212 protein-coding genes, 6 tRNA genes, 1 pseudogene and 1 riboswitch (2 of these 220 cut by a window edge) are annotated in these 226,539 nt (G+C 62.2%); of the genes and pseudogenes, 119 read left to right on the top strand and 100 right to left on the bottom strand.

Translation table 11 applies throughout. The features are described 5' to 3' along the window. On the bottom strand, positions 1-169 hold the 5' portion of the coding sequence (locus EK416_RS02850) for a hypothetical protein (protein ID WP_127075963.1). Its footprint begins 275 nt before the window's first position; 169 of the gene's 444 nt are visible here — the first part of the coding sequence; the start codon lies at positions 167-169; its stop codon lies beyond the left edge, outside the window. 281 nt (positions 170-450) lie between these two features. On the opposite strand from EK416_RS02850, the gene EK416_RS02845 reads away from it, so the two are divergent. Together EK416_RS02845 and EK416_RS02840 are read left to right on the top strand one after the other, a co-directional pair. After that, entirely contained in the window at positions 451-1,236 is a 786-nt protein-coding gene (locus EK416_RS02845; RefSeq protein WP_127075962.1) for a ceramidase domain-containing protein, read from the top strand. 60 nt (positions 1,237-1,296) lie between these two features. Then, positions 1,297-1,382: transfer RNA gene (locus EK416_RS02840), tRNA-Leu, on the top strand. Positions 1,383-1,542: 160 nt separating this feature from the next. On the opposite strand, the gene EK416_RS02835 is transcribed toward EK416_RS02840, so the two are convergent. Then, a complete protein-coding gene (locus EK416_RS02835) occupies positions 1,543-1,944 on the bottom strand; it encodes a bacteriohemerythrin (protein WP_210210963.1) in 402 nt (133 codons plus the stop codon). Between the two features lie 401 nt (positions 1,945-2,345). After that, complete coding sequence (locus EK416_RS02830) at positions 2,346-3,167, bottom strand: TylF/MycF family methyltransferase (RefSeq protein ID WP_127075960.1); 822 nt, start codon at positions 3,165-3,167, stop codon at positions 2,346-2,348. 876 nt (positions 3,168-4,043) lie between these two features. On the opposite strand from EK416_RS02830, the gene EK416_RS02825 reads away from it, so the two are divergent. From EK416_RS02825 to EK416_RS02800, 6 genes are all read left to right on the top strand, one after another. Further along, positions 4,044-4,826 (top strand): IclR family transcriptional regulator domain-containing protein, encoded by a 783-nt coding sequence (locus EK416_RS02825; protein ID WP_127075959.1) that lies wholly within the window; start codon positions 4,044-4,046, stop codon positions 4,824-4,826. Positions 4,827-5,879: 1,053 nt separating this feature from the next. Then, positions 5,880-6,602, top strand: a complete 723-nt coding sequence (locus tag EK416_RS02820) for a hypothetical protein (protein ID WP_127075958.1) — start codon at positions 5,880-5,882, stop codon at positions 6,600-6,602. Continuing rightward, positions 6,578-8,407 (top strand): asparagine synthase (glutamine-hydrolyzing), encoded by a 1,830-nt coding sequence (asnB, locus tag EK416_RS02815; protein ID WP_127075957.1) that lies wholly within the window; start codon positions 6,578-6,580, stop codon positions 8,405-8,407. The genes EK416_RS02820 and asnB (EK416_RS02815) overlap by 25 nt, the downstream gene beginning before the upstream one ends. Positions 8,408-8,427: 20 nt before the next feature. After that, a complete protein-coding gene (asnB, locus tag EK416_RS02810) occupies positions 8,428-10,242 on the top strand; it encodes an asparagine synthase (glutamine-hydrolyzing) (protein WP_164729826.1) in 1,815 nt (604 codons plus the stop codon). Between the two features lie 18 nt (positions 10,243-10,260). After that, positions 10,261-11,514 carry an MFS transporter gene (locus tag EK416_RS02805; RefSeq protein ID WP_127075955.1) on the top strand — a complete coding sequence of 418 codons (1,254 nt, stop codon included), beginning with the start codon at positions 10,261-10,263 and terminating at the stop codon, positions 11,512-11,514. 26 nt (positions 11,515-11,540) lie between these two features. Continuing rightward, a complete protein-coding gene (locus EK416_RS02800) occupies positions 11,541-12,914 on the top strand; it encodes an amidase (protein ID WP_127075954.1) in 1,374 nt (457 codons plus the stop codon). Here EK416_RS02800 and EK416_RS02795 read toward each other — a convergent pair. Further along, entirely contained in the window at positions 12,839-13,816 is a 978-nt protein-coding gene (locus EK416_RS02795; protein ID WP_164729825.1) for a helix-turn-helix domain-containing protein, read from the bottom strand. The two genes, EK416_RS02800 and EK416_RS02795, sit on opposite strands and share 76 nt — an antisense overlap. Positions 13,817-14,420: 604 nt before the next feature. Between EK416_RS02795 and EK416_RS02790 the strand changes: the two genes are divergently transcribed. The 7 genes from EK416_RS02790 (at position 14,421) to EK416_RS17645 (ending at position 21,876) form a co-directional block, all read left to right on the top strand. Further along, positions 14,421-16,529, top strand: coding sequence for a TonB-dependent receptor (locus EK416_RS02790; RefSeq protein WP_164729824.1), 2,109 nt, complete (start codon positions 14,421-14,423; stop codon positions 16,527-16,529). A gap of 36 nt (positions 16,530-16,565) precedes the next feature. Further along, positions 16,566-17,525 (top strand): ABC transporter substrate-binding protein, encoded by a 960-nt coding sequence (locus tag EK416_RS02785; RefSeq protein WP_127075951.1) that lies wholly within the window; start codon positions 16,566-16,568, stop codon positions 17,523-17,525. Positions 17,526-17,556: 31 nt separating this feature from the next. Beyond that, a complete protein-coding gene (locus EK416_RS02780) occupies positions 17,557-18,462 on the top strand; it encodes a nitroreductase family protein (protein WP_127075950.1) in 906 nt (301 codons plus the stop codon). 723 nt (positions 18,463-19,185) lie between these two features. Next, positions 19,186-20,157, top strand: coding sequence for a LysR substrate-binding domain-containing protein (locus EK416_RS02775; protein ID WP_164729823.1), 972 nt, complete (start codon positions 19,186-19,188; stop codon positions 20,155-20,157). Between the two features lie 66 nt (positions 20,158-20,223). After that, positions 20,224-21,006, top strand: coding sequence for an ABC transporter permease (locus EK416_RS02770; protein ID WP_127075948.1), 783 nt, complete (start codon positions 20,224-20,226; stop codon positions 21,004-21,006). Next, complete coding sequence (locus tag EK416_RS02765) at positions 21,003-21,755, top strand: ABC transporter ATP-binding protein (RefSeq protein WP_245433918.1); 753 nt, start codon at positions 21,003-21,005, stop codon at positions 21,753-21,755. Before EK416_RS02770 ends, EK416_RS02765 begins: the two co-directional genes overlap by 4 nt. Then, a complete protein-coding gene (locus EK416_RS17645; protein WP_164729822.1) occupies positions 21,739-21,876 on the top strand; it encodes a hypothetical protein in 138 nt (45 codons plus the stop codon). The genes EK416_RS02765 and EK416_RS17645 overlap by 17 nt, the downstream gene beginning before the upstream one ends. A 318-nt stretch (positions 21,877-22,194) precedes the next feature. On the opposite strand, the gene EK416_RS02760 is transcribed toward EK416_RS17645, so the two are convergent. Together EK416_RS02760 and EK416_RS02755 are read right to left on the bottom strand one after the other, a co-directional pair. Beyond that, positions 22,195-22,271, bottom strand: a tRNA-His gene (locus EK416_RS02760). Between the two features lie 551 nt (positions 22,272-22,822). After that, complete coding sequence (locus EK416_RS02755) at positions 22,823-23,203, bottom strand: phasin family protein (RefSeq protein ID WP_127075946.1); 381 nt, start codon at positions 23,201-23,203, stop codon at positions 22,823-22,825. Between the two features lie 273 nt (positions 23,204-23,476). On the opposite strand from EK416_RS02755, the gene EK416_RS02750 reads away from it, so the two are divergent. From EK416_RS02750 to EK416_RS02705, 9 genes are all read left to right on the top strand, one after another. After that, on the top strand, positions 23,477-24,451 hold the full coding sequence (locus tag EK416_RS02750) for a hypothetical protein (protein WP_127075945.1): 975 nt from the start codon (positions 23,477-23,479) through the stop codon (positions 24,449-24,451). Between the two features lie 84 nt (positions 24,452-24,535). Next, positions 24,536-25,291, top strand: coding sequence for an ABC transporter ATP-binding protein (locus EK416_RS02745; protein ID WP_127075944.1), 756 nt, complete (start codon positions 24,536-24,538; stop codon positions 25,289-25,291). Further along, a complete protein-coding gene (locus tag EK416_RS02740; protein WP_245433917.1) occupies positions 25,284-26,045 on the top strand; it encodes an ABC transporter ATP-binding protein in 762 nt (253 codons plus the stop codon). The genes EK416_RS02745 and EK416_RS02740 overlap by 8 nt, the downstream gene beginning before the upstream one ends. 34 nt (positions 26,046-26,079) lie before the next feature. Then, positions 26,080-27,291 carry an ABC transporter substrate-binding protein gene (locus EK416_RS02735; protein ID WP_127075943.1) on the top strand — a complete coding sequence of 404 codons (1,212 nt, stop codon included), beginning with the start codon at positions 26,080-26,082 and terminating at the stop codon, positions 27,289-27,291. 72 nt (positions 27,292-27,363) lie between these two features. Continuing rightward, on the top strand, positions 27,364-28,482 hold the full coding sequence (locus EK416_RS17915) for a branched-chain amino acid ABC transporter permease (RefSeq protein ID WP_245433916.1): 1,119 nt from the start codon (positions 27,364-27,366) through the stop codon (positions 28,480-28,482). Further along, a complete protein-coding gene (locus EK416_RS02720; protein ID WP_127075942.1) occupies positions 28,482-29,531 on the top strand; it encodes a branched-chain amino acid ABC transporter permease in 1,050 nt (349 codons plus the stop codon). Before EK416_RS17915 ends, EK416_RS02720 begins: the two co-directional genes overlap by 1 nt. 901 nt (positions 29,532-30,432) lie before the next feature. Then, entirely contained in the window at positions 30,433-31,719 is a 1,287-nt protein-coding gene (locus EK416_RS02715) for a hemolysin family protein (RefSeq protein ID WP_127075941.1), read from the top strand. Between the two features lie 44 nt (positions 31,720-31,763). Beyond that, complete coding sequence (locus tag EK416_RS02710; protein WP_127075940.1) at positions 31,764-32,633, top strand: NAD(P)-dependent oxidoreductase; 870 nt, start codon at positions 31,764-31,766, stop codon at positions 32,631-32,633. Between the two features lie 198 nt (positions 32,634-32,831). Next, complete coding sequence (locus EK416_RS02705) at positions 32,832-33,758, top strand: hypothetical protein (protein ID WP_127075939.1); 927 nt, start codon at positions 32,832-32,834, stop codon at positions 33,756-33,758. Positions 33,759-33,821: 63 nt separating this feature from the next. On the opposite strand, the gene EK416_RS02700 is transcribed toward EK416_RS02705, so the two are convergent. The 11 genes from EK416_RS02700 to aroA form a co-directional block, all read right to left on the bottom strand. Further along, on the bottom strand, positions 33,822-35,192 hold the full coding sequence (locus EK416_RS02700; protein ID WP_127075938.1) for a bifunctional folylpolyglutamate synthase/dihydrofolate synthase: 1,371 nt from the start codon (positions 35,190-35,192) through the stop codon (positions 33,822-33,824). Continuing rightward, positions 35,189-36,217 (bottom strand): acetyl-CoA carboxylase, carboxyltransferase subunit beta, encoded by a 1,029-nt coding sequence (accD, locus tag EK416_RS02695; protein WP_127075937.1) that lies wholly within the window; start codon positions 36,215-36,217, stop codon positions 35,189-35,191. The genes EK416_RS02700 and accD overlap by 4 nt, the downstream gene beginning before the upstream one ends. A gap of 49 nt (positions 36,218-36,266) precedes the next feature. Then, positions 36,267-37,088 carry a tryptophan synthase subunit alpha gene (trpA, locus tag EK416_RS02690; RefSeq protein WP_425376107.1) on the bottom strand — a complete coding sequence of 274 codons (822 nt, stop codon included), beginning with the start codon at positions 37,086-37,088 and terminating at the stop codon, positions 36,267-36,269. A gap of 30 nt (positions 37,089-37,118) precedes the next feature. Further along, the gene (trpB, locus tag EK416_RS02685; RefSeq protein WP_127075935.1) at positions 37,119-38,351 is read right to left on the bottom strand and encodes a tryptophan synthase subunit beta; all 1,233 of its coding nucleotides are present in this window, start codon (positions 38,349-38,351) and stop codon (positions 37,119-37,121) included. Continuing rightward, positions 38,338-39,030 (bottom strand): phosphoribosylanthranilate isomerase, encoded by a 693-nt coding sequence (locus EK416_RS02680; protein WP_127075934.1) that lies wholly within the window; start codon positions 39,028-39,030, stop codon positions 38,338-38,340. The genes trpB and EK416_RS02680 overlap by 14 nt, the downstream gene beginning before the upstream one ends. Before the next feature lie 163 nt (positions 39,031-39,193). Further along, positions 39,194-39,559 carry a LapA family protein gene (locus EK416_RS02675; protein ID WP_127075933.1) on the bottom strand — a complete coding sequence of 122 codons (366 nt, stop codon included), beginning with the start codon at positions 39,557-39,559 and terminating at the stop codon, positions 39,194-39,196. A gap of 36 nt (positions 39,560-39,595) precedes the next feature. After that, entirely contained in the window at positions 39,596-39,928 is a 333-nt protein-coding gene (ihfB, locus tag EK416_RS02670; RefSeq protein ID WP_127075932.1) for an integration host factor subunit beta, read from the bottom strand. 4 nt (positions 39,929-39,932) lie between these two features. After that, positions 39,933-40,916 carry a signal peptide peptidase SppA gene (gene sppA / locus EK416_RS02665; RefSeq protein WP_127075931.1) on the bottom strand — a complete coding sequence of 328 codons (984 nt, stop codon included), beginning with the start codon at positions 40,914-40,916 and terminating at the stop codon, positions 39,933-39,935. 78 nt (positions 40,917-40,994) lie between these two features. After that, complete coding sequence (gene rpsA / locus EK416_RS02660) at positions 40,995-42,725, bottom strand: 30S ribosomal protein S1 (protein WP_127075930.1); 1,731 nt, start codon at positions 42,723-42,725, stop codon at positions 40,995-40,997. A gap of 191 nt (positions 42,726-42,916) precedes the next feature. After that, a complete protein-coding gene (locus tag EK416_RS02655; protein ID WP_127075929.1) occupies positions 42,917-43,546 on the bottom strand; it encodes a (d)CMP kinase in 630 nt (209 codons plus the stop codon). Beyond that, on the bottom strand, positions 43,543-44,922 hold the full coding sequence (gene aroA / locus EK416_RS02650; protein ID WP_127075928.1) for a 3-phosphoshikimate 1-carboxyvinyltransferase: 1,380 nt from the start codon (positions 44,920-44,922) through the stop codon (positions 43,543-43,545). Before aroA ends, EK416_RS02655 begins: the two co-directional genes overlap by 4 nt. Positions 44,923-45,130: 208 nt before the next feature. Between aroA and EK416_RS02645 the strand changes: the two genes are divergently transcribed. From EK416_RS02645 to EK416_RS02630, 4 genes are all read left to right on the top strand, one after another. Next, on the top strand, positions 45,131-45,523 hold the full coding sequence (locus EK416_RS02645; RefSeq protein ID WP_127075927.1) for a TIGR02300 family protein: 393 nt from the start codon (positions 45,131-45,133) through the stop codon (positions 45,521-45,523). A gap of 321 nt (positions 45,524-45,844) precedes the next feature. Next, positions 45,845-45,920 (top strand) — tRNA-Ala (locus tag EK416_RS02640). A gap of 181 nt (positions 45,921-46,101) precedes the next feature. Next, a complete protein-coding gene (locus EK416_RS02635; RefSeq protein WP_013418597.1) occupies positions 46,102-46,344 on the top strand; it encodes a BQ00720 family protein in 243 nt (80 codons plus the stop codon). A gap of 132 nt (positions 46,345-46,476) precedes the next feature. Next, on the top strand, positions 46,477-47,391 hold the full coding sequence (locus tag EK416_RS02630) for a protein-L-isoaspartate O-methyltransferase family protein (protein WP_127075926.1): 915 nt from the start codon (positions 46,477-46,479) through the stop codon (positions 47,389-47,391). A gap of 44 nt (positions 47,392-47,435) precedes the next feature. On the opposite strand, the gene EK416_RS02625 is transcribed toward EK416_RS02630, so the two are convergent. Genes EK416_RS02625 through EK416_RS02615 form a run of 3 tightly spaced genes read right to left on the bottom strand, consistent with a single transcriptional unit; the run spans position 47,436 to position 51,559 of the window. After that, positions 47,436-47,648 carry a SlyX family protein gene (locus EK416_RS02625; protein WP_127075925.1) on the bottom strand — a complete coding sequence of 71 codons (213 nt, stop codon included), beginning with the start codon at positions 47,646-47,648 and terminating at the stop codon, positions 47,436-47,438. 5 nt (positions 47,649-47,653) lie between these two features. After that, complete coding sequence (locus EK416_RS02620; protein ID WP_127075924.1) at positions 47,654-50,125, bottom strand: SEL1-like repeat protein; 2,472 nt, start codon at positions 50,123-50,125, stop codon at positions 47,654-47,656. A 51-nt stretch (positions 50,126-50,176) separates the two neighbouring features. Further along, positions 50,177-51,559, bottom strand: coding sequence for a TAXI family TRAP transporter solute-binding subunit (locus tag EK416_RS02615; RefSeq protein ID WP_127075923.1), 1,383 nt, complete (start codon positions 51,557-51,559; stop codon positions 50,177-50,179). An 11-nt stretch (positions 51,560-51,570) separates the two neighbouring features. On the opposite strand from EK416_RS02615, the gene EK416_RS02610 reads away from it, so the two are divergent. Next, positions 51,571-52,332, top strand: coding sequence for a metallophosphoesterase family protein (locus tag EK416_RS02610; RefSeq protein WP_127075922.1), 762 nt, complete (start codon positions 51,571-51,573; stop codon positions 52,330-52,332). A gap of 149 nt (positions 52,333-52,481) precedes the next feature. On the opposite strand, the gene EK416_RS02605 is transcribed toward EK416_RS02610, so the two are convergent. The 3 genes from EK416_RS02605 to cysQ form a co-directional block, all read right to left on the bottom strand. Further along, positions 52,482-54,038, bottom strand: coding sequence for a hypothetical protein (locus EK416_RS02605; protein ID WP_127075921.1), 1,557 nt, complete (start codon positions 54,036-54,038; stop codon positions 52,482-52,484). Between the two features lie 146 nt (positions 54,039-54,184). After that, the gene (locus EK416_RS02600; RefSeq protein WP_127075920.1) at positions 54,185-55,072 is read right to left on the bottom strand and encodes a DUF1134 domain-containing protein; all 888 of its coding nucleotides are present in this window, start codon (positions 55,070-55,072) and stop codon (positions 54,185-54,187) included. A 289-nt stretch (positions 55,073-55,361) separates the two neighbouring features. After that, positions 55,362-56,204: a 3'(2'),5'-bisphosphate nucleotidase CysQ gene (cysQ, locus tag EK416_RS02595; RefSeq protein ID WP_245433915.1), complete on the bottom strand. Its 843-nt coding sequence runs from the start codon at positions 56,202-56,204 to the stop codon at positions 55,362-55,364. Between the two features lie 200 nt (positions 56,205-56,404). Between cysQ and EK416_RS02590 the strand changes: the two genes are divergently transcribed. After that, positions 56,405-57,058, top strand: a complete 654-nt coding sequence (locus tag EK416_RS02590) for a histidine phosphotransferase family protein (RefSeq protein ID WP_164729821.1) — start codon at positions 56,405-56,407, stop codon at positions 57,056-57,058. Between the two features lie 274 nt (positions 57,059-57,332). On the opposite strand, the gene ctrA is transcribed toward EK416_RS02590, so the two are convergent. Further along, on the bottom strand, positions 57,333-58,028 hold the full coding sequence (ctrA, locus tag EK416_RS02585; protein WP_127075918.1) for a response regulator transcription factor CtrA: 696 nt from the start codon (positions 58,026-58,028) through the stop codon (positions 57,333-57,335). Positions 58,029-58,495: 467 nt separating this feature from the next. On the opposite strand from ctrA, the gene EK416_RS02580 reads away from it, so the two are divergent. Then, complete coding sequence (locus tag EK416_RS02580) at positions 58,496-58,900, top strand: flagellar export protein FliJ (RefSeq protein ID WP_245433914.1); 405 nt, start codon at positions 58,496-58,498, stop codon at positions 58,898-58,900. Between the two features lie 71 nt (positions 58,901-58,971). On the opposite strand, the gene EK416_RS02575 is transcribed toward EK416_RS02580, so the two are convergent. Both EK416_RS02575 and EK416_RS02570 read right to left on the bottom strand, forming a co-directional pair. Continuing rightward, a complete protein-coding gene (locus EK416_RS02575; protein WP_127076343.1) occupies positions 58,972-59,187 on the bottom strand; it encodes a DUF1674 domain-containing protein in 216 nt (71 codons plus the stop codon). A gap of 85 nt (positions 59,188-59,272) precedes the next feature. Next, positions 59,273-60,493 carry a polyhydroxyalkanoate depolymerase gene (locus EK416_RS02570; protein ID WP_127075917.1) on the bottom strand — a complete coding sequence of 407 codons (1,221 nt, stop codon included), beginning with the start codon at positions 60,491-60,493 and terminating at the stop codon, positions 59,273-59,275. Between the two features lie 84 nt (positions 60,494-60,577). Between EK416_RS02570 and EK416_RS02565 the strand changes: the two genes are divergently transcribed. Then, positions 60,578-61,231, top strand: a complete 654-nt coding sequence (locus tag EK416_RS02565) for a glutathione S-transferase family protein (protein ID WP_127075916.1) — start codon at positions 60,578-60,580, stop codon at positions 61,229-61,231. Positions 61,232-61,383: 152 nt separating this feature from the next. On the opposite strand, the gene EK416_RS02560 is transcribed toward EK416_RS02565, so the two are convergent. From EK416_RS02560 to fabD, 7 genes are all read right to left on the bottom strand, one after another. After that, on the bottom strand, positions 61,384-61,818 hold the full coding sequence (locus EK416_RS02560; protein ID WP_127075915.1) for a hypothetical protein: 435 nt from the start codon (positions 61,816-61,818) through the stop codon (positions 61,384-61,386). Positions 61,819-61,961: 143 nt separating this feature from the next. Continuing rightward, positions 61,962-62,618, bottom strand: coding sequence for a guanylate kinase (gene gmk / locus EK416_RS02555; RefSeq protein ID WP_127075914.1), 657 nt, complete (start codon positions 62,616-62,618; stop codon positions 61,962-61,964). A 325-nt stretch (positions 62,619-62,943) separates the two neighbouring features. Further along, a complete protein-coding gene (gene mltG, locus EK416_RS02550) occupies positions 62,944-64,191 on the bottom strand; it encodes an endolytic transglycosylase MltG (protein WP_127075913.1) in 1,248 nt (415 codons plus the stop codon). A gap of 161 nt (positions 64,192-64,352) precedes the next feature. Continuing rightward, complete coding sequence (gene fabF, locus EK416_RS02545; protein ID WP_127075912.1) at positions 64,353-65,609, bottom strand: beta-ketoacyl-ACP synthase II; 1,257 nt, start codon at positions 65,607-65,609, stop codon at positions 64,353-64,355. A 120-nt stretch (positions 65,610-65,729) separates the two neighbouring features. Then, positions 65,730-65,972 (bottom strand): acyl carrier protein, encoded by a 243-nt coding sequence (locus tag EK416_RS02540; RefSeq protein ID WP_013418615.1) that lies wholly within the window; start codon positions 65,970-65,972, stop codon positions 65,730-65,732. A gap of 229 nt (positions 65,973-66,201) precedes the next feature. Then, the gene (gene fabG / locus EK416_RS02535; RefSeq protein ID WP_127075911.1) at positions 66,202-66,939 is read right to left on the bottom strand and encodes a 3-oxoacyl-[acyl-carrier-protein] reductase; all 738 of its coding nucleotides are present in this window, start codon (positions 66,937-66,939) and stop codon (positions 66,202-66,204) included. Positions 66,940-66,961: 22 nt separating this feature from the next. Beyond that, entirely contained in the window at positions 66,962-67,918 is a 957-nt protein-coding gene (fabD, locus tag EK416_RS02530) for an ACP S-malonyltransferase (RefSeq protein WP_127075910.1), read from the bottom strand. Between the two features lie 431 nt (positions 67,919-68,349). Between fabD and rpsF the strand changes: the two genes are divergently transcribed. The 5 genes from rpsF to EK416_RS02505 all read left to right on the top strand — a co-directional run bounded on the left by rpsF (position 68,350) and on the right by EK416_RS02505 (position 73,584). After that, positions 68,350-68,871, top strand: a complete 522-nt coding sequence (gene rpsF / locus EK416_RS02525; RefSeq protein ID WP_127075909.1) for a 30S ribosomal protein S6 — start codon at positions 68,350-68,352, stop codon at positions 68,869-68,871. Further along, positions 68,868-69,119, top strand: a complete 252-nt coding sequence (rpsR, locus tag EK416_RS02520; RefSeq protein WP_127075908.1) for a 30S ribosomal protein S18 — start codon at positions 68,868-68,870, stop codon at positions 69,117-69,119. The genes rpsF and rpsR overlap by 4 nt, the downstream gene beginning before the upstream one ends. A gap of 12 nt (positions 69,120-69,131) precedes the next feature. Further along, a complete protein-coding gene (gene rplI, locus EK416_RS02515; RefSeq protein ID WP_127075907.1) occupies positions 69,132-69,710 on the top strand; it encodes a 50S ribosomal protein L9 in 579 nt (192 codons plus the stop codon). A gap of 238 nt (positions 69,711-69,948) precedes the next feature. Beyond that, positions 69,949-71,511, top strand: a complete 1,563-nt coding sequence (gene scpC, locus EK416_RS02510; protein WP_127075906.1) for a succinyl-CoA:acetate CoA-transferase ScpC — start codon at positions 69,949-69,951, stop codon at positions 71,509-71,511. A gap of 219 nt (positions 71,512-71,730) precedes the next feature. Next, entirely contained in the window at positions 71,731-73,584 is a 1,854-nt protein-coding gene (locus tag EK416_RS02505; RefSeq protein ID WP_127075905.1) for an SLC13 family permease, read from the top strand. Positions 73,585-73,676: 92 nt separating this feature from the next. On the opposite strand, the gene EK416_RS02500 is transcribed toward EK416_RS02505, so the two are convergent. Beyond that, complete coding sequence (locus tag EK416_RS02500) at positions 73,677-74,108, bottom strand: DUF2147 domain-containing protein (protein ID WP_164729820.1); 432 nt, start codon at positions 74,106-74,108, stop codon at positions 73,677-73,679. A 265-nt stretch (positions 74,109-74,373) separates the two neighbouring features. On the opposite strand from EK416_RS02500, the gene EK416_RS02495 reads away from it, so the two are divergent. The 7 genes from EK416_RS02495 (at position 74,374) to speG (ending at position 82,142) form a co-directional block, all read left to right on the top strand. Beyond that, a complete protein-coding gene (locus tag EK416_RS02495; protein WP_181952110.1) occupies positions 74,374-75,894 on the top strand; it encodes a replicative DNA helicase in 1,521 nt (506 codons plus the stop codon). A gap of 2 nt (positions 75,895-75,896) precedes the next feature. Next, complete coding sequence (gene alr / locus EK416_RS02490; RefSeq protein ID WP_245433913.1) at positions 75,897-77,066, top strand: alanine racemase; 1,170 nt, start codon at positions 75,897-75,899, stop codon at positions 77,064-77,066. Next, the gene (gene radA / locus EK416_RS02485) at positions 77,059-78,426 is read left to right on the top strand and encodes a DNA repair protein RadA (protein WP_127075903.1); all 1,368 of its coding nucleotides are present in this window, start codon (positions 77,059-77,061) and stop codon (positions 78,424-78,426) included. The genes alr and radA overlap by 8 nt, the downstream gene beginning before the upstream one ends. A gap of 53 nt (positions 78,427-78,479) precedes the next feature. Next, entirely contained in the window at positions 78,480-79,019 is a 540-nt protein-coding gene (locus tag EK416_RS02480; RefSeq protein WP_127075902.1) for a CvpA family protein, read from the top strand. Positions 79,020-79,078: 59 nt separating this feature from the next. Then, entirely contained in the window at positions 79,079-80,572 is a 1,494-nt protein-coding gene (gene purF, locus EK416_RS02475) for an amidophosphoribosyltransferase (protein WP_127075901.1), read from the top strand. Positions 80,573-80,751: 179 nt separating this feature from the next. Continuing rightward, positions 80,752-81,495, top strand: a complete 744-nt coding sequence (locus EK416_RS02470; protein WP_127075900.1) for an SDR family NAD(P)-dependent oxidoreductase — start codon at positions 80,752-80,754, stop codon at positions 81,493-81,495. Positions 81,496-81,572: 77 nt separating this feature from the next. Then, complete coding sequence (gene speG, locus EK416_RS02465; protein ID WP_127075899.1) at positions 81,573-82,142, top strand: spermidine N1-acetyltransferase; 570 nt, start codon at positions 81,573-81,575, stop codon at positions 82,140-82,142. Between the two features lie 95 nt (positions 82,143-82,237). Here speG and EK416_RS02460 read toward each other — a convergent pair whose 3' ends face one another. The 5 genes from EK416_RS02460 to pepN form a co-directional block, all read right to left on the bottom strand. Further along, positions 82,238-82,705 carry a hypothetical protein gene (locus EK416_RS02460; RefSeq protein ID WP_127075898.1) on the bottom strand — a complete coding sequence of 156 codons (468 nt, stop codon included), beginning with the start codon at positions 82,703-82,705 and terminating at the stop codon, positions 82,238-82,240. 115 nt (positions 82,706-82,820) lie between these two features. Further along, positions 82,821-84,050 (bottom strand): GNAT family N-acetyltransferase, encoded by a 1,230-nt coding sequence (locus EK416_RS02455; protein WP_127075897.1) that lies wholly within the window; start codon positions 84,048-84,050, stop codon positions 82,821-82,823. A 347-nt stretch (positions 84,051-84,397) separates the two neighbouring features. Beyond that, a complete protein-coding gene (locus EK416_RS02450; protein ID WP_127075896.1) occupies positions 84,398-85,027 on the bottom strand; it encodes an exopolysaccharide biosynthesis protein in 630 nt (209 codons plus the stop codon). Next, positions 85,024-86,895: a sensor histidine kinase gene (locus tag EK416_RS02445; RefSeq protein ID WP_127075895.1), complete on the bottom strand. Its 1,872-nt coding sequence runs from the start codon at positions 86,893-86,895 to the stop codon at positions 85,024-85,026. Before EK416_RS02445 ends, EK416_RS02450 begins: the two co-directional genes overlap by 4 nt. Positions 86,896-87,046: 151 nt before the next feature. Next, on the bottom strand, positions 87,047-89,713 hold the full coding sequence (pepN, locus tag EK416_RS02440; RefSeq protein ID WP_127075894.1) for an aminopeptidase N: 2,667 nt from the start codon (positions 89,711-89,713) through the stop codon (positions 87,047-87,049). 199 nt (positions 89,714-89,912) lie between these two features. Between pepN and ruvC the strand changes: the two genes are divergently transcribed. Further along, on the top strand, positions 89,913-90,431 hold the full coding sequence (gene ruvC / locus EK416_RS02435; RefSeq protein ID WP_127075893.1) for a crossover junction endodeoxyribonuclease RuvC: 519 nt from the start codon (positions 89,913-89,915) through the stop codon (positions 90,429-90,431). Here ruvC and EK416_RS02430 read toward each other — a convergent pair. Next, positions 90,400-90,864: a cupin domain-containing protein gene (locus EK416_RS02430; protein WP_127075892.1), complete on the bottom strand. Its 465-nt coding sequence runs from the start codon at positions 90,862-90,864 to the stop codon at positions 90,400-90,402. The two genes, ruvC and EK416_RS02430, sit on opposite strands and share 32 nt — an antisense overlap. A 160-nt stretch (positions 90,865-91,024) precedes the next feature. On the opposite strand from EK416_RS02430, the gene ruvA reads away from it, so the two are divergent. The 5 genes from ruvA to EK416_RS02405 all read left to right on the top strand — a co-directional run bounded on the left by ruvA (position 91,025) and on the right by EK416_RS02405 (position 95,865). Continuing rightward, the gene (gene ruvA, locus EK416_RS02425; RefSeq protein WP_127076340.1) at positions 91,025-91,654 is read left to right on the top strand and encodes a Holliday junction branch migration protein RuvA; all 630 of its coding nucleotides are present in this window, start codon (positions 91,025-91,027) and stop codon (positions 91,652-91,654) included. A gap of 127 nt (positions 91,655-91,781) precedes the next feature. Beyond that, on the top strand, positions 91,782-92,903 hold the full coding sequence (locus EK416_RS02420) for a TRAP transporter substrate-binding protein (protein WP_164729819.1): 1,122 nt from the start codon (positions 91,782-91,784) through the stop codon (positions 92,901-92,903). Between the two features lie 293 nt (positions 92,904-93,196). Further along, complete coding sequence (locus EK416_RS02415) at positions 93,197-93,640, top strand: hypothetical protein (RefSeq protein ID WP_127075890.1); 444 nt, start codon at positions 93,197-93,199, stop codon at positions 93,638-93,640. 179 nt (positions 93,641-93,819) lie between these two features. Further along, the gene (locus EK416_RS02410; protein ID WP_181952109.1) at positions 93,820-94,188 is read left to right on the top strand and encodes a hypothetical protein; all 369 of its coding nucleotides are present in this window, start codon (positions 93,820-93,822) and stop codon (positions 94,186-94,188) included. A gap of 501 nt (positions 94,189-94,689) precedes the next feature. Then, on the top strand, positions 94,690-95,865 hold the full coding sequence (locus tag EK416_RS02405; RefSeq protein WP_127075889.1) for a DUF937 domain-containing protein: 1,176 nt from the start codon (positions 94,690-94,692) through the stop codon (positions 95,863-95,865). A gap of 109 nt (positions 95,866-95,974) precedes the next feature. Here the strand turns inward: EK416_RS02405 and EK416_RS02400 are convergent, their stop codons facing one another. The 3 genes from EK416_RS02400 to EK416_RS02390 all read right to left on the bottom strand — a co-directional run bounded on the left by EK416_RS02400 (position 95,975) and on the right by EK416_RS02390 (position 98,649). Beyond that, positions 95,975-96,574, bottom strand: a complete 600-nt coding sequence (locus EK416_RS02400) for an HdeD family acid-resistance protein (RefSeq protein ID WP_127075888.1) — start codon at positions 96,572-96,574, stop codon at positions 95,975-95,977. 154 nt (positions 96,575-96,728) lie between these two features. Next, complete coding sequence (locus tag EK416_RS02395; RefSeq protein WP_127075887.1) at positions 96,729-97,046, bottom strand: hypothetical protein; 318 nt, start codon at positions 97,044-97,046, stop codon at positions 96,729-96,731. 115 nt (positions 97,047-97,161) lie between these two features. Beyond that, positions 97,162-98,649, bottom strand: coding sequence for a glycosyltransferase family 39 protein (locus EK416_RS02390; protein WP_164729818.1), 1,488 nt, complete (start codon positions 98,647-98,649; stop codon positions 97,162-97,164). Positions 98,650-98,925: 276 nt separating this feature from the next. On the opposite strand from EK416_RS02390, the gene EK416_RS02385 reads away from it, so the two are divergent. The 20 genes from EK416_RS02385 (at position 98,926) to hypF (ending at position 119,022) form a co-directional block, all read left to right on the top strand. Continuing rightward, positions 98,926-99,996: a hydrogenase small subunit gene (locus EK416_RS02385; RefSeq protein ID WP_127075885.1), complete on the top strand. Its 1,071-nt coding sequence runs from the start codon at positions 98,926-98,928 to the stop codon at positions 99,994-99,996. Further along, positions 99,996-101,792: a nickel-dependent hydrogenase large subunit gene (locus tag EK416_RS02380; protein ID WP_127075884.1), complete on the top strand. Its 1,797-nt coding sequence runs from the start codon at positions 99,996-99,998 to the stop codon at positions 101,790-101,792. Before EK416_RS02385 ends, EK416_RS02380 begins: the two co-directional genes overlap by 1 nt. 70 nt (positions 101,793-101,862) lie before the next feature. Beyond that, the gene (cybH, locus tag EK416_RS02375) at positions 101,863-102,630 is read left to right on the top strand and encodes a Ni/Fe-hydrogenase, b-type cytochrome subunit (RefSeq protein ID WP_127075883.1); all 768 of its coding nucleotides are present in this window, start codon (positions 101,863-101,865) and stop codon (positions 102,628-102,630) included. Positions 102,631-103,041: 411 nt separating this feature from the next. Then, entirely contained in the window at positions 103,042-103,689 is a 648-nt protein-coding gene (locus tag EK416_RS02370) for a HyaD/HybD family hydrogenase maturation endopeptidase (RefSeq protein WP_127075882.1), read from the top strand. After that, positions 103,689-104,018, top strand: a complete 330-nt coding sequence (locus EK416_RS02365; protein ID WP_127075881.1) for a HypC/HybG/HupF family hydrogenase formation chaperone — start codon at positions 103,689-103,691, stop codon at positions 104,016-104,018. Before EK416_RS02370 ends, EK416_RS02365 begins: the two co-directional genes overlap by 1 nt. Continuing rightward, positions 104,018-104,470 (top strand): thioredoxin domain-containing protein, encoded by a 453-nt coding sequence (locus EK416_RS02360; RefSeq protein WP_127075880.1) that lies wholly within the window; start codon positions 104,018-104,020, stop codon positions 104,468-104,470. Before EK416_RS02365 ends, EK416_RS02360 begins: the two co-directional genes overlap by 1 nt. After that, positions 104,467-105,309 (top strand): hydrogenase expression/formation protein, encoded by an 843-nt coding sequence (locus EK416_RS02355; protein ID WP_127075879.1) that lies wholly within the window; start codon positions 104,467-104,469, stop codon positions 105,307-105,309. Before EK416_RS02360 ends, EK416_RS02355 begins: the two co-directional genes overlap by 4 nt. Then, the gene (locus EK416_RS02350; RefSeq protein WP_127075878.1) at positions 105,306-105,536 is read left to right on the top strand and encodes a rubredoxin; all 231 of its coding nucleotides are present in this window, start codon (positions 105,306-105,308) and stop codon (positions 105,534-105,536) included. Before EK416_RS02355 ends, EK416_RS02350 begins: the two co-directional genes overlap by 4 nt. After that, positions 105,529-106,077 carry a [NiFe]-hydrogenase assembly chaperone HybE gene (hybE, locus tag EK416_RS02345; protein WP_127075877.1) on the top strand — a complete coding sequence of 183 codons (549 nt, stop codon included), beginning with the start codon at positions 105,529-105,531 and terminating at the stop codon, positions 106,075-106,077. Before EK416_RS02350 ends, hybE begins: the two co-directional genes overlap by 8 nt. Beyond that, a complete protein-coding gene (locus EK416_RS02340) occupies positions 106,074-107,258 on the top strand; it encodes a nickel-dependent hydrogenase large subunit (RefSeq protein ID WP_127075876.1) in 1,185 nt (394 codons plus the stop codon). Before hybE ends, EK416_RS02340 begins: the two co-directional genes overlap by 4 nt. Then, the gene (gene hypA / locus EK416_RS02335) at positions 107,258-107,599 is read left to right on the top strand and encodes a hydrogenase maturation nickel metallochaperone HypA (RefSeq protein ID WP_164729816.1); all 342 of its coding nucleotides are present in this window, start codon (positions 107,258-107,260) and stop codon (positions 107,597-107,599) included. Before EK416_RS02340 ends, hypA begins: the two co-directional genes overlap by 1 nt. Then, positions 107,599-108,654 carry a hydrogenase nickel incorporation protein HypB gene (hypB, locus tag EK416_RS02330; RefSeq protein ID WP_127075875.1) on the top strand — a complete coding sequence of 352 codons (1,056 nt, stop codon included), beginning with the start codon at positions 107,599-107,601 and terminating at the stop codon, positions 108,652-108,654. Before hypA ends, hypB begins: the two co-directional genes overlap by 1 nt. 4 nt (positions 108,655-108,658) lie before the next feature. Beyond that, complete coding sequence (locus EK416_RS02325; RefSeq protein WP_127075874.1) at positions 108,659-108,913, top strand: HypC/HybG/HupF family hydrogenase formation chaperone; 255 nt, start codon at positions 108,659-108,661, stop codon at positions 108,911-108,913. Then, on the top strand, positions 108,910-110,022 hold the full coding sequence (gene hypD, locus EK416_RS02320) for a hydrogenase formation protein HypD (protein ID WP_127075873.1): 1,113 nt from the start codon (positions 108,910-108,912) through the stop codon (positions 110,020-110,022). Before EK416_RS02325 ends, hypD begins: the two co-directional genes overlap by 4 nt. Positions 110,023-110,077: 55 nt before the next feature. Further along, the gene (hypE, locus tag EK416_RS02315) at positions 110,078-111,127 is read left to right on the top strand and encodes a hydrogenase expression/formation protein HypE (protein WP_127075872.1); all 1,050 of its coding nucleotides are present in this window, start codon (positions 110,078-110,080) and stop codon (positions 111,125-111,127) included. A gap of 58 nt (positions 111,128-111,185) precedes the next feature. Then, complete coding sequence (locus EK416_RS02310; RefSeq protein ID WP_127075871.1) at positions 111,186-112,688, top strand: sigma-54-dependent transcriptional regulator; 1,503 nt, start codon at positions 111,186-111,188, stop codon at positions 112,686-112,688. Between the two features lie 41 nt (positions 112,689-112,729). Continuing rightward, complete coding sequence (locus tag EK416_RS02305) at positions 112,730-114,109, top strand: sensor histidine kinase (RefSeq protein WP_127075870.1); 1,380 nt, start codon at positions 112,730-112,732, stop codon at positions 114,107-114,109. Continuing rightward, on the top strand, positions 114,099-115,163 hold the full coding sequence (locus EK416_RS02300) for a hydrogenase small subunit (protein ID WP_281023851.1): 1,065 nt from the start codon (positions 114,099-114,101) through the stop codon (positions 115,161-115,163). Before EK416_RS02305 ends, EK416_RS02300 begins: the two co-directional genes overlap by 11 nt. Further along, positions 115,160-116,605 carry a nickel-dependent hydrogenase large subunit gene (locus EK416_RS02295; RefSeq protein WP_127075869.1) on the top strand — a complete coding sequence of 482 codons (1,446 nt, stop codon included), beginning with the start codon at positions 115,160-115,162 and terminating at the stop codon, positions 116,603-116,605. The genes EK416_RS02300 and EK416_RS02295 overlap by 4 nt, the downstream gene beginning before the upstream one ends. Positions 116,606-116,607: 2 nt before the next feature. Beyond that, positions 116,608-119,022, top strand: coding sequence for a carbamoyltransferase HypF (gene hypF / locus EK416_RS02290; RefSeq protein WP_127075868.1), 2,415 nt, complete (start codon positions 116,608-116,610; stop codon positions 119,020-119,022). Positions 119,023-119,124: 102 nt separating this feature from the next. Here the strand turns inward: hypF and EK416_RS02285 are convergent, their stop codons facing one another. The 3 genes from EK416_RS02285 to EK416_RS02275 form a co-directional block, all read right to left on the bottom strand. Continuing rightward, complete coding sequence (locus EK416_RS02285) at positions 119,125-119,706, bottom strand: Tll0287-like domain-containing protein (RefSeq protein ID WP_127075867.1); 582 nt, start codon at positions 119,704-119,706, stop codon at positions 119,125-119,127. Positions 119,707-119,821: 115 nt separating this feature from the next. Then, positions 119,822-121,276 (bottom strand): siroheme synthase CysG, encoded by a 1,455-nt coding sequence (cysG, locus tag EK416_RS02280; RefSeq protein WP_127075866.1) that lies wholly within the window; start codon positions 121,274-121,276, stop codon positions 119,822-119,824. A gap of 190 nt (positions 121,277-121,466) precedes the next feature. Continuing rightward, on the bottom strand, positions 121,467-121,667 hold the full coding sequence (locus EK416_RS02275) for a CsbD family protein (protein ID WP_181952108.1): 201 nt from the start codon (positions 121,665-121,667) through the stop codon (positions 121,467-121,469). A gap of 161 nt (positions 121,668-121,828) precedes the next feature. Between EK416_RS02275 and EK416_RS02270 the strand changes: the two genes are divergently transcribed. Continuing rightward, on the top strand, positions 121,829-122,209 hold the full coding sequence (locus tag EK416_RS02270; RefSeq protein WP_127075865.1) for a PRC-barrel domain-containing protein: 381 nt from the start codon (positions 121,829-121,831) through the stop codon (positions 122,207-122,209). Positions 122,210-122,254: 45 nt separating this feature from the next. On the opposite strand, the gene metZ is transcribed toward EK416_RS02270, so the two are convergent. Then, on the bottom strand, positions 122,255-123,448 hold the full coding sequence (gene metZ, locus EK416_RS02265) for an O-succinylhomoserine sulfhydrylase (protein WP_127075864.1): 1,194 nt from the start codon (positions 123,446-123,448) through the stop codon (positions 122,255-122,257). Between the two features lie 40 nt (positions 123,449-123,488). Continuing rightward, positions 123,489-123,566, bottom strand: a riboswitch (SAM riboswitch). A 255-nt stretch (positions 123,567-123,821) separates the two neighbouring features. On the opposite strand from metZ, the gene EK416_RS02260 reads away from it, so the two are divergent. Further along, complete coding sequence (locus EK416_RS02260) at positions 123,822-124,484, top strand: hypothetical protein (RefSeq protein ID WP_127075863.1); 663 nt, start codon at positions 123,822-123,824, stop codon at positions 124,482-124,484. Between the two features lie 303 nt (positions 124,485-124,787). Here the strand turns inward: EK416_RS02260 and EK416_RS02255 are convergent, their stop codons facing one another. Both EK416_RS02255 and EK416_RS02250 read right to left on the bottom strand, forming a co-directional pair. After that, a complete protein-coding gene (locus tag EK416_RS02255) occupies positions 124,788-126,233 on the bottom strand; it encodes an amidohydrolase family protein (protein ID WP_127075862.1) in 1,446 nt (481 codons plus the stop codon). Positions 126,234-126,545: 312 nt separating this feature from the next. Continuing rightward, positions 126,546-126,908 carry a hypothetical protein gene (locus tag EK416_RS02250; RefSeq protein ID WP_127075861.1) on the bottom strand — a complete coding sequence of 121 codons (363 nt, stop codon included), beginning with the start codon at positions 126,906-126,908 and terminating at the stop codon, positions 126,546-126,548. A gap of 813 nt (positions 126,909-127,721) precedes the next feature. Here EK416_RS02250 and EK416_RS02240 point away from each other — a divergent pair. After that, entirely contained in the window at positions 127,722-128,027 is a 306-nt protein-coding gene (locus EK416_RS02240) for a glycine zipper domain-containing protein (RefSeq protein WP_127075860.1), read from the top strand. 93 nt (positions 128,028-128,120) lie between these two features. Here the strand turns inward: EK416_RS02240 and aguB are convergent, their stop codons facing one another. The 3 genes from aguB to EK416_RS02225 form a co-directional block, all read right to left on the bottom strand. Beyond that, complete coding sequence (gene aguB, locus EK416_RS02235; RefSeq protein ID WP_127075859.1) at positions 128,121-128,975, bottom strand: N-carbamoylputrescine amidase; 855 nt, start codon at positions 128,973-128,975, stop codon at positions 128,121-128,123. Beyond that, the gene (locus EK416_RS02230; protein WP_127075858.1) at positions 128,975-130,000 is read right to left on the bottom strand and encodes an agmatine deiminase family protein; all 1,026 of its coding nucleotides are present in this window, start codon (positions 129,998-130,000) and stop codon (positions 128,975-128,977) included. The genes aguB and EK416_RS02230 overlap by 1 nt, the downstream gene beginning before the upstream one ends. A gap of 108 nt (positions 130,001-130,108) precedes the next feature. After that, positions 130,109-132,019, bottom strand: coding sequence for a hypothetical protein (locus EK416_RS02225; RefSeq protein WP_127075857.1), 1,911 nt, complete (start codon positions 132,017-132,019; stop codon positions 130,109-130,111). Positions 132,020-132,261: 242 nt separating this feature from the next. Here EK416_RS02225 and EK416_RS02220 point away from each other — a divergent pair, with 242 nt between their 5' ends. Continuing rightward, positions 132,262-134,163, top strand: coding sequence for a potassium transporter Kup (locus EK416_RS02220; RefSeq protein ID WP_127075856.1), 1,902 nt, complete (start codon positions 132,262-132,264; stop codon positions 134,161-134,163). 102 nt (positions 134,164-134,265) lie between these two features. On the opposite strand, the gene EK416_RS02215 is transcribed toward EK416_RS02220, so the two are convergent. After that, entirely contained in the window at positions 134,266-136,008 is a 1,743-nt protein-coding gene (locus EK416_RS02215; RefSeq protein ID WP_127075854.1) for a cyclic nucleotide-binding domain-containing protein, read from the bottom strand. Between the two features lie 444 nt (positions 136,009-136,452). Here EK416_RS02215 and EK416_RS02210 point away from each other — a divergent pair, with 444 nt between their 5' ends. Both EK416_RS02210 and rpmB read left to right on the top strand, forming a co-directional pair. Next, the gene (locus EK416_RS02210; protein WP_127075852.1) at positions 136,453-137,067 is read left to right on the top strand and encodes a peptidoglycan recognition protein family protein; all 615 of its coding nucleotides are present in this window, start codon (positions 136,453-136,455) and stop codon (positions 137,065-137,067) included. Positions 137,068-137,266: 199 nt separating this feature from the next. Next, positions 137,267-137,572: a 50S ribosomal protein L28 gene (gene rpmB / locus EK416_RS02205; RefSeq protein ID WP_127075850.1), complete on the top strand. Its 306-nt coding sequence runs from the start codon at positions 137,267-137,269 to the stop codon at positions 137,570-137,572. Positions 137,573-137,968: 396 nt separating this feature from the next. Here rpmB and pdeM read toward each other — a convergent pair whose 3' ends face one another. The 8 genes from pdeM to EK416_RS02170 form a co-directional block, all read right to left on the bottom strand. After that, entirely contained in the window at positions 137,969-138,721 is a 753-nt protein-coding gene (pdeM, locus tag EK416_RS02200) for a ligase-associated DNA damage response endonuclease PdeM (RefSeq protein WP_164729815.1), read from the bottom strand. 280 nt (positions 138,722-139,001) lie between these two features. Beyond that, a complete protein-coding gene (locus EK416_RS02195) occupies positions 139,002-139,931 on the bottom strand; it encodes a 4-(cytidine 5'-diphospho)-2-C-methyl-D-erythritol kinase (protein WP_127075846.1) in 930 nt (309 codons plus the stop codon). A gap of 216 nt (positions 139,932-140,147) precedes the next feature. Next, the gene (locus tag EK416_RS02190; protein WP_127075844.1) at positions 140,148-141,974 is read right to left on the bottom strand and encodes a tetratricopeptide repeat protein; all 1,827 of its coding nucleotides are present in this window, start codon (positions 141,972-141,974) and stop codon (positions 140,148-140,150) included. A 215-nt stretch (positions 141,975-142,189) separates the two neighbouring features. Next, a complete protein-coding gene (locus EK416_RS18070) occupies positions 142,190-142,315 on the bottom strand; it encodes a hypothetical protein (protein WP_281023850.1) in 126 nt (41 codons plus the stop codon). A 57-nt stretch (positions 142,316-142,372) separates the two neighbouring features. Continuing rightward, positions 142,373-143,296, bottom strand: coding sequence for an alpha/beta fold hydrolase BchO (bchO, locus tag EK416_RS02185; RefSeq protein ID WP_127075842.1), 924 nt, complete (start codon positions 143,294-143,296; stop codon positions 142,373-142,375). Next, complete coding sequence (locus tag EK416_RS02180; RefSeq protein WP_127076336.1) at positions 143,293-145,107, bottom strand: magnesium chelatase subunit D; 1,815 nt, start codon at positions 145,105-145,107, stop codon at positions 143,293-143,295. Before EK416_RS02180 ends, bchO begins: the two co-directional genes overlap by 4 nt. Then, positions 145,107-146,135 carry a magnesium chelatase ATPase subunit I gene (gene bchI, locus EK416_RS02175; protein ID WP_127075840.1) on the bottom strand — a complete coding sequence of 343 codons (1,029 nt, stop codon included), beginning with the start codon at positions 146,133-146,135 and terminating at the stop codon, positions 145,107-145,109. Before bchI ends, EK416_RS02180 begins: the two co-directional genes overlap by 1 nt. Next, positions 146,132-146,905, bottom strand: coding sequence for a YihY/virulence factor BrkB family protein (locus EK416_RS02170; protein ID WP_164729814.1), 774 nt, complete (start codon positions 146,903-146,905; stop codon positions 146,132-146,134). Before EK416_RS02170 ends, bchI begins: the two co-directional genes overlap by 4 nt. 436 nt (positions 146,906-147,341) lie before the next feature. On the opposite strand from EK416_RS02170, the gene EK416_RS02165 reads away from it, so the two are divergent. Continuing rightward, on the top strand, positions 147,342-148,097 hold the full coding sequence (locus EK416_RS02165) for a phosphodiester glycosidase family protein (RefSeq protein WP_127075836.1): 756 nt from the start codon (positions 147,342-147,344) through the stop codon (positions 148,095-148,097). Between the two features lie 287 nt (positions 148,098-148,384). Here the strand turns inward: EK416_RS02165 and EK416_RS02160 are convergent, their stop codons facing one another. The 4 genes from EK416_RS02160 to EK416_RS02145 form a co-directional block, all read right to left on the bottom strand. Beyond that, entirely contained in the window at positions 148,385-148,849 is a 465-nt protein-coding gene (locus EK416_RS02160; RefSeq protein ID WP_127075834.1) for a PTS sugar transporter subunit IIA, read from the bottom strand. A 49-nt stretch (positions 148,850-148,898) separates the two neighbouring features. Next, positions 148,899-149,498, bottom strand: coding sequence for a ribosome hibernation-promoting factor, HPF/YfiA family (gene hpf / locus EK416_RS02155; RefSeq protein WP_127075832.1), 600 nt, complete (start codon positions 149,496-149,498; stop codon positions 148,899-148,901). Between the two features lie 206 nt (positions 149,499-149,704). Then, on the bottom strand, positions 149,705-150,226 hold the full coding sequence (gene infC, locus EK416_RS02150) for a translation initiation factor IF-3 (protein WP_127076335.1): 522 nt from the start codon (positions 150,224-150,226) through the stop codon (positions 149,705-149,707). Positions 150,227-150,396: 170 nt separating this feature from the next. Next, the gene (locus tag EK416_RS02145) at positions 150,397-151,644 is read right to left on the bottom strand and encodes a glycosyltransferase family 4 protein (RefSeq protein WP_245433912.1); all 1,248 of its coding nucleotides are present in this window, start codon (positions 151,642-151,644) and stop codon (positions 150,397-150,399) included. A 95-nt stretch (positions 151,645-151,739) separates the two neighbouring features. Here EK416_RS02145 and EK416_RS02140 point away from each other — a divergent pair, with 95 nt between their 5' ends. Then, positions 151,740-152,516 carry an alpha/beta hydrolase gene (locus EK416_RS02140; protein ID WP_127075828.1) on the top strand — a complete coding sequence of 259 codons (777 nt, stop codon included), beginning with the start codon at positions 151,740-151,742 and terminating at the stop codon, positions 152,514-152,516. A gap of 7 nt (positions 152,517-152,523) precedes the next feature. Here EK416_RS02140 and EK416_RS02135 read toward each other — a convergent pair whose 3' ends face one another. The 4 genes from EK416_RS02135 to EK416_RS02120 are packed head-to-tail and all read right to left on the bottom strand — an operon-like array spanning position 152,524 to position 156,230. After that, positions 152,524-153,387 carry an SDR family oxidoreductase gene (locus tag EK416_RS02135; protein ID WP_127075826.1) on the bottom strand — a complete coding sequence of 288 codons (864 nt, stop codon included), beginning with the start codon at positions 153,385-153,387 and terminating at the stop codon, positions 152,524-152,526. After that, positions 153,384-154,541, bottom strand: a complete 1,158-nt coding sequence (gene queG, locus EK416_RS02130) for a tRNA epoxyqueuosine(34) reductase QueG (RefSeq protein WP_127075824.1) — start codon at positions 154,539-154,541, stop codon at positions 153,384-153,386. The genes EK416_RS02135 and queG overlap by 4 nt, the downstream gene beginning before the upstream one ends. Beyond that, entirely contained in the window at positions 154,522-155,214 is a 693-nt protein-coding gene (locus EK416_RS02125; RefSeq protein ID WP_127075822.1) for a glutathione S-transferase family protein, read from the bottom strand. Before EK416_RS02125 ends, queG begins: the two co-directional genes overlap by 20 nt. 32 nt (positions 155,215-155,246) lie before the next feature. Further along, entirely contained in the window at positions 155,247-156,230 is a 984-nt protein-coding gene (locus EK416_RS02120) for a complex I NDUFA9 subunit family protein (RefSeq protein WP_127075820.1), read from the bottom strand. Between the two features lie 154 nt (positions 156,231-156,384). Between EK416_RS02120 and EK416_RS02115 the strand changes: the two genes are divergently transcribed. After that, positions 156,385-156,469: transfer RNA gene (locus EK416_RS02115), tRNA-Leu, on the top strand. 88 nt (positions 156,470-156,557) lie between these two features. Further along, the gene (locus tag EK416_RS02110; protein WP_127075818.1) at positions 156,558-158,204 is read left to right on the top strand and encodes a site-specific integrase; all 1,647 of its coding nucleotides are present in this window, start codon (positions 156,558-156,560) and stop codon (positions 158,202-158,204) included. 124 nt (positions 158,205-158,328) lie between these two features. Here EK416_RS02110 and EK416_RS02105 read toward each other — a convergent pair whose 3' ends face one another. From EK416_RS02105 to EK416_RS02070, 8 genes are all read right to left on the bottom strand, one after another. Beyond that, on the bottom strand, positions 158,329-159,519 hold the full coding sequence (locus tag EK416_RS02105; RefSeq protein ID WP_127075816.1) for a GIY-YIG nuclease family protein: 1,191 nt from the start codon (positions 159,517-159,519) through the stop codon (positions 158,329-158,331). Next, the gene (locus EK416_RS02100) at positions 159,512-161,572 is read right to left on the bottom strand and encodes a DEAD/DEAH box helicase (protein WP_127075814.1); all 2,061 of its coding nucleotides are present in this window, start codon (positions 161,570-161,572) and stop codon (positions 159,512-159,514) included. The genes EK416_RS02105 and EK416_RS02100 overlap by 8 nt, the downstream gene beginning before the upstream one ends. Further along, positions 161,569-162,402 (bottom strand): hypothetical protein, encoded by an 834-nt coding sequence (locus EK416_RS02095; RefSeq protein WP_127075812.1) that lies wholly within the window; start codon positions 162,400-162,402, stop codon positions 161,569-161,571. Before EK416_RS02095 ends, EK416_RS02100 begins: the two co-directional genes overlap by 4 nt. Next, positions 162,399-165,218: a class I SAM-dependent DNA methyltransferase gene (locus tag EK416_RS02090; protein WP_127075810.1), complete on the bottom strand. Its 2,820-nt coding sequence runs from the start codon at positions 165,216-165,218 to the stop codon at positions 162,399-162,401. The genes EK416_RS02095 and EK416_RS02090 overlap by 4 nt, the downstream gene beginning before the upstream one ends. 663 nt (positions 165,219-165,881) lie before the next feature. Further along, positions 165,882-166,931: a hypothetical protein gene (locus EK416_RS02085; protein ID WP_127075808.1), complete on the bottom strand. Its 1,050-nt coding sequence runs from the start codon at positions 166,929-166,931 to the stop codon at positions 165,882-165,884. A 346-nt stretch (positions 166,932-167,277) separates the two neighbouring features. Then, positions 167,278-167,703, bottom strand: coding sequence for a hypothetical protein (locus EK416_RS17635; RefSeq protein WP_164729813.1), 426 nt, complete (start codon positions 167,701-167,703; stop codon positions 167,278-167,280). Between the two features lie 385 nt (positions 167,704-168,088). Then, positions 168,089-168,643, bottom strand: coding sequence for a recombinase family protein (locus tag EK416_RS02075; RefSeq protein ID WP_210210962.1), 555 nt, complete (start codon positions 168,641-168,643; stop codon positions 168,089-168,091). Between the two features lie 143 nt (positions 168,644-168,786). Further along, on the bottom strand, positions 168,787-168,987 hold the full coding sequence (locus EK416_RS02070; protein WP_127075806.1) for a hypothetical protein: 201 nt from the start codon (positions 168,985-168,987) through the stop codon (positions 168,787-168,789). Between the two features lie 399 nt (positions 168,988-169,386). Between EK416_RS02070 and EK416_RS02065 the strand changes: the two genes are divergently transcribed. From EK416_RS02065 to EK416_RS02045, 5 genes are all read left to right on the top strand, one after another. Continuing rightward, positions 169,387-169,695, top strand: a complete 309-nt coding sequence (locus EK416_RS02065) for a nucleotidyltransferase family protein (protein ID WP_127075805.1) — start codon at positions 169,387-169,389, stop codon at positions 169,693-169,695. Next, the gene (locus EK416_RS02060) at positions 169,673-170,026 is read left to right on the top strand and encodes a HepT-like ribonuclease domain-containing protein (RefSeq protein ID WP_127075804.1); all 354 of its coding nucleotides are present in this window, start codon (positions 169,673-169,675) and stop codon (positions 170,024-170,026) included. The genes EK416_RS02065 and EK416_RS02060 overlap by 23 nt, the downstream gene beginning before the upstream one ends. 592 nt (positions 170,027-170,618) lie before the next feature. After that, a complete protein-coding gene (locus EK416_RS02055; protein WP_210210961.1) occupies positions 170,619-170,924 on the top strand; it encodes a nucleotidyltransferase family protein in 306 nt (101 codons plus the stop codon). Then, complete coding sequence (locus tag EK416_RS02050) at positions 170,902-171,258, top strand: HepT-like ribonuclease domain-containing protein (RefSeq protein WP_164729812.1); 357 nt, start codon at positions 170,902-170,904, stop codon at positions 171,256-171,258. Before EK416_RS02055 ends, EK416_RS02050 begins: the two co-directional genes overlap by 23 nt. Before the next feature lie 618 nt (positions 171,259-171,876). Then, complete coding sequence (locus tag EK416_RS02045; RefSeq protein WP_127075801.1) at positions 171,877-172,440, top strand: threonine transporter; 564 nt, start codon at positions 171,877-171,879, stop codon at positions 172,438-172,440. A 4-nt stretch (positions 172,441-172,444) separates the two neighbouring features. Here the strand turns inward: EK416_RS02045 and EK416_RS02040 are convergent, their stop codons facing one another. After that, a complete protein-coding gene (locus tag EK416_RS02040) occupies positions 172,445-173,194 on the bottom strand; it encodes an NAD-dependent deacylase (protein WP_127075799.1) in 750 nt (249 codons plus the stop codon). A gap of 63 nt (positions 173,195-173,257) precedes the next feature. Here EK416_RS02040 and EK416_RS02035 point away from each other — a divergent pair, with 63 nt between their 5' ends. Both EK416_RS02035 and EK416_RS02030 read left to right on the top strand, forming a co-directional pair. After that, positions 173,258-174,316: a class I SAM-dependent methyltransferase gene (locus EK416_RS02035; protein WP_127075797.1), complete on the top strand. Its 1,059-nt coding sequence runs from the start codon at positions 173,258-173,260 to the stop codon at positions 174,314-174,316. 89 nt (positions 174,317-174,405) lie between these two features. After that, positions 174,406-174,924, top strand: coding sequence for a ferritin-like domain-containing protein (locus EK416_RS02030; protein WP_127075795.1), 519 nt, complete (start codon positions 174,406-174,408; stop codon positions 174,922-174,924). A gap of 145 nt (positions 174,925-175,069) precedes the next feature. Here EK416_RS02030 and EK416_RS02025 read toward each other — a convergent pair whose 3' ends face one another. The 5 genes from EK416_RS02025 to EK416_RS02005 all read right to left on the bottom strand — a co-directional run bounded on the left by EK416_RS02025 (position 175,070) and on the right by EK416_RS02005 (position 179,095). Further along, positions 175,070-175,750 carry a 2OG-Fe(II) oxygenase gene (locus tag EK416_RS02025; RefSeq protein WP_127075793.1) on the bottom strand — a complete coding sequence of 227 codons (681 nt, stop codon included), beginning with the start codon at positions 175,748-175,750 and terminating at the stop codon, positions 175,070-175,072. Between the two features lie 53 nt (positions 175,751-175,803). Then, complete coding sequence (locus EK416_RS02020) at positions 175,804-176,973, bottom strand: Rid family hydrolase (protein WP_127075791.1); 1,170 nt, start codon at positions 176,971-176,973, stop codon at positions 175,804-175,806. 377 nt (positions 176,974-177,350) lie between these two features. Next, positions 177,351-177,527, bottom strand: a complete 177-nt coding sequence (locus tag EK416_RS02015) for a YgaP family membrane protein (protein WP_127075789.1) — start codon at positions 177,525-177,527, stop codon at positions 177,351-177,353. 236 nt (positions 177,528-177,763) lie between these two features. Beyond that, a complete protein-coding gene (gene petA / locus EK416_RS02010) occupies positions 177,764-178,348 on the bottom strand; it encodes a ubiquinol-cytochrome c reductase iron-sulfur subunit (RefSeq protein ID WP_127075787.1) in 585 nt (194 codons plus the stop codon). Between the two features lie 69 nt (positions 178,349-178,417). Further along, positions 178,418-179,095: a Crp/Fnr family transcriptional regulator gene (locus EK416_RS02005; RefSeq protein WP_127075785.1), complete on the bottom strand. Its 678-nt coding sequence runs from the start codon at positions 179,093-179,095 to the stop codon at positions 178,418-178,420. Between the two features lie 370 nt (positions 179,096-179,465). On the opposite strand from EK416_RS02005, the gene EK416_RS02000 reads away from it, so the two are divergent. Further along, positions 179,466-180,212 (top strand): TorF family putative porin, encoded by a 747-nt coding sequence (locus tag EK416_RS02000; RefSeq protein ID WP_127075783.1) that lies wholly within the window; start codon positions 179,466-179,468, stop codon positions 180,210-180,212. Positions 180,213-180,319: 107 nt separating this feature from the next. Here EK416_RS02000 and EK416_RS01995 read toward each other — a convergent pair whose 3' ends face one another. After that, entirely contained in the window at positions 180,320-180,964 is a 645-nt protein-coding gene (locus EK416_RS01995; protein ID WP_127075781.1) for a DNA-3-methyladenine glycosylase family protein, read from the bottom strand. Further along, positions 180,964-182,178: a glycosyltransferase family 61 protein gene (locus EK416_RS01990; RefSeq protein ID WP_164729811.1), complete on the bottom strand. Its 1,215-nt coding sequence runs from the start codon at positions 182,176-182,178 to the stop codon at positions 180,964-180,966. The genes EK416_RS01995 and EK416_RS01990 overlap by 1 nt, the downstream gene beginning before the upstream one ends. 243 nt (positions 182,179-182,421) lie before the next feature. Here EK416_RS01990 and EK416_RS01985 point away from each other — a divergent pair. Beyond that, positions 182,422-182,497 (top strand) — tRNA-Asn (locus EK416_RS01985). Positions 182,498-182,554: 57 nt separating this feature from the next. On the opposite strand, the gene EK416_RS01980 is transcribed toward EK416_RS01985, so the two are convergent. Next, entirely contained in the window at positions 182,555-182,992 is a 438-nt protein-coding gene (locus EK416_RS01980) for a molybdenum cofactor biosynthesis protein MoaE (RefSeq protein WP_127075777.1), read from the bottom strand. 94 nt (positions 182,993-183,086) lie between these two features. Here EK416_RS01980 and mog point away from each other — a divergent pair, with 94 nt between their 5' ends. Beyond that, the gene (gene mog, locus EK416_RS01975) at positions 183,087-183,608 is read left to right on the top strand and encodes a molybdopterin adenylyltransferase (RefSeq protein ID WP_127075775.1); all 522 of its coding nucleotides are present in this window, start codon (positions 183,087-183,089) and stop codon (positions 183,606-183,608) included. A 200-nt stretch (positions 183,609-183,808) separates the two neighbouring features. On the opposite strand, the gene EK416_RS01970 is transcribed toward mog, so the two are convergent. Further along, positions 183,809-184,399, bottom strand: a complete 591-nt coding sequence (locus EK416_RS01970) for a Dps family protein (protein WP_127075773.1) — start codon at positions 184,397-184,399, stop codon at positions 183,809-183,811. 200 nt (positions 184,400-184,599) lie between these two features. Here EK416_RS01970 and EK416_RS01965 point away from each other — a divergent pair, with 200 nt between their 5' ends. Beyond that, positions 184,600-186,042, top strand: coding sequence for a LutB/LldF family L-lactate oxidation iron-sulfur protein (locus tag EK416_RS01965; protein ID WP_127075770.1), 1,443 nt, complete (start codon positions 184,600-184,602; stop codon positions 186,040-186,042). Then, positions 186,035-186,745 (top strand): LutC/YkgG family protein, encoded by a 711-nt coding sequence (locus tag EK416_RS01960; protein ID WP_127075768.1) that lies wholly within the window; start codon positions 186,035-186,037, stop codon positions 186,743-186,745. Before EK416_RS01965 ends, EK416_RS01960 begins: the two co-directional genes overlap by 8 nt. Before the next feature lie 336 nt (positions 186,746-187,081). Here EK416_RS01960 and EK416_RS01955 read toward each other — a convergent pair whose 3' ends face one another. After that, entirely contained in the window at positions 187,082-188,545 is a 1,464-nt protein-coding gene (locus tag EK416_RS01955) for a patatin-like phospholipase family protein (RefSeq protein WP_245433911.1), read from the bottom strand. 330 nt (positions 188,546-188,875) lie between these two features. Between EK416_RS01955 and EK416_RS01950 the strand changes: the two genes are divergently transcribed. After that, the gene (locus EK416_RS01950) at positions 188,876-190,081 is read left to right on the top strand and encodes a hypothetical protein (RefSeq protein ID WP_127075766.1); all 1,206 of its coding nucleotides are present in this window, start codon (positions 188,876-188,878) and stop codon (positions 190,079-190,081) included. 131 nt (positions 190,082-190,212) lie between these two features. On the opposite strand, the gene EK416_RS01945 is transcribed toward EK416_RS01950, so the two are convergent. The 4 genes from EK416_RS01945 to EK416_RS01930 form a co-directional block, all read right to left on the bottom strand. After that, a complete protein-coding gene (locus EK416_RS01945) occupies positions 190,213-190,464 on the bottom strand; it encodes a hypothetical protein (RefSeq protein WP_127075764.1) in 252 nt (83 codons plus the stop codon). Then, a complete protein-coding gene (locus EK416_RS01940; protein WP_127075762.1) occupies positions 190,464-191,306 on the bottom strand; it encodes a DNA/RNA non-specific endonuclease in 843 nt (280 codons plus the stop codon). The genes EK416_RS01945 and EK416_RS01940 overlap by 1 nt, the downstream gene beginning before the upstream one ends. A gap of 162 nt (positions 191,307-191,468) precedes the next feature. Then, entirely contained in the window at positions 191,469-191,861 is a 393-nt protein-coding gene (locus EK416_RS01935) for a hypothetical protein (RefSeq protein ID WP_127075760.1), read from the bottom strand. A gap of 490 nt (positions 191,862-192,351) precedes the next feature. Further along, positions 192,352-192,888: a septal ring lytic transglycosylase RlpA family protein gene (locus EK416_RS01930; RefSeq protein ID WP_342634620.1), complete on the bottom strand. Its 537-nt coding sequence runs from the start codon at positions 192,886-192,888 to the stop codon at positions 192,352-192,354. 510 nt (positions 192,889-193,398) lie between these two features. Here EK416_RS01930 and EK416_RS01925 point away from each other — a divergent pair. From EK416_RS01925 to EK416_RS01865, 13 genes are all read left to right on the top strand, one after another. Next, positions 193,399-194,934 (top strand): hypothetical protein, encoded by a 1,536-nt coding sequence (locus EK416_RS01925; RefSeq protein ID WP_127075758.1) that lies wholly within the window; start codon positions 193,399-193,401, stop codon positions 194,932-194,934. A 184-nt stretch (positions 194,935-195,118) separates the two neighbouring features. Next, entirely contained in the window at positions 195,119-196,420 is a 1,302-nt protein-coding gene (gene glyA / locus EK416_RS01920; RefSeq protein ID WP_127075756.1) for a serine hydroxymethyltransferase, read from the top strand. A 38-nt stretch (positions 196,421-196,458) separates the two neighbouring features. Further along, complete coding sequence (gene nrdR / locus EK416_RS01915) at positions 196,459-196,938, top strand: transcriptional regulator NrdR (protein ID WP_127075754.1); 480 nt, start codon at positions 196,459-196,461, stop codon at positions 196,936-196,938. Continuing rightward, a complete protein-coding gene (gene ribD / locus EK416_RS01910) occupies positions 196,935-198,128 on the top strand; it encodes a bifunctional diaminohydroxyphosphoribosylaminopyrimidine deaminase/5-amino-6-(5-phosphoribosylamino)uracil reductase RibD (RefSeq protein WP_127075752.1) in 1,194 nt (397 codons plus the stop codon). The genes nrdR and ribD overlap by 4 nt, the downstream gene beginning before the upstream one ends. Positions 198,129-198,131: 3 nt before the next feature. Then, positions 198,132-198,734: a riboflavin synthase gene (locus EK416_RS01905; protein ID WP_127075750.1), complete on the top strand. Its 603-nt coding sequence runs from the start codon at positions 198,132-198,134 to the stop codon at positions 198,732-198,734. Then, positions 198,731-199,891, top strand: a complete 1,161-nt coding sequence (gene ribB / locus EK416_RS01900) for a 3,4-dihydroxy-2-butanone-4-phosphate synthase (RefSeq protein ID WP_127075748.1) — start codon at positions 198,731-198,733, stop codon at positions 199,889-199,891. The genes EK416_RS01905 and ribB overlap by 4 nt, the downstream gene beginning before the upstream one ends. Further along, positions 199,888-200,352, top strand: coding sequence for a 6,7-dimethyl-8-ribityllumazine synthase (gene ribH / locus EK416_RS01895; RefSeq protein ID WP_127075746.1), 465 nt, complete (start codon positions 199,888-199,890; stop codon positions 200,350-200,352). Before ribB ends, ribH begins: the two co-directional genes overlap by 4 nt. A 182-nt stretch (positions 200,353-200,534) precedes the next feature. Next, positions 200,535-201,059 carry a transcription antitermination factor NusB gene (nusB, locus tag EK416_RS01890; protein WP_127075744.1) on the top strand — a complete coding sequence of 175 codons (525 nt, stop codon included), beginning with the start codon at positions 200,535-200,537 and terminating at the stop codon, positions 201,057-201,059. A 202-nt stretch (positions 201,060-201,261) separates the two neighbouring features. Next, positions 201,262-202,284: a thiamine-phosphate kinase gene (gene thiL / locus EK416_RS01885; RefSeq protein WP_127075742.1), complete on the top strand. Its 1,023-nt coding sequence runs from the start codon at positions 201,262-201,264 to the stop codon at positions 202,282-202,284. A gap of 87 nt (positions 202,285-202,371) precedes the next feature. Then, positions 202,372-203,175: an alpha/beta hydrolase gene (locus tag EK416_RS01880; protein WP_127075740.1), complete on the top strand. Its 804-nt coding sequence runs from the start codon at positions 202,372-202,374 to the stop codon at positions 203,173-203,175. Positions 203,176-203,326: 151 nt separating this feature from the next. Next, positions 203,327-203,935 carry an RNA 2',3'-cyclic phosphodiesterase gene (thpR, locus tag EK416_RS01875; protein ID WP_127075738.1) on the top strand — a complete coding sequence of 203 codons (609 nt, stop codon included), beginning with the start codon at positions 203,327-203,329 and terminating at the stop codon, positions 203,933-203,935. A 12-nt stretch (positions 203,936-203,947) separates the two neighbouring features. Beyond that, positions 203,948-204,157 (top strand): hypothetical protein, encoded by a 210-nt coding sequence (locus EK416_RS01870; protein ID WP_127075736.1) that lies wholly within the window; start codon positions 203,948-203,950, stop codon positions 204,155-204,157. A gap of 7 nt (positions 204,158-204,164) precedes the next feature. Then, positions 204,165-204,662 carry a GFA family protein gene (locus tag EK416_RS01865; protein WP_245433910.1) on the top strand — a complete coding sequence of 166 codons (498 nt, stop codon included), beginning with the start codon at positions 204,165-204,167 and terminating at the stop codon, positions 204,660-204,662. A gap of 111 nt (positions 204,663-204,773) precedes the next feature. On the opposite strand, the gene hemN is transcribed toward EK416_RS01865, so the two are convergent. The 5 genes from hemN to EK416_RS01840 form a co-directional block, all read right to left on the bottom strand. Further along, complete coding sequence (gene hemN, locus EK416_RS01860) at positions 204,774-206,126, bottom strand: oxygen-independent coproporphyrinogen III oxidase (RefSeq protein WP_127075734.1); 1,353 nt, start codon at positions 206,124-206,126, stop codon at positions 204,774-204,776. Further along, positions 206,123-206,782 (bottom strand): bacteriochlorophyll 4-vinyl reductase, encoded by a 660-nt coding sequence (bchJ, locus tag EK416_RS01855; protein ID WP_127075732.1) that lies wholly within the window; start codon positions 206,780-206,782, stop codon positions 206,123-206,125. Before bchJ ends, hemN begins: the two co-directional genes overlap by 4 nt. Before the next feature lie 634 nt (positions 206,783-207,416). Continuing rightward, a complete protein-coding gene (locus EK416_RS01850; RefSeq protein WP_245433909.1) occupies positions 207,417-207,689 on the bottom strand; it encodes a hypothetical protein in 273 nt (90 codons plus the stop codon). An 8-nt stretch (positions 207,690-207,697) separates the two neighbouring features. Then, positions 207,698-208,096, bottom strand: coding sequence for a DUF192 domain-containing protein (locus EK416_RS01845; protein ID WP_245433908.1), 399 nt, complete (start codon positions 208,094-208,096; stop codon positions 207,698-207,700). A gap of 98 nt (positions 208,097-208,194) precedes the next feature. Further along, on the bottom strand, positions 208,195-208,770 hold the full coding sequence (locus tag EK416_RS01840; protein WP_013418453.1) for a cold-shock protein: 576 nt from the start codon (positions 208,768-208,770) through the stop codon (positions 208,195-208,197). Between the two features lie 478 nt (positions 208,771-209,248). Here EK416_RS01840 and EK416_RS01835 point away from each other — a divergent pair, with 478 nt between their 5' ends. From EK416_RS01835 to EK416_RS01815, 5 genes are all read left to right on the top strand, one after another. Beyond that, positions 209,249-209,668: a VOC family protein gene (locus EK416_RS01835; RefSeq protein ID WP_127075728.1), complete on the top strand. Its 420-nt coding sequence runs from the start codon at positions 209,249-209,251 to the stop codon at positions 209,666-209,668. Positions 209,669-209,683: 15 nt separating this feature from the next. Continuing rightward, entirely contained in the window at positions 209,684-210,808 is a 1,125-nt protein-coding gene (locus EK416_RS01830) for a YceI family protein (protein WP_127075726.1), read from the top strand. Positions 210,809-210,910: 102 nt separating this feature from the next. After that, positions 210,911-211,936, top strand: a complete 1,026-nt coding sequence (locus EK416_RS01825; RefSeq protein WP_127075724.1) for a glycosyltransferase family 2 protein — start codon at positions 210,911-210,913, stop codon at positions 211,934-211,936. Beyond that, the gene (locus EK416_RS01820; protein WP_127075722.1) at positions 211,936-212,319 is read left to right on the top strand and encodes a GtrA family protein; all 384 of its coding nucleotides are present in this window, start codon (positions 211,936-211,938) and stop codon (positions 212,317-212,319) included. The genes EK416_RS01825 and EK416_RS01820 overlap by 1 nt, the downstream gene beginning before the upstream one ends. A gap of 5 nt (positions 212,320-212,324) precedes the next feature. Further along, a complete protein-coding gene (locus tag EK416_RS01815; RefSeq protein ID WP_127075720.1) occupies positions 212,325-213,128 on the top strand; it encodes a ChbG/HpnK family deacetylase in 804 nt (267 codons plus the stop codon). On the opposite strand, the gene EK416_RS01810 is transcribed toward EK416_RS01815, so the two are convergent. Beyond that, positions 213,082-215,475 carry a glycosyltransferase family protein gene (locus EK416_RS01810; RefSeq protein ID WP_181952107.1) on the bottom strand — a complete coding sequence of 798 codons (2,394 nt, stop codon included), beginning with the start codon at positions 215,473-215,475 and terminating at the stop codon, positions 213,082-213,084. The genes EK416_RS01815 and EK416_RS01810 overlap by 47 nt on opposite strands. 434 nt (positions 215,476-215,909) lie before the next feature. On the opposite strand from EK416_RS01810, the gene EK416_RS01805 reads away from it, so the two are divergent. The 7 genes and pseudogenes from EK416_RS01805 to EK416_RS01775 form a co-directional block, all read left to right on the top strand. Beyond that, a tRNA-Ser gene (locus tag EK416_RS01805) sits at positions 215,910-215,999 on the top strand. Between the two features lie 401 nt (positions 216,000-216,400). Next, positions 216,401-217,594 carry a saccharopine dehydrogenase family protein gene (locus EK416_RS01800; protein WP_127075718.1) on the top strand — a complete coding sequence of 398 codons (1,194 nt, stop codon included), beginning with the start codon at positions 216,401-216,403 and terminating at the stop codon, positions 217,592-217,594. A gap of 10 nt (positions 217,595-217,604) precedes the next feature. Continuing rightward, positions 217,605-218,765: a carboxynorspermidine decarboxylase gene (locus EK416_RS01795; protein ID WP_127075716.1), complete on the top strand. Its 1,161-nt coding sequence runs from the start codon at positions 217,605-217,607 to the stop codon at positions 218,763-218,765. A gap of 175 nt (positions 218,766-218,940) precedes the next feature. Further along, positions 218,941-219,540 (top strand): YceI family protein, encoded by a 600-nt coding sequence (locus EK416_RS01790; protein ID WP_127075714.1) that lies wholly within the window; start codon positions 218,941-218,943, stop codon positions 219,538-219,540. Between the two features lie 676 nt (positions 219,541-220,216). Next, positions 220,217-221,146: a family 2A encapsulin nanocompartment shell protein gene (locus EK416_RS01785; RefSeq protein ID WP_127075711.1), complete on the top strand. Its 930-nt coding sequence runs from the start codon at positions 220,217-220,219 to the stop codon at positions 221,144-221,146. Further along, positions 221,139-223,118, top strand: coding sequence for a family 2A encapsulin nanocompartment cargo protein cysteine desulfurase (locus tag EK416_RS01780; RefSeq protein WP_245433907.1), 1,980 nt, complete (start codon positions 221,139-221,141; stop codon positions 223,116-223,118). Before EK416_RS01785 ends, EK416_RS01780 begins: the two co-directional genes overlap by 8 nt. Positions 223,119-223,249: 131 nt before the next feature. Next, positions 223,250-223,445: pseudogene (locus EK416_RS01775) on the top strand (transposase); the annotation flags it as partial. A gap of 328 nt (positions 223,446-223,773) precedes the next feature. Here EK416_RS01775 and EK416_RS01770 read toward each other — a convergent pair. Both EK416_RS01770 and EK416_RS01765 read right to left on the bottom strand, forming a co-directional pair. Beyond that, entirely contained in the window at positions 223,774-224,550 is a 777-nt protein-coding gene (locus EK416_RS01770) for a hypothetical protein (RefSeq protein WP_127075707.1), read from the bottom strand. Next, a complete protein-coding gene (locus tag EK416_RS01765) occupies positions 224,544-226,148 on the bottom strand; it encodes a hypothetical protein (RefSeq protein WP_127075705.1) in 1,605 nt (534 codons plus the stop codon). The genes EK416_RS01770 and EK416_RS01765 overlap by 7 nt, the downstream gene beginning before the upstream one ends. A 152-nt stretch (positions 226,149-226,300) precedes the next feature. On the opposite strand from EK416_RS01765, the gene EK416_RS01760 reads away from it, so the two are divergent. Then, positions 226,301-226,539 carry the 5' portion of a hypothetical protein gene (locus EK416_RS01760; protein ID WP_127075703.1) on the top strand. The gene runs 28 nt beyond the window's last position, so only the first 239 of its 267 coding nucleotides appear in the window; its start codon is at positions 226,301-226,303; its stop codon lies off the right edge, out of view.

Below are 226,539 nucleotides of genomic sequence, written 5' to 3'. Positions count from 1 at the left end.
TGCACTCGCCGCAGAATTTCGGCGCGCGTTGCTGCGTCGCGCGGACCTTCTTGACGTGCGGAACGGCGGCGCTGCTGCCCGCCCCCGGCGTCGAGGATGCATCGGCGGCCTCAGCCGAAGCGGCCAGCCCCAGAAGGGCGGCGCCGGTCAAAAGAGCGCGAAAGATCATGTCGATTCCCCCGAAAAGACCTCAATGTGCCTGATCTTACTGTAAGCCGGTTAACCAACTTAGCCAAGGTGGCGAAGAGTAACGTTTCGCAACGGAGACTTCACGACCGGTGCGAGACAGGAACGGCATACCCGCTGCTTGGGAAAACCGCCGCGCGCCATGCCTTTTCGTTTGTCTTTTTGCGAAAATCCGCCTCCCCTGTAGCCTTGGCGCACCGTCTCGAAACGCGGTGAGCCGCTTCGGCCGAGGCGGTCGCGCCAGTTGAGCACCGGGAGCGAGACATGCAGGGAGCGACGATTTTCGCCTATTGCGAGCGGGGCATGAGCCCGGCCTTCTGGGCGGAACCGTTGAACGCGATCACGAACGCCGCGTTCGTCGCGGCGGGGATTGCCGGGGCGGTAATGATCGCGCGGCAAACGCCCGCCGAGCGCTCGGCGTGGAGCATCTTCTTCGCCCTGAATTTCGTCGCCATCGGGATCGGCAGTTTTCTGTTTCACACCGTGCCAAACCCGACCACCGGCGCTGCGGACACGATCCCGATCGGCATCTTCATGCTGACCTATCTCATCTTTGCATTGAGACGCTTTGCGGGGGCGGGCGTTCTGCTCACCGCGTCGATGATCGCCCTGTTCGTGGGCGCCATGGCGCTTTCCGGGGAGGTGCAGTGCTATGGCGGACGCGTCGGCTTCGGGCTTGCCGTACCGGAGGGCGCGCGCGCCGCGTGTCTCAACGGCGGCCTCGCCTATGGCCCGGCTGTCGTCGCGCTGGTCCTGATAGCGGGAACGCTCGCGATCCGCCGGCACCGTGCGGCGGCGCTCGTCTTCGCGGCGGCCGTCACCTTCGCCGTGTCGCTCACCTTCCGCACGCTCGACCCGACGCTCTGCGCCGACTTCACGCTTTTCGGCTATCGCCTGGGCACGCACTTCCTTTGGCATCTCCTGAACGCGACGACGCTGTGGCTGCTGCTCCTCGCCTCGATCCGCTACAGCCGCCAGTCCGGAAAGGGCACAGCGCAGCGCATAGAGATCATCCCGCCACGCCCGGCTGCATTGCGAGGGCGGCGCTGAGCGCGCACTTTTCGATCGGCAGTTGCGAGTCGCTCACGCTTCGCATACTCCTTGATGCATGCGGGCGTGGCGAAATGGTAGCCGCAAGGGACTTAAAATCCCTCGGCCGCAAGGCCATGCCGGTTCGAGTCCGGCCGCCCGCACCAATCCATTCACCGATTGCTGTTTGCCGCGATTTCCTTGGAGCGCGTCCAGAAAACGGTTTCCCGGCACGACCACGCGAAAGATAGAGCATCCGCTTTTGGTCCGATCAAAGCGGATGCTTTGGGTGGGGCCGATGCTGGATGCGCTGCGGTCGCTGCCGACTTAACGGACGCCCTTCGCAATGAAGTGCTCGGCGTAATCCATGTCGCTTTCCCGAATATGGCCGTTCAGCCAGCTCTTCAGGAAGGTCATCACTTCCATGGAAAGCTGTGTCGTGCGCGCCTGCGCATATTTCTCCCGCACGGCAAGAACCTGCTTCGTCAGCGCATCGTGCTCCGCCTTATGTGCCGCGGCGTGCGGATAGCCGGTCCGCTTGAACAGTTCCTCCTCATGCTTGAAATGCGCAGCAGTGTAGGCGATCATGTCGTCGAGGATCTTGCTGAGAACGTCCTTTGCATGACCGGCATGCATCGCATCGTAAAGTTCGTTCAGCATTCCGACGAGCTTCTTGTGCTCATCGTCGATAGATGGAACGCCAACGCTCAAGTCGTTCGTCCAGTTCATAAGCGGCATCGGATGTCGGCCTTTTTTCGTGCAGAAACGAGTGGGGGGAGGCAAGGCCGAGATTAAGCTTTGACGCTTAATCCTCCGTAAGAAGAATCAGTAAATCTCTTCGCATCGCGTGTTTTGGCAGGTTAAGGTAATTGCGCCCTTCCACGCGGGAAACGCGGCGAAAAACGAAACCCAGTGTATTCGCGGCAATTCCGCAGGGCGGCGTGACCGATATTTCTTTTCCTGCGCGAGGCACGACAGCGCTGGGCTATAGGGGGACGCGAGCATCCCGCCTTAACTCTCCCTCCGGACCAACGCCGTCAAACTGCTGCGAAGGACGAGTGCCCCAAACAGCAGTTCAACGCAGCGGTTGGGAACGCCCCAAGGCTGACCCTTGCAGCACGCCCGAAGTGTCACCCCTGCGCGCCAACCCGCCAGAACACCCCCACGCCATCGATGTCGATTATCGGAGAGGTGATATTATTGGCGGCGCGAAAATCGGCGATGGCTTGCCGGCATCCCAGTACTGCGCCAAAATCGTCGACGATAACGAAGCCGCCCCGTGAAACCTTGGAATACAAGGCCAGAAGCGCGTCCATCGTCGATCCGTACATGTCGCCATCGAGACGGAGAATTGCCAGTCGTTCGATAGGTGCCGCAGGCAAGGTATCCTTGAACCAGCCCTTGAGGAATTTCACCTGATCATCGAGCAGACCCAGCTTGCTGAAGTTGTTCTTGACCTCTTCCTGGCTGATGGCCAGCGGCGCCCAGGTGTGGTGCTTGTCTCCGGCATCCTGAGGACAATCCGGATCAGGAGGCGGCAACCCTTCGAAGGAATCCGCTACCCAGACCCGCCGGTCGGTGACACCATAAGCTTTCAGTATCCCGCGCACCAGGATGCACGCGCCGCCTCGCCAGACGCCGGTTTCGATGACGTCACCGGGCACTCCCTCCCGGATCACCGCCTCTGTCAACTGGCGCAGATTGGCCAACCGCTGGGCGCCGATCATCGTCATGGCTTGAGAAGGCCAGTCACGCCCTAGCGCGCGCTTTGCAGGGTCATATTTCCCGCCGGACCAGGGGTCCATGGGCAGATCGCCGTAAATTTCATTCGTCAGCGTCTTTTGCAGGAGATCGATATAGAGCGCTCTCAAATCACTTTCGAAGAAACCCGCAGCGTCGTTGGCGTATTCGACGTCGCCAAGGTTATTATCCTTGATCTTTGCCTGTCCCATCTGATCCTCTTGCCGGACATTTCCGAATAATTTCTGTAATAGACTTTCAACCTTATTCGAGGCTGCACGGCAGCTTGCTTCTGCCTGTAGAGCAAATCCAGGCACTGCGCGGATTCAGGGACCGCCCCACTCTTGGGCTTCACGAGACCCTCCGGTGTGCCATTCAAGATGATCATTTGCTGCGAGGCTTCGCGGTCTGGCGCCGAATTGTTCGCAACGGCGGAAAAAGGGCAAGCGGTGCCGTTGCGCCCCGGTACGACAAGCGCGACGACAACTTCCTCGCATCCGTCAAGCTTGCGTCAGTCGTATCTGGCTTCGGGCTTACGAGTCGGTGACCCAAAGGACTTCATGCTCGATGAGATGATAGACCGCCTTGCCCATGAGCCTGACCTCAGGATCGGGCGCAGCGCCCCGGGCGTTTGGTTCGCCCGTCGTGGCTGGGCGTTCAAAAAAAGACCGCACACGCATTGCTTGCGGAGTCGGACAGAAAATGCCGGGAAAGCGGACACGTACCATTCCATGGACTGTCGCCAGTCCAGTCGGCCGTTGACAGTCATGTCGATGACAGATTATCTCGGAACGTAATTACAATACGTGCGACAAGCGCACGAGATGGGTACTTTCATGATGGTGCTCTAGTCGGTTTCAGGCGCCATGTACTTCGGTGATTTTCGTTCATGCCGGCCATCGGAGTAGGACATCACCTCGTGACCACGGAGCTTATGCTCAGGTCGATATCACGGCGAATTGCCTGTTCCGGTAGACTGAAGCCGGGAATTGCTCACATTCGCAGTCACATGGCCCAGCCATCGCCGAACGGATCTTTCTCCCTGGATTTTACGATAGCCGCCTTGGCAAGATTTATGAGAGCCCGCCATGCCCGAGCAAAACGGCACGACAAATGGACAGACCTTCGTCACGGCGTTTGCTCGCGGCCTGTCGGTCATCCAGGCATTCGGACCGGAGTCCCCGCGCATGACTTTGGCGGAGGTGGCGACGCGGACGGGTTTAGATCGGGCTGTGGCCCGACGCCTGCTTCTCACATTGGTGGACCTGGGGCTTGCTGCGGTCGTGAATGAGCGGAAGTTTGAGTTGACCCCCCGAATCCTCAGTCTAGGCTTTTCCTATTTTTCGTCCATTGGCTTCGACCGCAGCCTACAGCCTTATCTTGACCAACTATCCCGCCTTGTAGGTGAGACCATCTCGGTGTCGGTACTTGACGGGGAAGACGTGTTATTCCTCGCGCGCTCCGATGCAGCGGGACGGCGCATGGTGTATCTCGCCAAGCTGGAAGACCGCCTTCCGGCTTATTTATCCAGTTCAGGCCGTTTGTTACTTTCAGATCTGTCTGACGCCGAACTGTCAGCATACCTGCATCGAATCGAACGTCGCGCCTATACCGCCAACACAATCACCGACCCGGATCAGCTAATGGCGGTGATACGGGAGGCCGGCCGCAACAATTATGCCGTCATTGATCAAGAACTAGAAGATGGGATACTAGGAGCGAGCGTTATATTGCGCGACCGTAGGGGAACCGCCGTCGCGGCGTTAAACATGAGTTCTCATGTCGGTCGGCTGGACAAGGCTCGTCTGGTCCGCGAGTTTATACCGATACTCCAGGATTGGGCACCTCGTTTCGTAGATTTGCTTTTATGACTCGGCCACACCTCAAGATTGTCTAATATTGATGCCTCTGAAGCGGACCAGGCGAGATGTCGCGATTTATGATTGTCATAATGCGCGACAGGCCGGTCGTGATCCAGTCCTTCGCGTAAAGCGAGATGTCGCCCGCCCTCCGGTGAGGAGAACCTTGAAATCAGACTCGAAGTGCGATGTCGTAGCTTTCAAGAAGTGTATTTCGCGTGAATTCGGTAATGTTTTTTGAGACTCCACTCGAATTCTCGATATTATCTTCGTGTGCGCCGCCGCAATGCCGAGAAGAAAAAACGGTTGCTGCAGAAGAATTCCGCATTTGACGCCGGGATGGCGGGATGGCGGGATGGCGGGATGTCTTTGTGCGCTTCCGGTCAGAATGATAGCCGAGCGAGGCCGTGACGTGGTAAATCGCCTAATGATCGAGAGAAAAAATCTATTGCAACATTGAGTGTTTTGAGCCGCAGCCAACCTAATGATTTCCTTTTAGGACAATAGTATGTCTTGGTTATCTATATCTATTGCAATTTTAATTCGTTTTAGATCGCTGCGACGACGCTCAAGAAACTTACACAAAGCGCTAGTGCTTCGTCGCTGCTAAAGTGGCGACGAGAAATGCTTGTGTGTGCTGATTGAGATGCATAACACAGGCCGATATTACCCGGCAGGTAATTGACTTGATCCCATGGCTTTGTCTACGCTTGTAGAAGCTGGCGGAGCACATTTTGTTATGTGTGTAACGTAGTCTGACTAGTTGTTTGAAGACGTGGAGTATTCTTGGATGTGCTGGCCGCTCCTGGCTGTAAAAATGTGTTTGGCTATGAGTGCCAGTTTGAGCGCCAGTCGTGGAACGGCGAGGAGTCGGATGCCACACGCTGTCGCGAAGATATTCATGATCTACCCTTGCGCATCTGAACGGCGACGCCGTGACCCTCGTCATCGCGGCGCTGATCGCGCACGCCTCCCTCACCCCAGTCGCTCCACTCAGATCAAGCGTCTGCCGCCGTTGAGGAGGCGCGGCTGCAACCCGTCTCGACGCTGAAAGGAGAGTTCAGGATGATGAGCGCATTCAACGACGCCGCGGCCGTATCGGCCAAAACGATGTTGCTGACGGGTCGTCTGTCTGTCAGCGACATTGAGCGCAGCCAATTATGGCAACAACGTCTGGCGGAAGCCGTCTTCGGGATGACAGTCCACCTCATCGAAAAACGTGAGCCGTCGGTCATCTTCGACTGGCTGGCAGTCCAGAGCGATATTTTCTCCAATCTCCCCGCATCGGGAGCCGAGGACGCCAATGCCTGGATGCAGATCTTTTTTCGCGCTCAGGCGCTTTGCGAGAAATTCCTTATCGCCCGGTGTGGTCATGACGAACTCGCGAACTGGACCCGTGTCAACGCCTGGGTCCATGAGAGGCTGGAAGTTGGCCAGGGCGGCGGGGCAGCCGACGTGGCAAACCGAATTGCCCGTCAGGCCGAACTTTATGATTCTGAATACGATCTGCGCAGCACCGGCTATGCCGAGGCGGAAATCGCCATTTCCCATTGCGCGATCTGGGATTATCGCGAGAAGGCGCGCGCCCGTGGTGTTCCAATCACGCTTCGCTCGCCTTGCGAATACTGCACCAAGGCGATCGCATCGAATGCCGCTGCGAAGGGATATCAATCCCAATACCAGCTTATCAGCGACGGTACGCATCACGGCTGTGAATGGCGAATTTACAAGTCGGCCACATTACAAAAATCGGGACAGACAGCATGTGCGGAATCGTCGGCTGGGTAGATTGGAAACGCGACCTCAGTCGCGAGGCCAATACAGTTTTCGATATGACGCGGACATTGACGCGGCGCGGTCCGGATGACGAGGGCATCTGGACCGCGGAGCAGGTGGCTTTCGGTCATCGCCGTCTGTCGATCATCGATCTGCGCGGCGGTGCGCAACCGATGGTGGTTGGCGACAGCGAGGAACCGTTGGCGGTCATCACCTATGGCGGAGAAATCTACAACTTTCGTGAACTGCGAGCGGAATTGGCCCTGCACGGCCATCTCTTCCGCACGCGGTCGGACACGGAAGTCATCCTTCGGGCTTTTCTCCACTGGGGAACAGCCGCCTTTGCCAAGCTTAACGGAATGTTCGCCTTCGCCATCTGGGACATCCGGCGTCGCGAACTGTGGCTTGTCAGAGATCATTTCGGCATCAAGCCCCTCTACTATTACCCGACGCAAAACGGACTGATCTTCGCATCCGAGCCCAAGGCGATCCTCGCCCATCCGCAGGCGGTTGCGGAAGTCGATACCTCCGGCATCGCGGAGATCTTCGTCGTTGCCAGCGCCCCTACGCCTGGCCACGGGGTATATCGCGGCCTCCAGCAAGTGAAACCGGGCCATGCCCTCAAGGTCTCGGAGAGCGGGTTCCGCGACAATCTCTACTGGTCTCTTCCCACTGGGCAAGTGAACGACGGACCGGAGAGAGCGACGGCCCATGTTCGGGAATTGCTCGAAGACATCGTCGAACATCAGATGATGTCTGACGTCGCGCTCGGCGGTTTGCTGTCCGGCGGGCTCGATTCGAGTGCGATCAGCGCTCTGGCCGCTCGGAAACTGGGCACCGGCCATCGGTTGTCGACCTTTTCCGTGGATTTTCCAGACAGCGCCGGGCTTTCCCAACGCAATGCATGGCACGATAGCCACGACGAACCTTATGCGCGAGAAGTGTCCAGCCATATCGGCAGCCATCACACGACAGTTCTCGTTAAGCCGGAGGACGCCCAAAAGCACGAGGAAGTCGTACTTCGCGCGCGCGATCTCCCCGGTTGGGGAGAGATGGATATCTCGCTCTATCTGCTGATGGAGCAGATACGGCCGCATGCGACCGTCGTGCTGTCCGGCGAAGCCGCCGACGAGGTGTTTGGCGGCTATCCTTACTTCCACGACGAGCATGCGTTGGAATTTGAAGGTTTCCCCTGGATGCAGGGACGATCCACCCCGTCGGTTCTTCTCAGGGACGACATCGAACGGACGGTGCAGCCGGCAACCTATATGAAGGAGCGTTATCACGAGGCGCTGGCGGAGGCGGCATCTTTTACCGGCGAGTCACCGCACGATGTGCGGCTGAGAAAAATCGGGTATCTCGCCTTGACGCGATGGCTGCCGGCCCTGCTGGACCGCAACCGAATGAGCATGGCGGCGGGGGTCGAAGCCCGTGTCCCGTACTGCGACCACCGCCTTGTCGAATATGTCTGGATGCTTCCCTGGAATGCAAAAAATTCGGACGGCATCGAAAAGACGTTATTGCGTCGCGCCGTGGCAGACCTCCTGCCGAGGTCCGTCTTTACCCGGCGCAAAAGCGCCTTTCCCGCCAATCCTGATGTCAGATACCAGCAGTCCTTGCGCGAGCGCGTAGACGATCTTTTGGCGACGCCCGGTGCGCCGGTCTTCGAACTCGTGGAGCCCTTCAAGGTCAGGGCTTTCCTGAACGATGGGGTTCCCCTCCCGAGCCCGAGGAGCGCGGCAAGCCAAACAGCGGGACTATCTTTTCTGCTTAACGTCAATCAATGGCTGCAGACCTATCGCGTCAGTATCCGCTGATCCTGCCAGGAGGGCGACTTATGTGCGGAATTGCCGGGTGGGTCGATTACACCCAAAAAGACACCGATAAATTCACACTCGAACGTATGACCGAGACACTCGCGGCCAGAGGGCCGGATGGTGTCGGCTATTGGCGCGGTGAGCATGTCGCATTGGGCCATCGGCGCCTTGCCATCATTGACCCTGAAGGCAGCCGGCAACCCCTGGCCTACGAGCGCAACGGCCGGACGGCGGCGGTCCTCGTCTACAATGGCGAATTGTATAATTACAAGGAGTTACGCAAAGAACTGCAAGATCTCGGATATGATTTTCATACGCGCGGCGATACCGAGGTCATTCTCCTAGCGTGGATCGCGTGGGGGCCGAAATGCCTGAACTATTTCAATGGCATGTACGCATTTGCGATATGGGACATCGAGCGGCGGGAATTGTGGCTGGCGCGCGATCACTTGGGAATAAAGCCGCTCTATTACTATCCAGCGAAGACTGGCGTTATTTTTGGTTCCGAACCCAAGGCTCTCTTCGCTCATGAAGCCGTAAAACCGAAAATCGATGAAGAAGGATTAGCCCAGTTACTCCTTCCGCTTCTCAAAATTCCTGGCCGCACACCCTATTGCGGGATGCTTGAGGTGCGGCCGGGCCATGTGCTGCGCATCACCGAGACCGGGCGGGAAGAGACACGATATTGGTCGCCATGGACCAACCTCGGTGAGGAGAAGCCGACGCCGGACATGATCCGAAGCCTGCTGGAAGATATCGTCGAACGGCAAATGATCGCCGATGTGCCGCTTTGCACCTTGTTGTCGGGAGGACTGGACTCCAGCGTGCTGACGGCCCTGGCTCATCGCATCGGAGGTAGTGCCGCTCCGATGCGGTCGTTCTCCCTGGACTTCGGGGATAAATTTTCCGGCGACGACGACGCTCCTTTCGTCACCCAGGTCGTCGATCATCTGGGTGTGGCCCATACGCGCGCTTCCTTGACCCCGGAGACGATGGCATCTGAGGCCGTGCGTGAAACCTGCGTTCGCGCGCGGGACATGCCGATCGGCATCGGCGATCTCGACATGAGCCTCCATCTCCTGTCGAAAGCGATCAACGGGACGTCGAAGGTCGCTTTGTCGGGCGAAGCCGCCGATGAAATCTTCGGAGGATACCGCTGGTTTCATGATTCGGTTTCAGTTACGGCGGAGACCTTTCCGTGGATGGCTGCGTCCCCCGCCCACGGCGATCTGCATCGGCGGATCCTGGGGTATTTCCGCGACGACCTGAAGCAGCATCTCAAAATTGAGCAATACGTCGCCGATAACTATCAAGCCGCGCTCGCAGAAGTTCCGGCCGAGGAGCGCTCCGACGATCGCGAGGCGCGAATGCAGCAAATCGTCCATCTCGGCTTGACGCGCTTTCTACCGACATTGCTGGACAGGAAGGATCGGATGAGCATGGCAGCGGGAATCGAGGTGAGGGTTCCCTATTGCGACCCCCGTCTCGTCCAGCTTGTCGCCCCTCTTCCGTGGAAGGATAAGACCCGGGAGGGGCAAGTGAAGGGTCTGCTCAAATCGGCGGCGGCCGATCTGTTGCCTCAGTCGGTGATCCATCGGAAGAAGGTTCCGTACCCTACCACACGGAGCACCGCATATGGGGCACTCCTGCGCCGACAATTGGCGCAACGGCTGGTGGAACCGGTTGGGGATCTTGGCGAGATTTTCGATGTCCAACGTCTGGAGCAGGCCGCGCTTCACGGGGAGAACGGCCCTTTCATCAGTAATGTCGGGGCAGAGCTGGCGCTAAATTTCGATGCCTGGCTTCGCATCTATCGCCCGACCTTCGCTGTCTGAGGGGCGTCACGCAAGAAAATGCACCAGCCTTCCTCAAACGACCTCAGCCGCATCGGGCGCAGATCGGCCCTGGTTCCCTTTTCGACGCTTTACATGCTGTTTTTTCTTGCTGGTGCCGAGATGTACCTGATCTCGCCCCTGCTCCCGCTGCTTTCGGAGTATTTTCAAGTTCCCGTTTCGACCGCAGCCTCCACCGTGACAGCCTACGTATTGGTTCAGGCTGTTCTAGGCCCGCTGATCGGTCTCGGTTACAACCGGTTCGGCGCAAGGCGGCTGATTGTCAGCGGAATAGTGATCTTCGCAATGGGTAATTTGCTTTCGGCTATTGCCTCGCATTTCCTCGTTCTGGTCGCAGGGCGCGCCGTTGCCGGACTGGGCATAGCGATAGCGGGACCGGCGAGTTGGACATACATCGCTCATACCGCGAGGGATGATATCCGCGGAACCGCGATCGGCTTCGGGATGGGAAGCTTTGCGCTCGGTCAGGTCGCCGGCGTTCCGCTCGGCGCATTCATAGCGGCCACCGCTGGGTGGCGTGTCTCCTTCACCCTCATCGTGATCCTCTCTTTGGTCACGGCTATGCTGTCATGGTACATGCTGTCCGGGACGCCCCGCCAAGGCGACCGAGCCGTTCGATATCGCGCTCTGACTCTGATTTGGACCGATAAATCCTTGCGCCTGATGTTACCGGCGACTTTTTTCTTCCACGCAGCAAATCTTGGCGCCTATACTTATCTCGCGGAAATTCTGCGTCTGCATTATAGCCTGACGACAGTCCAACTTGGTTTCATCGGAGTGTTGAGCGGTGTCGGTACATTCTTAGGAGCCAACATCGCAGGCGCGGTCGGAGATCGCCTGCGTTGGCGAGGCATGACGGAGTCATGGCTTCTTCCGATCTGGTCGCTGCTGCTCTTCGTGACGATGGCGGTAGCGCTGTCCGAGGTTTTTTTGATCGTTGCCCTCGGTGCGATTTTGCTTTGGTTCGTAGCCGCGGGTGCGTTCGATACCAACCAACAGACTCTCATATCCAACTTGGCACCTGTAGACATGACATCAGTCGCGTTAGCGTGGAACATGTCGATCCTCTTTTCATCCGCAGCTTTCGGCATCTGGCTTATGAGCATCACAGAGAACCGGGACACAAACGTTCTTGCAGGCGGTTTGTTTCTGGCCGCCGTTGCTGCTATCGGCTCGGCGATTGCAGCGCGTCTGCTTTCCAACGGCAACAAGGCGAAGCATAGTATGTTGCAAGATGCGACGACGGAGCGCTGACGCGAGCCAAAGCTTGAGAATACCCCATGAATGAACCGCTTCACGACTGGACTGCGCTTCGGTTGGCGAAGGCGCTGCAGTGTCGTCAGTTGCGGGCCACCGATGTCGTCGAGCATATGTTGGACCGTATTGCCGCCTTGGATCGCGGCCTTAGAAGCTATGTCAGCGTATCTGCGTCGGAGGCCCTAGCGCAGGCACACCGGGCCGACGCGGAGTTCGCCGCCGGCTTTGTTCGGGGACCGCTGCACGGCGTGCCGATCGCTTTGAAGGATTCACTGGCAACGAAAGGGATTGCCACAACGAACGGAGCGGCGCGACTGACAGTGGACGATCCGCCCCGGGATGCCGCAGCCGTTGTCCGCCTGAAGCGGCATGGGCTTGTGCTCCTTGGCAAGCTCAACCTTCCCGAAGGCTGCTTCGGCCTGCATGATCCGGCCATTGGGCAGCCTCGCAATCCCTGGAATTGGGACTACTGGCCTGGCGCATCCTCCAGCGGCCCCGGCGTAGCCACTGCGGCAAGACTTTGCTTCGCGGCGGTCGGGACGGACAGCGGAGGTTCGGTCCGCCATCCGAGCGCGGCTAACAACTTGTTCGGCTTGAAACCGACCATAGGCGCTATCGATACGGCGGGAGCCTTCCCACTGGCGCCGTCGCTCGACAACATAGGACCGATGGCACGCTCGCCTGCGGATCTGGAAGCGCTCTTCATCGCGCTTACGAAAGCGCCCCGGCGGTCTCTGGATGATTTCGGCAATCGTACCGAACCGGTTCGGGTCGGAATCGATCCGGATTGGAACGGCAGGGATGTGGAGCCAGTTATATCCCGCGCTCTGGAAGAGGCCGTAGCTGTGTTCGTGGCATTGGGCATGACGATAAAGACAGTTCAGCTTCCGTCTTGGCACGAAGCCACCGAAGTCTGGCTTCACCTTTGCGCTCCGGAGGCTGCCGCAGTCCATGCCGGGCGAGGGGCGCCCGTATCGCCCGGATTGCAAAAATTGATCGCCTTCGGGGGGACGATCGGAGCCGGCATGATCGAGGCATCAGTCGTTCGGAGACGACGCCTTTGTTCTGCGATAGACGATCTGTTCGCTGAGGTCGATCTGATCCTGGCTCCGATCCAACCTTTCGCTCCGCCGCGAGTCGACCGCGTGAAGGCGGTTGACTCCGAGAAGGGCTGGCCCGTCTCGGCGTCGGATATCGGTTTCACCGCGCTTTTCAACCTTAGCGGCCATCCCGCGATGGCGATGCCGGCAGGCTTCACGGCGGAAGGATTGCCAGTGGGGTGTCAGATCATTGCCGCGAAACGGCATGAAGCGTTGTTATTTCATGTCGCCAGGGCTTTCGATACGGTCACGGGCTTTTCGGGCGCTCGTCCGCCGCTCGCCGACACATTGGCCTGAGGAAAGGTGTGCTCGCGCACAACCTGTTCCGCACGGTCATCCAGCGGATAATAGATCTTGACGCGAAGACCGGACAAGCCGGCCTCGCCGTTGGTATGGAGCCGCATCACGCTATTGAAAAGATGGGCAGTTTCCGGTCCCATCTGCATCGTGACCGGCACCAACGGCTTGTAGCTGCTGACGGCTTTACCCAGATCCAGATCGCTGAGCGGGCGGAACGAATTCACGCCCTTGACCACCTGCGACCACCAGACATGGCGTCGCGGATCCGGGTCGTTCAAAACGTCCCATCGAACGCGTAACAGCTCGGAAGCGATCGTTTCGCGCCATGACAGAACACGCGACATATAATAGTCGGAGCCGATCGTCGCTTCGACCAGATTGACGCGCGGCTCGGGAAGCAACGTATAGGCTTGCCCAAGGACGATGCGGCCACCGGTCAGTTGCTCGATGAAGGCGCCATAAGGACGGTTCATCATGACAATGTGCCAGAGCCGATCGAACACAACAGCCGGGAAAGGCTCCGCGCTTCGGAGAATGAGCGCTATTCCGGCGAGCGTCTGCGAATGAGCTTCCGCGTGGGATGGTGGATGGAGAGCGAAGCCGGCCGCCGAGAACAACTGGTATTTCTCCCCTTCCGACAGGGACAAGGTCTCAGCAAGAACATCCAGCATGACCCGGCTGGGTCTTGATCGGCCCGTCTCAAGAAAGCTCAAATGTTTTTGCGAGATCTCCGCCGCGGCCGCCAGGTCGAGTTGGCTGTAGCTTTTTGCCTTACGGGCCTGCGCCAGAAGGCGGCCAAAATTGACACTCCCTTGCGTTCCATCTGGCATCGCGTCGATCTCATTGAAAGTGAGCCCAGTGCACAGCCACTCCTTTCGTGTCCTCTCTTGCGGTGTCATTCGTTCTCGCGCGACCCTAGGAAACATCACACGAGAAGGCCCCATCCGGGCCGCTTAGCGCCGCTTTATATATGTATATACATATATTTACTCAATATTCAATGCTCGAAAAAAGAACCGCCTCCGCATGGGGGGAAGCAGCGCCGGCATCGGCGCTCACCCTTTCGGCATCGCATGACCGGCTGGATCGAGACATCCGCTCGGAAACTCATCGGGGCTTTCGCGACGATCACGCTCCTGAAGTCTGCGGGTGGGCACTGGTCCAGCAGCGTCGGCCCAGCTTTGCTCGCTGCCCATCCGGCTTGATGCAGACTACTCGGCTTCGCCAGCCAAAACCGGGTTGGCTCCGCCGTGTCGATCATGCATAGAGAATTACTCCACAGACGTACAAATACAATCCAAGGCTGTAATGCTCTTTTTTGAGTTTTCCTCAAGCTTTGCGATGAGAATATGTGACTTGATTATAAGCATCTCCGCTTGGACAATGTATTTCGAAATGTGTGTTTGCGTTTATCAGTCCAACTGTGCGCGCAAAACAAAATTATCATTTCTGTAATCGTCTCGTGCGGAGTAAATTATAACGAAGAACCATCTTGATAAAATCGTGAGAACTAACCTTGTTGTCGCGGCCATCGCTGTGACATCGCTGGAAAGCCCAGCCTTGGCACAAACAAATAACGGCGCTTCCGATACCGTTGCCTCGGCCACCATTCAGGATGTCGTGGTGACTGTCGAAAGGCGGGAAACCAAAGCCCAGACGACGCCCGGATCAATCTCCGTCATAGATTCTGATCAACTGAAGGAAGAGAACATCAATACGCTGCGCGATGCGAAGGGGTTGATTCCCAACAGCAATAATCCCGGAACATTCCTGACCAATTCGACGCAAAGTTTCTGGTTTCGCGGCATAGGCCAGAATGATCCGTATCAGGATCCAGCGGTCGGATTTTATGTCGACGACGTGGTGATGCCGCGTCTTATCGGCACCCTGGGAGATCTGGGAGACGCCGAGCGGGTGGAAGTGCTGGTTGGGCCGCAGGGTACCCTTTACGGGCGCAACACCAATGCGGGTGCCATCAAGGTGACGACGCGCACACCGGGCGACACTACGGAAGGCTACTATGACGTCGGCATCGGCAACTGGGGACAATTGGTAAGTCACGGCTATGTCGGCGGCGCCCTGGTGCCTGGACGCGCCTATGCCAGCCTGAGCTTCGCCCATGCGAGTCATGACGGGTTTATCTATAACGAGTACTTGAACCGCAGCGTCAACGATCAAGACGTGACATCGTTACGGGGAAAGTTTCGCCTCACACCAACTAACGATCTCGATATCGTGTTGTCCGTCGATGGGGGAAGGGACAATTCCCCAAGTTTCTATCGCGTGCCAATCAACCGACCGGGTGAATATGATCCGGGAATTATCGCTTCCGAATTGGAGCCAACGGGACGCATCGATACGGGTGGCGTCTCGTTGAACGTCAGCAAGGGACTGGGAGATGGCTTGACGCTGAAATCCATCACCGCTACCCGCTCGTTTGTTGAAACTCCCGCTGTTTATGATAGCGACGGCCTTCCGACCTCCATCAGCGAAGGCTCCAATCGCTTGGTCGAGCGATATTATTCTCAGGAATTTCAGCTGTCCGGTGACTATGACAAATTCAATTTTGTTAGCGGACTGTTTCTGTTTCACGAGCGCTACGACCAGGACAGGCTCGCGTTTCACAGCAAAATATGGGGATCAAGTCGTCTGACAACTGACAGCGCAGCTCTATTCGGTCAGGGCACCTACAAATTCACGGACCGTTTCTCCGGGACCATTGGCCTCCGTTTTACCGGAGAAAAACGCGATGTTTTCTATGAGGCGGGAGCCACCGACAGCGATCACCAACCGATCAACCAGTTCTTCGCTATCACGGCCGATCAAACATGGTATTCAGTATCTCCCAAGTTCGGCATAGACTACAAGTGGACATCGGATATTTTCCAATATGCCTCGATCACCAACGGCTCTAAATCCGGCGGATACGACCGATCCCTGCTATCGGCGATCGCCGCGTCAACGCCGTTCGCGCCGGAGAAGGTGACGACCTACGAAACCGGCCTTAAAACCTCCTGGCTGGATCGTCGCGTTACCGCCAACCTCGCCGTTTTTTGCAACGACTACAGGGATCTGCAGCTTTCTGTCTGGAATGCGCCGGCTAACGCCTTCTTCGCGGGGAATGCCCAATCCGCCCACTCCAGCGGTGTCGAATTGGTCGTCGCCGCACTGCCTCTGGAAGGGCTGGAATTGAAAGGTTCGGCGGGCTATCTGGTCGGGACTTACGACGAAGCGGCAGGCGTTCTAGGGCCAGGGACCAATGCCAAGGGCAACACGCTGATGAATGCGCCCCGGTGGACCATTACATCGACTGCCGACTACACCGTTCCTTTGGATATTCCCGGTGCTTTCAAACTGCATGGTGCGATCAAATACCAGACGCAGTCTTACTCGGACCTTGCCAACACGAAAGAGATCATCATTCCGTCTTTCGGCATCGTCGATCTCGGCACTTCTTATACCACCGAAGACAAACATTGGACTATCAGTGCGCTGGCGAAGAATATTTTCGATCAGCGACCGTCTCAGTTTGGGATATATAATTCAAGCCTGTACGTCGCATCTCCCTATCCTCCGATGACGGCCTTACTGAAGCTTTCCTATCGCTATTAGCGAGCAGGCAAGGACTACAATGCCCGGAGAAACGCCGTGAACATATCCTCGCTACCCCGCCTCCTTGCCGCAAGACTGGCCGTCCTGGTTGTTGCCATCCTGGCTGCGACGGTCAGAGCAAGCTTCGGTGCACCACTGACACTGCATATAGCGGACTATACCGGTGGTCTGGAGACCCTCATGCAGGCTGCCGGCGAAATACAACCGGTCGGCTATCGTATCGCGTGGCATCGGTTCGCCGAAGTCAACGATTCCTTGCTGGCTCTCAATGCCCAAGCCGTCGATCTCGCGGGTGTCGGCGACAGCGGCTTGATCGCCGCCCGTACCACCGGGTTGCCGATCAAGGCGGTGGCGGCGTGGCGCATCGACGGCACAAACACGGCTATTCTCGCCCGAGCCGCGTCTCCTTTCCGTACCGTCGAGGATTTGCGCGGCCACACCGTTTGCCTGGGCCGTGCCTCGATGGGACACTTCCTGCTGTTGGCTGCCCAAGCGCAAGCGGGCATCGCAATCGACGCTATCCGCCCGGTGTTTATGGGTCGATCTGACTGCAAGGCCGCCCTCAGTACCGGCGCCGTGGACGCATGGGCAACCTGGGGGCCGTTCACGGTCATGGAAGAACTTTACAACAATGCGCAAATCATCCTGCGTGGCACCACGCTTTCGACGTCGGTAGGCGTATTGGTCGGCACCGAGGCAACCTTGCGGACCAAGGAACCCCTTATCCGCGACTTCCTGGCCCGGGTGTGGCGGGCTCGCGCTTGGGGCCTACTACACCAGGCGGACTATGCCCGGGCCTATGCCCGAGACACCGGTTTGCCGCCAGACGCAGCCCTGATGCTGATCCAACGCGAAAACACCCGCATGATTCCTCTCGCTGGCGACCTGAAGAGCCTTTTGAGCCGCATTCAAGAGACCTTCTTCGCCGCCGGAGTGATTACCAACAAGATCGACATCGATGCTGCTGTCGATCTGACATTCTCCGACATTCGTTAGGATTAAAGTTCCAATCAGGAGCAGTATTCTCATGTCAAGCTTCTCTCAGTCGACTATATCTGCTCTCTCGGCCTCTCATATTTCTGCCGCCGGAGACAGCGAACTTCTGGCGCAGGCCGAGATCCTGTTGCAGCAACGCTATCGGCAAGACATTGATCGCCCCCATCCCCGTCACTGGACGCCCTTAGCGTCGGCTCTGCTGTCCCATCGCTCGGTCCGGGCCTTCCAGCCGCAGCCGGTTCCCAACGACATCCTGGAGACGGCGGTGGCGGCGGCCCAGTCGGCCTCGACCTCACTGAATCTCCAGGCATGGAGCGTCGTGGCCATCGAAAACGCCGAACAGAAAGATAAAGTATGTATCGGAGTTGCCGATCAGGCGTGGATCCGCGAAGCACCGCTTTATCTGATTTGGCTGGCTGATCTGGCCCGGCATCAACAGATCGCCACAGCCCGAAACATCGAGCGAGGACAGCCCGAACCCGACAATCTCGACCCGGTGGTCACAGCCGTCATCGACACCGCTCTCGCTGCACAGAACGCTGCGGTGACCTTTGAATCCTTCGGCCTTGGCATTGTTTTCATCGGGGCGCTGCGCCTTTATCAGAGCGCCTTACGCACCGCCCTCAACCTGCCTGCGCATGTCCTGCCTGTGTTCGGTCTTTGCGTCGGCTACCCCGACCTCAACCGACAAACCGGCATCAAGCCGCGCCTTCCCCTGTCCGCCGTCCTGCATCGGGAAACCTACAACGCCGCCATCCAGATTGCCGCAATTGAGTCCTATGACAGCAAGCTGAATGAGTATAATCGGGAACAGCAGCGGGACGTCCCGATCTGGAGCGATTATTCTGTTTACCGCCTGGACCGGATGCATGAAATCGCCGGACGCGAGGATTACAACCGCGCCATCCGCCAACTCAATCTGGCGAACGGGAGCTAGGAGCCGTCGCGCCTCTCCCATGGATCGCGCGACGATCCTGGGATTGCTCAATCATGGCCGCGACAGCGCGTTAAGCGAGCGTTCGTTAGCGCGTGAGCCAAAGCCACGCACGTAGCCGTCGGTGATCGGGTCTCACTACACCGTCAAAGGTGAGGAGACCCCGCTGATCGGGTCGGAGAGGAGATCCTGTCCTGTCATGCCCTCCCTACGACGCCTAAAACCGGACCACTGACCAGTTTCCTGGGCAGACCGGTTTCCCGCCATCCTTGACGTTCTGCCAGCGATTTAACGTTCTCTTCGATAAGACGCCGGCCTTTCAGGAATTCAGCAACCTCGCAATAGCTGCCGCAGGACCTCAGGCTATCGGGCACCAACGGACAGCGCCGAGCCCTGGCCACTTGATGTCGCCTTCCAGCTGAACTGGCGAGCGCCACTAAGCGTTGGCTGGTTGCCTCTCCCGCTGAAGCGCCTTTGTGAACCAATCTGCGTCGCAACTCCACCGATAAGGGCATGCGCAGAAGCGATGCTTATCTCGGACTTGCCCTTGATCGGGTAACCGCGGACGGCGCGGCGATCCCGTCTCAATCGCAACACTACGCGGCCGGAAATCGTATCGTATAATAAAATCTATCGTTTTTGTAATTGACAAAGCGACGGGCAAGCCGCGAAATGGGCGATATAATGGCAGTCTGTGCGGCATACGCACAATCAGGAGCTTCCTCCATGATAGATGCGAAACCAGGTTGGATTGTCGCGGACGCAGCCTCCCGGCGTCGCCGCCTGCCGCCTCTCAATGCATTGCGGGCATTCGAAGCCGCGGCCCGGAATGCCAGTTTCAGCAAGGCGGCAGCGGAGTTGTCGGTCACCCCCGGGGCGATCAGCCGACATATCACGGAATTGGAGGGGTATCTGGGCGTAAAGTTGTTCCACCGTTCCGCCAAAGGCGTTGCCCTGAGCGATTTCGGCGCCAAACTCGCTCCGGGTATTGGCGCCGGATTCGACCAACTCCACGTGGCCTTCGACCAGGCCTTGCGAAGATCACCGCTCAAAACCGAATTGAGTTTGACGTTGCTCCGCATGCTGGAGCGGTGGTTTCTTAGCCGGCTGGGGAACTTCTACGCCAACGACGACGGATTTGACGTGAAGTTTAATATATCCGACAACCTTTTAAGCCGGAATATGGGCGGCTTTGATCTCGGCATCGCCTATGGCAGAGGCACATGGCCGGATGTCGAGCAGGAATACTTGATGAGCGCGGACATCTTTCCCGTATGCTCTCCATCGATGGTCGCCGGATCGCCACACACTTTGACGCCGCGCCAGATTGCCGATTGGCCGCTAATTCACGTCGGGCCGGACAATGCCTCGCTGCCCAACTGGCGCGACTGGTTTGCCGCCTATGGGCTGGCTCGCTTCCCACGGGGGATCCATTTTCCCACTCCGTCTCTGGCCGTCGAATACGCGGCCCAAGGACACGGCCTCGCGCTCGCTAGTCTCGCATTGGTGGAAAACGATCTGATTCAGGAACGACTGGTCAGGCCTCTCGGTCCGAACTTCGTCCTGGCCAATCCCAATGCCTTTTTCCTGATATGGCCCAAGAACCGAACGTTGTCGGTGAGCGGACGACGCTTCCTGGACTGGCTGAAGATGGAAGTGCCTCCCTCTTCCCGCGATCTCCGAGCAATGGTTCGTTAGCTCCCGTAGTGCTTCGCGCAATGCGCGCCGGTTCGCCCAGGCACGCAAGAATGGATTCTTACCGTCATGAGCCTCGTATTGCGCGCCATATGGAATATTTTCGATAAGAATTTCTCACTCATCGGCATTCTTCTCATATGGCAGAGCAGCTGCGATCTGGGGCTGATTAGCAAAAACATTCTCGCCTCCCCCCTGGATGTTCTGGCCTCTGGATGGAGCCTGCTGAAATCGGGCGATCTCCTGACACATATGTCGGTCTCATTTCTGAGAGCGCTCAGTGGCCTCGCCCTAGGCGTGAGCCTTGGGACGATGCTTGCCCTGCTGTCGGGCCTGAGCGACTGGGGACGACGGATCGTCGACGGCCCGGTGCAGGCGCCCCGGGCATTGCCGTTCCTCGGGCTGGTCCCGCTGTTCATCCTATGGTTTGGCATAGGCGAAATGCCAAAGATTGCCCTGGTTGCCCTGGCGACGACATTTCCTATATATATTAATCTGTTATCCGGGATCCGTGGGGTCGACTCCAAGCTCATGGAGGCCGGAATTTGTTTCGGGCTAAGCCGCACCGAGCAGATTGTCCATGTGGTGCTGCCGGGAGCCGCGCCCTCCTTCCTGACCGGACTACGTCATGCGCTGACCGTTTCCTGGCTTAGCCTCGTAGCAGCAGAGCAAATAAACGCCACACAAGGCGTCGGCTACCTGATATTACAAGCCCGCGAATTCTTGAGGACCGACATCATGCTCGTCGGACTGACCGTTTATGCCCTCTTGGGCGTTTCGACCAATGCCTTGGTCCAAGCCATCGAACGCCGGGCTTTGGCTTGGCGCGCGCCAGTTGGAGTCGAAGCGTGAGAGCCGAAACTCTGGCCGTTCCTGAGGTCGTCCCGCTCGCTCCACCAGCCGTTCGAGTGAGGGGCCTCAACCGTGCCTTCGGAAACGTCACCATCCTTGACCGACTGGAGTTGAATATCTCCGCCGGGGAATTCGTCGCCATGCTGGGACGAAGCGGTCCGGGCAAGACCACCCTGCTGCGCGCCTTGGCCGGTATCGACCCCGCACCAGTCGGAGTGGTGGAGGTAGCCGAGCCCTGGGCGATGGTTTTCCAGGAACCGCGGCTGTTTCCCTGGATGCGCGTGCGCCGGAACGTGGCGATTGGCCTGCGGGGGCCTGACGTTCAGGAACGGGCCGTTCGGGCGCTGCGCGAAGTCGGCCTGAACCATCGTCTGGACGCGTGGCCGCTGACGCTTTCGGGCGGCGAAGCGCAACGGGCGGCTCTCGCCCGCGCGTTGGTCCGCGAGCCGCATCTTCTCCTGCTTGACGAGCCCTTCGCCTCTCTGGACGCGTTGACGCGTCTGCAAATGCACGATCTGGTGCTGTCGTTGTGGCGCACCCATCGACCGGCCGTGCTGGCGGTAACCCACGACGTGGACGAAGCCATCCGACTGGCGGACCGTGTCATCGTCCTGTCGGCCGGTCGCATCGCCGCCGATCTGCCGGTCGATCTACCGCGCCCGCGCGACCAGGGTCTTGCGGGGTTTTCTGCTCTTCGACATCGCCTGCTCAGCCTTCTTGGCGTCAAGACCAATGACGCCGCCGGTTGAACGCGACAAACCTGACGGTTTCTCCTGTCTGCGCCACCTGCTCGATTTCGATCTCGGCGGAATGCTGGTGCGCGAGGCGATAGAGATCGCACTCGACGACGGTGCGAGTATGTGGCGATGATGCGAAGAGCAGTCATCCGCACGCCCTGCTACGTTTCGAGCTTCGGCGACGGCTTTTTGCCATCCGGGCCTGCGAGCGTGTTCCTCGACACGCCGCGCTGCGGGGCCTAACGGGCGATCGCGCAAGGTGAAGTTCGCGGCCGGAGAGATGGACGAATGGCGCTCGACCTTCATCCCGGAACGCTACCTCGACCGCCGGCTGGCAGGGCTGCCCGCGCATTTAAGTTGGACGGGCTGCCGATGTGCACCGACATATGCACTCAAGCCGAAATTCTGATGATTTATGATTCTCTCAGGGCTCATAAGCCCTTGATTTTAATGGTACCGCTGCCCCGGCTCGAACGGGGGACCCCCAGATCCACAATCTGGTGCTCTAACCAACTGAGCTACAGCGGCGAAGGAGTGCGCAATAAACAGCGTTTCGTTGCAAAATTCAAGGCGTGATTTCGAAATTGCGGCAATGAAAAGGGCGACGCGTCAACGCATGGCTGGCCGAAGAAATGAAACGGGACGCCCGCGCGAGAGACCGGTCAGCCGTTGGCCGAAACACGCCCCCGCAGCGTCCGAAAAACCGGCGCGATTACGAACTTTCGGTAGCTTGCGGCGGTGCGTGCCCTCTGTGGCGTCTGCCTCGAGCGGAGGGTTCCCGGTCGCGCAAAACCGCTGCTGTTCCGGGAGAGCCACATTTCTTGGCGGGATAAAAAAAGCGTCCATGACGACTCGTGACAACGAATCCGTCCTGAACGCTCGACACCCGCGCAAGGCGAGCCCCGTTCTACCACACCGACATTCTGCATCCGTTTGCGCACGCTTGCGAGCAAACGTCGGATCAACAGAACCTCTCGCAACACCATGATGCAAGTGGAGCTTTTGACGTTTGAGCGAGAGTTCGCCGCAAGCGGGACTCAAACGTCAAATTCGCTCCCCTAGCCCGGCCTTCCACGCGATCAATACTGGTTGGTCGGATTGACCTTCTGCGCGGACTGCGCGACGAGGCGCGTCAATTCCTGCGCCTGCTGCGCGTAGGCTTCGACCTGCTGGCGAGCGAACTGGTTCTGAATGTCGAGCGCTTCCTTGAGGTCTTTCGCGTGGACGAGACGCTGAGCCAGCTCGAACTGCGCCTGAAGGTTGGCTTCCGTAAACTTTACGGCCTTCTCGTTGATCTCGCGCGCGCCGTTGGCGAACACGTCCGACGACTTCAGCACCACATCGTTCGCCTGACGGGCGGCTTCAATGAAGCGGTTGTAAGCTTCGCGGGTCTGCTCGACGCTCTTCGCGGCAAGGTCGCGGACCGAGGACGGAATTTCGAAATCGAGGGGCTGCGTCATGGCGTTTTCTCCTAATAGAAGGCTCGGCTATAGGCTTCGGAAGCGAGTCATCATCGCTGTTTCCTATATAATTCCAAATTTGGTGCGTTGCAACGCGGATTTTTGTGCATCGCACAATTTTTGGCTCATTCCTCGTTTCGGCACGGCAACGGCCTCCGAAAACCGGCCGAAGCGGTCTTCCACGCCCTTGCTTTTTGCCGCGAACACGTTCCATGTGACGCGTCCTGAGTTTGGTTGTACTGCTTGAGCACAACTGGGCAGGAATCTCGCGCCTTGGCAAAAAGCCCGCATACAACAACAGCGACAGGTCAACCGTCCCTGCCGGACCTCCTCTTTTCGCCGCGCGCAGCCTTCATCTGGAACGGGGCGCGGAATGCGGTCGCATGGATGAACCCGGCGGCGCGGACGTCGTTCGAACTTCGTGCCGAGGACTTTACCGAGGCGCTTCCGAAGCGCTTCGTCCAGAAACTGCAGCGGCTGACCGAGGGCGACGCCGGCGGGAGCGTGCGGCTCAAGCTCACCGGGCGGCCCCCGCTCGATTGCTTCGCGGAAGTCCTCCATCTTGCCGACGGTGAGAAGGGCCTCATCGTTGCAGAAACAGACGGAGACTTTTGCCCGCAAGTGACGCGCATGGCGCCAAAGCCCTCCGGGAGACCGGCGCGCAAGAAAAGCCGCGCGAAGACCGGCACGCCGCCCCCCGCACAAACTCTCACCGAAGCCGAGATGAGCGCATTCAAGGCGCTTGGCCGCAAGATGAAACGTCTCTGCGCCGATAAGAGAAGCCGCCCCGCCGAGTCGCCATCCGAGCCGCCCTTCCCTCCCCTCCGGGCCGCGTCCCCCCCATCTCCGCCGACCGCTGAAAGCTTCCTGCAGGTTTTCGATCTCGTCCTCTTCCTCGGAAGCGACCTGGACGTCGTGCGCGTCTCGGGCCGCGCGGCGCGGTTCGGCTGGAAAAAGGCCGAGCTGCATGGCATGCCGGTTCTCGATCTGCTTCCCGACGCTGACGGCACGATCCTTCGACGCATGTCTCATCGCCTCGCTTCGCCGCGAACACGCACCGCAAGTGAAACCCTTTGGTTTGCAACCGGCGAAGGGCCGACGCTTCCCTGCCGCGCCGCGCTCTGCCGCTGGCCTGGCGAACGCACTGCCTACGCTCTGTTGCTCCTTGCGCTGGACCCGCCGCAACGGCTGAAGCGTTCGCGCGCGCAGACGGCGCCGATTTCGCTCGCTTCCCGTCGCGCTGCCTGAGCCGCGTCATACCGCCGCGACTATGGTCGGGGATGACATGGACGCATGGCCGATGCACCTTTCCCGCATGCGTGGGAGAGAACGATGGCCAAAGACGTCGTTTTGCAGACAACGGGCCTGACGAAGGAATTTCGCGGCTTCGTGGCCGTGAACGGCGTCGATCTGAAGGTTCGTCACGGCACCATCCACGCCCTCATCGGCCCGAACGGCGCAGGCAAGACGACCTGCTTCAATCTGCTCACGAAGTTCCTGAACCCGACGCGCGGGACGATCCTCTACAAGGGAGAGGATATCACGAAGACGCCGCCCGCCGATGTGGCGCGCATGGGCCTCGTCCGCTCCTTCCAGATTTCGGCGGTTTTTCCCCATCTCACTGCGCTCGAAAACGTGCGTATCGCACTGCAGCGAAAGCGCGGCGACAGTTTCGATTTCTGGCGCTCCGAGGCCGTCCTGCGCGACCTCGACGGCAGCGCGGGCGAGCTGCTGGAGGCGGTCGGTCTTGGCGACTTCGCCGCGACGCTCGCGGGCGAACTGTCCTATGGCCGCAAGCGCTCGCTCGAAATCGCGACAACGCTTGCCCTCGACCCCGCCGTGATGCTGCTCGACGAGCCGATGGCGGGCATGGCGCATGAGGATGTCGGCCGCATCGCGGCCCTCATCGCGCGGGTTGCGGAAAACCGCACCATCCTCATGGTCGAGCATAATCTCTCGGTCGTGGCCGACCTTTCGGACACGATCACCGTGCTCGCGCGCGGGCGGGTGCTGGCGGAAGGCGATTACGCCACCGTTTCGAAAGATGAACGCGTCATCGAAGCCTATATAGGGGTTGGCCATGCCTGAGCGCGGAAGTCCTGAGCGCGGATTGGCCGAGGCGAAAGCCATCCGGCAGGCGGGGGCTCCGGTGCTGGCGGTTTCCGGCCTCGAAGCCTGGTACGGCGAAAGCCACGTGCTGCATGGCGTGACGTTCGACCTTCGACCGGGCGAAGTGGTCACGCTGCTCGGCCGCAACGGCGCCGGCAAGACAACGACATTGCGCGCGATCATGGGCCTTCTCGCGAAGCGGCAAGGCTCCGTGCTGTTCGACGGCGTGGAAACCATCGCCTTTCCCTCTCGAACCATCGCGCGGCTCGGCATGGGCTACGTGCCGGAAGAGCGCGGCATCTTCGCGAGCCTTTCGGTCGAGGAAAACCTCATGCTGCCGCCCGTGGTCAAGCCGGGCGGCCTTACCGTCGACCGCATCTACGACATGTTTCCGAACATCAAGGAGCGCCGGGGGAGCCAGGGCACAAAGCTTTCGGGCGGTGAACAGCAGATGCTCGCCATAGCCCGTATTCTCCGCACCGGCGCGCGAACGCTGCTTCTCGACGAGCCGACCGAGGGGCTTGCGCCCGTCATCGTTCAGCAGATCGGCCGCACCATCCGCGAGCTGAAGAAGGACGGCTTCAACATCGTGCTCGTCGAACAGAATTTCCATTTCGCGGCCACCGTAGCCGACCGCCATTTCGTGGTCGAGCAAGGCAAGGTGGTCGACATGATTCCGAACGCGGACCTCGAAGCGAACAAGGCGAAACTGCACAGCTATCTCGGCGTTTAGGTCATCATTAAAGTAAAAACGGGAGCGAAAACGCATGAACATCAGGACGGTATTCATCGCGGGAGCGGCATTGCTTTTCGCCGCAACTGCCGTGCATGCCCAGACGCCGGTCAAGATCGGCGTGCTGAACGACCGCTCAAGCCTCTATGCCGATCTCGGCGGCGAAGGCTCGGTCGTCGCCGCGAAGCTCGCGGTCGAGGATTTCAAGGCCGCCGACAAGGGCCTCAAGGTCGACGTCATCGCGGCGGACCATCAGAACAAGTCCGACATCGCGGTGAACACCGCGCGCGAATGGTTCGACCAGCAGGGCGTCGACCTCATCGTCGACACGCCGAATTCCGGCGTCGCGCTGGCGGTGAGCGAGATCGTGAAGGAAAAGAACAAGGTTTTCATCAACTCGGGCGCGGCATCGTCCGATCTCACCGGCGCGAAATGCACGCCGAACACCATCCACTGGACCTACGACACCTGGCAGCTCGCCAACGGCACGGGGTCCGCGATCGTGAAGCAGGGCGGCGACAAGTGGTTCTTCATCACCGCCGATTACGCCTTCGGCCATGCGCTCGAACGCGACACCGCGAAGGTGGTGAAAGACGCCGGCGGCACCGTGCTCGGCTCGGTGAAGGCGCCCCTCAACACACAGGACTTCTCGTCCTTCCTGCTTCAGGCGCAATCTTCGGGCGCGAAAATCGTCGGCCTTGCCAATGCCGGCGGCGACACGATCAACTCGATCAAGCAGGCGTCCGAGTTCGGTATCGTGCAGGGCGGCCAGAACCTCGCGGGCCTGTTGATCTTCCTGACGGACATCCACTCGCTCGGGCTGAAGACGGCGCAGGGCCTTATCTTCACCGCCTCCTTTTACTGGGATCTGAACGACGACACGCGCGCCTTTGCGGACCGCTTCCAGAAGCAGACAGGCCGTAAGCCGACCATGGTCCAGGCTGGCGTCTATTCCGGTGTGCTCCATTATCTGAAGGCGGTGGAGGCGCTGAAAAGTGCGAAGGACGGCGCTGCGGTCGTCACGCAGATGAAGGCGACGCCCACCGACGATCCGCTGTTCGGCAAGGGCGAAGTGCGCGCCGACGGTCGCAAGATCCACGATTCCTACCTTTTCGAGGTGAAGAAGCCCGAAGAATCGAAGGGGCCGTGGGACTATTACAAGCTGCTCGCTACGACGCCGAAGGAAAAGGCTTTCCGTCCGCTTTCGGAAGGCGGCTGCCCGCTCGTAGCCTCGGCTGCGAAGTAACCGCCCGGATTTCGGCAGGACATCGCGGCGCCGTGACGAAAACGGCGCCGCACTTCGCGGAGATGGAAGGCCATGTTCGAACTCATCGGCGTGCCGCCGCAGGCGCTGTTCGGCCAGCTCCTCCTGGGGCTCATCAACGGCTCATTTTACGCGCTGCTCAGCCTCGGGCTCGCGGTGATCTTCGGCCTGCTCAACATCATCAACTTCGCCCACGGCGCGCAATACATGTTGGGCGCCTTCGCGGCGTATCTGCTCCTGAACAACCCGTTTTATTCCATCGGCTACTGGCCCGCGCTGATCCTCGCGCCGGTGATCGTGGGGGGCCTCGGCATGCTGCTTGAGCGGAACCTCATTTCGCAGCTGAACGTGCGCTCCAAGACACGCCCTCTGATCTTCATCGCGAGTTTCGTCGCAACCTTTCTTGCGCTCGCCGCATCGCATTTATCCGGCGGCGCGGTGCCCGATCTCGCCTCGCTCGCCGGTTACAAGCTCGACCCGGCGGCGGCCTACGGCATCGCGGCGATCGGTGCGCTTCTGTTCACCTCGCTTCTTTCCGCGACGAACATGCTGAAGGCGCCCGACGCCGACCAGAACACCGACCATCTCTACGGCCTGCTGCTCACTTTCGGCCTCGCCATCATCATCCAGGGGCTGTTCGTGAATCAATACGGTTCCTCGGGCCTGCCCTATACGATCCCGGACGAACTCAAGGGTGGCCAGAATCTCGGCTTCATGTTTCTGCCGATCTATCGCGGCTGGGTGATCGTGGCCTCGCTCGCCGTCTGCATCGCGACGTGGCTCATCATCGAGAAGACAAAGCTCGGCGCCTATTTGCGCGCGGCGACGGAAAACCCGACCCTGCTGTCGGCCTTCGGCGTGAACGTGCCTCGCCTCGTGACCTTCACATACGGCTTCGGCGTTGCGCTGGCGGGCCTCGCGGGTGTGCTTGCCGCGCCGATCTACTCGGTGAACCCCAACATGGGGGCGGATCTCATCATCGTGGTGTTCGCGGTCGTCGTAATCGGCGGCATGGGCTCGATCCTCGGCGCCATCGTGACGGGCTTCATGCTCGGCATCGTGGAGGGGCTGACGAAAGTCTTCTACCCGGAAGCCGCATCCGTGGTGATCTTCGTCATCATGGCCATCGTGCTGCTGATCAAGCCCGCCGGACTGTTCGGAAGGACCGCCTGATGACTCTCGACCAGCCGCGAATTATCGCCTCACAAGCCGTCCGGCCGTTCGCCGCATCGCCCTCGTTCCTTCACGCCGCGCTGTTCGCCGGGTTGGCGGCGCTGCTGGCGATCCTGCCCGCGCTCGGCCTTTACCCGTTCGTGCTCGCGCAGCTCCTGTGCTTCGCGCTGTTCGCCTGCGCCTTCAACATGCTGCTCGGCTTCGTGGGGCTTCTCTCCTTCGGCCATGCGATGTTCTTCGGCATGGCGTCCTATGTGGCAGCCTATACGGCGAAAAGCGGCCTCGCCTCCCTGCCCTTCTGGCTGCCGGGTGTCGGGCGCTTCGACATCCCGGTCGGCCTTCCGCCCTTCGCGCCAGAGCTTGCGATGCTTACGGGCGCTGCTGTTGCGGCGGTGCTCGGCCTCATCGTGGGCGCGCTCGCCATCAAGCGGCAGGGCATCTATTTCGCGATGATCACGCTGGCGCTCGCGCAGATGGTCTACTTCTTCTCGCTGCAAGCTCCGTTCACGGGCGGCGAGAACGGCATTCAGGGCGTGCCGCGCGGTCATTTCCTCGGCTTCATCGACCTTCGCGACGACATAACACTCTATTATGTGGTCGCAGCGATCTTCTTCGCCGGCTTCCTGCTGATCTATCGCATCATCCACTCGCCGTTCGGGCAGGTGCTGAAGGCCATCCGCGATAACGAGCCGCGCGCGATCTCGCTCGGCTACCGCACCCAGCGCTACAAGCTGACGGTTTTCGTGCTTTCGGCGGGGCTCGCCGGGCTCGCGGGCGGCATGAAGGCCGTCGTGTCGCAGATCGCCACACTCACGGATGTGCACTGGACCATGTCCGGTGAGGTGGTGCTGATGACGCTCGTCGGCGGAATGGGCACGATCTACGGCCCCGTTATCGGCGCGGTCATCATTATCGCGATCCAGACCTATCTCAACAATCTCGGCGCCTGGGTGACGATTGTGCAGGGGACGATCTTCGTCATCTGCGTGATGCTGTTCCGCGAAGGAATCGCAGGCAGGCTGAGCCGCTGGATCAAGCGTCCGCTCTGATCGTTCGATTCGTCCCGAGCGGTTGCCCGAACCTGCCCGGAGGAGGCGCAAATTCCCGCGCCACCCGAATGCGTTAACACGGCGTCAAGGCGCGTTAACGTTTTGTTAAGCCTGTGCGATAACGATAGAATCGCGTTATGCTGAACATCAGTGCTTCACGATTTTCGCCTATAAAGGCCAAGTCGCAGGCACCCTGTAAGGGTAGCGCAGGGTGTTGCGTCCGCGACGGCAAGTGCCGTCGTCGAGTTGCCGCGCAGGCGTGCAGGTTTCGCGCGGGCGAAGACGTCGGCGGCGAAACGTCTCCCGCCTTCCGAATGCCCGCAGAGCCTCCATTCCAGCGCGGAAAGCTGAGCGTGAGGGGGCTCATACGTTCGATCCGGGCTTTCTCCTCGACGACACAGAGCCCAGGGCGACAGTCGGAGGACCGATGCTGAAAGCAGCTCTCGCAGGTCTCTTACGGTACCGTTCGCAGCAGATTTTTGGTGGGGGCGTACGCAGGCGGTGCATGACTCTTCCCGAGAGTGACATTTTCCGAATGCATCAACATCTCTATCCTCCGAGTGGGCGGAGGTAGTTCGAGCCTTCGGGCGGCTCTGGCGGCGAATGCTTCCTTCGGGGTGCTTGCCGTGGACGGGTTCGCCCATGACGCCGGAAGCCGGGTGAAGCCCGGTTTCCAATAAAGGTCTTCCCTTGATTGCACGTATTGTCTGCGGAAATGTCCGAAGGAGAAGACAAATCCAGTCGACAGGCCGACAGCATACCACGTCTATATCTCAAGGCAGTGTGAGCCGGTGTCGTTCAGGGGCGCCGCGATGCGGAAAATTGGCGCTGAACCCATATTTTATTACGGTTGTCGCGAACACCCGCTATAACATCCGTAGAAGCGACACCTCACACATCGATGCCCTGGCCCGAACTCCTCGTCCTCGTCTCTCTAATTTTGCTCAACGCCTTTCTGGTGGCGGCAGAGCTTGCGATCGTCTCATCGCGACCGGCACGACTGCAAAAGTTCGTCAGCGATGGAAAAAAGGGGGCCGTTGCCGCGACCGCTCTCAATGCGGACCCGGGACGCTTCCTTCCCGCAGTACAGATCGGCATCACCTTTGTCGCAATCATATCCGGCGCATATGGCGAGCAGGCTCTCGCACCGAGCTTCACCACCGCGCTCGAAGAGGTGGGCTGGTTCGGCGCGTGGTCCGGGTGGGTCGCGTCTATCATCGTCGTCGTCGTTATCTCATACTTCTCGCTGGTGATCGGCGAACTCGTGCCGAAGAGACTCGCGCTCTCGAACCGCGAGGTCATCGCCTGCTTCGTAGCGCCGACCATGAATGTCTGGGCGACCATTTCGACCCCGATCTCCTACTTTCTTCGCATCTCGACGGATGCCGTGCTTCGGCTCGCGGGCCCGATGAAGGCCGAGCCGGAAATCACCGAGGAAGAAGTGAAGTCGATGATCGCGGAGGGAACGGAAGCGGGCGTGTTCGAAAAGGCCGAGCAGGAAATAATCGAACGCGTGCTGAGCGTCGCCGACCGCTCTGTGCGCTCGATCATGGTGCCCCGGCGAGACATCATCTGGCTGGACGTAAACGATGGCGAAGACGCCATCTTCAACGACATCTTCGCGAGCGGTCATTCGCGCTTTCCCGTGTGCCGCAGCGACGTGGACGAAACGCTCGGGGTTATCCACGCGAAAACGCTGCTTGAACAATGCCGCCATGGCGGCAAGATCAATCTCGAAGCTGCGATCATGGCGCCGCTCTACGTTCACGAGAGCACGAACGTGCTGAAGCTTCTCGAAATGTTCAAGAACACGCTCGTTCACATGGCGATCGTGCTCGACGAACATGGCACCGTGCAGGGTATCGTGACTCCCGCCGACATTCTGGCGGGGATCGCGGGCGAATTGCCGGAAGAAGAAGCCGACATCGGACAGTCCGCCGTTCAACGCGAGGACGGCTCCTGGCTGCTCGACGCGCAGATGCCCGTCTACGAGGTCGAGCGCGTGCTCGACGTGCATGGCATGGCCGTCGATGACGCCGAATATACGACGCTTGCGGGCTTCGTTCTGGCACAGCTCGGACACATTCCGGCGGTGGGCGAGAAGTTCCGCTGGCGCTCATGGGTGTTCGAGGTCATCGATCTCGACGGTCGCCGTATCGACAAGGTGCTCGCGTTCCGCCCCGTGTAAGAACGCGTCGCAGATCGGCCCCCTTAAACTGAAGGAGCGCGCTCGTGAGCAAGGTTGCATTCATCGGACTGGGCGTCATGGGCTATCCCATGGCCGGGCATATCGCCAGGCGCGGCCACGATGTGACGGTCTTCAACCGCACGGCGGCGAAGGCGAACAAATGGGTGGCCGAATTCGGCGGGCGCCAGGCGCCGACACCCGCATCGGCCGCAAGGGACGCGGATTTCGTCTTCTCCTGCGTCGGCAACGACAACGACCTGCGCGAGGTGACGACAGCACCGCAGGGCGCGTTCGGCGCTCTGAAGCCGGGCGCGATCTTCATCGACAACACGACGGATTCGGCCGACGTCGCGCGCGAGCTTTACGCCGCCGCGAAGTCTCACGGCGCGCATTTTCTCGACGCTCCCGTCTCGGGCGGTCAGGCGGGCGCGGAAAACGGCGTCCTGACGGTGATGGTTGGCGGGGACGCGGAAGCCTTCGCCGCCGCGGAGCCTGTCATCGCTTCGTTCGCGCGCGCCGTGAAGCACCTGGGGCCGTCGGGCGCGGGCCAATTGACCAAGATGGTCAACCAAATCTGCATCGCTGGCGTGGTGCAGGGGCTCGCCGAGGCCATCCACTTCGCCCAGAAATCCGGGCTCGACGTAGAGGCTGTGATCGACACGATTTCCAAGGGCGCGGCGCAGTCCTGGCAAATGGAAAACCGCTGGAAAACGATGGACGAGGGCCGTTTCGACTTCGGCTTCGCGGTCGACTGGATGCGGAAGGATCTCGCGATCTGTCTCGACGAGGCCCGTAAAAACGGCGCTCAGCTTCCCCTCGCCGCGCTTGTCGATCAGTTCTATTCCGAGGTGCAGGCGATGGGCGGCAGCCGCTGGGACACGTCGAGCCTCATTGCCCGCCTGAACCGGAAGTGAGCGCGCGTCGGCTGCATTGCCCGGTTTTAACGAGCAGAGAACACAACTTTTGCGTGTTATTTGGTGTTCCAGAAGCAACACTCGCATTCTCGCTGGGGGCCCTTGATCGATATCAACAGGCGCGGTAACGGACTTGCCTTGTTACTCGATAGGCCCCGCATGTAAGCTTGCGCCGGGCTTGGGTCGGGGCATTGTTTCATGCGTATTGCGCACTTTTTTTCCGTCGCCGCTTCATGCGCGCTTGTCGGGCTTGGAGGCTGTACGACTGTTCCCGCACTCAGCCCCATCAACGGCACCGAAGCGCTTGAGGACGGCGGCATCCCGATCAATGAGGTCGTCAAGCGCGTCAAATGCGAGATCTACGATGCGACGCGCGACATTCCGAAGGAATATGCCTGGTTCGAGACCTGGGGCGCGAATGTCGATCTCGACCTGATCGCCAATGAATCTTCCTCCATCACGCCTTCGATCGCGGTGCTCGACCCGTTTACGCAGATCAGAACGGCCACGCTCGGCACATTCTCCAGAGGCTTTTCGCTCGGCCTCGGCGGCGGCGTTGTCACCACCGCTTCGCGGACGGAGAGCGTGAGCTTCTCCATGAACTTTGCGGAGGTGCACGAGCAGCTCAACCCGGCGAGCCGGATCAACCGCCGGGCGGCTTTCGACGATTGCAACCTTCCCAAGGGCCGCGACCTGAACAGCGATCTCGGGCTGCGGCAGTGGATCAAATCGGTGCTCGGCCCGCTTGAAGGCGGCAAGCGTGCCCTGCTCTCGCCCCAACCGAAACAAGGCACGCGGCGTGCCGCACCGCCCGCCTTCACCTGCCGCCAGAGGTCGGGCGTGCCTTCGTCAGACTGCGAGGCGCCGCTGAAGTCGATCACGCACTCGATCGAGTTCAGCGTCGTGAAAAGCGCAAACGTCAGCCCAAGCTGGACGCTGGTCTATTTCAAGGGCCACAATGGCAACAGCTCCTTCGCAAGCGCTGGCCGAACCGATACGCACAGGCTGAAGATCACCCTGGGCCCAAGCGCCGAAACGCGCACGAACGCGAGCACACAGCAAAGCTTGCGCGAGATCGCACCGGCGATCTCGAACGCGGTCGGGCAAACGCTCGGCGCACGATAAGGGGCGAAAATCGCATCCTCAAAAGCGCGACGGCAAGGAAGTCGCTTAAAAACGATCCGAAATTCAGGCGCGCCGTTTTTCGGCGTGAGCCGCGAGCGCCGAACCTGCGAGATAGAGCGAGCCCGCAACGACGATGCGGACCGGGCCTTTCGCAGCGGCCCGGCTTTTCGCGAACGCCTCTTCGAGGCTCCCTGCGGCTTCGGCGGCCAATCCCTCGCGGCGGGCGATGACGGCAAGCTCGTCCGCCGTGTAGGCTGACGACTGTCCCTCGATGCCGACTGTGGCCGTAAGCTCGGGCAAGCCCTGAAAGTGCCGGAGGAAACCGCCCGCATCCTTCGTCGACAGCATGCCGACGATGAGATGAATGGGGCTCGACACGCGTTCTTCGAGGTCGGCGAGCGCGCGCGCGATCACCTCGCCCGCAGCCGGATTATGCCCGCCGTCGACCCATATTTCCGAGCCTTCCGGCGCGAGATCGTGAAGATGGCCCGGACCGAGCCGTTCGAGCCGGGCGGGCCAGACCGCCGATGTGATGCCCTTTGCGATGGCCGCGTCGGACACGTGGAAGCCTTCGAGATTGCGCGCCGTGGCGATGGCGGTGCCCGCGTTCTCGAACTGGTGGCGACCGACGAGTCGAGGAAGCGGCAGGTCGAGCAGGCTTTCTTCGTCCTGATAGACGAGATGCCCCTGCTGCTCGAAAACGTCCCAGCTCGCGCCGCCGGCAATGACGGGCGCTTCGAGGGAAGCGGCGCGCATGGCGATGACGCGCATCGCCTCGTCCGATTGACGCGACACGACGGCCGGGCGACCGCGCTTCAGAATGCCTGCCTTCTCGCCCGCTATAGCCTCGATGGTATCGCCGAGATAGGAGCAGTGATCGAGCGAGATCGAGGTCAGTACCGTTGCCAACGGCTCGTCGATGACGTTGGTGGCGTCGAGCCGCCCCCCGAGTCCCGTTTCGAGAAGGACGATGTCGGCCGGATTTTCCGCGAAGGCCAGAAACGCCGCCGCCGTGGTGATTTCAAAGAATGTGATCGGTTCGCCGCGATTGGCCGCCTCGGTGCGCGCGAGCACATCGGCCAGATGGCTCTCGCCGATCGGCCTGGCGCCGCCCTGCCCCGCAAGCTGAATGCGCTCGTGAAAGCGCAGCAGGTGCGGCGAGGTGAAGACGTGGACGCGATAGCCGGACGCTTCGAGCATCGCCTTCAGGAACGCGACGACCGACCCCTTGCCGTTCGTACCGGCGACGTGGATCACGGGCGGAATGCTGCGATGCGGGTCGCCCAGCGCGCGCAGGAGCCGGTAGACCCGGCCAAGCGAGAGGTCGATGATCTTCGGATGCAGCGTCTGAAGCCGCGCAAGCAGGCTGTCGGAAGGAAAATGCAAGGATATGTCCGAATTGCCAGGGGCGCGATCCTGCCCCGCTCCGCTCATGACGGCGTAGCGGGCGCCTGCGCCTTGGCCAGCTCGGGCGAGGCAGGCGCTGTGGTGGCGGCTGCGATCTGTTCCGCTGTTGCGGGAAGCTTGGCCTCGGGGGCAGCGCCATTCAAATGCCGGGCGTTACCCTCGGCGGAGGAAGCCTCTCCGCGCCCCTTTCCTTCTTCGGCGCGGCGTTCGGCCGAGAGCATCGCGCAGATCCGGGCAAGCGTCTCGCGCAATTCGTGGCGGTGCACCACCATATCGATCATGCCGTGTTCAAGGAGATATTCCGAGCGCTGGAAGCCATCGGGCAACTTTTCCCGAATCGTCTGCTCGATCACGCGCGGCCCCGCGAAGCCGATGAGCGCGCCGGGCTCCGCGATATGGATGTCGCCGAGCATGGCATATGAGGCCGTTACGCCGCCCGTGGTCGGGTTCGTCAGCACCACGATATAGGGAAGGCGCGCGTCGCGGAGGCGTTGCACCGCAACCGTGGTGCGCGGCATCTGCATGAGCGACATGATGCCTTCCTGCATGCGGGCGCCGCCGGACGACACGAAAAGAATGTAAGGCGCCTTCAGCTCGACCGCTTTCATCATGCCGAGGATGATCGCCTCACCCGCGGCCATGCCGAGCGACCCCCCCATGAAGGAGAAGTCCTGCACGCCCGCGACGACCGTCAGGCCGTCGAGCTGACCGACGCCGGTCAGCAGGGCATCCTGCATGCCGGTCTTCGCGCGCGCCTCTTTGATGCGGTCTGCGTAGCGCTTCTCGTCGCGGAATTTCAGGGGATCGGCGGGCACTTCGGGCGATGGCAGAGTTTCGAACTTGCCGTCATCGAAGAAGGATTTCAGCCGCGGCGTCGCACCGATGCGCATGTGATGGCCGGATTGCGGAAAAACGAACTGGTTCGCCTCCAGATCCTTGTGAAAAACCATCTGCCCGGTCTCCGGGCATTTGATCCAAAGGTTCTCCGGCATCTCCCTTTTCTGCCAGAGACCGCTGATCTTGGGGCGGACGACGTTATTGATCCAGTTCACGGCTTTTCACTTTCATCGCCTCGCGCGGGAGGCCATTCCCTTGTTCTGTTCAGGCTGCCTTGAGGCCGGCGGAGAGCTTCTCGACCAGAGTGAGCACTGAGCTTACCGTTAGCTCGGTCGCGCGTCCCTTGTCGTCAAGGCTCTGGGCGATAGTGTCTACCAACGCGGAACCGACGACGACACCGTCGGCAACGCTGGCGATCGCCTTCGCCTGCTCGGGCGTGCGAACGCCGAAACCGACCGCGACGGGTAGCGTGGTCCGCGCCTTGATGCGCGCCACATTCCTGGCGACGGCCTCAAGGTCGGGCGCGCGGGTGCCAGTCACGCCCGTAATCGAAACGTAGTAGACGAAGCCGCTCGTGTTCGCCAGAACGGCGCCGAGACGGTGGTCATCGGTTGTCGGCGTGGTCAGGCGGATGAAGTTCAGTCCGGCGTTGAGCGCCGGGATGCAAAGCTCGTCGTCGGCTTCCGGCGGCGCGTCCACCACGATCAGCCCGTCGACGCCCGCCTCGACCGCGTCGGCGAGGAACCGGTCCACCGGATAGACGTAGATGGGGTTATAGTAGCCCATGAGCACGATGGGCGTCGTCTTGTTCGTCTCGCGGAAGGCGCGCACCATGGCGAGCGTCTTGTGCATGTCCTGGCCCGCGTGAAGCGCCCGCAGCGAGGCCCGCTGGATCGCCGGGCCGTCGGCCATCGGGTCTGAAAACGGCATGCCGAGTTCGATGACGTCCGCGCCCGCCCCCGGAAGACCTTTCAGGATTTCGAGCGACGTGGCGGTATCGGGATCGCCAGCCGTGATGAAGGTGACGAACGCCTTGCGGTCCTGAGCCGCCAGTTCTTCGAAGACTTTCGCGAGCCGATGCATGATCGCCTTGAGCCTTAAAAGCGCGAATGTGCGCTAGATATCCATGCCGAGGTGAGCGGCGACGGCGAAGATGTCCTTGTCGCCCCGCCCGCTCATGTTCATAACGAGGAGATTGTCCGGCGGCAAGGTGGGGGCAAGTTTTGTCACATAGGCGAGCGCGTGCGAGGGCTCCAGCGCCGGGATGATGCCTTCGATCCGCGTGCAAAGCTGGAAAGCGTCCAGCGCTTCACGGTCCGTCGCCGCAACATAGGTCACGCGGCCGGTGTCGCGCAGCCAGCTATGCTCCGGCCCGATTCCCGGATAGTCGAGGCCCGCCGAGATCGAATGTCCTTCGAGAATCTGGCCGTCGCCATCCTGAAGCAGGTAGGTGCGGTTGCCGTGGAGCACGCCGGGAGTACCGCCGTTGAGCGAGGCGCAATGGCCGTTCGGCACATCGAGGCCCTTGCCCGCGGCCTCCACGCCGAACATCTTCACGCTCGGGTCGTCGAGGAAGGGGTGGAAGATGCCCATCGCGTTCGAGCCGCCACCGATCGCCGCAACGAGCGTGTCCGGCAGCCGGCCTTCCGCCGCAAGCATCTGCTCGCGGGTTTCCTTTCCGATCACGGCCTGGAAATCGCGCACCATGGCGGGATAGGGATGCGGGCCCGCGACCGTGCCGATGATGTAGAACGTGTCCTCCACGTTCGACACCCAATCGCGCAACGCCTCGTTCATGGCATCCTTGAGTGTACCTGTGCCCGAGATGACGGGGCGGACTTCCGCGCCGAGAAGCCGCATGCGGAACACGTTCGGCTTCTGCCGCTCGATGTCCGTCGCGCCCATGTAGATCACGCAAGGCAGGCCGAAGCGCGCGGCTACCGTGGCTGTCGCAACGCCGTGCTGGCCAGCGCCGGTCTCGGCGATGATGCGCTTCTTGCCCATGCGCTTCGCCAGCAGGATCTGCCCGAGGCAGTTGTTCACCTTGTGCGAGCCGGTGTGGTTGAGTTCCTCGCGCTTGAAATAGACCTTCGCGCCGCCGAGATGCTGCGTGAGCCGTTCCGCGAAATAGAGCGGGCTGGGGCGTCCGGCGTAGTGGGCGTTGAGGTCCGCGAGTTCCGCATGGAACGACGGATCGGCCTTTGCCGCTTCATACGCCGCTTCGAGTTCGAGGATGAGCGGCATCAGCGTCTCGGCAACGAATCGGCCGCCGTAAAGCCCGAAATGGCCCCTGTCATCCGGGCCGGTGCGATAACTGTTCAGATGCAGCGGCGTTTCAGCGGGGTTCATGTCGATCCTCTTCCGCCGCTGGCGCGGCGACTTGTTCCAGATGTTTGGCGGCGCGGACGAAGCGGGCGACAAGGTCCGGGTCTTTCACGCCCGGCGCGCGCTCGACGCCCGATGAAACGTCGACGCTCCGCGCACCGCTCGTGGCGATGGCAAGGCGCACATTATCAGGGTCAAGGCCGCCGGAAAGCATAAAATCGGGTCTGGGTTGTGCCGTGGCGAGCCACGTCCAGTCGAAGGAGACGCCGTTGCCGCCGGGAAGCGCGTCGCCTGCGCGAGGTGGCGGCGCATCGAACAGCACGATGTCGGCGGCGGGCTCGAAGATCCGCGCCGCTTCGATATCGGCCGGGCTTCCGACCTTCACCGCCTTGATGACGCGCGCGCCGACGCGGCGGCGGATATCGGCCACGCGCTCAACGCCTTCGTGCCCGTGAAGCTGCAAAAAGTCGGGGGCGACGCGCTCCCTGATCGCTTCGAGAAGCGCGTTGTCGGCATCGACCGTCAGCGCAACGATGGCGATGCGCCCGCGTGCGGCCTCGGCAAGACTCGCGGCGCGGTCGAGCGAAACATGGCGCGGGCTCCTGGGAAAGAACACGAGGCCCACATAATCGGCCCCTGCGCCGATTGCTGCCTCAAGCGTATCTTCGGTCGAAAGTCCGCAGATTTTGACGGAGACGGTCATGCTCTCAATACTGCCGTGAAAGACCGGAGTCGGCTTCAGCTCCTCGGACCACGGGACAAACAAAAATCGAAGCCGACAGCTCCCGGCGCGTCCTGGTCTGCCCCTGGACGCGGCTCCCTCATTTTCACCACATCCGAGGCGAGTGTCTTCTCGCGACGACGGCCTAGCGGATGGAGCGAAGCGCGCGCTGTTGGGGCTGCGGCACTGCGCCGGGCTTCGGAAGCGCCTGCTCAAGACCTCGCTTGAGCTTCTCAGCCTCCTGCTTCCAGATCGCCGCCTCCTTGTGCGTCTCGCGGGCCGCCTTTCGCCAATGGCCCTGGCCTAGCCATGCCGCGATCCATCCCCCGATGGCTCCGAGGAACGCCGCGCCGAAGAGGAAGACGTAGAACGGCAAGCTCACCTTGAATGCGATGTCGCGATCGATGAACGGATCGACGATGAAGGACACGTCATGCCTGTTCGCAACGGCAAAGGCGGCGATAATCGCGCCGATGATCAGAAGAAGAACGAAGATGAGGAAACGTTTCATGGATGCATCGGCCGAAGCGGCCGCCTGTCGCCAGAGTTAGGATGCCTTCGCTGCCTTCTTGCGGCCTTTCGGCTTCTCGGCAGGAGCCTCGGGCGGATTAAGCCTGATTCGCAGCTCCTTGCCTGTCTTGAAATACGGAACGAACTTTTCGGGCACGGAGACCTGATCTCCGGTCCTCGGATTGCGGCCGACCCTAGCGGGGCGGTGCTTGACGGAAAATGCGCCAAAGCCGCGCAGCTCGACACGGTCGCCGCGTGTAAGAGCGCCGGTAATTTCCTCGAAAATCACGTTCACGATCTTCTCCACATCCCGGTGCATGAGATGAGGATTTGTCGCGGCAAGTTTCTCTATCAGCTCGGACTTAATCATACATTTATCTCACATTGCTGAGCTGAGGGTGCCAAATGGAAAATAAGCCGTCAAGCGGACGGTCCTTCAGGATGTCGAGCCCTTCGAGCACCGCCGCGTCCACAACAGACGCGATGCCGAGCTTCAGCGCGAGGCTCGACATGGACGCCGACAGCAGCGACGAAACCGATTGGCCGGGTTTCCAGTCGCGCACTTTCAGGCCGGACGGCACTTTACGGGCGTCCGTGAACCATTTGATGGCAACCTGCTCATCGCCGATCGCGTCGACAAGTCCCACCTGGGCCGCCTGCCTGCCGGTATAAATGCGGCCGGTCTTGATGTCTTCCAGAGAGGCGACTGCGGCTTTGCGCCGCTCCGCGACGAGCCCGACGAACCAGCCCTGACTGTCCTTCACGAGTTGTTCGGTAAGCGCTCGCGCCGCATCGTCGACGGGTGCGAAAGGTGACGGCTTCGCCTTGAGTGCGCCGCTCCTCACCTCGTCCACCTTCACGCCGACCTTGCCGAGAAGTTCCGAAACGTCGGCCCACTGGAAGATCACGCCGACAGAGCCGGTGATCGTATTGCCGCGCGCGACGATGTAATCCGTTGCGATGCCGCCGAGATAGGCAGCCGACGTCGCCATTGTGCCAAATACGGCCGCGACGGGCTTCGCGTTCGCGAGTTCGCGCAAATCCTCGTAGAGGGCTTCGCCCCCGGTCGTGGTGCCGCCGGGGCTGTCCACCGCGACGATCACCGCCTTCACGGTGTTATCCTTGCGAAGTTTTTCCAGCAACTCGTGCCGGGACTTCGAATCGCCGATGAAGCCCGAAATCGAGATGCGCGCGATGTGGTCGCGCGGGATCCCGAAAGAGGCGCCATCGCCGCCTCCCGACCGCGCGCCCGCAAAAGCGAGCGCAGCGACGAACGCAACGATGGCAAGCACGCGCCATACGGTCAGGCGGCGCTTCAGACGGCGACGGTCGATGAGAATGTCTGAATCCAGAGTCATGCATTCACCTTCGAACGAGGCCCGCGCAATGATTTGCACGGGCCGTGCCGCTCAAGCGCGCCTTCGCGCAATAACGGCTTACTCCTTGTCCTTGGTCTGCGCCTTGAGCGCAGCGCCAAGAATGTCGCCGAGCGAGGCGCCCGAGTCGGTGGAACCGAACTGAGCGACAGCTTCCTTTTCTTCGGCGATTTCGAGCGCCTTGATCGAAAGACCGATCTTGCGCCCGCTCTTGTCCACCTGCGTGACGACCGCGTCGACCATGTCGCCCGCGGAGAAACGCTCCGGACGCTGCTCGCTGCGATCGCGGGACAGGTCGGCGCGGCGGATAAAGGCCGTGACGTCCGTGCCCGAAATCTTCACGTCGATCCCGGCATCCTTCACCTCGATGACTTCGCAGGTGACGGTGCTGCCCTTCTTGAGCGTGGAGGAGGCGGACTGGAACGGATCGGTCGCAAGCTGCTTGATGCCGAGGCTGATGCGTTCCTTCTCCGGGTCGGTCTCAAGCACGACAGCGCGAACGGTGTCGCCCTTGTTGTATTCCTTGATCGCTTCCTCGCCCGAACGCGACCAGTCGAGATCCGAAAGGTGCACCATGCCGTCGATGCCGCCTTCGAGACCCACGAACAGACCGAACTCGGTGATGTTGCGAACCTGACCTTCGACCTCGGAACCCTTCGGATGCGTATCCGCGAACGTGTTCCAGGGGTTTTCCTGCGTCTGCTTCAGGCCGAGCGAGATACGGCGCTTGGAAGCATCCACTTCGAGCACCTGAACTTCCACTTCCTGGCTCGTGGAGACGATCTTGCCGGGGTGGACGTTCTTCTTGACCCAGCTCATTTCGGAGACGTGGATCAGACCCTCGACGCCGGGCTCCAGCTCCACGAACGCGCCATAGTCGGCGATGTTCGTGACGGTGCCCGTAAACTTGCCGCCGATCGGATACTTGGCTTCGATGCCCGACCACGGGTCGGCGCCGAGCTGCTTCATGCCGAGGCTGATGCGCTGCGTCTCGGGGTTGATGCGGACGATCTGCACCTTCACCGTGTCGCCGACATTCAGGATCTCGGTCGGATGATTGACGCGCTTCCACGCCATGTCTGTGACGTGCAGCAGGCCGTCGATGCCGCCGAGGTCGATGAACGCACCGTAATCGGTGATGTTCTTGACGACGCCGTCGACCACCTGGCCCTCTTCGAGCTTGGCGACGATCTCGCTACGCTGCTCGGCGCGCGTCTCTTCCAGAACGGAGCGGCGCGACACGACGATATTGCCGCGGCGGCGATCCATCTTGAGGATCTGGAAGGGCTGCGGCACGTTCATGAGCGGCGTCACGTCCTTGATCGGACGAATGTCGACCTGAGAGCCGGGAAGGAAGGCCACCGCGCCGTCGAGATCGACGGTGAAGCCGCCCTTCACGCGGTTGAAGATCACGCCTTCGACCTTTTCGCCGGCGTTGAATTTCTGTTCGAGCTTCGTCCAGCTATCCTCGCGGCGAGCCTTCTCGCGCGAAAGAACCGCTTCGCCCATCGCGTTTTCGATGCGCTCGACGTAGACCTCGACCTCGTCGCCGACATGAATGGTCGGATTGGCGACGGAAGAACCAAATTCCTTGAGCGGCACGCGGCCTTCGGTCTTGAGGCCGACGTCGATAACCGCCAAATCCTTTTCGATCGCGACGATCTTTCCCTTCACCACCGCGCCTTCGCTCGGCGCGGAGCCGGAAAGCGATTCATCGAGAAGAGCGGCGAAGTCGTCGACGGTCGGATTGTACTCCTTGGCCTTTGGCTCTATTGTTTGGGTTGCAGTCATTAAAACTCCGATATGGCCTTGAGGCCTGGGGTATGCGTTAGAGGTTGAAGACAGGCGGCCTCAGGGGGCGCGGTTTTCCCAAAAGCCGTCATTCATGCGAATTCTGATTTGCCGTCCGCCGGTCGACCTTTCAGATCGATTTCGGAGACACGAACGGATCACGCCGAACCCGTTGGCGGGCTTAGCATGATTTATCCGCGAAGCGCCACTTTATCAATAAGGTGAAGAGCGGCGGCAACGGCTTTTTCTATATCCAACTCGGTCGTATCGAGCAAGAGCGCGTCCTCGGCGGGCTTCAGCGGCGAAACGGGCCGCTCGCTGTCGCGCTTGTCGCGAGCCTTGATCTCCGCGAGCACAACCTCTTCGGTGATTTCCACGCCATAGCCCACAAGTTCGCGGTGACGCCGGGCCGCGCGGCTTTCCGCCGACGCTGTCACGAAAATCTTCGCATCGGCTTCGGGGCAGACTACGGTGCCGATGTCGCGGCCCTCGACCACGGCGCCACCGGGCTGGCCCGCGAACGCCCGCTGGAATTCGAGAAGCGCGGCGCGCACATCTGGTATCGCCGCCACGACGCTCGCCGCCTCGCCGTTGCCCTTGAGACGCAGGTTCGGGTCGCCGAGCGTCGTCGGATCGAGCCGCTTCGCAGCGAATGACGCCGCGCGCACGTCTTCGAGCGAATGCCCAGCCGCCATCACGTCGCGCGCAACGGCGCGATAGAGCGAGCCCGTATCGAGATGCGGCAGCCCGTAGTTTTGCGCCACACGGCGCGCAAGCGTGCTTTTTCCGGCCGCCGCCGTTCCGTCTATTGCGATGATCATTCGCGGTCTTTCCCGCGCGCCTCGTCCGAAGCCTGCCCCGGCTCGTCGAGCGTCGCGCCCACCTGTTGCATCAGAGTGCGAAATTCCGGGAAGCTCGTCGCGATCATCGACGCGTCGTCGACAGTCACCGGCTCCTCGGCTGCAAGGCCCAGCACCAGGAACGACATGGCGATCCTGTGGTCCATGTGGGTCTTGATGGTAGCGCCGCCCCGCACCTCGGGCAAGCCCAGCACGGTGAGCGTGTCGCCGCGCGCATGCGCCGCCGCCCCGCAGGCGATGAGCCCGTCGACCATGGCCGCCAGCCGGTCGCTTTCCTTCACGCGGAGTTCGGCGAGGCCCTCCATCACCGTCTCGCCTTGGGCAACGGTCGCCAGCGCCGCAAGCATCGGATATTCGTCGATCATCGACGGCGCGCGCGCAGCCGGCACAGTCACGCCGCGAAGTTCGCTCGTCCGGGCGCGGATGTCGGCGACGGGTTCGCCGCTCACCTCGCGCTCGTTCTCGAAGACGATGTCCGCTCCCATCTCGGCGAGCGTCTCGTAGAAGCCTGTGCGCGTGGGATTTACGAGCACGTTCTTCACGAGGATGTCGGATTCGGGCGTGATGAGCGCCGCGGCGACGAGGAACGCCGCAGAACTCGGATCGCCCGGCACCGCGACAGGCTGGCCCTTCAGCGTGCGCCGCCCTTCGAGCGCGATGCGCAGGCCGCCCTCGAACGGCTCGACCGAAAGTTCCGCCCCGAAGTAGCGCAGCATTTTCTCGGTATGATCGCGCGATTTCTCGCTCTCGATGATGCTCGTCTCGCCGCTGGCGAACAGCCCCGCGAGCAGCACGGCCGACTTCACCTGCGCGGACGGCACCGGGAGGCGGTAGCTGATCGGCACGAGATCGCCCGTCCCGACGAGTGTCAGCGGCAGCGTGTTGCGGCCGTCTTCCTCTATGGCAAGGCCCATGCTTTGCAAGGGCGCGAGCACGCGACCCATCGGACGCTTTTGCAGGCTCGCGTCGCCGGTGAAGCGCGCGGCGATCGGATGGCCCGCCACAACGCCCATCATGAGGCGTGCGCCGGTGCCGGAATTGCCGAAGTCGAGGTCGCCTGAAGGCGCGGCAAGGCCGCCGAGACCGCGACCCGTGACGGTCCATACGCCATCGGCATCGCGTTCGACGCCCGCGCCCAGCGCTTCGAGCGCGCGCGCCGTACACAGGATATCTTCGGCTTCGAGAAGCCCCGTGATCCGGGTGCGCCCCTCGGCCAGCGCGCCAAGGATAAGAGCGCGATGCGAAATGGATTTATCGCCCGGGACAGCAACCGCCCCTTGCAATCGTCCCGACTTTCGCGACATTAGCGGCCTTGCGTCGGCTGCGTGGGTGGACATCGGCGGAAGGCCCCCGTCTTTCTGTAGAAAACAAACGCAGCCGTCATAGACCCATGTCGACGAAAACTGTCAATCGGCTTGGGGCGAATGCGGCACAATTTCTGCGCGCTTCGCGCTTTGCCTTTGACAGCCGGCGGCGATGCTGACTATCCGAAACACAATGCGGCGCGGCGCGCCATGGAAGAACACTCAAGAAAGCTCAAGACCCATGTCCCTGAAAGCTGAGCGCGGCACCAAGCGGGTTTGCCAATCCTGCGGTTCCAAATTCTACGATCTCAACCGCGATCCCATCGTCTGTCCAGCCTGCCAGGCTGTCTATCAGGACGGCGGCGTACCTTCGCGGCTCCCGGCGGGCAACAATCTCGATGCCGATGACGACGCGGTGCTGGATGCGGGCCGCGGCGGGCTCGAATTCGTGCCGCTCGACGAGGTGGCGCGCGAGGAGGAATTGCCCGATATCGAGGGCGGCGATCTCGCCGACGTCGCCGACGACGATGCCGATATCGACACCGGCGCCGACGACGAGGCGTTCCTTGAGGCCGAAGACGAGAACGAAACCGACGTGCCCTTCGTCGGCGGCGGCAAGGATGACGACGTCTGAGGGAAATGATTCGTGAGATGGCGAGGCGACGACCTCGCCCTCGGTCTTCAACGAAAATTTCAGCGAGCGCGGGGTGGCGGCGACGCCATCCCGCGTTTTGTTTGGCGGAACAGACCCTTCCCAAGGGGCCGCGCCCGAGGAAAAACCTGCCTCGCCGCGTGCTCGCCGCGAAATTGGCGCGCGCTCTGGAAAACTTCATCGAAGAACGCTTGAAAGCGCTGTTTTTGCTTGCGGTGCAGGCGCCAACGCTTTAAGTAGCTCCGACGCAACGGCGGCGCGCGAAGCCGCCCACCGCATTCCCCCAGAATGCGGAAGTCATATGGGGCCATAGCTCAGCTGGGAGAGCGCTTGAATGGCATTCAAGAGGTCGGCGGTTCGATCCCGCCTGGCTCCACCAAAAATCTAGGGTTGTGTGTTATTCTTCCTGACGCGGTCGCTTTTCTTGAAAGCGCGCGTGTCGAGCATATATGCCGCTTTAACACGTCACGTCCCACCTCGGACGGGTTCTCTATCGTCTCGCCAAGCGGGCGGAGGGCAGACAGGCCGAAGTGTGCAGTTGGCACGAGGAGGTGCTTATCGTGGAAGAACCCCTAAAAGATTTCGAGCTCGAAGCCTGGGGCGAAGGCGAATTCGCTTACATCAAGCAACTCAAGGCCAAGGAAGTTGCGGAGCTTTTCCCGCAATTGGGCGGACTGCCGGAAGGCATCGACCTTTATGCCGTCGTGTCTGCCGATGGGACGCCCATGGTGCTGACCGACAGCCGATCGGCTGCGCTGGAGAATGTTGAAGAGAGCGACCTTGAGCTTGTGACGCTTCACTGACCCGCCTTGTGGGCCACTTGCGGTCCGAACATGCGCTGTGGACAGATTGCGGCCGCCTTGAGGCGGCCGTTTTTTATCCATCCGTTGGTTTCGTCAATTTTTGCGACCGTGCCCCACCTCGGAGGGACGCCGATGGAAGATGTCCGCGCGGCCAGGCTTCGTGCATTTTTCGCGCTTTACGTAACGAAATGCGCGAACACGAGCGATGCCCGGATCGAGGAGGCGTTCGCCTCCGTTCCTCGCGAGCCGTTTGCCGGTCCGGGGCCGTGGCAGATTCCCGTCAGCTCACCATGGCGGGCTGTCTCGTTTCCGCCCACTTACGTCGAGACGCCGGATGACGATCCCGCCTTTCTTTACCAGAACGCGCTGATCGCCCTCGACGCCAAGCGCGGTCTCAACATTGGTGAACCGAGCCGACACGCGTGCTGTCTCGATGCACTCGGGCTTCAGCCCGGCGATACGGTGCTTCAGATTGGTGCGGGCAGCGGGTATTACACCGCCATTCTGGCTCGCCTCGTCGGTCCCGCGGGGCGCGTCATCGGCTTCGAGATCAATCCCGATCTTGCCGCGCGTGCGACGGCCAATCTCAAGCCCTGGCCGCAGGCATCGATCGAGGCAAGGTCCGGCGCGACCGATGGACTGCCGAAAGCCGATGCGATTTACGTCAATGCCGGGATTACACAACCTTGCACGGCGTGGCTCGAGGCGCTGCGCCCCAATGGCCGCCTTCTGTTTCCTCTTCAGCCTGAGGGCGGATTTGGCGGCATGCTGATGGTCCAAAAGCCGGCGGAAGGCGACAGCTCAGCTTGGCCGGCGCACTTTGTTTCCCGCGCCGGGTTTGTGGCTTGTCAGGCGAGGCAGGATCAGGAAAACGGCCAAGGCTTGGCCAAGGCATTCCTTCGGGGAGATTTCGCGGCTGTGAAATCGCTTCGTCTGGGCGAGACACCCGACGAGACCTGCTGGTTCAATGGCGGCGATTGGTGGCTGTCCACACAGGCGCCGGATCCGGGCATGAACTCTGCCCAGTCCGTGACGACGCTCGCCTGAAATCCGTCGAACGTGCGCTCGCCCTCCCCTCCTCGGCAGGCGACTCAGTAATGCGGCGGCCTCGTGATGGGCGGGACTCCGAGCGTCTGCTCTTCTACCGCCTGAAACCGCTCGGTCAGGCGCTCCAGCTTCCCCTTGAGCGAATCGATAAGCCGCCATTGGCGCGCCATCTGGTCGGACATCTCGTCGAGCGCGCGGGCCTGATGCGCGACGGTTTCCTCAAGCGCCGTCAGACGCGCGTCCCTGTCGCCGGTCATGCGATTTACTCGTTCAGGAAGTGTTTGAGGTTCTCGATCCTGACCTTTGCGGTCTGCACCGCGCCGCCGTCCATGGCCTTGCGATACCAGTCGAAAGCTCTGGCTGCGTCGGGCTCCGCGTTTTTCTTTTCGATGCGCGCGAAATAGATCGGATCGTATGAACGTCCCATGGCGAGCGCCGCCTCCGGGTCGCCCGAGGTCACAGCCTTCTGGTAGAACTGCCGGGCCTGAAGGATGTCGCCTTCGCGCATGCGCTTGTTGCCCTCGCGGATAAGATCCTCGATCTCCGTAACAGAGGTTGCGCTTCGGGATATGGAGCGCTCCGGCTCGGGCTGCGGCTGAGGTGCGAGCGCCGCCTGCCTGATCGGCGCCGGGGCCGCGACCGCAACCGGCTTCTCCGGCTCGGAGACGGGCTCTGGCGCGGCCTGAGCGGAGAGGGCGGACGCAGCGGGTTGAGCAGGGGCAGCGACGGGAGCGCGGCGCTGTGCCGGCTGGGCCGAAACGGTTTGCGTGCTGAACGAGGGCGCCTTCGGCGCCTCGGGAGCCGCCGTGATCTCGGACATCGCCATGCTGCTTACCGTAGCCGCGAAGCGGTCGGCTTCCTGCGCGGCAGCGATCTTCGGCGCTCCGATGCGGACGGCGAATTCCTGGCGGTCGGACAGCGGCGTGCGCGCCTTTGCGTCCACGAGTTCGACGGCAAGCGCGACGGTTTCGGGGGCGTTCTGCGGCAGATTGATGGTGAGACCGTTCAGGCGGTTCGGCGGCAACAGCCAGTTTCCACCACCTGCGTCCACGCCTGCGTTGAGGCGCGCTCCGGAAGGCAGGCCGGTTATGCTGACGAGCGCCGGCTCGCGCAATCGTTCGGGCCTCACCGATATGGAGAGCGGCGACGGTTGCCCCGGTATCACGGACGCGTCCGCGACCGCTATGCGGGCCGGTTCCGCCGGCGCGCGCGTTTCCACGGCGCCTCCAGGCTGCTGGTCTTCGGTGTCGAATCGGATCCGCGGTCCGTATCCCGGTTCGGGCGCGTCGGGCGCGCGCGCTGCTGTGGCGGTCTTAGCGAGTTGCGGTCCGTAGGCATTGATAACGAAGACCGCGAGCGATGCCGCGATGGCGATGCCGCCGACAAGACCGATAGCAGCCGCGCCGAGAACCCTGCTGCTGCTTTGTGCGGCGGCTGGCGGGGGCGGTGCGACGACACCGGCGGGAACGGGATATGACGGCGTACCGTGGTAGAGCGAGCCCTGCGGGGGCGCCCATTGCGGAGCAACGGAAGGTTCCGGGTCTGGACGGTAGGCCCTGGGTTCCGGCTTGTAGGCATCCGCGGCGGGCCGCGACGGCTTCGACGCCGCGCTGAATACCGTTTCAGCGGCCGGTCGAGATGCCTGTTTTTTCGCTCCATAATCGAAATAGCTGAGGATGACGTCCTGCGGAGAAAGCGACCCCTCAGCGCCGGCTGTGGAAGACGCCTCTTCCGGCTTGCCTTCGGGCGCGGTTGCGCGGCCCGTGCCGGTGAAGCCGAAAGCCGGGCCGCCGGATTGGGCGAACGGCGCCGTCCCGCCATAGATGCTTTCGAGCGCCGACTGCACAGCGTCGGCGAGTTCGTCATGCTTTTCGGCGATTTCGGGATGGGTGCTCGGAAGGTCCGAGGCGGCCAAAGCAGCCGAAGCAAGCCCGATTTCGGAGAGCGACTGATATTCCTGCGCCGACTCGTCGGTCGAATGGTCCGCAGCGGTCGCGTGTGCCTCGATGTTCTCCGGCTCGTCAACCTGCGCCACGCGGCCTTCGAGGTCGTCCGTATGAACACCCCATCCCGCGAAAAAGGCCTCTTCGTGTTCGGGGAGGGCCGGCTCGGCTGCCGCCCGCTCGGCGAACCGGGGTGCGGCAGCGTCAGGTTCGACCGAAATTCCCGCCTGTTCGAGCCCGGTAACCACGCTGTCGGCGAAGTCGTCGATTCCGTCCCAGTCGGCAAGATCCGGCGGAAACTCGCCCGACCCCTCTTCCGTCTGAATTTGTGTCGAAGCTTCTGCGGTTTCGATGACCGACCGATCGAGCGGCTGGGGCTCGTTGGGAGCCTCAGCAGGTTCGTCGCGCTCTTTCAACGCGTCGTCCTTGGCGATCGCTTCGGCGACGGCAGCAAACGAATCGGGCGCCTCGGCTGCGGGCGCTGCTTCTTCTGCGGCCTTCGCCTCATTCGTCGAAGCCTCTGAAGGCGACGGAGCCTCAGCCTCTCCCTGCCCCTCGGGCGGGATCTCCAACGCATCGCCGAGCAGCGCGAAAACAGGCGGAGTGTCAACCGGCTTGAGCGCCAACTCGGCCCCGTCTTCAGAGGCTGCGATGTCTGCGTCTTCGACCGTCTCGTTCGCCGACGGCACGCCCGACGCTTCAGTCACCGTCTCGTCATTCGTCTCGACGAGGGGCTCAAGCGTCTCGTGAGCCGTCTCGTTGCGCTCTTCGAGCTTGCCTGTTTCCGGCATGATCTGCTCCTGTCGGGATATCCCGCCTAAAAGTCCCGTTCGGGCCGCTCATCATTGCTGGCGCGGTGGTGTGGGCTGCGTGCCCTGTTGCTGATACCACCGAACAAACTGATTAAATAGCTCTTCTTCGTCCGCTCCACTGCCGCGCTGGCTCTCCACAAACTTCTGCAGCATCGTCTTCAACTGAGCCGCTGCTTGCGGAGAGGTCACCGTCTGCGCCTTCGCCGCCGCATTGGCGACAAGCCACCGTTCGGCCGGCTGGAAGCGCGTCCAGCCCTTGAGCGGCGCACGAATGTTGACCTCGCGCCACTTGGGATTGAACGTACCCCCCTTCAGCGTCTCGAAGTTCGTAAGGAACTTCTCGGTGAAGCGGGAAACATTGCGGAAGCGTTCCGACTGCGGGTGCCAGTTGTGAACGAACAACACCGTCGAAACGCCGATTGTCGCTACGCTTTCGTTCGGCGCCACAAGTTCCGGATAGTCGTCCCTCGTAATAATGGCAGGAAGATAGCTTTGCTGGAGGTTCGACGAGTATTCCACATCAAGGAAATGAACGCGATCACGGTGGCTGATCCGGTCGAAAGCGCGCGATGGCTTGCCGCTGACCGACACCAGCGCGTCGATTTCGCCCTTCTTCAACTTCTCGATTGCATCTTCATGCTCAAGATAGAGCACATCCGGACGAATACCCGCCGCTTCAAACACCGCCTCGGCGGTAATCGCGCTGCCGCTTTCGCGCGGGCCGAAGTTGACCCGGCGCTCGTTCAAGTCCTGAAGGCAGGTGAATTGCATACGCGCGAGAACGTGAAACTCCTCGGAATGGAGCTTTGCCACGTAGAGCATGCGCGTCTGGACATTCGGCTGCCTGCCCGTCTTCAGGAAGTAGGACAGCACGTCCGACTGGACGATGGCGGCATCGATCGCGCGAAGCGAGAGCAAATCGCTGATATTCTGTACCGAACTTTTCCCGGCAATCGGAATGATGCGCAGATCGGAGTCGCTGTCGAGGAGGCGGGCAAGGTCGCTTGCCATCCTGATCCCCGTGCTCTCCACATCGCCTGTCACGATGCCGACCGCGCCCGCCGAGCCCGATTTCTGAGGTTGGGGCGCGGCAGCAGCCTGCGGAGGAGGAGTATTAGGGCGCGCCGGAGCCTGCGCCAGAACGGTGCCGCTCTCAAAAAACAAGATGAGAAGGCTTGTCGCTAGAAGCCTGAGCACCATCCCTGATCCTCTTGTACGTGATGATCGCCCATCAAAACCTGACGGCCTTGAAGGACAACCTGAACGGGAACAACTATGATCTGCCAGCGGCATGAAAATCGACCGCTCCACCTTCATGATGACTGAGTGAGAAAAGCGGCGAAACTGTGCCATAATGCTGGCGGTTTGCCCTGCCTGGGCGCAGGAGTATCGCGCTTTGGCGCGGTATTGCAAGGAGACTTCGCTTGCGACTAACAGATAGCGGCAGGTTTGCCGCGAGCGTGCCCGACGGACTGCGCGTTTATGCCGTTGGGGATATTCACGGCCGCCTCGACCTCCTCGAAATCATGCTCGATCTCGTCGATGCCGACCAGCGCGAGCGCGGCGTGCTGCCCGCTTTGATCGTGTTTCTCGGCGATTATGTGGATCGCGGCCCGTCTTCAAGAGAGGTCGTGGATGCGTTGCTCGGCGATCTGGGTGCGGATCTTTCGCCCGTCTTCGTCAAGGGCAATCACGAGGCCCTGCTGATGTCCTTTCTTTACGATGCCACGCCGGACAATTTCTGGCTCAAGAACGGAGGCGATGCAGCGCTCCTCTCCTATGGCATCGATCCCGATCTGGTGAAATTCGCGACTCTCGGCACCCCGACCGGCCTTCAGGAAGCCTCCCTCCGCTTTCGCGAGGCACTGCCGGCGAGCCATCTTCGCTTCTATCGCAACCTGAAGCCATGCTTTCGGGTTGGCGGGTATTTCTTCGTGCACGGAGGCGTGCGCCCCGGGGTGCCGCTCGACATGCAGCGCGAGGAAGACATGCTCTGGATTCGAGATCCGTTTCTCACCTCGGACGCGGATTTCGGCGCCGTTGTCGTGCACGGGCACACGCCGGCTCGCGAGCCGCAGCTTTTGCCGAACCGCATCGGAGTGGACACCTACGCGTTCAAGTCCAACAGACTTACGGCCGTCGGCCTCGAAGGAACGGAGCGCTGGATCCTGTCCACAGCGAGTTGAGCCTCGGCGAAAGAGCGCGCATCCTCCGCGCGCATGTCCGCCTCGGATTTGAACCTAAAGGCGCGTTCCGCTCCCCGTCTTGCCGTGCGTCCTGTCGGAAAACCGTTTCACATTTTCCGGGACGTTTCCGGAGCGGCTAGTTCGCCACTCTAATCCTTCGCTTCGGCCGGCTCTTCCGAAGCCGCTCGCATGCGCTCCACCAGAGTTCTGCCGCCAGGCTTGTCCGAAGACCGGAAATGAGGGCCGACGAACTCCATATCCTCCGTTTCCGGGGAGTCGGAGTCTTCGCGCCTCGTCGCGCGAACGACGCCATTGACAGCGGTGACCGCGGCAAGCGTCAGCGCCGCGTCGTCGAACTCGATGCCCGATAGACCCTTGCTGTGCTTTCGCTCTTCCGCATTTCCAGAAGTGGCATCAGAACCTTGACCGCCGGTGGGTGGCTGCGCGGACGCGTCCGCGTTTTCGTGTTCGCCCGCAATCTCCGGGCGGTCGGCATGCATGACCGCCTCGCCTTTCGGCCCGTCCGCCACGGTCACTTCCCTGACGAGCGGCGGGCGCGGGGCCGTTTCGACGGGCTGGGGGGACGCCGCAGCTTCGCCGGGAGCACGCTCATCGCGTCCGGACAGCGAGGCCGCCTGTGGCAGCCCGGAGCCGTTCAGAGCGGGATGATCCAAACCTTTCGCAACGGGGTGGGCCGCAGTGTTTTCGTCGGCCCCCGACGCAACCGGGGCAGCCGGAGTCTTGGAAGGGGGCGCAGCGCTGGAGGCAACAGACGGCGCAACACCGTTCGACGCCTCGCCGTTGAGCCGCAACCGCGCCGTGAGCGAGGCGGGCCGTCCCTGCGGTAATGGCTTCGGCCTGGCGTGAGCGCCATGACGGCGCGGTTCCGACATGATCGCAGCGCGCCGGACCTGCAACTCAGGTTGCGTCGCCTGCGGAGCGGGGCGCGGTTGCGCGGAAATCATGATCAGCTCGGCGAGCTTCTGCAATTCGCCCTTGATGACACCGACCTGCTGAGCGTCGCGGTCCTGAAGCTGAGAAAGCTGCTGGCGAAGCTTCGAGAGTTCGAGATTGAGGCGGTCGTATTCCGCCTTGTAGTCTTCGAGCGTCCATTGAGAGGCTCGCCGGAGCCTGCGCCCGCCCTTGTCGGCGCCGCTGCTCCGTTCGAGCACCTCGCGCAGGCGGCTCAACTCCTCCTGATAGGAGGCGGCCTCGCGTTTCGCTGCGTCGAGTTCCTCCTCGCGGCGCACGAGCCGGTTTGTCACATCCTGAAGCTCGTAACCGCGCTCCTGCAACTCGATCTTGGCGCGCGTGATTTCTCCATCCAGCTCGGGGAACCGCTTCGTGATCTGCTGTTCGAGAACCGCCGCCGCGTTCCGGCGTTCGGAAAGCTGGAGATCTATTTCGGCGATGCGGTCCTTCAGTCCCGCGATCTCCATCTGCAACCGGCTATTGTCAACGAGCTGGTTCGCGGCCTTCTGCTTCGCGCTGGCGAGCGCGGTTTCGAGGCGGCGCATGCGGACGGCATAGGACGCGCGCAACTGATCCTGCGCTGCTTCGATCTCCGAAAGGGTGAGCGGAAGCGAGCTTTCGAGCTTCTTGCGCGACAGGCGCGCCGCGCGCGCCCAAAGTGACGGCGCAAGCAAAACCCCGATCAGGCTCGCGATCAGAAATCCCAGCGCGATCAGCATGACTGCCTGGATCATGAAACTGGGCTCCCCTCCTTGCAGCCTGCAACGGCGCCAGGCGACGAACGAGGCGCTGCCTCGCTCCTTTGCCCCCTGCCCGCCGTTATCCCGCGCGGAATACTGCAAAAACCTCAAGACCGGGCGTCGTTCCTCAGATCACGAGGCTAGAACGGGTTCCAGGTCGGCGATGGCGTGTATTTGAGATAACCGACATTGGCCCCCAAACGCAACCCCACGCCGGCGCGAATGGGCGCGAGAATGACATCGTCGTGTTGCTGAAACGTTATGCCGACACCGCCGACGAGATAAGCCGAGCCGTCCACGCCGGCGAAGCGCTCGAAGATTTGCGCTGGATATGTAAGGTTGTAGACAAGGGTTAGCGTTTTCGAGCCCGCCGCGCCGAAGTCGTAGCCGATGGACGGACCCTGCCAGTAGACTTTCTGGGTCGGGTACATTTTTGTGTGAAGCGTGCCTTCCCCGTAACGAAGGCCGGCGACGATCGCCCCGCCTGCGTCCTCTCCGAGGATATAGCCGGTTGGCCGGCCATAACGCTGGAATGCATGCTCGACGACTTTCGCCAGTCCTTCCGAGACGCCGCCGAAGAAGCGATGTCCGGCGTCAAGGATTTCGCCCGATGAATAGGTGGCGCGCTCGCCTGGCGGCGGGCCGCCGGGACCGTCAACCCGCTCGCCCCATTGAGCGGTCGGCTGCTGTGGCGGCGCGCTGTAAGGCTGGCCATAGCCCGGATTGTCGTTCGATGGAGGCACATAGGAATTCTGGGCCGTGTAGGCGCTGCCCTGAGCAGGAGCCGCCGAGCCACCGCCCTGCCCCGCATACGCGCCGCCCTGCTGGACCGATGCGTTGGGTTGCGCTTGTGTCGCCGTCGTCTGCTGCTGGGACTGCGGCGGACGCAGCGAGCGGGGCGGTTCGCCCTGATATTGCTGCGGCGGAAGGTAGTCTTGAGCCTCGGCGCGGGTCGCGTGAGCGACCGCAAGCCCGAGAAGGGCCACGGTGGCGTATGCGAGAAGGGAAATCCTGCGGTGGCGCGTCATGATGAAATCCGGTTGCATCGCCTGCGAACCCGCTGGCGGTCTCTATCGGCCGCGCTCACCCGCAGAGCCGGAGCGTCACAAAGCCCGGCGCAACCGAAGGAAAGCGCGAAAGGCAGAATCGCCCCTACGCAGCACATCTTCGCTGGTGTCGTGTTTTTGAGGCCGAATTTTGGCTCAGGTTGCCGGATCGGTCCGCGTCCGAGAATTTGCGGATAAGGCGAAGGCGAGAAACTCCGATGAATCCGGCACCACGCGCCGTTTCGGAAACGTCGAACGCTTCGGCGTGGGCCTATGCCCCCTGAAGGATCGCCTCGGCTTCGTCGCGTCGCCGCCAGACGACAAAAGAGGGATTGGCAAAATTACGGTCGATCTTGCCGTAATCGAGCGGTTCGCCCGTTTCGGTCAGAACGCATCCGCCAGCCGCGTTCACAAGAGCATGGCCTGCCGCGATGTCCCATTCGGATGTCGGCGCGAAGCGTGGGTAGACGTCGGCATCTCCCCGCGCGACGACCCCGAACTTGAGCGAAGAGCCCATGCGCAGGCAAGGCGGGTCGCCGATGCGCCGGAGAAAACTCTCCGTCGCGGGCGTCTGATTCGAGCGGCTGACGATGGCCGTAAAGCCGCGCGAGTGCGGCCGCTCGCCGGAAATCGGCTGGAATTCGTAAGCGGGGCGCGGCTCGGGATTATGGTCGGGCACGAGCTTCAAGCGCACCGCGCTGTCAGTCCCGAGCGTCACGTAGCAATCCGAAAAGGCCGGAGCGTACACGAGGCCGAAAACGGGCGCGCGGTTCTCCACCAGCGCGATATTGACCGTGAACTCCCCGTTGGCGCGAATGAATTCTTTCGTACCGTCAACCGGATCGATGAGAAAGAAGCGATCTGCGATCCTCGGTGGAGCGCCGCACGAGAGCGCTTCTTCCGCAACCACCGGAATATCCCCGGCCAGCCTCGAAAGAGCCTTGAGGATTATATGTTCGCAGGCGACATCGGCGTCCGTAACGGGAGAGCGGTCGGCCTTGTAGCGAACCTCGGGACTCGCCTTATAGATGTCCATGATGACGGCGCCCGCCCGCTGTGCAAGAGGGAGCGCCCATAGTCCGAGTTCACGTATGTCGGACGCGTCGAAGCTCACGGTGTATCTTTCGTGATGAAGGGGAAGCAAGAGACTCGCCCCGCGTTATCGTAACTTTGTGCCGTATGGCGCATTTTTTTAGTATGAGAGGTTGAAGGACAAGGCCAAATCATGGTGCCTGTACGGCAGCGCCATGGCGGCTCTTGCCACAAGTGCGATTGCGAATGCAACCTGCGTGCTTTCCGCTGGAGGAATGAATCGTGACCGACTCGAGACTCGAAGACACCGCCCTTGCCGCGCTGATATCGAGCAAGATATGCCACGACCTCGCAGGCCAGATCGGCGCGATCAACAACGGGCTCGAACTCCTCGAAGAGGAAAACGACGAGGATACGCGTTTCTACGCCCTTGAGTTGATCCAGAACAGCGCGAAGGCGGCATGGGCCCAGCTCGATTTCAACCGCCTCGCGTTCGGCGTCTCGTCGAGCCTCGGCGCGCTGGTGCCTGTCGCGCATATCGAACAGGTCGCCAGACGCTATCTCGAAAACGGCAAGCGCCGCCTCCATTGGCAGGCGAACGTTCCCGAGATCGAGAAGGAACATGCGCGGCTGCTGATGGCGTTGCTCGGCGTTTCGATCAATGCGCTGCCGGCCGGCGGAGACTATTATGTGGGCCTCTCGGCGTCCAAGACGAAGGCCGGCCGCAGCCGCTTCAAGCTGATCATCCTGTGCCGGGGCCGCGCCGCGCGCGTGCCGGAAGGTGTCGCCGAGATATTCGCGGGAGACACCACGCGCACCATCGACAATCGCCTCGTCATCGCCTATTACGCCACGCGGCTCGCAACGGAGGCTTCGCTCAAGCTTTCAGCGCTGAAGGAAGGCGAGGATATTCTTTTCACGCTCGAACCACGCTAAGAGCGATTTGATGGAATCAAGGTGCGCGCTCGATCTTTGCCGCGCGTCTTATCGGAGAGCCGCTTCGAGTTTCCACTTCCTGGCTATTAAAACTCAGGCTCGCGTCGCCGCACGATGAGGGCGCGACAGGCTCTTCAGGCGTTTGCGGTGGCTCGCCAAGCTGCGCGCCAAGCTTCCCGTACGCCGACAAACTCAACGCGACGCGATCAAATTTACGTCAAGGGATTCACGCGGGGGGTTGCGGGTCCCCCCAGCGAGATGAACGTCGCGGGAGTTACGCGGCGGCCTGCTCTTCCTTCGGGTCGCGAAGCACATAGCCGCGGCCCCAGACGGTTTCGATGTAGTGCTGGCCCGTGTTCGCCGTCGCGAGCTTCTTGCGAAGCTTGCAGATGAAGACGTCGATGATCTTCAGCTCTGGCTCGTCGATGCCGCCATAGAGGTGATTGAGGAACATCTCTTTCGTGAGCGTCGTCCCCTTGCGGAGCGACAGAAGCTCAAGCATCTGATATTCCTTGCTCGTAAGGTGCACGCGAGCGCCATCGACTTCGACCGTCTTCGTGTCGAGATTCACGATGAGGCTTCCGGTCTGGATGACAGACTGTGCGTGGCCTTTCGAACGGCGCACGATGGCGTGAATGCGCGCGACAAGTTCGTCCTTGTGGAACGGCTTCGTCAGATAGTCGTCGGCGCCGAATCCGAGGCCACGAACCTTGTCGTCCACACCGCCCGAACCGGAGAGGATCAGGATCGGCGTCTTGATCTTGCTGACGCGCAGCGCGCGCAACACCTCGTAGCCGCTGATATCGGGCAGACCCAGATCAAGTAAAATTATATCATAATCGTAGATTTTTCCGAGGTCGACGCCTTCCTCTCCAAGATCTGTCTGGAAGACGTTGAAACCCTCGGACAGCAGCATGAGCTCAATGCTCTGAGCCGTTGCGCTGTCGTCTTCGATGAGAAGCACCCGCATAAGGAATCCCTCGCTAGCAACACGTGTATACCGCAATGACGCGAGACTCAAGGTCTTTTCCGCGCCGTGAAGCTTAACTTCAGAACCGACATTAACGCATGAAAGGTTAAGAAAACTTAAGCTTACTACGCAGACGAGTGTCCCACGCATCATTTCGCGCGCAGGCTTAAGGATATGACCGAGATCGTGAATAAATCGGAAACTTGCCGGCAGAAACGCTGCCTGAGGTTGTGCCCTCGCCTCGTCGCAAATAAAAGTGCCCCCAACGACGAATCGACGACACCCATAATGTGACGCAATTCGCCACGTGATCCAACCGCCAATTCCTTTAGGAATTACTAAGCCGAACGCTGTTGCAAACAGGCGACGTTTCACGCTTGGTTAATGGTTTTGCGGGAAACTGGCCTGGAACTGGAAGTTAAAGCCCATCGAGTGAAGCGTAACCGGAGTCGGGGCCTCGTACGAGTATGATGGAAACAGTTAATTCCAATCAAATCCAGCGGTTCGAGTACGAGGAGAAGCGACAGCAGGTCAGCGACCTGGAGTTGATGATCGCGGACTTCGCACGCATGGCGAACGATCTGGAGCAGCAGATCAAGATCGAGCAACAGACGTCTGGGATTTCAGACGTGAACCACTTCGCCTACCCAACTTTCGCGCGCGCAGCCATGACGCGGCGCGACAATCTCCGGTCTTCCATCGCCGAGCTTGAAAAACGCCTCGACCGCGCGCGGCAGGAGGCGCTCGACGCGTTCGAGCAGTTGAAGCTGTCGGAAGCGGCGGGCGATCTTGAAGCCCAGCGGCAGGTAAAACCCAGCACGCGACGCAAGCCGCTGAAGCATCTGGGAAGCCACGCCAGCAGCAGCCGCTAGGCGTCATCGGCCCGTCGGCCAAGCAGATATTTCGAAAAAGTGGTTCGCCCGCGCCGCTGGCCTGACCTCGCTCAGAAGTCTGACGCGATCCCCTTCTTTTCCCAGTCGCCGAAGCGCGTCGGTTCGAGGCCGCCCTTGCGCGAGCCGATTTCTCGCGGCAACAGCACTTCGCCCGCCGCTTGTCTGCGCGCCTCCGCTTCGGCCAGCGCACGTTTCGCCGCCTCTTTGCGGCGCCGTTCGATTTCGGCCTCGTCGGGCTCGATCTTGTCTGTGTTTTCAGCTGTCATGAGGGAAGAATGCGCAACCTGGCGCGCGACCGCAAGCCCTTCCGGCGTGTTCATGCGCAGGCCATCGAACGGAGCGCTTACATCCTCAATCCATCGCGAGGATTGTGTTTCTGACTTGCGGGTAGACCTGGCTTTCCCAGCGTCGCCCGCTGAAAACGCCGTAATGACCTACGCCCGCCTGGAGATGATGGCGCTTCATGTGCGGGCGCAGGCCGGTACAGAGATCGTGCGCGGCGGCAGTCTGGCCGATGGCGCAGATGTCGTCGCGCTCGCCTTCCACGGTAAGAAGCATCGTCCGCCGGATGGCGCGAGGGTCGACTTTTTCGCCGCGCCACGTGAGTTCGCCCTTCGCGAGGCGCGCTTCCTGAAACACCCAGGACACAGTTTCGAGGTAGAACTCGGCCGTAAGATCGAGCACGGCAAAATATTCGTCGTAGAACGTCTTGATCGACTGCGCCTTCTCGATTTCGCCTTCCGCGAGATGCTTGAACAGATCGAGATGTGCTTTCCGGTGCCGCTCCATGTTCATCGACATGAACGCCGTGAGTTGCACGAAGCCCGGATAGACGCGCCGCCCCGCTCCCGGGTGCGGGAAGGGCACGCGCGAAATGAGCTTGCTTTCGAACCAGGAGATCGGCTTTTCCGTTGCGAGTTCGTTCACCTTGGTGGGATTGATGCGGGTGTCGATGGGGCCCGCCATCAGCGTCATGCTGCGCGGCTTCGCCGGATCGCCCGATTGCGCCATGATCGCCACGGCGGCGAGCACCTGCACGCAAGGCTGGCACACGGCGACCACGTGCCCGCCGGGGCCGATGACGCGCAACCACTGGATCAGGTGGTCGATGTAGTCCTCGAAGCCGAACCGACCCGCCGACAAGGGTATGTCGCGTGCATTGTGCCAGTCCGTGATGCACACATCGTGATCCTGAAGCAGCGTCTCGACCGTGTTCCTGAGGAGCGTCGCGAAATGCCCCGACAGCGGCGCGACCACAAGAACGCGCGGCTGGGCAACGTCGATATCCTTCCTGAAGCGCAGCAGCGTGCCGAACGGCGTTTTGGCCAGCGGCTCCTCGGTCACGGCCACGTCGCGGTTGTCGACGCGGACGCTCTTGATGCCGTAAGGCGGCCGCGTGTGGGTGAGCGTGGAGCGCGAGATCAATTCGCACGCCGCCGCATAGTGCCGGATTGTCCCGCCATTGCCGTTCAACTGTGCGGCGAAAGGAGCAATCGCGTTGAGCCCGAACTGCGCAAAACTGCGCGCGGGAGCCGTCGCATTCGTGTAGAATTGATAGGCCTGATACAGCATTTCTGACCTGGCGCAGGAATTACGGGCAACACAGACGCCCAAATGGCGATGCAAGGTTCGAACCACAAGCAAGGGTTATGGTCCATGGCGGAGGCGCAGCTTACAATTAGCAACAAGAACTACTCCTCCTGGTCGCTCCGGGGCTGGCTCCTCTGCAAGCTCGCCGGTCTCGATTTCGAGGAAGTGGCCGTGCCGATCGATGATCCATCGATGAGGGCCGAACTTCTGCTGCTTTCGCCGTCTTTCCTCGTGCCGTGCCTCTCGCATGACGGCGCCAAGATCTGGGACACGCTTTCCATCGCGGAATATCTCGCGGAGCTTAAGCCGAACTCGCCAATTCTTCCCAAGGATGTGAAGAAGCGCGCGCATTGCCGCTCCGTCGCGGGCGAAATGCATTCCGGCTTCTACAATCTGCGCTCGGCGCTGCCGATGAACCTCAAGGCGCACTATCCCGGTTTCAAGGTGTTCCACGGCGCGCAGGCCGACATCGACCGCGTCGTCGCGATCTGGCGCGAATGCCTTGCGGCCTATGGCGGCCCGTATCTGTTCGGGGAGCTTTCCCTTGCGGATGCGATGTATGCGCCGGTGGCAACGCGCTTTCTGACCTATGACGTCAAGCTCGATTCCGTGTCGGCGGATTACTGCCGCTCGATCATGGTCTGGCCCGCGATGGAAGAATGGGTTGCCGCGGCGAAGGCGGAGCCGGAAGACTTCGAGGAACTCGACGTCGAGTTTTGAGACCCGGCGCCGGTGACAGCGCGACTCCGGTCAGGTTGATCGACCTGACTGGAGCAGGCCCCAAAACTTGGGTGGAGACCAATTTTCCGATCGGATCGCGATATTCTGGTTTGCCAGCCTGTCCCGTGGCGAGCGGCAAAACAAGACACGCCTCAGCTTGTGCAATCGCGCCCTTGAAGCGCCCAGAGCTGGATGTCGCGCTTCACCTTCGTGCTGAGTTCGGTCGACATCGCATAGTTGCGCGTCACGATCAGCGTGTTGTCGTTGTATTTGTGGAACTGGATCTCGAAGAGCGGCGGGCCATCGCCAGGCTCGAACAGCTTGACGTTCGGATAGCCTTCCGGGCTTTGCGCGTCTTCGCCGGGGTAACGCTCGCCAGCCTCGTAGCGATAGCCGGCAAGCGTCTCGCCAGCGCCAAACCAGCACAGCTTCATCTTCTCGATGAAAGTTTGCAGCACCTGCGGAGGCGGGCCGAAGGAAAGCCGCTGCGGCTCCGATCCGATCAGGCTGTCAACGGCGGGATCCTTCCGCGCGCAACCCTGAGGGATGAAAGCCAAAGCAATGAGAAGCGTAATGCGAAGCCACAAACAAGCCCCCTGACAAGAGATCCCCTGTGCCATTGGGCCCGTTCGTGGCGAAACTTAGGCCCCTGCGGGGTTTGGCGCGCCGCCGCACAGATTTCTGGATGGAAACGCCGATCGCCGCGAACTCCGGCGCGGAATTTCCAGGCTCAGCGCGTGCGTGACGGTGGAGCGAGTTGCGCGATCAGCTTCTTGACGCCTATCTGCCGATGCCTCCGGTGCCGCTCGGCGGTGACGATGCCCTTGAGGACGGCAAGGCTCTCCTCCACGTCACGGTTCACCAGCACATAATCGTAATCGCCCCAATGCGAGATTTCGGCTTCCGCGCCTTCCAGACGAGCCTCGATGACATGTTGCGCATCCGTCCCGCGCGAATGGATGCGCCGGGAAAGTTCCTCGCCGGACGGCGGCAGGATGAACACACGAACCGCATCTTCGGGCAGAAGCGCCGCGATGGAGGCCGCGCCCTGCCAATCGACGTCGAAAAGCATGTCCCGCCCTTCCGCGAGCGCCGCCTTCACCGGCTCTGCGGGCGTTCCGTAAAAATTGCCGAAGACCTCGGCCCATTCGAGAAGCTCGCCCGCATCGCGCATGCCGTCGAAACGGTCGCGCGTAACGAAATAATAGTCCACCCCGTCCGCCTCCTGCGGCCGCGGCGGGCGCGTGGTGACGGACACCGAATGCCCGAGCGCGCCATCGGCGGCGAGAAGAAGCCGCGCGAGCGTGGTCTTTCCCGCGCCGGACGGCGAGGAGAGGATGAGACAAAGGCCGCGCCGGTCAGGCGTCACAATCGGATCGCTGTTCACGTTGAACTTTCCAAAGAAACACAAGACCGATTTAGAGCGCCTTCGGCCTTTTTGAAAGCAGAACGTTATGACTTTCGGGAGAAAGACGGCGGCTGCGCCCGCGTCTTCCGACCCGCCTAACGTCTTGCCAGCGCGCAAGATCGTCCGGCCTCTCGATACGCCGCTTGTCCCGCCGCAACGCCTTGCCCGGATGCTCGAAGCCCCGCTGCGGCCCGAAGCAGGTCGAGCATGCGGCTTGCACGGGGTTCCGGGCGCAAGGCGGTCTGCGGGCCGCATCAAACGGGCGATAAAGACGCTGCCTTCCGTTGGCGGGACGCGGGTGCGATCAGCGATTCGGATTGCGCTGCGGCAGAGGGATGTCGACGCCCTGAAGCTTGTCGAGCGCCACCGCATCGGCCGCCGTGTCGGCCGTCCTCTCCTCGCGCTGATTTCGTTCGATGACGCGCCAGCGGGCGACATTCCTTTGGTGGTCGCCGTAATTCTCCGCGAAGACATGCGCGCCCGTGCCGTCGGCGACGAAGAAAAGATCCGCGCTCTTCGCAGGCTTCAGGACGGCCTCGATGGCGGCGCGGCCCGGATTTGCGATCGGCGTCGGCGGGAGCCCGGCGTTGCGATAAGTGTTGTAGGGGTTCGTCTCGTCGTCCAGCTCGCTTCTAAGGATCGGGCGTCCGAGCGTGCCCTTGCCGCCACTGGCGCCGTAGATGATGGTCGGGTCGGCCTCCAGACGCATGCGCTTCTTCAGGCGGTTCAGGTAGACGGCCGCCACCCGCGGACGCTCGTCGGCCCTGCTCGCTTCCTTCTCCACGATGGCCGCGAGGTTGATGACCTGTTCGGGCGTGGTCAATGCCAGCTCGCGCGACCGGGTCGGCCAAAGCCCTTCGATGAACTTCTTTTGCTCGCCCTGCATGCGCCGGATGAGTTCGTCGCGCGATGTGCCGCGCGCAAACCGGTATGTGTCGGGAAGCAGGCTCCCTTCCGGGGGAATTTCAAGGATATCGCCAACGAGATCCGGGTTCGACTTCAGCCGTTCGACAACCTGAAAGCTCGTCAGCCCTTCCGGTATCGAAACGCTGTAGAGAATCGATTTTCCCTCGACGAGCGTGTCGAGCACGTCACGCAGACTCGCCTCTGCCTTGATGTTGTATTCGCCTGCCTTGATCTTGTCGTGAACCTTGAAATATCGCGAGGCGATGAAGAACGTCCATCGGTCATTGATGATGCCGTCCTGTTCGAGGCGGCGGGCGATCGCGCTGACGCCCTCTCCGCGCGGCACGACGAACACGGTCGGATAGGCAAGCGGACCGGGCTTGTCGAACTGCAGACGCACGACGTAGGACACCGTGCCGACGGCGATCAGAAGGACGAGGACGAGCGTCAGAAGACGATTCAGAAAGACGACGATAGGGTTTTGCCGGCGTCCCCGGCTGCCCTCGGGGGGCTCGGGCGCGCGCTCGGGTTCTAGCGCTTCCGACGGGCTTCGCGGCAGGACGGAATAATCCCGCTGGCCGCGATAGGCGGCATTCTGCTTCGAGTAGCGGTTGTTTCCATTCGCGTTGTAAAAGTCGCTCGGCATGTGATCCGACTACTCAGTGACCCCAACGGTTCATTCAGCAATGTATTATGGCAAAAGAGTGTAGAGCGTTCCTCAACGACACAGGCGGGATGACATGAAAGACCACAAGCATGCGCGGACGAGCGGGCGAGGCGCGGGGCGCGCCCCCGGCCGCAGCCGCGTCAGGCGACGCGGCGCAGAATGAGGCTGGCGTTGGTGCCCCCAAATCCGAAGGAATTCGACAACACCGTATCGATACGCTTTTCCTTCGCCTTGTGCGGCACGAGGTCTATGGCGGTCTCGACGGACGGATTGTCGAGGTTGATCGTCGGCGGGCAAACCTGATCGCGAATCGCCAGCGCCGAGAAGATCGCTTCCACCGCCCCGGCCGCGCCGAGCAGGTGCCCCGTCATCGACTTTGTCGACGACATCGCGGCGTTTGCGGCGTGGTTGCCGAGCAGGCGCTCGACAGCGCCGAGTTCGATCCCGTCCGCCATCGTGGAAGTGCCGTGAGCGTTGATATAGTCGATATCCGACGCACCGATGCCTGCGCGCTTGAGGGCGGCAGCCATGCAGCGATAGGCGCCGTCGCCGTCTTCCGAAGGGGCGGTGATATGGTACGCGTCGCCAGACAGGCCGTAGCCGATGATTTCGGCGTAGATCTTCGCCCCGCGCGCCTTGGCGTGCTCATATTCTTCAAGGACGACGACGCCGGCGCCCTCGCCCATCACGAAGCCGTCGCGGTCCCTGTCGTAGGGGCGCGAAGCGCGTTCGGGATCGTCGTTGAAATCCGTGGCGAGCGCCTTGCAGGCCGCGAAGCCCGCGAGTGCCAGACGGCAGAGCGGGCTCTCGGTCCCGCCAGCGACCATGACGTCGGCATCGCCGAGCGCGATAAGGCGCGAAGCATCGCCGATGGCGTGCGCGCCGGTCGAACAGGCCGTTACCACGGCGTGGTTCGGTCCCTTGAGACCATGTTTTATGGAAACGTAGCCGGACGCCAGATTGATGAGACGGCCCGGAATGAAGAACGGGCTGATGCGCCGCGGACCCTTGTCGCGAATGACGTTCGACGCGACTTCGATGCCCTGGAGGCCGCCGATGCCGGAACCGATCAGGACGCCGGTGCTGGTTTGTTCTTCCTCGGTCTTGGGCGCCCAGCCTGCGTCGGCGAGCGCCTGATCGGCCGCGGAGATGGCGAAGACGATGAAATCGTCGACCTTCCGCTGTTCTTTCGGCTCCATCCAGTCATCGGGGTTGAACTCCCCGGCGCCGGTGCCGCGCGGAATGAAACAGCCGATCTGGCACGCGAGGTCCGAAACCTCGAAGTCGGTGACCCGGCGCGCTCCGCTCTTGCCAGCGAGGATGTTCGACCAGGCGTGATCCGTCCCGGTGCCCACAGGCGTAACCAGCCCGATGCCAGTGATAACGACCCGCCGCATCTTGCCCTCCGAATTTACTGATCAAGGCTGTCGCGCAAAACTACGTCTTCACCGTCAAACGGCTGGAGGCAGAAACCTCCGCCGCGACGGTGGACGCCATGCGCCGCTCTTGCGAGCCGCTTAGGCCTTCGTGGAATGGCTTTCCAGGAAGCGGATGGCATCGCCGACGGTCTGGATCGTCTCAGCGGCATCGTCCGGGATTTCCACACCGAATTCTTCCTCGAACGCCATCACGAGTTCGACCGTGTCCAGGCTGTCCGCGCCGAGATCGTCGATGAAGCTGGCATTTTCAGTGACCTTGTCGGCTTCGACGCCAAGATGTTCGATGACGATTTTTTTAACGCGGTCCGAGATATCGCTCATTTTTTCCTCACGGTTCCCCAAGTGATCAAGCGCCTAACTTTACTTCGATTAAGCACAGTAGCTTTCTATTCCGCAACACATCGGACTTCGACTGCACCCGGGCGCGAGGTGGCTGGTAGCATTGAAGCTTTGGAGGGGGAAGCCCTTTTTTGGGGCATCGCCACCCACTTTCCACCTTATCTTTAACTTGCGCGCCTAGAAGTTTTCTGTCCGGGTGATTGGCACGGTCTCAGACCATGACCATACCACCGTTTATGTGGAGCGTTTCTCCGGTAATATAGCGGGCTTCCCCGCTTGCCAGAAACACCACAGCGGCGGCGATGTCCTCCGGCTTGCCAAACACGCCGGCCGGGATCGTGGCGGCAATCGCCTCCGTCTGTTTTTCATTCAGCGCGTGTGTCATCGGCGTCTCGATGAAGCCCGGAGCGATGCAGTTGGCGGTGATGTTGCGCGAGGCGACCTCGCGCGCGAGCGACTTCGTCATACCGACGAGGCCCGCCTTGGACGCCGCATAATTCCCCTGCCCCGGATTGCCGATCACGCCAGAGATGGACGCGATGTTGACGATTCGGCCGTAACGCTTCTTCATCATGTTGCGGAGCGCCGCGCGGCAAAGAATGAAGGACGACGTGAGGTTGACGGCGATGACGTCGTCCCACTCCTCGTCCTTCATGCGCATGAACAGGTTGTCCTTGGTGATGCCCGCGTTGTTTACCAGAATGTCGAGCTGGCCCATGGCGGCTTCCGCCTGGCCGACAAGCGCGGCGACCTGCGCGCGGTCCTTGAGGTCACACGGGAGCACATGCACGCGGCTGCCGATTCGGCCCGCAACTTCGTCGAGCTTCTCGCGACGCGTGCCCGACAGCGCCACCGTGGCGCCTTGCGCATGCAGCGCGACAGCCACGGCTTCGCCGATGCCGCCAGATGCGCCGGTGACGAGCGCGAATTTCCCAGTCAAATCGAACATAGAGGCCATTCCCGCTTTGCCGTCAGCCTTCGCCGCGCGCCTTCAACCAGTCGCCGAAGGACTTGATGTCGTCCGCCGTGCCCACCGCACGCGCATCCGCTTCGCTGCGGATACGCTTCGCAAGCCCCGTCAGAACCTTGCCCGCGCCGATTTCGAACAGCGTGGCGACACCGTGGTCGACCATGTACGCCACCGATTCGCGCCAGCGTACAACGCCTGTGACCTGTTCGACCAGAAGCGATCTTATCAGAGATGGGTCGGAAACGGGAGCCGCCGTAACGTTCGTCACGACCGGCACTTCGGGAACCTTCAGGTCGAGTGCCGCAAGCGCGGTCGCCATGCGGTCGGCTGCGGGGCTCATAAGCGCACAATGGAAAGGCGCGCTGACGGGCAGCGGAACGGCGCGGCGAATGCCATATTCGGGCGCAAGCTTCGCGGCGCGATCCATCGCGGCCTTCGTGCCTGAAATCACGATCTGGCCGGGCGCGTTGTCGTTCGCAACCTGCGAAACCTCGCCGTCGGCAGCGGCGGCCGCGAGCTTCTTCGCGGGTTCGATCTCGGCGCCCAGAAGCGCCAGCATCGCACCCTGCCCTTGCGGCACGGCTTCCTGCATCGCTGTGCCGCGCAACCTGAGAAGCCGCGCGGCTTCAGCGACGGAAAACACGCCGGCGGCCGCGAGGGCGGAATATTCGCCGAGCGAATGCCCGGCGACGTAGACGGGCTTGATCGCCTCCCAGCCGTACTCGTCCTTCAGAACGGCGAATGCGGCGAGCGAAACGGCCATCAGCGCGGGTTGCGCGTTGAAGGTGAGCGTCAGCGTCGCCTCGGGGCCTTCCCACATGAGAGCGGACAGCTTTTCTCCGAGCGCCTCGTCGACCTCATCGAAGACGGCGCGAGCCACAGCGAAGTTCTGCGCCAGATTCTGGCCCATGCCGACAGTCTGACTGCCCTGGCCTGGAAATGTAAAAGCGAAGGTCATGCGGTTTTCGCGTCGTCAATCGCGGACAAAATTTTGCGTGATCGCGGTTAAGTCGTTCACGGCTCGTGGCGCCAGAGACACGTTTCCAAGCAGGCTGTCAAGGGCACACGATCAACCGCCGCCGCGCCATTTTCGCGCCCACAGCAGGCACCGGGAGTGCGAAATGTCGAAGACAACGCCCGACAAGCAAAGGTGTTGCACCGCGCTCGCTTTCTCTTATAGTGCGCGCACCGTCCGGTTTGAGGCTGAACGGAACCGGGAGGCTATTCCCTGAAGAAACGCACGCTTATGTCCGTTTCGATGGGTGTCGTCTTTCGAGGTGGCTTCGCTGCCGTGGTTCCCGTGTCTCTGCTCTGCTTAAGATCCTTCTGGCCTTTCAAGGCTTGACGGGGGCTCTGCGCCGGACTTTCGTTCAACAGGGAAAGGCCGTTATGCCACTTTACGAGCATACCTTTCTTGCGCGTCAGGATGTCACGGCGCAGCAAGTGACAGGTCTTATCAACACCTACAAGGCCGTTATCGAAGAGAACGGCGGCAAGGTGTCGAAGACCGAATATTGGGGTCTGAAATCGACCGCCTACAAGATCAAGAAGAATCGTCGCGCGCATTATGCGTTCTTCAATATCGACGCGCCCCATCAGGCGGTGCTCGAAATGGAACGCCAGATGGGCATCTCCACCGACATTCTCCGCTTCCTTACGGTGCGTGTCGAGGAACTCGACGAAAAGCCGTCCATCCAGATGCGCAAGCAGGACGAGCGCGACCGTGAACGCGGCGACCGCGACCGTGGCGGCGACCGTGGCCCGCGCGGCCCGCGTCGCGACTTCGGCGGCGGCGGGTTCCGTGACGGCGGCGATCGTGGCGGCTTCTCGCGCGATGGCGAAGGCGGCGGTCAGCGCTTCGGCGCGCGCCCTCCTCGGTCTGAAACCGCTGCGGCGGGAGGTGAAGAATGAGCATGCAAGGAACGAGCGGCGGAGCGCGCCGCCCCTTTTACCGCCGTCGCAAGACCTGCCCCTTCTCGGGCGAGAACGCGCCGGTCATCGATTACAAGGACGTGCGTCTTCTTCAGCGCTTCGTTTCGGAGCGTGGGAAGATCGTGCCGAGCCGCATCACGGCGGTGTCCGCGAAGAAGCAGCGCGAACTGGCCAAGGCCATCAAGCGCGCGCGCTTCCTCGGCCTTCTGCCCTACGTGCTGAAATAGGAGCGAGGCGATATGCAAGTTGTTCTTCTTCAGCGCATCGGCCGCCTGGGTCAGATGGGCGACGTCGTGAAGGTGCGCCCGGGTTTCGCGCGCAACTACCTGCTTCCGCAGGGCAAGGCGCTCCGCGCCACCAAGGAAAACCTCGTTCGCTTCGAAAAGGAGCGGGCGCAGCTTGAGGCTCACAACCTCGAACGCAAGCAGGAAGCCGAAGCGGTCGCAAAGAAGCTCGACGGTCAGCGCGTCATCGTGATCCGGCAAGCGGGCGATTCAGGCCAGCTTTACGGTTCGGTGTCGACGCGCGATATCTCCGACGCCGTGACGGCCGCCGGCTTCACCGTCGATCGTGGTCAGGTGCTTCTCGATCACCCGATCAAGACGCTCGGCATCCATGAAGTGCGCGTAAGCCTCCACCCGGAAGTGTCGGTGAAGGTCTCCGTCAACGTGGCGCGCACGGAAGAAGAAGCCCTCCGTCAGGCGAAGGGCGAGGATGTGCTGCACGAGCGCGACGAATATGCCGCAGACTACGCTGCCGAGCAGGCAGCCATCGCGGCGGAGACCCTGTTCGAGGGCGAGGAAGCCATCGAACAGTAACTTCCGCAATAAATGTCGACTTGTCCTTGGGGCGCAAGATTTTATCTTGCGCCCTTTTTCGTGTCGCGCGCATTATATTGCTCAGCGCATTTCTGCATGGCTGCATCCCAAAAACGCGAATTCTCCAGAAGTATAGTTGATCCGACTTTTGGCTAAGCCTAGCGTTTCGGCGCTGGCCCCGCGCCATTCGACGCCCGGCCTATAAAATCGCGAAAGAACAGCAAAAGAAGGTGTGGCCGTGACAGGATCGCGCGTGCTCAACCGTGCGCTTCGGAGCAAGATTATGTCTGCGACCGAAGCCGCGGCTCTTATTCCGGCAGGATCGAACGTAGGCATGAGCGGGTTTACCGGCTCCGGCTACCCGAAAGCAGTGCCACAGGCCCTCGCCGAACGCATCAACGCGCTCCATGCGGATGGCTTCGATTACAAGATCGGCGTATGGACCGGCGCCTCGACCGCCCCTGAACTCGACGGCGCTCTCGCCGCCGTCGACGGCATCGAGATGCGCCTTCCCTATCAGTCCGACCCGGCGTGTCGCGCCCGCATCAACGCGGGGCAGATGGATTACATCGATATCCACCTGTCGCATGTCGCGCAATTCGTGTGGTTCGGCTTCTACGGCAAGCTCGACGTCGCTGTCGTGGAGGTCGCAGGTGTCCTCGAAGACGGTCGGCTCATTCCGGCTACATCGATCGGCAACAATAAGACGTGGCTCGATCAGGCCGACAAGATCATTCTCGAAGTCAATAACCGCATCAACCCCGCCATGGAGGGGATGCACGACATCTATTACGGCACGGCGCTTCCGCCGCACCGCAAGCCCATCCCGCTTGTGACGCCGGCCGACCGCATCGGCGAGCCATATTTCCGCTGCGATCCCTCGAAAATCATCGGCATCGTCGAAACCCACGCCTTCGACCGCAACTCGGCTTTCACGCCGCCCGACGAGACATCGCGCCTCATCGCCGGCCACATCCTGGACTTCCTCGCGCACGAGGTCAAAAAAGGGCGCATGCCCGAGAACCTGCTGCCGCTGCAGTCGGGCGTCGGCAATACCGCGAATGCGGTCATGGCGGGACTTGAGCAGGGCCAGTTCGATAACCTCACTGCGTATACCGAGGTGCTTCAGGACGGCATGCTGCACCTTCTCAAGAGCGGCAAGATGAACTTCGCTTCCGCGACGGCGTTTTCGCTGAGCCCCGAAGCCGTGGAAGATTTCAACCGCGACGTCGATTTCTACCGTGAACGCGTTCTGCTGCGTCCGCAGGAAATTTCGAATCATCCGGAAGTGATCCGCCGCCTCGGCGTCATCGCGATGAACGGCATGATCGAGGCCGACATCTACGGCAACGTGAACTCCACGCACATTCGCGGCTCGTCGATCATGAACGGCATCGGCGGCTCGGGCGACTTTGCGCGCAATGCCTACCTGTCGTTCTTCATGACACCGTCGACCGCGAAGAACGGCCAGCTTTCCTGCATCGTGCCGATGGTCAGCCACGTCGATCACACCGAGCACGACGTGCAGGTGATCGTGACCGAGCAGGGTCTTGCCGATCTGCGCGGTCTCACGCCGAAACAGCGGGCCAAGCTCATCATCGAAAACTGTTCGCACCCGAGCTATCGCCCGGCGCTGCAAGCCTATTACGATCGCGCGCTGCGCGAATCTCCGGGCCGCCATACGCCGCACATGCTGAACGAAGCTTTTTCGTTCATTCAAAGCTGGAAAGCGGAGAAGGCTGCGATGGAGGTGGAGAAAGCGATCCACTCCGGTCTCGCCGCGACGAAAGTCCCGGCCTGACGGGTTGGCGACTTCAAGGCCGGGGCGTATGTGGTCCCGGTATCGCCTTGCCGGCGACAAAATACCGGCTGATTTCAATGGCTCGAAAGTCGCTTTGCGGCTTTCGGGCCATTTTTCTTGACCGTAGCGGTCACCATCGCAGCGCAATCGAGAGTGCCGACAGGCGCTTCGCGGCGACGCCCTCGTCCGCGCAAATCGAGAACCGGAGTTTTTCAACGCATGACCGCCGATCTGGCCGCGGTGCTGGCGTTACTCGCCATCACCGTGGCGATGTTCAGCCTCAATCGTCCCAGAATGGACGCCGTAGCGCTTATCATGATGACGGCCCTGCCGCTGACGGGCGTCATAACGATGAACGAGGCGCTGGCCGGATTCAGCGACCCTAACGTCATCCTCATCGCGGCGCTTTTCGTGATCGGCGAAGGGCTCGTGCGCACGGGCGTCGCCCAGCGACTCGGCGATTCGCTCGCGAAAAGCGCGGGGCGGAACGAGACACGCATGATCGCTCTCCTGATGGTCATCGTGGCCGGCGTCGGCGCTTTCATGAGTTCGACCGGCGTCGTCGCGATCTTCATTCCCGTCGTCCTGCGCATCGCGCAGAATTCGGGCGTGGCGCCGGGGCGCCTGCTGATGCCCCTCAGCATGGCCGCGCTCATCAGCGGCATGATGACACTCGTGGCGACCGCGCCGAACCTCGTCGTCAACAGCGAACTCGCGCGGCACGGTCATGAGGGCTTCGGTTTCTTCGCCTTCACGCCCTTCGGCCTGCCCATCCTCATTCTGGCGGTGGGCTACATGGTCTTCGCGCGGCGCTGGCTCGTCTCCCGCATGGACGCGAACCGAAAGGCGACGATGCTTCCCCGCTTCGCGACCTGGGTAAGCGAATACAGCCTTGCCGGACGCGGGCACCGGCTCGCGATCACGGAAGGCTCGCCCCTCGCGGGCAAGCGCATCGACGAGCTTCGCCTGCGCGCAACCGCGGGCGTCGACATCATTGCCATCGAAAGGCGCAAGTATTTCAACCGGCAGACCTTGAAGCCCTCCGCGGACGTGCAGCTCGAATCGGGCGACATCCTTTTCGTCGCGACCGCCCCCGCCTCCGACATTGCGGCGTTCGCCCATAAAAATGCGCTGACGATCCTGCCGATCGAAGGCCGCGACTTCGCCGACCGGTCGCATGCGGTGGGCATGGCCGAGCTTATCGTCCCGGCCACATCGAAGCTCATCGGCAAGACCATCGTCCAGGCGGCGATCCGCACGCATTACGGCCTGTCTGTGGTCGGGCTCAAGCGAGGCAAGAAGGCGTTTGCCGGTAATCTTCGCGACGAGCCTCTGAAACTCGGGGACACGCTGCTCGTGGCCGGACCATGGCACGCGATCGAGCTTCTCCGGTCACCGGCTGACGATCTCGTCATTCTGAAGGTGGCCGCCGAAATCGACGAGCAGGTGCCGGCCGCGATGCGCGCGCCTTTCTCTCTCGGTGTCCTCGCCCTCGTCGTGGCCGCGATGATGACGGGAATTGTGCCGAACGTGCAGGCGGCGCTGATGGGCTGTCTTCTTCTCGGACTGTTTCGCTGCGTGGACATGAACGCCGCCTATCGTTCGATCCACTGGCAGACCCTTGTCGTCATCGTCGGGATGCTGCCCTTCTCGCTTGCGCTTCAGAAGACCGGCGGAATCGACCTCGCTTCCGGCTTGCTGATCGACGCGCTCGGCAACGCGCAACCGCATGTGATGCTGGCGGCGCTTTTCGCCGCGACCGCTGCGCTCGGGCTCTTCATATCGAACACCGCGACGGCGGTGCTGATGGCACCTGTCGCGTTGTCCGTTGCGGCGCAGCTTGGCGCGTCGCCCTATCCCTTCGTCATGACCGTGGCGCTTGCCGCATCGGCGGCGTTCATGACCCCAGTGTCGTCGCCGGTGAACACGCTGGTGGTCGGTCCCGGCAACTACACTTTCCTCGATTTCGTGCGGGTGGGCGTGCCCTTTACCCTCGCCGTCATGGTGACGGTGGTGATCCTCGTGCCGCTCGTGTTTCCGTTTCAGGCCGAGGCGCTGGTGGCGGCGCAATAAAAGCCCAAAGGCAAGGCGGCGCGGGTCTCCCCGCGCCGTCCCCGGTCGAACTGCTCCGTGTCACCCCGAAGCAACTCGTCCCCCCAACAGGGCTACTGCACGCGTTTCCAGGTCCGCGATTTGCAGATCAGTCCACCCGCCACGCAGCCTTCAAGCTTCACTTCATCCTTGCTCACGGATGTCACATATCCGGTGTAGGTCTCGCCGTCCTCGCTGTTGTAGAGCTTGCCCTTCCACTTGTCCGAGCCGGCCTTCGTCGCGCCGTTCATAAGCACGACGCCCGCCATGGAGCGTCCCTTGAGCTGCGGATTGGGGTTTGCGTCGTCCTTCTCACGGCCCTTGCCCGGCTTGACGACCTTCACGCAGATGCCGCCGCCACAGGAATATACCGAAACGATGCCGCCAGAATCCGCATCGCGCCATGTGCCGATGGCGTCTTCAGCGGCGGCATGGGCCGAAAGCGGCAATGCGACGGCAAGCGCGCAAGCGCCCGCTATGGCGCGAATGCGCTGTCCCTTGATCATCTCCATCCCCTATTTTTTGCGTCTTATTCTGACAAAAATGTCAGTGCGAGGCTCACGCTATCACCGGCGGAAAATTCCTCAAGTCAAACTTCAGTTGAGGGGCGTTCTCCCGCACGCGCCGAGTCGGGTTGCGGCGTATACACTGTCAAGGCACGGTTCGAAACGTTAAGGACTCTTCCAGCGGAATCATTCCGCTGTGCACGCATGGCGAATCGAAGGCGGGGCGCCTTTCGGGGCGGATCGCGAATCTGGTTTTATCGCGCCCATGAGACGCTCCCCCGCCCTTTCCGCCGTTCCTGCCAGGTCCGCCCTGGCGGAAAGCATCGAATCCCTGCCGTTCCGGCAGGCTCCGCATAACATCGAGGCCGAGCAGGCGCTGCTCGGCGCGGTGCTGATCAACAACGAATCGTTCGACCGCGTGTCCGGCTTTCTTGAGCCGAATCATTTCTTCGAGCCGCTCCATGGCCGCCTGTTCGAGGTCATGGGCAAGCTCATTCAGGCGGGCAAGCACGCCTCCCCGATCACGCTGAAGACCTTTTTCGACAACGAGCCGCCCATCGGCGAAATCACGGTCGCGCAATATCTCGGCCGCCTCGCCGCCGCCGCCACCACCATCATCAACGCGCAGGCCTATGGCCGCACGATCTACGATCTCGCCGTGCGCCGCGAACTCATCCTCATCGGCGAGGACATGGTGAATGTCGCTTACGATTCGCCCATCGAGCAGCCGCCGGAGCGCCAGATCGAGGAGGCCGAGCAGCGGCTCTACGATCTCGCCGACAAGGGCAAGTACGGCTCCGGCTTCATGTCCTTCGGCGATGCGACCATCGAAGCGGTCGAGATGGCGGCGCGCGCCTATGAGCGCGATGGCGGCCTGTCGGGCCTCTCCTCCGGTCTGACCGACCTCGACAAGATGATGGGCGGCCTGCAAAATTCCGACCTGCTCGTGCTCGCGGGCCGCCCGTCGATGGGCAAGACGGCTCTCGCCACCAACATCGCCTTCAACGTCGCGAAGGCCTATCGCACGCGCCAGAAGGATGACGGCACCACCGAGGCTGTCGATGGCGCGGTCGTCGGCTTCTTCTCACTCGAAATGTCGTCCGAACAGCTTGCGACGCGTATTCTTGCCGAGCAGGCGCAGATCCCGTCCGAGAAGATCCGGCGCGGCAACATCTCCGACGTGGAGTTCCAGCGCCTCCAGCAGGCCGCGATGGAACTTCAGACGCTGCCGCTGTTCATCGACCACACGGGCGGCATTTCAATCGCGCAGCTTGCGGCGCGCGCGCGTCGCCTGAAGCGCCAGAAGGGCCTCGGCCTCATCATCGTCGACTACCTCCAGCTTCTGACGGGCTCCGCGAAGCGCTCGCAGGAAGGCCGCGTGCAGGAAGTTTCAGAAATCACGGTCGGCCTGAAGGCGCTGGCGAAGGAACTCGCGGTGCCGATCATCGCGTTGTCCCAGCTCTCGCGTCAGGTGGAAAACCGTGACGACAAGCGCCCGCAACTGTCAGACCTGCGCGAATCGGGCTCGATCGAACAGGATGCCGACGTCGTGATGTTCGTCTTCCGCGAAGAGTATTATGTTTCGCGGAAGGAGCCTTCGCTGACGAAGGTGGAAGAGCACCAGAAATGGCAGGATGAGATGGATCAGGTGCAGGGCCTCGCCGAGGTGATCATCGGCAAGCAGCGTCACGGTCCCACGGGCACGGTGCGGCTGCAATTCCAGTCCGACATCACGCGCTTCGGCGATCTCGCCGACGACCGCCGCGTACCCGAGCGGTACGAATAGCCATGGTTGCGACGGGCATGGACACGGCATTTTCAGAGGCGGTCGAGCGGGCGCTCGCCGAGGCCCCGGCCTCCGCCAACGGTGTACTGATCATCAGGCTTCCGGCGCTTCGGCGAAACTATCGCCGCGCGGCCGAGGCTTCGCTCAAGGCCGAGACGGCGGCCGTGGTGAAGGCCGACGCTTATGGCCTTGGCATTCAGCCTGTTCTGTCGGCGCTGCAGAAGGAAACGGCCCGCACTTTCTTCGTCGCGACGCTCGACGAGGCGCTCGCTCTGCGCGCCCTCGCGAACGACGCCATGATCTACACCCTGAACGGGCTCCTGCCGGGCACGTCCGCTGTCTACCGCGAAGCCAGGCTTCGCCCGGTGCTGAATAGCCTCGCCGAGGTCGAGGAATGGTCCGCCTACTGTCGAGAGCACGATACGCGGCTTCCCGCCGCGATCCAGTTCGACACCGGCATGTGCCGCGTCGGCCTCGAACCGGAGGCCGCCGATGCGCTGGCCGCCAGGCCGGAGCTCTTGCAGCCGTTCCGCCCCGCCGTGCTCGTGAGCCATCTTGTGCACGCGGACGAACCGATGCACCCGTTCAATGAGGTTCAATTCAAGCGCTTCGAGGCGGTGACGTCGCTTTTTCCCGGCATCGCGAAGAGCCTCGTCAATTCGGCGGGCTGCCTGCTCCGCCGCAAATATCATCTGGACCTCGCCAGGCCCGGCATCGCGATCTATGGCGGCAATCCGCAGAAGCTGGAGCCGTCGCAGTTCGAGCCGGTCGTCTGGCTGTTCGGTCGTATCGTGCAGGTGCGGCATGGCGAAAAGGGGTTCACCGTCGGCTATGGCGCGACAGAGACGCTGAAGCGCGACAGCCGTATCGCCACCGTCGGCGTCGGTTATGCGGACGGCTATTTCCGCGCGCTTTCCTCGTCCGACGAGAAGCCGGGTGCGGTTGGCCATATCGGCGAACACGCGCTTCCACTTCTCGGCCGCGTATCCATGGACCTCACGACCTTCGACGCGACGGATGTGCCGGAGGCGCTCTTGCATCGCGGCGGCTTCATCGAATTGCTTGGCGGAAAGACCACGGTGGACGACCTCGCGCGGATCACGGGCACCATCGGTTACGAAGTGCTGACCTCGCTCGGGCGGCGCTACCACCGCGTCTATGTCGATGAGTAAGGGCGCGGCGGATTACGTCTGCCAGTCCTGCGGAGCGGTGTCGCCGAAGTGGCAGGGCAAATGCCCCGCCTGCGGCGACTGGAATACGCTTGTGCAGGAAGCCGCAGCCGTGTCCGCGCCCGGCGGCGTCGGACTGAAGGCGAAGCGGCGCGCGAAAGCATGTGCCGTCGAAAGCCTCGATGCGGAAGGCCGCGACGTACGCCGCATCTCATCGGGCATCGGCGAACTCGACCGCGCCGTCGGCGACGGCTTCGCGCAAGGATCGGCGGTGCTTCTTTCGGGCGAGCCGGGCATCGGCAAATCCACACTCCTGTTGCAGGCCGCCGCTGCCATCGCCGAACAGGGCCACGGCTCGCTCTACTTTTCCGGCGAAGAGGCGACCGACCAGATCCGCCTGCGCGCCCACCGCCTGGGGCTCGCGAAAGCACCGCTCGGCCTCGTGGCGGAAACTTGCGTCGAACGCATCCTCGCCACCATCGAGCAGGGCGCGCCCCCGGATTTCGTGGTGATCGACTCGATCCAGACGCTCTGGACCGAGAGCATCGAATCCGCGCCCGGCACCGTCAGCCAGGTGCGCGCGAGCATGCAGGCGCTGATCGCGCTGGCGAAGACGAAGGGGCCCGTGATCGTCGTCGTCGGCCACGTCACGAAGGACGGCCAGATCGCCGGGCCCAAGGTGATCGAGCACATGGTCGACACCGTTCTCACCTTCGAGGGCGAGGGTGCGCACAATCTCCGCCTTCTTCGCGCGACCAAGAACCGATTCGGCGCCTCGAACGAGATCGGCGTCTTCGATATGCATGGCGACGGCCTTCGCGAGGTGTCGAACCCATCCGAGCTGTTCCTGAGCCTCGATCACTGCGACGCGGCGGGAAGCGCGATCTTCGCCGGGATCGAGGGCACCCGTCCTATCCTCGTCGAGGTGCAGGCATTGCTCGCGCCCTCGCCCTACGCCGCGCCGCGCCGCGCCGTCGTCGGCTGGGACACGAACCGCCTCGCGATGATCCTCGCCGTGCTCGAAGCGCGCTGCGGCGTCAAGATCGGCCCTCAGGACGTTTACCTGAACGTCGCAGGCGGCCTCCGCATCACCGAACCCGCCGCCGACATGGCCGTTGCCGCCGCGCTTCTGTCGGCATTTACCGGCATTGCCTTGCCCCGCGACGCGGTGTATTTCGGCGAGGTCGGATTGTCCGGGGCGCTGCGACCCGTGCAGCAGACGGGGGTCCGATTGAAGGAGGCGCAGAAGCTCGGCTTTCGCCAGGCTTACCTGCCGTCGGCGGGAGAAATCTCCTCAAGCGGTCTTGCCGTCAAATTAACCCGCCTGCCGCAATTGAAAGATTTGGCTACTCTTTTCGCGTAAACCGCCGTAGAAGGTGCATGCAACTGGCGCGATCTGCATGAAAGGGAAGGCTCATGCCGATTCAAGGGCTCGACATCATACTCGTTGCCATCATGATCTTTTCGGGCTTCCTCGCCATGCTGCGGGGCCTGACGCGCGAAATGCTGTCCATCATGTCCTGGGCTCTGGCGGCCATCGTGACGCTGCTCGCCTACTCGCACTTCAAGGAAGACGTGCGCGGCATGATCGATACGCCCATGCTCGCGGATGCGACGCTGATCGCGCTCGCCTTCATCACCAGCCTTATCCTGTTCAGCCTCCTCACCGCCAACATTTCGGAGCGCGTGCTCGACAGCCGTGTCGGCGCGGTAGACCGCACGCTTGGCTTCGTTTACGGCCTCGTGCGCGGGCTTATTTTGGTCGTGATCGCCTTTCTGATCGTAAGCCAGATCGTCGATCGCCAGAACTTGCCGCGATGGGTGCGCGAAGCGCGTTCGCTCCCGCTCATTGAAAGCACCGGCGATACCATTAAATCCTTGTTGCCCGACAACCCAGAGTCGCTGTTCAAACGTGACCGGCCAGCTTCGCCCGCGCCCGAAGCTGAACGGGGTTGAGGCCTTTCTGAAGGGCGCCCCTCCGGCCCCGCCGGAGACTGCTAAAAGGACGAAGCCAAGTGGACGAGATTGCCGGCATTCCGCCTTTGCCGACGGAGCCTTTCGGGCTGGCTGACGACAAGTTGCACGAAGAATGCGGCGTGTTCGGCGTTTTCAATCACCCCGAAGCCGCAGCGCTCACGGCGCTCGGACTTCACGCCCTTCAGCATCGCGGGCAGGAAGCGGCGGGCATCGTCACATTCGACGGCACGCAGTTTCACGCGGAGCGCCGCCTCGGCCTCGTCGGCGATCACTTCAACCGCAAGGGCGTGATCGACAATCTGCGCGGCAATATGGCCGTCGGACATGTCCGTTATGCGACAGTCGGCGAAACCGCGCTCCGAAATGTGCAGCCGCTGTTCGCGGATCTCGACATCGGCGGGTGCGCCCTCGCCCATAACGGCAATCTCACCAACGCGCTGACGCTCCGTCGCGAACTCGTCTCCTCCGGCTCCATCTTCCAGTCCACCTCCGACACCGAAGTCATCGTCCATCTCATCGCGCGCAGCCGCGAGCGACGCGACGGCTTCATGAGCCGCCTTTTCGACGCGCTTCGCCAGATCGAGGGCGCCTATGCCCTTGCCGCACTCACCCGCAAGCGGCTCATCGGCATCCGCGATCCGCTCGGCATTCGTCCGCTCGTCATCGGCAAGCTGGGCGACGCGACGATCCTCTCGTCCGAAACCTGCGCGCTCGACATTATCGGTGCCCAGTTCGTCCGCGAGGTGGAGAACGGCGAGGTTGTCGAAATTTCCGATCAGGGCATCGACAGTCACCGCGCCTTCCCGGCGCAGCCCGCGCGGCCCTGTATCTTCGAATATATCTATTTCGCGCGTCCCGACTCCATCATGGGCGGGCATTGCGTCTATGATGTGCGCAAGGGCCTCGGCCGCGAACTCGCCCGCGAAGCCCCCGCCGACGCCGATGTCGTCGTGCCCGTGCCGGACTCGGGTGTCCCCGCCGCCATCGGCTACGCCCATGAAGCGCGTATCCCGTTTGAACTCGGCATCATCCGCAACCACTATGTCGGACGAACCTTCATCGAGCCGGAGCAGCGTATCCGCAAGCTCGGCGTGAAGCTGAAGCACAACCCGACGCCGTCGATCAGCGTCGAAGGCAAGCGCATCGTGCTCATCGACGATTCCATCGTGCGCGGCACGACGTCGACCAAGATCGTCACCATGATGCGCGAACACGGCGCGCGCGAAGTGCACATGCGCATCGCCTGCCCGCCGATCAAATACCCCGACTTCTACGGCATCGACACCCCGGACACGGGGGCGCTTCTCGCCGCAAACCACGATGTGGAGGGCATGCGCCGCATTCTCGGCTGCGACAGTCTCGCTTTCCTCACGGTCGACGGCACCTATCGCGCTCTCGGGCAACCGCGCCGCGACCCGGACCAGCCGCAATTCACCGATCATTGCTTCACGGGCGATTATCCGACGAGGCTCCGCGACTGGGACGGCCCGGAACCGGGTCAGCAGCACCGGCTTTCGCTGATGGCGGTCTGATCTGAAGGCGAGCGCCTCCGGGATGAGGGGGCGCACCATATCGTTTCTTCGCGCTTTCCGGCGGAAACCGTACGCAATCCTGAAAGCGCTCTTCAGGGTCGTGCCGCAAATCGGGCATGGCTCGATGCTGTATGTTCAACAGTCGGTCGGACCGATCTAGCTCATGAATGGTTGAAAACGTGACATCCGAACCTTCCCTGCCGCGCTTCGACGGCAAAGTCGCGCTCGTGACGGGCGCCTCGCGCGGCATCGGCCGCGCCATCGCGAAAGCGCTCGCCCTTCAGGGGGCGCATGTGGTGGCAACGGCCCGAACGCAAGGCGCGCTCGAAGAACTCGACGACGAGGTCCGTGCGGCTGGGGGCGTGCCGCTCTCCATCCTGCCGTTCGACCTCGACAAGCAGCTCGGCGAAATCGACACGCTCGGCCCGACGATCTACCAGCGCTGGCAGAAGCTCGACATATTCGTCGGCAATGCCGGGCTGCTCGGTCCGCTTTCGCCGCTCGGCCACATCAAGGAAGGCGACTGGGCGCTCACGCTCCAGATAAACCTCACGGCCAACTGGCGGCTGATTCGCACACTCGATCCGGTTCTGAAGCTGTCGCCAGCGGGCCGCGTGCTGTTCGTCACCTCGGGCGCCGCTCAGCGCGCACGCGCCTATTGGGGGCCGTATTCGGTATCCAAGGCGGGGCTTGACGCGTTGGCAAAGACCTACGCGCACGAAAACGCCTCGACGAACATCCGCGTGAACCTCCTCGATCCCGGCAAGATCCGCACCCACATGCGCGCGAAAGCCTATCCGGGCGAAGAGCCGAACACTTTACCGCCGCCGGACGTGCTCGTGCCGCTCGCGCTGTCGCTTCTGACGCCCGAAACGACCGCGTCGGGGGAGATCTTCACCTTTACGCCGGAAACGTCGCTCTAGCGTCGTCATCCTTCTTCATCGTGCGGCCTGCCTTCTTACATGAGGGGCAGGCCGCAACGTTTTGAGGAGCAGGTTTCATGGCGTCGAACCGTTCGATGAAGGAGAACAAGCTCGACGTGCGCACCGGCGGGCTGCTTCTGAGGCCGCTGGAGAAGGACGACCTGCTCTTCGTGCACAAGCTCGATAACAATTCGAGCATGATGCATTACTGGTTCGAGGAGCCTTACGAGGCTTATGTCGAGCTTCAGGAGCTTTACGAGAAGCACATCCACGACCAGAGCGAGCGCCGCTTCGTGGTCGAGGTGGAGGGCCAGCGGGTCGGCCTCGTGGAACTCGTCGAAATCAATTACATCCACCGTCGCGCCGAGTTCCAGATCATGATCGCGCCCGAGTTTCAGGGGCGCGGCTACGCTAAGAAGGCGACGAGCCTCGCGATGCAATACGCCTTCTCGACGCTCAATCTCTACAAGCTCTATCTCGTCGTGGACGCCGACAACGAGAAGGCCATCCACATTTACGAGCAGATGGGCTTCATCAAGGAAGGCGATCTCATCAAGGAATTCTTCGTGGAGGGCGAATATCACAACGCCCTGCGCATGTGCATCTTCCAGGACCAGTTCTTCCGCGATCACGCGCGAAGGAAATAGGGCTGCGTCCGAGACGATGCCGCGACCACAGCCTTATCATTTGCGGGAATAATCGTCGTACACGCCCCGGAAAATATCGAGAAACGGCGGGCCGATCAACCGATGCGCTGCTCGTCCACCACCTCGACCTGAAACAGGCCGCCGTTCTCATTTGCCGCCGCCTCAACGAGCATTCCGGCAACCCCCAACACGGCCCCGGCCATCACAGCGTCTTCTCGCGGTTTTATGAGGAGTGTGTACATCCTGCCGGGCTTGGCTTCGATCCTGAGATTGAAGACGTTGGGATGGTCCCAGACATCGACGGAAACGTTATGCGGACCAGCGGGTACATCCAATATGGCACCCGCTCCATTGCCGATGTCGGCGACTTCCTTGCCGTCGATCTTCACACGCGCGCCGCGGCCCGACGCCAAAAACTGCTCGGAGCGAACGATCTTCACACGCGACTGGCCGCCGGTAAGCGGCTGCTTCAGAAGGCCTTCGTTCTGAATGCCTGTGCTTCCGCAAGCCGAAAGTGTCGCAGCAAGCCCAAACGCGACTGCGACCAGAATGATGTTTTTCATGTTTCCCCACTCGAAGTGCCCAAGTGGAGATCATGCACAATTGGCGGCTGAAGAATGTAACCAAATGGTTACATTCGGAAACAAATCAAAAACACTTATCTCGCTCGTCGGGATTTCACCGAAGCGTCGGATCAAGCTCCGCGTAGTTCGGGAACTTCTGCAACGTCTCCTCGCCGCGCGTCGGCTCAAGATAGGGCAGCACGCGCTTCAGGATCGCGTTGGCGATGGGCGAGGTGTGCCGCACATAGAGGTCGAGCGGGCGAAGCTCGTGGCGCATTTGCAGCTTCGGGCCGTAGCCGAGGCTCGTGCTGACGATCTCCTTGAAGCCGTTCGCGATGGCCCATGAAATCGTGTCGCGCATCACGTAGAAATACAGGTGGAGCTGCAGCGCGATGGTGTAGTCGAGGCCGAGATATTCGCCGTAGAGCTTGTCGCCCTCGATGAGGCAGAGCGAAAAGGCGATCACCCTGCCCTCCTGCCGCCAGATGAAAAAGCGCGCCTTGTCCGGCATGCGGCGGCCAAGCTCGGAGAAGTATTCCTTCGTGAGCTTCTCGAACTTCATGTCCGACTTTTCGTAAACCTGCTCGTAAAGCGCGAAAATCTGATCGAGCGCTTCACCGGCGTTATGGCGAACCTCAAGCTCGATCGGCGCGGACTGCTCCGCCGCCTTGAACTTCCTGCGAAACTCCGTGCGGCGCTTGCTCTTGATCGCCTTGTTCAGATAGTCGTCGAAACTCTTGTATGCGGAAATGTCGAGCCGCGTCATCGGCATGCTCGGAACCGCCGTGAAGCCCTTCTCGCGAAAAGCGGACAGCGCCTCGCGATACTCGGCCGGGAACTCCTTCAGCACGATCAGCGACGCCTTCTCCGCCCGCGCGAGACGAACGATATCGGCCGAGAGCGCCTCGGCTTCGCGGGCGCGCGTTGCCTGATCCCTGGCGGCGAGATGTCCCTCGCCCGCTGCGCAGCCCATCATCAGCGTGCGCATGGTAAGGAAATGCGGCCAGACCCGCCGCACGCGGTCGACGAGGCCCTTCAACCGCCGCCCGGACCCCGCGACGAGATCCTGATCGAGCACGAAGAACGGCTGCACCGCCATGACGCGGCCTAAGCGGTCTGTCAGAGCGAAATAGCGATAGCGGAATTCCGGACAGACCGTGTCCTCCACGATCTCGTAATAGCGATGGTCCTTCCTCAGATGCGCGAAGGCGGTCGACCAGACAGGCAGACCGGCAAGCGAACGGCGCTCGACGATGGAAACGCTACCCTTTGGGGAGACGCCCAATTCCGCAGGGCGCGCCACCGGGCCACGAACATACTCGGCCCGATCCAACAAACTCGACATGAAGAACGCCCCACACTTAATGCTCGAACCGATGGACAAGCCCAATGCGCCACCGAAGTTCCCTTGGTATAATTGGTGTTTACCGATCGGAACGGAAATCGCAAAGCCGAACTTGTCGCAAGACTTAATGCTCGCGCGAGCGTGATGATGAGCACACAGGCCGCGTACAGGCACCTCGATTACCAGCCGCCCGGCAAGGCAAGCGCTGTTCGCAATGACGCTGCCGCAAGCCGCAGTCGCCATCGCCGGAACAGGGTCGCGCATTCCCGTGAAGGCGATGTGATACCGCAAGCCATTGTTTCATGGCCGGTATTTCACACGAATAATCGCGAGTATCAGGGCCTGATCTACAGCATCCCGATGACGGCTTTCAGTGCCTGAAGCCCGAGGGCGAATGCCAGGACGAGATAGAGGATTCCGAGGAAACCGATTGCCGCGCCGAGGCTCGCCGCCTTTCCGTCCTTCTCGATGATACCGACCGACATGAAAGCTATGCCGAAAGCGGGCAGGATGTTGCCGAAGGGCATGGGAAGCATGAGAAACGCGGCAACGATGGAGATATAGAGACCGAGCAGCCGCTCGCCGCCGTCGCTGACCACCACGCCCCATCGCGGCCGGGCGCGCTTCTCGATCCAGACGAGAAACCGCTCCACGCGGTCTGCCACCGCCTCGAAAACGGCCGGCGATATGACCTGTCGGCGCATCACCTCCGGAAGCCAGACTTTCTTGCGCCCCGAGGCGATTTGAAGGCCGAGCAGGACGACCGGTGCGCCGAGAATAAAGGAAATGCCCGGAATCACCGCGTTCGGCAGCGCGAACAGGATCATCAGCACGCCAAAGCCACTGTCTTGCAGCGTGTCGAGAATCTCGCCCACGGTGACAGGCTGACCGCGCTTTTGCTCGGTGAGGCGGCGAACGGAGTCTGAGGTTCGTTCCAGGGAGGCGGAGGCGGGTTCAATCGTTTTTTCTAGCGTCACGCGGCCTCGCGCCCGATTTCCTTTTCATCCTGAACCGGCAGAATGCATGTCACTGTCGTGCCCTCGCCGACACGGCTCTTGATGTCGAGCTTGCCGCCATGCATCTCGACCAGCGAGCGCGAAATCGCAAGGCCGAGCCCGGTTCCCTTGTGTCCTTTGGTCAACTGATTGCTCACCTGCTCAAACGGCCTTCCCAGACGACCGAGATCGTGTTTCGGAATACCAACACCCGTATCGGCGATTGCGATCCGTATGCTGCCGCGATAACGATAGGCGCGCAGCGAAACCCTTCCCCCCTGTGGGGTGAACTTGATGGCGTTCGAAAGCAGATTGATCAGCACCTGCTTCAGCGCGCGCCGGTCTCCGTAAAGCGAAATGCCGGGGTTGCCCGTCTGGCTCAATTCCACGCTGCCTTCCATGGCGACTGGACTGACCACCGAAAGACATTCCTGGAACACATCGCCCATCGTGAACCATTCGGGCGAAAGGGTCCAGCGGCCCGCCTCGATCTTCGACATGTCGAGAATGTCGTTGATCATTTCGAGGAGATAGCGGCCACTGTTATGAATGTCTTTGACATAGGTCTCGTATTTCGGGTTGCCGATCGGCCCCAGCACGCCGTCGCGCATCATCTCCGAAAAGCCGATGATGGCGTTCAGCGGCGTGCGAAGCTCGTGGCTGACGTTGGCAAGGAATTCGGACTTGGCCTGATTGGCGGCTTCCGCTCGGATCTTCTCTTCGTTGTAGGACTCCGCGAGTTCGCGAAGCTGCCGCGCCTGAATTTCAAGTTGTCTGCGGCTCTGCTCGAAGCCGTCCACCCTCGCTCGCATCTGCTGCTCCCGTTCGAGAACCCGGTGCTGCGTCTGCTTCTGCATGGTGATGTCCGTGCCGAAGCTCACCAGGGTTCCCTCCCCCGTCCAGTATTCGCCGATCTGGAGCCAGGTGCCGTCGTCGAGCTGCCGTTCCTGAAGCTGGAACCGGCCCACCACGCCGCGCCCTTCCGGCGGCCGCTGCGCAATGGCCTCGCGTGTCTGCGCCTGTATCTCCTCGTAGGAGGTGCCGGGCAGCGCCGCCGCCGTCGAGACACGGTAGAGCTGTCGAAACTTCCGGTTGCACAGCACGAGACGATTTTCACGATCCCAGATCGCTATGGAAATAGGAAGCGATTCCACGATGTCGGGCAATGACGGAAAACCCTCGAGTCCCTGCCGGACCGGGTTTGCGTCCACGGGAACGAGAAGGCCATCGAAGGCTGGAGCGCCTTGAGGCGTCGAAGAAATTTCTCCTCTGAGCTGAAAGGTGCGCCAGCCCTTTTCCGCATCCTTGATACGCACAGGCCAATTGACGCGCTTCTGCGCGTTTTTCAGGGCCTGCGAAATGGAGGCATAAAGGAAGTCGTCGGGATGGAGCCACTGGCGGAAGTCGCGAAAGCTCGTCGGACAGCTTTCGCCGGTTGCGAAAAGGCGGCTCGTGTCGCCCGCCCAGGCCAGATCGCCGGTCACGAGATTCCAGCGGAGCCCGAGCGCACCCGCAGCTTCGACCCCCTGCACATGGGAAGCGATCGCAAGGCGCGCCGCCTCGGATCGATCGAGACTGCGCCGACACATCCAGAGGCATGACACAAGCGACAGGGCAGCCGCGCCAAGGCAGAACGCAACGATCTCCGGCTCGACCGGCGTCGAGCCGAAGCAGAGCACGGCGAGCAACCCGAGCGCGGCAAGGCCCGTTCCGCCCAGCACGATCAGCAATTGCCTCATCTGCGCGAGTGCACTCGCCGCAGCGTCCGGCTGGAGGGAAGAGACAACCGTGCGCGGCGCTTCGACAGCGCGCGCATTGGAAAAGGTCTGGCTCAACTCATGAAGCGCCATGTCTTCCCGCCGGTAGATTCGCCCCGTACCTAGTCTTAGTCACCGTGATCTTAACATGAGCACGATTAGTTAAGAAAGAGTCACCCCTTTGTAGTACAGGCGGCGCTGCAACCACCGGTGTTCCAACGGCAATCGCGGCGACTCGCTGTGTTCAGCCTGCCACTTCGCCTTCGCGCCCGCCAACGATTTTTGATACGATCTCGAATACGTCGGGGGAGAGATCCTTCCTGTCGAGAATGCGCGCAAGCGCCTGCCCGGCGAGCGCACGGCGTTTCGGCTCGAAGATTCGCCAGCTCTCGAACGCGCCGACGAGCCGCGACGCCATTTGCGGGTTGAAGCCGTCGATCTCGATCACGGCATCGGCAACGAGGTCGTAGCCGGCGCCGCTCGCATCGTTGAACCGAACCTGGTTCCCATGCGCGAATGCACCGTATACCGAGCGCACGCGATTTGGGTTCTGGATTGAAAACAGCGGGTTGGCGACGAGATCCGCGATGCGCGCGATGGTATCCGGCGACGGCGACGACGCCTGCAAGGCGAACCATTTGTTGATGACGAGCGGCTCGTCCTTCCACTTCCTGTGGAAGCGCTGAAGCGCCTGATCGTAGGCATCGCCGCCGACCTGCGAAAGGATCGAGAGAGCGCCGATGGACTCGGTCATGTTGGTCGCGGTCTTCGCCTGCTCCTTCACGCGCGCAATCCCGAAGCGGCTTTTTCCCGCCGCAAGCAGGCTCAGCGCGGATTGTCGCAGCGCGCGTCTGCCAGCGCTTTCCGCATCCGGATTGTAGGGCTCGGCGGGGGCGCTTCGCTCGTAGACGCCTTCGAGGATCGCGCGGAGGCTCTTGCCCATCGTGGCGCGCAAAAGCGTTCGCGCCTGATGAATCGCCTCGGGATCGACGTTCTCGCCGATGGCAAGCGCAACATCCGATTCGGAAGGAAGCGAGAGGAACGCGGCGCGGTAGGCATGTTCGAGGGTGTCGTCGTCCGCGACTTCGCCGACCGCCGCGACAAAGCGCGGATCGCCCCGCGCGGTTTCACCCTTCGCGATGGCGTTTGCCAGAGCGACGATGTGCTTCAGCGCGAAGGCCTGGGCGTTCTGCCAGCGGTTGAACAGATCGGTATCGGCGCGGATGAGCGTGAGCATGTCCTTGTCGCGCGCGCCCGCGTTGAGGTTGACGGGCGCCGAAAAGTCGCGCAGCAGCGACAGCACGGGCCGCGAGCCCACTTTCTCGAAAGTAAACACCTCTTTCTTTTTCGACAGCACCACCAGACCGCCGTCGACCGGCTTTCCTTCCACTTCGAGTGGAATCTCTCCGCCGTTCGGGCCGAGCAGCCCGAGCTTTACCGGAATGGGCACCGCCTTGCGCTTCGGCTGGCCGGGCAGATCGGGATAGGTCTGGCTCAGCGTAAGCCGCGCCTCCTTGGCCCCCTCCGAATAGGAAAGGCGCGCATCGAGCGTCGGCGTGCCGGCCTGATTGTACCAGAGGAGATAGGGGGAGAGGTCAGCGCCGTTCGCGTCGCCGAGTGCCGACACGAAATCCTCCACTGTCACCGCCTGGCCGTCATGGCGCTCAAAATAGAGGTCGAGGCCTTTGCGGAAACCGTCGCGTCCGAGCACGGTCTGCAGCACGCGGCACAGTTCGGCGCCCTTGTTGTAAACCGTGCGGGTGTAGAAGTTGTTGATCTCGATGAAGGACGAAGGGCGCACGGGATGGGCGAGCGGGCCCGCATCCTCGGTGAACTGCATGCTTCGCAGCCACCGCACGTCCTCTATGCGCTTCACCACTGCGGAGCGCTGGTCAGCGGTGAATTCCTGATCGCGGAAAACGGTAAGCCCTTCCTTGAGGCAGAGCTGGAACCAGTCGCGACAGGTGACGCGATTGCCCGTCCAGTTGTGGAAATATTCGTGCGCGATCACCCCTTCGATGCGCTCGTAATCGGCGTCGGTCGCGGTATCGGGCCGCGCCAGGATCAGCGCGTCGTTGAAAACGTTGAGCCCCTTGTTCTCCATCGCGCCCATGTTGAAATCGGACACAGCGACGATCATGAACATGTCGAGGTCGTATTCGAGGCCGAACCGGTCCTCATCCCATTTCATCGACCGCTTCAGGCTTTCCATCGCCCAGCCGCACCGGTCTTCCTTGCCGGGTTCGACATAGATCCGCAGCGTGACGTTGCGGCCCGACCTCGTGATGAAGCGGTCCTCCACCATGGCGAGCTTGCCTGCGACGAGCGCAAAGAGATAGGCGGGCTTCGGGAACGGGTCTTCCCACACGGCGAAGTGGCGCTCCCCGGGAAGATCGCCCGACGCGACCAGATTGCCGTTCGACAAAAGCACCGGCGTATCCTGCTTCGCCGCCTCTATGCGGACGCGGAACTTCGCCAGCACGTCCGGCCGGTCGAGATAATAAGTGATGCGGCGGAAGCCTTCGGCCTCGCATTGCGTACAGTAGACGCCGCGTGAGAGATAGAGCCCGCACAGCGCCTTGTTGGCGGCCGGGTCGCAGATCGTCTCGATTTCGAGCGTGAACGGCTTGGCGGGAACGTCGCGGATGGTGAGATCCCTGGCCGTCACCACAAGGCGCGACGCGTCGACCGGCGCCCCATCGATGGACACGCCTAGAAGCCGCAGCAACTCGCCGTCGAGCGCGATTTCCGTCGCGCGCCTCTTGACAGCCGGATTGGGCCTCACCGATAGCCGCGACTTCACGCGCGTCTCGGCGGGATCGAGCGTCACGTCGAGGTAGGTTTCGGCGATAAGGAAAGCAGGGGGGGCGTAATCCTTCAGATAGATCGGCTTCGGCGTGTCGGTTTTCATGCGTCTCCCCTTCGACTTCTGGCGGCAGGGATAGCCCTTTGCCGCGGCCACGGCAAACAGCCGCGCGAGTTTTCCTCATGACAACATGGTGTTCGGGCATCGACTTCGCACCGGACATGCCCGGAAACGCGCGAAGGGCTTGACCGAACGGGCCGACGCAGAAGACGGTGCGGGTAGAATTGCAGCCGGATTTTCCCTCATGCCGAAACCCCCCGTCCGAATCCTCGGGCTCGATCCGGGCCTTTGCCATCTCGGCTGGGGCGTCGTGGATTGGGACAGCCAGCGTCTGTCATTCGTCGCCTGCGGCACCATCGATACGGGCGCGGGCGAAGCGATGGGCCAGCGGCTCACCGCCCTGTTCGAGGGATTGACCGAGGTTGTGCTGGCTCATGCCCCAGACGAGGCCGCGATCGAGGAAACCTTCGTCAATACGAACGCGCGCGCCGCGCTGAAGCTCGGCCAGGCGCGCGGAGTAGCGCTTCTCGTCCCGGCAAGGCTGGGCCTCAGCGTTGCCGAATACGCGCCGAATTCGATCAAGAAGACCGTGACCGGCGCGGGCCACGCCGACAAGACGCAGATCCGCGCGATGCTGCGCTATCTGATGCCCAAGGCACAGCCCGCGACGCCCGACGCAGCCGACGCGCTCGCCGTTGCCATCTGCCACGCCCATCACAGGCGCGCGCTCGCTATACGGGCGGCGCTTTCGGCTCCGGCGTGATGTCGCCGGACTTCAGAGCGGCGATGATGTCTTCCGCCAGCGGTTCAAGCTCCGGCAGCAGAACCACGCTTTCCTGCTCGCTCGGGTCCGTTCGCGCGATCACCGCTGAAATCGGCCCGTCGCTCAGGTTGACGGGCAGGTGCGGCACGCCTGCGGGAATATAAAGCAGGTCGCCCGCGCGGGTCAGCGTCCGATGCTGAAGCCGGTCGCCATGGAGCGTCCACGCCTCGCCATCGAGAACGTAGATGGCCGTCTCGTGCTTTTCATGCAGGTGCACTTTCGCGCGGCCGCCCGGCGGGACCGTCAGAAGATGCATGCAGATGCCCTGGGAGCCCACGGTTTCCGACGCGATGCCGCGGCGGTAGGTCAGGCCCTGCTTTCCATCGTAGGTCGTGTCTGCCCTTACGAGCCGGCATTCGGGTTCGGTGCTCATGATCCTCCCTGTTCTTCGATTTATTCCCTTTATGTAGGCTACCGTTCACCGTCTCGCGGCGGGGCGCACAAGAAATCGAGAAGAATTGAAACAGGGACTGCTGACGCGAAGCGCAAAACCCGCTCGCGCCGCCGTCGCCGACTCGGGTTATGCTGAGGTCATGATCGGAAAGCTCAAGGGCATCGTCGACACCGTGGGCGCGGACCACGCCATAATCGATGTTGGCGGCGTCGGCTATGAAGTGGCCTGCTCGCCGCGGACGCTCGGTGCGCTGCGGCCCGGCGAACCGGTTGCGCTTTCCATCGAGACGCATGTCCGCGAGGACGCAATCAAGCTTTACGGTTTCCTCTCCGAGGCCGAACGTGGCTGGTTCCGTCTCCTGCAAAGCGTGCAGGGTGTCGGCGCAAAGGTGGCGCTGTCCATCCTCGCGACGCTCGATTCCACACAGCTCGCGCAAGCCATCGCCATGCAGGACCGCGTGAGCGTGACGCGCGCGCCGGGCGTCGGCCCGAAGGTGGCGCTTCGGATCGTGAACGAACTCAAGGACAAGGCTCCGCCCCTCGCTTTCAGCGTCGCAGCCAACGCCGCGCCAACCTCCGGCGCCGCATCGGCAGCGACGCCCGCCTCCGTCGCGCCCTCTCCCGCGGCGGAGGCGGTGTCCGCGCTCGTGAACCTCGGCTATGCGCCGCTTCAGGCGAACGCCGCGATTTCAGCCGCGCTCGACAAGGCGGGCGACAACGCGCGGACCGAGGATCTCATTCGCTTCGGCCTCAAGGATCTGGCGCGCTGAACAGCCCGACGCGCCGCGCCGAACGCCCGTTCCCTCCCCTTGCGCGAGGTCCGCGAGCGAAATCGCGCTCGTGTTGCTTGAGACTACCTAAAACTTATCGTAAATGCTGCTGAGACTGGGAGGGGCTATGACGGGCACATTCACGATACTGCGCGCGGCAGCGCTGGCGATTGTCTGCATGGTGGCGGGGGCTTTCGCGATTTCGTCCGCGCGCGCTCAGGCTCCTGCCGAGGGGCCGCTTGAACTTCACTTCTCTCATATCGGGGCTGAGGGATCGCTTTATTTCATCTCGGCGGAAGAATACGCGCGCCGTGTCGAAGCGATGTCGCGCGGGCGCATCCGCATCGTGCTTCACCCGAAAAGCGGGCTTGGCGGCGATGCCGAAGTGCTGAAGAAGATGCTGAAGAACGAGGTCGACATTTCCGTCATCGGCACGCCCATGTCGAACGTGGCGGGCGAGTTCGGCGTGTTCGAAATGCCGTTTCTCGTTCGCAATCGCGCCCATGTCCGGCAGTTCCGCGACAAGGCCATGAAGCAGTATCTTCAGGCGGCCGCCAACGCGAAGGGCTATCAGCTGCTGGCGATGTGGGAATTGGGTTTCCGCCAAATCCTGAACAACAAACGCCCCGTGGAAGGGCCCGGAAGCCTGAAGGGCCTCAAGCTGCGTGTGCCGAAGGGTGAATGGCGCATCAAGATGTTCAAGGCCTATGGCGTCGAACCGTTACCCGTCGAGTTCAAGGATGTCTACGGCGGCATTCAGCGCGGCGAACTGGACGGCATCGAATCCACGCTCGACCTGATCTACGGCGAGAACATTCACAAGGTGCAGAACTACCTCACCCTCTCTTATCACCTGTATACGCCGGGCTTCCTCATCATGTCGAAGGACCGGTATCAAGCGCTTCCCACATCCGCGCGCGCGATCCTGGCCAAAGTCGGCCTTGAAATGCAGGAATGGGTTCTGGACAGAGGCGAGCGCATCGATACGGAAATCGTGCAGAAGATGGGCTTGAAGACGAACGAAGCCGACCGCCTCGCCTTCACGATCCAGAGCCTGACCATCTACAAGGAATATGCGCAGGTTCCCGCCCAGAAGGCGCTCATCAAGCTCATTTTCGAATCCGACGTGAACCCGCTTGCGCACGATTCGCTAAGAGGCGCCCCCCTCTCCGGGGTTGCCGGGTCGAAAGGCAGCGACCTCAAGGCCGACGATAGCGCGGAGGCAAAGAACCCCTGGGCGCCACGCTGATTGCGGCGGACCGCGTAACGGGCGCCCTCGCCGATTGCGCTGTCTGTCGATTCGCCCATATACGTGCGGATGTGGCATCCGGTCGGATAGCATGTTTTCGAGTTACCGCCGAAAACGCCGCATAACCCCGCGCTCGGATCGAGTCCCCTGCGCGCGGATCATGCAAGCGCAGCGGCGCTCGCGCCATGTGCAAACTGGCTCCGGCGCAAGGCCAAAGGACACGGCAGGACGGTGACGTTTCGGGGCGCCGGTATTTTCGCACCCGAAACCTGCCATTTGCGAGGAAGCTTTATATGTCCCGTCAGGAACAGGATCTTATCGACTATATCGACGACAAGTCGCAAAACGAGGATGAAACCGCGTTTCTCCCGGTACGCCCGGACGGCTATCCGGACAGTTGGACCGTCTTTTTCCTCGGCATATTTTTCGCCATCGCCGCCGGGGCTCTGATCCCTGTCTCGCCCTGGCTTGGCGGAACGCTCGTTTTCGGCGGCTACGGCGCCGCCGCGCTGACGCTGACCGGAACGAAAAACCGCGTATCGCGCGCGCTTCGCTTCGGCTTTGCGGTCTTCGCCGCGATTGGCGCAGCCATCGTCACGGGCATGATCGCGTGGCCGACGATCACGCGATCGATGGTCGACGCGGCGGCGGAAACAAACCTCGTTTTCCTGTCGGTCGCTTTGCTGCCGTGGCTTCTCGCCACCTTCCGCTACATTCACATTCGCATCCCGGACTGACGCGCGCCGGAAGCTGTCTCGATCGGTCGGCATTGGGCGATACGCCGTGGCTCCTGTGTCGTGGCGATCGTCAGCGATCGCCCTTCGTGACAGCTCGTTACAATCTGACCGGCGAAAGGCCACAATCCTTCGCCAGATTGGTCATGCCGAGGGGGTTCCGTCATTCGGAGACCACCTGAATGAAAAAAATCATCTATCTGGCGCTTGCGCTTTTTGCTGGAGCCTTGACGTGGAGCGTCGCGCACACGTCGGCGATGGCGGGCGCAGCCGCTGCGGGCGTGCTCGCAGTTCACGATGAAGCCGCGAACAGCGACGTCATCAAGGTTCACGGACCGTGGGGCGGCCCCGGTTGGGGTTATGGCCCAGGTTGGCACCGCGGTCCGGGTTGGGGACCACGGCCATGGGGCTGGGGGCCCCGTCCGTGGGGCTGGGGCGGTCCGCGCTATTATGGCGGCTGGGGCCCCTATTATGGATGGCGTCCGCCGTATTATGGGCCTGCCTGCCGCTGGCGCTGTGGCCCATATCGCTGCTGGCGCGTCTGCTGGTGAGCCTGGCAGATAGGACGACTTGAAATCGGCCACACATTATTGCGAGTGCGTTGCCGGTTTCAAATTCATGAGGCGGACGGCAGCTTCAATTTCCGGGGCGCCTCATGGACCTTGAACGACCAAAGCCGCCTGCCTATCCGTTGGGCGCGCTTTCGCCAAGCCTCACGCAGCGCAACGTTGTCGATTTGTTTCGCTCATGCTGGCGCAAGTCTGTTTCCATCGAAAGGGCCGCATCCGTGGCCCTTTCTTTTTTGCGGAAGGTCGAGCAGAGGGAATAAGTCTCCGGCCTCTTCGGGGCCAATATTATCCTATTCACATCAATATCTGTTTGGCGTATACTTACATTTCAGTTTCGGATTGCTAGAAGGGCATAGATTTTATTTAGACCATGATAATGAAATTCTGGGTTCGACGTTGCATGGATAGCCGCCAGAAGCGAGTTTAGCGCAGGCCTGTACTTTGCAGGTATCGTTGTTTGCGCGAACACTGGAGAGGCTTCTAATGGCCACCAATCTTCTATCGACCATCACGCAGTCGTTTACTCCCGATATCGTGGGAAAACTGGCTTCGACGCTTGGACTTGAACAGCAGGCAGCTCAAAAAGGAATTTCCGCCGGCATTCCCGGCATCCTGACGGGCCTCGCGGGCATGGCACAGGGCTCGGACGGTCCGAAGCGGATCGGATATGCTCTCTCCCAATCGGAAAATATCGTCGGCCGCGACGCCGTGAACAGCGGCGATATCATCGGCAGCCTTCTTGGCTCTAACCGTGACATCCTGCAGACCGGCTGGAGCCTCATATCGTCACTCATCGGCGGAGGAACGCTCGACACGCTGACGTCCCGCCTCGCCCAGTATGCCGGCCTTGGCCAGGGCTCCGCGAAAAAGCTGATCGGCTTCCTTGCACCTGTCGTGCTTGCCTTCCTGAAGCGCCATCAGGCCACCGCCGGTCTCGACAATCAGGGCATCGCCAGCCTGCTTGTCAGTCAGAAAGGCGACTTCGAGCGCGCCATCCCAAGCGCTTCGGCGGTTCGAGCCGGGCAGGAAATACCCCAGGAAACCCGGTCCACATCACATATTCGTCAGGGCAAGTCGGCGTCGACCGGCGGCAGCGCAAATCTCGCCTATTGGCTTCTTCCGGCGCTCATAATTGCCGGCGCCGCACTCTACTTCTGGCCGAACGAAAACAGGGTGCAGCAGGAAGCCGAGCAGATCAATCGCAACACGCGCACCACCGCGCCCGAGGCAAAGATCGGCGAGCCGCCAACAACCCGTACCGGAGAAGCCGGTCGGAACGCTGCGATCAATGACAGCACGGCGCCTTTGCCCCCCCAGCCGTCCCAGGTCGCGGGAACGTCGGCCGTCGCTCTGCAAAACGATATCCTGACAAACATCTCGCGCCTCCAGACGGCGCTAGGCCGTATAAAGGACTCAGGGTCGGCTCAGGCGGCAATCGGCGAAATCCGCGATATATCGGATCGCTTCGCCAGCCTGAAAACCAGGGCTCAGGAACTTACGCCCGAGGCAAGGCAGGCGCTCGCGCAGGCGGTGCAACAACGCGTCCCGGACCTCAACTCAACGCTCGACCGTATCGGCAACGAGATCAATCTCGGTGGCGAGGCCAAGCCGGCTCTGGATACGCTGAAAAACGAGCTGGCCAAGCTGTCAAAAGCCTGAAACGGCCACCCGCCGTTCCTTATTGGCAGGCTCCCTATCGGCCCGTGCCTCCAGCTTTCGATGCTCCTGCGTTCAGGTGACAAGCCCGAACGCAGGACTCTCGCGATTCTCAAGGGCGATATTCGAACTGTTCCGGGCTGACGTCGCGGCTGGCGAGAGCCGTCATGATCAGGGCAATGCCGTACAGCAGGAGATAAACGCCGACGAGGATGCCGAGCACCCAGGCAGAATCGAGCGGAAACCCGCTGATGATGATGCCGGCGAGGACGAGATCCACAAGGCCGCTGAAGAGGAGCCAGCCCCACGAGCTGAGCACGCGGCGATGGGAGAGCGCCGCGAAGATCTGCGTGATCCCTTGCGCCAGGAAAAAGGCCGCCAAGACGAGCGTCAGGGACAGGACGCCGACGAGCGGCTGCCGCAGCAGGTAGACCCCGACGGCTATTGCGAGTGCCGCGCCGAGGAACGACCAGATGGAACCGGGCACCTCGCGGCCGGTGAAGAACGTGGCGAGGCCGATAATACCGCCGATGATGAACAGCCAGCCCGCGAGCTTGACGGCCACGACGGTCGTAAGGTATGGCGCGCCGATGGCGAGAATGCCAAGCACGGCCAGAAGTAATCCCTGAATGAGAAAGAGTATCCAGTGATCGTGAATGACCTCGCGCTCACGTTGGTGAGGGACGTTCAGGTCGGAACTTGCGCTGCTCATGGCTCCACCTTGCGATTGCGCTTCGAGATGCGGCGTCGCGCGGTGCCTCATGGGAATCGGCGTCGCCTTCCCGCGTCATGCTGACGCATCCGGGTTAGAGCAGCTGTAAGGACCGGAAGAAAAACTGAATCAAATCGGGAGCTTCATGTCGGGCTTACATGACGCGATTAGCCGAGCCCAGTTCGATAAGCGCGTCTACGACCGCGTTCATCCTTTCACGCGCAACGTCGGCGAATGTGTCGGCAACGCGGTCGTGGGCCTCGTTCGTCCTTTCGTCCTTCTCGGCCTCAAAGTGCAGGAGCGCCGCGACGACCATCATCGCATCTCTGAGGCAGGCGGGACAGGCGGAAACTTTCGCTTCCTTCGAGTGCTCATCGATCGCGCCGAGGATCTTCTGGACGAGCGTATACTGATGGCTTTCCCTGAAGCCGCAGTCATGCGGGTTGGAAGGATCAGATGCTCGTTCGCACATGTTGGGGCAACCTTGGTATGAAAATGCTCTGAGGACGGGAAAAACGTCTCGCCCGGAAAATTGCGTTTTTTCCGGTCGGCGGATTGTATAATTCGCTACTATTTGTCCCACATCTTCAACGTAAGTGCTCGGGAGCGTGTGGAGGCTGGATATGCACGAGAAAACTCGTGGACCGCTTCGAGGCAAACGGCGCCTTTCGGCGCACCGTGATGGCGACCGTTTTCGATTCGCCCGTATTATAGCTGTCGGCACGGCGGTTGCAGAGGGCGTCATTCCGCAGACAGATCGTCAACAGACCGCCGCTCGCCAGCGTGGATGGGGTTACCCACGGGGCGAAACCGGGATTGAACCCCGTGAATTCGCGCGTGCGCTCGCCGCTGTAGAACGCCGTCACCATGGCATAAGGCTCCGATCCCGCTACGGTCGCCAACGGAGCGCCTGTCGTATCCACCCACGCCGCGTGCGCTAGCTCCGATATCTCGACGGCGGGCACGACACTGAGTTCTTTTCCAAGCAACCCCATGGCATAGGGCGAGATCAGCGCGATGGGCATCGCCAGCGCATAGATCGCCGCGCCGACCAAAATCGTTCGACGGATCAGACGGCGCGGGTCGGGCCTCAGTGCCTGAAGGAGAACGAGCGGAACCAGAAAATAGATCGGGATCGCGAAATTCGTCGACAGGCGAACGTGAAAGGCCGCCGCAACGACAAGAGAGAGGGCGTAAGGCCCAAGTGCCAGAATTGCGACAAACCGGGCCAGGGTCGCGTCGAGCACATCCCCGCGCTTCGGATGATCGCGATCGCGCGCGGTGTAGATCAGCAATACGATCAGGGCATTGAACAGCAACACCGAAAGCATGAAGCTGACGAAACCGAAGCCGACACTCTCGTCGGTGAAATGCGTGCGTGTCTCCGCATAGGCGAGCGTCGGGAAGTCGTTATTGACGAGCCAGATGACGTGCGGCGCCATCAGGACGAGGAAACCGGCAAGCGCGACATAGGGAGCGGGCGAACGATAGAAGCGCCGCCATTGCGGATGCGCGAAGCTCGCCGCGAGGCATGACGCCAACAGCACCGCAGAGTAATATTTCGACAGCATGGCCGCCGCCGCGCAGGCTCCGAAGAAAAGCCCGTTACGCACGCCAGGCCGCTCCATCGCGAGCGCGAATGCGTAGGCAACCCACGGCCAGACGAGAAGCAGGATGCTGTTCGCGTTGAACCTCAGCGCGAGAAGCGTGTAGCACGGCGACGTCACCAGAAGCAGAAGCCCCGCGAAGCGATGCTCGGGTCGCGCATAGACACCGTAGAGTTTCCAGACGCCCACGAGCCCCAGCCCGCTTGTAAGCGACGACAGCAAATAGAACGCCCAGTTACTGCGGGGAAAAATCTCGAACCACGCGCCCGCGAGCCACGCCCACAACGGCGGGTGCTTGTAGTAGCCGAACTGATATTCCTGCCCCCACAGCCATGCCTCGATCATGTCGGGATGAAGCGGCCCGCTCTGATGCAGAACGCCGTAAAGCGTCCAGACGCATACATGCGCGGTCACGAATGTGCCGACCCAGAACGCGGCGTTCCGCGCGAGATTTGGAGCCTTGATCATGGTCGAACGGCATTCCTTGCCCAGCCTGAAGCCCCATAGCATGACACGCGAGTGCGGCGAAACTACCCGCGACAAAGTGGAAGAAGAGTGACCGCTTTGGCAAGCCGCGCACACTGGAAATAGACGAAATCAAAACTGACACTACCCAAATCTCAGACCCAACTGCATGTTATTTATGACATAATTAACTTTGGCACGGCCTTTGCTTGAAATGGTGCGAAGACGCGGCCGAGGGATGCCGGTCAAACGAACCATCGCGCGAAGGAAACGCCGGTCATGGACGAAACTTTCTACGATGTCTTGCGGCGGCAAGGGGTGTCACGCCGCAGTTTCATGAAATTCTGTAGCCTCACGGCCGCGGCGCTCGGCCTCGGCCCGCAGCTTGCCCCGACCCTCGCGCACGCGCTCGAAACGAAGCCGCGCATCCCCGTGCTCTGGCTCCATGGCCTCGAATGCACCTGCTGCTCGGAAGCGTTCATCCGCTCGGCGCACCCGCTCGCGTCCGACGTGATCCTGTCCATGCTCTCGCTCGACTATGACGACACCATCATGGCGTCGGCGGGCCATGCGGCGGAGGCCATCGTCGAAGAGATCGTCACCAAGCACAAGGGCAATTACATCCTCGCCGTGGAAGGCAATCCGCCGCTCAACGAGGACGGCATGTACTGCATCATCGGCGGCAAGCCCTTCGTCGAGCAGCTGAAATACGCCGCCGCGAATGCGAAGGCCGTCATATCGTGGGGGTCGTGCGCCTCGTGGGGCTGCGTACAGGCCGCGAAGCCGAACCCGACACAGGCCGTACCCGTCCACAAGGTCGTCCACGACAAACCGATCATTCGCGTCCCGGGCTGCCCGCCCATCCCGGAAGTGATGACCGCCGTCATCACCTACATCCTCACCTTCGAGCGCATCCCAGAACTCGACCGGCAGGGGCGCCCGAAGATGTTCTACGGCCAGCGCATCCACGACAAATGCTACCGCCGTCCGCATTTCGACGCGGGCCAGTTCGTCGAAGCATGGGACGACGAGAACGCGAAGAAGGGCTATTGCCTCTACAAGATGGGCTGCAAGGGGCCGACGACCTACAACGCCTGCTCCACGACGCGCTGGAACGGCGGCGTCTCCTTCCCGATCCAGGCCGGTCACGGCTGCATCGGCTGCTCGGAAGACGGCTTCTGGGACAACGGCTCTTTCTATAACCGCCTTACCAACATCAAGCAGTTCGGCGTCGAAGAAAACGCGGATGTCATCGGGGCGACAGCCGCCGGCGTCGTAGGCGCCGCGATCGCGGCTCACGCCGCCGTCAGCGCCATCAAGAACGCGCGCTCGAAGGGAGATAACGAATAATGGCGACGATCAGCACACCCAACGGCTTCACGCTCGATAACAGCGGCAAGCGCGTCGTCGTCGATCCCGTCACGCGCATCGAAGGCCACATGCGCTGCGAGGTGAATGTCGACGACAACAACGTCATCCGCAACGCCGTGTCGACCGGCACCATGTGGCGCGGTCTCGAAGTGATCCTCAAGGGCCGCGACCCGCGCGACGCCTGGGCCTTCACGCAGCGGATCTGCGGTGTCTGTACCGGCACCCATGCGCTGACCTCGGTGCGTGCGGTAGAAGACGCGCTGAAGATCCAGATTCCCGAAAACGCGAACATCATCCGCAACCTGATGCAGCTCACGCTGCAGACGCACGATCACCTCGTGCACTTCTATCACCTTCATGCGCTCGACTGGGTCAACCCCGTCTCGGCGCTCTCGGCCGACCCGGCGGCGACGAGCGAACTCCAAAAGAAGGTTTCGCCCCGCCATCCGAAATCGTCGCCCGGCTATTTCCGCGACGTGCAGAACCGGCTCAAGAAGTTCGTGGAATCGGGCCAGCTCGGGCCGTTCAAGAACGGCTACTGGTCGAACCCCGCCTATCTCCTTCCGCCGGAGGCGAACCTGATGGCGGTGACGCACTATCTGGAAGCGCTCGATTTCCAGACGCACATCATGCGCATCCGCACCATCTTCGGCGGCAAGGACCCGCATCCGAACTGGCTCGTCGGCGGCGTGCCGTCGGTCATCAACATCGAAGGGCCGGGCGCATCGACCTCCATCAACATGGAGCGCCTCAACATGGTGCGCTCCATCATCAACCAGTCGATCGAGTTCGTCGAAAACGTCTATATCCCCGACCTTCTCGCGGTGGCGCAGTTCTACAAGGGATGGCTCTACGGCGGCGGCCTGTCGTCGAAGAACGTGCTTTCCTACGGAGACATTCCGGACCGCGCCAACGACTATTCGGCGGAAAGCCTGCTTCAGCCGCGCGGCGCCATCATCAACGGCAATCTGAAGGAAGTCTTCCCCGTCGACCTGCGCGACCCGAACGAGATTCAGGAGTTCGTGCCGCATTCCTGGTACGCCTACGCGGACGAAAAGAAGGGACTTCACCCCTGGGATGGCGTCACCGAGCCGAACTTCAAGCTCGGGCCGAAGCTCGTCGGCACGCGCACGAACATTCAGGAGATCGACGAAAGCGCGAAATATTCCTGGATCAAGGCGCCGCGCTGGAAGGGCCACGCCATGGAGGTCGGCCCGCTCGCCCGCTACGTCATCGGCTATGCGAAGGGCGACAAGGAAATCACCGAGCAGCTTACGCTCGTCCTGAAAACGCTCGACGTGCCCGTTTCCGCGCTGTTCTCAACGCTCGGGCGCACGGCCGCGCGTGGCCTCGAATGCCAGTGGGCGGTGCACAAGATGAGCTACTTCCTCGACAAGCTCATCGCCAATGTGAAGGCGGGCGATACAGCCACCGCCAACACCGCGTCGTGGGATCCGTCGACCTGGCCCGCCGAGGTCAAGGGCGTCGGCTTCACCGAGGCGCCGCGCGGCGCGCTCGGCCACTGGATCAAGATCAAGAACGGCAAGATCGAGAATTACCAGTGCGTCGTGCCGACCACGTGGAACGGCTCCCCCCGCGACAACGAGGGTAACATCGGCGCGTTTGAAGCCGCGCTTCTCAACACGAAGGTGGAACGCGCCGAAGAGCCGGTGGAGATCCTGCGCACGCTGCACAGCTTCGACCCGTGTCTTGCCTGCTCCACCCATGTCATGAGCGAAGACGGCCGCGAACTGGCCGAAGTCACCGTCCGCTAAGGGAGAGATCCGAATGAAAAAGGGTTCCATCGTTCTCCCCCTCGCCCTCTCCGTGATGTAGGAGCAAGCCATGGTCATCGCCACCGACTTCGATCCGCCGCCACCGCAGGCGCCGAAACCCAACGGGGACGGGAACGGAAACGGGTTTCAGCCCGCGATCTATGTTTACGAATTTCCGGTCCGCATCTGGCACTTCGTGAACGCCTTCGCCATCGCGGCGCTGCTCATCTCCGGCTACTTCATCGGCAGCCCGCCGCCGACCCTTTCAGGCGAGGCGAGCGATCACTTCCTGATGGGCTATATCCGCTTCACGCATTTCGCCGCCGGGTACATCCTCATCATCGGAATGGCCGCCCGCACCTACTGGGCCTTCGTCGGCAACAAGCACGCGCGGGAAATCTTCATCATCCCGCTCAACAGCGCGAAGTTCTGGAACAATACGTGGAACGAGATCAAGCGTTACGGCTTCCTTGAAAACGAAGGCCGCAAATATGTCTGCCACAATCCGCTCGCCGCGCTGACGATGCACTTCATGTTCCTGTGGGGCATCACCTTCATGATCTTTACGGGGCTTGCGCTCTACGGTGAAGGCACGGGCATGGGATCGTGGCAGTACACGCTGTTCACGAGCTGGATCGTTCCGATTTTCGGAAACAGCCAGAACCTCCACACCTTCCACCATCTCGCGGCGTGGTCGATCCTCATCTTCGTGATGATCCACGTCTACGGCGCGGTGCGCGACGAGCTGCTCGGCCATCAGAGTATCTTCAGCACCATCGTCTCGGGCTACCGGACCTTCAAATCGCCCGGCAAGCCGGAGGACATGGACCGCGCCTGACCTTTTCAAGGACCTGAGTGAAACTGGCGCGGGCTTGTCCCGCGCTTTTTTTTGCGGGCGCGTTCCATTTCATACTTTTGTCGCGCAAAGAATGCGACCGGCACCGGGATATTGTGGAAGCCCTGTTTCCACTTCACCCCGGAAGCAGAAAAACAGGCGTATCTTTTCATGAAATGCGACGGGCGCATGAGAGCCGTCCCGAACATGTGAACTGGCCACTCCGTGCGGAGTTCGATCCTAATCCATTGACTTTACTGTATTTTCACAGAACGACTTTCGCCGCTGGGAGCGGACCGCTCTTTGTTTCCGTCCGCAAAGAGTATAAAACGCCGCAGCAGCGCGGCAATTTGGCCTGAAGCTTGCTGGCGCACCCCTCATCCGCTAAGAACGAGGATAAATCTAAGGAGCAACATGGCAAGGGTGCTGGTTCTCGGCATCGGCAACCTCTTGTGGGCCGATGAAGGTTTCGGGGTTCGCGCGGTCGAAGCGCTGAACCGCGAATACGCGTTCCCGGACGACGTCCGGCTCCTCGATGGCGGCACGCAAGGGCTTTATCTCCTCGATCACATCACCAGCACCGATATTCTCGTCGTGTTCGACGCGGTGGATTACGGCCTGCCGCCCGCCACGCTGAAACTCGCGGAAAACGACGACGTCCCGCAATTTCTCGGGGCCAAGAAAATGAGCCTCCACCAGACGGGTTTTCAGGAAGTGCTCGCCACCGCCGACCTTCTGGGCAAGCTGCCGAAGCACTTGTTTCTGATCGGGGTCCAGCCCGTGGAACTGGAAGACTACGGCGGCAGCCTGCGCGAAGAGGTGAAGGCACAGATCCCGGCGGCAATCGATCACGCACTCGCTTATCTCGCGCGCTTCGGCATCGAGGCGCAGCGCCGCGAAACGCCATTGCGCGAAACCGATACCATTGCCTGCGAACGCATGCTGCTGTCCCGCTACGAAGAGGAACGCCCCGGCGAGGACGACGCCTGCCGCGTAGGAGACGACCGCGTGCTTGCCATGGCAGCCGCAAAGGTCGCGGCCGACCGAAAGGGCCAGCTCTGATGTGCGTCGGCATTCCCATGCAGGTCGTCCAGCCGAAAGGCCGCTTCGCGCTCTGCCGCGCCGAGGGTAACGGGGGCGCCGAGCTTCGCGAGATCGACATGATCCTCGTGGGCGAACAGCCCGAAGACACATGGGTGCTGACTTTCCTCGACGCCGCGCGCGAGGTCATCAGCGAAGAGCATGCCCGCCAGACAGCAGACGCGCTGAAAGCGCTGGCTCTCGTCATGCAGGGCGAAACCTCCATCGATCACCTGTTCGCCGACCTCATCGGGCGGGAGCCGCAGCTTCCCGAGCACCTTCGCAAACCCGGGCCGGAGGACGCCGCCTGATGACTTCGCCCCTCATCGAAGCGCTTCCCGCCCGCCACGGCTTCGCCACCGTCACCGAAGTCACGCTCGACGCGTTTCTCGCCGTTCATGCCGACAGCGTGCTGTTCTTTCCGGGCGACACCGACCGGCTTGTCGAAAGCGCCGATGTTGCCGTCATTCTCCCGGAACTTCTGAAGAGCTTTCCCCATGTCGCCCCCGCGCTCGTGGAGAAATCGGCTGAACGCGCGCTGCAACTTCGGTTTCGCTTCAATGCGTTCCCTGCCCTCGTCTTCCTGCGCGGCGACGGTTATCTCGGCGCCATCACGCGCGTTCTGAACTGGCCCGACTACATCGCCGAGATTCGCGCGATTCTCGCGAGCGACCCGTCCGCCCCGCCGCCTTACAAATTCCCGGACCATTGCGTGCCTGCCGCGAACGGCAGCGCGCCCCTCGCGGAGGACCATTCCGAATGAGCATCACGCGCCCGCTCGCCGGCCCCGGCAGCCAGCCCGACGACGAGGACGGAGAACTCGCCTTCATGGAACTGCCGAAGGGCATGGCAACCTTCTCCATGCCGCAGATTCCTGAGCCGGATGTGGCGGCCGCCCACGCGCCCGCGCTCGAAAAACTCGACGAGGCGCTCGCAGCGCTTCGGGCCGCGCCTGCTCCCGGCACGTCGATCACCATCGACCTTCTCGACCTCGACGCCGGAAACCGCGCTTTTGTCGATCAGATGCTCGGCGAAGGCGAGGTGAGCATTGTGGCAGGCGCGCATGTACAGGCGCAGGAATCGGTGCTGGCGGGCGTCTGGCGCATCCATGTCGTCGGCAACGATGGCGCGCTGATCGCCGACGCCATCGAGGTGGGCGAATTCCCGCTGTCGGTTCTTGCCGCCGCGCAGGATGGCGGCGCAGCGAGCCTGCACGCAATCGAGACGGTCGCCGAAGACGACCTCATGAACGCGCCCGCGATCGCCGCCGAACTCGTCGACAAGCTCGCGGCCTTCGCTCCCGGCACACCGACCCACGCCATCAACCTTTCGCTGCTGCCGGTCAGCGACGGCGATCTCGCCTATCTCGACGCCCGGCTCGGGCAGGGCGCGGTTACAATCCTGTCGCGCGGCTATGGCAACTGCCGCATCTCGTCCACCGGCGTCAGGAACGCATGGTGGGTGCGCTACTTCAATTCGCGCGAAATCCTGATCCTCAACACCATCGAGGTCTGCCGCGTGCCCGATGTAGCTTGCGCCGCGCGCGAGGATCTCGAAGACAGTGCGGACCGTCTCGCGGAAATTCTGGGGGTTTACCGGTGAAGGATCACTTCTTCGCAGGCTCTTTCGGCGGCGATGTGACGAAGCTCGGCGATGACGCCCGGCTTGAATGCGGCATTTGCTGGCACGTCTACGACCCCGCCGAAGGCTGCGAGGAATGGCAGATCCCGCCCGGCACGCCGTTCGCCGCGCTGCCCGCGCAGTGGTCCTGCCCGGTCTGCGACGCGCCGAAGGAGAAGTTCTTGCTGCTGGGAGCGGGCGATGAGTGAGGCGCATGCGGTCGAGGCGACGGAGATTGCGCGGCGTCTCGAAACCGTCTTCTCGCGCATTCATGCCACGCGCATGGCGGACGTGCCGCTGTTGAACCCGCGGCTGGCCGTCGCCGCGGTCGGCCCGCGCGAGGTGGGCGGCCTGTGGCTCGCGGTGCTTGTCACACCCTGGTTCATCAACGCCATGCTGCTGCCGAAGACCGCCGATGACGCCAAAAGCTGGGCCGAGGCGCCGAGCGGCGCGAAAATATCCCACGCGCTGCCGGCTGGCACGTTCGAGTTCATCGCGGGCGGCGAGGCAGGACTTGGCCCCTATCGCATGTGCTCGCTGTTCTCGCCTGTCACGCAGTTCGAAGACCAGAAGGCCGCGCTGATCGCCGCCGAAGCGGCGCTGACTGCGCTGCTCGACAGCGGACATCATCCCGACGCGGAAGCGGCACGCCGCAAGCCGCAGCTTTCGCGGCGCGGTCTCATTTTCGGCCGCTCATCGGAGAACGGCGACCGTTCAAGCGAGGGCTCTACGAAAGGAGACGCGGCATGACGGCCGAAGGCCGGATCGAAATCGACATCTATCCCCGCGCGCCGCTCGGTCACTGCGTGCGCATCGAGTCCAGTCGCCCGCTTTCCATCACACGCCAGTTCACAGGCCACAGCCCGAGCGAAATCGCGCAGACGGTCGCGCTTCTGTACGCGACGTGCAAGGCGGCGCAGTCCGTCGCCGCCGCAAAGGCCCTTGAGGAAGCACGCGGGATCGCGGTGCCGCCGACCACAAGCCGCGTGCGCGAGATGCGTGTGCTTGCCGAAGCCGCGCGCGAGCATACGCTTCGCATCCTCATGGACTGGTCGCAGTTCCTGGATGCTCCGCAGCCTCCCCCCGCCACCGAGCTTCGCGCCGCCATGCAGGCGGAACGCGACCTCGCGCGCCATCTCGACGAGGCGCGCGCGGCGCTCCGCTTCGGCGGAACGTTCGTCTACGAGAGCGACGCCGTCGAGAATGACATAGCGGCCTGCGAAGCGCTCCTCGAACGCGCCATTTTCTCCGAGCCGCTGCGGATCTGGCGTGCGCGAGATACGAAGGACGATCTCATCAATTGGGCCGCGCCTCGACATACCATCGCCCAGCGCCTGTTCGATCAGATCGCGACCGATGGCTTGCTCGACGCAGGTGCGGCGCCGGTCTCGCCCCTCCCCGCTTTCGACCGCGACCGCCTCGCCGCAAGGCTTTTCGACGACGGCCGAGCCCACTTCGTCGCCGCGCCGGACTGGGAAGGCGTGCCGCGCGAGACATCGCCGCTTGCCCGCTCCATCGATCATCCGCTGATCCGCGCGCTGGAAACGGGCGAAGGCTTCGGCCTTGGCGCACGGCTCGCGGCGTGCCTCGTCGAACTCGCGAACGTGCCGAAGCGTCTGCGCGAGACGGTGGCGAGGCTCAACGGCTCCGAGATCGCGGAGCCCTCGCGAAGCGAAGCGATGCCCGGCGTCGGCCTGTCGCAGGTCGAAGCCGCGCGCGGCCGCCTCGTGCATGCCGTGGAACTCGCCGGCGGCAAGGTTTCCCGCTACCGTATTCTTGCGCCCACCGAATGGAACTTCCACCCCGAGGGCGCCGCGGCGCGGGGCCTTGCCCGCATCGCGCGCGGCGACGCTCACGATGTCGCTAGAATCGCTCGCCTTTTTGTGACCGCCGTCGACCCTTGCGTGGGCTATGAAGTGAGAGTGCACTGATGCACGAGATGGCGTTGGCGCAAGGAGTGGTGCGTATTCTCGAAGAGCAGGCCGCGGCGCAGCATTATTCCCGCGTCCGCGTCGTGCGGTTGGAAGTCGGGCCGCTCGCCACCGTCGAACCGCAGGCGCTGCGTTTCTGCTTCGACGCCGCAACGCGCGGCACCATCGCTGAAAACGCCACGCTCGATATCGTGGAAACGACAGCGGCGGCGTGGTGTTTCGCCTGCGGCGAAAGCGTCATCATAAAGGAGCGTAGCGGAGCCTGCCCGAATTGCGGCAGCTATCAGGTGCAGATCACGGGCGGCGACGAACTAAGAATAAGAGAGCTGGAGGTCGACTGATGTGTGGGACGTGCGGATGCGGAGACGGCGAAACGAAGATCGAAGCGGCGTCCGTAAACGCGGCGCACGGTGGACGACACGGCGACGCGCGGGGCCACGATCACGCGCATGATCACGATCATGACGGTCCTCACCACCACGACCACGCCCATGACCATGCCCACGAACACACCCATGAAGACGGGGTGACGCATTCTCACCCGCATACGCATCATCATTCCCACGATCACCAGCACGGCGAGGGTGAAGAGCATGGCGATGGCGATCACCACGACCATGGACACGGCCACCACCACAGCCACGCCCACAGCCATGGCGGCGATGATCATCGTCATGAACACGGGCATTCGCACTCTCACGAGCATGACCACAAGGCGCGCGTGGTGAAGATCGAGCAGGACGTGCTGTCGAAGAACGACGCGTTCGCGCGGGAAAACCGCGCCCGTTTCGCCCGCGACGGCGTCCTTGCGCTGAACCTCGTCTCGTCGCCCGGTTCCGGCAAGACGACGCTTCTCGTCGCAACCATCGAACGGCTCAAGGCGGATGTCCCTGTTGCGGTCATCGAAGGCGACCAGCAGACGACGAACGACGCCGAGCGCATCCGCGCGACAGGCGCGCCCGCGATCCAGATCAACACCGGCAAGGGCTGCCATCTCGACGCGCACATGACGGGCCACGCCGCCGAGAACGTGGCGCTTGCTAAAGGCGCAGTGCTGTTCATCGAGAATGTCGGCAATCTCGTCTGTCCCGCGATGTTCGACCTGGGCGAGGAAGCGCGCGTCGTGCTCTGCTCCGTTACCGAGGGCGAGGACAAGCCGCTGAAATATCCCGATATGTTCCGCACGTCGCATCTGATGCTCATCACCAAGGTCGACCTGCTTCCCCATCTCGATTTCGACGCCGACGCGCTGGCCGCCAACGCGCGCGCCATCAATCCGCGCATCAGGATCCTGCGTGTTTCGGCAAAGACAGGCGAAGGCATGGACGCCTGGGCGGGGTGGCTGCGCGCGCAGCGCACGCTCGCGCTGACCGGCCTCGAAGCGCCGGGGGCGTAATCCGGTGTGCCTCGCCATCCCCGCCGAAATCGTGTCCGTGAATGATGCCGCCGAAACCGCCGTCGTCGCGCTCGGCCCCGTACGCAAGGAAATCTCCATCGCGCTGATCGAGAACGCGAAGCCGGGCGAGTTCGTGCTCGTCCATGTCGGCTACGCGCTGCACAAGGTTTCGCCGGACGAAGCCGCGCGCACGATCGCCATGATGCGCGAAGCCGGCCTCGACGCGGAAATCGCCGAATTCGGGGAGGCCGCGCGATGAAGTTTGTCGACGAGTTCCGCGACGAAGCGCTGGCGAAGGGTCTCGCCGCCGCAATCGCGCGCGAGGCGAACCCGGCGCGGCGCTATTCCATCATGGAATTCTGCGGCGGCCATACGCACGCGATCTTTCGTTACGGCGTGCAAGATCTGATGCCGGAAAATGTCGGCTTCGTGCACGGCCCCGGCTGCCCCGTCTGCGTGCTCCCCATCGGGCGCATCGACAATGCGCTGGAACTGGCCGAAGAGCATGGCGTCATCCTCTGTTCCTATGGCGACATGCTGCGCGTGCCCGCGTCGAAGCGGCGGAGCCTGCTCAAGGCGAAGGCGGAAGGCGCGGATGTGCGCATGGTCTACTCGGTCGACGACGCGCTTCGCATCGCGCGCGACAATCCGGGCCGCGAGGTCTTGTTCTTCGCCATCGGCTTCGAGACGACCACGCCGCCGACCGCCGTGGCGCTGCGCATCGCCAGGGCCGAGGGGCTGAAAAACTTCTCCGTCTTCTGCAATCACGTGCTGACGCCCGCCGCGCTCAATCATTTGCTCACCGCGGCCGCCGTCGATGTCGACGCCTTCATCGGCCCCTCGCATGTGAGTTCGGTGATCGGCAGCCGCCCTTATGAATATTTCACCGAAACCTTCCGCCGCCCCGTCGTGATCGCGGGCTTCGAGCCGCTCGACGTGATGCAGGCCGCGCTCATGGCGATCCGTCAGCTGAACGCGGGGCACGCCGAGGTCGAAAACCAGTATATTCGCGTCGTCACGCGCGAGGGGAACCTGAAGGCGCGCGCAATCGTGGACGAGGTGTTCGAGCGCCGCGAAAGCTTCGAGTGGCGCGGGCTCGGCGCGGTGCCCGACAGCGCGCTGACGATCCGCGAGGCTTACGCCGCATTCGACGCGGAGAAGCGTTTTTCCATCGTCACGCGCTCCGCGCCGGACGCAAAGTCCTGCGAATGCGCGGAAATCCTGCGCGGCGCGAAGAAGCCGGTCGACTGCAAGCTGTTCGGCAAGGGCTGCACGCCCGACAGCCCGGTCGGCTCGTGCATGGTATCGTCCGAAGGTGCCTGCGCCGCTTACTGGACCTATGGCCGTTTCCGGCGGGAGGCCGCATGACCTCGTTTTTTCAACGTCCCTCCGGGGCAGGCCGAGCCTTGAGGAGCGCCATTCGATGAGCGTGATCGAGGCGCGGTTCAGCGCGCGCGAAGGCAAGCTGACGGGCGCGGTGGAGATGATCCACGGCGCGGGCGGCCGCGCCACCGCCGAGCTGATACGCACGCTTTTTCGCCGTCACCTCGACAACCCGCTTCTGGCGCAAGGTAACGATCAGGCCGCATTTCCGGTCGCGGCTGGCCGCATGGTGATGACGACCGATGCGCATGTTATCGCGCCGCTGTTCTTTCCCGGCGGCGACATCGGCTCACTCGCGGTTCACGGCACGATCAACGATGTGGCGATGGCGGGCGCGCGCCCGCTCTATCTTTCGGCTGCGTTCGTGCTTGAGGAGGGCTTTCCCCTCGCCGACCTCGACCGCATCGTCGCCAGCATGGCGCAAGCGAGCGGCGCGGCGGGCGTGCCCATCGTCACCGGCGACACGAAGGTGGTCGAAAAGGGCAAGGGCGACGGCGTCTTCATCACGACGACCGGCATCGGCATTGTACCCGACGGCGTCGAGATTTCGGGCGACCGCGCCCTTCCCGGCGATATGGTGCTGCTTTCGGGCAGCATCGGCGATCACGGCATCGCTGTGCTGTCCAAGCGCGAGAACCTTACCTTCGAGACGGAAATCCTCTCCGACAGCGCCGCGCTTCATACGCTCGTCGCGGACATGGTCGGGGCGGTGCCCGGCATCCGCGTGCTTCGCGACCCCACGCGCGGCGGCCTCGGCGCGACGCTGAACGAAATCGCGCAGCAATCGGGCGTAGGCATTCACCTCGACGAGGCCGCGATCCCGATCAAGCCCGATGTCTCGGCCGCGTGCGAACTTCTCGGCCTCGACCCGCTCTACATCGCGAACGAGGGCAAGCTGATCGCCATCGCGCCACCAGAAAAGGCACAGCTCTTGCTTGCTGTCATGCGCGCGCATCCCCTCGCGCGCGACGCTGCCATCATCGGCGAGGTCAAGCACGACCCTCACGCCTTCGTCCAAATGCGTACGAGGTTCGGCGGAAACCGCATGGTAGATTGGCTCGCGGGCGATCCACTTCCAAGGATATGCTGATGCAAGACTGTCCTCGTCATCTGCCCTTTTTCTGTCAAAGCGACTCCCGGAGAGCGCCATGACCGCGCTTCCGCCCGTGCTCGTGATCGACGACGAAGTTCGCAGCGTCGAGGCCCTCGAACGCATCCTCGAAGACGATTTCGACGTCAAGAAAGCCACAAGCGCACGCGAAGCCGAAGCCATCCTCGCCGACGAGGCTATTCAGGTGGTGCTGTGCGATCAGCGGATGCCGGACATTTCGGGCGTCGAATTTCTGAAAAACGTGCGAGAGCGCTGGCCCGACGTCGTGCGCATGATCATTTCGGGCTACACCCACGCGGACGACATCATTCAGGGCATCAACGAGGCGGGCATCTATCAATACGTGACGAAGCCCTGGCAACCCGACAGCCTCACCCTAACGCTCAAGAACGCCGCGCGGCTTTACAAGCTCCAGCGCGAAAACGAGCTTCTGGCCGTCGAACTGAGAATGTCCTCCACCCGGGCGGAGCGGGTCGTCGCCACGCGCCGTGCGGACCTGCGCGAGCTTTACGCGGGCGACGACGGCATCGTGCGGGAAAAGTCGAGCCCGATGAACGACGTCTGCGACCGCATGCGCCGCGTCGCGCCCTTCGACGTCTCGGTGATGATTACCGGAGAATCGGGCACCGGCAAGGAACTCATCGCGCGCGCCCTTCATTACAAGAGCCTTCGCTGGAACAAGCCGTTCGTGGTCGAAAACTGCGCGGCGTTGCCCGATGAACTCCTCGAAAGCGAACTTTTCGGGCACAAGCGCGGCGCCTTCACCGGCGCGGTCGAAGATCACATCGGCCTTTTCCAGCGCGCCGACGGCGGCACGGTCTTCCTCGACGAGATCGGCGAAGTGTCGCCGCGCCTTCAGGCGAAGCTGCTGCGCGTGCTTCAGGAGGGCGAGATCCGTCCCGTCGGCGGGCAGAAGACCCGCAACATCGACGTGCGCGTCATCGCCGCCACGAACCGCGACCTTGAAGCCGAGGTGCAGGCGGGCCGCTTCCGCGAAGATTTGTATTACCGTCTTGCGCCGGTCACGATCCACCTTCCGCCCCTGCGCGAGCGCCTGATGGACATCCCGCCGATCGCGCGCGCGCTCCTCGACAAGGCACAGAAGCAGCTCGGCAAGTGCGTCAAGGGCTTGTCGCCGGAAGCGGTGGCATGCCTCAAGGCGTACTCATGGCCCGGCAATGTCCGCGAGCTTCAGAACGAAATCCAGCACGCGCTCATCATGGGGCCGCAGGGCGGCGTGATCGGCGCGGAGCACCTGTCCCGGCGGGTGCAGCAGGCCGCGGCCAGCCCTTCGCCTGCGAAGCTCGATTTCGCGGGCGTCGATCTTTCGCTTACCGGTCTCGAAGGCACGCTGCGCGAGCGCATCGAGTCGGTCGAGGCGCAGATTTTGAAGGAAAGCCTCATCCGGCACCGCTGGAACAAGAGCCGCGCGGCGAAGGAACTCGGCCTGTCGCGCGTGGGCCTTCGCGCCAAGCTCGAACGCTACGGCCTCGAAAAGATCGAGGCGCTGCCGCTGGAGCCCGCCAAGAAGCGGGCCTGAGCATCCGCGCGCCGAAGACACGCGCATGAGGAAAACCGCCGATGCTGAAACAGCCCGAGCGCCCAGGAGACAGCCGCAGCCTCGTTGTGCGGGCCGGGGTGACGGGAGCGCTCGGCGACGGCGAGGCAGGCGAGGACGCGTGGATCGAAGTCATCCACAAGATGGATGCGGTCTATGCCGAGCTTGTTGAAAATCAGGTCGAGCTTGAAGCCAAGAACGCTGCTCTTGAAGAGGCGCAGGCGCTCATGGCGAGCGTATTCGCCTCCATGGCCGATGTGCTCGCCGTGTGCGACCGGGGCAATCGTATCGCGCGTGTGAACCGCGCCCTCGAAGCTGTCACCGGGCGTCGCGAGGCGAGTCTTGCCGGAGAGCCTTTCGCATCGCTGTTCGCGGCCGAAAGCGCCGGCCTCGTGGACGACATGCTGGCCCGTGCCCGCGAGGACGGCGCGGTGACGGATTGCGAGCTGTCCCTGCGCGACGCGGCGGGCGCGCCGTGGCCCTTCGCCATGAATTGCTCGGCGCGCTTCGACCACAAGGGCCGCTTCGCGGGCGTCGTCGTGGTGGGCCGCCCCCTCGGCGAATTACGCCGCGCCTATAAATCGCTCAACAACGCCCATCGGGAGCTTCAGGAAGCCCAGCAGCATCTCATCTTTTCGGAGAAGATGGCGGCGCTCGGCCGTCTCGTCGCGGGTGTCGCGCACGAACTCAACAATCCGATCAGTTTCGTCTTCGCGAACATGCACGCGCTGAAGAAATACGGAATGCGCATCCGCACCTATCTCGAAGCGGAGAACGCGGCGCTTTCCGGCGATGCGCTTGCGGCGCTGCGCAAGGATCTCAAGATCGACCGCATCCTCGCCGATATCGGCCCGCTGCTCGACGGCACGCTGGAAGGCGCGACGCGCGCAAGCGAGATCGTGCAGGATCTGCGGCGCTTTTCGGCGAATCAGGCGGAAGCGCCGGAGGATTTCGAGCTTGCGCGCGTGGTGCAGACGGCGGCGAACTGGGTGGTGAAAATCGCGCGCTCGCGTCAGGAGGTGGCGATCCGGGTGCCTGAGGGACTGACGGTGCATGCGCCGCGCGGCGCAATCCATCAGATCCTCGTCAACCTCATTCAGAACGCGCTCGACGCGATGGACGGCGATCCGCATCCGGTGATCGAGATCGACGCGACAGAGGATGGCAACGTCGTCGTGCTTCGCGTCCACGACCACGGTCCCGGCATCGCGCCAGACGACATGCAAAAGCTGTTCGAGCCGTTTTTCACGACGAAGCCCGTCGGCAAGGGGCTCGGCCTCGGCCTTTATCTGAGCTTCGGGCTGGCGCAGGATTTCGGGGGAGGCCTCGCGGCGGCCAACCACGAAGGCGGCGGCGCGGTGTTTACGCTGACCTTGCCGAAAGGAGTGCGGCATGCCGGGTGATTTGCCGCCCGATGCATCAGGGATCGCCGCGCGGGAAGCAGCGGATGAGCCCGGCCGCCATACCCTGTTCTGGCTGCAATCCGGCGGATGCGGCGGCTGCTCCATGTCGCTTCTCAACGCCGACAGTCCGGACCTGTTCGCGGCGCTCGACCTTGGCCGCATCGATGTGCTCGCCCATCCTTCGCTCTGCGAAGCCTCGGGCGAAGACCATCACGCGCTCATCGCCGAGATCCTCGCGGGCCGCCAGCCGCTCGACATCCTCTGCGTCGAAGGCGCGATCTTGCGCGGGCCTTCCGGCACGGGACGCTTTCATCTTCAGCCCGGCACCGGCAAGCCCGTGATGCGGCTTGTGGAGGAGCTTGCGCCCATCGCCCGCCATGTCGTCGCCATCGGCTCGTGCACGGCTTTCGGCGGCGTTTCGGCGGCGGGAGACAACGTCACCGAGGCGTGCGGCCTCGCCTTCGACGGCGCGGAGCCCGGCGGCCTTCTCGGCCCGGCCTTCCGCTCGCGCTCCGGCCTCCCGCCGATCAGCATCGCCGGATGCCCTACCCATCCGGGCTGGATCGTTGAAACGCTCGTGCAACTCGGCCACGGCACGCTCGGCGCATCCGACCTCGACGCGTTCGGGCGCCCGCGTTTCTACGCCGATCACCTCGTCCATCACGGCTGCACCCGCAATGAATTCTACGAATACAAGGCAAGCGCGAAGGAGCCGGGGCAGCTCGGCTGCCTGATGGAGCATATGGGCTGCATCGGCACGCAGGTCCACGGCGACTGCAACATGCGGGCATGGAACGGCGAGGGCTCCTGCATCCGCGGCGGCTATCCCTGCATCGGCTGCACCGAACCCCGGTTCGGCGAACGCGACGCGCCCTTCCTCGAAACACCCAAGCGCGGCGGCATTCCCGTGGGCCTGCCGACCGACATGCCGAAGGCATGGTTCGTGGCGTTGGCCTCGCTCGCCAAGGCCGCTACGCCGGAGCGCCTGCGCAGGAACGCGCTCTCGGAGCGCATCGCCGTCCCGCCCGGCAAGGCGTCGGGGAAACCCAAATGACACGCCTCGTCGCAGGGCCGTTCAATCGCGTGGAGGGCGACCTCGAAATCCGCCTCGACGTGGAGGACGGGCGCATCGCGGCGGCTTACGTGAATTCTCCGCTCTATCGCGGGTTCGAGCAGATCCTTGTCGGCAAGGCGCCCGCCGACGCGCTCGTTTATGTGCCGCGCATCTGCGGCATATGCTCGGTATCGCAGTCGATCGCGGCAGCGGCGGCGCTCGCAAACGCGCAAGGACTGAGGCCGCCCGAAAACGGCGCGCATCTGCAAAACATCGTCCTCGCCGCCGAGAACATCGCGGATCACCTCACGCATTTCTATCTGTTCTTCATGCCGGATTTCGCGCGCGGGATTTACGCAGGCGAGCCGTGGGCGAAGGCGGCGGCGCGCTTTCAGGCGATGGGCGGGGATGCGCAGCGGGAGTTTCTCCCGGCGCGCGCGGCGTTCCTGCGGATCATGGGTCTGCTCGCGGGGCACTGGCCGCATACGCTCGGCCTGCAACCGGGCGGCACGACGCGCGCCATCGGGCGAGCGGAGCAGACGCGGCTTCTAGGCTACATCGCGGGGCTTCGCCGCTTTCTTGAAGCGACATTCTACGGCGATGGGCTGGAAGCGGTTGCCGCCCTCGACAGCGCCGACGCGCTCGACGCGTGGGAGGCGGACGCGAGCGGCGGCGATCTCCGCGCCTTCCTCGCCTTCTCGCGGGGTGCCGGTCTTGAAAGGCTTGGCCCCGGCCCCGGCCTCTATCTCAGCTTTGGCGCCTATCCGCTGGACAGCCGACCGGCCTTCGCGCGCGGCGTCTGGGACGGCGGCGCGACCGGCCCGCTCCGCGAAGAGGATATCGCGGAAGACCATGCCCGCGCGTGGATGGTGCGCGCGGCGGAAGGCCCGCGCCCGCCATCGCGCGGGCTCACGCTGCCCGACGCCGACGCGGCCGACGCCTATAGCTGGTGCAAGGCTCCGCGTCTTGCAGGCCGCGTGGCCGAAACGGGAGCCTTCGCCCGCCAGCTCGTCGACGGACAACCCCTTGTCATGAGCCTGTCCACACGTTCGGGAAGTAATGCGCGCAACCGCGTGATTGCCCGCACCGTCGAGGTGGCCCGCCTTGTTCTCCTGCTGGAGCGCTGGACGGCGGCGGTCCGTCCCGACGACCCGTTCTGCGTCACCATGCCGATGCCCGACGACGCGCGCGGCGCAGGCATGATCGAGGCGGCGCGCGGAAGCCTCGGCCACTGGCTCGACATCCGCAAGGGCCGCATCTTCAACTACCAGATCATCGCGCCGACGACGTGGAACTTCTCGCCGCGCGACGGAAGCGGTCAGCCGGGCGCATGCGAGGCGGCGCTTGTCGGCGCGCCGGTGCGGCCGGGTGAGGCGACGCCCATCGCCGTGCAGCATATCGTGCGCTCCTTCGACCCCTGCATGGTCTGCACGGTGCACTGACCATGGCGGAGGCGGACGACATCGAAGGCATCTCGATCCGTGTGCGCGGTCTTGTCCAAGGCGTGGGCTTCCGCCCGCATGTGTGGCGGATCGCGCGCGAATTGGGCCTTCGGGGCGATGTGTCCAACGACGCGGAGGGCGTGCTGATTCACGCCTTCGGACCGCGCGCGGCGCTCGACGCGCTGCTCGACGCGATTGCCGACCGCGCGCCGCCACTCGCCCGCATCGAGCGCATCGAGACCGCGCCGCCGAGCGGCTGCGCGCCGGACGGCTTTCGCATCGTCGAGAGCGGCGCGGGCGACGTCACGACCGGCATCGTGCCCGACGCCGCCACCTGCCCCGCCTGCCTCGCCGACATCCGCGATCCCGAAAATCGCCGCTACCGTTACGCCTTCACCAATTGCACGCATTGCGGGCCGCGCCTGTCCATCGTACGCGCAATCCCTTACGACCGCGCGACGACGAGCATGGCGGCGTTCGAGATGTGCCCGGCCTGCCGCGCCGAATATGAAGATCCCGCCGACCGGCGCTTCCATGCGCAGCCGAACGCCTGCCCCGTCTGCGGGCCGAAGCTGCGGCTCGAAGGCGCGGACGGGGCGGCGCTTCCGCTCGCAGATGCGCGCGACGAGATCGAGGCCACCGCGCGGCTCATCCGCGACGGGGGCATCGTGGCGATCAAGGGCATCGGCGGCTTTCACCTCGCCTGCGATGCGGCGAATGAGGACGCGGTCGCGAGGCTCAGGGCACGCAAGCGACGGAGCGGCAAGCCCCTCGCGCTCATGGCGCGCGATGTCGCGACGATCGAACGTTACGCCACCATGGCGCCGCCTGAGCGCGCCGCCCTCGAAATCGCCGGCGCTCCCATCGTTTTGCTTTCCCGCCGCACCGACGCGCCGCCGCTCGCCTCCGGTATCGCGCCCGGCCAGACGACGCTCGGCTTCATGCTCCCTTACACGCCGCTGCATCACCTGCTGATGGACGATGTGCCCGGACCCGTCGTGCTGACCTCCGGCAACGTCAGCGACGAGCCGCAATGCATCGCGAACGATGAGGCACGCAGGCAATTGGCCAGCATCGCCGACGCTTTTCTGACGCACGACCGGGACATCGTGAACCGGCTCGACGACAGCGTGGTGCGGCTGGCGGCGGGTCGCGTCCGTACCATACGCCGCGCGCGAGGGCTCGCGCCCGCGCCACTTTCGCTGCCACAGGGGTTCGAGCGCGCGCCCGCCGTGCTCGCCATGGGCGCCGAGCTGAAATCCACCTTCTGCCTCGCAAGCAACGGTCGGGCCGTCGTTTCGCAGCACATCGGGGACCTTGAAAACGCCGCCACGCACGCCGATTACCGCGCGAACCTCGCGCTTTTCGAGCGGCTGTTCCGTTTCGCGCCGGATATCGTAGCCGTGGACGCGCATCCCGATTACCACGCGACGCAACTTGGCGAAATCCTGACCGCGGAGCGCGGGTTGCCGGTCGCGCGGGTGCTGCATCACCACGCCCATGTTGCGGCGGCGATGGCGGAACGGGGCGTGCCTCTCGACGCGCCGCCCGTGCTCGGTATCGCGCTGGACGGCCTCGGCATGGGCGATGGCGGCGAACTTTGGGGCGGCGAGTTTCTCGTAGCGGATTATCGCGCCTGCCGCCGCGTTGCCGGCTTCGCGCCCGTGCCGCTCATCGGCGGAGCGAAGGCCATGCGCGAGCCATGGCGGAACCTTCTCGCGCATCTGCACGTCGCGCTCGGCTGGGACGAGGTATCGAAGCGCCAGCACGACATCCCGATCCTGCGTCGCCTCGCCGCGAAGCCCGTCGCGCCTGCGCTGCAAATGATGGCGCGCGGTTTGAACGCTCCGCCCGCTTCGTCGGCCGGTCGACTGTTCGACGCCGTGGCCGCCGCCCTCGGACTCTGTTTCGACGAGGTCACCTATGAGGGGCAGGCGGCAGTGGAGCTTGAGGCGCTTGCGGCGACGGCAATCGCCGACCTGGAGACTGTCGAAGCGTGGGGCGCCCCGCACTCCGACCCGATGACCGCAGAAGACGCCCCGGGAGCGCGCCCCATCGTCTCGCCGTTCCCGACGGGCGGAGGAAACGCCTCGAACGCGCCGATGCGCCTCGGCTGGTCCTTTCTGTGGCGTGCCGTCCTCGCCGATCTGGAGAAGGGCGTCGCGCCCGCAATCGTTGCGGCGCATTTCCACATTTTCCTCGCCGAAACGCTGGCTGATGCCGGTCGCCGCCTCGCCCGTCGCGAGGGCTGCGTCACCATCGTCCTGTGCGGCGGCGTGTTTCACAATCGCCTGCTGCTCGAACAGGTGTCAGCGCGGCTTGCCTGCGATTTCGAGGTGCTCGCCCCTGCCCTGTTCCCGGCGGGAGACGGCGCTATTTCGCTCGGGCAGGCTGTCGTCGCCGCCGCGCGCGGGTAGCTTTCGGTTGGTTCGACCTGACCGCGGGAGCCTTCTTCCGCGTAGCATTTCCGCCTGACGGATGTCCGTGCGATCGGTCGAATCGAGTCAGGGCGCTCGGAATTACGGCAGGGGCTTCGACAGCGTGAAAGCCCCCCGGATGTCGCCCGCGCTGTAGCCCGTCGCCTTGTCGTCGGGATAAAGTTCCGCGAGCTTCGCCTTGACGGGCTCGGCAAGGTTCGTCCCGTGGCATGCAAGGCAAGGCTCTGCCGCTGTCGGAATTGCCTTCATATAGCGGAAGCGGCGTGCTCCATCGCTTTCCAGGATTTCGGCGCGTTCGAGCTTCGCCGGATCGGCACCGCCCGCTTTCGCGGCTTCAAAGCGGGCGAGCGTTTCGGTCTCCCACGCGTCGGGCGCGGTGGCTGGATTGCGCAGCTTGAGCGAGGTGCGCCGCACGATCCACCCGCCAGCCGACGCCTCGGAGGCAATCGCGGGCGCGGCGGTGTTGCAGACGCCGATGGCGGCGACGGGGCCGCCCTCTTTCATCGCGGCGACGAGTTCGCCCTTCAGCCTGTCGGCGAAGCGGCCGACGATGCCCCGTGCTTCGGATGCGAGAGCCTCGGGAGTTGCCGTTTCTCCCGCGTCAGCCGCCGCGATGCCGAGAATCGCCGTGCAGATCGTGACCGCGCCGATCCGAAAAATCATGATGCCCCTCCGGTTTTGCTGCTACCGCCCTAAAGGCGGTATCGCATGCCAATATATTCGCTGGTACGCATATATCATGCTCGCAAACAGCGGAAGACCGCAAAAAGAATACCGGCTAAAGAGGAGGCAACAGCGATTCCCGTACTTGCGCATTTGCGAATGTACCCGGGTCGTCGCGTGCCGTTCCGCCCGGACTGACGAGCCTGTCGCGCAAGGTGACGACGGTGCCGAGAATGACGAGCGCCGGGCCGCGAATGCCCTCGCTCGCGGCCGCTCCGGCGATGGTCTCGACCGTGCCCACAACGACGCGCTGATTCGGCCGCGTTCCGTTCTCCACGATGGCAGCGGGAAGCGCGGGGTCGCCGCCATGGGCGACGAACTGTTTCATCAGGAATTCAAGCTGGCCAAGCCCCATAAAGATGACGACGGTCTGATGCGGCTGCACGAGCGCTTCCCAGCCGAGGCTCAAGCCGCCGCCGCTTCGCGCGTGCCCCGTCACGAACACACAGGCCTGCGCGTGATCGCGATGCGTCAGCGGAATGCCCGCATAGGCCGCGCAGCCCGCCGCCGAGGTGACGCCCGGCACAACCTGCACCGGAATGCCCGCCGCAGCCAGCGCCTCGATCTCCTCCCCGCCTCGCCCGAACATGAAGGGATCGCCGCCCTTGAGGCGCAGCACGCGCTTGCCCTCCTTCGCGAGTTGCACGAGCTTCGCGGAAATTTCCTCCTGCGTGACTGCATGCCTGTCCGGCTCCTTGCCGACATAGATATGCTCGGCCTCGCGGCGCACGAGATTCAGGATGCCGGGCGGCAGCAGGCGGTCGTAGAGCACGACGTCGGCCCGCTGCATGAGGCGGAGCGCGCGGAAGGTCAGAAGGTCCGGGTCGCCCGGCCCTGCCCCCACGAGATAGACCTCGCCCTTCGCAAGCGCCGTGTCGTCAGCCGCGTCGAGCGCGTTTTCGAGTTCGGCCCGCGCTTCATCCTCGCGCCCCGCGAGAAAGCGGTCGGCCACGCGGCCTTCGAGCGCCCTTTCCCAGAAGCGGCGGCGTTGCGAAAGGTCCGAAAGCCGCTCTCCGAGGCGGTCGCGATATGAGCCGACGAGCGCGACAAGGCGGCCATAGGCGGCGGGGATTGTGCTTTCGAGCCGTGCGCGGATCATGCGCGCGAAGATGGGCGACGCGCCGCCGGTCGAAATGGCTATCACAAGCGGATCGCGTTCGACGATGGCGGGCATGATGAAGTCGCAAAGCTCGGGCGTGTCGGCGACGTTGACGGGCACGCGCGCAGCACCTGCGAGCGCCGCCATCGCCTCGTCTTGGGTCCGGTCGCCGGTCGCGGCGAAGGCAAGCGCGAGGCCCGCCATGTCGCCGGGCGACGGGGCCCGCGTCTCGTGCCTGAAATGAGGATCGTCAATAAGGGCGCGAAAATCGTCGCTCAGATGGGTGGCGAAGACGCGGACGCGCGCGCCCGCGCGAAGGGCAAGCTCCGCGCGACGGGCTGCGGGCGCGCCGCCACCGGAGACGGCAACGTTTTTGCCCTTGAGTTGGAAGAAGATGGGAAGCTGTTCCACGGGTCGGCTCACTTTTTGGGCTGTAGGGCTAACCCATCGCGCGCGGTTTTGCGCGGGAAAAATGATGCCGTGCCATACAAGGTGACGATTCGGCCGTCCTGGCAGTTCGCCCCCGCCCCGCGAAACACGAAAAGGCCCGCGCGAGGCGAGCCTTGTTCGGTGCGGCTCAAGCCGCCAAAGCAGAAGCGTGTCAGTGAAGCGAACGATGCCACTCGTCGACCTGACGCTCCGCTTCCTCCTTGGTTACGCCATAACGTTCCTGAATTTTGCCGGCGAGTACTTTGGCATCGCCCTTGGCTTCGGTCAGGTCGTCGTCGGTAAGCTTGCCCCATTGCTGTTGCACCTTACCCTCGAACTGTTTCCAGTTCCCAGAGATCTGATCCCAATTCATGGATATATCCTCCGTTTGACTGAAGAGGTGAACGATTTCCTGCGGGGAAAGTTCCAGGCGACGGTTGAAACCTTGGACAGAGCCTTGGCTTATTTGCTGCCGAAGCGGCGGCAAGGGAACGAGACCGCCCGGGCCTTGTTTCGCGCGGAGGAGGACTGAACATGTCAACAGACGCGATAAAACCCGGCCGGAAGCTGATTTCGAGCGACGATGTCGAAGGCGCTTATGTCTACGGCGGCGACGATGAGCGGATCGGAACGATCGAGGAAGTCATGATCGATTGCCTGGGCGGACGTGTCGCCTATGCCGTCGTGGACTTCGGCGGATTCCTTGGCATCGGACGGAGCGAGCGCCCCATTCCGTGGTCGGCGCTGAGCTACGACGCGGACCTCGACGCTTTCCGCACCGACATAACGAAGGAACAGCTCGAAAACTCGCCGCCGCTCGACGACGACAGCTTCGCGAACGCGGACTGGGAAAGCCGCACGCACGAGCATTACACCGTGCAGCCTTACTGGTCGAACCCGTCGATCAATCGGTGAAGATGAGCGAATACCGGAGCGCTGGCGCTCCGGTATTGGATGCGATCAAATTCCGGCGAGTGCCTGCGCTATGTCTTCGATGAGGTCGTCCGGGTGCTCAAGACCAACAGAAAGCCTGAGCGTTCCCGGCGTGATGCCAAGTTCCGCCTTGGCTTCGTCCGACAGTTTCTGATGGGTGGTCGTGGCCGGGTGCGCGATCAGCGACTTGGCGTCGCCGAGATTGTTCGAGATCTTGATAAGGCGCAGTGCATCCATGAACCGGAACGCGGCGTCCTTATCCACGTCGAGCGAGAAGGCCACCAACGGGCCGCCGGATGCCATCTGCCGTTTCGCGAGCGCCGCCTGCGGATGGTCCGCGCGGCCCGGATACATCACGCGCGCGATGCCGCGCTGTTCGCTCAGAAAATCCGCGATCTTCGCCGCGCTTGACGTTTCGCGCTCGACCCGCACGGGCAAGGTTTCGAGGCCCTTCAGCAGCACCCAGGCGTTGAACGCGGAGAGTGTCGGGCCGGTCTGGCGCAGAAAGCCCTGCACATGATCGGTGATGAATTTCTCGGTCGACAGAATGACGCCGCCGAGGCAGCGCCCCTGCCCGTCGATGTGCTTGGTCGCCGAGTAGATCACGACGTCGGCGCCGAACTTGAGAGGCCGTTGCAGAAGCGGCGTCGCGAAGACGTTGTCCACCATCAGGATCGCGCCCGCGTCATGCGCGATGCCGGCGACGCCTTCGAGATCGACGAGATCGAGCGTGGGGTTCGCGGGGCTCTCGCAGAACAGCACGCGCGTATTCGGGCGGATGGCAGCGCGCCAGGCATCGAGGCTGCTGCCGTCCACGACGGTCGATTCGATGCCAAAGCGGGGAAGGATATCCTCGATGATGGCGCGGCTTGCGCCGAAGACGGCCTTCGCGCCGATCACATGATCGCCAGCCTTGAGGTAGGAAGCGAGCGAAGCGAACACCGCCGCCATGCCCGAAGCCGTGCCGCGCGCGGCCTCGGCGCCTTCGAGCGAGGCGATGCGCGTCTCGAACATGGTAACGGTCGGGTTGCCGTATCGGCTGTAGACATAGCCTTCGGCCTCGCCCTTGAAGCGGGCTTCGGCCTCGGCGGCGCTTTCATAGGTGAAGCCGGAGTTCAAATAGAGCGCTTCCGAGGTCTCGCCGTGGGGCGAGCGCAGCGTGCCTGAATGGACGAGAAGCGTATCTTGATGGAGGCCGTCGGGCCCCTGTTGGTCGGACATCGTCACTCTCTCATGGGCGCTAAATGCCGTAAGCCTTCGGGAGAGAGGGCGAGCGGCCTTTTAGCAATTTGTTTAGCGTGGCTGCAAGCCGGCCGGCAAAAGGACCACGTTCTGCATAGAAAACGCCGCGTTGCGTCTCATGTCAAGAGGCGGCGGCGGTTGCGAGCGGATTTACGGAGCCTGGAACGAGGCCGAATGCGGTCATTGACGGGCGCTCGAAGCGGCAGCAATTAGAGGTGGTGAGCAGACATTTCTTCTTGCCCTTTTTGTGGGTTCAGCTCCAAAAATCTCTTATTGCCTCCAATCGGCATAGCGTTCGGTCGCGATGGACGCTAGTAGGTGCTGCGCAAAGGTTGATTCCAAGGTATAAAGCATGACGGCCACTAAAATTTGGTACTTCATCAAATTCTTCAGCGAAGAACGGTACGCAGAATCATTTATGCGGGGGCAACTTTACCTAAATCGTCTTTCGTATTTTAGGAAACTGGAGTGTTCCATCGATGATGATGGCAGGGCGGACACGCATGAAGGCGTTGCAATGTGGTGGCAGCCACAAGATATTCGTATAAATCTGAGTGTTCCCGGAATCGGTGATATCGAGATAACAAAAGATGACTTAGCAGCTCCCGTCTCAACATCTTATCAATACCACGAAGACCTACATATAATTTGTCTATATTCTATATATACTAACGGATATGGTGCAGTAGATGGAAAATTCCATCTTGACAAAGAGCAAGCAGCGGATTTCCAAAGCCAGATTTTGATTGATGAGCGATGCCTGAAATTTGGTTCATATGCCGTTATCACGCCCGCCGTACCATTCCTGGCCCAGGTCAAGGAAGCGTTGCAGCGTCGCGGTCAATGGTTTCGAGGGAGTCTCGTGGAATACTATGACGATGAGATGTTCCACGGCGAATTTGCATCGCAAGATGTAGCATTCAAGAAGCAAAAGCAATTTGCCTATCAAAAAGAATTCAGGATATGCCTGCAAACAGGCACACAAGGAGAAGACCCTATTTTCCTCGAGGGTTAGGGATTTAAACCACATAAGCGCGAAGATGAATTCTTCAAAACTCAACGATATTTTTGAACTCAAATTAGATAAAACCCCTGCAATAGCATCACACGAAACTCCCTAAACCAACAGCTAACCTGCAAGGTGTTTTGCATGATTGGCGACAGCCGTTTAATGCTTCTAGCTTAATTTCCGCTTGTTGGGGCTCTCCGGCATTAAGTTCGAAGATTCCGAACGGCTGCTATCGCCCCCTCTCCGCCTTCGCCATCCAGCCGATTCCGTGCCGGAACCGGCTGGATCGCCAAACCGCTGCAAAAGCGATTACGCGGCAAGCGAGGCGGGCCGTTCCGCCGCGATCGGCCGCGCGCAGGCCCATTTCGCCACCTGCTGGATGTCGTAGAAGCGGCAGGCCTCCATGAGCATCCGGCATTCGGTCCACACATCGCCGTCCACGATGGGCATGAACAGGTCGTGGATGTTGTCGACGCCGAGATAGGTCCGCACGCCCGCCGCGAGCAGCTTCGGGAACGGCGCGATGGAATTGTGCAGCGGCGCCGTCATCGGCAGTTGCGCCATGCTGAGCGCGGCGGACGGACAGATCACGATGCCCAAGTCGGCGTCGAGGATCTTCTGGATGATGCGGTCCTGCTCGCGCTCGCTTTTCGCGCCGAGCGAAATCGCATGGACGCCGAAGACGCGGCCCTGCATGCCGTGCTCGATGGTCTTTTCGGCGAGAAGCTCCGTCTCGTTTTCGAGCGGATTGTTCTCCTGATCCACGTGCACGTCTACCGGCTTGCCGAGGCGTTTCGCGAGGTCGAGGATCGTGTCGAGATGCGCTTCGGGGCGGGGACGGTCGCGCGAGGGGAGCCCTCCGCAATAATCGGCCATCGCGCAGGCTTCGGCGTATTGCTCGTAGGACGCCGGGTCGAGCACACCTTGCAGCGGTTGCACGCCGACCTCGAAGTGAATTTGATCCGCATAGCGCTTCTTCACCTCGACCGCCGCCTTGATCGGCAGCAGCCCCACGGTCGAGTCCGCGTCCACCATCGTCCGGCAATAGGTCACGCCTTGCGCGATCATCGTCTCAAGGCCGCGGCTGATGCGCTCGACGAGGTCGTCGTGGGTGTAATTTTCCTTGAGGTAGCGGTAGATCTCCCATTTCTTCTGCATGTCGACCTGGCTGAGACGCAGGTTCTCCATGTTGACGAGGTAGGCCTTGTCGAAATGGGCGTGATGGCTCGCGAAGCCGCCAAGCTTCTCGACCGCCTCCATGAAGTGAAGGCGAAGGTTCCATGGCTCGGAGTTGTCGGAGAGCTTGTAGCGGAAGGTGCCCTTGTTGGTATCCCGAACGATCTGCTGCAAGGTCTCGATGCCGACGTCGCAATCGGTGATGAGCGGGATGCCGTTCTCGATACAGAGCTTGCGGATGAGCTTGGCGTCGGACGATTCATCGTAGTCGTTGTCGCCAGTCAGCACATTGATGACGAGATCGAAGCGGTTCTCGTTCAGGAAGGTGCGGATGTTCGGCGCGCGTCCATCGGTGATCTTGTGAATTTCAACCGTGTCGATACCATGCCGCGTAAGAAACCTGTGCGTGCCCGGCGTTGCAAAGACATCGACTTCAAGGCTTAGAAATTGCTGGATCGCGGGAAGCATTCTTGCCTTGTCGTCCTCCTTGCCCGCGCTGATCAGAACTTTTTTTCTGCTCTTTCGCCCCAAAAGCTTAAGATTGAAGGCGAGCATTTCCAGCGATATACCGTCGTTCATTCCATTTACCCCTTGCGTGATATTCCCCCCTTGTGCTACGTCTCCGGCTTCTCCTTCTTCCATGCGCCGATGAACTTGCCGAAACTTGCCCCTCCGCAAATGGCCGCATGGTGATGAAATGCGCCTCGCTCGTCAATGACGAAATCGCACTTTCGGGAAAATTCACGTTTTTGGGAAATTCAATCCGGCGTTCGCGTATCGCGACCGCGCGTCTTGCGGATGGCTGGCGTTCGGGAAAAGTCAAAACATTGCGATAGGCGCCGAGATCCGCGGCGCTGACGTTCTCCCGCCTTGCGGCCGGGAGCGGCGTGCTCAGGCGGGGGGCTTCAGCAGGAAACCGGCCTTGTTCATGCACGCCGTGAAGGTTGCGGCGTACATCTCGTCCGCCTGCCGCCGCGTCCGGATCGTCGCACCGAGATTGACGTTGTCGCCGGAGGACGAAGCCCGTTGCGAATGGTCGGACTGTCCCGCCTTCTGCACGGAAACGCTCGCCGCGAGCGCCTTGGCCTTGCAGTCGTTTTCGGCGAATTGCTGGGCGAGTTCCCGCTCCGTTGCCGTCTTGTACCGTTCCGGCTCGGTCAGAACAAACTGATTCGCTGTCGGGGCCGTCGTCGCCGTGGGAGCGCAGGCGACGGCGACGAGCGGCAATGCCATAAGCGGAAACGAACGCAGCACGGGATTTCGATCCCTGATCGATAGGATTTTATGTGCTTTAGCAACAAAATGCGCCGAGTGGAAGCCTGAGCTTCGTCCATGCTTAACGGGCGGCGGTCGCCATGCTCAGGCTACGGGGGGAATGGCGCGCCATAGACAGTGAAGATGAGAACTCCTATGTGCTGCGCTACAACAACTGGTTGGTCAAGGTCGGGTCCACCAAAATTTAGAAAAACAACTGAGCTAGGATCAGCATCATACATTTCACATGCTTTTCGCATCATGCCGATTGAATGTGATCCGATCCATAGCTGGGATTTCCCGGGTCGGAGCTCTGTCAATTCTCCGAGCAAAGCGCCTTTGACTTTGGTATTCATATGACTTTATCTGGAATATCACAAATCACCAGATTAGAAAATCTGCGAAATTCCTTTAGTCGTTCGCTCGATATACGCAGATCCCCCAAAAAAGTCATCTTGCATGAGCATTAAATAGATTTACAAAATGTATCCATTCAAACAACTCCACCAGCCCCCCGTAAAGCCCCGCGCGCCGATCCAGTATTCATCGATCTCCGCGACGTCGAGGCTCGCCACCAGCACACCCTCGTCCGTGTCGGTAAGTCCGCGACGAACTCGCCCGTGTCGTCGGCGATGAGCGCGCCCCGCCAAGTCTTACTCTTGACCAAATTTCGCGGGAGACTTGGTCAACACGTTTTTATCGGCAGTAACGCAACGTGAGCCGCACATTTCAACAGAATTCGCCCTGCGCGAGGCGTCGACCAGCGGGCGGGCGAAAGGTGTGCAGCCACGAACGTCGGAAAGGGGCGCAGCAATGCTTAAGAAAATCGGGCTGGCGGCGATGTTGGGGTTGGCGGCGACGATGCCGGCGCAGGAAGCGAGCGCGCAGGATGCTCTTGGCGGGGCGCTGTTTGGCGGCGCGGCCGGCGCAATCCTCGGCGGCGCGGTTGGCGGCGGCCGGGGAGCCGCTATCGGCGCCATCGTCGGCGCGGGAACGGGAGCGGCCATCGCCGCCGAAGGCGAACGCCGCCGCAGCGGCTATTATTACTACCGTGACGGCTGCTATCTGCAACGCCCCGATGGCGTTTGGGTCCGGGCGCATCCGCGCTATTGCTATTAATCGGGGATAGTCGGCTCGTCCTTGCTCTTTGGACGGGCCATATTCATCGTTCAGCACGAACGGAACGGGGCGCAGCGCGCTCCTCTTTCCGTTTCACTCCACCAACCCGCCATAAAGCCCCGCGCGCCGATCCCGGAAAAAACCCCAGTCGGCGCGGTATTCCTCGATTTCCGCGAGGTCGAAGCTCGCCACCAGCACGCCCTCGTCCGTGTCGCCGAAATCCGCCACGAAGGCGCCCGTGTGGTCGGCGATGAAGCTGTGGCCGTAGAAGCACTGCGCCGCGCCGTCGTTATCCTCAAGCCCGATGCGGTTCGCCGCCACCACGGGGATGGCGTTCGATACGGCATGGCCCTGCATCGCGCGCTGCCAGCGGCGGTGCGTGTCGAGCGCGGTGTCGTAGGGCTCGGAGCCGATGGCGGTGGGGTAGAACAGCACGTCGGCGCCCTGGAGCGCCATGGCGCGCGCCGCTTCGGGAAACCACTGGTCCCAGCAGATGCCGACGCCGATGGTCGCGAAGCGCGTCTTCCACGCCTTGAAACCGGTGTTGCCGGGGCGGAAGTAATATTTTTCCTGATAGCCGGGGCCGTCGGGAATGTGGCTCTTGCGATAGACGCCGAGCACCTCACCGTCCGCGTCCGCGATGGCGACACTGTTGTAATAGGCGGGGCCGTCCTTCTCGAAGAAGGAGATCGGGATCACGAGCCCAAGTTCCCCGGCGAGTTTCGCAAGCGCGGTCACGCAAGGGTGCTCACGCGCAGGGTATGCCGTGGCGAACCATTTCGGGTCCTGCCGCGAGCAGAAATAGATGCCCTGGAACAGCTCCGACGGCAGCACCACCTGTGCGTCGAGCGCGGCGGCTTCGCGGATGAAGAGTTCGGTCTTCGCGATGTTCTCCGCGATATCCGGGCCGTAGGCGGTCTGGATCGCCGCGACTGTAAGCTTTGCCATCAGGCCGGTTCCTGCTGAGTGATGCAATGGAATGAGCCGCCGCCCGCATCGCCGAAGCCGAGGAGCCCGCGCGAGGGCACGCCCGCGACGCGGCGGCCCGGGAAAACCTCGCGGAGCGCGCCAAGCGCCGCGTCCTCGGTGGCGGTGCCGTAAACGGGAACCACGACGACGCCATTCGCGATGATGAAATTCATGTGCGAAGCGGGTGAGATTTCGCCAATCGGGTTTCGGTAGCGGCCGACGCCCGGCACGCGCACCACATCGAACTTGCGTCCGAGGGCATCCCTCGACGCTTCGAGCGTGGCCGCAATGGCGTCGAGCGTCGCGGCGTTGGGATCGTCGTCGCCTGCTGGCGCTTGGCAGACGACGACGCCCGGCGCGACGAAACGCGCTATGTTGTCGATATGGCCATCGGTGTGGTCGTTCGCCAGCCCCTCGTCGATCCAGACGATCTTTTTCGCGCCGAGCGCCACGCCGAGCGCCGCTTCCGCATCGGCTCGGGTCCAGCCGTTGCGGTTGGGGTTGAGGGTCGTCTGGCGCGTGGTCAGCACGGTGCCCTGCCCGTCATGATCGATGGCGCCGCCTTCCAGCACGAAATCGAAGCGGCACACGGGCGCGCCCGCGCGCCGTGCGATCTCGTCGCCGACGGTCGCGTCGTCCGGCAGGTCGAACTTGCCGCCCCAGCTATTGGTTGCGAAGCGCAGCGCGATCTTTTCGCTTGTGCCGTCATCGTGGGAGCGGCGCGCGAAGATCGGCCCGGTATCGCGCAGCCAGATGTCGCCGTAGCGCGCGGGCACGATTTCAGCCGCGCCGCCGAGCGCCGCGCGCGCCGAAGTCTCCGCCTCCGTGCCGTTCACGAGAAGCCGCACCGCGTTGCCGTCCGCCAGCGTTCTCACGAGCGCCGCCACATCGCGGCGAGGCGTTTCGAGATCGCCATTCCATTCGCGCGGATCTGCGGGCCATGCCGTCCATATTGCCTTTTGCGGCGCCCACTCCGCCGGTACCGAAATCGTATCGCCGCCCATCGCTCTCGTGTCCTTCTCTCATGCCGACATCTAACGCGTCTGCCGAGGAGTTCAAGCCGACAAGCAGGCGGCGCTCATGAGATCGCAACGCCCGGCAAGCGCGAGCAATCACGCCCGCGCCGGTCGCCGCCGCTCATGGAACCACACACGATAGTCCTGCATCTTCGTCCGCTGGGCCGCGGGCGCGCGACGCTTGCATGTCGAGGCCTCGTCGGTTCCTTCCGCCGCGGCCCAGCGCAATTCCACACAATCGTTGACATTGTAAGCCATTTCCAGCGCCACCGACCGCTCGACCACGTCGCGAAGGGCAAGCGTCCATGGAGAACCATCGCTTCTCGTGTAGGAGAATGTGCGGCTCGAAAGCTCCGATGCGAGGGTGTTTTCGAGCTCGGCTTTTACGTCCGCCGCGCTCTTGTCCTTTGGCATGGCGTAGCGCTCAGGGCGCCGGGCGACGCGATCCGGGAAGCCGCGCGCGACATCGATTGCAATCAGAAGCCGCAAATCGCGCGATGGCGTCGCGAAGTCCTCCCACGCACCCGCGGCCTCGAAGATCGACGGGCCATCGGGCATCTCGGCATCTCCGCGATTGCCGCTCTGGAACTTCCGGCCGTTCTCGACCGACGTTATGCGCGCCTTGACCTGCTCTTCGAGCGCGGCGATCACCTCCAGCAGGGCGCGGGACGGGTCCAGCGGCTCCGGCGACATCACATCTTCCATGCGGTCGTAAAAGTCTTCGACGCCGAGCCGGGACTGATCGAGAGAGAAGTCGCCATACTGTGGGCTGTTCGAGATTTCGACGTTCGATAGACGTCTCAGCGCGCCGCCATCTTGCACGATCGGCCGGAAACGCTTGAACCCCGGGCTTCCAAGCGCGGGATTTTGCGCAAACAGGAAGTTGCCGCGCCAGAAGCGCTTGCGGGCGACGGTGCCGTCCGGCTGTCCATCCACCGCGAGGAAGACGCCGGCCCTTCCTTCGGACTGTGGCACATGCTTCACCAGCATGAGCACATGCCCGTAAGGGTCGGCATAGATCGTCCCGGGCCGAAGCGTCTGCGCACTGAGCGGCACCGGGTAATAATCGGTATTGCTGTCGTTGGCCGAGGTGCGCGCGGACCCGGAATGGACGCCATCGGCCACGGCGGGGAGATAACGCGCGAACGACGCGGCGAGTCCGAGTTTTTGCGGCGGTGTTCGGGATGGCGGCGCTGGCTGGCGGAACAGCACCGGCAAGGGCGACGCGCCGTCCGGCCTCGGCGGCCGCGCCGGCTCGAAAGTCCGGATGTTCGACCACTCGAAGCACCGGGGCCCATCACCGCCGCCACCGCGCGAGCATTTCGAGAAACCGAACGGCAGACCCATCTTGAAGGCGAAATAAGCGCGCAGAAAGTAAGGCAGATCGGCGCAATCGGGCCGCATCACGATGCCCTTCTCGTCCTCGCGCAGCCCCAGATGATTGAACAGGAGATTGCGGGACCGGTCGCGCATGACCTCGTGCAGGACGGGCCAGGACGGCGAAGCGTCGAGAGGTGCATCGAAGAGCGTCTCGATCCAGGCCGAATAGAGGTTTTCGGTCGCACGATTCCAGGTGGCGCGCAGAGGCCACACGCCGGGGTCCCCGTTTTGTGGCGCCCCCAGCTGGCGGTCGCGCACGACGATCTCGCGGATAACGGCCTCGCAAGAGCCGGATGAGGCGAGCTTTGCCGTCCATGTCCCGGCAGCCGGAGAGGCAACCTCCAGACTCCAGAAATAGGGCGGCCCGCCGCGCCTATCTTCCGTTTTTACCGCAACCACGCCGCCGGGCGCCACGAGCGACAACTCTCCGGCGATAGGCTTCTCCGACGCAAGGACGACGCGCAGAGGCGCCCCCTTCCAGGGTGAGAGCGGGGAACTCAGCACCGCGATGTCGGATGCGTCCGCGCACCCGTTTCCAAGCGGCTCCGCAGCCGCCGGAAGACAGACCAAAAGAGCGACCGCGAGAGGAAACAAGATCTTGGCGATAAGCCTGCGCGCTAAGAGCACTGTAGCCCCCCTTTCTGATGACCTGGGGGCAAGCTATTCGGTGTGGCTTGAGTGAATCTTGTCCGAAGATGTCCGCTTTTACAAGCGAACCAAATAGCCTTTTGGCGCCCGCCGCAGCGGCTCTATCAAAGCCGTAACCTCGGTGTCATAAAGCTGGATCTCAAGCGAACACGGATCGTTTTTTCGGGGGACGTGTTTGCGATAGCCTGACGATTGAACGGCGGCGACGAGGGGCATCGCAGATGGCGACGGAAGCATTGACCAAGGCCGAGCCGCAAGCGCTTCGCAACGCAGCCCTCATCGGCGCGCTCGGCATCGTGTTCGGCGACATCGGCACGAGCCCGCTCTACGCTTACAAGGAAGCATTGAAATCCGCCGGCGACATCGATTCGCTGAGGCATATCGCTTTTGGCTGCGTGTCGCTGGTCTTCTGGGCGCTGATCATCGTCGTCTCGATAAAGTATGTGCTTGTTATCATGCGCGCCACGAATGACGGCGAGGGCGGCATCATGGCGCTGACGGCCCTTGCCACGAATGGCCTCAAATCCGAGCGGGCAAAAGAAGCCGCGATCCTTGTCGGCCTCGTCGGCGTCGCGCTGTTCTACGGCGATTGCATCATCACCCCGGCGATCTCGGTGCTCTCGGCGGTCGAGGGGCTGGAAGTCGCCACGCCCGTATTCAAACCGTATATCGTGCCCATTGCGGTCGGCATCCTCGGAGGCCTGTTCCTGCTGCAGTATCGTGGCACGGCCACCATCGGGCGCGTGTTCGGCCCCGTGATGCTTGTCTGGTTCATCGTTATCGGCGCCGCCGGCCTTCCTTATATCATCGCGAGGCCGGACATTCTGTTTGCGATCCATCCGTCCTACGGGCTGGATCTGATCGCCACGCATGGCTGGATCGGCTTCCACGTGCTCGGCTCGGTCTTCCTGGTGCTCACAGGTGCCGAGGCTCTTTACGCGGACGAGGGCCATTTCCAGGGAAAGGTCATCCGTATCGACTGGTTTGCGGTGGTGCTTCCCGCGCTTCTCCTCAACTATTTCGGCCAGGGCGCGCTCGTGATCGAGTATCCGGAAGCCCGGGACAACCCGTTCTTCCATCTGTTTGCCGACTGGCTCACCTATCCTGCCGTTGCGCTTGCCACCGCGGCGACCATCATCGCAAGCCAGGCCGTGATTTCCGGTGCCTTCACCGTTACGCAGCAGGCCGTTTCCCTCGGTTTCATGCCGCGCATGGAGATCCGCTTCACCTCGAAAACCGAAGCGAGCCAGATCTACATTCCGCAGGCGAACTGGATCCTTGCCGGGGCTGTTCTCGGGCTCATCCTGTATTTCGAATCGTCGTCCGCCCTCGCAAGCGCCTATGGCCTCGCTGTCGCGGGAACGATGGTCACATCGACGTTCCTCGTCGCCGTGGTCGCTCGCCATGTCTGGGGGTGGAGCCTTGTTCGAACTTCCCTCGTGATCGCCTTCTTCCTGACCATCGATCTCGCGTTCTTCGGCGCGAACCTCATCAAGTTTTTCGAGGGCGGCTTCCTGCCGGTGCTTGTCGGCGCGGGGATTTTTGCGGCCATGGTCACATGGCGGCGCGGCCGTTCGGTGCTGAACCAGCGCATCGCGCGCGAGAATCCGCCGTTCGACGATTTCTGGGAAGAAATTCGCGGCCCCGATATCTGCAGGGTGCCGGGCATCGCCGTCTATCTGACCAGCAGACCGGACCGGATTCCCCCGTCGCTGCATCTCAATGTGCGGCATAACAAATGCCTGCATGAAACCGTGGTGCTGCTGACGGTGATCACCGAGCGTATTCCTCGCGTGCCGAAGGAACGGAGAGCGTTCGCCGAGCAGCTTCAGCATGGATTTATCCGCGTCGTCCTGCGGTTCGGTTTTGCGGAGCCGCCAAACGTGCCGCGCGCGCTGAGACGGGTGGCGGCGGAGAGGCGGGCGGAGCTGTTCTTCGATCCGGCGGCGGACGTGTCCTATTTCGTGGGCCGCGCGATCCCGGTGCCGTCAACATCCCCCGAGATGTCGACGGTGCAGGAACAGATGTTCATCATCCTCACGAAGAACGCCACGACAGCCACGAACTTCTTCTGCATCCCGACCGAGGACGTCGTCGAACTCGGCACCTTCATCGAGATCTGAGACCGACTCGTTTTCGCTTTCTCCAATCGCACCTCTCGCCCTACTCTTCGTAGTGACGCGATTCCGAACGGGGAAACCGGTTCTCGGTTTTCCGGAATTACTTCATGGCGCCCGCGTCTTCTCGATCTCGGCGGACATCCAGTCGAACGCCGCGTCTCTCAGTCCCGCCCATTCGCCCCAGTCCATGGGGTTGATGCCATCGGCAACGGGTATGGCATAGGTAAGAGGCGCGCCTTCGACGGAACGTCGCCGCCGTGACGGATACGCCCCGAGCGCGGTTTCGATGCGTAGACGCTTGTCAATCGGCCCCGGAGACTGGAACGGCGCCAGCCGGAACTGGGAGCCGCCCACGGCCTGACGGTAGGACATCGGCGACGGGCCCAGTCCGGGCACGGCGGGATAAAGAAGCACGGGCGGCGCGGGCGAAAGCCGCTCCGCAGCTTCGAGAAGGGCCTCGATCTCGCATTCGCCGCTGACCAGTATCGCACCGTCTTCCGTTATGAGCGGCGGGAGCAGCCCGGGCGGCAGAAGCCCGGCGCGAACCGCGACATGGAGGCCGCCGCCGCAAAGGATGGCGGGCGCACCCGTCGACAGCGAGAGGGAAAGCGCCGTGAACGGCCTCGATGCGAGCGCGATGTCGAGCCCGGCCAACGCAGGGCCAAGCAGCGCGTCCACCGGCGAAGCCTCGTACAGGCCAGCCTCGATCCGGCCGGCTCGTTTCCACAAAAGCGGGTTGGCAAGCTCGCGAAAAAGGTCTTCGGCATCTGCCAGCGTCACGCCGCATGCGAGCATGCCTGCGGGCAGAACGGCGCTTCCGGCAACGGCGAGCGCAGTTGCGGGTGTGCCGCTCGCCTCGAAAGCCTGAAGCGCGCCGAGGATCGCCGCCGCATAGACGCCGGTGCTTGTGGCCGCAACGGTGTTTCCGCGCCCGAGCAGTGCGCTGGCAAGCTGCGTCGTTGCGCGAGGCACGGAGAAATCGATGAAGAGCGAGGCGCGGTAGGGCCTCGCCGGCAGCCATTCCGCCGCCTTCCTGTTCTCGATTCCGTCGCTGGCGATGATGAGACTGCAGCGGTCCGGCCCACGCAGCTCGATGGCGTGGCGTTCGAGGTCGGAAAGCGCCGTTGCGCTGCCCTGCGCCAGAAAGACGATATCGTCGGCCTCGCCTGCGGCGTCCGCCGCGAAGGCGTCATCGGAGCCGTTGGCGATCACCACCGTGACGTCAAATTTCAGTTCCTGTTCCTGAAGCCAGTGGGCCATCGCCGGATCGTCGAAGGCGAGCGCGCCGGGAAGGCCGCCGCCGAACGTCTCCCGCCGAAGCACACGAACCTCGGCCATCTCTTCCAAAGCGAGAAGCAGCGCGTCGAGCTGGGCTTCGTTGAGGCGCGCATTCGTGCCCGCCGGGCAAATGAGAAGGCGCGGCGACGGCTTTACGCGGCTAGCCGCCGCGCCGCGCCTCTCGAACGCATGCGAAAGGCACGATCCGATGAGCGCGGGCATCGCGGCGAATTCGGCGACAAGGTCATCCCAGGCGATGGAGAGAAGCACGGTTTCGCGCAACGCTTCATGCGTCGACGAAGCAGGACCACGCCCGAAGAACGCCGCCGCCTCGACCGCATCGCCCTGCCCGGTCTCATGCCCCGAGGCGCCGCCCTCGCGCGCCTTCAGACGCCCCGAAACGACGATCGCCAGATCGTCGACGGGCTCTCCTGCCATCGTGGCTGTCTCGCCTCGCCCGAGGACGCGCAGCGACGTGCACGCATAGAGGCGCTCAAGCTCGGTGACGCTTAGCCCCGCAAAGGCCGGGAAAGCCGTCAGAAACCGGAACGTGCGCGACGCCTTCTCCATGCCCTCCCCTTTGAGTGGTTCCGATAAGATGTCACCATCTTACGATCGCCAAAGCGGTCTCTACCTCAAGCGAGGCAGATACCGGTTCCCTGACAAGAACAGCGTTCTGGTCGGTATTTAGAGGCTCATACCCTTTCAGACGAACGCGAACAGGCTGCCTCCCCCTTTTCACCGCATTGTATGCGATTTTTCCGAAAGCGCAGCGGCCCTTATTCCGCATGGGGGCGGTACGCCGGTTCGCACGGGACTAGGCACGAAGCAAGCGTTACTCCGCTGACACCACCTTACTTTTTCATCGTGAAATCGGTCCTCAGCCTTCCACCCGGATGGCGATACTGTTAAGACGATGCAAAATGAAGACGATGCGCGCCGGACCGGCACACCGGCCGCCCCTCCGTGGATGTATTTTTGGGCACCAGACTTCGCCATAACCGGCTCCGGTTCATGCGCGCGCTTGTTTTCTGCGCGGCTGTGCTCGCTTTTTCTCTCGCGTTCCCCCGGCTTTCGGCCCTGGCGGGCAGCTCAGCACCGGACATCGTTACCCGCGCGGCGTGGGGGGCGAAGCCGCCGAATTACGCCCTGATGCACGATCAGAAGCCCGCTGAGATCATCATTCACCACACCGCGAATCGTCAGCAGCCGAGGATCAGTCTCGAAGCCAAGATGCGGGGACTTCAAGAGTTCTCGTTTTCGCCCGGCCGCGTGGGCCTTTTGCCGAAACCTGCCTGGGGCGACGTCCCCTATCACTATTACGTCGACGTTTCGGGGCGGGTCGGCGAAGGCCGCGACCTGACTTTCGCCGGCGACAGCGTGACCGCTTTCGACAATGAGGACCGTATCCAGATTGCTGTCGAAGGCGATTTCGAGCGCGAGCAGCCGTCACAGGCCGAGGCCGAATCGCTTACCCGGCTCGTCACGTGGCTCGCCGCCTCGTACGGCATCCCCGCGAGTGCGATTTTCGGACATGGCGATTTCGACCAGACGAATTGCCCGGGAAAAAATCTCAGGCCGATTCTCGAAGAAATTCGTGAGGCCGTGCGCGCGACGCAGGCGCGATAGCCGCATACGCGCTTGTTTTGCCACCCACAAGCCTCAGAATTGGCGAAAGGTTCGGGTTCCGCCGGTCAGGAGCCGTTTTCAACTCCGCAGCGCGGGCACATCGCGCACAGGACGCTTGACCGACGTTGTATCAGAGGTTACATGAACCCAAGCTAGGCGAGCACGCCATTACTTCCAATTCCAATATCTAGGTCCGATCATGTCGCGCCAGTGCGAACTCACAGGCAAGGGTGGCCTTGTCGGTCATCTCGTTAGCCACTCCAATATCAAGACGAAGCGGCGCTACCTGCCGAACCTTTGCAATGTCACGCTCATCAGCGATGCGCTCGGGCGCGGCGTTCGTCTGCGCATCAGCGCGAACGCTCTCCGCTCCGTCGAGCATCGCGGTGGCCTCGATGCCTTCCTGCTGAAGGCTCGTGACGAAGAGCTTTCCCTGAAGGCACGTCGCCTGAAGAAGGAAGTCTCGAAGGCCCGCGCCGCCGCTGCGACCGAGACGGCTGCGTAAGACGCATCCCCTCAACGCGCGCCCGAATGAACCGTTGGTGCGCGGACGAGGAACGTCTCAGGCATTCACCAGTGGTGATCCGCTGCTGCGGGCGCAATCCGACAAAGACAGTCTCGATGGCCGGGTAATCCCGGCCATTTTCGCGTGCGGGTTTCGCCCGCTTAACAGCGTCTCGCGGCAAATCAGACGCGTCAGGCGCTCGGAGTTCTGGTTGTCGATCAGCTTCGCCCCATCAAATCCGGCTCGATTTGACGCGGCGCTCTTGAGCGCGTCCGATTGAGCGCTTCTGATTCGATCAAGAGCGGATACGCCCCAGACCTGATTTCACCTCCACGCCAGCTCCTTCCATGATGACGCGCGCCCCGACGTTCCAGGCCGCAAGGCGGGGTGGGCGGCTCACGCCACCCGCCAGACCTTATCGCCATGCAGCATGAACAGGCGCGGCTCATTCCCATGCAGCGCGCGCAGAACCGGCGCGGCGCAGGATAGTCCTCCGGTATAGGCGCCGAAAGCAGGCAGAATCATCAGATCGTCGGACACGCAAAAGCATGGACCGGAAAAGCTGGCGACGCCCGCATTGAGCCGCGCCTTCGGATGGAAATGGCCGACGATTTCAGGCGTGAGGCGCTTCGTGCCCGGCTGGTGGTCTTTATCCGGCTCATGGCGGAGCACGACGCCGTCGACACGCAGTTCCATCACCCGAACGCCCTCGCAGAAATCTGGCGCGTCCGGATCGTGATTGCCGCCGATCCAGATCCATTCGTCTGCCAGCGCGCAAAGCGAAACAAGCGCCGCGCGATCCGCCGCCGCCATGCGCGCCCCCGCCGCGCCATCGTGAAAGCTGTCGCCGAGGCAGACGACGCTCCGCGGACGCCAGGCTTCGACCACGCGCCGGAGACGGGCGAGCGTATCGTAACTGTCGAGGGCGGGCACGAGACGGCCGCGCGCGGCAGCACCCGAGCCTTTTTCAAGATGGAGGTCGGAAACGATCAGCATCCCGCACGCGGGCACATAGGCAGCGCCCGAACCATCGAGGACGATGCCGAGCCCCGCAAAGCGAATTGAGCGCGAAGAGCGCCCTGCCCCGCCAGCCGAGCTTGCAGGCTGCGCGGTTAGAACGCTTGGTTGCGTCTTTGTCGGTGCTCGCAACGCCGCCGCTCCCTGAAGCGGATAGGACCGGATGGAAACAACCCGATCGGTGAAACCGTCATCTGACTTCAAAGCGGAGCCGTCTTGCCGGTGCAATTAGATCGGAATCGGGCTCCAGGCGCATGAACGGAAAACATGGATGCCTGTTTTGCGATGGATCATGCTCAAACAAAGACCGGATGCGGCGCTTCCAGACCCGTCGAGAGTGCGAACGGTGCAAGCGTTCAAGGACGGCGAAACTGTGCAAGCCCCCATCTTCAGCGCCATTCGCCCTTCGGGCCTAAGCCAGAACGGTCGGCGCCACCCACCAGTTTGGATGTGCCGCCGCCAGAGCGCCAGCCGCCGCCTTCGCCTTCTCGGCCGAGACGAACACGCCGAAACAGGTGGGCCCGCTACCCGACAGGCGCGAGAGCACGCAGCCGTCGAGCGCGCGAACCGTATCGAGAACGCGCGCGACCTGCGGCTCAAGCGCGATCGCCGGTGCTTCAAGGTCGTTGCGGCCATGCGCGAGACATTCGGCGGCGCCTTCCGGCGAATCCCAATCCGTCGCAACCGAGAACGGCGCGTTTTCCTCACCCGATGCCAGCGGCCCGGCTGCGAGCGTACGGAACACGTCGGCCGTGGAAAGCTTGATACGCGGATTGACGAGGATGGCGGGCAGCGGCGCGACGCGCGGCACAGGCGTGATGCGCTCGCCGAGACCGCACATCCACGCAGCCCGACCGTAAAGGCACACGGGCACGTCTGCGCCGATCATCTTGCTTGCTTCGATGAACTCTTCGGGCTTGCGATTCTCGCCGTAGATCGCAACGAGCGCCCGAATGGTTGCGGCTGCGTCCGACGATCCGCCGCCGAGGCCCGCCGCCACGGGGATGTTCTTGCGAAGCCGGAAATGGCCGTGAATGTCCATGTCGAACCATTCGGCGACGGCGCGCTTGGCCTTCATGATGAGGTTGTCGCCATCGAGAAGCGGCGCGAATGCACCGTCGATTTCGAGCCGGTCGTCGATATCGGGGCTGAATTCCAGCTCGTCGGCCACGTCGTTGGCGAACACGACGAGGCTTTCAAGCTCATGATAGCCGTCCGGGCGCTTGCCCTTCACGTGAAGCGTCAGGTTGACCTTGGCGCGGGCGCGCTCGCGGATCGTCACGGGCCAGGTATCCTCATGGGCGGTAGCTTGGATGATGTCGGCTTCGGAAGAGTGAGTCATGGCAACCTTGGCTTACTCTGCGGATGTCGTGTGCCTGACTGTGTCGTGCGGGTCCGTATTGATGGCGACCTTATGGGATCTGCACCACACGACCGGACGCGCCGACGCGGGAAACCGCTCGACACGACGCCAGCAGCCCATGTCTAAGCGGCCTTGCCCCGATTGTCGACTCCGGCGAACGCGAGGCGCACCGTGCCGCATCCGGCGCTTTCCGACTTACGGATTTGCCGTCTCCTGAGGCTGCGGCTCGGACGCGACGGCGGGAACCGCCTCCGGGTGCGTCTGCAATTCCGCATGAGGGCCTGCTTCGTCCGGAAGTCCGGCTTCGAGCTTCTTCTTGATCTTGACCACGTCCTCAGGCTCGGGATTGAGGCTCAGCGCCTGCGTCCACTGGAACTTCGCTTCGAGCTTGCGCCCTAGCCGCCAGTAGACATCGCCGAGATGATCGTTCAGCGTCGGGTCTTCGGGCCGAAGCTCCACGGCCTTGTCGAGATGCTTCACGGCCTGCTCGTAGTCCTTCTGGATGTAATAACCCCAGCCGAGACTGTCGATGATGTAGCCGTCGTTCGGCTTCAGGCGAACCGCCTTCTTGATCAGCTCGAAGGCCTCGGGAATGTTGATGTTCTGGTCGAGCCAGGAATAGCCGAGATAATTGAGCACCGCGCCCTGCTCGGGGTCGAGGTCGAGCGCCCGCTTGAAATCCGCCTCGGCCTTGGCCCATTGCTTGGTACGCTCATAGGCGATGCCGCGCTGGTAGAAAAGCGACCAGTGGCGCTTCTCGGGCTCACCGATCAGTTCGATCACGCGCGTGTAATACGGGATCGCGGCCTCGTAGCGTTTCGCGGCGCTGTCGATGGAGGCGAGCGTCTGAAGAACGGACTCTTCCTTGGGGTGCTTTTCCGCAAGCGCCGCGAGCAGCGCCGTGGCTTCGTCCGTCTTTTGCAGGGCGTTGAGGTAGAGCGCCTTTCGTACCTGCGCGTTAAGCCGGAAGGGCGAGGTCTCGCGGATCCCGTCGAGCACCGCCACCGCCTTGTGATAATGTTCGAGATTGCCGTAGATTTCGGCGAGTTCGAGCTTCGCGATCTCGGATGCCGGGTTGAGATACAGCGCGAGGCGCAGATAAATCTGCGCGGCGTCGACGCCATTGTTCGAGGCGAGCACCTGCCCGATCCCGAGGAACGTCTCGGCAAGCCCCTCATCCACGGTCGAAACCATGAGTTTCGGCGTCCTGCCTGCCTTCAGATCCGCCGCCAGCGCAGATCCGAGCGGCGTCTCTTCGGCTCCGCTTTCCTTCAACACGTCGAGCGCCTGCTGCCTGTCGCCCCAAACGGCGAGGTGACGGGCGTAGCCCTCGGCGATGCGCATGTTCGTGGGCTTTTTCTCGTAGACGGTCTTGTAGGCTTCGGCCGCTGCCGCCTTCTTTTTCGCGACATCCGCGACGAAGGCGCGCTGGACGGTTTCAAAATGCGTGGCCCACGCCGCCTTGCTCGGCTGGGACAGAATGGCGATGGCCCGGTCGGCCTGGCCCTGCGCAACCGCAACCCAGGCGCGGGCGAGCTTCATCGTCGGCTCTTCGGGCGACGTGCCTTTCGCCGCCAGACGGAAATACTCGTCCGCCTTCGCGTAATCCTTGCGCTTGAACGCATCGAGGCCCAGAAAATCATATGCGATCGCGGCTTCGCCGGGCCGCTTGATCAGCCGCAGCGCGAGGGTTTTCGCAGATTCGAACTCGCCCGACGCCAGATCCAGCTGGAAGGCATCGTCGAGAATATCGGAATTCGACGGATCTTTCTGGAGGGCGCGCCGATAGTAAAGCGCCGCGTTCTCGCTGTCGCGGGCCGAGCGCGCCACATGCCCCGCCAGATAGCTCCCGAGAAGCGAATTGCTGCCATAGCTCACAGACCCGGTGGTGGCCTTCGCCTTGTTCGGCGCCGCCGCGTGCGCATCTCCCGGATACGCCGCCAGAGCGGCAAGGCAGACACCCAGCAGCGCACCCAAAGCACCGCGTGGCGAGATCCGGCGAACGAAATCCGATGTCAGCATGTCAGATGCCTGCAATGTCGTGTCCTGGTGTTTTGGCGATGAACGGCTTCGTCGGATCGGCAATGCCCTGGGAAGGCCGACTTAGGGACAGTTCTTTTCGATACGAGTCGAAACGCTACCCCCTCGACGCGTCACTGGCGAGGAGAGGTTCGCGCTTGAGGCACAAATTCGGTTTATAATGAGACGGAATAACGGCACCTGCGCAATTCGCGGCGCTATTCCCGTTTTGACGGCGGCTTTTCCTCGCGCGATTTTCGCAGATCCCGCCGCGTCTTGATGAGTTCGTAGATCGCGAAGGCGAGAACTCCGAGGACCAAAAGAAGCTCAGCTTCCACTCCCATGTGTCATCTTCCTTCGACGCGCGCACCCTATACGAAGCGCATTTTGGCGCCCTTTCGCTATTCGGCCGCCGGTTGCGCCACGGCTTCGTGCTCGCCATGCGCGAGTATCCCGTACCTTTCCGCTTCGGCAAAGACGATGTCTGCGGTTTCCTGCGGTTTTTCCTCGTGGGCGAGATGGCCCATGTGTCGCAAGAGGATGACTTTCGAGTCGGGAACCATGTTGTAGACCTTGAAGGCCACATGACTCGGCACGGCCTTGTCCTCGGTACAAGCGATGAGCGTGAGCTTCGTCTTGAGGTTCGGCAGGTCGCTCGAAAGAGAATGCAGATCCCAGTTCGCCATCATGCCGAGCGCGGATGCGATGTGCGTCGAATTTCCCAGAAGGAGCCCATATTGGGCAAGGCCCTCCGCATCGATCCGGGAGCCCGTCCCTTCAATCAGCCGGCGGACCGTTATCCGGTCGCGCGCCTTCCACGCGAAATAGCCGGGCACGAAGGGGTTCAGAAACAGCGCGCGCGCGATCATGGGGAAGAGTTGCGAGGCGATGCCCGGAAACGGAAGGAATGCGCCGTTCAGGCTGACGATCGCCTGCGCGCCGAGCTTGCCATCGAGCGCCATGCGGCAGAGTATCGCCGAGCCTGCGGAATGGCCGACGGCGAGCACGGGCTTGACCTGAAGGGTGTCAAGCAGCGTCGCGATCGACCGTGCCATATGCGGCAGCGTGAGCAGCGTCGATGTACGCGGCGCTTCGGTGAAACCATGGCCGGGAAGGTCGGGCGCTATCACGCGGAAGCGCTTCGCGAGAATAGGCGCGAAATGCCGCCAGGAGTGAGTGGAAGCGCCGGTACCGTGCACGAGCAGCACGGTCGGCCCGCTGCCCATCTCCTGCACATGCCAGCGCAGTCCGCCGGCAGACACAAATCGACTCGCGGCACGGTTCGGCCAATCGAGGCCGTCCCGCTCCCATTTCAACGCTGTCATCCCTTCGCAGCCATTTTCGCAGCCTTCGATATAGCGGCCGCGTTGGCGTAAGGCATTGGCACATAGCGCGCTGCCATTTCCTGCGCGAGCTTCTCAGCCTGCGCCTGCGGCCTCGGAGAGGTATCTACCAAGATTGTGGCGATACCTTCCGCGCGCAAGCGCCGACCGGCTGTGTTCGCGTCATTTTGAGCGCGCTCGCGGCCCGGCTTCCCGTCTGCCGCGATATTGGCTTTCCCGTCCGTTAAGAACACCACGAGCGGAGCGACGCCCCGGCGCCGGATGTTGAGCGCGAGCGCCCCCGCCGCATCGATGCCGGAGGCGAGAGGCGTTCCGCCGCCGCCGGCGAGCGCCGCGAGGCTTTTCTTGGCGCGGGTGAGTGACCGCGTCGGCGGCAGGAGGATTTCCGCCCGCGTGCCGCGAAAGGCCACGAGCGCCACCTGATCGCGGCGAATGTAGCACTCCGCGAGCAGAAGCTCGACGGCGCCCTTCGTTTCCGCGAGGCGCTGCATGGCAGCCGAGCCGGACGCATCCACGGCGAAAATGGTTGCGGTCTGCGAGCGCGCCTTGAGCCGCTTGATGCGAAAGTCGTCGCTTCTGACCTCGATCTTGCCGATGCCGCCGGTGTTTGCCGCCGCCCTTTCGAGCATCGTCTTGCGGATCTTCTGCCAGGGTGCCGCAGCCCGCAGCGTTTCGAGCAGGCTCAGCGGCGATCCGGGCTTCGGCTCGCCACGCCGCACGCCCGCCGGACGCCCGCGCGCGGCGTTGGTGCGCTCGGCACCCGCCTTGCCCATGGGCGCGGATGGCGGCACGCGAAACGGCTTCGCGGCGGCCTTCACGAGCATTTCCTTCGGCATGGCGGCAGCGGCGGCCGCGATGATCATATCGGTAAGCGCCTTGTCGTCGTCGGGCGCGGTCTCGTTTTCCCCGCTCTCGCCGCCGCCCTTGCCGTCTTCTTCCTTGTCGTCCTGCGGCTCGGGCGGGGGCGGCTCCGGCGGAGCCTGATCTTCCATCGGCTCCGGCATGCGCGTCGCGCGAGGCGCCAGCACAAACATCGCGGCAAGCCCCGCGTCTTCCTCGTTGGCCTCGTCGCGGCCCGCGAGCGCTGCGGACGCTCGGGCGGCGCGCACGGCGAACACCGGCGCGCGCATCGTCTGGACGCCGAACGACACGGCGGCTGAGACAAGGCCAGCGATGATGCTGTCCGGCACTACGACGTTCGGCAGTCGCGCCTGAGCCGCCTCGATCTCTTCGAGCGTCGTGTCGGACAGGCCGACATCGCGCCAGGTCACGTCGGTCAGGTCGATGCGAAGGCCGAGGCGTTCCAGAAGCGCGGCAGGCGGCGTTTCGTCGTCGCCCGCCTCGCTCTCGTCGAGAGCGATCACGCCGAAGCGCGCCGGATGCAGCAGCGAGGCCGCCTCGCGCTCCACATGCACCGCGCCCGCGTCGATCACGAGGCCGAGCCTAGAGGCAAGTCCCGCCTCCATGCGCTCGGCAGACGGGATCACGAGAAAACCACGGTCCATCTCTGCCAGAAGACCGCGCTCGGCGACGGGCTTGCCATGCGCGAGCGTCGCCGCGAGGTCGAGGCCGCCAAACAACCGCTCGTCCGCCGCATAAAGCGGCAGTTTGCGGAAGGGCGCCCAGCCGGGCACGATACTTCTTAGGAAGTCCATCCAGCTGTCGCGCACCGGCCCGTATTTCGAGGCGACGGCGATACCGCCAAGCCCCACCGGGTCCACGGCGAACAGGGAAGCCGCCATGACGGCCTCTTCCCACAGCGAGCGTTCCTCCGCCTCGCCGCCGCCGTTCATCATGCGCTGAACGCTTTCTCAAGCGCCATGTCGACGCGCACCGAAGAGCCCGCCTCGTCGAGCGGATCGCGGCGCAGACGGTGGCGGAGCGCGGACGGCGCGATGGATTTCAGATGCTTCTGCGTCACGGTTTCCGCGCCCTCATAGGCGGCAAGCGCGCGGGCCGCGCGCATCAGCGTGAGTTCGCCGCGAAGGCCATCGGTGCCGAGCGCAAGGCAGAGCTTCGCGGCATCTTCAAGGATCGAATCCGGCACGGCGATGAGGTTGACGCGCGCGCGCGCGGTCGCAACCTTCCTGCGGAGCTTGCGGTTTTCGCCGCGCCAAGCGGCAGCGAAACCATGCGGGTCGCGCTCGAACGCGTCGCGGCGGCGGACCACCTCGATGCGCGAGGGCAGATCCTGGGGCGTGCGAACCTCGACGGAAAGGCCGAAACGGTCGAGAAGCTGCGGACGAAGCTCGCCTTCTTCCGGGTTGCCCGAACCGATGAGCACGAAGCGCGCGGGATGGCGCAAGCTCATGCCCTCGCGCTCGACGACGTTCTCGCCGGAGGCGGCCACGTCGAGCAGCAGGTCCACGAGGAAGTCTTCCAGAAGGTTCACTTCGTCGATGTAGAGAAAGCCGCGATTGGCGCGGGCGAGCAGCCCCGTCTCGAAAGCCTTTTCGCCGCGCGTCAAAGCCTTTTCGAGGTCGAGCGCGCCAACGACGCGATCTTCCGTCGCGCCGAGCGGCAGGTCGACCACCGGCACGCGGATGAAGCGCGCGACGAGTTTCTCGCCTTCGCGCAGCTTCTCGCGGCACTCCTCGCACAAATTGGAGCCGTCCGGATCGCAGTTGAAGCGGCAGGCGCGCACGGCGCGAACCGGAGGAAGCAATGCGGCAAGCGCACGAACCGTGGTCGACTTGCCGGTTCCGCGATCGCCGAAAGCAAGCACGCCGCCAATCGAAGGATCGATGGCGGATATGATCAAGGCAAGCTTCAGCTCGTCTTGTCCAACGATGGCGGAGAAAGGATAAATGGGGCGGGTCATTGGCGTTCTTCTAGCGCGGTCTGAATTTGCATGTCCAGTTCTGCTCCCATGAGTGCGGCAAAAGCTGTCAGCCAGAGCCAGTAGAGCAGAATTACGACGGCCCCGAACGAGCCGTAGATCCGGTCGTAGGAATTAAACGCAGACACGTACCATGAAAAGCCCGTTGATGCCGCAAGCCAGAGCGCTGTTGCCGCAAGCGAGCCGAGCGAAACCCATCGCCAATGCGCGTCTTTCCGATCCGGTCCATAGCGATACACCACCGCAAGGCTGAAAGCCACGATAATGGCGAGCGCGGGCCATCGCGCATAATGCAGCACCGCGTTGGTGAACTCCGAGATCCCGAACAGGCGGAAGATGCCCGGTACTGCCGCGACCACGATGATATTGAAGGCAAGCACGGCCAGCGCGCCGAGCGTGAACAGGATCGCAAGGCTGTTGGTGTGCGCAAAACTCCGCGTCTCGGTGCGTCTGTAGACGATGTTGAGCGCGCTCATGAGCGCGTAGGCGCCAAGCCTTGCGTTGATGAATGCGAGTCCGAGAGAGATGATCGTTGCGAGCGAAAGCGACGTCGTGTTCTGGCGGACGAGCACCGCGACCTGCGCGTTGATCGCCTCCCACGCCTCCGTTGGCAGCAAGTCCTTCAGCGTGACGAGAAAATTCTGCACCTGCCCCGTCTCGGCGAGGAGACCGAAAACCGCGACGAAGAACACGAGGCCGGGGAAGATCGCCAGCAATGCATAGAACGCGACGCCCGCTGCGAGGAGGCTCACATTGTCCGCCGCGATCGATTTCCACACGCACACCAGAACATGAAGCGGCGTGTGCCGTCTCCGTTGCCTGGCGAATGCCAGTTTGGCAGCTCTGGCCCGGATATTGAACGACAAGGCGGCATTCCTCAGGGAGTCGCTGAACTTCGCATTCGAGCGTTTACGAAACGATGATTGGCCCAATGCGCGCCGTCTCGCAATCGGAAGCTTGCGCGCGCGAGCGCGGACTTGACCCTTCGCCTGGCTGTTCCCATAGTCCGGCATAGTCCCGCCTCCGCCTGCCGAATGCGCATCCCGTTGCCGCTTGCGCGCGATGCCCGAAACGAATCGAGGCTGGACAAGCTGCGGGTTTCCGTGCCCGTGGCTCGCCCGCCGCAAAAATCGACCCGAAGCCCCGTAAGCTCCGCATCGAATCAATTTTCGCTTTCTGGTGAACAGAGTGAGAAAGATCCTGATCCGCGCCACTGCTTTCCTTGCGATGGCCGCGTTCTGTGGCCCGAGTGACGCAGCCGCGCAACCCTGCAAGCCCTACGCGTTCGAGGGCAACGGCTATACGCTGTGCGAGGCCTCGCTCGACCGCTTCGCGATCAGGCTTTTCTGGCAGAAGCCGGACGGCACCCCGTACACCTATCTGAGCGCCGTGCCGAAGACGGACGAGCGCGGCGGACGGCTCGCGTTTGCACTGAACGGCGGCATGTTCCACCCGGACTACAAGCCCGTGGGGCTGCATGTGGAAAACGGCCGCGAACTCGTGCGCGCCAACACGCGGCCGGGCCCCGGCAATTTTCACCTCAGGCCGAACGGCGTCTTTTATGTCGGGGAGGCGGAAGCGGGTGTGATGGAGACAGGCGCCTTTCTCAAGAAGAAGCCGAAGGCGAGCTACGCGACGCAATCGGGACCGATGCTGGTGATAGACGGCCAGTTGCATCCGCGCATCGCCAAGGCCAACGTCTCGGCGAAGCCGCGTGACGGCGTCTGCGTTCGCGGCGACAAGACCGTCGTCTTCGCGATCTCGGACGGCGGCGTGCCGTTCGATACGTTCATGCGGTTGTTTCGCGACGGCCTGAAATGCAGGAATGCGCTGTTTCTCGACGGAGGCACCGCGCCCGCCCTGTTCGTGCCGGGCGCCCGCAGCGGCAATGTGCTGTTCGGGCTGGGACCGATGATCGCGGTTTATGAAAAGGAGCGGCGCTAGAAGCCCTTCCGGTCTGATCGGATCGCAATCAGACCGGAAAACGGTCACTTCCTGAAAGGTCAGGAGGCCGAACCTGATCGGATTCGGCTCAAGATCAGCCAGCCAAAATGTTTGACGCAGAGTAGCTGATCGATAACCGCGACATACCTCGTAGTGCCGTGCCCGATTTGCGGCATGACACTGCCGTCGGGTTGAGCGCGTTGCTTCGGACTCAAAAAAATAACGGCCGAAAAGCGCGGCCGCAGGAGACTTTTTAATCGAAAAGACCGGGAGGCGCTGACGGACGCCTAGGCGGCGTGAGAGGCCGCCTTCTCGGTGAGCACCGCATAGATCGCAGCGCGGTCGCGGCACGCGCGCAGTTTCTCGACGGATTTCTGATCGCGCAGCAGGCGCGACACGCGCGCGAGCGCCTTGAGGTGATCCGCGCCCGCGCTTTCCGGCGCGAGCAGCAGCATGATGATGTCGACGGGTTCTTCGTCGATCGATTCGAAGTCCAGCGGCTCTTCAAGGCGTGCGAAAACGCCGACACTTGCCTTGATGTTGGTGAGCTTCCCGTGCGGGATCGCGATGCCGGAGCCGACCCCGGTCGACCCCAGCCGTTCGCGCTGGATGAGGGTGTTGAAGATCTCGACGCTGTTCAGCCCTGTCAGATCGGCCGCGCGGTCGGACAGGATTTTGAGCGCCTGCTTCTTGTTTGCGGCCTTAAGAGAGGGAATCACCCCGTAGGGCGTTATCAGGTCGCTCAAATCCATATCGTCTCCCACGCGTAATCCTCCATATGCTGCCCGCATCAAAGCACCATTACGATTTCGCGCTTGTGACAACGCCGCCGGTGTCGATCCATCCGATATTGCCGTCAGCACGCCGATACACGACGTTGATCCCGCCATGCGCAGCGTTGCGAAAAACGAGGAAAGATCTGTCGGAAAGATCCAGCTGCATGACCGCGTCGCTGACCGACAAAGCCCTGACCTGCACCGGGTTTTCTGCGATTACCGCCGGAGCGCCCTCGCCATCGTGCGCGTCATCGGCATGCTCATCGCGCTCCACATCGATAACGTAGTCGACACCCGCGCTCTCGAACTGCTGCGCGGCCGCGTCGCCCTTGCCATGGTCATTAATCCGGCGCTTGTAACGGCGCAACCGTTTTTCCAGGCGCTCCAAAGCGGAATCCACACTGGCGTATCCATCAACACCCGTGCCTGTCGACTGGAGGTCGAGGCCGCTTTCGAGATGAATCGCGCAATGCGAGAAGAAACCATCGGTGTTTTTCTCGACGCTGATTTGCCCCGAGACGGTGCGACCTGAGTATTTATCAAGCGCAGACTCGACCCGATTGAGAGCGTATTCGCGGAGACTTTCTCCGAGATCGATATTTTTGCCGGTTACTTTGATTGTCATTTCAGTATTTTTGTGTTGCACCGTTCTGGATTTAGCCGCCGCTCACCCGCCCATCATAATATAGGATCGGGCGAATATTGGGCAACAGGTAATAAAGTTATTTCAACACGAGGAGAACATGCGCGCGTTTGCGCAAAGAATCAACCGGGTTGACAGACCCGGCATCCGCGCCGCGCGGCGCATTCTCAGCCGTGCTGCATCTGGCGTTATCGCGGTGCGAGCACCATGATCATCTGACGCCCCTCGAGGCGCGGCTCCAGCTCAACCTTGGCGATGGCTGTCGTTTCCTCTTTTACCTGCTGCAGAAGCTGCATGCCGATGTCCTGGTGAGCCATCTCGCGGCCTCGAAAACGAAGAGTGACCTTGACCTTGTCGCCTTCTTCGAAGAACTTCTTGATCGACCGCATCTTCACGTTGTAGTCGTTCGTGTCGATGTTCGGACGAAGCTTGATTTCCTTGACCTCGACTGTTTTCTGTTTCTTGCGCGCTTCTGCCGCTTTCTTCTGCGCCTGAAACTTGTACTTGCCGAAATCCATGATCTTTGTGACGGGAATTTCCCCGTTCACTGCGATCTCAACGAGGTCAAGACCGGCTTCCTGGGCTTTCGCAAGCGCGTCGCGCTTCGAAACTGTTCCGTGATTTTCGCCAGCTTCGTCGATCAATTGGACATCGCGAGCAATGATGGCTTCGTTAATGCGCGGCCCTTCTTTAACGGGGGCGCCTCTCATGGGACGGCGTATCGGACTCTCCTGTCGTTGTTTATGGAAGCAGCAATTCGGCCGTGCTCGACCCGAGCACGCGCCCATAAAATGAGGATAAAAATCCGCCTAGACAAGTCAAGCGCCATATTGATGCATAAGAATTTGGCGCCGCGTTTTAAGGACATCGCGCGGCGGACTCAGCGTGAAACGGCATTGGCGAAATTCACCGCAAGCTGCGTTCCGATGAGGCGATCGTAAACCGCAAGCGTCTGATGCTGAAGGGCACGTTTTGAAAACGACGTGCGCGCACGATCCATGGCATGCTGGCGGAACGCATCGAGCGCGGCCGGCTCAAGCGCAAGGGCGGCTGAAAGGGAATCGCATAAAGCTTGGGGATTACCCGGCTCGAAAAGCCACGGTCTCTGCCCGGCCGGGGGCACCGCCTCGTTAAACGGGCCTGCTCCCGCGCTTGCGAGAATGCCCGGTTCCGGCGCGATCGTCTCGGGAAGCGCGCCGATGTTCGACGCAATCACAGGGCAACCCATCGCCTGCGACTCGATCGAGACGCGGCCAAACGCTTCGGCCTCGACCGACGCAACGACCGTCAGCCACGAAGCCTTGAAGGCTGCGGGCATGTCGTCGCAATGGCCCGCGATGATCACGCGGTCGGCAAGGCCGCGCGCTTCAACAAGGGCGGCCAGTTCCTCGCGGTACGGCGTACGGCCCTGATCGTCGCCGACGAGCACGAAAACCAGGTCGCCAGCGCGCGCGCTCAGGAGCGCGGCGGCCTCGACCAGCACGCGCTGACCTTTCCAGCGGGTCAGGCGCGCGGGCATGAGAACGATGCGTTTGCCGGACGGCACGCCCCACGCCTCGCGAAGGGCGCGGACACGCTCGGTCGATACGAGCGCCGGGTCGAACCGCTCGACATCGAGCCCGCGATAGATCACGCCGACGCGGTTCGTCGCCTTCGGGTGACGCTCGCGAACCACCCGCGCTGTGTATTCGGAATTGCAGATCACGGCGTCGCCTCTGGCCATGACGCCGTTATAGAACGCCTTGACACGGCCTTTCTGGTTATAGATGCCGTGATAGGTGGTTACGAAGGTGCGCTTCAGACGCCGCGACGCGATCCATGCGCTCCAGGCGGGAGCGCGGCTTCTGGCATGCACGAGACTGACGCCGCGCTCGCGGATGACCCGCGCAATCCGCATCGCGTTGGCGAGCACGAGCGCCGGGTTCTTCGTCGCCGCCGACATGCGGATGAGTTCGCCGCCAACGGCAGCAAGCTCGTCTTCGAGGCGCCCGCCCTCGGATATCACGAGGGCCTTGCCGCCGCCGAGCGTCACGGCTTCGGCGATCTCGATAGCCGTCCGCTCCGCGCCGCCCGTGGAAAGCTCGGGGACAACCTGAAGAATGAGTGGCCAAGGGCTTCGTTTGAGCATCATCGCCCCCAAATTTCACAACTGTACGGCGAGGGGTCGCGACAAAGGGCGAACGGACCTCACTGTTCTGCTCGGTCTCATGGGAGAAGCATAAGATGAACAGCGAAAAACTGCAATTGCTCCCCGTTCCGGCAGCGGACGGCAGTACTAGCTCTATCGCGTGGCAATTTCGGAAAGCTGAAGAAAATAGGACGACATTCGTCTGGTTCTCGGGTTTCAGATCGCAGATGGACGGCGAGAAGGCGACGGCGCTGGACGCGTGGGCTGCCGCGAATGGCGCGGGATGCCTGCGTTTCGATTATTCAGGCCATGGCCGTTCCGGCGGAGCCTTCGAAGACGGCACGATCAGCCGCTGGCTCGGCGAGGCGAACGCGATTCTCGGGGCGGCGGCGATTTCCGCTCCCTCGGTGTATGTCGGTTCGAGCATGGGCGGCTGGATCTCGCTCCTGCTTGCTCGACGGCTGGCTGACGAAAACCGCGCTCCGCCCGCCGCGCTGGTGCTGATCGCGCCCGCCTGGAACATGACGCGCCTGATGCTCGACCGCTTCCCGGCGGAAGCGAAGGCCGCGCTCGCCCGCGACGGCGTTTTCCTTCGCCCCTCCGCTTACGGCGCGGAGCCTTATCCGATCACGAAGACCCTCGTCGATGACGGCGAACGCCATCTGTTCGGCGAAACAATCCCGGTCCGCACTCCCGTGCGCATCATCCACGGGCAGCAGGACGCGGACGTGCCGTGGCGGCATTCGCTGGATTTGATCGAGCGCCTTGCCGCGCCCGATGTCCGCCTGACGCTCGTCAAGGACGCCGGGCATCGTCTGTCGCGCCAGCAGGATCTCGCGCTCTTGTTCGCGACGCTTGCCGAATTTCTGTAACCGCGCGTCAATTCTCCCTTGCGAGCGCGCGCAGGCCTTCGCGATAGGTGGGGTAGCGCAACAGCACGCCAAGCTCGCGCTTGATCTTGGCGTTGTGCACGCGCTTGTTGCCTTCGTAGAAGCTGCGCGCCATCGGCGACAGTTCGGCTTCCTCGTAGGGAATGAGCGGCGGCTTCGGCACGCCGATCAGATCGGCCGCATAGGCCAGAACGTCCGGGTTCGGGGCCGGTTCGTCGTCCGTCACGTTGAAGATATGGACACCGCCGAGCCGGTCGCGGCGAATCGCGGCGATGACGGTCTGCGCGATATCATCGACGTGGATGCGGTTGAACACCTGCCCCGCCTTGTGAATCCAGCGCGCCTCGCCCGACCTGATGCGGTCGATCGGGCTGCGGCCGGGGCCGTAGATGCCCGCCAGCCGGAAGATGTCGAGCGCGATGCCCTTCTCTTTCGCGAGCGCCGTCCATTCGATCTCAACCTCGGCGCGCGCCGACCGCCGTCCAACGGTGGCGGTCACGGGCGTTTCTTCATCGACCCACCCGCCGCCATGGTCGCCGTAAACGCCGATCGTGGACAGATAGCCGATCCAGTGAAGCTCCGGCGCCTCCAGCAGCGCGTCGCGGTAGGCGAGGAGCGCAGGATCGCCCTCGGCTTCCGGCGGCACCGATACGAGGCAGTGGGAGGCCGTTTGAAGCGCGGCCTCCACGGCTTCGGCGTCGCTGAACAGGATCGGCGTGATCCCGTCTCGCGCGACATTTTCCAGCTTCTCGCGCGAACGCACCGTGCCCGTCACCGGCCATCCGCCCTCGGCGAGATGCGCGGCGGTCGCAAGCGCGGAATATCCAAGTCCGAAAACGAAAAGGCTGCTCATGGCATCCGCTCCCATTCCTCGCGCACGGTGGCGTCTTTTTCTTCTGAACTATATCTTTCTTTCAGTTTCGATTTAAGCTCAAGCCCGCCTAATCGTGACACCGCCCAGACTGCCATGCCCCGCACGAGCGGCGAGTCGTCGCAGATGAGCCGCAACGCGTCGTCGAGAAGCGCCGGATCGCCTGAGTTGCCCGCCGCGACGAGCGCGTTCCTCACAAATCGGTCGCGCTTGATGCGCTTGACAGGCGAGCCCGCGAAGCGCGCGCGAAAGGCGGCGTCGTCGAGGCGCAGAAGCTCGTGAAGTGGTGGATTGTCGGCCGCCTCGCGCGCATGGAAGCGAACCTCGCTCGCTTCCTGCGCGAACTTGTTCCACGGGCACGCCGCGAGGCACTCGTCGCAGCCATAGATGCGATTGCCGATGGCTTCACGAAATTCGGGCCCGATCTGCCCCTTGTGCTCGATGGTGAGGTACGAGATGCAGCGGCGCGCGTCGATGCGATGCGGCTCGGGAAAGGCCCTTGTGGGGCACGCGTCGAGGCAGGCGCGGCAGGTGCCGCAGCGGTCGCGCTCGGGCGTGTCCGGCGCAAGTCTGGCTGTGGTGAAGATCGCACCGAGGAAGAACCACGAACCGAGATCGCGCGAGACGAGATTCGTGTGCTTGCCCTGCCAGCCGAGGCCCGCCGCCTGCGCGAGCGGCTTTTCCATCACCGGCGCGGTGTCGACGAAGACCTTTACATCTTCGCCCGCCATAGCGGCGAAATCCCGCGCTACCGCCTTGAGCTTCGCCTTGATGATATCGTGATAATCGGCGCCCTTCGCGTAGACGGAGACGGCCCCTCGCGAAGCATCCGCGCGCGCGGTGCGCGGATCGGCGTCCGGGCCATAATTCAGCGTGACGAGGATCACGGAGCGCACCTCCGGCCACAGCACACGCGGATCGGCGCGCTTGTCCGCGTTCGCTTCGAGCCAACCCATGTCCCCATGAAAGCCGGCCGCGAGAAAACCCATAAGCCCCTCGCCCGCCCCGCCAATGGCCGCCGGGTCCGCGATGCCGACCGTGTCGAACCCTTCAGCCAGCACGCGCGCCTTCACGACGCCGGAAAGATTATCTCCGGCCGCCGCCGTTCGCACGGGCTCAGAAGTCAAGATCCGCATAAGTCTCCGGAGGGCTGAAGCCCGGTATGCGATCGGCGAGGATGGATCTGAACGATGGCCGCGATTTCAGGCGCTGATACCATGCCTTCGCCTCGGGAAACTCCGTCCAGGGCACTTCGGACAGATAATCCATCACCGAAAGCTGCGCCGCCGCCGCCACATCGGCGAAGCTGATATGATCGCCGCCGAGCCATTTCCGCTGATCGCTCAAAAAGCTGACATAGGAGAGATGATAGCGCAAATTCGAGCGGCAAGCGCGGATAGCCGGAAGATCCGGCGCGAGTCGCCCGCGCGCCATAGGCTTGAAGAGCTTTTCGTCGAGCAGGGTCTGGCTCACCTCGCCGTCGAATTTTGTGAGAAACCAGTCCGCCACACGCCGCGCCTCGGCCCGCTCGGCGGGCAGTCCGGGCCAGATCTGCGCCCGTGCCGCCGCGCCTGTCTCGCGCGGGGTCGTCTCCGCGAGGTATTCGATGACCGGATACACCCCGCATATCGCCCTCGCGTCGAGCATGAGAACGGGCAGCGTGCCGGCAGGGTTGATATTCAGGAAGTCGCGCCCGAGCGCCCAGGGCTTCACCTCCGACAGATCCGCCTCCACGCCGCACTCGAACAGTGCCACCCGCGTCGCGCGGGAGGCTGGGCAGAGCGGAAAATGCAGCAGCGTCGTCGGCATCGGCCTTGTTGCTCGCTAGGCGGCGCGCGGAGCTAAAACGCCGCGGCGCGGCCGGTGGAGAACTCGCCCCTCGGCCGGTAGCGACTGAGATAGGGCGGCACGATCACCTCGATGCTTTTCGGCTCCGTGACGCCTAGTCCCTCAAGCGTGCGCTGATCGCGGACTGCCTCGGCGCTGACGACATTGTCGTGCTGCAAGAGGCGCACCTGATCGAGCGTTATCGGCGCGCCCGGAAGCGCCTGAACGAAAAACGCCTGTAACTTCGCCGCCCAGAACGGCACCGGCAGCAGGACGCGGGGCCGCTGCGTCCACTCGCAGACTTTCTTGAGAATTTCGCGGAAACTGTAGACGCTCGGCCCGCCAAGCTCGTAGACGGCGCCCTCGGTCGCTCGTCCCTCCACCGCCGCCGTCACGGCGCGCGCGACATCGCCGACATAGACCGGCTGGAAGCGCGTGTTGCCGCCGATGAGCGGCAGCACCGGCGACAGGACCGCCAGCCTCGCGAAGCGATTGAAGAACTCGTCCTCCGGCCCGAAAACCAGCGACGGACGCAGAATCACCGTTTGCGGGAACGCGGCGAGAGCGCGTGCCTCGCCCTCCCCTTTCGTGCGCGCATAGGCCGAGCGCGAAAGCCGGTCGGCACCGATGGCCGAGATATGGACGAAACGCTTTACGCCCGCCGCTCGCGCCGCCTTCGCGATGGTTTCCGGCGCATCCGCATGCACCGCCTTGAAACGCTGTCGCCCGGACGGTGCGAGGATGCCGACGAGATTGACAACGGCGTCGGCGCCTCTGACCGCCTCCGCGACGGATTTCTCGTCGCGGACATTGGCGCTTACAATCGCGATCTGGCCGACCGAGCCGAGCGGCTGGAGATACAGCGCCAGCTCGGGACGGCGCACCGCAACCTTGATGCGGAACCCGGCCTTGGCCAACGCCTGCACCACATATCGGCCCAGGAACCCGGAGCCGCCGAAAACGGTGATCACGGTCGAATTTCCATTTGCATATGCCATGCGAAACCCTGTGGAGATCGAAGCGCGCGTGAGGGAAAGGGAATTAAGCATAACGCATATCGCGGCTTCGCCCGAATGAAAAGCTGCGATGGTCAAAAGAGCGTTCCGACGCGATTGACAAAGGGCGCAACGCCATCTACGTACTACCCCCACAGCCCAGATGGCGGAATTGGTAGACGCACTAGTTTCAGGTACTAGCGCTGCAAGGCGTGGAGGTTCGAGTCCTCTTCTGGGCACCATCATGACTTCAAGTCCTTAAAAACACTCAAGGAATTGGCATCGTTAAGGTTCTGGTCGCCCCACTGTGACACACGGGTGTGACACACGATGCTATTTGTGAACCGTCCGATGCAGCGAGTCGGCTCTTCTCTCATCCAGTTCCGCAAGCGCGTTCCCGACGACGTTCTGAAGGTCGCCAAGGGAAAACTTGTCACGATATCGCTTCCACCCGAAGACACAGACGGCGATCCTATCCTCGTGAATGTCACGATTGGCCCCGACATCCGATTCTCCCTGCGCACACGCGATCCAGCTCTCGCGAAGATCAGGAATGCAGCCGCCACGGAACAGTTGGGCCGCGCATTCAACGCATTCCTGCGGGGCGCGCAGCCACTCACCAAGAAACAACGCATCGCGCTCTCGGGGCTCCTATACAAAGCTTTCGCGGACAATCTCGAAGACGACCCCGGCGACCCCGAAATCTGGAAACGCGTGCAGGAGGCCAACGAATACGCGCTGAAGGGAAAACTACTGACGATCGATACCTTCCCCGGTGAGGGGCGTTTGCGGTTGCTTGATGAGCGTTTCGGCGCCCTCGTGGATGCCATACTGCGACGTGAAGGGATCGTTACCGATGTCTTGAGCCGGAGGTTTCTCCTTGAGGAGGCCGGGCACGCAATCAACGAGGCGGCGAGAAAGCTTCAAAGGAACGCAGAAGGCGACTATTCGCCGGACCCCGTAGCTGCCAGATTTCCGGCATGGGAAGGAGCTCAACCACAAAGAGCCGCGCCACTGTCCTCCTCTTCGCGTCCATCGTCCCTTACATTCGAAAAATTACTGTCAGTGTGGGAGCGTGAGGGCGACAAGTCTCCAAGTACGAAACAGGCCTTTCGATCCGTCGTGAAAGCATTCTCGAGCCATTTGGGCCATGCTGAACCGGCGCGCGTAACCAAGGACGATGTGAGAGCTTGGCGCGACACCCTTCTCGAGAAAGGGCTATCTGCGAAGACGATCAACGGGACTTATCTTGCACACATTCAGGCTCTTTATCGCCTCGCCAAGAGGGAGGACTTGATCGACTTCGACCCCGTCGATGGCACAAAGGTGCGCATGAAGAAGAAGGCGGGGACTGCAATGAAGCCCTACAGCGATGAGGAAGTCTCGCAAATCCTGGCTTTCGCGGACAAGGAGACCGCTTCAGCGTTGCACTGGGTTCCTTGGATTCTCGCTCTGACCGGCGCCCGTGTCGGCGAAATCGCCCAACTTTGGGGCGAGCACATCAAGCAGATCGACGGCGTTGCCGTATTGACTCTCACGCTTACCGAAGATGGCGGGACCGTGAAGACAGCAGCGTCTGAACGCGATGTTCCGATCCATCCAGCGCTCATCGAACGCGGCTTTTTGGACTTTGTAAAATCGCGTGGCAGCGGGCCGCTTTTCTACGGCGGAAAGCTCGGAAGAGCCCGTCCGAGGAAAAACGAAACGGCAGCTCATGCCTCGAAGGGGACTGCCAATCGTGTCCGTGAGTGGATCAGGGGCAAAGGCTTCAACGATCCTCGAAAGGCGCCTAACCACGCTTTTAGACACTGGTTCAAGTCAGCTTGCGTGAAGGCCGGCATCCTCGAGAGCGTTGCAGACGCCATCCAGGGCCATGTCGGAAAGCGCGGAGAAGCAGACACCTACCGGCATTTCGATCTGGCCACGCTGCGGGAGGCAATATTGAAGATCAAGGTGCCACGACAGCCCGCCAGCTAATTAGGTGATAGGGCCCAACAACAAATCGTCCTGAGCATCCAAGTTACGACAGTGATTGTGGCCTCGTTGATGAGATTCGAAAATCCATCTATACATAATATAGATTGACACATACAGCGAACAATTACATACCCTCTACCAGGGATGCTGCTTTGGGATCATAAATATAATTGAAAATCGATCCATCTCTTATCTTTTCGACTGCCTCGTCGATAACGAAGAGCGGAACGAGAAACCATTCTCGGGGGATCACCGGCTGTCCGAAGCGATCCTTGATCTCGATTTCGAGACGGGCTGGGCCGAATATGCGATGAATCAGGTGCTCAAGCCTCGCCCGGTTGATGTTGAACAGCTCATAGGTGGCGACGACTTCCACATCAGCCATGAGAAAGGTCGGTTGAAGGCGCGCTCCTGCTATACGCTGCTCGACGGCCATGTTGGTAACACCGATCTTGTGCACGAGCTCACGATTTGCGCTAACCATGGGATGATCGGACTTGCTCCGCAGAACGTAAATTGTGCCGCTCGCTTCGTCACCTTCCGACCGCATGCTGGAAAACAGCGGCCCGGCGACAGGATCGGTAATCCGGCGGCCAGCCTCGTCCTTGTTCAGCGCGCGCTGAAGCGATCGCATGAGCATGTTGCTCTGTGTGCCATTGTCGAAAATAACGCGCAATCGAGCATCTGTGCGCCCTTGGGCATTTGTAAAAACTTCGCCCGATTCGGCCACATATGCTTTCAGCCCCCCGACGATAAACCATGTCCCAGGGCGAATTTCCGCTTTCAGCTCGAAAGGGCGGAGCTGCCGTTCACCATTTTCGATTTGGCGCTGCACCTCCTCGAATAGCGGTTTGAAGCGGTTGAAATCCTCGCATTGTTCTCGATTCGCGATTTCTTCAGCCGCACGCTTTTCTTCAGCCGAGCGAACGTGGCGGAGTTCCGTGAGGCCGCCCGTCTCGCTCTGCACTCCAAGCTGAGCCAGTAGTTCGTCATCGTCGAGTTCGTCGGGGACGCTGACGGGAGTAGGCGACTCACCTGCTAGAAGACCTTGATGGTCGAGGGGCTCTATGACGACGCGGCAATCGGCCTTCGCGCGGATTTGATCGAGGCGGACAGCATAAAGGCGCTCAAAAATATCACGATCCTCGCCGTGCTGTGGCGCGCGGCCATGCTGTTCAACGAAGCGCTGGATTTCCTCGAAGCCAGCGATGATGCGCTCTTCGCGAGGTGTCCGGCTCGACGCTTTGCTCCCTTCAGCCTCGGCGCCAAGCGCGGTTAGAATCGCGTCGTCTTCGTCGGTAAAATCTTTAGCCACGCGCCGCCTCGGCTTTCATGCGCTGAAGAAAGGCGACGCCTTCGGCCATCCGTTTTTCCCAAGCATCTGGCGACGTGATCGAAGGCAGACGACCGCGCTCCTGTTTGAACTGCAAGGCCCGCTTGGCGAGCATCCGAGCTTCCTCGACAGTAAGGCTCACACGTTTGCCTGCGATAACGGCTTCGACCTGCTTCAGGCTCTCCTCACTCATCGTCTTCGCCAGGATTGCATAGGCTCCGCTGAATGGGTTGATGCGATCGATCAGATCAATATCAAGCTCTCGAACATCCATGGCATATCTCCGCACACTGTCCACGAAGGCGGTGTTGGGAGCGCTCTCGCCTTCGCCGTTTCCGCGAGTGGTGGCTTCCTTGGCCTTTTGTGTGAGGTTCAGTGCGGCTATCGCATGCTGGCGGACAGCCTCCTGATCTTCGGCGTCGAGACCGGGATACTTGTCCTTGATGATCTTGCCCATTCGCGCGACGGTCAGTTCCTCGGGCATCAGTTCCTTGTCGAAAAGCCCGCGTTCGAGCGATCGCTTATCCTGCACGAAAGCCGCGACGACCTCGTTTAAGTCCTGCTGGCAGATGCGTTGCGCTTCTTCGCTCTTCGGCTCAACGAGCCCCTTGATTTCGATTTCGAATTGCCCGCTTTCCTCATTGAAGCCAACATTGCACTTGTTCGCGTCGTAACCGCCTTCGCCGTAGTCAAAGCCGGGCGTCGGGCCACTCTGCGGGTTCTTCGGCCTGAACTCAAAGCGAGGCGCTAGCACTTGCTCCATGAGAAGGCTCGCCGCGATGGCTTTTAGTGTGTCGTTGACGGCCTCGGTTACGGCTTCATCGGACGCATCGACCGCAGCGATCAGGTTGGAAAAGCGGGCGCGATACTTTCCCGGTGCATCGCGTGTCGCGCGGCCGATGATTTGCACGATTTCGGTGAGGCTCGACCGATAGCCGACCGTCAACGCATGCTCGCACCAAATCCAGTCGAAGCCTTCCTTGGCCATGCCGAGAGCGATGATGATGTCGACATGATCGCGGTTGTTCTTGTGCGCTGGGTCTTTAAGCGCAGCGGAAACCCTGTCACGCTTGGCCGGATCATCGTCGACCAGGTCCGCTATGCGCAGGATGCGGCCCTCCTTAGTCTTGACGAGTTGGAAGCCAGTCGCAGCGTCTGTTCCCTGCCATTCTCCCAACTCCTCGATGATGTGCTCGACTTCCCTGATCTTGTCCTTCGTGCTCTCGCGCGAGTTGACGTTCGGGATATGCACAATCGTCTTCTCGGCTGGATCGAGCACCTTCAGGATGTCGTCGGTGTAGGAGCCGGAATAGAAGAAATAGCCGATGTCGAGCTGCTTCAGATACTCGTAGCCGTTGAGCTGCTCATAATAGGTGTAGGTGACGGTGTCGAACTTCTCCTCGTCCTGTGGCGACAGCACGGCTTCCGCGTCACCCCGGAAATAGGAGCCGGTCATCGCCACGATATGCACGCGATCGCGGGCAATGAAGTCGCCAAGGTGCAAGCCGAGCTTGTTGTCGGGGTTGGCGGAGACGTGGTGAAACTCGTCAACGGCGATCAGCCGATCGTCAAACGCCTCCACGCCAAACTTGTCGACGGCGAAGCGGAATGTTGCGTGGGTGCACACCAGCACCTTGTCATCGCCCTCAAGGAAGGCCCCAACCGAATTCACCTTGCCGCCATTATCCCCGCCGGGCGCGTTGCAAAGGTTGCATTTCGGAGCAACCGTCCAGTCCGACCAGAAGCCGAACTTGGATAAAGGCTCGTCGTTGAAGCTCGCGCCGATCGACCGTTCCGGCACCACGATGATCGCCTGTTTAAGCCCCTGATTGGCGAGCTTGTCGAGTGCGATGAACATCAGCGCGCGGCTCTTGCCTGATGCAGGCGGCGACTTAATCAGGAGATACTGTTCGCCGCGCTTCTCGTAGGCACGCTCCTGCATCGGTCGCATGCCAAGCTCATTGGCCTTGGTCGAACTACCGTTGCGAGCGTAGCGGACAGAGACTGAGGGGACTGATTGGACACCCGAATTCATTTTCTTTCCCCCGCAACGCTGGCAAGCGCCGCCTTAAGCACCTGAAAGCATACTTTCGCCGTATGCTCATCAGGCGTGAAGCCGGATACCATTTGTTCGTATGGATGGATGTAATTGCGAAAATCTCGAAGTCCGTGACTGAATTTCTTCACGTCCGGTTTCAGCAACCCAGCCTCGCAAGCGACATCTATGAACTGCGCAAGGCTCCATTCAGGAAAACGCTTCACGCTGCCGTCCACGGCCTTTGGACTGGCCGAAGCCCGGTTGAAGCGCGCAGGCTCCTTCTGTGCCGCCCCGAGAAGGACGGCTTCTAATACGCTACCGCAAAGGAAGATGGTCGAGAGGTATGCGCCCGCTCCCATCGCCGCGCGCGCTTCTTTTAAGCGGCTTTCGATGATGGGCACAACCATTGCCTCAATCGGCAACTTTTGGATGTTGGGAATCGAAAATTCGCTATGCAGAAAATCGTCGACAGTCTGCGTTGGCTTTGAGGCCGCAGGTACACCGCACAGCCGAGCGATAATCCCGCGTGCCTTTTCGAGAACAGACACCTCCGCGTCACGGTTATTCAGAGTGCAATCAGCCTCATAAGCGTCCAACAGCTCGTCTAGCACTTTTCCGACGATTGCATCCGGCTCTTGCTCCCAGAACGCCCGAATTTTCTTGGCCTTGGAGGTTCCGTAGGTCTGATACTTCTGGCCGTGAATGTTGATCTTGTGGCGACTGAAGAACTCACTAAAGGTCGCATCAGTGTAATCCAGAACGTAGCCGCTCTGCATTCCGAGCAACTTTTCGAAATAGCGTTTTTCGATGTCGGTGAGGCTACTCATGGTGCACCCACCTTTCTTTTCTTTGCCGTACCAAGTGAGGAGGTCATTTTTGTATACATCTCGAACAGCTTTTCCAGCCGCTCGGTGTCGTTGCGGAAGCGGCGGCCGATATAGATGCGCTCAAGCACCTCGTCGTTGCGCTCATGCGCCTCGCGCAGGTTCGCGGGCATGTTTTCGGGATCGTAAAGATCGGCGATGGTGGCGGGGAAATGCGCCTCGCGCGCCAGAAGGATGTCTTCGGCGCAGCGGGTAAGGTCGGCTTTGTTCTTTTCAGTGAGTGTTGGGACCGGGAAGGTGTTCCAGCCGAGGGTGTTTGAGTAAGAGAAACGCATCTCCAAGCGCACACAAACCGTGCCAATCCAAACCCAATGCAGGCGTGAGGCGATCAACGCCATGTTCCAGAGGGGCGCGTCGTAGAGGGCGTAGCATTTGTTTGAGATTATGGTTCCGGGAGGAAGCAACCCGCATGGCAGATAATCGCGGTTCTCTGAACTGATTGCAGCGACGGCGATAACGGCCTCGTCGCCCTTCTGTCTGACTTCGCCAAAACGGTAGGGTGTTACAGCAAGTGCATTGGTCGTTGCGCGACCCGATCCGCTTCGTTGCGCACAAACACCTTCAAACCGCTCTTTCAGCCAAGCATTTCCACTGGCGGCCTCATATTCGTTGTCAGCCACCCAAATGCATCGTCGCTCGATCCCTCGGACGAACTCCTGTGAGCCGATAAAGGGGCGAACGTATTTTGGGGGGACGGCATGATTCTTGATAGCGGTTGCCGCTTCGTCAGCATCGAGCAACAAATGCCCGCCATCGTTAGGCATGTTGCCGAAACTCATGTCACTTAGGCCGTTGATCGGCCGTGAAAGCGGACCAACGATGACATTCGGACCTGGCACCAAATAGGCGTTGATGTTCTCAACATCTTTGACGGTCGTCCCGTTATCGCCGGTATCGGAGAACAGGAGCCGCGTTCGGCCAGTGTGATTGGAAATGCCAACGATGACAACGGTAACACCGGCGCTGTGGCTGGCGAGATTGGCCCATTTGAACGAGGTATGGGCAAAGGCAATCTCATGCCCAGTCTCGAAAATAAGAGACCATAGAGTTTCGACCTGTCGGCCCTGGCAGATGGAATTGGTGGACACGAAAGATGCGACAGCGTTGGTTTTAGTTCCGTAGTCCGCCGCCTTCATGAACCAGCCAGCCACATAATCGAGAGACTTCCAGTTGGTTGTGCGTCCCTCGAAAATGGCTTTCAGATCGGACTTCTGCTCATTCGTCTGCCATTGGCTCCCTCGATAAGGCGGGTTTCCACAAATGTACGTCTCCCCGCCCTCGTTCTCGAAGTCGATCTGCGACTGATCGAGCGGCGTGTGCAAAAGATCGTCCGCGTGAAATTTCACGCCTGTTCCCGTAGGCGGACAAATGCTTAGCCAGTCGAGCCGGAGAGCATTTTCACGGACAATCCAGTTCTCAGTGTCGAGCGGCAGGAAATCCTGCAACGCTTCCTTCTGACCGCGATAGAGCACGTCGCACTGATATTCGGCGATAACGAGCGCGAGCCGCGCGATCTCGGCGGGGAAGTCTCTGATCTCGATGCCGCGAAAGTTGGTGAGAGGGATCACCGTCTTCTCGCCGGGAAAATTCACCGTGTCGAGTAACGCCTCGTCCGTCGCCGCGCCGCCCTGAAGCGCCACCACGATACGGCGTTCGATCTCGCGCAACTGCTTGTAGGCGATGACGAGGAAGTTGCCGGAGCCGCAAGCCGGATCGAACACGCGGATACGCGCGAGGCGGTTTCGCAAATTCTGGAGCTTGCGTTTGTTCGTTCCGGCCTCGGCAAGCTTCTCGCGCAGATCGTCGAGGAAGAGCGGGTTGAGCACCTTCAGGATGTTCGGAACGCTCGTGTAGTGCATGCCGAGCGCGCCGCGTTCCTCGTCCTCCGCGACGGCCTGGATCATCGAGCCGAAGATGTCCGGGTTGATTTTCGTCCAGTCGAGATGGCCGATATGGATCAGGTAGGAGCGCGCGATCTTGCTGAAGCGCGGCACATCGGTGCTTCCGGAAAACAACCCGCCATTCACATAAGGGAAGACATCGGCCCACGGGCGGAGATTAGCCGCGCCGCGATCCTGCATCTTTGTGTTCATCGCGCGGAAGACTTCACCGATCACGAAATGCGTGTCGGAGCCGTCGCGCGCGCACATCTGCTCGATGGTGGCGGTGAAGAGGCCCGAGCCGTTGAAGATGTCGGTGTCTTCGGCGAAGAAGCAGAAGATGAGCCGCGCCATGAAGTGGTTCATGTCGTGGCGGCGATCGGCGCTTCCCCAGTCGGGATTGATTTTCAGAAGCTCGACGTAAAGGTTGTTCAGGCGGTTGGTGGCGCGGATGTCGAAGGCGTTGTCGCGGATTTGCTTGACGGTGGTGATGCCCGCCAGTTCGAGGAAGAAGCCGAAATGGTTCGGGAAGTCGGCATAGGCGCAAGCGACGGTTTCGCCTGAAACCAAATCCTCCGCTTCGAAGGTATCGCCGTCTGTTGCGAGCACGAACTTCGCCTTGGCCTTCGCCGTAGCAGGGCTCGCCTTGAGCGCGGCGAGCGTCTTCGTAACTTCGCCCGGCGCAGCCACAGCGATGTGAATGTTGTTTGTCTGGAGCACGCCCCCTAGGTCGGACTTGTTCGTCTCCCCCTTGCGGAGCCGCTTGAGCGTAGTTTCCTTGTTACCGAAGGCTTGCAGGAAGGCGAACGGAAACTCTGCCGGGTCGAACGGCTGGTCGGCGAGCGCGGAAATAGCCTGTTCAATCTCGACAGCGTTCATGGACCTGCCCTGCAATACGACTCATTCGAAATGAGATGAATCGTTAATGCATCGCATGGGCTTTGTCATCGGCCATGGCCGGCCCCTGACAACGGGAAGCGGTCACCCACTTCTCTAAGCGCTTGGCTTACGGCTTGCGAGAGGTGAGGATGAGACTGTAAAGGCCGCACTCGTTGATGATGGTGTGGTTCGGTTTCCCTATTTCTCCCTACAATGTAGTGGGTATTCTTTCCTTCGGGGTCCAGGCTCCGGCTCGCATTGTCGGATCGAAGCTCTAGCACCTCGCAACGTCCGACAAGACGAACCAAGGCTCCTCCTCGCGGTCGATTATGGCACCGGATGATGATCGAAGTGGAACATTTTCGGCAGGTTGTCATCCATGTCAGTGGCTCCATAAGTCTGCGAAGGCTTCGCCGGTAATGGCCTCGATAGCCCGGATAGAGCGCTCCTTCAACCACTCCTCAGGGATGTCTTGGCGGCCCACTTGCGGCCAAGGTGATCACACCAGTCCTGATTCTTGGCGTTCGGGTTCGAGAGAGGAAACGAATGGCGTCTCTTACGGGTCTTATTGATGGAGGGGGAGGATGTGAATGTTGATTGAGGGTGTGGTGTAGAGGATCCCCCCGGAGGAACATCAATATAGATGGCAGCATGAAATAGCCATCATACACTCACGGTCTTTACCGACACAGGCAAAGAAGCCCCTGCGATCCTTCGAGCCTGTTCACGCATTACTTCCTGAGCCCGGTCTTGCCGAGACATCGCCACTAATAGACCGTCGTGAAGCCCAAGAGCCGGGATATTCTCTTGAACGAGCGCCTGGAGGATGGCAATCATGATCTCGCTTTCGATGAACATGAGCCTGTAGCCGAGCTTTTTCCCCCATGCAGCCTTCAGAACGGGGTGGACCGTCAGTATAGCCTGCTTCGTTCGCCCGACCGTCCAGCCTGCCGGAAGCCTTGCCTCAAAGCCAGCCGCCCTCCCCTCGGGATCGTCGATGGCCTCCTGATCGCTGCCGACACCAACTCCGAGTTCTGCGGGCCACGACAGACGGGGACCACCGTCGAAGAGAAAGCAATTCATGGCGAGTTTGATGCCGCTGCGGTATCCCTCCGCGCCGGGGATGGCATATAGATCGCCGTCAGGCGGTGTCGCGCCGAGCTCGCAATAGGCAAGGCGTGTGAACATGGATCTGTAGTCGAGCACCGCCACCGGCTCGCCATCAATGCGGACTTGTCGCCTCCGGGCGGACTTGAGGTTTTGCCAGAAGCCGCCATATAGGCGCCCTCCCTGGTCGAAGCGAGGCTCCTGGTCCTTCAGAATGACAAAACGTCGACGCAACGTCCTGTCGAAGGGATCGACCCGTGGCTCACCTCCATCGTCGAGGAAGTCGATGTCCGCCTTTTTGAGGAAGAGGTTCAGACTCAGGAGATTTTCCCGATGCAGCGTCGTAAGCGCGTCGTCCTCGTACTCAATCGGCTCCCTGATCTTGCTTTCAGAACTCGTCCGGGTGTTCCGCGTGAGGTGGACGAGTTCCTCCGCAACGTCGCGCCCGAAGTCCCCGAGGGTTACACCGAACTCCTCAACCTTCCGCGCGAACCAGGCCGTCGGCTCGATGGAGGAGGCCTCCCCGCGCCGTACGGTGGGCGCATGGACATACAGCATATCGATCGCATCGAAGGCGTTGATCAGCGGTGAGAGCGTCTTTCCCATCACCGGGCTGTCGTATCGTGTTCGTCCCTTTCGTCCATTGCCGAGCTTGACCGCGATACGGCCCGAAGGCGGCGGGAGCAGAACCGCATAAGCGAGATTGCACACGATGGCTTCGACACGGGCCTTATGGTGGGCAAGATCGAGCGGCCGCCTCGACCTCACCCTCATACCCGTGTGATTTTCATGGAAGTCGATGAAGCTGAGTGTTCGATCCACAAGAGCCTTCAGCCCGTCGCCGTCGGCCCTCAGCCAGGCGTCAAACCAGCGGTGGCGCTGAGGCTGCGGGGGTTTGGGTTTTCGACGTGGAGAATGGGCCGTAGCGTTCGATTGCACCTCTTCCATCATCTCAAACAAGCTCCTGAAGTGCCACGTGCAGCTTCTGCCGTTCGGAAGACTGACGGTCGGCCTCCTCCTTCTCGAGTCTCGCGATGTGCAGCCCGCCTATGCCGAGCGTCTCGGCGAGCCAGCGCCCCATCAAAATCGAAGCGCGCAGCGACAGGTCACGATAGGTCCGCTTCACGCGCCCCGTCGTGTGCACGTAGCGCTCCCCGTAGTTCATGTCTGTGAGCGCCCTGACGCGCCTGGCTAGCTGGACCCAGAACGCCTCATCGGAGACGAAGGCATGAGGTTCGAGCTCCCAAAGCACGACCATGGCAAGCGTTGTCTCCACCACGGTACGAGCAGGCACGTCTTCAGCAAGCTTCAGAAGCTCACAGGCGGCCAGACGCTCGACCTTTGAGATTGGCGTGCCCGCACGATAGCGCGCCGTCATGGCCTCTGAAGTGTCCCTGAGGGCCAGCCAGCGCGCGTCGAGGATCGCCCAGGCGTCGCTATGGGGGTTTCTGGCGATCCGTTTCCGGACCCTGTCGAGAAAGGGCTTAAGCCTTGTCTTGGTGATGGCAGGCTGTGTCGCCGCGCCATGACGGCGTGCTCGCGCCTTATGTTGATAGCAATACCGCGAGAACCGGGACGCGGCAGGGCGGCCGCAGCCCCGCACGATGCATGTGTGGTGCAATGATACCTCTTTAGTTGTGACCGTGAGTGAGAGGACGGGCGCGGAAAGATTCCCGGCGTGAAGGGGCAAGGCCCTGCCCCCTACCTCTATATCTTCGTTCAATCTCCGTTAGCGAATGCCCGCAGCCTCAATGGGCCGTTTTTCAATTCGTGTTATCCTTTACTACCCTGTAGACACTTGCACGACCGATCCCGAGTTGCTTCGCGATCTCGGTCGCGCCCAACCCCTCCGACTTCAACGCCCGCACCTTGTCTGCATCGATGTCTGGCTTTCGGCCCTTGTAGACGCCCCGTTCCCTCGCGGCTGTTATCCCTTCCATTTGCCGCTCACGGCGCAGGTTCGTCTCGAACTCGGCAAACACGCCCAGCATATCGAGAAATGCCTTGCCGGCCGCCGTCGAGGTATCGATTGGTTGTTCGGTGGCCTTGAGGTGCGCTCCTCTGACCGTCAGGTCGTGAACGAGGTTTTGAAGATCTCTTAGACTGCGGGCAAGGCGGTCGATGCGTGTCACGACGAGAGTGTCGCCGGGGCGCAGGAAATCCATGATGGTCGACAGTTCAGAGCGGCCGTTCAGGCTTTTGCCTGACGCCTTCTCGGCGCGAACGACCGTGCATCCGGCCGCCTTCAGGGCCGTCTCTTGAATGCTCAGGTCCTGGTCGATGCTCGAGACGCGTGCATACCCATAAAGTGCGCCCATAATGTCCTCCGGAATGTCTCGATTGAGTCTAGACCTTAGCATAAAGGTGTCTCGAAAATCAAACATCGACTCAAATGAGACTTAAAAACTGTCTCATGGCAGCGTATCGCCGAGGTATACCCAACCGATACGGCGATTCCCGCTCAGTGCGTGTCCACCCTTACGCCAAAGGGAGAGATCCGGGTCTCGTCCGTTCCGTCCTCCCACAGGATCAGCAATCGGGCTTTTCGCTTGCCGCTCGCTCGCGCTCCGCCAATGACGCATCCCTTACGGCCTGTCTTCTCGTCGACGACGGCAACCCCTTGTGAGACCCAATCCTCGAAAAATGCATCATCAGTAGCCATTTGCGCCTCCTTCGTATCGCTTCGACTCCACCGCAGTCCGCACGATCCTCCGGCCGCGCTCCATGGGGAGGGCACGACAGGGAAAGCGCGGGCGTTGGGGCTGTGGGTCGGCCGGAAGCTTATACTTGAGCATTCTTCTGGAGACGGCAAGAGCTGGCCATGCTGACCTCGAGGGTGAGCCTTAGTTCTCTGGGCAACGCTGTGGTCGTCAGGCATGAAGCATCGCCTCGAGGCCCCCCACGGGGGGGATTTCTGCGCCGGTCGAAAGTCCAACCCCGGTTTCGACGGGTGCGCCAAAACATCCGGTCCCTTCTCCAAGCTTGGCGCTGACAGGGCACATGGGCTGCCAGCCTGCTGCGGACCTTTCCTGTAAACCTGTGGTGCGCTATATTGCTGTCCATGGAGAAAGGCCTTGTCCTTCAAAGACTGCGCGATCAGGAGGCCGAGCTGCGCGAGTTCGGCGTGAAGAGCCTGTCTGTGTTTGGATCGGTGGCACGCGGCGATGAGAGCGACGAGTCCGATATCGACCTTGCTGTGATCTTCGACCCCTCGCAAACGCCACGCGGCCTTGCCTATTTCGGGCTTCTGGAGCGCTTGCAGGGGCGGCTTGCGGAGACATTGGGGCGCGATGTCGATCTCGTGCCTGAACCTACGGCCAAATCATCTCTCCAGAACGAGATAGACCGTGACCGCGTCGTCGCGTTCTAAGACCGCACGAAACCTCGCTCAGGTCGTCGAGAACATCGACGCCATCGAGACCTATGTCGCAGGTCTCGATGAGGGCAGTTTCCTGACCGATGCAAGGACGCGAGATGCCGTCGAGCGCTGTCTTCAAAGGCTCATCGAGGCCCTCGATCGTATCCGCAAGCGCGGCGATGAAGGCGTTATTCCCGGCTTGCCATGGGCGGGCATTCAGGGCCTCGGCAACCGCCTTCGGCATGAATACGACGCCATAGACGGCGCGCAAATCTGGGCGATCGTAAAGGAGGATTTACCCTCCCTCAAAACGTCAGCGCTGAAAACTCTGGAGGGACTTTGATAGCACCTTTGGGCTCCCCGAAGCGGCGATCTTCGGCCTTGCTAATGGCACCGATTTGTGGCACACAAAAATTCACCTTGGCCGAATTTTATGGTGCTAATTCAATGAGTTGAAGTCGCACCCAGCAAGTCCTCTTCTGGGCACCATCGTGACTTCAAGTCCTTAAAAACACTCAAGAAATTGGCATCGTTGGTCTCCACCACGGTGCGCGAAGGCACGTAGTCAGCGAACTTCAGAAGCTCACAGGGGCCAGACGCTTGCACGACCTGTCCCGGAGTTGTTTCGCGATCTCGGTCGCGCCCAACCCCACGGACTTCAACTAATGGGGCCATAATTGTCCGATTAGCGGCGTCGCTGGCGGTTGCGTGCGGGGCGGGTCCTGGTCGCACGGATGCCTTACTGGAGGATTTTCGCACTGCCGGAGAGTCCGACCCCATCTTCCAAGAGTTCAGCAAAACATCCGGACCTTGTGCAAGCATCGGGCATTTAGGTCGCCGCGACCTCACAGGTAGGCGAGAACTACTCATTCTCAGTCAATGCCCTCGTCGTGCTCCTTTTCTACAAATCCTCCGTGCGCTATATTGCGCGCATGATGAGAGGTCTTGTCCTTAAGAGGCTGCGCGATCAGGAGGCCGAACTGCGCCAGTTCGGCGTTAGGAGCCTGTCTGTGTTCGGATCGGTGGCGCGGGGCGATGAGAGTGACGTGTCCGACATCGACCTTGCTGTGACATTCGACCCCGGGCAAACGCCACGCGGCCTTGCCTATTTCGGACTTCTGGAGCGCTTGCAGGGGCGGCTTGCGGAGACTTTGGGGCGCGATGTCGATCTCGTGCCCGAACCTACGGCGAAACCCTCTCTTCAGAACGAGATCGACCGTGACCGCGTCGTCGCATTCTAACACCGCACGCAACCTCGCTCAGGTCGTCGAGAACATCGACGTCATTGAGGCCTATGTCGCAGGTCTCGAAGAGAGCGCCTTCCTAGCCGACGCAAAAACGAGAGATGCCGTCGAGCGCTGTCTGCAACGGCTCATCGAAGCCCTTGATAGGATCCGCAAGCGCGGCGATGAAAACATCATCCCCGGCTTGCCATGGACAGGAATTCAGGGCCTCGGCAACCGCCTGCGTCACGAATATGACGCCATAGACGGTGTCCAGATCTGGGCGATCGTAAAGGAGGATCTACCCTCCCTCAAAACGGCAGCGTTGAAAGCTCTGAAGGGGTTTGGATAACACCTTCGGGTTCCCAAAATCAGGCGATCTTCGGCCTTGCCATGGCACCGATTTGTGGCACTCAGAAATTCAGCTCGGCCGACTTTTATGCAGTAAATTCAATAAATTAATATTGAACCCAGCAAATCCTTTCTGGGCACCAGCGTGACTTCAAGTCACTAAAAATACTCAAAGAATTGGCATCGTGAAGGTTCTGGTCGCCCCACTGTGACACACGACGCTATTTGTGAACCGTCCGATGCAGCGAGTTGGCTCTTCTCTCATCCAGTTCCGTAAGCGTGTCCGGCCCGCAGCCACTCACCAGGAAGCAATGCGTCACACTCTCGGGGCTCCTATACGAAGCTTTCGGTTGCCCGCACGCGAACCACAGCGCGCCCGCGCAGGAAATCACGAAGTGGTTCGACACGAATTGCCATGACACGGTGACGCTCGCCGTGCGTCAGCCGATAAGGCTTCCGTTTCTGGCGGTGCCGGACATACCCCCGTATGGTATATTTCATCGGCGCGGCGTTCGCGAAGACGTGTGTTGTCATCACCCCCAACCTGCGGTTCTATCCACGCCTGGGCACGGTTTCGAACCCGCCCTCATCGCCAAGTATGCCTTCAATCGGGGGAGGAATGGTCACAGCGGCCTTCGTGGCGACATCGGCCATGGTCCTTCTTATGCCGGGACCGACCAACACGATGTTGGCGGCGTCCGGCGCGACGCTTGGATGGCGCAAGGCCGCGCTCCTGCCCGTGGCCGAAGCGATGGGCTATGCGGTCGCCATCTCGATTTTTGCCCTTTTTGCCTCGATCGCGAAGAACGACGCTGCGGCTATGACCGCCCTCAGGCTTGTCGCCGCGGTCTGGCTGCTCCACACGGCGCTCCATTTGTGGAGGACGCCCTTCGCAAGCGCTACGACGCGGCCGCGCGAAGCCTTCGCCCGTGTATTCGTGACGACGCTGCTCAATCCAAAGGCCATGCTCGTCGGAACCGTTCTCATCCCTGCCGACGCCGCAATGACGAGTCTGTGGATTGCCACGTTTGTCTCTCTCTCAACGCTGGCCGGCTATGTGTGGATGCTCGCGGGCTCCCTCGTTCCGTTCGGGCTTCGGCGGCACGCATACAAAGCGACGTCCGTCATCCTTGGCGGATTTTCGATTGCGGCGGCGGCTGGCGCATTTGTGCCAGGCGTTTAGCCGGTCACGCCGACCGCGCAGCGGCAAGCAGGCGCTCAACATAGGCGGGTACGACCTCGGTAGCCGGGCCGTGGATCGCGTCAATGAAGCGGCTGATGCCGTGCGAGGGCTCGAGATTGAGTTCCAGCGTATGCGCGCCGACGCGAAGCGCCTCCTCCACGAAACCGGCGGCGGGATACACCGTCCCGCTGGTGCCGATGGAAATGAACAGCTCGCAACCGAGAATCGCCCGATAGATGCGCTCCATCTGGTAGGGCAGTTCGCCGAACCAGACGACATCGGGACGCAACACCCCGGTTCGCCCGCAGGACGGGCAGACGCTTTTCAGCGTGATGTCATGATGGATCGCGTGGCGCGACGCGCAGGCCGAACACAGCGCCTTCATGAGTTCCCCGTGCATGTGCACGAGCTTTTTCGAACCGGCCATCTCGTGCAGCGGATCGATGTTCTGTGTCACGATCAGCACGTCGCCGGGATACTCCGCTTCGAGGCGTGCGAGGGCCCGATGCGCCGCGTTGGGCTGAACGTCTGCGTTCTGCCTGCGCCGCTCGTTATAGAATTGCAGCACGAGCTTCGGGTTGCGTTTGTAGCCCTCGGGCGTCGCGACCTCGCGGTAATCGTATTGTGCCCAGATGCCGTCCTTGTCGCGAAAGGTATGGAGACCCGATTCCGCCGAAAGCCCCGCGCCTGTCAGGATGACGATGTTGTTATAGCGGGTTCGCGTTGAAGCGCCTCCCCTTGACTTGTGCGGCATGCCCAACCCACCTCAATCATCACAGCGGTGTACAAGACTAACCGATTTTCCGCAGGAGATGACATGTCAAATCGGCTTGAAGGGGTCGCGCATCTTGCGGGGCAGACGCTTCGGACGGTGAGCTATGCCGCGCTCTACCGGTACACGACGCGGCGTTCGCTTGCGCTGGGCGCGGACGTCGACAAGGTGCAGCTTACGAGACCGGCGCCTGGCCTTTTTCCGCTGGTGCAGGACGTGCTGAAGCTTCAGGCCAAGGACGCCAAGGCGGTCGCGAACGGGCTTTATCCCATCCCGCTGGAAGAAAGCGGCTCGTTCGCCGAGCGGATCGAGGCGGTGCGCCGCATGCTCGACGATTTGCCGAAATCGGCGGAGCGGCGCGCGGAGAAGCGGTTCGACGAGGCGGCGGCGCTGCCGGAGGCAGAGGGGCTGCCCGGTTATTACACGCAAAACTTCCATTACCAGTCCGGGGGCTGGCTCACGGACGATTCTGCGAGGCTCTACGACATTCAGGTGGAGACGCTGTTCATGGGGGCAGCGGGCGCGATGCGTCGGCAGGCTATTCCTCCCATCGCCGAGTTCGTGAAGGGCCGCGACCAGCGGCAGCTTCGACTCGTGGATGTCGCTTGTGGAAGCGGCCGCTTTCTTGGGCAGCTCGCGCAGGCGTTTCCCGCGCTGCCGATGACCGGCACCGACCTGAGTCAGGCCTATCTCGATGAGGCCGCGCGCTTCCTCAGCGATAGACGAAATATCGTATTCCGTCAGGCGAACGCGGAAACCCTGCCATTCGAGACCGCCAGTTTCGACATCGCAACGTGCATCTACCTCTTTCATGAATTGCCGCGTGACGTACGCCGCCGCGTGACGGGGGAGATCGCCCGCATCCTGAAGCCCGGAGGCCTGTTCGTGTTCGTCGACTCGATCCAGTGGGGGGATGTGGACGGCTATGACGGCCTGCTGGAAGCCTTCCCGCAGCGCTTCCACGAACCCTACTTCCTCGACTATTGCGCCGACGATCTCACCGGCGCCGGCGGAGTATTCGCCGATGCGGGTTTCGAGATTTGGGACGCCTTCCCGGCCTTTTTGTCGAAGGTTGTCGTCTGCAAGAAGAAGAGCGCAAGCTGAAGGCCAATTTTATTTTCGTCCGTATTCGCATAAGGGAACATGCGCTCGCCGGTGTCATTGTCATGGAAAGACAGAATGGAGGTATTACCATGGCAGAAGACGCAGAACGCGCAAAAGACGTTTTCATTACCGGCCTTCAAAATGCACACGCGCTCGAAAATCAGGCTCTGGAACTGATGAACAGGCAGGTCGAGCGCATCGAGAACTATCCGGACATCAAGGCTAAGCTGCAACAGCATATCGACGAGACGCACGGGCAAATCGAGCGGCTGGAAAAGATCCTCGAACAGCGCGGGCAGAGCAGATCGGTTTTGAAGGATAATCTTCTCTCAATCACCGGCAACATGGCCGCGATAACGCACGCTTTCACGCAGGACGAGATCATCAAGAACTCGATTGCGAACTTCGCGTTCGAGAATTTCGAAATCGCGTCCTACAAGTCGCTGCTGGAGCTTGCCGACCTCACCGGGCAGGCAGAAGCGAAGCAGCCGCTTGAACAATCGCTGCGTGAGGAAGAGCAGATGGCTCTGTGGCTCGATCAGCACCTTCCGCAGGTGACATCGACCTACCTTCACCGCTACGCGGCGAACGAGAAGGCCGGGCTTTAGCACGCTGCCGCTTCCTGTCCGGTTTGCCCGGATAGAGCCTGAAGCGCGCTTTCTTCATGGAAAGCGCGCTTTGGATATGGGGGATTGGCCTTGCCGAGGGGGTTGTGCGGTCCGACACTTCGATATCGCACCCTCGAAGGCCGGATTACCCGAGCGTGATCGGCTGGTCCGGAAAGGCGAGTTGATCCCTGTCGCGCCATGTCGGGCTGACATAGTTGATTTCCATCAGACGGCGGACGCCGTAGATCGGGCGCGGTTCGAAACCGTGCCAGCTATGCGGGCCAGAAATGAAAATGACCGCCGAGTTGAATTCCGCCGTCCCGCGCCCGCACCACTGCTTGTCGTGATCGTAGATATCCGTGCCCCAATCCTTCGCGAAGGGACCGGTGCAAAGGTAGATCACCATCGAGAACAGCTTTTCCTTGATATCGCGGTGCGGCTCCAGCCACATGCCGTCGAGATCCTGGATGTATTCCATACGCAGATAAGCGCCTTCGACGTTCACGTGGCAGGTCTCCGCGAACTGGCGCGCGACGAGGCGAGACTGCATCGCGTCGCTCAGCACCGACATGGCGGGGAAAAGTTCGCGCATCTTCGGCGTGAAGAAGATGCGCTGATTGTTGAAGGTGTCGCGTGCGCCCTTGGTGTCGATGGTGACGACCGGTGGCGCGATCGGAAGCGTGAGTATCCCCGTGCACATGGCTTCCGGCAGACAATCGAGGACGCGCCAGCGGCGATAGGGTTCTTCGATTATGTCGGGCCGCGAAAGCGCGAGGGCAAAATGCTCCGCCACCTCGGACGGTTCTGGAAGGAGGGGATAGGTCATCGGCACGTTCTCCCTTTGCATGCGTTACTTTTGCTTTTGCCTTCTCCGATTGTTCAGAATGCCGGCAGCGAGCGATTGTTTTCGCTGACTGCGGCAATCCCCTCGATTTCGACAAGCCACTCCGGGCGGCAAACCGGCCCGTGGACGACGACGGCGGGCACATCGGGGAAGCTTTCGCGCAGCATGCCGCTTATGCGCGGGTAGTCCGACGCGTCGCGCAAATAGACAATCAGATGCTGCATGTCGTCACGGGAGGCGCCCCCCGAGCGAAGGAGCGCGTCGACGTTCGCGATGGCGCGGTCGAGTTGACGGCATACGTCGCCGGGATGCAGCACGCGTCCCCTTCGGTCGATGCTGGCGGTTCCGGAAATATAGAGATGAGCGCGGTCGGCGAAGGCGATTCTCGTGCCGCGTTCGAAGGTGACACCGTAGTCTTTCGTCGCGCACAGCATGTCGAAGTCGTTGAGATAGGAGACCTGCCCCGGTTCGAGGTCGAGGAGCGACAGAGCGTCCATCGAAACCACCTCATGGCGGTTGGGCGAACCGCCTTCGATCCCGGTGCTCGCGATATAATGCGTCTCGGCGGTGAGACCGGCGCGCTCGAACAACTCCCGCCGCGCCGTCACCATTCCCTGGTAGAACACGTCCGCGTTGCGCAGATAGATCCATGTGCGCACGCAGTTCGCCGCGAGAGAGCCGCCGAGGCCGTGCAACGCGTCGGCGAGCGTCGCGAAAATGGCATTCGTCTGTTCCGCCGCGTCTGGCTCAGGGTTGGACGGAAGCGAGCCGAGCCCCGCGCTCCAGAAGTGGCGGCGGCCGTTTCTCGTGACGAGCACGTGCCGCGCTGCCAGCCGCGTCTTCGTCATCGGCGCCTTGCTGTTGATGTGATAGGCGAGGAGCGCGATCTTCCCGCCGGGCAATGGAGGTTGCTGCACGATGGAGGTGGCGACGGGATTGCCGCACCGATCCGCTGCCAGATCGCTGTCCTTGACGAGAGCGGTCTGATTCAGCGCGTCACTCAGAAAGAGACGCCGGAACACGGCGCTGCCCGCGTCGAGGCCGAGCGACTTCTGAACGTCCTCATAAGCGGCTTGCATGTGCCGCAACTGGGCTTCGAAAGCGAGATGACCCGGCGGCACGATGACGATCTGGTATTCCTCGTCGCCATCATCGCCGCAAAACCGCTTGAAGCTGACGCCGTCCCTCGCAATAACCTTCAACATGCCTTCTCTCCCGCCGCCGGCAGCATCGGCGGCCGAGGCAAAAAATCGCTGTCGCACGCACTCTCAAGAAAGCTGGGCGGTGAAGTTCTCACGCCTTAACAGCATGACTCTGTTTGCTGTTGCCATTCTTCATGGCTAGGAGGATCGGCTTGCGGGGGGCTTGTGCGAGGAAGGCGCGAAGCTGTTTTGCGCATCCTTTCAACAGCTCTTTCGGGAAACGGCCGTGAGCGGCCAATCGAAGATCCTGCGTCTCGTCAGGCAACCTCGTCGTTGAATCAGAATGTTACCGATGCAAAAGGGCGCCGAGCCGGTTTCGGCGCGACGCCCTGGGCGTGACGGAAATCAGAGGACCCTTGCGGAGCCTTTCCGCCGTCGCGTCAGGTTCTGATCCCGAGCAGGCGGTAGGCGGGGCAGAAACCGATAAAGGCGGTTGCGAGCGGAACGACACCGAGCCAGCCCCAGGGCGTCTGCGGTCCGACGTAGACGAGCGCGATGAGACCAAGGCCCACGACGATCCGCAGGATGCGGTCAAGTCCGCCGACATTGCTTGTCATGTAAAATCCTCCACATTTCTTGATGCTGTCTGATGGGGGGAGGCTAGGCGTTCCCTTGCTGCGGGTCTGTGACTTAGTCACGGGAGCGAAATTTATCGCTCTTCTTGCGATTGCGCCCATTTTTGCGGATCAAATTCCCGCCCGAAATCAAGACCGGTTCGATCAGATGACGCGCAGCCTGATCCAACCGGTCTCCAACCTTGCGAACGCATGCTCGGAGCGATACCGCTCACGTGTCAGCCGAGCTTGATCTTCGTGTCGCCGATGAAGTCATAGGGCGGAATATCGAGGTTGCGCGGCGCGGGGCCTCCACGGACGCGGCCGGCCGTGTCGTAGATCGAGCCGTGACAAACGCAGAACCAGCCGCCATAAGGCCCGCGCGGGTCGCCGGGGTTCTGACCCTTCGGCACACAGCCGAGATGCGTGCATATGCCGATGGCCACAAGCCAGTTTTCCTTGCCGGGCTTCGTGATGTTGCCGTCGGTCGCGGGGATCTCCGCGGTGCTGCCAAGGATGCGCGCCACGGGATCTTTCAGATCGCTGACGGCCACGTTCTTCGCCTTCTCGATTTCTTCGGGCGTCCGGTTCCGCACAAAAACGGGCATGCCGCGCCACAAAATGGTGATGGCCTGGCCGTTCTGGATCGGAGCGAGATCGACTTCGATTGTCGCCAGAGACAAGGCGGACGCATCGGGGTTCATCTGGTCGACCAACGGCCAGAGCGCTCCCGCTGCACCGATCGCGGCAAACGCGCCGGTGGCGAGATAGAGAAAATCGCGGCGCGATACGTCGCCTCCGATATCTTCAACAGTCGCGTTCATCAGAGCGACCCTCCTTCTCGAATGAAACCGATAAAGAAGGGTGGGCGCGTGCGGAGCTGCCGTCTGTGACTAAGTCACAGAACCGTGATCGCTTGAGCGCGCGAAGTCGAAAAGTGCGCTGTCAGCCGGAACGGAAACAAGCCCCCGCCCGATCTTGAGCCAGCCCCGGCGCTGGAATTCCTGCAATTGTCGGCTGACCACCTCGCGCGCCGTGCCGAGTTCGGTCGCGAGTTGCTGATGCGTCGCCTCGACGTCGCCATTCGCATTGCGAAGCTGTGCAAGCTTCTGCGCGAGCCTGATGTCGACCCGCGAGAAGGCAATCTCGTCGATGATACGGAACAGGTCGGTGATGCGGTCGCTGAAGGTCTTGAAGACGAAGCGTCGGAACGGAGCCGACAGGGCGATGAGATCCTCGAACGTCGCGCGCGGCGTGGCGACGGCTTCCACGTCGGTCTCGGCGACAGCCTCGGCGCGGTAATCCTCATAACCGAGAATGCAGGCCGTCGTCAGCGCGCAGCTTTCGCCCGCCGAGATGCGATAGAGCACGATTTCGCGCCCGTTTTCCGAAACCTGCTGAACGCGGACGCTGCCGCTCAACAGGATCAGAAAGCTGGACGGCGCCTGACCCGGGCCGAAAATGCGCGTGCCTTCAGGCAGGGCCACAAGCCGACTCTCATTCAGGAGCCGCGCGCGAAGGGTCGCAGGAACTTCTTCGAGGGCCGGGAATCGGCCGATCCAGTCGCTCATCGAGATTCGTCTTTCTCCGGCAGGACAAGCATGCCGCTGACCCGCAATCAGCGTCATTAAATAGAAATTTCCGTTGCCTTGCGCCGGTTTAGATCAAACCTCGGTGCGTAAATTCTAGGCACGAGCCCTCACTGCTCCGGTGAAGCTGGTGAAAATATAGGCATCGTCACACAATTGCAACTCTCGGAGAGCTTCGAACAAGGAGTCGTTATCTCGTCGTTGCGACCGCCCTATAGCCGCGCAATAGTTCAGCTGGGTGCATATGGGCAATTAGAGACGGAGTGTATATAAAGTGGCACTTGGGGGTGTTTCGAAAATTGGGGCGGGCTTGCTGGCTGGCGCGGCGCTTGCTCTTACTACAACGACGGCGATGTCGGCCGACCTGTACAGCGGCGGCCTGAAGGATGGCCCGGTTGCGGTCAACCCGTTCACGTGGTCGGTCTGGGCCGGCGTCACGACCGACTACCAGTTCCGCGGCATCTCGCAGAACCGTCGCGATGCGACGTTCCAGGGCGGCGCTGACGTGTCCTATGGCATCTTCTATGCCGGCACGGCACTTTCCGGCGTGAACTTCGATTCCAGGTATAATAACAATTTGCAGGTCGACTCGAACCTCGAAGTCGACTTTTACGCGGGCGTCAAGCCGGTGTGGAACGGCATCACCTTCGACTTCGGCGTCATCACGTACAACTACCCGAACCAGTTGAAGGGTACCGCCGACCTCAACTTCGTTGAGATCAAGGCTGGCGCCAGCAAGACCATCTGGAGCGATCTGACGGCCGGTGTCACGGCTTACTATTCGCCGGACTACACGGGCGAGGTCGGTGGCGCGTGGGCCGTTGAAGGCACGCTGTCGAAGCCGGTCTACAAGTATGCCGACGTCGATTTCACGCTGAGCGGCACCGTTGGCCATCAGTTCTTCGACGAAGAAACTAAGTACGGTCTCAATGACTACACCTATGGCAACGTCGGTTTGACGGCCGCTTACAAGGCGTTCTCGGTCGACTTCCGCTACTGGAACACAACCCTCGATAAGGGTGAGGCCCCGGGCGGTGCAGACACGTCTTATGCCCAGGCCGGTTCGGCTTTTGTCGCAACCGCGAAGGTTACGTACTAGTCGCTTCCGCGACCCCTTCCGAACTTCCGAAAAGGCCGGGGAAACCCGGCCTTTTTGCTGCGTGCTCGATTCTCATGAAAGCCGCTCCGTCCTGGCCAAACGACGCGCTAAACCGGCGTGACGAGCTTCCCGCCCTTGCGGACCTTGTAATACGCCCATAGAAGCCGGGCGGCGGCGCTGCGCCACGGCGTCCACGCATCCGAAATCTCGCGCAGCGCCCGTGTCGAAGGCCGCGCGGGGAGGTCGAACGCGAGCCGCATCGATTCCTGCAGCGCAACATCGGCCGCCGGGAAAATATCGGGGTGTCCTGCCGCGAACAGCAGATAGACTTCGGCCGTCCAGGGCCCGATGCCCTTGATCGCCGAAAGCTCGACGATGGCGCGCCCGGCGTCCATGGCTTCGATGGCGGCAAGGTCGAGGCCACCGGAAAGCGCCGCCTCCTGAAGCGCGCGCAACGTGCGCATCTTGGGCCTCGAATACCCCGCTTCGCGCAAGATCGTGTCGTCCGCCGCGGCGAGCGTCTCGGCGGTGATATCGCCCAGCGCGCCCTCAAGCCTGCCGTAGATCGCCCTGCCCGCCGCCACCGAAATCTGCTGCCCGGTGATGACGAAGACGAGGCCCCTGAAGCCCCGGTCCAGCCAGCGCACGGGGACGACGCCCGCCGATTCCCGGAGCGGCGCGAAGACAGGGTGCGCACGCACAAGCTCTTCGATGTGCCCTGCGAGATCCTCGTCGGAGCGGATGAAATGCATCAGGACGGCGCTGCTTCGACGGCTTCGCTGAAAGGTTCTGCCGCGGCGCTTGCAAGAATGTCGGACAGAAGCGTCTCCCTGATCCGGAAACCGTCCCTTCTGTTCTCGACAGGCCCGGCGAGACAGACCGCGTAGTCGTGCCCGACGAGCTGCGACATGAGCCAGAAATCGTAGCTCGCGTTCTTGACGCGCCGCCCGTGCGCATCGAGATCGGGAAAAAACTCCCGAACCTTCGTTCCCGGCTTCGCCCAGGCGATATGCGCGAGCCCCGCGCCGTGCGGCGCGACGATCGCCTCTGCATTGCGGAACAGCGCCACCTGGCGCTCGATGGGGAGCTTGCCGAGCACCAAACGCTCGAAACCGAAGGCTTGCAGAATCGGCAACAGTTGCTCCTCGTTGAGCACGCGCCGCAGACGCGCATCGTTGCGGCTGATATAAAGGCGCTTCGGATCGTCCGGCCGCTGCGAGCCGCCAGCCACGAAACGTCCGAGATCGTCAAGCAGCGCAAGTGCCAATGGCGACTGTAATCCGCGCGGATTATGGGGCACAGGCACGTCCGCCAGAAGGCGCGGCACGGTCGCCGCGTCGGCGGGGCCGAGAGCCTCGACAACGCCGATGCCGTAACGCTCCTTCAGATATGCCAAGGTGCGGTCCTGAAACGGGCTCGGAGTCGCGTTGACGAGAAGTCCCGGCTTCTCCGCTGCCCTTCCGCTTTCGAGGTAGGCGAGCAACGGCAGGATGTAATTGCAAAGCCAGTGGAAGATGTGGCCGCGCGCCGGCACGGGCGTCATCAGGTTGAACCACGGGCGCTCGGCCGACAGGGCGCGCATGCGGTGCGGACGCGCGCGAAGGCCGCTTACCCAATTGTGCCGCGGCCGAACGGTGAGCAGCAGGCCATCCTTGATCATCGCGCCCGCCCAGCCGGTCACGATGACATCATCGAGCGTATAAATGTGGTCGGTCAGTTGCAGCGGTGACGGTGGAACGAGGCCAAGCGTCCGGTGCACATCCGGCAGCGGGGCCTCGACGCGGACCGACGGCAGAGCGATATCGCCGGACGCCACATCCCCGATGGGTACCGGCTCGACAGGAAGCAGCCAGCGACGCTGGAGCGCCGGGAAAAGCCGCGCGGCCTGATCGGACAGGATGTAACGCAGGCTTCGCGCCGTGAATTTTCCACGGTGTATCCGGCCCTTATATTGAAGGGATACCATCGTTCGGGCTCCGCATTTTTCGCGTGCATAAGCATAAGGCCACTGGCGCGCAAGCGATTTCCGGGGAACCCCGCGCCTTTGAAGACACGCAGGCACCGTCCAGGCTCCCGCCGCCCCCGCCTTATCCGACACCCTTCTGGCGATGGCTGGAAATTCCCGCCCCAAAACCGGAAAATGTGCTTGTGCGACCGGCATCATGTGTTATGTAAACGAAATGCGGACGCCACTCGCGCTGTTCGCTATTCCCCGGTAGCTCAGTCGGTAGAGCAAGCGGCTGTTAACCGCTGGGTCGCTGGTTCGAGTCCGGCCCGGGGAGCCACTCTCCTGTTTCTTCTGATGTTTCAGGACGTGGCTTCGATAAGGCCGGCTCCATGTGTCATCGCCAACGGTCGGCGCGGGCATCGTCGGTCTGGTGCGCATCCACCCAGCGCCCGCCCTCGTTTCCTTCCTCGAATTTCCAGAACGGCGCGTCGGTCTTAAGCCTGTCGATCAGGAATTCGCAGGCCGCGAACGCTTCCGCGCGATGCCGTGCCGCCACCCCCACAAAGACGATGATTTCGCCGGGCATCATGCGGCCCACGCGATGCACGATGCGAACATCGGAAAGCGACCAGCGCCCCCTCGCCTCCGCTTCGAGTAAAGAAAGCGCGCGCTCCGTCATCCCCGGATAGTGTTCGAGCGTCAGTGCGAAAAGCGTGCCGCCTTCGTCGCGAACGAGACCGACGAAGGTTGCGATGGCACCCGTACCACCGGCGCGGGCGAGGTGGGAGATTTCCTCGCCCGGATCGAACGCGTCGCTCTGTACCCGGATCATCTGGCCTCCTGACCAAGGAACCGCGCGCAGGTGCGGACGGCTCCTGGAAGCCTTATATAGGATCGGCAATCGGCCACTACCGGGGAGACAGCCTATGATTCCTATCGGCATCGTCACCGTTTCTGACAGGGCATCACAAGGCGTCTATCGCGACGAAGGCGGTCCGGCAATCGAGGCTTGGATGTCGCGCGCGCTCGTCTCGCCATGGCGGCCCGAAAGGCGTCTCGTTGCCGACGAGCAACCGCACATCGAGGCGGTGCTGCGGGCGCTTGCCGACGACGACGGGTGCGCGCTCGTCGTCACCACGGGCGGCACCGGCCCCGCTCCGCGCGACGTCACGCCGGAAGCGACAGCCGCCGTGTGCGAGAGAATGCTTCCGGGATTCAGCGAACTGATGCGCCGCGAGAGCCTGAACGCGGTGCCGACGGCGATCCTTTCGCGGCAGACCGCCGGGATTCGCGGGCGAACGCTGATCGTAAATCTGCCCGGCAAGCCCGCCGCCATCGACGTCTGTCTTCGCGCTGTCATGCCGGCGATCCCGTATTGCATCGATCTCATCGGCGGCGGTCGCCTCGAAACGAACGCCGACGTATGTGCCGCCTTTCGCCCGCGCTGAACCGATCAGACTTGATCGACCTGATCGGATGCGACTCTAGTGGAGCGAATTTGACATTTGAGTCCCGGTGGCTGCGCGCTCTCGCTCAAATGTCAAATTCAAAAGCTCCACTAGAATCATGATGTTGCTAGTGGTCTTTTCGATTCCGACATTTGCTCGCAAGCATGCTGCAAACGGATGCAAATGTCGGAATCGGACCACTAGTCGAGGCGTGCCGCCACGAGATGCTCGGACAGGAACCACACCTGCTGTTCATGCAGGCGTATCAGGTCGCTGACGAGCAGGTCGTTCGTGCCGTCGTCACCCGATTCGGCGGCAATTTTCGCCCCCTCGCGAGCTTCCGCAAGAATGTGCCGGTGCGCTTCCAGCAAACGCGATATCTGTTTCGCGGGGTTCTCGCGCCCCTTGGGCGGACGGCGGATCATCGTCATTTCGGCCACGTCGGGCGCCATCGCCACCTGCACGCCCCCAAGCCCGCTGATGCGCTCTGCGATGGTGTCGACAAGCTCGTTCTGCTCGCCATAGTGCTTATCGAAAAGCAGATGGAGCTGGTAGAAGGTGGGGCCGCTCACCTGCCAATGATGCTTCTTGTACATGTCGCGCAGCGTGATCGTGTCGGCCAGCACCTGATTCAAGGTCTCGATGCTCTGCGCGCGCACATTCTCCCCGAGCGCGATGGGAAGGTCCGTCAGCGTGCCCCAGGGTTGTGTCTCCTGCCCCTTGTCCAGATCGAGATGCGGTTGCGCTTCGGGGGCGCGGACGACGTGCTTTGCTGCGTATTTGTCGCTCATGGCGGATATTGCCTCGTTCGTTCGGTAAGTTCCCCGGGAGAAGCTCGCAAAGGTTGAAATGTTCCGGCATGACCACAAAGCTCGCCCGACTGGCGGCAATGCCGTGCCCGCATGGATAAGGAAAATTGATCGAGCCTTAGACAGATATGTCTTGCCGCGCTTGCGCGTTTCGTCGTTATGGGCGCATATCCACGGTCGTCATGGAACAAACGAGCCTGCATTTCAGGGAGAACGCGGCGCGCGCGCTCACCGATTCCCGCCTTCAACGCGCGCTGGGCAACGTCAAAACGGGCTTCATCCTGAAGCGCGCAGCCGCTCGCGCGGCGTTACCAGAGTTCGACGCGCTGCGCGACGAAGCAACGGCCATCAAGACGCACGTCATCGGCCACCTCGATATTTATCTGGAAGAATACGAGCGCCGCGTGCTGGCCTCGGGCGGCCACGTCCATTGGGCGCGGGATGCCGCCGAGGCCCGCGACATCGTGCTCGCCATCTGCCGCGAAGCGGGCGCGAAGACCGTCACCAAGGGCAAGTCCATGGTGTCGGAGGAGATCGGCCTGAACCCCGCGCTCGAAGCGGCGAACATTCGGCCCGTGGAAACCGACCTCGGCGAATACATCATCCAGCTGAGGGGCGAAACGCCGAGCCATATCATCGCGCCGGCCGTGCATCTGAACCGCGACCAGATCGAGGGCGACTTCCGCTCCGCGCATTCAGACCTGCCGCCAGAGCGGGATCTGTCGGAGATCGTGGACCTTGTAGGCGAGGCGCGAACGGTGCTCCGCCAGAAGTTTCTCGCCGCCGACGTCGGGATCACGGGCGCGAATTTCCTCATCGCGGAAACGGGCAGTTCCGTCATCGTGACGAACGAAGGCAACGGCGACCTGACCCAGCTTCTGCCGCGCACGCATATCGTGGTCGCGAGCATCGAGAAGCTCGTGCCGACGCTCGAAGACGCATCCACCATCCTGCGCGTGCTCGCCCGCTCCGCCACGGGGCAGGAAATGACGAGCTACACCACGTTTTCCACCGGGCCGCGCCGCGACCAGGATCCGGACGGCCCCGACGCCTATCACGTCGTGCTGCTCGACAATGGCCGCTCGGAGATGCTCGGCACCGATTTTCAGGACATGCTGCGCTGCATCCGCTGCGGAGCCTGCCTCAACCACTGCCCGGTATATGGTGCGGTCGGCGGCCATGCCTATGGTTCCGTCTATCCCGGCCCGATGGGCGCGGTGTTGACGCCGCATCTTGCAGGCATCCATGACGCAGCACATCTGCCGAACGCCTCCACTTTTTGCGGGCGCTGTCAGGCTGTCTGTCCGATGCATATCCCCTTGCCGAAGATGATGCGTCACTGGCGCGAACGCGATTTCGCCCAGCAGTCCGCGCTCGCCGCGCCGAAGCTCGCGCTCAGGGCCTGGGCCTTCCTCGCGAAGCGGGCGGGTTTCTATCGGCTCGCAACAGCGGCGCAGGGGCGTCTGTTCTCGCTCATTCCTCGCTCGATGCTGACGAAATTGCCGTTGACGAAGGGCTGGACCGCTTTCCGCGCGATGCCGAAACCCGCCTCGCGCCCCTTCCTCGTGCAGTGGCAAGCGCGGGAACAGGAAAAGCAGCGTCTCGAAAGGCTGCATCATGGCTGAAAAAATCTCGGCTGGGGAGACGGGGAGCGCGCGCGACGCGATCATGGCGCGCGTCCGCAAGGGGCTTGGCGTGCGCGGCGACGAGCCGGGGCGGCGCGGCGTGGTGCAGACGAGGCTTCGCAATCCCGCCGCCAACCTCATTCCGGAGCGAGCCAGAGGCACGAAGCCGGAACTCGTGAAGCAATTCCAGACCACGCTCGAAAACGGCGGCACCGGCGTCGTCCGCGTCCGCACCTACAAGGGCGTGCCCGAAGCGGTCGCGGCGGCGCTTCGCGAACGCAATCTGCCAAGCCGCGTGCGCCTTGGCAGCGATCCGTTCTTCAGGACGTTCGAGGCCGAGCCCGGTCTGCTCGAAATCCTCGGCGGCGCGGCGGAGGCGACCGACCCGATCGGCTTGAGCCATGCCTTCGCAGGCGCTGCGGAAACAGGAACGCTGTTCCTTGCGTCCGGGCCGGACAACCCTTCGACACTCAACTTCCTGCCCGAGCACCATTTCGTGCTGATCGACGCGGGCGACGTCTTCGGCTCCTATGAGGAATGCTGGACGAAGTTGCGCGGCGTCTATGGTGCAGGCGTCATGCCCCGCACGGTCAACCTCATCAGCGGCGCGTCGCGCACCGCCGACATCGAGCAGACCATCGTGAAGGGCGCTCACGGCCCGAAAAATCTCGTGGTGTTCATCGTCGGCTCGGCGCGCGAGTAGCGCGCCCGCGTCCCGCGCGCGATCCTTTTGCGCCGACCGGCAAAGGCGTAGCCCCTCTCCCACAGCACCCGCTTCGGGCACACGGTGCAGTTTGGTGCGCCGTTGCCACACACCTGTCATGAGACAGCGCGATGCTGTGATCTTGGAGGCTCGATGAGATACCTCCGGGAAGGGCCCGGCCAAACCCCGCACCGGGCTCTTCCCCGCCCATAGCGGTTGATGAAGTCGCGGCGCCCATGGCTTTGCTTTTGGCCGCTTCCTGGAGCGCGACCGGAAAGCGAGAAGCGGTTTCCCAACAAGATGCGCGTCTATCGGAGATAGGGCGCGCTTGAGAGGCTAGAAAGTCGCCATGAACTCGCGGTAGCCGGGGTTCTGCCGGAGGAGGCTTCCTGCCGACGAGATGAGCAGATCGACATCGTCCTTCGGCAGCTTGAAGCGCGTCGGGATCTTTTCGAGGCGCGCGCGCACGGACGCCTCGCGCATCTGGTCGAAGCTCACCTTCGACACGGTGAGCGTGAGATCGCGGCAATCCCAGCCCTCGGTCGTACCGCGATACGAAACCACTTCCGGCGGCGTCAGCCCGCAGCGATATTCGATCATGCGGTCGCGCCAGCTTTCCATCTGCGCGACAAAGGCATCGTAGGCCGCGCGCACATTCGCATCGACAGCCGTATCCGAGACGGCCTGAATGAGGTCCATCAGCTCCGGCGACTCGGCGCTTTTCGCGAGATCGCCTCCGGGCGGGCGCCCGGCGTCCACGACCACGAAGAGGAAGCGCTTGAGGTTCACCACCTGCTTCGGCGTCAGCGGCTCATAGGGTTTGGTAGCCGCCGCGAGTTCGAGCACGAAGCCGGAGAGGCCGAGATTGTCGGTCATGCCGCCGTCGAGGAGCTTCACGAACTGCACGTCGCTTTTCTCGCGGTAGCGCTTCAGCGCCCCCGCCGACGCGCGAAGGATCGCAGGCGCGCCAGCCCGATCGGCCGAATAGGTCCAGTCCGGCATGTCGAAGCGGCAGCGGTCGGCATAATTCTCGATCACGATCGGCGCGAACACGAAAGGCACCGCCGCCGACGCGGCGACGGCTTCGGAAAGCGGATAGCGGCGCAGATCGGAGCAGAGCGCGCCGAAATTCGTCTGATTGTAGATGAAGGTCGTCCGGTTGTAGATGTCGGACGCGTTGATCCAGAGCTGCGGGCGTCCCGGCTTCAGCACATCCGCGAAGGTCGCGCCTCGAAACAGGTTCTTTTCAAGCCATGTCGGCAGGCCCGAGCGGTCGTTCACGCCGCCCTTGGCGAGCAGCATCAGGTTCGGCAGGTTGACCGAGGTCGAAAGCGACGCCTCGACATCCTGCACGAGAAAACGCCTGCGGAAGTCTGCGAAGGTGTCGCGGCCCTTCAGCGCGAAATACGCCGCCGTGACCGAGCCGCCCGACACGCCCGAAACGAGCGAAACCTGATCGATGAGCGGCTGCGGACCGGCCTTCCCGCGGGCTTCCGTGCGGGCGAGTTCCTGTAGCACGCCGAACGCGAAGGCGCTGGCGCGCGTGCCGCCGCCCGAGAAGCTGAGGCCGATCACGGTGTCCGACTCCCCGCTGGCAACGGTGGGGCTTGCGGTCTGAACATAATTGCCCGCCTCGGCGGCCTCCGCGCTGTCGGTCAGCGCCGAGTTGATCGGAGCGTTGCGGATGCTGAGCCCCGCGCAGCCGGAAAGCGCGACAGCGGCTCCGAGACACGCAGCGGCGGCGGCAAACACACGAACCCGCGCGGAAACTCCGGCACGAATGGCAAAAAACGGCGGCAAAATCGCTACCCTCTTGCGCCTCTCAAAGGCATTGGCCGGTCTCGCCGACCGGCTTCACCGTTCCCGGACCCCGCGCCGTTTGCGCGACGGAAACGAAATCGTCAGCCTAGGGAGGTGCATCACGGACACGTCCAAAATGTGGCGTCGCACAAATTCGGTCAGCGCGGGGCATGGCTCGGGGCTTATAGGAAGGGCGGGTGTTTTCGGATGTCTCGGATCGCCCTTTCGGGTATAGTGGGGCCGATGACTAAGCCGTTCTCATGGTTGGATCTTTCGCGTTGGCGAGGGTTTCCCCGCGCATGCGTCTGCGCGCTCGCGCTGGCTCTCTCATTGACCTTTGTCGCAACGACTTATGCCCAAACGCCGCTGCAGGAGGCGATAGCGCGCCTTTCTCCGCAGCAGCAGGGGATCCTTCGCGCCTACGAATCCGCGCGCATCGCCTACGCAAAATCGGTTGACGCCTACTGGAAGCGCGTGGAGCTGAAGCGCAAGCGCCGCAAGGCGAAAATTGCGCGCTCCCTGCCCCTGACGCTCGACGATTACGTGGCCGAGCAGCCACCCGTCTATAACGGCCCGAAGCGCCCGGCCGAGATCATGGCGATGCTTCCGAAGCCGCCGAAGCCTCCGGTCACCGAAGCGCCCACGCCGATTCCGGTCGTCTCGGATTTCCTGCGCGAGGCAGAGGCGACATACGGTTTTCGCCCGGATCGCGTGCCCGAAGACGATTTCATGATCGCCTATGCTCTGGAGGCGGTTAAACTCGGCCTGAGCCGCGATCAGGTGGTGCGCGTCTACGCGCTGGAGACCGGCGGCATGGGTACGCACGATCTCCAGTCCGGCTATAATCCGAGAACCGGCCGGGCCGCCTCGACGGCGCTCGGCTATGCGCAGCTTCTTGCGGCCAATTCCATTGAACAGGTCCGCAAGGAGGGCGATGAGTTCGCCTCCCGGCTCGAAAGGCTGGCGCAGGAACCCGGCATGCCACGCGCAAAGGCGCAGTCGCTGCTTTACAAGGCGGCGCTGGTGCGCCGCATGAACGCCGACGCCCGCCGCGTGCGGGACGGCTGGGCCGCGCATGTGGAATACGCCAAGACGCCGAGGGGGCTCGCCATGCACGCCCTCAACCTCGATGGCGATATCGGGCCGTGGATGCAGGTGGTGAAACTTCGCAGCGTCGTCGAATATGCGCGAAAGAAGGGCCTCGGCAGGCTCACGGGCGCGCAACTCGAACTCATGAACCTCGCTGGACCCGGGAGCGGCTTCGAAATGCTGGTGCCGCCCGGCCGCGACATGCCGACGTCAAACTTCTTCGAGCGCGGCGGCTACGAGAGGAACCCTGTCGTGCACGACAGGACAGGCGCGGAATTGCTGGCGAAGCTCGATGAGATCATGGATCGCAACATCCAGAAGCCCGGCGCGCAGAAATTCGCGGCTATCTTCGACCGCATTCAGCGACGTCTCGCGCAAGGCGGACACGCGCAGAGCAGCACGGCCGAGCAATCGCCGCTCTCGTTCATCAATCCGTTCTCGCGGTGACGAACGGCGGAGCGCCGACAGGCGGGCCGGTGCGCCGACGAAGACGGGAGCCTTCGGTCTGAACGTGTCGGCGACCATTCCAGATAGAGATCGAGTTACCGGCTTGACGCCCCTTTGGGAACAGCTTGCGGTTACGCGAAAGGGTTCTTCACTTTCGCGGGAGGCTCGGCTGACGCGACCACGACGGGCAGATCGCCGCCGGTCTCAAGCTCTTTCACGATCCGGTCCACCGTCTCCTTCAGAACCTTTGCAGCCTGAAGCCCGGCACGGTCGCGCGTGATCGCCAGCGTGCCATACACTGCAACGCGATCCTCACGATTCTCGATGGTGAGCCCTCCGAGCGTGATCGCGTCCGTTTCGTTCCTGAAAGGCGAAAAGTTCATCATTGTCTCCGGCCGGCCGCCTCGGAGGTCTGGAGCCGGCACCCGAAATGCGGCTTGGGTCTCGGAAGGATCATAGCACGCCGACGCGCTGCGCCGTCAAGTTGCGGGAACACATCGACACCAACCTTGGACTCAAGCTCGTCGATCGAGAGCGCCTCCCACGCCTGGCTGTCATCGTTCGGCGCGAAGTAGGCGGCTGCCGCGTTGCGCGACGGGACATAGACGGCCTTGAAGATATGGGTGGGGACCAATACCCTGCCCTTCAGGCTTTCGAGTTCCGCGCCGAGAAACGCCGGGCCAGTGACGACATACACGATCTCGCTCTCGGCGATGGCCCGCACAGCGGACTCGATGCCCTCCCATAGAACTTCGTTGTTGCAAGGATGCTGCGGGATCATGTTCGCGAGCGAAAACGACTCTTCCTGCGCCTTGCGCGTCGACATATCGCCGTTGGGGGCCATGTGGCCACGGTCGTAGCCGCTGCGCTTGTAGTCCGACAGCTCGGAACGAACCTGCGACGGCAGCATCGTTTCATCGTGGAAGCTGTTCGAGCTGATGCGCGTGAGCGTTTTGGCGGCGGTGATGCGGGCGGGCGTCAGCATCTCGGCGGCCCAGAGCGGCGTTCGCGACACACCCGAATAGAGCACCGCGATTTCAGAGAAGCACAGGCCGTAGGTTTCCCGCGCGAGCTGTTCGCTCTTGATGGCCGGGAACCCGCCGCGATAGAGCTGCGCGTCGCAGCCTCGTTCCTGCGCCTGCCCCTGCGTCCCGATCTGGACCGAAGCGAGAAACACGAAAAGAAGGGTCGACAACCCGTTAGCGCGGAGGAGAAGCGAAGCCATGGGCAACCCTGGAATAAGAGCATGAGTCTTCTCCGGGGTACGCGATTCGCGGGTAACGCCCTATGGGTTGCACGAATAAAGTGCAGCTTGTCCCGCGCCTTCGCGGGCAAAAAAAATGGCCGGAAGTCCGGCCATTTCATGAGGGGATTTGCGTCCAGATCGCTATTTGCAGGATTTCGCGAGCCCGTCGAGCACGGTCGAGGCGTCCTCATCCATTTCGGAGTCCATCACGTATTTCTCGAAGTCCGGCCCGAGTTTCTTGGCGCCGTCCTGCATCTCCTTGTCGAGCGCTTCCAGCTTCTTCTCGTCCTTCTTCTCCGCGGCGGCCGTGAAATCGTCCTGAAGCTTCACGAGCTTGCAGAACTGCGTCGTCTTCGCCTTGTCGGCCTTGATGCCGTCGACGACCTTCTGGATGTCGGCCTTGGTCGCCTTGGGCGCTGCGGGCTCTTCCTTCTGCGCCGGTTCGTTCGCGGGCTCCTGCTTCTGCTGCGCGAACGCGGGCGTGATGGCAAAGGCGGCTACGACCGCGATGGCGGCGGCGAGTTTCGTGTTCATGAAAACGGACTCCTGAACGGGATGGTTCTTGGGGTGCAGCGAAATCGAAGGCTGAAATTGCGTGACTTGTTGGCCCCGATCCTTGCCAAGAAATGGCGGCGATTTCGCGACTCCCAAAATGAATTCTTGTCAACTTTTCCAGATCGACCAGCGTGAGCCGGAACGTCGTTCTACGGCAGGACGATGGGAGGATAGAACCGAACCTGCACGCTCGTCGGTGGCGGAGCGCCTTCGGGGAAAGCGCACAAAAGCGGATTGACCGCGAAAAAGGGCGGAGAAAGCGGCTTGCCGAGGAACTGTTCGCGCGGCCGCTTTCGCCGGAGGCCTGCTAGCGGAGCGAATTTGACATTTGAGTCCCGGTGGCGGCGCGCTCTCGCTCAAACGTCAAATTCAAAAACTCCACTAGAATCATGATGTTGCTAGTGGTCCTTTCGATCCGCCATTTGCTCGCAAGCGTGCTGCAAACGATGCAAATGTCGGAATCGGACCCCTAGCGGGACGCCAACCTGCGCCGACTGCTGCCAGCGTGGCGCGACCGCTTGCCAGACTTCGCGTAACGCGCCTTGCCGCCCGCCTTGGCGTAACGGGTGTTGCGAACCCGCACGGTGCGGGTTGTCTCGTTCGACCGGACCATTTTGATCGGCTCGCGCAGTTCCGCGCTTTTCACGGTGCGGCTGCTGCCATAGCTCACGACTTCGAGGCAGACCGGCGCGAGACCATCCATGCCGAGCGCGTTCTTCGCGCCGGTGGACAGATCGATGATGCGCCCGCCCACGTATGGACCGCGGTCGTTGATCCGGACGGTAATGCTGCGCCCGGTCCGCTGATTGCGGACCACGACACGAGAGCCGAACGGCAGGGTCTTGTGAGCTGCGGAAATGCCCATGTGATTGTAGGCTTCCCCGTTCGCGGTGCGCGAGCCCTCCGAGTAGGTGGAGGCAATGCCGCACTCGGCAAACGCTTGCTGGCTGGCAAAAGACATCGCAGCCATCAGGACAACCGCACGGATACGCTTCACGTTGTTCATCACAACCTTTCCTTGTCAACTTCCGACCGGCGCGATTGAGAGGGTAAATAAGGCGTAAATTGGGAAGCACCCGGCGATTGGCTGGCATGCATAAATTGCATGCACTCCGGTAAAGGCACATGATCCGCCAACGGAAACAGGCTGTTAAAATTAGAAAGACGCCCGTTAATCTTTTTAAATGTAACGGCTTATGTCAGAGCCTGTAAAAAGTTTTCTCCATTTGACAGACAGGGCCGCAAGGGTTTGTGCGTCAAACCGGCGCACGAATGTTTAAGACTTAAACGGCATCATTTTCGAGGGCGCTTTCGACGAGATTTTCGATTTGCGCCCATAAAAAATGATCGACGGGCATGCGCCGGCAAGTGACCTGCGGGACACACACAGTCCGGTTGTGAAAGGCTATCCGAGCGATCAGGGCCGAAATCGGCGATGACTTGCGGCTTATTGGAAATAGCGCCTTTTTAGTGGGTTCCCTGAAATTTCAGTCAAGTAAAAGCCGGGAGAACTTGTATGAAGTACTCACCCGCGAGCATGAGTGCGGTTTCCCTCGGGCTGCTCTCGCTTCTCGCCCTGTGGCTGGTAATCCAGCAACACCCCGTGCCCGTAAATCTCGCCCTGATCCTCGGCCTGTTTTTTGCGCTGCTTCTGCCCGCCGTCTTCGTGATCGTCCGCAATCAGACGCGCGCCGACCGGCTCCGCACGGCGGCGCTCATTCGCGAAACGCTGGATCCCGGCCCTCGCACCGACCTCTATTTTGAGTTTCTGAAACGCAAATATCTGACGCGCGAGGACGAGGCGCTGCTGAAACCTCAGCCGACACCTGCGCGCCATCCCTTCACAACGCTGAACGACTGGGTGATTTCCCTCGCCTGCATTCCCTTTGTGCTCTTCACGGCTGCCGGCTTCTTCGTTCTCTTTCTGCCTGCCAACCAGCTCCCGGATATCCTCGGCGGGTCTCTTGGCGCGAATGTCCTGAGTGTCGGCGGTCTCGGCGCTCCGTCGTCGAAGGATTACGAAGACGTCGTGACCATCGCCTCGCTCGCCTTTGCCGGTGCCTACCTGTACAGCGTCCGTCTTTTAATGAAATCGCTGATCTCGTTCGATTTCTCGGTGATTACGCCGCTGCGGGCCTTCTTTCACATCCTCTTCGCGGTCATGCTCGCGGTGGTCGTCTGGCGCGTCGCGCCGGAAGCGAAAACAGTGTCCGCGCTGATCGCGACGCCGCAGCAGATCGCAGCCGAGCAGAAGGCGCATCCCGCCGTGGAAACGCCTGCGGCACCCGTCCCCGCTCCGCTGCCCAAAATCTGGCTTCTGTTCGCCTTCGCCATCGGATTCGTGCCGGACGCGGCTTTCACCTGGGCGGCGCGGCGAGCCCGCCTCACCCTCGACAACCGCTATTCCGGGTCGAAACACAGCGCAATTACACCGCTCACCGTCATCGACGGCATCGACTTCATGACGTCCTATCGCCTCGAAGAGCGGCGCATCGCCAATGTGCAGAACCTCGCGACCGCCAACCCCATCATGCTCCATGTCGAGACGCCGTTCTGCGTCTTCATTATAATGGACTGGATCGCGCAGGCGCAGCTCTGCGCCGCCGTCGGTCCGCAGCGCTTCCTTCTCTTGAGGAAGCTCAATCTGAGAACGATTTTCGATCTCGAACACGCTGTCCTCGATCCGGCTGCCCCGATGGGGCTCAAGCACATGGTGGGCTCTGTCCTGCTCGCAAATGACGGCAAGACCAACGTCATGCGCGACTTCGGTATCCGCCCGCTCGAAGCCACCTATCGCGATTTCGACAAGGCGCTGTCGTCCTGGGTCAACATCGAGGTCATCGAGCATCTGGTTCGGGTGATCCTCGACGATCTGCACGTTCAGCGCCTGCGGCAGGTCTGGCAGGACATCGAAGCGTCGATGCATGTCGAACCCCAGGCGGAGCAGCCCCGCCCGCAGCTCAAGATCCCGGCGTCGCCCCCCTCCCCTCGCTCCAACGGCTATTCCAACGGCATTGGCAACGACCGGGAATATTCGCGCGTTTCGGAGTGAGTCCGTAAAGCCGTCATAGAGAGACTATAATGTGACGCCGCCCGGCCGTGTTTGCCTGGCGGCGTTCCGCGTCCGAATGCGCGGTCGGAGAGCGATCCGTACGAAATCAGCCCCTTTGATTGCAATCTTGCCGGAAGTTCCTATACTGCCGGCGCGCAGCACCCCATTGCCAGTCAGAGGCCGTATGTCCACCGCATCTTCCGCCGTCGCATCGTTTTTTTCCGCGCCGCTTTCCGACGCCGATCCCGACATCTATAAAGTGCTCGGCCGCGAGCTTGAACGCCAGCGCGATGAAATCGAGCTGATCGCGTCCGAGAACTATGTATCGCGCGCCGTGATCGAGGCGGCGGGCTCGGTTCTTACCAACAAATATGCGGAAGGCTATCCGGGCAAGCGTTACTATGGCGGCTGTCAGGAAGTCGACGTCGCCGAGGAACTGGCCATTGCCCGCGCCAAGCAGCTTTTCGGCTGCGATTTCGCGAATGTGCAGCCGCATTCCGGCAGCCAGGCCAATCAGGGTGTGTTTCTCGCGGTCCTGAAACCCGGCGACACCATCCTCGGCATGGGCATCGACATGGGCGGCCACCTTACCCACGGCGCAGCCCCGAACCAGTCGGGCAAATGGTTCAACGCCGTTCATTATGGCGTCCGCCGCGAAGACGGTTATATCGACTACGAGCAGGTCGAGCGGCTTGCGAAGGAGCACAAGCCGAAGCTGATCATCGCGGGCGGCTCCGCCTATGCACGTCAGTTCGATTTCAAGCGCTTCCGCGAGATCGCGGACGAAGTGGGCGCGCTGCTGCTCGTCGACATGGCGCATTTCGCGGGATTGGTCGCGGGCGGCCAGCATCCGAGCCCGTTCCCGCACGCGCATTTCGCCACGACGACAACGCACAAGACGCTTCGGGGCCCACGCGGCGCCATCATCCTGACGAATGACGGCGACCTCGCAAAGAAGGTCAATTCGGCGATCTTCCCCGGCCTTCAGGGCGGCCCGCTGATGCATATCATCGCCGCGAAGGCCGTGGCTTTCGGCGAAGCCCTGAAGCCCGAATTCCAGCAATATGCCAAGGCCGTGGTGGATAACGCGAAGGCGCTCGGCGTGGCGCTCAAGGAAGGCGGCGTCGATCTCGTCTCCGGCGGCACCGACAATCACCTGCTGCTCGTCGACCTGCGTCCCAAGGGCCTCACCGGCAAGGCCGTGGAAGCCGCCCTTGGTCATGCTCATATCACGGTCAACAAGAACGGCGTGCCCTACGATCCCGAGAAGCCGACCATTACCTCGGGCATTCGCGTCGGATCGCCTGCGGGCACCACGCGCGGCTTCGGCGTCGCCGAGTTTACGCAAATCGGTGGCCTGATCGTAGAGGTGCTGGAGGGCCTGAAGGCTGGCGGAGACGCCGCCGCGAAGGCGCAGGAAAAGGTCAAGGCCGAGGCGCTGGCGCTGTGCGGGCGCTTCCCGATCTATCCGGGCATCAAGGCGTAAGGACAACGGCGGAGAGTCCGCCAGAGCAGGCCAGACCAATGCGGTGCCCAACTTGCGGTGCGCTCGATACCCAGGTGCGCGACAGCCGCCCGTCAGAGGACCACACGGCGATCCGGCGGCGGCGCTCGTGCGCAGAGTGCGGGGCGCGCTTCACCACGTTCGAGCGCGTCCAGCTTCGTGAGTTGACGATCATCAAGCGGAGCGGGCGGCGCGCGCCGTTCGACCGCGAGAAGCTCAGGCGCTCGATCGAGATCGCGACCCGCAAGCGTCCCATCGGGGAGGATCGCATCGAACAGTTCGTGAGCGAAGTCGTGCGCAAACTCGAAATCTCGAATGAGTCGGAAATCCCCTCCGAAACAGTGGGCCGCCACGTCATGGAGGGACTGAAGGCGCTCGACGGCGTGGCCTACGTCCGTTACGCCAGCGTCTATCGCGACTTCAGCGAGGCGAAAGACTTCCACCGCGTGCTTGGCGAGCTTGACAGCGCAGCATTCGCGCGCACCGCGGACGACAAATGAACGAGCCTGCCGCATCTTTCAACGCAACGTCGGTGACGGCGTCGGATGAAGCCCCGCCTCTCCCTCTTTCCTCGACCGTCATCGAGGCGCTTTGTCGTCGCGCTCTTTTCGTCGCCAGGACCAATATCGGCGCGACCTCGCCGAACCCGAGCGTCGGCGCCGTCGTGGCCGACATCGCCACCGGCGAGGTCATCGCCAGCGCGGCAACCGCGCGTGGAGGCCGTCCGCATGCCGAGGTTCTCGCTCTTCGCGAAGCGGGCGAGCGGGCGAAAGGCGCGCTGATCGTCACCACTCTCGAACCGTGCAGCCATTTCGGCGCGACCCCGCCTTGCGCGCATACGATCGTGGATGCGGGCATTTCGCATCTGATCTACGGCTCGCTCGATCCCGACATGCGCGTCGCGGGCCGGGGGCTGACCTACGTGGCGCAGCATGGCGTTCGCGCGATACGCGGCATCGCCGGTTTCGTGCGCGATTGCGACTGGCTGAACCTCGGCCATTCCTTCCGCGTCACCGAACGGCGCCCTTTCGTACAGGTGAAGCTCGCGGTCGATGCAGAGGGCTTCGTTCCCCGCGGGAACGGCAAGCCCGTGTTCATAACCGGCGATGTGGCGCGCGCGGCGGCCCATCTCCTTCGCGCCCGCGCAGACGCCATCCTCGTCGGCCGCAAGACGGTCGAAGCGGACGACCCCGAACTTACCTGCCGCCTGCCGGGCCTCGACGACCGCTCGCCGGTTCGCGTGGTGCTGGCGTCGCGCTGCAATGTCCCTCCCGCGGCAAAACTCTTCGCCAATGAACGCCCGCCGGTGTGGATCGTCTGCGGCGACTCATCGGAGGGCGCGGCTTTCTTCGGGCGCGCCGGCGTGCGCGTTCTCGACATAGGCGCGTCGCTCGCCGGCCGCCTCAACCTCCGGCTCGCGATGATGCGGCTCGCCGCCGAAGGCATCACGCGCCTTCTCGTTGAGGGCGGCCCGTCCACCGCGCGCGGCTTCATCGACGCCGGGCTTGCCGACGAAGTCATCATCATGCACGGCGCCCGGACGCTCGATCCGCAGGCGGGCATGCCGCCTTTCGGCGACCGCGGCCTCGATCTCGTTGCCGCCTCGCCCCAATTCACCCTGTTCGACAAAAGAAAAGCGGGCACGGACACGATTTCCATTTATCGCTCAACCGCACACTGGCAGAATTGACGCATGTTTACCGGGATCATCACCGCACAAGGGACCGTCCTTGAGGCCGATAGCGGCCGTTTCGCCATATCCTGTCCGTGGGAGGCGTCGGGCATCGCGCATGGCGCCTCGATCGCCTGCGACGGCTGCTGCCTCACGGTAACCGGCGTCGAATCGTTCGGCGGAGGCTCGATCTTTCGTATCGACGTCTCGAACGAGACGTTGTCCAAGACCACGCTTGGCGGATGGGCCAGGGGGCGCAGGATCAATCTCGAACGCTCGCTTCGCTTCGGCGATGAAATGGGCGGCCATCTCGTTTCGGGCCATGTCGACGGCGTGGCCCGCATCGAGAGCATCACGCCGGAGGGCTTTTCGAAGATCTTCGCCATACGCGCACCGGAAGAACTCGCGAAATTCATCGCGCCCAAGGGGTCTGTCGCTCTCGACGGCGTGTCGCTCACCATCAATGACGTGAGCGGCTCGCTTTTCACCATCAACCTTATTCCAACCACACTCGAAGTCACCGTATTCGGTGAGAAGCAGCCGGGCGACGCCATCAACATGGAAGTCGACCTCATCGCCCGCTACGTGGGGCGGCTGCTCGGACAACAGGCTGAAAACTCATGAAACCCGACCAGTTGCGCGTTCTCGATCCCGCCGCCATCCGCGGACAGCTCGCCTCGATAGAGGAAATCCTCGAAGATGCGCGGCAGGGGCGCATGTTCATCCTCGTCGACGCCGAGGACCGCGAGAACGAGGGCGATCTCGTCATCCCCGCGCAGATGGCGACGCCCGATGCCATCAATTTCATGGCACGCTTCGGGCGCGGGCTTATCTGCCTCGCGATCACGCCGGAACGCGCGGACGTGCTGCACCTTGAGCACATGGCGCGCTCGAACCGCTCGCGCAACCGGACCGCGTTCACCGTTTCCATCGAGGCGAAGGAAGGCATCACCACCGGCATCTCGGCCTTCGACCGCGCTCATACCGTCTCCGTCGCCATCAATCCCGAGAAGGATTTTCAGGACATCGTCAGTCCGGGCCACGTCTTCCCGCTCATCGCGCAGGAAGGCGGCGTGCTGGTCCGCGCGGGCCACACAGAAGCCGCCGTCGATCTCGCGCGGCTTGCGGGGCTTATCCCGGCGGGTGTCATCTGCGAGGTGATGAACGACGACGGCACCATGGCCCGCATGCCGGACCTGCTCGCCTTTGCGCAGCGGCACGGCCTCAAGATCGGGACCATTGCCGACCTCATCGCCTATCGCCGCCGCACCGAGAGCTTCGTGAAGCTCGTCGACGAGCGCAATATCACGAGCCCCTATGGTGGCGCGTTCAAGCTCCGCGTCTATGTGAACGAGGTCGACAACACCGAGCACCTTGCGCTCATCAAGGGCGACGTGTCCGGACCCGAGCCGGTGCTGGTGCGCATGCACGCGGTCAACATTCTCGAAGATCTGTTCGGCATCGGCAGAGGCGACGACAACCGCCGCTCGCTCGTCGAGCGCGCGATGCGCCGCATCGGTCAGGAAGAACGCGGCGTGGTCGTCGTCATCCGCGACGTGCGCGAAGGCACGATCCGTTCGCGTCTGTCGAGCATCGCCGCCATAGCCGAGGGCAAGGCGCCCGAGAACCGGCTCGTCGATTATGGCATCGGCGCTCAGATCCTGCTTGATCTCGGCGTCCGGAACATGGTCCTTCTTTCGAACTCGCCGACGCCGAAAGTCGTCGGTCTCGAAGGCTACGGCCTCAACATCATCGCGCGACGCCCCATCGAAGACCAATGACAAAGCCCATTCATATCCTCATCATCGAAGGCCGCTATTACAACCATATCGCGGATGCGCTGCTCGAAGGCGCGACGCGCGCGCTCGACGAGGCGGGCGCGACCTGGGAATTGAAGACGGTTCCCGGCGCGCTCGAAATCCCGCAGGTTCTGGCCCTCGCCAAGGACGCCGACCTGTTCGATGAGGGCGGCGACCGTCCTTTTCATGGTTATGTGGCGCTCGGATGCGTGATCCGGGGCGAAACATCGCATTACGACATCGTTGCAAACGAATCGGCTCACCAGCTTCTATCCCTCTCGATCCGGCACGGCATTCCGTTCGGCAACGCGATCCTGACCGTCGAGAACGAGGCGCAGGCGCTGGCAAGGGCTGACGTCAGCCGCAAGAACAAGGGCCGCGAGGCCGTTCTGGCGTGTCTTGAGGTGCTCCGCCTCAAGCGGTCGTTTCGCCAGTTGGCGTGACGCTCAGCCAGAGCCGATCGGGGGATTCGACCTGATCGGGTGAACCCATCCGGGTGCCGCATTGAAAGTCCGGCGCTCTCTATTCTGGAACGCATTCCCGCCGCGCCCATGCGCATGGCGGTGTGATATGATCGGCGCGAGTTGCGCGGGCTGCTCGCGGCCTTGAACCGAAAGCTTGAACGATGGACTTGGAAGACGGTCACGAAGCAGGCCCGGTAGCGGACCTGCCCGAAGGACAGCCTCGAACGCGCGCGAGACTCGCCGCCGTGCAGGCGCTCTATCAGATGGAAATGACGCAGCGCGACCTTAGCCTCGTGCTTCAGGAGTTTCTCGGCCGCCGTTTCGAGACAGTGGAGATCTATGCGGGCGCGGATCGCCAATTCTTCCGCGATGTGGTCGAGGGCGTCGCGCGGGGGCAAGCGAAAATCGATCCCGAGATTGCGGGCCATCTGGCGTCGGGCTGGAAACTCTCGCGCATCGACAGCATCCTGCGGGCTATCCTGCGGCTTGGCGTTTACGAACTCACCGAGCGCGCCGACGTGCCCGCGCGCGCCGCCATCAACGAATATGTGGAGATCGCCAAGGATTTCTTCGGCGGCGAGGAACCCGGCGTGGTGAACGGCGTTCTCGACCGCGTGGCGCGGACAAGGCGTCCCGGCGAATTCGGCCGCAAGTCGGCCGGCAAGAGCGGTCCGGCGAAGAGATGATACGAGCAAGACCCGAGCCGCAAAGACAAGAGGCGCAAAAATCAGAGGCAAAAGGGCGTCCGTGTGCCGGGGCGTTTACGCTGCCGGGTCGGCCCGGGTCAAATCGGGTCCGATTGGACGCTGGGAGGTAAGCCGATCGAACGCCAAATCCCGCAGCGTCGGGCCGTATCTGATCTACCGCACGACGCCGTAGCGGTGTGACATGCGCAGACTCGGTGAAAACGCTCTCATTGCTGAGGTTCTGTCTCCGCTCGCAACCCACCCCGGCGCGTTCGGCCTGTCCGATGACGCGGCGCATTTGTCGGCACTGCCATCGAGCGGGCTTGTGATAACGACCGACGCGCTTGTCGCAGGCGTGCATTTCTTCGAGAACGACCATCCGGGCGATGCGGCTTACAAGGCCGTCGCGGTGAATGTGTCGGACCTCGCGGCCAAGGCGGCAAAGCCCTTCGCCTATCTCCTGACCCTTGCCCTTCCAGCCGCGCCGACCGAAGATTGGGCGCGCGCTTTCGCGGACGGCCTCGCCCGCACGCAGTCGGCGTTCGGCATAAGCCTTATCGGCGGGGATACGGTAACAGCCAGGGGCCCGTGGTGGCTTTCTGTGACGGCACTTGGCGAGGCGCCCGCGCGCCCGCTTCTGCGCGGCGGCGGCAAGCCCGGCGATGTGCTCTATGTCACCGGCACGCTCGGCGACGCGGCGCTCGGCCTGAAACTGCGGATTGGCCTTGCCGACCTCGTCGGCGTGCTTTCGGCGGCTGAGACGGACCATCTGGCGCGCCGCTATCTTTATCCCGAACCGCGCCTGTCGGCGAGCGCCGCGCTTGTCGCGCACGCTTCGGCATCGATGGACATATCGGACGGGCTCGCACTCGACCTCACGCGGCTTTGCGCAGCTTCGGGCGTGACCGCGACAGTCGACACCTCTGCGCTGCCGCTTTCTGGAGCTGCGCGCGCGGCCGTCACCGCCTGCCCTGCCCTCCTCGAAACGATCCTCACGGGCGGAGACGATTACGAGATCCTTGCCGCCGTGCCGCCGGACAGCAGCGCATCTGGTTTGGGACCAGAGGCTCGCTCGCTCACCTTCGAAGCCGCCGCCCGTGCCAGTGGCTGCCCCGTCTCGCGCATCGGAGCACTCGCGGAAGGCGCGGCGGCCCCGTCCTTCCTCGGCCAGTCCGGCGAGCCGCTCATCCTTTCGGCCAAAGGCTTCGAACATTTCTCACTTTGAGTTTTTCTCGGCAGCGCTTTCGCGGCAAAGTGCCGCTTCGGCTTCACAGCCGCCTCGCCCTTCGTTTCAACCCGCCCCCGGCCCCACATGACACTCGAACTCGTTCGCCTGCCCGCTGCCGCGCCCGAAAAGCCGGTACGGCTTCTGTTCGTCCACGGCATCTGCACCGGCGCATGGGTATGGCGGCAAAGCTTCCTGCCCTATTTCGCAAGCCTCGGCTATGACGCGTCGGCGCTCTCGCTCCGCGGACACGGCGAGAGCAAAGGTCGCGAGAGCGTGCGCAGCCTGAGCCTCGGCGATTTCGCCAACGATGTTGAGTGGGCCGTAAACGAGATCGGCGGCCCGGTCGTCGTCGTGGGGCACTCGCTCGGCGGCGGCGTCGTGCAGAATTACATCAGGCGCGGCGGGCGCGCGGCGGGCGTGGTGCTGATGTGCGCCGCGCCGCCGCACGGGCTGATGCGCGCGTCGGCGGAACTCTTCATCCGCAATCCGGCGCTCTTTCGTGAGTTGCAGCGCGTGCTCGAACGCGGCATCCGCAACGCCAACCTCGACATCATCGAGGACGGCCTGTTCGCGGAACCGCCATCGCCCCAGCTCCGCCGCCTCTTCTTCGAGCGCATGGACGATATCGCCGAGACCGCGAGCCGCCAGCTTTACGGGTTCACATCCTTCGCGCCGCTGCCGTGGAGCATGCCGAAGCTGATGGTGCTCGGCTGCGAAAAGGACGAGTTCGTGCCGCCCGCCGATGTGCGTCTTACCGCGATCTATTACGGCGCGCGGTCGGTGATCGTGAAGGGCGGAGGCCACGCCATCATGATGGATTCGAACTGGCGCGATGCGGCGGAGCCGATCGCCGGCTGGCTCGATCGGGAATTCGGCGGCGGCGCTTGAGCCGAGCTTTTTCGGATGGCGGGCCATAAGGAGCCGTTAGCCCTGTTTCGGCTTCTCGCGCGCCTTGAATAAAACACGAACCGGCACAACCCTATCCTGCTAGGCTGACAGGCCAAAGGCCCGTCGCTCCTTTCCGCACAGGAGGCCACGCATGCCTAGACTCTTCACCGGACTCGAATTGCCTCACGATGTGGTCGGATACCTTTCCGGTCTCAGGGCTGGGCTATCCGGCGCGAGCTGGATCGACGCGGAGAATTATCACATCACGCTGCGTTTCGCGGGCGACATCACCGACGCGCAGGCGAACGACTTTGCGGACGCGCTGGCGGACATCCGTTTCGAAAGCTTCGACATCGCGGTTTCCGGCCTCGGGAGCTTTGGCGGAAACAAGCCACGCTCGCTTTGGGCAGGTGTGAAAGCGTCGCCGATGCTGGAGACGCTGCAAAAGGCGCACGAGCGGGCGGCGCGCGCGGCGGGCCTGCCGCCGGAGCCCCGCAATTTCACCCCGCATGTGACGCTCGCGCGGCTTCGCAATGTGAGCCCCTTCGCCGCCGCCGACTATCTCGCGCGCCACGGCGGCTTCACCTGCGAACCGTTCACGGTGAGCCGGTTCGTGCTGTTCTCGTCGCGGCCCAATCAGGGCGGCGGCCCGTATATCGTGGAGGAGGCCTACTCGGCTTGGGATGCACTTTTCGCGGAGGAGGAAGACGTGATCGCGCATCCTTACGGCCACCTCTTCCCGACTACGCAATCGCGCTGATAAGCCGGGCGGATGGGGCGCGGCGAACCGAAGGAACCGCAAGGCCCGCAAACCGATGAGGACGGACGAAGCATCGAAAATGGCCGCCAGCCTCAACAATCACCCGGTGACGATGGAACCTTGGCGCGCGCCGCGAACTTTGCTGAAAAAACATCAAGGGCTTTTCGCGCGGCGATCGTGTCGCAGCGGTCGCGCTTGAAAAAGGAGGAGAGTGAGGCCTGACGCGGCAATGAAGCTGCGAAAGAGCTTCAAGGATGGTGGAGCGATGAGCGTGAGCGGGAGTTGTCTTTGCGGGAGCGTACGCTATGAGGTCGAACGCCTCGACGCACCGATCCGCGTCTGTCACTGCCGGAGCTGCCGGAAAGCGCACGCCTCGGCGTTCAACGTCTCGGCCAAGGTGGCGCGCGAGCATTTCCACTGGATAGCGGGCGAGGACAAGCTCACCTGCTACGAATCCTCGCCGGGAAAATTCCGACGCTTTTGCTCGATCTGCGGTTCGCAGATTGTCGCCGAATATCCCGACAAGCGCTATGTGACACTGCGGGTGGCGACGCTCGATGACGATCCCGAGGCTCGCCCGAGCCAGCACATGTGGCTGTCGCACGCCGTGCCGTGGGCTGAGCCGGGAAACGCTATCCCGGCTTACGAGGAGTGGCACGAAGACGTGGAAACGCCAAAAGAAGTGGAAGCTGCTATGGTTGGCCGAACCTGCGGCGTCCATCGATAAAGCGGGCGCGGCGCTAGGTTCGTATTGTCCATCAGCTGTCTGCGTCGAAACCGCTCCCCATGGGAGCGGTCGGTCGACTGGAAGGCGATTGCCGAACGACCCCCCGATTCGTCAGACCGCAGCGGCGTGCCGCAGCTCCTGGTTCTGCTGAAGGTAGTCGTCGAACACGGAGCACACGACGCGGAGCGCGGGCCGCGCCGCATCCGGAACGCGCACCTTGCCGCCGTCGATTTCGCAAAGGCCCTCGTCCTGCAGCGCGCGAAGCTGGGCAAGCTCGTCGTAGAAATCGTCGCGGTTCGGTGCGTAAAGGCGGCGCATCTCGTCGAGGTCGACTTCCATGTCGCACATCAGGCGTTCGATGATAGCCGAACGCAGCTTGTCCTCGCCACGGAACGTCACGCCCTTCGCCACCGGCAGCTCGCCCGAGTTGACCGCGCGCGAGTAAGCGCCCGTCTCGACGATATTCTGCATGTAGCCGTCGGGCGTCTGGGAGATGGCGCTCGCGCCGAATGCCACGATGGCGCCCGCGAGATCGTCTGTATAGCCCTGGAAATTGCGGTGCAGGCGGCCTTCGCGCAGCGCGATCGCCATGCTGTCCTCGGGCCGCGCGAAATGGTCGAGGCCGATGCGGACGTAACCGGCCGCTTCCAATGCGTCGCCCGCAGCCGTCGCCTGCTCGAAGCGCATCAGCGCCGTCGGCAGCGCGTCTTCGGGGATCATGCGCTGGTTCTTCGCCATCCACGGAACATGCGCATAACCGAACAGCGCAATGCGGTCCGGCTTGAGCGTCGCAGCCTGTTCGACGGTGCGGGTGAGCATTTCCGCCGTCTGATGCGGCAGGCCGTACATGAGGTCGAAGTTCAGACCCTTCACGTTCTGCTCCTGCAGCATGCGGATCGTGCCTTCGATGACATTCATCGGCTGGACGCGGTTGATCGCTTCCTGAACCGTGGGATCGAATTCCTGAATCCCGAGGCTCGCGCGGGTGCAGCCGATCTTGCCGAGCGCGTCCGCGTTGTCCTGGGTGAAGGTGCGCGGATCGATCTCGACCGCGATTTCCGCGTCGGGCAGAATGTCGAAACGGCTCGCCACCGCCTCATGGATGCGCACCATATCCTCGCCGTTCAGCGCCGTCGGCGTGCCGCCACCCCAATGGATGTGACGCACCTTCATGCGCTTCGGAAGCTTAGCGCTCGCAAGGTCGATTTCCTTGACGAGCGTGGCGACGTAATCCGTTACCGGCGAATAGCGCGCGATGACACGCATGTTGCAGCCGCAATACCAGCACATGCTCCGGCAGAACGGAACGTGGAGGTAAAGCGAAAGTTCCGTCTCGGGATCGAGCCGCGCGAGCCACGAGCCATAGCGCTTGGCGTCGACCTCGCCCGTGAAGTGCGGCGCGGTCGGATAGCTCGTGTAGCGGGGAACCCGCGCGTGGAAGTATTTCGCGATACCTGGAATCATGATGCTAATTCCCGTTGACGGTGGCTGCGGGGGGCGTGTTCTGCTTTTTGGGCCGCGCTTTTCGGCCATGCAATTTCGAAGATGCAGGCGCTGCCGCCCATCGCTTCGCACTCGATCTCGCGGACGGTGGTGTTGCGGCTGACGAGCGTCTCGAACAGGCGCTGGAACGTGCCAGCATAAAAATCGCATTGTGGTTCGGCGCCGTGACGGCCACGGCAAAGCGGACAATTCGCGATGGAAACAAGCACGGGATAACCGGCCTTCGCCTCGAAGGTGCCGCTTCCCGCGAACGTCCAGGAGTGCTTGCCGATGGCCGAAAGCAGGGTGCGCGCGGCCATGCGCGGCGGCAAGCGCTTCAGCACGAACTGGGCGAATTTCGGAATACGGCGCGCGAGAAGATAGTCGCCCGTGCGCAGCCCAGCCTCGAAGGATATCCTCTTCGCGTCTTCCCCGGCGAGACCCTCGAACAGCGCGGTTTGCAGCGCGCCGACCTCCGTTTCCGGAACCATGCTTTCAGGCGGGGTAACAAGGCGCGTCTCAAGCTTCGCGCGGGCGAAAACTTCCAGAGCCGCATCGTCGCCAAGCCGCTCCCGAAGCGTCTCGGCGACCCGGATTATGGCATTGGGGCCAATAAGGCCCGCATTCGCATGCGCCATAAAGCGCGCCTTCTTGTTATAGGGCAACCGGGCGCAGCCGCAAGGCGGTGCGCGGCACAGGATGCCGTTTTGTGTCAGTCTAGCTTGACAAGGCAGGTGTCAAGCAAACCTTACTCCTACTGAATAGCAGCGTTTTGACTTAGATCAAGATTTTTTCGAGAATAATCCGCGGGAGGGTCGAAAAGTCCTTGCGAAGGCTTCTCTGAAGGGTATCCGCGCGTTTGTCGATCTGAAAGCTTCACGCACCTGAATTTGAGGCATTTCTCGCGGCGACACGGCATTTTCTTCGCTTCGAGACGGCCCTAGCAATCGCGCATTTTTCTTGCAAAATCAAGCGCGGTTTTGATGCGACGCGCAAGCGCACGCCCCGATTGTGTCGACAAGGCGCCGTCGGAGGCTGGGGCGAACCTTGATCGACCCTCACCTCAAGCTTGTCCCGGATGAGGCAAAGCGCGCAATTGCGATGACACGACCTTCGCCGAACGCATCGCGGCGCGCCGCCGTCACGCTCCGAATTGAAAAACGACGCAGAAAGCACCGCGCTTTGTCGCGGGGGTCTCTGGCGCGCCCGTGAAAAAGGCAACGCGCCGCTTAGACGGTTGGAGCCGTCGGGAACCGCAAAACCGCGATTGACCTAAGCTTGCTCGTCGTCGGTCTCGAAGCCGCGAAAAGCCCATCTCGTGGCCAGGCCGAAGAGAAAAAGCGCGAGCGGGGGGCCGAAAAGCACGACCGGAATGCCGAGCAGCTCCTGCCGGGTTTCGCCGTTGATGAATTCGATGGCAAAATAGAGAGACCAGCCCATGATCCAAGCAGCCGAGGCCAAGATCCAGAGCCGGATCATGCCGCGCCGCCAGTTGATCGGAGGCGCCTTCTCTCTTTCAAGATTGAACCGCCGGTTTTGCATCATTTCTAGCCTCACTTTTTCAGTGAAACGCGGTCGCCAACCTTAAGCCCGAGTTTCTTCGCCTGCCCTGCCCCTATTTCGAGCACACGCGACGCGGGCCGACGCGAAGATATGACGTCGGTTGAAAATGGCTCGGCGTTCTGCGCGATGGAGACAACCCGCCAGTCGTCCCCGATGAAAACCATGTCGAGCGGGATGAACGTGTTCTTCATCCACATCGTGATCTCGCGCTCCCGGCCGAAAAGAAAAATCATGCCGTGATTGTCTGGCAGCGAGCGCCGGAACATAAGCCCCTGTTCGCGCTTCGGATCGGTGTCGGCAATTTCGACATCCAGAAGAACGGGCCCATTCGCAGTCTCGATCGTCAGGCTCGCTTGATTGAAAATCACGTCTCCAAATGCTGGCGCCATGATTGCCCGGCTGAGAACAGGAGAACTCAAAAAGAGAAGGGCCGCAAGCGCGGCCCTCGTAATATTTGGTCGACCCATGGTCATGGGGTCATGATCCCTTAATGCGAGGACGGATAGCCCATCGTGCCGTCGGGACGAAGCTCCGCGGCCATGAGGCCCTTGTCGCCATGGCCATAACGCACCTGAACGATTTGTCCAGGACGAAGCTCGGCAAACCCGAAGCGACGAAGCGTCTCCATATGGACGAAGATGTCTTCCGTCCCGGCGCCACGGGTGAGGAACCCGAAGCCCTTGAGGCGGTTGAACCACTTCACCATGGCCCGTTGCCAGTCGCTTTCCGGAACCACATGGACGTGTGTCCGCTGGGGCAGTTGCGAGGGATGGATGGCGGTACTCTCGTCCATCTCGATCACACGGAACGCCTGAAGTCCGCGGTCGCGCCGCAGGACTTCGCAGACAATTCGGGCGCCTTCATACGCAGTCTGATAGCCGTCCCGCCGCAGTACGGTAACGTGAATCAGGATGTCGGGCAGACCACCGTCAGGGACGATGAAGCCGAAGCCCTTAGACACGTCGAACCACTTGATGTGGCCTGCGATCACGAAGACGTCTATGCTTGGTTGCTCTGCGATGTCGTTAAAAGAGGTAATGGTTGGAGGTAAATTGTCCCCCATTTTGTAGTCCCCCGCTTCACTGAAAAACGTGGCGCCCGCAAAGATCTCGCCCAAGACCTCAACGCCCGCCAACTCACATCCGAAACATAACATTCCACGCCAGCGAGGCTAGAGAAAATTAACTCTTTCCCCAACACGCGACGCGGTCCGCCTTGCCTGCCGCTGGCCCTCACCGCGGCAAGTGATTGATATTCCGTGCTAAACTTTGACAAAAATGTGACATAAATCCACATAGACCGCAGAGCCGGACCTTTCGCAAGGCTTTCTTAACATTTGGCGAGGAACGAAAATCCACCCCGGAGCGGAAACACGGCCTGCGAATCAATGGCATGCCGCTTCGGCCATCGATTGCGGCGCCTCACTATCCACACCTGTTGAAACGCGCACCTGCATAACGGTCATGATTGTATCCTAAGCGCTCAAACGGGTTGCGGCACCCGCCATCGTGCCTAAATGACGGTCAAGCTGGAGGCTCGAAATGAAATATCTGCACACCATGGTCCGCGTCAGCGACCTCGACCGATCGCTCGACTTCTACGTGAACAAGCTCGGCCTGAGGGAGGTGCGCCGCCTCGAACGGCCCGAGGGACGCTACACACTCGTGTTCCTCGCCGCGCCGGGAGACGAGAGCGCGCTCGTTGAACTCACTTATAACTGGGATCCGGAGGAGTACGGCGAGGGGCGCAATTTCGGCCACCTTGCCTACGAAGTCGAAAACATCTACGAGACGTGCCAGCGCCTCGCCGACGCGGGCGTGACGATCAACCGGCCGCCGCGCGACGGGTACATGGCCTTCGTCCGCTCGCCGGACAACATCTCCATCGAACTCTTGCAGAAAGGCGCGCCTCTCGCGCCCGCCGAACCTTGGAAATCATTGCCGAACATCGGCAAGTGGTAAGGAGACAGTGTCGTCATGATACGCCAAGACTACGCTGCAGGGCTGAAAGTCCTGCATTGGGTGATAGCCGCCCTTATATTTTTCATGCTCTATCTCGGCTGGACGATGGGTGGCATCGGAAACGTCGTGGAGAAAATCCAGGCTTACAATCTGCACAAGTCGCTCGGCTTCACCATCCTTGCGCTGATGGTGCTGCGCGTGCTGTGGCGTGCGTTCACGGCGACGCCGCCTGAGCCCGCCACCATGTCCGGGCTGGAGAAGCTCGGCGCGGCGCTTGCCCATCTCGCGCTTTACGGCCTCGTTTTCCTGATCGTGTTGTCCGGGTGGGCGCTTATCTCCACGTCTGACAAGCCCTCCCTCCTGTTCGGTCAGCCCTTCCCGCTTCTTCCCTGGTTCGTCGCGCTCGGCCCCGACGAGAAGAAGAGCATCCATCACGCGCTGGAAGAGGTGCACGAGTTCGCCGCTTTCGGTCTCGCCGGGGTAATCGGTTTGCACGTGCTGGCGACGATCTGGCATGTAATCAGGCGTGACGGCATCTGGTCGCGCATGGCGCCGCGCTTTCTCGGCGGTGGCGTCGCGGTGGCGTTCGCTGTGACGGCGGGCGGCGCGGTCGCGCTGCTTGGAGCGCATGACGCGCGGGCGAGCGAATGGAGCGTCGATCCCCAGAAGAGCGCCATCGCCTTCGAGGCGAACGGCAGCGGCTTCGTCACGAAAGGCACGTTCAAGACATTCAAGTCCGAGGTGGAGTTCGATCCGTCCCTGCCTGAGCAGACGTCGGTCCGGGTTCTGATCGATGTAAAAAGCGTGGACACGGGCCAGAGCGACGTCGACCAGACGCTTCTTTCGCCGGACTTCTTCGACCCCGCACGCTTTCCAACCGCAGAGTTCGTCGCGAGCGGCGCGAAACCGGCCGGGAAAGGCAAATACGTGCTCGAAGGCCGTCTCACTCTGAAGGGCGTCGCAAAGCCTGTCTCCCTGCCGTTTACGATTGCCACGACGAACGGCGCGGCATCGGTGAAGGGCGAGACGATCATCGACCGCCTCGAATTCGGTGTCGGGCCGAAATCGGTTGCGGGTTACGCGGTCGAAAAGGACGTGAAACTTTCTATCGACCTTGCCGCTCTGAAGCTCACGAATTAGCCAAAAGGCGGGCGGCGGGAGACCGCCGCTCCCTTGATTGCGGGCGAGCGCGTCATAAGCTAAGTGAATTGCGTCAGAAGCGCTTGAGTTGTCAGAGTGTCCATGGATACGCGCCGCCCTACACTGATTTCGGTCGTCCTTCCCGCCTACAATGAAAGCGAAGGACTGCCCATCGTCGTCTCCTCAATTCTTCATGCGCTCGCAAATACCGGCTTCGCCCATGAGATTTTGGTGGTCGACGACGGCAGCACGGACGGCACGCGCGAAGTGATGCTCGACCTCTGCGCGAAGCAGCCGGCGCTGCGTTACATCCGCTTTTCCCGGAATTTCGGCAAGGAAGCCGCGCTGTCGGCGGGACTCAAGACTGCGGCGGGGGACGCCGTCATCCTGATGGATTCGGACGGTCAGCATCCCCCGGCCCTCATCTCGGTCTTCCTCGATAAGTGGAGCGAAGGGGCCGAGGTGATCGCGGGCGTGCAGAACGAACGCCTCGAAACCTGGCTGAAGCGCCGTTTCAAGGCAGGGTATTATTGGCTGATGCAGGCCGGCAGTCATGTGGTAATCCCGCCCGACGCGGGCGACTTCCGGCTTCTGGACCGCAAGGTGGTCGACGCGATCAACGCGCTGCCGGAGCGGAACCGGCAGATGAAAGGGCTTTTCGCCTGGGTCGGCTTCCGCACAGTGCTCGTGCCTTTTCAGCCGGAACCGCGCGTTGCGGGCGTCACCAAATTCACATGGCGGCAACTTTTCAAGCTCGCCTTCACCGGGCTTACCTCGTTCAGCGTCGTGCCGCTGCGGCTTGTTTCGCTGACCGGGCTCGTCATATCGAGCACCGCATTTCTCTATGGCTGCTACCTGCTGTTCGAGCATTACGTGCAGGGCAGCCGCGTGCCGGGCTGGCCGACGCTCGCGGTCGGCATGATGTTCCTCTCGGGCGTTCAGCTTCTCGCGCTCGGCATCATCGCGGAATATCTCGGACGCACCTTCGAGGAAGCCAAGCAACGCCCCATCTACATCGTTGCGGAAGACAGCCGCGTGAAGTCGCCGCCGCGTGCGGCCTCCCCCGTTTACGACGCGACCGCTCTGGTCGTGGAGGCACAATCTTCCGGAACGGACAGGCGCCTGTAATGCGGCAGATCGCGATCTTCGTCGCTGTCGGCTGCGCCGCCGCGCTCACGCATCTCGGCGTCGTGGCGCTCGTTGTCGAGCTTTTGAGCCTTCAGCCGCTCGCCGCAAACGCGATCGGCTTCGGTGTGGCTTTTTTCGTCAGTTTCGCAGGCCATTCGCGCTTTACCTTTCCTGTGTCCCGTGAGAGCCTTGCCGTCGCCCGGCGACGCTTCTTCGCGGTTGCTTTCGCCGGGTTCGCAATCAATCAGGCCGCCTACGCCGAGCTCTTGCGCGTATTCGGTCCAACCTATTACCTTCCGATACTTGCGGCCGTGATTTTGGGTGTCGCTGTCGCCACGTTCCTCCTCTCGAAGCTCTGGGCCTTCGCTCAGCCGCAAGGCTAGCTCTTATGAAAAACATCATCATCAACGCGGACGACTACGCGCTGGACGAACGTGTGGACGCTGCGATCCTCGAACTGGCTGGCAAGGGTGTCGTGACCGCCGCGAGCGCCATGGTGCTTTCGCCCCGATGGATGGTTGCGGCGCGCTCATTGCGGACCGCGCCGCTGTCTCGCGGCCTCCATCTCGACCTCACCAGCCCGTTCGTGGAAGGCAAGAGGCCGAACCATCGCCTTTCGACGCTCATCGCATTGGCGCATGCTCGCCGCCTCGATCTGAAGCTCGTGCGTCAGGCCATCGCGAAACAGCTTCTCATCTATGAAGAAGGCATGGGCGCCGCGCCGCAGTTCGTCGACGGTCATCAGCACGTGCATCATCTTCCCGGCGTGGCGGAGGTTCTCGTCGATGTCCTGTCAGACCGTTACGCGGGCAATGCGCGGCTCGTTGGCCTTCGCATCTGCACACCCAAGGTCAAGCGCGGCACAAAAGCGGCGGTGATCGCGCGGACGGGAGCGGTGCGGCTGTCGAAGCTCGCCGAAGAGCACGGACACATCACCAACACGGATTTTGCGGGCGTTTACGACTTCTCCGAAACAGCGAGCCTTCCGCAACTCTGGCAGGGATGGCTCGAAAGTGCCGCAGGCGCGTGGCCTCTCGTCATGTGCCATGTCGCCAAGCCGGGCGGCGGCGATGGAGAAGGCGACCCCATCAGAGCCGCCCGCATCCGCGAATATGACTGGCTTCGCAGTCCAGCCTTCGCGGCGCTTAGCCAGCGGGCCTCGGCGACACCGGCAGGCTGGCCTCAGGCCTGATCCGCGGCATCCTCGGCGGCAGGCCAGGTTCGAGAGACTTCCCTTCGAGGCGCGCACGGACTTCCCTTGCCGCGCCTTCCACCGGCTTGAATTCGAACCGTACAAGATGCCTGCCGGACGGCACCTGCACCGCGCGGAACAGCACATTCGCGCGGTAGATGTCCGTCGGCTTGCCATCGACAGTGGCGAACCACCATGGGTGCCAGTTGTCGTTCAGCACGACGAAGCCGGGCGCTGACGTCTCGACCTCTATCTCGACGACGGTATTCCGATAACTGCGCAGGGACGTCCGCGCCTCAGGCATCGACACGGGCTTCGGCGGCAGCACGACCGTCTGCGGCCGCTCGGCGTGGAAGAGCACCGTGCGCCGCGGATCGAAGACCGGCCAGCGGCCATCCTTCTTGAGCTGCGCGAAATTCGCGGGCTGCCAATCGAAGGCAAAAAGCACACGCGGCAGCGCGCGGGGATTCTCGTAGATGTAAGCGTCCTTCGTATGCGCGACGAGCTTCAGATCGCCCGGCTTCAACTGCTTGTCGAGATGTTCAATCGGCTCATCGATGGCGATGTAGCGAATGCCCATCATGTCGGCGAGCGTCGAGCGGTAGGATGGAAACAGCCGTGTGAAGTCGCGCTGATAGGTTTCAGCGGTCGTTTCCACATCGCCCATCGCTTCCACGAACTCCGCGATGCGCAGCGGGTTATAGCCGAGCGAGTGGTCGAAGCCGTGCACGAGGCTCGTGTTGGGCCACTCGAAGCCGAGGCCGACGATTTCCACGCGGTCACGCCGATCTGAACCGGGCCGCTGTGAAAGCCGCTCCTTCAGGAGCGCGAGCGTCTCGTTCTTCGAATCCACGCGCAACTCGTCATAGGTGGACGGCGGCAACGCGGTTGAGCGGTTGGGACCGTTGTTGATGACGAGATCGGCGGTCATGAAACCGCCAAGCGCGAGCACGGCCAGAGCGCCCTGACCTGCGGCGTGTCTGCGCGCAAAGGCGAGCGTGCCCCACGCGACGGCGAACACCGCGAGCGCCAACGCTACCGGCTCCATCGCATCGAGAAGATGCTCATGAAAGGCCGCGACGCCGAGACCCGTGAGGCACAAGCCCCCGATCGCGATTGCAAGCCACTTCGTCTGCTCCCGCGTCAGCTCATCCGCGCCGGTGAGGACGCGGTGAAGCATGTAGCCGCCAAGAATCGCCGTCATGGCGCAGAGCGCATAGGTCGCGTCGGCGGGCCTGCGGAACATGTCGACGCCGGGCAGATAGTAATAGAGGAGCGTGAAAGCGCCGGTGTAGCGCCCAAGCGCGTAGAGGAGAAGGCCGGTGATGGCGAGGGTGAAGAACCGGATTTCCCGCGCAAAGATGCGCCCCTTGAGGAAGCCTACGCCCAGCAGCAACAGCACCGGCAGCGCGCCGATATAGAGCTGGCCCATGTTTTCCGTCATCGCCAGCCAATCGGCCGGCCATTCGATGCTCGCCGGGCCCCAATAAGGCTCCTCGGTCTTGACGCCGAAAAGATCCGGGATGAGCGTCGTCAGAAGCGACGCCGGGTGCAAGGCGCCGCGCGCGGCCTCGTCGAACGGAATTTCAGGCCGGTTCGAATGTTCCACGAAAAGGAACGCAAGCAGGATCGGCCCCGCGGCGATGAGCGTGGCGGCGATGGTTCCGCCCGCGAGCGGAAGAATGCTCTGACGCACCGCCGGCCAGAAGCGCGGCGACGCGATCCAGTGATGGACCGTGTAGCCGAGGAGCACATAGGCGCCGATCAGCGCGATCTGTCCGGGCTGGATGATCATGCCCGAAGCGGCAACACCGGCAAGCGTGCCGTAGAGGATCGATTTGCGGTCGAGCGCGCGCGCCAGAAGCCACAGGCAGAGCATGAAGAACGCGAAGGCTTCGATCTGCGCGATGTGCTGGATGCGCCAGATTGCCGAGCCGCCAAAAGCCGCGCCGAGCGCGGCAACCGTTGCCGCCGCCGGATGCCAGCCCCGGTCGCGGAACAGCATCAGAACCGAGAATGCCGCGATCCCCAGCAACAGAAAGCAATAAAAATCGAGTTGCCTGAAGCTCGGGGCCGGGTCAAGGTAGGCGAGAAGGAAGGCTGGCGAGAAGATCAGCGATTGCGGATCGGCGATCTGCGGCGATCCGCCGAAAACATTGGGCGCCCAGAATGGCGATTGCCCCGTATGGAGCGCATTCGCCAGAAACTGAAGCTGAGGCTGAAAATGTGCCTTCGCGTCATAGGGGATCGTGACATCCCCGGACAGCCATGGCCACGAGAAGATGAGCCAACCGAACGCGACCGCGATGAATGCCGCAGTGTAGCCGCCGAGATACCGTAACTTCATGTGACTGCCGATCCGGAATAAGAAGGATGCGCGCTTGTGCAACCCTAATTTGTCTTTTTTTGTAACGAACATTCTGACGCTTCCGCGACAGAGGTTTTTCGTCGTCAAAATTCCAACAACCGGGAGCCGGGAGCCTTGCGCGAAGATGGCCTTTCGGTTGTGGCAATATGAGGGCCTTTTTAGAAGGCTTCAAAAAAAGAATGCGGCGACTTTGCGTCTGTTTTCTTAATGCGACGCGCGGGCGCGTTCAATCGTACCCGAAAGCCGCCCCGCTGAGCCGCCGGTGGGCGGACCGACCTCTCCCATAGCCGTCAGCCCGTGCAAAAAGATGCGGAAGGAACGCCAAAAAACCGCGCATCTGGGCTTGCAGGCGCTTCGCTGATCGCTATAGTGCGGCCTCGCGCTGCTTCGGCTTCGGTTTGTCCGGCGCGTCTGGAGAGGTGGCCGAGTGGTTGAAGGCGCACGCCTGGAAAGTGTGTAGGCGGGAAACCGTCTCGAGGGTTCGAATCCCTCTCTCTCCGCCAGATCTCATCGCCCCCCTGCCTTCCTCCGTTGCTTCCGAATGGGCTCAAAAAAAGTCGCGGTTTCGCCGCCATTGACAAAGCACGCCAGCCGCTTGGACCGGCTCACCGGCATAAGCAAAGGCGATCTCATTCCTGCGTCTTTGCTTCAAAAGGTTGGATCAATCTTTCGCATCGCGCTGTTTATTACTTCACATAGCTGTCATAAATATCCCCGATATTGAAGCGTTGCGAGCCCCGCCTTACCGCAAGAGATTGCGGTATTACTTTCTTGTGTCTCCTCTGGCTTCTCGCTTTACAACAACAAACCGCCTAAATATATCAAGAGCCCGCACAGGCGCGGGGCGAAAACCCGGGATGAACAATCTCCCCTCCTGCCCCAGGAAAAACGGACAGAAGCACCCATGAACAACGTTCTCATCATCGGCGGCGGCGCGGCCGGCGCGGTAGTGACCAAGAAATGCGCGATGAATCGCGACGTTTTCGACGGGACCATTCATCTTGCGTCGCGCACCCTGTCGAAATGCGAAGCGATCCAGAAGCAATGCGCGAGTGAAATCGAGATTTCGCAGATCGATGCGGACGATACCGCCGCGGTGGTGAAGCTCATCGAACGGGTCAAGCCGCGCCTCGTCATCAACATGGCCCTGCCCTACCAGGATCTGACGATCATGGAAGCCTGCCTCCAGACCGGCGTCGATTACATCGACACCGCGAACTACGAGCCGAAGGACGAGGCGAAGTTCACCTACAAATGGCAATGGCCGTTCGATGAAAAGTACAAGGCCAAGGGCAATCTCGCCGTGCTCGGCTGCGGCTTCGACCCCGGCGTGACGAACGTGTTCTGCGCCTACGCGCAGGAAAGCCTGTTCGACGAGATCCACGAGATCGACATCATCGATTGCAACGACGGCAGCCACGGCAAGAGCTTCGCGACCAACTTCAACCCGGAAATCAACATCCGCGAAGTGACCCAGCGCGGCAAATATTGGGAAAACGGCGAGTGGATCGAAATCGACCCGCTCAGCATCTCCTGTATGATCGATTATCCGGAAGTCGGCCCGCGCAAATCCTACCTGATCTACCACGAGGAAGAGGAATCGCTCGTCCAGAACATCCGCGGTCTGAAGCGAATCCGCTTCTGGATGACGTTCTCCGACAATTACATCAAGCACCTCGACGTGCTGCAGAGCATCGGCATGACGCGCATCGATCCCGTCAAGTTCAAGGGCATCGACATCATCCCGATCGAATTCCTCAAGGCGCTTTTGCCCGAGCCTTCATCGCTCGCGCCGGACTATACGGGCAAGACCTCCATCGGCACCGTGATCAAGGGCGTGAAGGACGGCAAGCCCCTCACGAAGATCATCTATAACGTCTGCGATCACGCCGAGAGCAACCGCGAAGTCGGCGCGCAGGCCGTGTCGTACACGACGGGCGTCCCGGCGGTGACGGCGGCCATCATGATTCTGAAGGGCATCTGGAGCGGCAAGGGCGTGTTCAACATCGAGCAGATGCCGCCGAAGCCATTCCTCGAAGAGCTTGCGAAGCAGGGCCTTCCCTGGCACGTGAAAGACGCGCCCGAGTTCCCTTGCTGACGGAGAGAGCATGACGCTTCTGGACCTGCTGGCCGACATTCCGACGCCGGCTTACGTCGCCGATCTCGCGCGCCTCAAGGCCAATCTGGCGACAGCCGCCAAGGTGCGCCGCGAGACCGGCACGACCGTGCTTCTCGCCACGAAGGCGTTTGCGATGCCGGCGTTGTTCCCGCTCTTCCGGGACACGCTCGACGGCAACACCGCGAGCGGCCTGTTCGAGGCGCGCATGGGGCGCGAGGAATTCGGCAAGCAGGTCCACGTCTATTCACCTGCTTACAAGGAGAGCGAGTTCGAGGAGATTCTCGGGCTCGCGGACGACGTCTATTTCAATTCGGCGGAGCAGGTGGCGCGCTATCTGCCTCGGGCGAAGTCGGCAGGCCGCAAGGTCGGCCTGCGCATCAATCCCGGGTTCTCGAATTCGACGGTCGGCGGCGATCTCTATAATCCCTGTTCGTCGGGCTCACGCTTCGGCGCACCGGAGCACACGCTCGGCGATATCCCCTGGGGCGACATCGACATCCTGCACGCACACGCGCTGTGCCAATCGGGCCACGCCGCGTCGATCGGCCTGATCGAGCGGATTGCGGGCGCGTTCGGGCATCTCGTCAACAAGGTGAGCGCCGTCAATTTCGGCGGCGGCCATTATTTCAACGATCCTGCCTATGACGTCGATGCGCTCATCGCGGCGCTGAACCGGTTCCGCGACACGTTCCCGCATGTCGAGACCATCATGGAGCCGGGCGGCACGCTCGTGATGGACGCGGGTTATCTCGTGGCGACTGTCCTCGACGTCTACCGCAACGACAAGACGATTGCGATTCTCGATGCTTCCGCGCCCTGCCACATGCCGGACGTACTGATCGCGGGCTGGCATGCGCCCGTCATCGGCGCGGGCGGACCGGGCGAGAAGCCGCACACCTATACGCTGGCGGGCAACACCTGCATGACCGGCGACATCATCGGCGAATATTCCTTCGACGCGCCTCTTAAGCCCGGGGATCGCGTGATCTTCGGCGATCAACTGCAATACAGCTTCGTTCAGGCGAGCACGTTCAACGGCGTGCCGCTGCCCGATTTTTACGCGCTGCATGAGGATGGCAGCACCGAGCGCCTCAGCCGCTTCTCTTATGACGATTTCCGCTCAAGGCTCGGCAACGGAACCGCCGGGTAACGGCGTGATGGTCTCTGCCGACGCCTACGACATCCTTAACCTCAGGCTGAAACAGGGCCTGCGGCGATATTGTTATCCACCATGTCACCAAATATATGCATGGTTTCGCTCATGGTCGTCATGCGGTGGCGCCTCCTTAAGTCGCTCTGCCGCCCCATTTTTTGAGGTTTGAACGATGTCTGGCAAAACGCGCAGCACGAATGCGGCCATCCTTGCGATTTTGGCCGTGGGTGTGGGCATTCTTCTGCTCGCAGGACGTCAGGATGGCATAAGGCCCTGGGACAGGGATGTCGCCTTCGTCGCCGGTGCGGGCGGATTTTCAGCCGAAGGCAGCGTCAAGGATTACAAGAGCGTCGTCCGCTTCAACCCCGAGGCGCCCGAGCAAGCCCTGATCGAACTTACGCTCAACATGCGCAGCACCACGACGGGCTTCAGGGCGGCGGACGAAGTTGCCCTCTCGGAAGAATTTCTCGATGTGGAACGCCATCCAACCGCGAAGCTGATCGCAAAGGGCGCAAAGCCTGTCGGTGACGGCAAGTATGTCGTCGATGCCGAACTGACGTTGAAGGGTGTGACGAAGACCGTAAAGCTTCCGCTCGTGGTCCAGATCAAGGAGGGCGCCCCCGTCCTTAAAGGTTCGGCGCCGGTGAATCGTCTGGAGTTCGGCGTCGGTAAGGAAACCTACAGGGGCTACGCCCTCGACAAAGAGGTTCAACTCGCGTTCGCCCTCGTCGGCGAGAAGCTTGGGAACGCGATCACACCGCCGAAGCCGTGATCGAAGCAAAAATCATCGCCCTTTTGGAGCGGCGGCTTTGAATCGGTCTCACCTTTGTGGCGAGTGTTTTCACAAGCCGCTCCCGGCGAGAGCAAACCGCTGCCCTTGTCTCTGTTTGTGCGCGACGGAACGACGATTCGAGCGGACGAAGCCGCTTGAACTGGACCGCTGAAGGTGAAGCATCACGGCTACTCGCCCGGCTGGCAGCGTTACGACGAACTCATCGCGCCGAGACGAATACCCACGCTCACTTCACAAAGCCTACGACCGGCAGCTGCGCGATCCTGCCCGCTCTTCTCAAGGAGCTGCACGGGAGATCAGCGAGTTTTTCGCGCACCTTGCCGGCCCACGGCGAAAGCCGCTGTCGCACGGTGAAAACGGGCGACGCAATTAATTGCGCGATACTCCAAACTGGCAATATTCAGCATCGGCGTACTCAAATGCACCCCATTTCGTAGAAGTACTTTTTGCCATCAGGCGAAACCGGGAAAATATTAGCGAATGCCGCGACCTGGTTCCGTTTATATTGAAGCGAAGTGAAAATAGTGCGAAGCTTCGGCCATCAAACGCATGTTCGATCTGATCAAGAATGCAAGAAAAAGTGAACGCTCTTCGCAGATGAAGGGCGGATATCTTTTATGCATTCTAGTAATTATGGCTCAAAAGAGAACAACCGATGGCCGATACACCTGTCAATACTGCGCTGGGTGACGTTGCCGCGAGACAACTAGCCAACGCCACAAAGACTGTTGCCCAGTTTTCCCGCATCACGCCGCGCTGGCTCGTCCATTGCTTGCAATGGGTGCCCGTGGAAGCTGGCATCTATCGTCGCAACCGCGTCAAGGAATCCCGCGACATCGCGGTCGACTGTTCCCAGCGCGACGAACGGACGCTGCCGCAGACATTCGTGGATTACGAAGAGCATCCCCGCGAATATTATCTGAGCGCGGTCAATACTGTGCTTGAAGTGCACACCCGCGTTTCGGATCTCTACAGCGTGCCGCACAATCAGATCGCAGAACAGCTTCGCCTCGCGATTGAAATCGTGAAGGAGCGGCAGGAAAGCGAACTGATCAACAATCAGGAATACGGCCTCGTCGCCAACACGATTCCCTCGCAGCGCATCAAGACACGCACGGGCGCGCCGACGCCGGACGATCTCGACCAACTGATCACCAAGGTCTGGAAAGAGCCGGGCTTTTTCCTGGCCCACCCGCTTGCCATCGCTGCGTTCGGTCGCGAATGCACGCGCCGCGGCGTACCGCCGGCGACCGTTACCATGTTCGGATCGCCCTTCCTCACGTGGCGCGGCATTCCGCTCATCCCGAGCGACAAGCTTCCTCTCGAAGGCAACAAATCGAAGATCATCCTGCTTCGCACCGGCGAATCCCGCCAGGGCGTTGTCGGCCTCTATCAGCCGGGCCTTCCCGGCGAGCAGAGCATGGGCCTGTCGGTCCGCTTCATGGGCATCAACCCGAAAGCCATCGCGCAGTATCTCATCTCGCTTTACTGCTCGCTCTCGGTTCTGACTGACGACGCAATCGCGGTCCTCGATGACGTTGAGGTGGACAAGTATCATGCCTACGCTGACACCTATCATGGCTGATGCCCCGTTTTCCGAAGCGGCACCGGTGGCCGACGTCGGGAACGGCATCGCGGAAACGCTGGGCGGTCTGCCCGCTCCGACGGGTTGGCCGAGTGCGGACACGCTGACGCGGCTCGCGAACGAAATGTTCGCGACACCGCCCGGCGGAAGCCTGCCCTCCACGGCCTCACCTCTCACCAACGGCAGCCGCGCGCCCATCGAAATGACCCGCTCGGCGGACGTTCCGCTCGCGGGTGCTCCGGGGCACAGCTCAAGCTATAATCCGCAAGCTCACGGCGCGCCGGTCTCCGGCACGCATCACCCCGCATCCTCGCCATCCGCCGCTCCCCTGCCGGTCGAAGCTCATGCGAAAGCGGCTGCGAGCCCGCACGTCCCGCAGGCTACGGCGCCGCAGCCGACGTCCTACGCACCTCCATACTTCGGCGGCGCTCACGCTCTGCCGCTGTCTGCGCCTTCTGCGCCGGCGCAGATCATCGGTGGACCCGGCCATGCCGAAACCGCCGCGTCGAAGCCGGCTTCCACCTATCCGGGCCTTGAGGAAATCGCTCGCGGTTTTCCCGACATCCCCGGCCTCACGGGAGTGACCTCGCCCGGAAAGCCTGCCGGTCAGGTTCCTGCTACCCGCGCGGCGGCTGCACCGAACAACGGGCGCCCAGGCTCGCAGTTCTACTTTCTGGACGAGAGCCACCTGTCGCATTCGAAAAACGCGAAAGGCGGTCCGGTTTCGCAAGGGCCGCAAACCGGCTACGATGTGCTCGCCGTTCGCCGCGACTTCCCGATCCTGCACCAGCAGGTGAACGGCCGTCCGCTGGTCTGGCTCGACAACGCCGCCACGACACAGAAGCCGCAGGCTGTCATCGACCGCCTCGTGCATTACTACGCGTGGGAAAACTCCAACGTCCATCGCGGCGCGCATGAACTTGCCGCGCGCTCGACCGATGCCTATGAAAACGCGCGCCAGAAGGTGGCTGGCTTCATCGGCGCGGACATGCCCGAAGAGATCGTCTTCGTTCGCGGCGCGACCGAAGGCATCAACCTCGTGGCAAAGAGCTGGGGTCGCCAGAACATCGGCGAGGGCGACGAGATCATCGTCACATGGCTTGAGCATCACGCCAACATCGTACCGTGGCAGCAGCTGTGCACGGAGACGGGCGCGAAGCTCAAGGTCGTGCCGGTCGACGATCACGGCCAGGTGCTTCTCGACGCTTATGAGAAGCTGCTCGGGACGCGCACCAAGCTCGTCGCCTTTACGCAGGTGTCGAACGCGCTCGGGACCGTCACCCCGGCCAAGACGATGATCGACATGGCGCATCGCTACGGTGCCCGGGTGCTGCTTGACGGCGCACAATCGGTCTCGCACATGCCCGTCAATGTGCGTGCGCTCGATGCGGACTGGTTCGTGCTTTCGGGTCACAAGGTGTTCGCGCCGATGGGCATCGGCGTCGTCTACGGCAAGAAGGATCTGCTCGACGCGACGCAGCCCTGGCAGGGCGGCGGAAACATGATCAAGGACGTGACCTTCGAGCGGACGGAATACCATGCCGCGCCGACGAGGTTCGAGGCGGGCACGGGCAGCATCGCGGATGCGGTGGGGCTCGGCGCAGCCATCGATTACCTGAACGGCATCGGCATGGACGCCATCGCCGCGCATGAGCACAACCTGATCGCGTATGCCACGAAGGTTCTGCCCGAAGTACCGGGGCTTCGCATTATCGGCACCGCGCCGGAGAAGGCGGGCGTGGTTTCCTTCGTCCTCGCGGGCCAGAAGAGCGAGGCCGTGGGCGCGGCGCTGAACCAGCACGGCATCGCGGTGCGCTCGGGGCATCACTGCGCGCAGCCGATCCTGCGTCGCTTCGGCCTCGAAGCGACGGTGCGGCCGTCCTTCGCCCTCTACAACACCTTCAGCGATGTCGACGCCCTCGTCACCGCGCTGAAGCGCATTCAGGCCGGGCAGAACTCCTACGTCGGCTAAGCCGTACCTTCAGAACAAAAAGCCGGAGCCTTGCGCTCCGGCCAAGACTGCTGAAAAGCTCCCGCCTCGGCCGGAGCTCAGACTGCTGACAAAGCTCCCGCCTCGGCGGGCGCTTTTTGATTCTGTGGGGCATGCTGAAGAAGCCGATTCCCCCGACAGACGGCGCTTGAGATGGTGAGCATCGAAGGATTGGTGCCGAAGGACCACCTTCTGCGCAGGATCGAAGCGGCGGTCGACTTTTCCTTCATCCGCGACCGGGTTGCGGGTCTCTACTGCGCCGATAACGGCCGCCCTGCTCTCGATCCCGTCTTGATGTCGAAGGCGCTGTTCAGTTGAAGGCCCAGTTCATCGGCTCTCTGTTCGGCGTGCGCGCGGAGCGCCGAAGCCTCGTGATCCGGCTTTTTCGCGCGCGGTTTACCTTGCGGATGCGCGGAGCAAGCGCTGTTGTTGATGCTCTCCCGAACTTTCGCTATCTTTACCGAGCGTAAGCGGAGCGAGCCCCGCTTTATGGCCGTGCCGTCCCGCCAAGCATAGCGAGGCCTCGCGCGCGCCGATCGGGTTCTGGTGCTGAGCGGAATTCCGCGCTCGACAGCAAGATCGACGCGCTTACGATCCGGCGGCAGCGCGACCTTTGGCAGGCAGAGAGCGCGAAGCGTCATGCGCCCGAACCGAAAGGCTGCGCGAGATCGGGGTCGCGGCCCGAAAGCTCAAGAAACAGCCGACGCCACACCCTCATCGCCGATGCCTGCTGCTTCGCAAAGCGAGGGCGTGGAAGCAGCACGATTTTCATCTGCGCCGCGCTCAGGGCGGGCCGGACCTCCGGCAGCAGCCGCTCGCTCAGCGACGCCGGGGTGAGCGACCCGTTATAGGCCGACGCGCCGGGCCCGTGCTCCATCATGTCCGAGATCAGAACAACCCGCAGGGGCCCGTCCGGCTGCACATCGAGGCTCTGCACGCCGAGCGCCAGTGCCTCGGCGATCGGCGAGGCCGTTGCCGTACCCTCCCGCCCAAGTTCGGCCAGCGCGTCATCGACCGGCTGAAGAAAGGCGCTCTCATAACGGGCCGCGATCCGTTTCGAATTTTCAAAGAACGGATTCGCTTCCGCGCCCGGATTACAGAGGTCCACCAGCGTTTCAAGCGCCACGCCGAGGCCCCGTTCCCGCTCTCGCAGCACCTTGACGGCGATCCGTTCACCCCGCGCCGCCGCGTCGCGCTGCGTGGCGATCAGGTCTTTTGCGAATGCCTGCTCGACCGGCGTCAGCGGATCGGTACGATCGATAAGGATCAGTGTGGCGCTCGTCGCGCCGTTACGCGGGCAGAGCGTCGCGGTGTCGATCATCTCCGCCTTCAGGCTTGCGGCGGCATAAAAGCCGCCTCCCGCGAGCGCGGCAGAGCAAGCGATCAAAACCACTCCGAAGACCGATCTCAGCATGCGGTCGCCTCCACGTTTCCACCTTGTCCCGACGGCTGCGCGCTATCGAAGCTGGCTCGAACGGCTTCGGCGAGGACGCCCTCAAATCCATCGGCCGCGGAATCGAGAAAGCGAAACGACTCGTCCTTCTCCCCCTGGACGGCCTGTTGCAGCGCTTTCAGGTTCTTCTCCTGGGTTTCCAGAAACTTGCCGCGGTCTGCGTCGAGAGGAGGAAGTTGTTTCGCTGCGAGCGCATACACGAAACTCCCTCGCACCGACCGGCGGGAAAGGCGCTCCAGGCTCTCGATCTCGGCCTCCGCGCGCCGCACGGCGTCGTCGAGATCGGCCTGAAGGCGACGGCGCTCGGCGGCAAAGGCATCGTGACGCGACGACAACTCGGCAAGCGCCGTGGCTTGCCGATCGAGCTTGCGGTCGAGGGCCTGAAATGCGCCGCTTGAACTTCCCCGCGCCCGATGCATCGCCCGGCGCAGCGTTGCCGCCGTGGCCGCACGAGCGCGCCGATAGCTTCGATGCCTCCGACCGTAGCCCGGGATCGGGTCGTCAAATTTATAGCCGTCGGCCGCCGCGATCAGCGCGGCGCACAAGCCGATGATCAGGAGAAACAGGCTGGAAAAACCTTCGATTCGGAAGGGGTTCTCGACGAGCCTGCGAAGCGCGTCCGCTTCGGTACTCTTCGATCCTGACGCGGGAAGCGCAGCGTCTTTCATCTCGCTCGCCGATCTCACGGGCAACGCAGCGAGACCTTGCCGTACCGCGCCGGCAGGAGCAGCCGACTTCGTGGTCGGGCGGCTCGTCGCGATGGCGTCGTTGAAAGCGCGCTCGCGAAAATCGCGGTAATGCGCCCCGAAAAGGTTTATCGCAAAGATGACGGCGATGCCTGCGAGGACGAAGACGCACGCGCCCGCCTTTGCGACGAAGGAGCGCCGGTTGAGCTGCGGCAGAGCGAAATAGCCGATGAGAAAAGCCGCGCCCGCATTCGCAATCGCAAGTACCAGCGCTTCTAGCCAGCCACCGAAAAGGCCCTGCTCGCTCGTGCCGGCGAACAGGATGCCGTTCACCGTTGTTTCGGCGATGACGAGCGCGCAGAGAACGCCGAGCCCAAGAACCGGCGACGCGGCATAATGCGGCTCGCGCGCGATGCGGTATCGGGCCTTGAACGCGGCGAGATCGGCGAGCCGGCTCCTCTCCTCGCTCAAGCGCTCGGCAAGTTCCGGCCCGCTTTCAATGACCACGGATTGGCGGGCGAGACGGGCCGCGCGCATCTCGTCGTGAAGGCTCGGCGCAACGCATTTCTTCTCCTGCGCCGCGATTGACTCCGAAAGCGTCGAAAGGCGGTTGGCTGACGAGACGAAAGCCGCGTCGATTTCAGCCTGAAGGCGCTCCACCCTCTCGGCAACCGGATCGACCGAAGCCTGAACCATGGCCGCGCGCATGATAGCCGTGTCTTGCTGCAGATCCGCGACAAGACAGGCCGGGTGGCTTTCGCGCCGGGATGGGACAACACTGTTCGCGGGAGGGCCAATTTCGTCGGGCGGGCGCTGATCGATATCGCCGGACCGGTCGATGACGCGCTCGCCATTCAACTCATGAATACTCATACAAACGCTCGATCACTTTTTCTCAATATGAAACAGTTTTATGCATATGCTGACTAAAAAGAAAGAGGGCCTTGAGAAGGTTCGCCTTTTTCGGGGCGATGATGCGTGCCTGCAACGCCGCGACAACAAACGCAACCAAACGGGGACTGGACATGCGAGCCTTGTTTGCGGCAGTGGCCGCGCTGATGATCGTGACGGCGTCCCAGTCTTCGTCAGAGGCGGCCTCTCTCGCCGAAGGCGACCGCCGCGGTCCATGGCTCGCGCGGTTCTCGGTTCCCGGCGCTCAGTGCCCCAGACTGTGCGTGGAATGGTTCGACGGCTGCAACAATTGCAGTTGCGGCGGCGGCCGGATCGACGTCTGCACGCAGCACATTTGCTTCGGTCGCAAGCG

Source organism: Rhodomicrobium lacus (assembly GCF_003992725.1).
Classification (GTDB): Bacteria; Pseudomonadota; Alphaproteobacteria; order Rhizobiales; family Rhodomicrobiaceae; genus Rhodomicrobium; species Rhodomicrobium lacus.
This window is presented reverse-complemented; position numbering and strand designations above follow the sequence as displayed.

What these genes read in the sequence shown, in the direction of transcription:
- EK416_RS02845 (WP_127075962.1), top strand. Translation starts at nt 451, where the DNA reads ATGCAGGGAGCGACGATTTTCGCCTATTGCGAGCGGGGCATGAGCCCG.
- EK416_RS02835 (WP_210210963.1), bottom strand. Translation starts at nt 1,944, where the DNA reads ATGAACTGGACGAACGACTTGAGCGTTGGCGTTCCATCTATCGACGAT.
- EK416_RS02830 (WP_127075960.1), bottom strand. Translation starts at nt 3,167, where the DNA reads ATGGGACAGGCAAAGATCAAGGATAATAACCTTGGCGACGTCGAATAC.
- EK416_RS02825 (WP_127075959.1), top strand. Translation starts at nt 4,044, where the DNA reads ATGCCCGAGCAAAACGGCACGACAAATGGACAGACCTTCGTCACGGCG.
- EK416_RS02820 (WP_127075958.1), top strand. Translation starts at nt 5,880, where the DNA reads ATGATGAGCGCATTCAACGACGCCGCGGCCGTATCGGCCAAAACGATG.
- asnB (WP_127075957.1), top strand. Translation starts at nt 6,578, where the DNA reads ATGTGCGGAATCGTCGGCTGGGTAGATTGGAAACGCGACCTCAGTCGC.
- asnB (WP_164729826.1), top strand. Translation starts at nt 8,428, where the DNA reads ATGTGCGGAATTGCCGGGTGGGTCGATTACACCCAAAAAGACACCGAT.
- EK416_RS02805 (WP_127075955.1), top strand. Translation starts at nt 10,261, where the DNA reads ATGCACCAGCCTTCCTCAAACGACCTCAGCCGCATCGGGCGCAGATCG.
- EK416_RS02800 (WP_127075954.1), top strand. Translation starts at nt 11,541, where the DNA reads ATGAATGAACCGCTTCACGACTGGACTGCGCTTCGGTTGGCGAAGGCG.
- EK416_RS02795 (WP_164729825.1), bottom strand. Translation starts at nt 13,816, where the DNA reads ATGACACCGCAAGAGAGGACACGAAAGGAGTGGCTGTGCACTGGGCTC.
- EK416_RS02780 (WP_127075950.1), top strand. Translation starts at nt 17,557, where the DNA reads ATGTCAAGCTTCTCTCAGTCGACTATATCTGCTCTCTCGGCCTCTCAT.
- EK416_RS02775 (WP_164729823.1), top strand. Translation starts at nt 19,186, where the DNA reads ATGATAGATGCGAAACCAGGTTGGATTGTCGCGGACGCAGCCTCCCGG.
- EK416_RS02770 (WP_127075948.1), top strand. Translation starts at nt 20,224, where the DNA reads ATGAGCCTCGTATTGCGCGCCATATGGAATATTTTCGATAAGAATTTC.
- EK416_RS17645 (WP_164729822.1), top strand. Translation starts at nt 21,739, where the DNA reads ATGACGCCGCCGGTTGAACGCGACAAACCTGACGGTTTCTCCTGTCTG.
- EK416_RS02755 (WP_127075946.1), bottom strand. Translation starts at nt 23,203, where the DNA reads ATGACGCAGCCCCTCGATTTCGAAATTCCGTCCTCGGTCCGCGACCTT.
- EK416_RS02745 (WP_127075944.1), top strand. Translation starts at nt 24,536, where the DNA reads ATGGCCAAAGACGTCGTTTTGCAGACAACGGGCCTGACGAAGGAATTT.
- EK416_RS02740 (WP_245433917.1), top strand. Translation starts at nt 25,284, where the DNA reads ATGCCTGAGCGCGGAAGTCCTGAGCGCGGATTGGCCGAGGCGAAAGCC.
- EK416_RS02735 (WP_127075943.1), top strand. Translation starts at nt 26,080, where the DNA reads ATGAACATCAGGACGGTATTCATCGCGGGAGCGGCATTGCTTTTCGCC.
- EK416_RS17915 (WP_245433916.1), top strand. Translation starts at nt 27,364, where the DNA reads ATGTTCGAACTCATCGGCGTGCCGCCGCAGGCGCTGTTCGGCCAGCTC.
- EK416_RS02720 (WP_127075942.1), top strand. Translation starts at nt 28,482, where the DNA reads ATGACTCTCGACCAGCCGCGAATTATCGCCTCACAAGCCGTCCGGCCG.
- EK416_RS02715 (WP_127075941.1), top strand. Translation starts at nt 30,433, where the DNA reads ATGCCCTGGCCCGAACTCCTCGTCCTCGTCTCTCTAATTTTGCTCAAC.
- EK416_RS02705 (WP_127075939.1), top strand. Translation starts at nt 32,832, where the DNA reads ATGCGTATTGCGCACTTTTTTTCCGTCGCCGCTTCATGCGCGCTTGTC.
- EK416_RS02700 (WP_127075938.1), bottom strand. Translation starts at nt 35,192, where the DNA reads ATGAGCGGAGCGGGGCAGGATCGCGCCCCTGGCAATTCGGACATATCC.
- trpB (WP_127075935.1), bottom strand. Translation starts at nt 38,351, where the DNA reads ATGAACCCCGCTGAAACGCCGCTGCATCTGAACAGTTATCGCACCGGC.
- EK416_RS02680 (WP_127075934.1), bottom strand. Translation starts at nt 39,030, where the DNA reads ATGACCGTCTCCGTCAAAATCTGCGGACTTTCGACCGAAGATACGCTT.
- EK416_RS02675 (WP_127075933.1), bottom strand. Translation starts at nt 39,559, where the DNA reads ATGAAACGTTTCCTCATCTTCGTTCTTCTTCTGATCATCGGCGCGATT.
- ihfB (WP_127075932.1), bottom strand. Translation starts at nt 39,928, where the DNA reads ATGATTAAGTCCGAGCTGATAGAGAAACTTGCCGCGACAAATCCTCAT.
- sppA (WP_127075931.1), bottom strand. Translation starts at nt 40,916, where the DNA reads ATGACTCTGGATTCAGACATTCTCATCGACCGTCGCCGTCTGAAGCGC.
- rpsA (WP_127075930.1), bottom strand. Translation starts at nt 42,725, where the DNA reads ATGACTGCAACCCAAACAATAGAGCCAAAGGCCAAGGAGTACAATCCG.
- EK416_RS02655 (WP_127075929.1), bottom strand. Translation starts at nt 43,546, where the DNA reads ATGATCATCGCAATAGACGGAACGGCGGCGGCCGGAAAAAGCACGCTT.
- aroA (WP_127075928.1), bottom strand. Translation starts at nt 44,922, where the DNA reads ATGTCCACCCACGCAGCCGACGCAAGGCCGCTAATGTCGCGAAAGTCG.
- EK416_RS02645 (WP_127075927.1), top strand. Translation starts at nt 45,131, where the DNA reads ATGTCCCTGAAAGCTGAGCGCGGCACCAAGCGGGTTTGCCAATCCTGC.
- EK416_RS02630 (WP_127075926.1), top strand. Translation starts at nt 46,477, where the DNA reads ATGGAAGATGTCCGCGCGGCCAGGCTTCGTGCATTTTTCGCGCTTTAC.
- EK416_RS02625 (WP_127075925.1), bottom strand. Translation starts at nt 47,648, where the DNA reads ATGACCGGCGACAGGGACGCGCGTCTGACGGCGCTTGAGGAAACCGTC.
- EK416_RS02620 (WP_127075924.1), bottom strand. Translation starts at nt 50,125, where the DNA reads ATGCCGGAAACAGGCAAGCTCGAAGAGCGCAACGAGACGGCTCACGAG.
- EK416_RS02605 (WP_127075921.1), bottom strand. Translation starts at nt 54,038, where the DNA reads ATGATCCAGGCAGTCATGCTGATCGCGCTGGGATTTCTGATCGCGAGC.
- EK416_RS02600 (WP_127075920.1), bottom strand. Translation starts at nt 55,072, where the DNA reads ATGACGCGCCACCGCAGGATTTCCCTTCTCGCATACGCCACCGTGGCC.
- ctrA (WP_127075918.1), bottom strand. Translation starts at nt 58,028, where the DNA reads ATGCGGGTGCTTCTCATCGAAGACGACAGCGCAACGGCTCAGAGCATT.
- EK416_RS02580 (WP_245433914.1), top strand. Translation starts at nt 58,496, where the DNA reads ATGATGGAAACAGTTAATTCCAATCAAATCCAGCGGTTCGAGTACGAG.
- EK416_RS02575 (WP_127076343.1), bottom strand. Translation starts at nt 59,187, where the DNA reads ATGACAGCTGAAAACACAGACAAGATCGAGCCCGACGAGGCCGAAATC.
- EK416_RS02570 (WP_127075917.1), bottom strand. Translation starts at nt 60,493, where the DNA reads ATGCTGTATCAGGCCTATCAATTCTACACGAATGCGACGGCTCCCGCG.
- EK416_RS02565 (WP_127075916.1), top strand. Translation starts at nt 60,578, where the DNA reads ATGGCGGAGGCGCAGCTTACAATTAGCAACAAGAACTACTCCTCCTGG.
- mltG (WP_127075913.1), bottom strand. Translation starts at nt 64,191, where the DNA reads ATGCCGAGCGACTTTTACAACGCGAATGGAAACAACCGCTACTCGAAG.
- fabF (WP_127075912.1), bottom strand. Translation starts at nt 65,609, where the DNA reads ATGCGGCGGGTCGTTATCACTGGCATCGGGCTGGTTACGCCTGTGGGC.
- EK416_RS02540 (WP_013418615.1), bottom strand. Translation starts at nt 65,972, where the DNA reads ATGAGCGATATCTCGGACCGCGTTAAAAAAATCGTCATCGAACATCTT.
- fabG (WP_127075911.1), bottom strand. Translation starts at nt 66,939, where the DNA reads ATGTTCGATTTGACTGGGAAATTCGCGCTCGTCACCGGCGCATCTGGC.
- fabD (WP_127075910.1), bottom strand. Translation starts at nt 67,918, where the DNA reads ATGACCTTCGCTTTTACATTTCCAGGCCAGGGCAGTCAGACTGTCGGC.
- rpsF (WP_127075909.1), top strand. Translation starts at nt 68,350, where the DNA reads ATGCCACTTTACGAGCATACCTTTCTTGCGCGTCAGGATGTCACGGCG.
- rpsR (WP_127075908.1), top strand. Translation starts at nt 68,868, where the DNA reads ATGAGCATGCAAGGAACGAGCGGCGGAGCGCGCCGCCCCTTTTACCGC.
- rplI (WP_127075907.1), top strand. Translation starts at nt 69,132, where the DNA reads ATGCAAGTTGTTCTTCTTCAGCGCATCGGCCGCCTGGGTCAGATGGGC.
- EK416_RS02505 (WP_127075905.1), top strand. Translation starts at nt 71,731, where the DNA reads ATGACCGCCGATCTGGCCGCGGTGCTGGCGTTACTCGCCATCACCGTG.
- EK416_RS02500 (WP_164729820.1), bottom strand. Translation starts at nt 74,108, where the DNA reads ATGATCAAGGGACAGCGCATTCGCGCCATAGCGGGCGCTTGCGCGCTT.
- EK416_RS02495 (WP_181952110.1), top strand. Translation starts at nt 74,374, where the DNA reads ATGAGACGCTCCCCCGCCCTTTCCGCCGTTCCTGCCAGGTCCGCCCTG.
- alr (WP_245433913.1), top strand. Translation starts at nt 75,897, where the DNA reads ATGGTTGCGACGGGCATGGACACGGCATTTTCAGAGGCGGTCGAGCGG.
- radA (WP_127075903.1), top strand. Translation starts at nt 77,059, where the DNA reads ATGAGTAAGGGCGCGGCGGATTACGTCTGCCAGTCCTGCGGAGCGGTG.
- EK416_RS02480 (WP_127075902.1), top strand. Translation starts at nt 78,480, where the DNA reads ATGCCGATTCAAGGGCTCGACATCATACTCGTTGCCATCATGATCTTT.
- speG (WP_127075899.1), top strand. Translation starts at nt 81,573, where the DNA reads ATGGCGTCGAACCGTTCGATGAAGGAGAACAAGCTCGACGTGCGCACC.
- EK416_RS02460 (WP_127075898.1), bottom strand. Translation starts at nt 82,705, where the DNA reads ATGAAAAACATCATTCTGGTCGCAGTCGCGTTTGGGCTTGCTGCGACA.
- EK416_RS02455 (WP_127075897.1), bottom strand. Translation starts at nt 84,050, where the DNA reads ATGTCGAGTTTGTTGGATCGGGCCGAGTATGTTCGTGGCCCGGTGGCG.
- EK416_RS02445 (WP_127075895.1), bottom strand. Translation starts at nt 86,895, where the DNA reads ATGGCGCTTCATGAGTTGAGCCAGACCTTTTCCAATGCGCGCGCTGTC.
- pepN (WP_127075894.1), bottom strand. Translation starts at nt 89,713, where the DNA reads ATGAAAACCGACACGCCGAAGCCGATCTATCTGAAGGATTACGCCCCC.
- ruvC (WP_127075893.1), top strand. Translation starts at nt 89,913, where the DNA reads ATGCCGAAACCCCCCGTCCGAATCCTCGGGCTCGATCCGGGCCTTTGC.
- EK416_RS02430 (WP_127075892.1), bottom strand. Translation starts at nt 90,864, where the DNA reads ATGAGCACCGAACCCGAATGCCGGCTCGTAAGGGCAGACACGACCTAC.
- ruvA (WP_127076340.1), top strand. Translation starts at nt 91,025, where the DNA reads ATGATCGGAAAGCTCAAGGGCATCGTCGACACCGTGGGCGCGGACCAC.
- EK416_RS02420 (WP_164729819.1), top strand. Translation starts at nt 91,782, where the DNA reads ATGACGGGCACATTCACGATACTGCGCGCGGCAGCGCTGGCGATTGTC.
- EK416_RS02415 (WP_127075890.1), top strand. Translation starts at nt 93,197, where the DNA reads ATGTCCCGTCAGGAACAGGATCTTATCGACTATATCGACGACAAGTCG.
- EK416_RS02410 (WP_181952109.1), top strand. Translation starts at nt 93,820, where the DNA reads ATGAAAAAAATCATCTATCTGGCGCTTGCGCTTTTTGCTGGAGCCTTG.
- EK416_RS02405 (WP_127075889.1), top strand. Translation starts at nt 94,690, where the DNA reads ATGGCCACCAATCTTCTATCGACCATCACGCAGTCGTTTACTCCCGAT.
- EK416_RS02400 (WP_127075888.1), bottom strand. Translation starts at nt 96,574, where the DNA reads ATGAGCAGCGCAAGTTCCGACCTGAACGTCCCTCACCAACGTGAGCGC.
- EK416_RS02395 (WP_127075887.1), bottom strand. Translation starts at nt 97,046, where the DNA reads ATGTGCGAACGAGCATCTGATCCTTCCAACCCGCATGACTGCGGCTTC.
- EK416_RS02390 (WP_164729818.1), bottom strand. Translation starts at nt 98,649, where the DNA reads ATGATCAAGGCTCCAAATCTCGCGCGGAACGCCGCGTTCTGGGTCGGC.
- EK416_RS02385 (WP_127075885.1), top strand. Translation starts at nt 98,926, where the DNA reads ATGGACGAAACTTTCTACGATGTCTTGCGGCGGCAAGGGGTGTCACGC.
- EK416_RS02380 (WP_127075884.1), top strand. Translation starts at nt 99,996, where the DNA reads ATGGCGACGATCAGCACACCCAACGGCTTCACGCTCGATAACAGCGGC.
- cybH (WP_127075883.1), top strand. Translation starts at nt 101,863, where the DNA reads ATGGTCATCGCCACCGACTTCGATCCGCCGCCACCGCAGGCGCCGAAA.
- EK416_RS02370 (WP_127075882.1), top strand. Translation starts at nt 103,042, where the DNA reads ATGGCAAGGGTGCTGGTTCTCGGCATCGGCAACCTCTTGTGGGCCGAT.
- EK416_RS02365 (WP_127075881.1), top strand. Translation starts at nt 103,689, where the DNA reads ATGTGCGTCGGCATTCCCATGCAGGTCGTCCAGCCGAAAGGCCGCTTC.
- EK416_RS02360 (WP_127075880.1), top strand. Translation starts at nt 104,018, where the DNA reads ATGACTTCGCCCCTCATCGAAGCGCTTCCCGCCCGCCACGGCTTCGCC.
- EK416_RS02355 (WP_127075879.1), top strand. Translation starts at nt 104,467, where the DNA reads ATGAGCATCACGCGCCCGCTCGCCGGCCCCGGCAGCCAGCCCGACGAC.
- hybE (WP_127075877.1), top strand. Translation starts at nt 105,529, where the DNA reads ATGAGTGAGGCGCATGCGGTCGAGGCGACGGAGATTGCGCGGCGTCTC.
- EK416_RS02340 (WP_127075876.1), top strand. Translation starts at nt 106,074, where the DNA reads ATGACGGCCGAAGGCCGGATCGAAATCGACATCTATCCCCGCGCGCCG.
- hypA (WP_164729816.1), top strand. Translation starts at nt 107,258, where the DNA reads ATGCACGAGATGGCGTTGGCGCAAGGAGTGGTGCGTATTCTCGAAGAG.
- hypB (WP_127075875.1), top strand. Translation starts at nt 107,599, where the DNA reads ATGTGTGGGACGTGCGGATGCGGAGACGGCGAAACGAAGATCGAAGCG.
- hypD (WP_127075873.1), top strand. Translation starts at nt 108,910, where the DNA reads ATGAAGTTTGTCGACGAGTTCCGCGACGAAGCGCTGGCGAAGGGTCTC.
- hypE (WP_127075872.1), top strand. Translation starts at nt 110,078, where the DNA reads ATGAGCGTGATCGAGGCGCGGTTCAGCGCGCGCGAAGGCAAGCTGACG.
- EK416_RS02310 (WP_127075871.1), top strand. Translation starts at nt 111,186, where the DNA reads ATGACCGCGCTTCCGCCCGTGCTCGTGATCGACGACGAAGTTCGCAGC.
- EK416_RS02305 (WP_127075870.1), top strand. Translation starts at nt 112,730, where the DNA reads ATGCTGAAACAGCCCGAGCGCCCAGGAGACAGCCGCAGCCTCGTTGTG.
- EK416_RS02300 (WP_281023851.1), top strand. Translation starts at nt 114,099, where the DNA reads ATGCCGGGTGATTTGCCGCCCGATGCATCAGGGATCGCCGCGCGGGAA.
- EK416_RS02295 (WP_127075869.1), top strand. Translation starts at nt 115,160, where the DNA reads ATGACACGCCTCGTCGCAGGGCCGTTCAATCGCGTGGAGGGCGACCTC.
- hypF (WP_127075868.1), top strand. Translation starts at nt 116,608, where the DNA reads ATGGCGGAGGCGGACGACATCGAAGGCATCTCGATCCGTGTGCGCGGT.
- EK416_RS02285 (WP_127075867.1), bottom strand. Translation starts at nt 119,706, where the DNA reads ATGATTTTTCGGATCGGCGCGGTCACGATCTGCACGGCGATTCTCGGC.
- EK416_RS02275 (WP_181952108.1), bottom strand. Translation starts at nt 121,667, where the DNA reads ATGAATTGGGATCAGATCTCTGGGAACTGGAAACAGTTCGAGGGTAAG.
- EK416_RS02270 (WP_127075865.1), top strand. Translation starts at nt 121,829, where the DNA reads ATGTCAACAGACGCGATAAAACCCGGCCGGAAGCTGATTTCGAGCGAC.
- metZ (WP_127075864.1), bottom strand. Translation starts at nt 123,448, where the DNA reads ATGTCCGACCAACAGGGGCCCGACGGCCTCCATCAAGATACGCTTCTC.
- EK416_RS02260 (WP_127075863.1), top strand. Translation starts at nt 123,822, where the DNA reads ATGACGGCCACTAAAATTTGGTACTTCATCAAATTCTTCAGCGAAGAA.
- EK416_RS02255 (WP_127075862.1), bottom strand. Translation starts at nt 126,233, where the DNA reads ATGAACGACGGTATATCGCTGGAAATGCTCGCCTTCAATCTTAAGCTT.
- EK416_RS02240 (WP_127075860.1), top strand. Translation starts at nt 127,722, where the DNA reads ATGCTTAAGAAAATCGGGCTGGCGGCGATGTTGGGGTTGGCGGCGACG.
- aguB (WP_127075859.1), bottom strand. Translation starts at nt 128,975, where the DNA reads ATGGCAAAGCTTACAGTCGCGGCGATCCAGACCGCCTACGGCCCGGAT.
- EK416_RS02230 (WP_127075858.1), bottom strand. Translation starts at nt 130,000, where the DNA reads ATGGGCGGCGATACGATTTCGGTACCGGCGGAGTGGGCGCCGCAAAAG.
- EK416_RS02220 (WP_127075856.1), top strand. Translation starts at nt 132,262, where the DNA reads ATGGCGACGGAAGCATTGACCAAGGCCGAGCCGCAAGCGCTTCGCAAC.
- EK416_RS02215 (WP_127075854.1), bottom strand. Translation starts at nt 136,008, where the DNA reads ATGGAGAAGGCGTCGCGCACGTTCCGGTTTCTGACGGCTTTCCCGGCC.
- EK416_RS02210 (WP_127075852.1), top strand. Translation starts at nt 136,453, where the DNA reads ATGCGCGCGCTTGTTTTCTGCGCGGCTGTGCTCGCTTTTTCTCTCGCG.
- rpmB (WP_127075850.1), top strand. Translation starts at nt 137,267, where the DNA reads ATGTCGCGCCAGTGCGAACTCACAGGCAAGGGTGGCCTTGTCGGTCAT.
- EK416_RS02195 (WP_127075846.1), bottom strand. Translation starts at nt 139,931, where the DNA reads ATGACTCACTCTTCCGAAGCCGACATCATCCAAGCTACCGCCCATGAG.
- EK416_RS02190 (WP_127075844.1), bottom strand. Translation starts at nt 141,974, where the DNA reads ATGCTGACATCGGATTTCGTTCGCCGGATCTCGCCACGCGGTGCTTTG.
- EK416_RS18070 (WP_281023850.1), bottom strand. Translation starts at nt 142,315, where the DNA reads ATGGGAGTGGAAGCTGAGCTTCTTTTGGTCCTCGGAGTTCTCGCCTTC.
- bchO (WP_127075842.1), bottom strand. Translation starts at nt 143,296, where the DNA reads ATGACAGCGTTGAAATGGGAGCGGGACGGCCTCGATTGGCCGAACCGT.
- EK416_RS02180 (WP_127076336.1), bottom strand. Translation starts at nt 145,107, where the DNA reads ATGAACGGCGGCGGCGAGGCGGAGGAACGCTCGCTGTGGGAAGAGGCC.
- bchI (WP_127075840.1), bottom strand. Translation starts at nt 146,135, where the DNA reads ATGACCCGCCCCATTTATCCTTTCTCCGCCATCGTTGGACAAGACGAG.
- EK416_RS02160 (WP_127075834.1), bottom strand. Translation starts at nt 148,849, where the DNA reads ATGGATTTGAGCGACCTGATAACGCCCTACGGGGTGATTCCCTCTCTT.
- hpf (WP_127075832.1), bottom strand. Translation starts at nt 149,498, where the DNA reads ATGACAATCAAAGTAACCGGCAAAAATATCGATCTCGGAGAAAGTCTC.
- infC (WP_127076335.1), bottom strand. Translation starts at nt 150,226, where the DNA reads ATGAGAGGCGCCCCCGTTAAAGAAGGGCCGCGCATTAACGAAGCCATC.
- EK416_RS02145 (WP_245433912.1), bottom strand. Translation starts at nt 151,644, where the DNA reads ATGCTCAAACGAAGCCCTTGGCCACTCATTCTTCAGGTTGTCCCCGAG.
- EK416_RS02140 (WP_127075828.1), top strand. Translation starts at nt 151,740, where the DNA reads ATGAACAGCGAAAAACTGCAATTGCTCCCCGTTCCGGCAGCGGACGGC.
- EK416_RS02135 (WP_127075826.1), bottom strand. Translation starts at nt 153,387, where the DNA reads ATGAGCAGCCTTTTCGTTTTCGGACTTGGATATTCCGCGCTTGCGACC.
- queG (WP_127075824.1), bottom strand. Translation starts at nt 154,541, where the DNA reads ATGCGGATCTTGACTTCTGAGCCCGTGCGAACGGCGGCGGCCGGAGAT.
- EK416_RS02125 (WP_127075822.1), bottom strand. Translation starts at nt 155,214, where the DNA reads ATGCCGACGACGCTGCTGCATTTTCCGCTCTGCCCAGCCTCCCGCGCG.
- EK416_RS02120 (WP_127075820.1), bottom strand. Translation starts at nt 156,230, where the DNA reads ATGGCATATGCAAATGGAAATTCGACCGTGATCACCGTTTTCGGCGGC.
- EK416_RS02110 (WP_127075818.1), top strand. Translation starts at nt 156,558, where the DNA reads ATGCTATTTGTGAACCGTCCGATGCAGCGAGTCGGCTCTTCTCTCATC.
- EK416_RS02100 (WP_127075814.1), bottom strand. Translation starts at nt 161,572, where the DNA reads ATGAATTCGGGTGTCCAATCAGTCCCCTCAGTCTCTGTCCGCTACGCT.
- EK416_RS02095 (WP_127075812.1), bottom strand. Translation starts at nt 162,402, where the DNA reads ATGAGTAGCCTCACCGACATCGAAAAACGCTATTTCGAAAAGTTGCTC.
- EK416_RS02090 (WP_127075810.1), bottom strand. Translation starts at nt 165,218, where the DNA reads ATGAACGCTGTCGAGATTGAACAGGCTATTTCCGCGCTCGCCGACCAG.
- EK416_RS02085 (WP_127075808.1), bottom strand. Translation starts at nt 166,931, where the DNA reads ATGGGAAAGACGCTCTCACCGCTGATCAACGCCTTCGATGCGATCGAT.
- EK416_RS17635 (WP_164729813.1), bottom strand. Translation starts at nt 167,703, where the DNA reads ATGACGGCGCGCTATCGTGCGGGCACGCCAATCTCAAAGGTCGAGCGT.
- EK416_RS02075 (WP_210210962.1), bottom strand. Translation starts at nt 168,643, where the DNA reads ATGGGCGCACTTTATGGGTATGCACGCGTCTCGAGCATCGACCAGGAC.
- EK416_RS02070 (WP_127075806.1), bottom strand. Translation starts at nt 168,987, where the DNA reads ATGGCTACTGATGATGCATTTTTCGAGGATTGGGTCTCACAAGGGGTT.
- EK416_RS02065 (WP_127075805.1), top strand. Translation starts at nt 169,387, where the DNA reads ATGGAGAAAGGCCTTGTCCTTCAAAGACTGCGCGATCAGGAGGCCGAG.
- EK416_RS02055 (WP_210210961.1), top strand. Translation starts at nt 170,619, where the DNA reads ATGAGAGGTCTTGTCCTTAAGAGGCTGCGCGATCAGGAGGCCGAACTG.
- EK416_RS02045 (WP_127075801.1), top strand. Translation starts at nt 171,877, where the DNA reads ATGGTCACAGCGGCCTTCGTGGCGACATCGGCCATGGTCCTTCTTATG.
- EK416_RS02040 (WP_127075799.1), bottom strand. Translation starts at nt 173,194, where the DNA reads ATGCCGCACAAGTCAAGGGGAGGCGCTTCAACGCGAACCCGCTATAAC.
- EK416_RS02035 (WP_127075797.1), top strand. Translation starts at nt 173,258, where the DNA reads ATGTCAAATCGGCTTGAAGGGGTCGCGCATCTTGCGGGGCAGACGCTT.
- EK416_RS02030 (WP_127075795.1), top strand. Translation starts at nt 174,406, where the DNA reads ATGGCAGAAGACGCAGAACGCGCAAAAGACGTTTTCATTACCGGCCTT.
- EK416_RS02025 (WP_127075793.1), bottom strand. Translation starts at nt 175,750, where the DNA reads ATGACCTATCCCCTCCTTCCAGAACCGTCCGAGGTGGCGGAGCATTTT.
- EK416_RS02020 (WP_127075791.1), bottom strand. Translation starts at nt 176,973, where the DNA reads ATGTTGAAGGTTATTGCGAGGGACGGCGTCAGCTTCAAGCGGTTTTGC.
- EK416_RS02015 (WP_127075789.1), bottom strand. Translation starts at nt 177,527, where the DNA reads ATGACAAGCAATGTCGGCGGACTTGACCGCATCCTGCGGATCGTCGTG.
- petA (WP_127075787.1), bottom strand. Translation starts at nt 178,348, where the DNA reads ATGAACGCGACTGTTGAAGATATCGGAGGCGACGTATCGCGCCGCGAT.
- EK416_RS02005 (WP_127075785.1), bottom strand. Translation starts at nt 179,095, where the DNA reads ATGAGCGACTGGATCGGCCGATTCCCGGCCCTCGAAGAAGTTCCTGCG.
- EK416_RS02000 (WP_127075783.1), top strand. Translation starts at nt 179,466, where the DNA reads ATGTCGGCCGACCTGTACAGCGGCGGCCTGAAGGATGGCCCGGTTGCG.
- EK416_RS01995 (WP_127075781.1), bottom strand. Translation starts at nt 180,964, where the DNA reads ATGCATTTCATCCGCTCCGACGAGGATCTCGCAGGGCACATCGAAGAG.
- EK416_RS01990 (WP_164729811.1), bottom strand. Translation starts at nt 182,178, where the DNA reads ATGGTATCCCTTCAATATAAGGGCCGGATACACCGTGGAAAATTCACG.
- EK416_RS01980 (WP_127075777.1), bottom strand. Translation starts at nt 182,992, where the DNA reads ATGATCCGGGTACAGAGCGACGCGTTCGATCCGGGCGAGGAAATCTCC.
- mog (WP_127075775.1), top strand. Translation starts at nt 183,087, where the DNA reads ATGATTCCTATCGGCATCGTCACCGTTTCTGACAGGGCATCACAAGGC.
- EK416_RS01970 (WP_127075773.1), bottom strand. Translation starts at nt 184,399, where the DNA reads ATGAGCGACAAATACGCAGCAAAGCACGTCGTCCGCGCCCCCGAAGCG.
- EK416_RS01965 (WP_127075770.1), top strand. Translation starts at nt 184,600, where the DNA reads ATGGAACAAACGAGCCTGCATTTCAGGGAGAACGCGGCGCGCGCGCTC.
- EK416_RS01960 (WP_127075768.1), top strand. Translation starts at nt 186,035, where the DNA reads ATGGCTGAAAAAATCTCGGCTGGGGAGACGGGGAGCGCGCGCGACGCG.
- EK416_RS01945 (WP_127075764.1), bottom strand. Translation starts at nt 190,464, where the DNA reads ATGAACTTTTCGCCTTTCAGGAACGAAACGGACGCGATCACGCTCGGA.
- EK416_RS01940 (WP_127075762.1), bottom strand. Translation starts at nt 191,306, where the DNA reads ATGGCTTCGCTTCTCCTCCGCGCTAACGGGTTGTCGACCCTTCTTTTC.
- EK416_RS01935 (WP_127075760.1), bottom strand. Translation starts at nt 191,861, where the DNA reads ATGAACACGAAACTCGCCGCCGCCATCGCGGTCGTAGCCGCCTTTGCC.
- EK416_RS01930 (WP_342634620.1), bottom strand. Translation starts at nt 192,888, where the DNA reads ATGAACAACGTGAAGCGTATCCGTGCGGTTGTCCTGATGGCTGCGATG.
- EK416_RS01925 (WP_127075758.1), top strand. Translation starts at nt 193,399, where the DNA reads ATGAAGTACTCACCCGCGAGCATGAGTGCGGTTTCCCTCGGGCTGCTC.
- glyA (WP_127075756.1), top strand. Translation starts at nt 195,119, where the DNA reads ATGTCCACCGCATCTTCCGCCGTCGCATCGTTTTTTTCCGCGCCGCTT.
- nrdR (WP_127075754.1), top strand. Translation starts at nt 196,459, where the DNA reads ATGCGGTGCCCAACTTGCGGTGCGCTCGATACCCAGGTGCGCGACAGC.
- ribD (WP_127075752.1), top strand. Translation starts at nt 196,935, where the DNA reads ATGAACGAGCCTGCCGCATCTTTCAACGCAACGTCGGTGACGGCGTCG.
- EK416_RS01905 (WP_127075750.1), top strand. Translation starts at nt 198,132, where the DNA reads ATGTTTACCGGGATCATCACCGCACAAGGGACCGTCCTTGAGGCCGAT.
- ribB (WP_127075748.1), top strand. Translation starts at nt 198,731, where the DNA reads ATGAAACCCGACCAGTTGCGCGTTCTCGATCCCGCCGCCATCCGCGGA.
- ribH (WP_127075746.1), top strand. Translation starts at nt 199,888, where the DNA reads ATGACAAAGCCCATTCATATCCTCATCATCGAAGGCCGCTATTACAAC.
- nusB (WP_127075744.1), top strand. Translation starts at nt 200,535, where the DNA reads ATGGACTTGGAAGACGGTCACGAAGCAGGCCCGGTAGCGGACCTGCCC.
- thiL (WP_127075742.1), top strand. Translation starts at nt 201,262, where the DNA reads ATGCGCAGACTCGGTGAAAACGCTCTCATTGCTGAGGTTCTGTCTCCG.
- EK416_RS01880 (WP_127075740.1), top strand. Translation starts at nt 202,372, where the DNA reads ATGACACTCGAACTCGTTCGCCTGCCCGCTGCCGCGCCCGAAAAGCCG.
- thpR (WP_127075738.1), top strand. Translation starts at nt 203,327, where the DNA reads ATGCCTAGACTCTTCACCGGACTCGAATTGCCTCACGATGTGGTCGGA.
- EK416_RS01870 (WP_127075736.1), top strand. Translation starts at nt 203,948, where the DNA reads ATGGGGCGCGGCGAACCGAAGGAACCGCAAGGCCCGCAAACCGATGAG.
- EK416_RS01865 (WP_245433910.1), top strand. Translation starts at nt 204,165, where the DNA reads ATGAAGCTGCGAAAGAGCTTCAAGGATGGTGGAGCGATGAGCGTGAGC.
- hemN (WP_127075734.1), bottom strand. Translation starts at nt 206,126, where the DNA reads ATGATTCCAGGTATCGCGAAATACTTCCACGCGCGGGTTCCCCGCTAC.
- bchJ (WP_127075732.1), bottom strand. Translation starts at nt 206,782, where the DNA reads ATGGCGCATGCGAATGCGGGCCTTATTGGCCCCAATGCCATAATCCGG.
- EK416_RS01850 (WP_245433909.1), bottom strand. Translation starts at nt 207,689, where the DNA reads ATGATGCAAAACCGGCGGTTCAATCTTGAAAGAGAGAAGGCGCCTCCG.
- EK416_RS01845 (WP_245433908.1), bottom strand. Translation starts at nt 208,096, where the DNA reads ATGGCGCCAGCATTTGGAGACGTGATTTTCAATCAAGCGAGCCTGACG.
- EK416_RS01840 (WP_013418453.1), bottom strand. Translation starts at nt 208,770, where the DNA reads ATGGGGGACAATTTACCTCCAACCATTACCTCTTTTAACGACATCGCA.
- EK416_RS01835 (WP_127075728.1), top strand. Translation starts at nt 209,249, where the DNA reads ATGAAATATCTGCACACCATGGTCCGCGTCAGCGACCTCGACCGATCG.
- EK416_RS01830 (WP_127075726.1), top strand. Translation starts at nt 209,684, where the DNA reads ATGATACGCCAAGACTACGCTGCAGGGCTGAAAGTCCTGCATTGGGTG.
- EK416_RS01825 (WP_127075724.1), top strand. Translation starts at nt 210,911, where the DNA reads ATGGATACGCGCCGCCCTACACTGATTTCGGTCGTCCTTCCCGCCTAC.
- EK416_RS01820 (WP_127075722.1), top strand. Translation starts at nt 211,936, where the DNA reads ATGCGGCAGATCGCGATCTTCGTCGCTGTCGGCTGCGCCGCCGCGCTC.
- EK416_RS01815 (WP_127075720.1), top strand. Translation starts at nt 212,325, where the DNA reads ATGAAAAACATCATCATCAACGCGGACGACTACGCGCTGGACGAACGT.
- EK416_RS01810 (WP_181952107.1), bottom strand. Translation starts at nt 215,475, where the DNA reads ATGAAGTTACGGTATCTCGGCGGCTACACTGCGGCATTCATCGCGGTC.
- EK416_RS01800 (WP_127075718.1), top strand. Translation starts at nt 216,401, where the DNA reads ATGAACAACGTTCTCATCATCGGCGGCGGCGCGGCCGGCGCGGTAGTG.
- EK416_RS01795 (WP_127075716.1), top strand. Translation starts at nt 217,605, where the DNA reads ATGACGCTTCTGGACCTGCTGGCCGACATTCCGACGCCGGCTTACGTC.
- EK416_RS01790 (WP_127075714.1), top strand. Translation starts at nt 218,941, where the DNA reads ATGTCTGGCAAAACGCGCAGCACGAATGCGGCCATCCTTGCGATTTTG.
- EK416_RS01785 (WP_127075711.1), top strand. Translation starts at nt 220,217, where the DNA reads ATGGCCGATACACCTGTCAATACTGCGCTGGGTGACGTTGCCGCGAGA.
- EK416_RS01780 (WP_245433907.1), top strand. Translation starts at nt 221,139, where the DNA reads ATGGCTGATGCCCCGTTTTCCGAAGCGGCACCGGTGGCCGACGTCGGG.
- EK416_RS01770 (WP_127075707.1), bottom strand. Translation starts at nt 224,550, where the DNA reads ATGCTGAGATCGGTCTTCGGAGTGGTTTTGATCGCTTGCTCTGCCGCG.
- EK416_RS01765 (WP_127075705.1), bottom strand. Translation starts at nt 226,148, where the DNA reads ATGAGTATTCATGAGTTGAATGGCGAGCGCGTCATCGACCGGTCCGGC.